Source organism: Halomonas sp. MMH1-48 (assembly GCF_022348105.1).
Classification (GTDB): Bacteria; Pseudomonadota; Gammaproteobacteria; order Pseudomonadales; family Halomonadaceae; genus Vreelandella; species Vreelandella piezotolerans.
Genome location: NZ_JAKRFL010000005.1, coordinates 1 through 187,633 on the forward strand (window position 1 = coordinate 1; position 187,633 = coordinate 187,633).

A 187,633-nucleotide genomic window follows, 5' to 3' on the forward strand; every position below is an offset into this window, starting at 1 on the left:
GCCACTCGGAACTGGACACCGCGCCGGACGGTCTGGCTGAACCCGGACCGGGAAGACCCGCTGGTTCAACGCGATCAGCGATTAGAAGCCGCCTGATTCCAGGTTCCAACAAGCTTGACAGGCATCGGGCGTGAATTTGATGAAAATGACAACCTTGTGAGAGTCGTGCTCACCATGGAAATCGAGGTGTCTGAATCCAAGATCTCCTCGTTATTGTATGATTTCCATAAGCTTCTCCAAGCTGACTCGGAGTACAAAGTTTTTGTTTTCCAAACCAAGACAGAGGCAGATGTGTTAGATGCCGTGAGCACCTTAAAGACTGCGGTTGAGCATTACCAGAGTAAGTCAGCATCAAAATTCCTACTATGCGGCTGGAGCACTCAACTTAACCAGTTTAGCTTTCATGAATTGGGCTAGCAAACACCAAAGACAGGGAAAAACTCGCTTATCACTATCTAACTAAAGACAAAAATACTGTGTCAATTAAATTACAGGCTTTAAGGAATTCACATGGAAGAAGTCACAAGAGAAATTGCGCTATCACTAAGTATGAAAACAATTTTCATTTCAATAATAGCAGCAGGTGGCACCATTGCCATAGCAGCAGTACTAAAGCCTGCTATATTAATCTTCAGAGACCTCATTGCGTGGAAGCTTATTGAAAAATATTATTTCAATGATAAAACAAGAGAAGACATTGAAACACTAGAAAGATTAAAGAAAAGATTAAGCACTCAATTCGCCAATGACCCAGAGTATATAGAAGACCCTGAAGGAATTACTATAATATCCGCAAAGATTGACAACAAAGAAACCAGCCCACACTATGCTTATATATACGATGACACAAAAAAATTCATCGAAGAAGAAATAAACTTCCTTGAAGAGTCAACTAACACCAAAAGGATAAGACTTGCTTTTATACTACAGCACCTAGGAATGAAGGAGATAAAAAACCCACTTGAAAATCTTAGCGAAAAACAGCTCAAAATATACCAAGAAAACACACCTAGAGAAGTCAAGCTGGATTACAACTGGGCTGAAGAAGAAGCACTAAAAGAAATAAAAAGACACCTCTAAAACAGCCGACACACAAACATTTAAAACAAGAATCTCAATGCATAAATAAAAACAAAGCAAACTACTTATAACCTAGCCAGACCAAAAGGTTACTCCTAATCAACCTAAGTGAATTCAATAAAAGGGTGGCTGTGAAAACAGCCATCCAAATACAAAACATCACATAATAGAAATCATTTAAAAGCCCTAATGAAAATTGAGACACAGCTGTAAGAATAGAAAAAAGAATGGCAAAAAACAAAAAACCAGTTAGGTTTGCGAGAGGCTTATATAAATCTTTATAATCTATCTCATCTTCAGCACCAAGAGCATTCATCGCTCTATATTTGTTTTTATATGATTCCGAGTCAAACAGCTTATCTTTTAAGTTAACTACAACAAATGTTTTAAGCGACAAAAGAAAAGAACCTACAGTCAAAAACCCAGAAAAAAGAAATCCTCTAAGTTTCTCTCCATAGAAAAATACGAAATCATCTGCGCAGCCAGTGTAAAGATTAGATAACAAATACAGACAAGCAAACGAAATAAGTAGGCATATAAGAAGCTGAGACAAAAGATTAGCCTCGATTCTTTTTAACAGCCTATCAATAAAGAAGAACTTGTTAAATTTAGTTATCAACTGCGAAAATTGGCGCATTTTCCGGCTTCTCTAATATACTGATCAAGTCATCGAGTATATCATTATCACAAAACTCCGATGCTTTAAGCTCATCCACTCGATATGCTAGTTCATCAAAGTCTTCTTGACCAAAATCATGAGGGCAATTAATCAGATTTATTATACGTTCCTCTCCAAACTCATCCTCAGCAACAGCTTTGCCTCTTAGAAAACCTAAAGTGTTGCATAACTGCCTTGCAGCTTGAGCTATATTTTCAACATCTTCTACAACTCCAATGCGGTACTTAAGTGATACAGAATCAGATAACTGACGCGCCGCAATAGCGGCATCTGTTGGTGACTCAACCGCCTCAAAAGTCACATCCAACTCTTTTACTTTTCTGTATGAACGTATAATTTGATCCACTTCTCTACTATCAATCAAAATAGCAAATTTTGGTCTACCCGCATATTTCTTTTGTGCTTTCTTATACTGTTTTGAGTTATCGTAAGCAGCTTCACCAGGCGCTAACACTAGATATTCATCATGTATTAACAATTCTTTCTTATTGTAAAATATTTTCTTACAAACATCACCGAAAACATTTGCACTACAAGAATTATGATAATATTGATAAACACCTTTTCTAGTATCTTTTCTGATAGCTAAAAAATTAAAGTCTACGAGCTTATCATCACCAATTAGATCTTCTGTTTTAAGCGTGAGCTCACCGTCATCTAGACTCGCTTTACAAAACCTTCTTTGATCTTTTAAAGTAACAACGAGCCCTAAAAGATACCCATCTCTTGTCGTATTATCAAAATAAAAATGCCTTTCGGCTGAGGGGCTCTCAACTATGAGACCAGATATACTCTCAAGCTCTTCGTAAAACTCTTCAGAGCTTATAGCAGCACAGTCACTTTTTAGTTTTATACCAACGTACTTAACTTTCATACACTCTGATTCCCTTCGATTAGAATATTCAAACCACCCGACCAATCCGAATCTCACACCGCCCTAAAATCTCCACATCGTGCATATCCTGCGGCTTGATCATCTCCGGCTGGTAATGGTCGTTATCGCTAATCAAATACAGCGCCCCGCCCGCCAGGCGCTGTACTCGTTTAATTCTTCGCTCCCCACTCACTAGCAGCAGAAACACACCTTCCTGCTTCGGATCGCGGTTGCTGCGATCCACCAATACCCAGTCGCCATCGTCTAGCGTCCCAAGCATTGAATCGCCCCGTACCTTAACGCCTACCACTTGCGCAGGGTCGAGCCCCTGCTCCGCAAGCTCTGAGCTGGAAAAATACAGTGTCGTTTTTACCGGCTCGCCCTCAAAGCTTCGGCCAGCGCCCGCTGCCGCTTCAATGTCGTACATAAGCACCGGCGAAAGCTCTGGCCCCGGTTCGGTTACCGGTAAGCCTAAAGGCTGGGACTCTGGTACCGAACGGTTTCCAGTGAGCACGTATTGAACGTCTACTCCCTGAGAAGCAATTGCCGTCAGATAGTCGGCTTTTGGGCTTCTTTGGTCCCCTTCATAGAGCATCTGCGTCTTCTTAGTTACTTGGGCAAGGTCACCAAACTGGGTTTGTGACATCCCCAGCCGCTCCCTTTCCTCGCGTAGCCTTTCACCCAATGAAACCATTTAGACCTCGCAACTCTTGACATGGAAACCATTCGGTACCATTCTGTTTATGTCTTTCACTTCGATACACATGCAAAAGGAACCACTGCCATGGTCACCATCATTGCCACTATCATCTTGCCGCCTTCCCCCACCGTGCTGTTTCGCGGGGTGGAAGTGAACCTGGAACGCTGTTCGCCACGTACCCGCCGCACCATTGAAACGGCGCTGCGCCAGGGCACGAATAAGCCCAACCCGCTGGCCGATCTCGAAGCGCTGGAAGAGCGCACCACCGCCCAGGCGGTGAGCCAGCTCGCTGCCACGATGCTGGCCCAAAACGCGCCGTTTGAGCAGGTGGAAGACGCCCTGTGCGAACTGCGCACCCACATGGATGAGCACTTCCTGCAGCGCAAGCTGGTGCGCTTGTACGAGCGCTAAACCGCTGCGGCCAAAGTTATTCAACCTGATACGGAAGCCTACCCCATGACCTCGACCAACGCCATTGCCCCAAAGCCAATTTATGCCCCCAAAGGCTGCACCAGCACAGTACTGACGCGCATGACCGAAGACGAACGCGCCGACCTGGAGCGCATCGCCGAGCTGGAAATGCGCTCGCTCTCGGCCACGGCACGGATGCTTATGCTGCGTGGCATCGCCCAGTACGACCAAGACACGCTGAATGCCGAATGACCCTGCCTGCATAAGGATGTTTGCCATGTACCAGGACCCCAAACGTGTGCGCACCCGCTACGCCGCTCTCAATTTGGATCAGTACGAGGCCCGACTGATCGATGCGCTGGTGGATTACACCGGCATCGAGCGGGCATCGCTGCTGCGCCAACTGGTGCTGAAAGAAGCCCTAGAGACGCTGGGCGTTGCGGATCTCTCACTTAGCACTGTGCCCCAGCAGGCGTCGTAAAGGCAGGGCTTTTTGAGGCCCTCAAGGAGCATTGAGGTATGGCTGACCAACCGGCACGCGGCGAACGCCTTCCGCTGAACGACCAGCTAGAGGCCGCGCTGCAGCAGGTGTGTGAACAGCAGGATTTAACCAGCCTGGACGACGCCGCCGAATGGCTACTGCGGCGGCGGCTACGCAAAGGCACCCAAGGGCTCACCGGCCGCGGCCGCGCCCTTTATCCGGTAGGGAGAAACCATTGATGTCGACCGCTTCCAAGCACCGTATGCCCTGCCCCCACTGCGGCCACAACATGCGGGTCCGTAACAGCCAGGGGCTAACGCCGGTGTACCGCGAAGGGGTAGTGGAGTGCCGCAACGTGGAGTGCGGCTTTCGAGGCAAGGCAGGGTTTCAGGTGCTGCACACCCTAACCCCAAGCGATATCCCCAACGCCCGGGTGGATCTTCCGTTCGCGCCTCGCCTGATCCAGCAGATGCAATTGGACATCACCCGCCCAGCCGCCAACGACGAACGTTATGAGGGTTAAGACGATGCAGAGAGCTGCCCATCACCCAAGGCCCCCGCGGCCACCACGCCCCTTTCGGCCTGTGTGGTATGCCCGGCCGAAAGGGGGCACCCACGGCCCAGCCGGTGCCGTGATCTAACCCCAAGCCCAGCCCCATCCATTTGTTGAATAAGGAGGCGAGCGTGAATTCATCGCTGCGCCAGGACATTGTTGCGCGCTTAATCAGCGATTTTGAGGCGATTGAGCGCGGCCCCTACCTGCAACGGGTGCGCTGCCCTGAGTGCGGTAAGCGCGAGGCGTACATCAACGCCGAAGCCCCGTGGATGCTGAAATGCGGGCGGGAAAACAACTGTGGCGCGCAAATCCACATTAAGGCGCTGTTCCCGGATCTGTTCCGTTCCTGGAGCGAGCGCTACAGCCCGAAAGCGAACGAAACGCCCAGCTCCACCACGCCGGTGGCCGATGGCTACCTGCGCGATGGCCGGGGGTTCGAGCTTTCCCGCATTCAGGGCTGGTACACCCAAGAGAGCTACTGGAAGCCGGAGATCGGCGGTACCGCCACCGTGCGCTTCGCCCTGCCCGGCGGCGCTTACTGGGAGCGCCTGCTGGATAACCCGGAGCGCTTCGGTAAGCAGAAGGCCAATTTCGTTGGCCGCTACAAAGGTCAGTGGTGGTGCCCGCCAGCACTCACGGCCGCTGACTTAGTCGCGGCTGAGGAAGTGTGGATTGTAGAGGGCATCTTCGATGCGATCGCCCTTTACCACCACGGCATCGCGGCCGTTTCCGCCATGAGCTGCGGCAACTACCCCGATGAGGCGTTGAACGCCCTTTCCGATGCCGCGCACCAGGCCGGTATCAGCCGCCCCACATTGGTATGGGCGCTGGATAACAACCGCGCCGGCCACAACGCTACTCATAAGCACGTAAAGCGCGCCCGGGCGGCGGGCTGGGAGTGCCACGCGGCGCAGATCCCGCACGGTGGCCACGACTGGAACGACGCCCACCAGCGCGGCGAGCTGACAGAGAAACACCAGGAAACCTACCGCTACCACGGCGACCTGCTGTTGGCCCCCACGGCCATGGCGAAGGCGCTGTTGATGTACAAGCGCCGTGAACAGCGGGAGTTCTGGTTCGAGTTCAAACGTCAGCTCTGGTGGTGGAAGCTGGATATGGACGCCTTCGACCGCGCCCTGCGCGCCGATGGGCTAGACGGCGAAGACCAGCGGCAGATCGACCCCGCCCTGCGCGATGCGGCGCTGGAGCAATCCGGCAGCGTGAAGCGCATCTGTACCTGTTACCCCACGGCGCTGTACTACCAGGCCAACGCGGTAACCGATGAGAGCTGGTACTACTACCGCGTGGAGTTTCCCGACGGCCGCCCGCCGATCAAAAACACCTTTAGCGGTGGCCAGTTGGCCTCTGCCTCTGAGTACAAAAAGCGCCTGCTGGGCATTGCCCCCGGCGCGGTGTGGACAGGCACCAGCCAGCAGCTCGATAGCCTGCTGCAGGACCAGATCGGCAACATCAAAACCGTCGAGACCATCGACTTCATCGGCTACAGCAAGGAGCACGGCGCGTATGTGTTCGGCGATCTTGCCGTGGCCGGTGGCAAGGTGGTGCCCATCAACAGCGAGGACTTTTTCGAGCTTGGCCCCCGCCGCCAGCTGAAAACCTTGAGCCAATCCGTATCGCTGCACATCAACCCCGACCGCAAGGCGTTCAGCACCGAGTGGACGCAGCAGCTCTTGGGCGCGTTTGGCTCCCGGGGCGTGGTGGCCCTGGCGTACTGGATGGGCAGCCTGCTGGCCGAGCAGATCCGCGCCGAGATGGGCAGCTTCCCGTTTTTGGAAATTGTGGGCGAAGCCGGCGCGGGTAAATCCACGCTGATCGAGTTCCTCTGGAAGCTGTGCGGCCGCCGCGACTATGAAGGCTTCGATCCCAGCAAGGCCACCATGCCCGCCCGCAGCCGTAACTTTGCCCAGGTGAGCAACCTGCCGGTGGTACTGATCGAATCCGACCGCGAGCAGGAAGGCGGGGCCAAGCAGAAGCAGTTCGATTGGGATGAGCTGAAAACCGCCTTCAACGGCCGCTCGATCCGCGCCCGTGGGGTGAAGAACAGCGGTAACGACACCTACGAGCCGCCCTTTCGCGGCAGCATCGTGATTAGCCAGAACGCTCCGGTGCAGGCGGGCGAAGCGATTCAAACCCGTATCTGCCACCTGCATTTCACCCGGGATGGTCAGAACAAAACCACCAAAGCGCTGGCCGAGGCGCTGGAGCGTACCGAGCTCGAGCACGTCAGCCAGTTCGCTTTGGCCGTCGCCCAGCGGGAAGCCGCGCTGCTGGCCACCATCACCCAGCGCGCCCGCCACTACGCCGACCGCTTGGCCGACGACCCGGAAATCAAGGTGCTGCGCATCGCCAAGTGCCACGGCCAGCTAATGGCGTTGGTGGAGTGCCTGGGGCCGGAGGGCCTGGGGCTGTTCGACCAGCAAATCATCGATATGGCCAACGGCATGGTGGAGCAGATGGCCCGCGAGCGGCAGCAATCCATCAACGCCGATCACCCGATGGTGGCCGAATTTTGGGAAGCCTTCGACTACATCGAAGGCCTGCGCGATGAGCCGCAGCTCAACCACTACGGCAAGGGCAGCGAGCACATCGCCGTGAACCTCAAAGACTTCGAGCGCACCTGCGCCGAGTACAAGCTGCGCACCCCCGAAATGCGCGAGCTGAAGCGCTATTTGAAGACCAGCAAGACCCGCAAGTTTATCGAATCCAACCGCACCGTGAACTCCCGCGTCCGCCTGCACGGCGGCAGCGTGAAGTGCTGGGTGTTTCAAGCATGAAGGAGCCTGTGATGACTACTCAACCCAGTATGCCCCTGGTGGTTCAGCGTATTCGTGAGCGCAACCGCCTGGCGTTGGAAGCCATGATTGCCGCCGAAGATGAAGCCGATCAAAAGCGCCAAACGCTCGACCTAAAAGGCCCAGATGCCTGGAGTCGCCTCGCCGTCGTGGCCCAGAAAGAAAGCGGCCAAAGCCACCACTGCCGGCGCATTCTGCTTTCCGCTTACAACAGTTACGCCTGGCCGCTGGATCTCACCCGCCTACGGGTACTGGACCGCGACCTGCAGCAAGCCGCACTCACCATTATCGAGTGGAGCCTCTACGCCAGTGATGAGCTGCACGAGTACACGCCTGATGGAAACAGGCTAATGCAGCGCTTTGCCGCCATCGAGCAAGAGAAGGAGCAGTAACAATGGCCGACAACGCCGACATCGCCGCCGATCTGATGGAGCGCCGCATGCAAGCCGCCCTCAGCAGCCGCCTTTCCCTGCGCATTCCCAACCCAGACCCGGAGTGCGAGGACTGCGGCCACGAGATCCCCCAAGCCCGTCGCGATGCCCTGCCCTGGGTAGCCACGTGCATCGAGTGCCAAAGCATCCGCGAACAACGGGGGCGCTATGGCCGCTAACGGTACCAAGGGCGGCAAGCTTGCCCGGCAAGCCGCAATGTTGTGCCAGGACGCGCAGTTTCAGCTCTACCTCGACCGCCGCCGGCGCGCCAAGCACGGCATGACCGAGAGCCAACTGCCCGACGGCACCCACAACACAGAAGACGCCCGCGATTGGCTTTGTGCTGCTTGCGAGATCCAGAGCCGGGCGGAGTTGGATCATGACCATCGTGCGGCAAGCATGTTTTATGCTATTCGTAAGCGGTACCAACAATGGCGCTTGAAATAAAAAAGTGAGTTATGAGCAGCAATCCGATTGATCAGATCTTAGCGAAATCATTACGAGGCCCTTTAACTCAGGAGGAACATGCCCGCTTATCCGCCAGCTTTAACGCTTTGAGAAATCAGGCTCCAACCCAAACTGAGGCTAGCTTGATACGTGAGATAACTCACCTAAGAGAAGAGCTATCTCGGTGCCGAGAACTCATCCGCAAATACGATATCAACGAAAATATGAACTAGTAGCCACCTCCCTCTCCCGCCGCATTAAGCGGCGGTTTATTCAAATGACTAAAATAACGGTATAAGAAAGCAAAGCGTTTCGCTCCCTTTCAAACTGAAATACACTGTTTATATTTACAGTTTAACAAAGGGGGCTTCATGGCTGATGGGGTTGAAGTTCGCGGCAACGCCGTGCGCATCTATTTCCGCTGGGAGGGGGAGCTGTGCCGCGAGCCGCTGCCTGGTGCAGCGACTGAGAAAAACATCGAACATGCGAAGCGCCTGGCGACCATCATCAACTACGAGATCGAAGCCGGCACGTTCGACTACGCCCGCCACTTTCCTGACTCCAGGCGCCTGGCGGAGAACCGTTTCGGTCACTACCTGGATCTGTGGCTGGCCATCAAGAAAAACGAGCTGGCGTACTCCAGCTATCGCGGTGTGCTTTCCAAGGCTGAAACCCACGTTAGGCCGAAGTGGGGCGAAGCGCAGGCGGATGCGATCGACCACATCGAGCTGCAGTCGTGGATTCAAAAGGAGCTCTCGGCCACGCTGGCCAACAAGACGATCAAAGAGATCGTCAGCATCATGCGGCAAACCTTTCGGCTTTATGCCACGCGCAATAAGAAGTCGTTCGACCCTACCAGCGGCATCACCATTCGCTTGCCGGATGATGAAGATCCCGACCCTTTCACGCGCAGCGAGATCAAGCTGATCCTGGACACGCCAACCACACGCGAGCAGGAGCTGAACCTGATCAAGTTTGCCTTGTTCGATGGGCCACGCATTTCAGAGGCGCAGGCGCTTGCCTGGGAAGACATACTGGATGTGGATAAGGGGATTATTCGCTATCGGCGGGCGGTCGTGCGGGGGCGTTTCAAGGTGACGAAAACCAAGCGCTCTACCCGGGTGCATCACCTGCTCAAACCTGCCCGGGAGGCGCTGCAGGCGCAGTATGCCATCACTGGAAAACTGGAGCCGCGTGTTTACGAGGTAGTCGACCGGGATAACCGGACGGTGCGAAAAGAGAAGCTACGCCTGGTGTTTTTGAATTCCCGTAACAACGAGCCGTTCTACGAGAACGCCATTCGCGAGCGCTTCTGGAAAACCCACCTCAAACGCGCTGGCGTTCGCTACCGTGGCCCTAACCAGTGCCGGCACACGTTCATCAGCCAGCTGCTTTCCTTGGGTGTGGTGCCGCTGCACTGGATCTCCAACCACGTTGGCCACGCCACGATCACCATGATTCAGCGCCGCTACGGCAAGTGGATACGCAGCGACGGCCCGGACATCCCAGCGCTCATCGAGAAGCAGCTAGACCTTTAGCATTCCCAGGCTTGTTCCCAAAACCGATCCCAAGGCCCAAAAACGACGAAGGGGAATCAACATAAGATGTTGATTCCCCTTCTATATTTCGTGGCGGAGAGGGAGGGATTCGAACCCTCGAAGCCTTTCGACTTACACACTTTCCAGGCGTGCTCCTTCGACCACTCGGACACCTCTCCACATTGTTGCTCTGCCGTCGGGCGCTGCCTTTCTCAACAGAACGGCGCGTATTCTATGGCCTAAGCCGTGAAATAGCAAGCCTTTTCCTGATTAGGCATTGGGCAGCACGGCGTAGCGTCCGTGGGCTTCTAAACAGAGTGCATCACCGCAGTAGAGCTGATGGGTCAATTCGATACTGCCTTTGCCTCGCTCGTTGAGTTTGTCGGCAAGCTGGACAGGGCCCTCCGGATGGCTGGGCGTGCAGATGAGGCGATAGTCCCTTGTGACCGGAGCAAGAAACCGTTGGTCGGCCTCGGCGACCACCACGTCTTGCGCTCTGCCCTGCTGACGAAGCCACAGAGTGACCCAACACCAGCCTTGCAGCGTGGTTTGCGCGGTCAGTGCTCCGCCGAAGCCAGTGCCTTTGTCATTGAGATTAGGCGTAAGCGCCAGTTGCCACGTGAGCGCGCCATTGGCTTGACTCATATGGGTAATACCCAGCGCCTCTACCATAGGGATGGCGGCCTCTAGCCAACGTTGGAAAGCCTGAAGATCCTCCTCCCCGTCTGGTAACGGCAAACGAGGGTATGGCATACCCGGCTGACGCGTATGGCGCATGTTGCTCTCCTTCATCGCTAGGCGGCGTGCATTAGCGCCAGTGCTCGACGAAACTTGCCACGTCGTGCTTTGGCACGGGTTTGTGACGTCCGCCCAGGCTGCCGAGGTAGATGAACGCCACGACCTCGTCCTCCTCATCGAGCCCAAGACCTTTACGCACCACCGGATCGAAAGCGTACTTACCGCTGCGCCACATGGCTCCCAGGCCCAACGCGTGGGCAGCCAGCAGAATGCCGTGAGCCGCACAGCCAGCAGAGATCACCTGCTCCATTTTGGGTACTTTGGGAATATCCGGGGTGACCTTGGCAATCACGGCAATGATCATCGGCGCGCGTAACGGCTTTTTACGCGCGGCATCGAGCGTATCATCGCTGACGCTGGGGTCTTCCTGAAACTCCGCTTCGGCAAACAGCTCGCCTAGGCGCTCCCGGCCTTCGCCAGTGAACTCGATGAAGCGCCACGGGCGCAGTTCTTTGTGGTCAGGGGCACGCAGGGCCGCCTGATAAATGGCGCTGAGCTGATCGCCGTTAGGGGCAGGCTCGGCGAGCTTGCCCATGGAACTACGTTCGTGAAGCAGCGTGAGTGCGTCCATGGAAACTCCTATCCATTGAGGTGAGCGTTACTGGCGCGCCAAGCGCAGAGGGCTGGGAGGGGCAAGGCCCGGTGTGGCACGCCACGGACTGATGTCCAAGCCGCCGCGTCGCACGTAGCGCGCCAACACCAGCAACTCTTCCGGCTTCGCCTGCTGCATTAAATCAGTGAAGATATGCTCGACACAGTGCTCGTGAAAATCCTGGTGCTGCCGGTAGCCAATCAGGTAGCGCAGTAGCCCTTCTCGGTCGAGTTTGGGACCTTTATAGCGAATCAAGACGCTTCCCCAATCCGGCTGACCGGTCACCGGGCAGTTGGATTTTAGCAGATGCGAATGCAGCGTCTCTTCGACGATCTCATCACTGGCAGTAAGGTGCGTGGCGCTTGGCGTGTAGTCGCTCACCTCAATATCCAGGTCGTCTAAGCACTCCCCTGGCAGGCGCTTGGGCGCCAGTTCACTGTCATCAACGCCCAGCAACTCGACGCTAACGCTAGCACCGGCAGCGCGGCTCAGGTCGCGCACTAGCGTCTCTTCTACCTCAGTTTGGCTGGCAAAGCGGGTTTGGTTGAGGCTGTTGAGATAGAGCTTCCAAGATTTGGACTCGATGAGATGCGGCGAGCTGGCGGGTAAGCGAAAACGCGCCACCGCGACGATGGGTTTACCGCGCGCGTTGAGCCAAGAGACCTCGAAGGCATGCCACTCGTCTTCACCGACGAACGGCAGCGTACGCTCGTCGATGCCCAGCGGCGCACGGTTGGCTGCGCGAGGAATGGGGTATAGAAGCCCCGCGTCGTACTGCTCCGGGTAAGTGGAGTCGCGCCCCAAGGGCGCGTGTTCTAAGGTATCGGGGCGATGTGCCATGGACACTCTCTCAGTCGTGCGATGTCAATGAAGGCATGTCGGTGGGCGGCCGTTACCACCCATTAGCTGCGAATGCCTTTGCCGCGCTCTAGCATGGTCAGCGCGACCATGAATAGCACGATGATAAAGGCAAAAATAGCGGCCAGTGCCCAGCCTACCGGAATATCGGAAACGCCCAAAAAGCCGTAGCGAAAGACGTTCACCATATACAAGATCGGGTTGAGCATCGATACGCCCTGCCAGAAATCCGGCAGCATCGAAATCGAGTAGAACACGCCACCCAAATAGGTCAATGGGGTCAGAATGAACGTCGGCACGATAGAGATATCGTCGAATTTATTCGCCAGCAGCGCGTTGATAAATCCGCCAATGGAGAACAGCGCCGAGGTCAGCACCACGACCAGTATCGTCAATAGCGGATGCTCGACCGTCAAACGAGTGAAGAACAGCGATACCAGAGTAACGATCAACCCCACGCCCAACCCCCGCGCCATGCCGCCGAGTATGAACCCGGAGAGAATCACGCCGTTGGGCATGGGTGACACCATCATCTCTTCGATGGAGCGTTGAAACTTGTTGGAGAAGAAGCTGGACGCCACGTTGGAGTAACTGTTGGTGATCACCGACATCATGATCAGTCCTGGCACAATGAAGTCCATATAGCTGAAACCGTCCATATCACCAATGCGCGACCCGATCAGGTTACCAAAAATGATGAAATACATGGCCATGGTAATCGACGGCGGCAGCAGGGTTTGCGGCCAGATACGGGTAAAACGCTTGATCTCTTTGAGCACCAACGTCCAAAGGGCCACCAGAGTTTGCATGATATTCACGCGCTGGCCTCCTGTTGCTCACGCTGATCGATGGCCTGCTGGCTGCTCTCTACCATGGAAACGAACATCTCCTCTAGGCGGTTGGCACGGTTACGCATGGAGACCACCTGAATCCCCTGCGCACTCAGCGCACTGAACACATCGTTCAGCTGCTGGCCACGGTGAATGACCAGCGCCAACTGGGACGGCTCGATCTGCTGTAGCTCGAATCCTTCGATGGCAGGCACGCGTGTCAACGGTTCGGCCAGGTCCAAGAGAAAAGTCTCGGTGTCCAGCTCCGCCAACAGCTCGCGCACGCTGGTATTCCGTACGATCTCACCGTGGTTGATGATGGCGATATTGCGACACAGGCTCTCGGCCTCTTCGAGATAGTGCGTCGTCAGGATGATCGTCGTGCCCTCATCGCGGTTGATGCGGCGCATGTACTCCCACATGCTGCGGCGGAGTTCGATATCGACGCCCGCCGTGGGCTCGTCGAGAATCAGCAGTTTGGGACGATGCATCAACGCGCGGGCAATCATTAGGCGGCGCTTCATGCCCCCCGAGAGCATCCGCGCGCTACCGTTGCGTTTTTCCCACAGCCCTAGATCGGTCAATAGCTGCTTGGCGCGGGGCAGCGCTTCACTGCGCTTCATACCGTAATAGCCTGCCTGAGCCAGCACGATATCCAGCACCTTCTCGAACTGGTTGAAGTTGAACTCTTGAGGTACCACGCCGAGCTGATACTTCGCCTTGGCGAAATCCTTGTCGATGTCGATCCCAAAAATCGACACCTTGCCCGCCGTTTTCTGCACTAGCGAACACACGACGCCTAGGGTGGTGGACTTTCCTGCGCCGTTGGGGCCCAACAGCGCAAAAAAATCGCCCTGTTGGACGTCTAGATCGATACCTTTTAACGCTTGAAAGCCGTTGCCATACGCTTTGGTAAGGCCACGGATCGACAATGCCGGTTCGGCCATGAACATGTCCTGTCAGCAAGTGGGGAAGCATAAAGCAATAAAAGTAAGATATCGGGGCACGCGTATATTTTTTCAAGTTAGCAGCATAAAGCGCGTCGAAGCCTTTTCCATGCTGCTGATTTCCCTCTATTAAGCACTACATTAAGTGACACTTTGCCACTCGATTACTGCGGCAGCGCTCAAGTTAATACTTTAGCATTAGACCAGTGCCTGCCTAGCTAGGCAGCAGCACCTCAAGGGAACATACTGATCATACAAGAGAGCCTATCGATAATGAGCACCGCCATTACCTCGCCCTCCGGCGCTAATACCCATCTCTCGCCATCAGAGTCGTCTGCCTCCACACAAAAAAAGCTATCCACACTGCCGCTGCGACGCCAACGATGGCTGGGCGTCATTGTTCTTTGGTTGATTCTGGCGATGATGATCACGATCAACGCTTGGCAAAGCCGCGCGTTGCTGTATGCCGAGCGCGAACAGCGCATGGTCACCGCCGTGGATATTGCCGTGTCGACGCTGGCGCATTACCACCAGCTTGCCGAACAGGGCCAGCTCTCCATGCCAGAAGCGCAGCGTCAGGCCTTCAACACCCTACGCGACGTGCGCTTTGGTGAAGAGGATAACTACCTATTCGCGTTCAATGGCAGTCTGCGTATGCTGGCTCACCCTAGCCGCGACGTAGGAGAGGACATCTCTCAGGTCAAAGACCCGGAGGGCACGCTCATCTTCCAATCCATTCTTGATAACACCCGGGACACTGGCAGCGGCTTTACCGAATACTTCTCTAACTTTGCCCGCGGTGGCGATGCCAAGCCAAAAGTGCGCGCTTACTCAGCCACTTTTACGCCGTGGGATGTCTACGTGGCGAGCGGTGTGTTCGTCGGTGACGTCAGTAGTACCATCATGCGCCAGCTCGTCAAAAGCGTCTTGGTAGGCATCGTGGCAGGCGCGCTGGTCACGCTGGCCTTTTGGGGCATGATCTCTCTCATTCTACGCCGACTAGGCGGGGAACCGCGCTATGCCGCAGGCGTGGTATCACGCATCGCGCAAGGCGATTTGACGGCCCCTGTGGCGCTTCATCCCAGCGACACGAGCAGCCTGCTGTATGACATTTGTCAGATGCGCGACAAACTACACGATGCCATGCAGGAGATTCATGCCACCAGCACGTCCGTGGACCATAACGCAGGCGATATCGCCGCAGGCAATCAAGAGCTTTCATCGCGCACCGAGCAGCAGGCCGCGGCTTTACAGCAAACGTCGTCCAGCATGGAAGAAGTGACCGCCACGGTTCGCCAAACCGCTGACAGCGTCGAGCAGGCGAAAGCACTGGTCAACAGCGCGAATGAAACGTCTCAAGCCGGACAGAAAGCCATCGGCGATGCAGTGGCGTCCATGAAGGAGATAACAGCCGAAGCGGATAAAATCACCGAGATCGTCACGCTGATCGACAGCATTGCTTTCCAGACCAATATTTTGGCGCTCAACGCCTCGGTCGAGGCCGCCCGCGCGGGTGAGCATGGCCGGGGGTTCGCAGTAGTGGCTGGTGAAGTTCGCCAGCTAGCCAACCGCTCGGCCAACGCGGCGCATGAGATCAAAGGCTTGATCAATACCTCCAACGCCCAGGTCAGCAACGGCGCCAACTTAGTGGATGCCGCCAAACAGCGCATGCAGGAGATCGATCAGCGCATCCAGCGCGTCAACGAGCTGTTTACCGACATCACTACCGCGACCCATGAACAGACGCGCGGCATCGAGCAGATCAACGTCGCCATTGCTCAGCTCGATCAAGCCACCCAGGACAACGCCGCCATGGTTCAGCAAACTGCCCTGTCTGCTCACGACTTGAAGCAGCGCTCCCAGTCGCTCAATAGCGTCGTCGGCCACTTCACCCTGGTGGATTGACCCGCCCGCTGCCCAGGCCCTGCGCCTGGGCACGCCCACCCTACGTATCGGTCAACGCAACACACGCGCACACGAAAGCGCCGCAACGAGGCGGTAGCAACATTTTTCTAAAAAAAGGGGTATGTAATAAAACAAGAAGAGGGGTTTGCATGGAGCGGGAAAAGAGATTCGAACTCTCGACCCTCGCCTTGGCAAGGCGATGCTCTACCACTGAGCTATTCCCGCAACGCAAACATGCAACGATGCTTTAGAGTGAGTGGCGTCCCATAGGGGGTTCGAACCCCTGTTCCCGCCGTGAAAGGGCGGTGTCCTAGACCACTAGACGAATGGGACGTGCTGGAGCGGGAAAAGAGATTCGAACTCTCGACCCTCGCCTTGGCAAGGCGATGCTCTACCACTGAGCTATTCCCGCTAAACAAGCTGTCTCACTATTAGCATTTCTGCTATCGGATTGGCGTCCCATAGGGGGTTCGAACCCCTGTTCCCGCCGTGAAAGGGCGGTGTCCTAGACCACTAGACGAATGGGACGTACTGGAGCGGGAAAAGAGATTCGAACTCTCGACCCTCGCCTTGGCAAGGCGATGCTCTACCACTGAGCTATTCCCGCAACTCCGATACATTAACGACTTAATTGGCGTCCCATAGGGGGTTCGAACCCCTGTTCCCGCCGTGAAAGGGCGGTGTCCTAGACCACTAGACGAATGGGACGTTTCATTGCCTCGTCGAGGTGGCGCGTATATTACTCAGGACGAGGGTCGAGTGTCAAGCGCTCTAATATCAAAACATTAATTAATGGTTCATGGGGCAGTAAGGTGGCTCAAAACAAAAGCTGCGCAATTGTAGTGCCTCACAGAGTGTTTACAGCGCGCCTACGCATCATATCGGTGCACTTCCCGCTACTGAGTTCATCGACCGTGTAGCCCTCCTGTTCTCTGACAGTAACGACAAACCGCTAAAAATCTTTCATTTACAATAAAATCGATTTTTTGGCACACCCCTTGCAGTCTCATTAACGATCCAACGACGTAACTGCTCCGCGACTCTTCGCTTCCCGACTGCTTGAGGTGCCTTATGTCTTTTACTCGTCGCAAGTTTCTTACCACCGCTGCACTGACCTCCACGGCTGGCTTGGTGCTTGGCGCACCTAGTGTTGCAAGCGCTCAATCCTCCGAGCGCTTCAACTGGCGCATGACCAACGCTTACAGCCCCGGCTCGCCCTTCTATGTCGAAGGCCCCGGCAGCCCTACCGATGTGATTGCCAAGATCAACGCGATGTCCGGCGGGCGTTTGAACATCCAGCACTTCGCAGCGGGTGAATTGATTCCTGCACTGGAAGGGTTCGAAGCCGTGCAGAGCGGCACCATCCAAATGAACGCAGCCAACAGCTACTTCTGGTCGGGCACCACCTTTGCCGCTCAATACTTCACCACCGTGCCCTTCGGCATGAGCTTCATGGGGCATATGGCATGGCTCTACCACGGCGGCGGCTTAGAACTATGGGAAGAGGTCTATGCCCCTTACGGCATGGTCGCCCTACCGCTCAACAACACTGGCGTGCAGATGACTGGCTGGTTCCGCGAGCCCATCGAGGATATCGGACAACTCAACGGTTTACGCATGCGCGTGCCCGGCCTTGCAGGCAAAGTCTACTCGGCACTGGGCGTCGATGCCCGTGTACTGCCCGGCGGTGAAATTTTCCCGGCGCTAGAGCGTGGCGTGATCGACGCCGCTGAGTTCGTTGGCCCGTATCAAGACCGCCGTATGGGGCTGCAAAACGCGGCCAAGTTCTATCACACCACGGGCTGGCATGAACCCTCTACTACCGGCGAGCTGCTCATTTCCAAGCAGCACTGGGACGAACTGCCGGAAGATCTGAAGATGATCGTGAAGAGCGCCTGCATGGCCGCATGTCTTGAGAGTGTCACCTGGTCCGAAGCGGTGAACGGCGAAGCGATGACCGACTTGGTCGACAACCACGGCGTCACCGCCAGCATGCTGCCCGACCCCGTAGTGAATGCCCTGCGCGAAGCCACCATGGATACGCTGGCCACCGAAGCCAACGCCGACCCAATGGTGCGCAAAGTCCACGACAGCTACATGGCCTTCAAGGCCAACCATGACCGCTGGGCAGGCGCCAGCGAACGCGCCTGGTTAAACGACATCATTGGGGTGTGATATGCAAACCGTGGAACGCGTTGTCCACGGGATCGAGGCGGTGGTCCGGCTATTTGGCTGGATCGCCGCTTGGATCTGCGTGGTACTGGTGGCCCTAGTCGCAGGCGATGTGGTGATGCGCTACCTGTTCAGCGTTGGCGCCGTGTGGCTACAAGAGTTGCAGTGGCACTTGATCTCCCCCATTGCGCTATTCGGTATGTCGTACCTTTTGTTCATGGGCGAACAGGTGCGGGTCGATGTATTTTACGAGCGCTTTCCGGAAGCCTTACAGCGGGTGATCGAAGTGATTGGCGGCTTGCTGCTGCTGGCCATGGGGCTCTATATCGCCTGGTTAACGCTGCCCTGGGTCGAGCAGTCCTATCTGCGGAACGAGGCCTCTCCCAACCCAGGCGGCCTGCCGCTGCGCTGGGTGCTCAAAGCTCTTATCCCCTTCGGGTTTCTTTTATTGGCGCTTCAGGGCTTGGCCCATGCGCTGCGCCAAGGGTTTGCTCTACCAAACCGAGGTGAATAACGCATGTCTCCTAATGAGTGGCTCGCGATCGGCATGATCGTCGCCTTTTTTGTACTGCTGTTAATCGGCATTCCGGTAGCGATCAGTATTGCCGTCACGGCTTTTGTATTTGGCTATCTCGGCTTTGGCCCTATGCTATTTAACCTGCTGCCCTCGCGCATTTACGGCGTGGTGACCAACTACACCTTCATGGCGATACCCCTGTTCGTGTTCATGGGCGTCATGCTGGAGAAATCGAAGCTAGCCGAAGAGCTGATCGATGTGATTGGCCACTTGTTCGGCGGGCTTTCCGGCGGGATGGGCGTGGCGATTATTTTCGTTGGCGTGCTGTTAGGAGCCGCTACCGGTATCGTGGGCGCGACTATCGTCACCCTGGGCCTGCTGACACTGCCCACCCTGCTTCGCAGAGGCTACCCCAAAACCTTGGCCACCGGCATGATTTGCGCCTCAGGCACATTGGGCCAAATCATTCCGCCTAGCTTGGTACTCATTCTATTGGCCGAAATCCTGGGTGAATCGGTGGGCACGATGTTCGCCGCTGCCATGGTTCCCGGGTTAGCGCTAGCGGGTATCTACATCGTGGCGATTTTAGTGGTGGCACAGCTTTATCCCGGCATGATGCCCCCCATCCCGGCAGAAGAGCGCGCTGAGCTTAGCAAAAGGCAGTTACTGTACAAGGTGATGACGGTAGTGGGCCCACCCGTAGGTCTGGTGTTTGCAGTACTCGGCTCCATTATTGGCGGCATTGCGGCTCCCACGGAAGCCGCCGCCATGGGCGCGCTAGGGGCGTTGGTGTTCGTTGCCTGCTCGGGACGGTTGACCATATCGCTATTAAGCGACGTGGCCAAAGCCACGCTAGTGATCTCCGCCATGGTCTTTTTTATTTTAATCAGCGCGCAGGTCTTTGGCCTTGCCTTCCGCGGGCTGGGGGGCGAACACTTGGTAGAACGCATGTTTGACTGGGTGCCCGGTGGCGAGTTTGGCGCACTGCTGTTCATGCTACTACTGATGTTCGTGCTGGGTTTCTTCTTGGAATGGATCGAAATTAGCTATATTGCTCTACCGCTCTTTTTGCCCTTCTTTATACAGATGGGCGTGGATATGGTGTGGCTGGGTATTTTAGTGGGACTGGTGCTGCAAACATCGTTTCTTACCCCGCCCTTTGGCTGGTCGCTATTTTTCTTGAAAGGCGTCGCGCCCAAAGAGGTGACCACACTGGATATCTACAAAGGGGCGCTACCCTTTATCGGGCTGCAATTTTTAGCCGTGGCGCTAGTGTTTATGTTCCCAAGCATAGCCACGTGGCTACCCGATGCCATTGGCTGGTAACCACAACCAATAACAAAGGACTCTTCAATGCTCCACACCCAACGTAGTTACGGCGGCAGCTGTGTCGCGCCACACCACTTGGCCGCCAGCGCCGGTCGCGATGTTTTGAAACAGGGTGGCAACGCTGTCGAAGCCATGGTCGCAGCAGCAGCGGCCATCGCCGTGGTCTACCCACACATGAACGCCCTGGGGGGCGACGGTTTTTGGTTGATTCACGAGCCCGGCAAATCGCCAGTGGCCATCGACGCTTGCGGCCCCGCTGCACAACTCGCCAACGGCGATTTTTACGCCGGGGAATCGCACATCCCTGAACGCGGCCCAAAAGCCGCGCTTACCATGGCAGGCACGATTAGTGGCTGGCAGGAAGCGCTCAATGTGGCGGCGGGTTGGGGTAACGCGCTGCCGCTGACCACGCTGCTGGCCGACGCCATTCGTCACGCCGATGAAGGGGTGGCCGTTTCGCAAAGCCAGGAAACGCTCACCGCCAAACACCTGGAGCGCTTGCGCCAAAGCCCCGGCTTTAGCGATGCCCTGCTGCTTGACGGTCAAGTCCCCCGCGAAGGCGAGCGCCTGCGCCAGCCCCGCCTGGCGAAGACGTTGAAACGCCTCGCCAGCGCCGGGCTGGAAGACTTCTACCGGGGTGAACTCGCCGCTAGCATGGCGAAGGATCTGGAGGCACTCGGCAGCCCACTACGCTTAGCCGATTTTCACGCTTACCGCGCTCAGCAGGTCACACCGCTGCACATGCGCCTCAACGACGCCACATTGTATAACCTGCCCGCGCCTACTCAAGGCATGGCATCGCTGATGATTTTGGGCATTTACGAGCGCATCAAAGCCGCCGAGCCCAATGGCTTTGACCACCTGCACGGGTTAATTGAAGCCACCAAACGCGCCTTTATGCTGCGCGACCGCTACGTTACAGACCCACACCGTGTTCCCACGCCGCTGCAGGAGCTTCTCAGCGAAGAGCGCATTGGTGCAGAAGCTGCCGAGATTAATCCTAACCAGGCGCTCCCTTGGCCTCACGAGCCTGCGCCAGGCGATACTATTTGGATGGGCACCGTCGACAGCGAAGGCCGCTCGGTGAGCTTCATTCAGAGCATCTACTGGGAGTTTGGCAGCGGCGTGGTACTGCCTGAGAGCGGCGTGCTGTGGCAAAACCGCGGCATTAGCTTTTCGCTCGACCCTGACGATTTACGCGGTTTAGCCCCTGGCCGCAAACCCTTCCACACGCTCAACCCCGCGCTGGCACTGTTCAACGATGGGCGCACGATGGTGTACGGCACCATGGGCGGCGAAGGCCAGCCGCAAACTCAAGCCGCCGTGTTCTCCCGCTACGCGCTGCACGGCATGCCACTGCAGCAAGCCGTCACCGCACCGCGCTGGCTATTGGGGCGCACCTGGGGAGAGTCCAGCACTAACCTGAAATTAGAAGAGCGCTTTGATGACCGCTTAGTGGCCGAACTTGCCACCGCAGGCCACGACGTAGAGGTACTGCCAGAGGCGTTCAGCGACACCATGGGCCACGCAGGCGGCATCGTGCGCCACCCGAATGGCCTGATCGAGAGCGCCCACGACCCGCGCAGCAACGGGGGAGCGGCTAGCGTGTAAGGAGCCTTCAGCGGGTGTTTAAGGAGCCTTCAGCGGTTTAGTGTGGAAAGCGACTGGCGGATTTTATCACTTTCGCACATGCTGAACTTGGACAGGCGGCCCATTGTCGTTAGCCTTGCCGCACTCGCTACGATGCGTGCTAACGCTAATAGGCTAGCCGCCTTAGACAGCCTCTGATGAACGGCAACCAGAGGGAGAGGAGATTCCCATGGCGAAAATTGAAAAATCCCCCGACGAGTGGCGCAAGCAGCTCACGCCCGAGCAGTACCGGGTTGCCCGGGAGAAAGGCACCGAACGACCGTTTACCGGAGATCACCAGGTAAGCGATGCTCAAGGTATTTACCACTGCGTTTGCTGCCACGCGCCACTGTTCGAGAATGAGCATAAGTTCGATGCGGGCTGCGGCTGGCCCAGCTTTGATCGCCCACTGGGGGCTCGTTGTGTCGAGGAGCACCGCGATACGTCCCACGGCATGATTCGCACCGAAGTGGTCTGCTCGCACTGCGACGCTCATCTGGGCCACGTCTTTCCCGATGGACCTCCTGACACCACCGGTTTGCGCTACTGTATCAACTCCGTCTCGTTGGAGTTCCACCCCGACGAGTAACCTTTGAAAGGAAGCACGGCAAGGCGGGCACCATCTGCTAGAATGGTCGCCCGCTTTTTTGTGCTTGTAGGAGACCCCCATGCTCGGCTGGTTCCCCGGACATATGAATAAGGCCCGCCGCCAGATCAAGGACGCGCTGCCAGAAATCGATGTGGTCATCGAGGTGCTCGACGCGCGCCTGCCCTACTCCAGCGCCAACCCGATGCTGGCCGAGCTGACTCGCCATAAGCCGGTGCTGAAAATTCTTTCCCGCGCCGATTTGGCCGACCCCGTTCGTACCGACGAGTGGGTGGCCTTTTTTGATGCCCAGGCAGACACCCGCGCTCTGGCGATTACCACCACACAGACCCGCGAGCTCAAGAAGATTCCCAAACTGTGCCACGAGCTGGCCGGTGCGGTGCGTGCCGACCGCGATGTACGCGTGATGGTGATGGGCATCCCTAACGTCGGTAAATCGACGCTGATCAACGGCTTGGCCGGTCGCAAAATTGCCAAAACCGGTAACGAGCCGGCGGTCACCAAGCGCCAGCAAAAAGTGCGCATCGACGGGCGTGTCGCGCTGATCGACACCCCCGGAGTGCTGTGGCCGAAAATCGAAGACCAAGCGAGCGCCTACCGTTTGGCGGCTAGCGGTGCGATTCGCGATACTGCCATCGAGTATACCGACGTGGCCATCGTTGCCTGCGCAGAGCTCGCCAAACGCTACCCCGCCGAGCTCACCGCCCGTTACAAGCTCAAAGCGCTGCCCACCTACGCAGCCCCCGAGTCAGATGACGTAGATGCCGACGGGCCGAAAAGGCCCGACTTCCTGGCGCTGGCCGGGTTCGATGGTCACGCCATTCTCAAAGAGATTGCCGGTAAACGCGGTGGCCTGCGCCCCGGCGGCGAAGTGGATCTTCACCGTGGCGCCGAGGTGCTGCTGCATGAGCTACGCGATGGAAAGCTTGGCCGGGTAACGCTTGAAACCCCCGCAGACATTCCGCCGCCGCCCGAGCAAAACGACCAAGACAGCCCGGCCCTATCCGACGCATAATGAGCCAACAACAGACACTTCCACGGCACTGGACACTTTTGGATAACGCACCCCATGGACACGCCCCAGCCTAGAGAATCACACACGCTAAAAAAATCACACAAACTGCACAACGTTTGCTACGACATCCGCGGCCCGGTCCTCGACCACGCCAAGCGCCTGGAAGAGGAAGGCCAGCGGATTTTGAAGCTCAACATTGGCAACCCGGCACCGTTTGGCTTCGAGGCGCCGGAAGAGATTTTGCAGGACGTGATGCGTAACCTGCCCACCGCCCAGGGCTACTGTGATTCCAAAGGCCTCTACTCCGCCCGCAAGGCGATCATGCAGGAGTGTCAGCGTAAGCAGATTCCTGGGGTGGGTATCGAAGATATCTACATTGGTAACGGCGTGTCCGAGCTAATCGTCATGGCCATGCAGGCGCTATTGAATGATGGCGACGAGGTGCTGATTCCCGCGCCCGACTACCCGCTATGGACGGCAGCCGCTCATCTCTCCGGCGGCCATGGCGTGCATTATCTGTGCGACGAGCAGGCCGACTGGGCACCGGATATCGCCGATATTCGCGCCAAAGTCACCAGCCGCACCCGTGCTATCGTGATCATCAACCCCAATAACCCCACCGGGGCGGTCTACCCCCCGGAAGTGGTCAGGGAAGTGCTCGATATCGCCCAAGAACACAACTTGGTGGTGTTCTCCGATGAGATCTACGACAAGATCCTCTACGACGGGGTCGAGCACACCGCCACTGGCGCACTGGCCGACGATGACCAGCTCGTGATCACCATGAATGGCTTGTCGAAAAGCTACCGCTGCGCCGGCTTTCGCTCTGGCTGGATGACGATCTCTGGCACCCTAGCGAAGCAGCGGGCGAAGGACTTCATTCAGGGCCTGACCATGCTGGCCTCAATGCGGCTATGCGCCAATGTACCCGCCCAGCACGCTATTCAAACGGCGCTTGGCGGGTATCAGTCGATCAACGACCTGATTCTGCCGGGCGGGCGATTGCTGGCCCAACGCGACATTACCGTCGAGAAGCTCAACGCGATTCCCGGGGTCTCCTGCGTGACGCCCAAAGGCGCGCTCTACGCTTTTCCGCGCTTGGACCCTCAGGTGTTCAATATCAAAGATGACCAGCAGCTGGTGCTGGATTTGCTTCTGCAAGAGAAAATACTGCTGGTGCAAGGTACCGCCTTCAACTGGCCAGCCCCCGACCACGTGCGTATCGTGATGCTGCCCTGGGCCGACCAGCTCGGCGACGCGCTCGACCGCTTTGCCAATTTCTTGTCCCGCTATCGCCAAACGTGATCGACACGCTACCAGCGACTTGAAACTGATATGAAATGCACGTATCTAAGCCATCATTCCATTAACGCTTGTTATGACCTTGAGGGAGATCGTCACCCATGATGCGAATCGTGCTGTTTTTAGCCACCAACTTAGCGGTGTTGCTGGTCGCCAGCCTGACGCTAAGGCTGTTTGGCGTTGAGAGCTATCTCAACAGCCAGGGCATTAACTTTACCAGCCTGCTGATCTTCTGCTTTGTGTTCGGTATGGCCGGTTCACTGGTCTCGCTGTTCATCTCTAAATGGATGGCGAAACGCTCGACCGGCACGGTGATCATCGAAAATCCGTCGAACGCCACCGAGCAGTGGCTGGTGGATACCGTGGCCGAGCTTTCCCGTGAAGCGGGTATCAAAACCCCAGAGGTGGGCATTTTCCCCGCCCAACAGTCCAACGCCTTTGCCACTGGCTGGAATAAAAACGATGCCCTAGTGGCGGTATCGGCGGGCTTGCTCAACCGTATGCGCCCAGAGGAGGTGCGCGCGGTGCTTGCCCACGAAATTGGCCACGTTGCTAACGGCGACATGGTGACACTAGCGCTGATTCAAGGCGTGGTGAATACCTTCGTCATGTTCTTCGCTCGTATCGTCGCCCACTTGGTCGATAGCTTCCTGAAAAGCCGCAGCGATGGCGAAGGTGGCCTGGGCTTTATGGGTTACTTCGCCGTGGTGATGGTGGCCGAAATCGTCTTTGGTATCGTCGCCTCCGCCATCGTGGCCTGGTTCTCCCGCTACCGTGAGTACCGTGCCGACGAAGCGGGTGCCCGCCTGGCAGGCACGGGGGCGATGGTCAACGCCCTGGCACGTTTGAAGGCCGAAACCGAAATGCCCGACCAAATGCCGGACACCCTGCGCGCCATGGCAATCACCAAAGGCCAGACCCGCTCGCTGGTCGAGCAGCTCTTCGCCAGCCACCCGCCGCTGGATGACCGTATTCGTGCCCTGAAAGAAGCGGCTTACCGTCAGTAAGCGACAAACCGCGCGATAAAAGATGCCAAGGCCCGCTAATGCGGGCCTTGTTAATTTAGGCAATCCAAAAACCCGCCGCCTGAAGCGATGGCTGCAATGACACCGCGTCGTTCTCCAAGTGAACGGTCAGCGTGCCAAATTCGCGACGTAGCGGATAGTTGGCGCGGCAGCTATCAAAGCCTTTGGCAATGCCCTGATGCACCACTTGACGCTGCAACGTATCGTGGTCGCGGCGTACGTCATACACGGCCCGCGCACATAGCCGAAGCGCCTCTTCCACCGGCAGTGCCTCCTGCAGCGTGAGCGTAGCGAGTGCTGGCGGTGGGCAGAGCGCGCTAAACGGCATGTCGCTGGGCAGGCCTAACTGCGCTGCCAACGCCTGCTGAATCATCCAGGTGCCGCGCAGCTTGCCATCCAGGCTATGCCCGGCAATATGCGGTGTCGCTAAAGCAACCAAGTCACGTAGCCCCGCATCGATACCAGGCTCGTCTTCCCAAACGTCCAGTATGGCCGTGATATCGCCCTTCCCCGCCATACGGCTGCGCAACGCTAAACCATCCAGGCAGTCACCGCGTCCAGCGTTCAACAGCAGCGTACCCGGGGCAAGCTCGTCGATACGCTGGGCACACAGCATCTGATAAGTGGCGTGAGGACCCCCCTTCACCAGTGGGGTGTGCAGGCAGATGACGTCACACTCCTCGATGAGCGTATCGAGGGAGACGAAACCGCTCGCGCCCTCTTGTTCCGCCCTGGGGGGGTCACACACCCGTACCGCCACGCCAAGTGCCTGCAAGCGGCGCTGTAAGCGACTACCCACGTTGCCTGCGCCAACGATGCCCACGGTCCGTTTCAGCAGCGGCCAGCCTTCTCGCTCGCCCACCGTCAGTAAGCTGCTCAGCACATAGTCCACCACCGCGTCCGCATTGCATCCCGGCGCGCTGGCAAAGCCAATTCCACGCTCTTTGAGATAGTCGAGATCGATATGGTCAGTACCAATGGTACAGGTACCCACAAAACGCACCGCGCTGTTGGCCAGCAGTGTGCGGTTCACCTGAGTGATCGAGCGCACGATCAGCGCATCGGCGTCCTGCACGTCTGCCGCACGAATCTCGCGGCCTGGCAGACGGTGCAGCGTCCCCATGCCTGCAAAACAGGCGTCGGCAGCGGGGATATTAGCGTCGATAACAAGTTTCATAGGCGTTTTGGTATCCGGGCTTTACAATACGCCCGCAATGGCTTGCTGTGCAGGCGTGATCAAGCAGTGGTTAAGGAGATGGGTGTGATCGTACGCTGGGAAACCGACCATGACTATGTGTTGGTGCATATTCACCAGGATATGTTCGGCGACTGGATTTTCAGCCGCGCCTGGGGGCAAATCGGCACCCAGTTTGGCGGATTGAAACACCAGTTAGCGGACACTCTGGAGCAAGCAGAGATGTGGCTGGAGGATGAAACGACGATTCAATCCTCACGCGGGTTCCGCAAAGTGCTTGAAGCCGCCGACCATACGCCAGAAGGCCAAGAAGCGATGCGTCAGCTATCGCTTTTGGATGCCCTCTGACGCATCACCTGTGAAACGGACTCGCCCGTTTCGTTAGCCTAAGAAGCGCCGCCCGTTGCGCTGATGCGCCCCCACGGGGGGCGCGTGTTCTGGCGGCGCGGTGAGTGCGGCCAGCGCCGTCTCATCCAGCCAGCCCCGCTCGCTCAACCAGTGGCTCAAACGCGCCACGTCGAAGCCGCGATCCAACTCGACCCCGTCGTCATCGACCAGCACCGGGATCCGCGTGCCGTAACGCTCCACTAGAGCGTCGTCGTCGCTGATCTCGATGTGGTGCAGCCTCACCTCTTGGTTGGCCAGGGTTGCCACCAGCACCTCCAATTGGGCGCATAGATGGCAGCCTAGCGTGGTGTAAATCGATAGTTCAATCATCGCCTTGCCCTTTATCGGCAAAGGGGGCGTGACGCAGCAAAAATACGTGATGCAAGTTGGTGCGCCGCTGAAAATCCGGATCGAAGGTGCGCGCAGTGATCTCCTCGATGGCGTAGCGCTCGCTCAGTGCTTCGTCGAGCTTGAAGCGGCGCTGATTGTTGGAGAACACCAGCGTACCGCCGGGGGCCAGGCGCGCCATGGCGAGCTCCACCAAGCGCGGGTGGTCGCGCTGCACATCGAGCGTGTCGCGCATCTTTTTCGAATTCGAGAAAGTAGGCGGATCCATGAAAATCAGATCGAACTGCGCGTTGGCGGTTTCCAGCCAGCGGAAGCAGTCATCCCGCACCACGCGGTGCAGCCTGGGGTCGAGCTGGTTGAGCGCAAAGTTGTCCCGGGCCCACTCCAGGTAGGTGTTGGACATGTCCACGCTAACGCTGTCGCTGGCCCCGCCTAGCGCGGCTTGCACGGTGGCCGTCGCGGTGTAACAGAACAGGTTGAGAAAGCGCTTGCCGCTGGCCATCTCGCCCAGCATTCGGCGTACCGGCCGGTGGTCCAGAAACAGACCGGTATCCAGGTAATCCCGCAGGTTGACCCATAGCCTTGCGCTGCCCTCCCGCACTTCAAAACGCTCGCCGCTGGCATCGCGCTTTTGGTACTGGGCCGCACCGGTTTGCCGCTCGCGGCGCTTGACGTAAATCTTGCTGGGATCGACCCCCAACGCCTCGGGCAGCACGTCCAGGGCATCAAACAGCCGTTTTTGTGCCTGAGAAGGGTTCACGGAACTCGGTGCCGCATACTCCTGAACGTGCACGCGGTCGCCGTAGCGATCCACTGCCAGCGCGTACTCCGGCATATCGGCATCGTAAAGGCGATAGCAGGTTTCACCGCTCTGCTTCAGCCATTTTTTCAGACGTTTCTGATTTTTTGCCAGACGGTTGGCAAACATCTTTGCATTTTCCGACACCGTCGGTGTTGTCGTACGGCTTGCCTGGGGCACTACGCCCACGTCTGCCGGCTCACCGCTCTGCTTAGGCGCAGGGCGGGCGCTGCCAATCTCCATGAGCAGCAGCTTGGCATCCAGCGCGCCGTTTTTTAGCGCGTACTGTTTATGAGCGCGCAGCCCAAGGCGGTGGCCGAGATCCGGGTTGCCAGTAAACAGCGCCAGCGTCCAGCCAGGAAACAGCGCCTTGGCTTTTTCACCGAGCTGAGCATAAAGCCGCACCAGTTCCGGCAGCTCGCCCAGGCGCTCGCCGTAGGGCGGGTTGGTAATCAATAGCCCCTGCTCGGCGGTCAGCGTCTCCGGCCGATGCAGTTGGGCGAGACTCTGGCCGTGGAGCGTGATCAGCGCAGGAATGCCCGCCCGCATGGCGTTGGATTTCGCGGCGGTCAGTGCTGCCGGGCTTTGATCAAAGCCCATCAGTTCGGTTTTGCAACGTTTGCGTCCAATCGAGGCGCGTGCTTCGGCTTCGCGTTTTAATTCACTCCACACAGCGTCTTGATGGCCTGCCCAGCCGTGAAAGCCAAACCGCTCGCGGTTCAAGTTAGGGGCTTGGTCAGCCGCCATCAGCGCCGCTTCGATCAGCAGCGTTCCTGCCCCACATAGCGGATCGATCAATGGCTCGCCCGCTTTGGCCCGTTCCGGCCAGCCTGCGCGCACCAGCAGCGCTGCCGCCAAATTCTCTTTGAGCGGCGCGTGCCCGACATCGCGGCGGTAGCCGCGGCGGTGGAGACTATCACCGGAGAGATCGATTCCCAGGCTTAAGTTGGCCCGGTGCAGGTGGGCGTAAATGCGTAGGTCAGGCGCTTTGGTGTCCACATTGGGCCGCTCTCGACCGCCTAACTGCAGCGCGTCCACCACGCCATCTTTCACCGTCTGTGCGCCGAAGCGAGTGTGGCGAATATGGTCGCTGCGGCCATGAAAATCCACCGCCAAGGTCTTGCCGGGGGCAAGATGCTGGCTCCAGGCGATGCGTGCGACCACATTGCGCACCTGCTCGGCGGTCTCGACCAGAGACTCCCGCGCCAGTAGCAAAATCACACGGTTCACTAGGCGAGACCATAAACAGACCCGGTAGGCCGTGGCTTGGTCGGCAGAAAAATAGACCCCCGCCACGGTGGTTTTACCCGGTTCGGCGCCCAGGGCCGTCAGTTCATCCGCCAGCAGGCCTTCGATGCCTTTGGGGCAGGTCGCTAGTAGGTTGAGAGGGGCAGTTTGGCTCAGCTCGGTCATGATGATCGCCGCGCGTCACCGCGCGATATTCCTGTATATGGCAAATGAATGTATGTCTTATGACAATTTGATGGTCGACAAGTGACCCCATCATGGTCTAACAATAAGAGGGTAGCTACTAAAAACGCATGCGTTGCTTGTCAGGGTCTTTATCGTGTCTGTTTCTAAACGCCGGTAACGATCCTTGGCTTGTCTGAGCTTGCCGCTTCTTCCGTTCAGCACGTGAGTGCTAGGCATTAGCGCTGAGGCAGCAGCTCACTCTTGAACTTGAAGTCACTTCTCGAAGTGGTGTTGGCAATCTGGGTAAAGCACGCCTATGGGCCTGTTGTTACTACGTTGCCTTGTGACCTGCTTCTTATCAAAGGCTTTCATGCAAAGAGGTTAGCCAATGAAACGACAAAAACGTGATCGCTTCCAACGGGCTTATGTTCACGGCTACAAAGCGGGCATCATGGGTCGCTCCCGTGATGATTGCCCCAGTCAAGATGTCAATTTACGCGAATATTGGATGAGCGGTTGGCGTGAAGGTCGTGGTGACCAGTGGGACGGAATGATCGGCGTCTCCGGTATTCATAAAAACCCCATGGTCATGACCTAATTTTTTTACCTTTTACTCAAACATTAGGAGACGGAGCCCGCTGCAAAGCGGGCTTTTTATCGTCTATCTGCGGCTTTTTCAACCGATTTGCTTGAGCGCCTCGGCACACTGCTTCACTAGCCCAGGCCCTTGGTAGATCAATCCCGAATAGAGCTGCACAAGATCCGCACCGGCCGCCATTTTCGCCCGGGCCGCTTCACCACTATCGATGCCACCCACGCCAATGATCGGCAGCGTCGGCAGCTGCTTGCGCAGTAGACGAATGACCGTATTGGACGCCTCGAACACCGGCTTACCGGAGAGCCCGCCGGCTTCTTGTGCTTGCGGGTCGTTCTGCACGGCCTCCCGGGAGACGGTGGTATTGGTCGCAATCACGCCGTCCAGCTCGTTGCGTGCGATACTGCCAGCCACCAGTGCGACCTCCTCTTCGCTCATGTCTGGTGCGATTTTCACCAGCAGAGGCACCCTGCGACCTGCCTGAGCATCCAACTCGCGGCTTTTGGCACGAATCGGCCCCAACAGGGCATCTAGCTGTTCGCCAAACTGCAGCGTGCGTAGCCCCGGTGTATTGGGCGACGAGATATTCACCGCTATGTAGCCCGCCGCGCCATGTACCGCATCAAGACATAATAGGTAGTCATCCAGAGCGTTCTCAACCGACGTGGTCAAATTCTTACCGATATTGATGCCGACGATGCCGTTGTAGTGGCGCTTTTTGACCTGCGCGACGAGATGCGCCACCCCTTTGTTGTTGAACCCGAAGCGGTTGATGATCGCCTCGTGGTCGGCCAATCGAAAGAGACGCGGTTTTGGATTCCCCGGCTGCGCCTTGGGTGTTACGGTGCCGACCTCCACAAAGCCAAATCCTAGCTCGCCCAGCGCGTCCAAGTGGTCGGCGTTTTTGTCCAGTCCGGCCGCCAGCCCAATACGATTAGGGAAACGCAGCCCCATGAGCTCGATGGGGTCGCTCACCGGCTTGCCATACAAACGCTGAATACCGCCCACTTTGTGCAACGCGTCGAGCGCGTTCAGCGCCATGCCATGGGTGGTTTCGGGATCCAAGCGAAACAGCAGCGAGCGGGCAATGGGGTACATCGGTAAGACTCTCCTAATCGGTGGGCGACGTGCGGGGCGGGCGCAGTATAGCGCACATCGCCCAGGCTTCGCAGGATGAAAAAAGCCGCGTCCTGGCCCCCCCCAGGGCGCGGCTTCCTACCGAGCGTGCAGCGTGCCGTTGAGCACGCGCTTCGGTTTACGCTTCGCTGTCACTTTCGGCAAGGTCGACCAGTTCACGCACGGCCACGGCAAACAGTGCAAACCCTCCTTCACTACCGCCACGCACTTCGTCGATCAGGCGGCACCAGCGGCGGTGTAGCTCGGCATGCTGCTCTAGCCACTGGGCTACCCGCTCTTGGGTGTCACGGCTGCCGGCTTCTAGCTTCAGAACGCTGGTAGTGAGCGCCAGCTGCTGACGGTCGATGTCGTCGCGGAAGGTTTCTCTCGCCTGGGCCTGCCAGGCATCGCGGACCTCCAGGTGGGTAACCTGCTGGATCATCCATGGTAGCTCTAAGCGGCTGCCGATTTCATAGAACACCTCGGCCACCCGTTGCGGCTTCTCGTTGGTGATCCGCGCGGCTTGAATGATGCCCAGGCCAGCGTAGAGACTCGGCGCGGCAGCCACGGTGGCGGCCAGTGCTTCCGGCACGCCAGCTTCCAGCAATTCATCACAGCGCTGGCGCCATACGGCCTGCTCTTCACCGCTGAGCAGCTCGCCAATGCCCTCCTGCAACTGCGCCAAGCGTGGGCCGAAGTACTCGATGGTGTCCTGGGTCGAGAGCCCCAGGTGCTGACGAAGGAACCAGCGCGTGGCGCGGCGGATCATGCGCATTAGGTCCAGCATCATGGAGTACTGCACACGGCTGGGCACTTGGTTATCCAGCGCTTCGATCTGCGCCCACAGCGACGGCAGATTGAAGGCATCGCGGGCCACCACGTAGGCGCGGGCAATGTCCGCACGGCCAGCGCCGGTCGAATCCATCAGGCGACGCACGAAGACGATGCCCATGTGATCGACGAGATCGTTGGCCACCTGGGTGGCGACGATTTCACGCTTTAGACGGTGGTCGTACATCTCGTTCTGGTAGCGTTCGGTGAGCACGGCCGGGAACAGACGCTCCAGATGACGGTGGATATACAGATCGTCGGGCACGTCGGAGTTGATCAAGTCGCCCTTCAGGGTGCTCTTGGCGTAGGAGATCAGCACCGACAGTTCCGGTAAGCGCATGCCCTGATTGTTGCTGGCGCGCTCTTTGAGCACGTCATCGGCGGGCAGGAACTCCAGCTCGCGGTCGATTTGACCGGCGGACTCCAGCTCGCTGATGAAGCGACGGTACGGCCCCATGCCCTGGTGAGACAGAATCTCCGACAGATCCAACGCCTGGGTCTGGCGGTAGTTATCCAGAATCACCAGGTCGGCGACCTCTTCGGTCATGTCGGCCAGCAGCTGGTTACGCTGCTTGTCGGTCATATCGCCACGCTTGACCACTTCATCGATCAAGATTTTGATGTTGACCTCGTGATCCGAGCAGTTCACGCCGCCCGCGTTGTCGATAAAGTCGGTATAGACGCGTACCCCGTTGGCGGCGGCTTCCATCCGGCCACGCTGGGTCAGGCCCAGGTTACCGCCCTCGCCGACCACGCGGCAGTTCAATTCTTTACCGTTGATACGCAGCGCATCGTTGGCTTTGTCGCCCACATCCGCATCGGTCTCTTCAGAACTCTTCACGTAAGTACCGATGCCGCCGTTCCAAATCAGATCGACCTTTGCTTTGAGCATGGCGCGAATCAGGTCGTTGGGCGACAGGCGAGCCTCTACAATCCCAAACGCTTGCTGCATTTCCGGCGTGATGGTGATCGACTTGGCGCTGCGGCTGAACACCCCACCCCCTTGGGAGATCAGTTCGCTGCTGTAATCTTCCCAGCTGGAGCGCGGCAGATCGAACAGGCGTTTGCGCTCGGCAAAGGCCGCTGCGGCATCCGGGTTCGGGTCGACGAAGATGTGCAGGTGGTTGAAGGCGCCCACCAATTGGATCTTATCGGAAAGGAGCATACCGTTACCGAACACGTCCCCCGCCATGTCTCCGATACCCACCACGGTAAACAGGTCTTCCTGGGTATTGACGCCCAGGTTCTTGAAATGACGCTTCACGGATTCCCACGCGCCGCGAGCGGTGATTGCCATCTTCTTGTGGTCGTAGCCGTTGGCACCACCGGAAGCAAAGGCGTCACCCAACCAGTGGCCATACTCGATGGAAATCGCGTTGGCGATATCCGAGAAAGTAGCGGTGCCTTTATCGGCGGCTACCACCAAGTAGGTGTCGTCTTCATCGTGACGCACGACGTTTTGCGGCGGCACTACCTCGCCACCCACCAAGTTGTCGGTGACGTCCAATAGCGCACGAATGAAGATTTGGTAGCAGGCGATCCCTTCCTTCTGTTGGGTTTCGCGGTCGGCGTTTTCCGGCATGCGCTTACATACGAAGCCGCCCTTCGCGCCGACAGGCACGATGACCGCGTTTTTCACCTGCTGCGCTTTGACGAGGCCCAGCACTTCGGTACGGAAATCCTCGAGACGATCCGACCAGCGCAGGCCACCACGGGCCACTTTACCACCGCGCAAGTGAACGCCTTCGACACGCGGCGAGCAGACAAAGATCTCGAACGCCGGGCGCGGCTTGGGCATTCCGGTGACTTTCGACGGCTCCAACTTGTAGGCGATGTAATCCTTGAAGCGGCCACCGTCGGTGGTCTGGTAGTAGTTGGTACGCAGCGTGGCCTGAATCAGCTCCATGAAGCGGCGCAGCAGTTGGTCATCGTTGAGGCTGGCAACGCCTTCTAAGCGCTCGTTGAGTCGCGTAAGGCAGTCATCGACGTTGCTGGGCTGCTGGGCCGGGTCGAAACGCAGGCGGAACAACTCCACCAGGGTTTGGGTAATGGCCGGGTAGTTCGCCAGCGTTGCGGCAATGTAATCCTGAGACATACCGAAGCGAATCTGCTTCAAATAGCGGGCATAGCCGCGCAGCATGGCCACTTCGCGCCAGTCGAGCCCTGCGCCGATGATCAGGCGGTTGAAGGCGTCATTATCGGCCTCGCCTGCCCAAATACGCTTGAACGCTTCGCTGAAGGTGTCGCGCATTTCGCTCAGGTTGACGCCTTCACGGCTGTGTTCCAGTTCGAAATCGTGAATCCAGTAGCGCTGCTGTGGTGCGTTGATGTCGTAGGGGCGCTCGCCAATCACGCGCAGCCCCAGATTTTCCATCATCGGCAGCACGTCGGAGAGTGGAATTTGCGATTCGCGGTGGAACAGCTTCAGGTTCATGCCGCCCGCCTGCTCTTCCAAGGGGCGATAAAGCGACAGAGAGAGATCGTCGCCGTTATCCAGATTCAGCAGATGCTGGACATCGAACACGGCCGTGCGAGCGTTGAAATCTTCCCGGTAGCTGGCGGAGAACGCGTCGTGGAACTGATCGATCAGATGATTGGCACGCTCTTCCCCGAAGCCTTCGATCATCGCCGCCTGCAGATCGTCGCGCCAGCTGCGGGCTAGGCGAGCGACTTTACTCTCCAGACGTTTGAGATCGTATTGGCTCGGGGCGTCGCCGTTGAAGCGCAGGATCAATTGGATACGCGCCAGCACCGACTCGGATAAGTAGGTGTTGAAGTCGCCGAAGTGCGCGTCCAACTCGTCGCAGAGCATGCCCTGAATGCGCTGGCGTAGATCGGTCGAGAACACATCACGCGGCACGAACACCAGGCAGGAATAGAACTTACCGCTGACATCGGCGCGGATGAATAGCCGCACCTGACGGCGCTCACGGATGTTGAGAATACCCAGTGCGGTGCTAGCCAGGGATTCGGTACTGATCTGGAATAGGTCATCGCGTGGGTAGACTTCCAGCACCTGCAACAGCTGCTTGCCGTTGTGGCCCTGGGGGTTGAAGCCAGCGATATCCATCACGGCCTTGAGTTTACGACGCAGCAGCGGAATGTTGCGCGGCGACTCGTTGTACACCGTGGCGGTGAACAAGCCAAAGAAGCGACGCTCACCGATCACGTTGCCGTCATCGTCGTAGCGGTCGACGGTGATGTAATCTGGATACGTGGGTCGGTGCACGCGGGAGTGGTGGGCGCTTTTAGCGAACGAGAGCAGCTGCGGCACCAGCACGTAGTCATTGTGTTCGTCGACACCCTCTTCGGTGCGGATTCGCTCGCGGTAGCGCGGCTGATCCAACCGGAATACGCCCAGCACGCTGTTGGGGTCTCGCTGAAGTTCGTTACCTTCCAGCAGGTACTCATCGTACCCTAAGAAGGTGAAGTTATCTTTCAGCAACCATTCCAGGAAGGCAATGGCTTCTTCATGGTCGTCCGGGTCGATTTGCGGCGGGCAGTTTTTTTCCAACTCCTGTATCGCCGAGGTGATCTGGCCGCACATGGCATCGAAATCGCCCACGGCGGTACGCACGTCCCGCAGCACTTCGTGCAGATTACGCTCGATTTTTGCCAGGGATTCGGCATCGGTGTGACGATCGACTTCGATGACGATCAGCGATTCACGGGCGTCCGGTGCGTTCTCGTCTTTGGGAGAGGTCAGCGCCTTCAGCTGATGCTGGCTATCACGGGCCACGGCGAACACGGCGTTTTGAATGGCGTGTACCGTTAGGCCGCGACGATTGAGTTCGATGCGCACGGAGTCGACCAAAAACGGCATGTCTTCATGCAGCACCGCCACGAAGGTGTGGGTAGACTGCCAGCCGTGCTCTTCGAAATCCGGGTTGAAAATGCGTACTTTAGGGCTTTTCGGATCATGGTGCTGGAGGAACTGCCAGATGGACAGCGTCGCACCGTACAGGTCGTCCAAGCGACGGTCGACCAAGTCTTCCACCGGCACCGTGGCATAAAAGTGGCGCGCAAAGGCTTCGATATCGGCCGCCCGCGCTGGCTCCAGTCGCGCTTCCAAGCGCTCTTGTAGCTGCTTTAAAAGATCCCGCCGACTCTCTTCGATCGCAACGTAATGCATCCATCACCTCGACTGCCTGGGGCCACTACTTAGGCCAAAAAAACGAAGGACAATAGGCCTTTAGGCCACACTACCCATTAGCTTACGCTACCCATCATCGCCACCCTAACCATCTGACAGGTTATTCATGGTGTATGCCGCTTGTGCATCATAAGCACTATTGACAAGTTCCACGCGTCTCATGTGAGTGCGCTCAAGGCTGACGACGGGTCAGCAGCACGCCACATTCACAGTGGTGGGTAAACGGAAACTGGTCAAATAGGGCGAATCGCTCGATGTCATGGGTCTTGGTCAGCAGCGCTAAATTTTCGGCCAGTGTGACCGGGTTGCATGAAATATAGACGATTTGAGCGTATTCGCTGACTTGATGGCAGCTCTGCTCATCAAGTCCTGCCCGAGGTGGGTCGACCAGCACGGTCGTGAAGTCGTACTCGTCGAGGGCCATGTCGGCCACGCGGCGGCCCGCCTTCTCGCCCTTTAGGGCCAACGAAAACTCTTCCGCCGACATACGCGCTACGTGAGCATTGGTCACACCATTGGCATCGAGATTGACGTTGGCGCTGGCTACCGAGGTGCGCGAAATTTCAGTGGCCAGTACGCGGCGGAAATTGTCGGCCAGGGCAATCGTAAAGTTACCGTTGCCGCAGTAGAGCTCCACCAAATCCTCGTCCTGACGACCTTGTGTGACCTCTTTGGCCCAGCTCAGCATGGTTTGACAGATATGCGCGTTGGGCTGGGTAAAACTGTTTTCCACCTGCTGATAATGCAGCGTGCGGCCATCTACCGTGAGCTTCTCCCATACATGATCTTGGGTCAGCACCAGGCGCTGCTTGCGAGAACGACCAATAATCATGATACCCAGCGCGCGCTCTAGCGCACGGGCCTCCGCTTCCCAGGCATCACCCAGCGGGCGGTGATAGATCAGCGTTACCAGCGCTTGACCAGAGAGTGTGGTCAGAAACTCCACCTGAAACAGTCGACGGCGCAGCTCATCGCTAGCTAAAAACGCCTCTCGCAGTTGGGGCATCAACGCGTTGATCTGGGCACTGGCCACAGGAAACTGGTCGAGGCGTACCACCCGTTTGTTTTTAGGATTCTCTGGGTCGACCTCGAACATGGCATAGAACAGATCGTCCGCTTCATGCCAGATACGAAACTCGCAGCGTTGACGATAGTGACTCGGCGGCGAGGGATACACCTCCAGTTCAGGCGTATCGAACGCGGCGAAGGTGGTGGCCACGTAGGCTTGCTTATCGGCCAGCTGCTCATCGTAACGTGCTGGGTCTACAGTCGGGATCGCCAAGGTGGCTCCTCTCTACTCATGGTGAACGTCTTGGAAGATGCGCTGCTCGTTGGCAGCCTAGCGGGCGTTGGGCAATTCGAGCGGTTGCGCTGGCTGAAAACCGTAACGTGCAAAGCCGTCGGTCAATGCGATCGCAGGGGCAGTCGTAAAGCAGCGGTCATCGACGGTGTGGCTAACGAGCGCGGTGGCAAGCTGGCCGACCCGTCGCGCAATGGCATCGCCAGAATCGACCCAAGTGATAGGCACCGGTGCCAGCGATGCTAGCTGTGGCTGCAAAAGCGGAAAATGGGTGCAGCCTAACACCACGGTATCTAACGCCGGTTGGGTCTGGGTGGCTTGCCATAGCGGTGCCAGCACCTGACGCATGCGTTCCACGTCAAAGGGCGCTCCCCCCAGCCAGGCCTCGGCCGCGGTCACCAAATCACCCGCAGCGACCCGGGTAACCACACAGTCGCTGGCAAAGCTGTCGATCAATCCTTGCGTGTAGGGACGATTCACCGTGGCCGCCGTCGCCAACAAACCAATATGACGCGTGGCACTCAGCTTGGCCGCCGACTTGATCGCTGGCACGGTGCCCACGACCGGTATCGAAAGCGCTTGACGCAGCTTCTCCAGCGCAAGGGTGCTCGCGGTGTTACACGCCACGACCAGCACGCTGGCCTGACAGGCGCGCACCGCCGCTTGGCACACCGTCACGATACGCGCAGCAAGCGTTGCGTCGTCGCGCAGTCCGTAGGGTAACCAAGCGTTATCGCAAGCGTAACAGAGAGCCGCCGAAGGGTAGTGTTGACGCAGCGCATGGGCGACGGAAAGCCCGCCCACGCCAGAATCGAAAATCAGTATTGGCCCTGCCATTACCCCTCACCTGCCCATCCGCTCTATTGAAGTACCGCGTTGATCAACGCCGGTGACGTTTGTTATCACGCGTTAGCGTGACGTTTCAGCCGCCCATAAAAACGGGGCGCTAGTTTAACACGCCCCGTTCGGCACTGAAGGTGTCACATGCTGAGATTACAGAGCAGGTACGTCGGCGCCGCGCAGCTCGGCGTATAACTCTGGATAGGCAAGCTGAAGTCGCTCTAGCTCTTTTTCCGCCTCTTCGGGCAGGGCTTGGCGCAGCTCCTCCAGATCATCTGGGGTGAAATGTTTGTCAATCAACGGGAAAAGCCCCTCACGTTCATGACGCAGATAGCCGCGATGCGCCTCCAAGTACGCTTTGAGGTCGTCGGCGAAGCGATCCATTGGCAGGATGTTGTCCATGAGGATCATGTCAATATCATGGGAAAGGCGCATCAAGCGAGGCTTGAGCTCACGATAATCGCTGGCCATTTGCTCCATGAGTGGCAAGTGTTCAGGGGCCTGCACCTGCAACCGCTCGACACAAATACGCTCTAACGGCGTTGCGAACCCCTCCATGTAAGACAGGATATAGTCCACCACTTCGCGCATCAGCTGAAAGTCAGGCCGTTCTCCGCTAGCCAAGGTTTTTTGCTTGAGCTGCAGCACATGGAGCATTCGCGCCATGTTGGCATGATCTAGACGCAGTTGGTTTAACATCGTGCCGTCTCCTTAGTGAGTGTCATGCTGGCTGCTTTCTACTGCAGTCAGCACGCGATCATGAGCTGGGTTCTACTACACTAGCGTTAATCCTTGTCCTGCGCCTCCGCGATATTCAATAACATGGGCGCTTCTTTACGGTCATGCCAAAAGGTAGCCTGACGTAACCTCTTTTACCACAGACACTTGTTAAGCGTTGGTTGTTCAACGTCTCGATTTACAACGGAAGTTTATATGGATCTTTTTGACGCAACCCCGGGTGACGACGCGCCGCTGGCCTATCTTATGCGCCCGTTGACCCTGGACGACTATATCGGTCAACAAGCACTCGTCGGGCCTGACAAACCTCTACGTCGCATGGCCGAATCAGGCGTGGTGCGCTCGATGATTTTATGGGGACCACCCGGCGTTGGTAAGACCACGCTTGCTGAGCTCCTAGCACGTGCATCCAACGCGCAGCTCGAGCACCTGAGTGCAGTGATGGCTGGCGTCAAAGAGATACGAACGGTCGTAGAGCGCGCTCGCCAGCGCACCGCGCCAACGCTTCTCTTTTTAGATGAGATCCACCGCCTGAACAAGAGCCAGCAGGATGCGCTGCTGCCCCACGTGGAGTCTGGTCTTTTGACGCTGATCGGCGCTACCACCGAAAACCCCTCTTTCGAAGTCAACTCGGCCCTGCTCTCCCGAGCACGCGTGTATGTCCTGAAGTCATTGACCCAGCAAGAGCTGGTCGAGGTCATGGAGCAAGCGCTTGCCGATACCGAGCGGGGACTTGGCAAGCGTGCCATCGAGGTAGAGACCGGTGTATTGGACGCGTTGGCTCACGCCAGTGCCGGCGATGCTCGGCGAGCCTTGGGGCTACTGGAAACCGCCTGCGATTTCACAGAACAACAGAGTGGTCGTGAGGTGTTACGTCAGGCAGTACTGGCGGACGTGGTGGGTCATCACACCAGCGCGTTCGATAAACAGGGCGATGCGTATTACGACCTGCTTTCGGCGATTCACAAATCGATTCGCTCCTCTCGTCCCGATGCCGCGCTCCTCTACATGGCGCGCTTCATCCAAGGCGGCGGCGACCCGCTGGATATAGTAAGACGTTTGACCGCCATCGCTTCGGAGGACGTCGGCAATGCCGACCCTCGCGCGCTACCGCTAGTGATTGCTGCCTGGGATGCCTATTTGCGATTGGGCGATTACGAGGGCCAGCGCGCGATTGCCCATGCCGCGATCCATTTGGCTGTCGCTCCAAAAAGTAACCGTATAGACCGCGCCTGGAAGAGCGCCCAGCAGTTCGTTCAGCAGCAGCCTCAGGTGGAAGTGCCCACTTACCTACGTAACGCACCAACCAAGCTCATGGAGCAGCTCGGCCATGGTGAAGGCTATCGCTACGCTCACAACGAGCCAAACGGATATCCAGCAGGCAGCGCCCACGACTGCTGGCCAGAAGACGTGCCCAAAACACGCTTCTATGAGCCGAGCCCGTTTGGCCAGGAGAAACGGTTCGGGGAAATCATGGCGTGGCGGGAAGAGCGCGACCAAGAAGCAGATCGGGCGCCCTAGAGCGCCCGATCGTAATCTACTGATTCACCCTCTACATCTCTTCGCGAATCACGTCCGTACCTTCGGGGATCTGGAAATCGAACAGATCGCGGTCGATAGTGCCATTGCGAGTGATGCCGCTAAAGGTGATGGCAGTGCGCTGACCGGTACTGTCCATCATCCAGAGCTCGGTGAGAGTATCGCCGTCGAAGACCATGCTGAGCTCCTCGAACAGCGTATCGGCCAGCGTCGGCATCAAGGTAAAGACATCGTCGCCATCCTGCTGCTCGTAGAACACATCGTAACTTGCCGTCAATTCATCGGCGCTGCCTGATAACAACAGCGCGGGCGTATGGGTCACACGGTCATCCATCGCCTGTACCGTGACCTGCTCCAAGTCAGGGTCGTAGAGATACACCTCCTCACCATCGGAGACCACGGTTTGCGAATAAGGCGCCTCGACTTCCCAGCGCAGCATGCCGGGCCGCGACAGCCACATTTCCCCACGTGCGCTCTGCAAACGATCACCGCTGCCATCGAGAATCTGCTGCTCGAAGGTGGCGTGGTAGTTTTCCAACGGATCCAAGCGCTCGGTGAGCCGCTCTGCCGCCTCATTGGCCCAGGCAGTCATAGGGGCAGCAAAAGTCAATCCCAGCGCACTGGCGGCCAGTGCCAATGCCGGTGAGCGGCGGTTAGAGGGTTCGCGCATGTTCTTTCTCCCTAGGCATTCATTGCCGAATAGCGGACGAGGCAAAGAGCGTAAAAAGCTCCGTATGCCCCTCAGACGCGAAACACGCCGCAGGGTTTCACCGGCGGCGCGACTTTCACGCTTATTGCATGGTTGACGTGTTAATGGCCCACCGGCGGCGGCGCCAGCACCTCGCGGGCACCGTTGGTACCCATGGAGGAGACCACCCCGGCCCCTTCCATGGCTTCGACCAGACGTGCGGCACGGTTATAACCGATCTTGAAGCGCCGCTGTACGGCAGAAATCGACGCTTTTCGCGTTTCAGTAACGAACTGCACCGCTTCGTCATAGAGCGCGTCCTGTTCGGCATCGTCACCATCGACGCCTTCCGCTTCGAGCCCGGTTAGCGCATCGGCAGATACGCCGCCGGAAAGAATCTCTTCGATGTACTCCGGCTCGCCTCGACGCTTCCAGTCATCGACCACCCGGTGGACTTCATCGTCGTCCACGAAGGCACCATGGACACGATTCGGCGGACCGGAGCCCGCGGGCAAGTAGAGCATATCGCCATGACCCAACAGGCTTTCGGCACCGCCCTGGTCGAGAATGGTGCGCGAATCGATCCGCGAGGAGACCTGGAACGCCATCCGTGACGGAATGTTCGCCTTGATCAGGCCGGTCACCACATCCACCGACGGGCGCTGAGTAGCCAGAATCAGATGGATACCGGCAGCCCGCGCTTTCTGCGCCAGCCGCGCGATCAGCTCTTCGACCTTTTTGCCGACGATCATGAACATATCGGCAAACTCATCGATGACCACTACGATATAGGGCAGCTTTTCCAGCACTGGAGGCGTTTGATGCATTTCCCAGGGCTGGGGCTCCCATAGCGGGTCTGCCACCTGGGCACCGGCACGTTCGGCTTCATCGAGGCGCGCGTTAAACCCGGCGATGTTACGCACGCCCATGGCGGCCATCAGCTTGTAACGGCGCTCCATTTCAGCCACACACCAACGCAAGCTATTGGCCGCTTCCTTCATATCGGTGACGACAGGCGCCAGCAAATGCGGTATGCCGTCATACACCGACAGCTCCAGCATCTTGGGATCGACCATGATCAGCTTGAGTTCGTCGGGTGTAGCCTTGAGCAGCATGGAGATCAGCATGGCGTTGACCCCCACCGACTTACCCGAACCGGTCGTACCGGCCACCAACAGGTGGGGCATTTTGCCCAAATTCGCCACTACCGGACCACCGCCAATATCTTGGCCAAGTGCCATCGTCAGCGGTGAATTCTCCTGCTGGTAGCGGTCCGAATCGATCACTTCACGCAAACGAATCATTGCGCGATGCGGGTTGGGAATTTCGATACCCACCGTGGGGCGGCCAGGGATGACCTCGACCACACGCACGCTCTTGACCATCAGCGAACGAGCAAGGTCTTTCGCCAGGTTACTGATTTTGGAAACCTTCACCCCGGCAGCAGGCTTAATCTCGAAACGTGTAATGACCGGCCCCGGCCACGTATCGACCACTTCAGCTTTTACACCGTATTCACGTAACCTGACTTCCAGGAGTTCCGCCATATCGGCTAGCTGCTCATCCGTGTAGTTCGGCTGATGCGGCTCCGGCGGTGTGAGCAGCTGCAGGCTGGGCACCTCGCCCTCGGGCTCTGGAAGCGTTTCAAACGTCGGACGCTGGCTCTGTAGATGCTCGACGGTCCAGAGCGTTGGCCCATTGTCTGACTCTTCTTCGGCCGACTCGGTCGAGAACGTAGGTTCATGGCGCGCGCTGGCCGGCGCCTGGATGGCGGGCTTGATCGGTTGCTCGTCGTCATCGTCATCCCACACCGGCTCGGGCACCACCTCGGGTACGCGCTCACGACGCGACTCCGCAGATATGGGCGTAGGCCGATAAGCGGGATCGCTTTCGTCACTGCGCAGCGTCGTAGGAGCGGGGGCGGGTGCTGCCTCTGGTTCTGGTGCTGGCTCTGAACGGCGAGCCAGCTCAACGGGCGCAATGGATTCCGAGGTCTCTTCTGGCTCATTGCGTAACGCGCGTAGCGGCACGGTCGGGGCAACGTCCTCGCTCGTTTGCTCTTCGCCAGCGCTCAAAGGTGAGTACTCACTCTCTTCCTGACGCACGGCAGGCTCTGGCTCATCCACGGGCTTGGTCGCAAACGCATGCGCGTTTGGCGAGGATGTCTCAAGCGCTTCGAGCGGTACCTCTGTATCGGTAATAGAGGGTGTCGGCTCAGGTTCTGGCTCCGGAGCAGGCTCTTGGACGTCCTCCGGAGCGTGAGCGGAGAGCGGCATGATCGGCTCTTCAGGCGCGTCTTTCTCTGGCGTCATCTTCGGAGAAGGCGATGTCTCCAACTCGGGGTCTTGAGATGCGGCAGCCGCGGGAGGGGCCGGTGCATGACGCTCGCTCAGCACAGCGGCCGCTTCCCAGGGAATCGACGTATCGGTGACCGACGACGCCTCATCCTCTGCGGGTGCCGAGAAGCTCGGCTCACGGCGCTCGCGACGACCGACAGGTGAGCGCTCACTGACGGTAGGACGCACGGGAGGCTCAATTGCTTCACTGGCCCGAGGCGTGGTCGTCGCCACTTCGTCATCGACGGGATCGGTACTCGTGTCACTCGGCTCAGCCCAGGAGCGCTGCTTCACTTTCTTGGACGCTGCCTTGGCCGCTGCGCGCACCGCGGCCCGTTCGGCACGCTTTTCACGCCGCTTGGCACGGCGCTCGCCAAACCAACCGCCGATACGACAAAGTTTACGACCGACTTCATCGGCCACTTGCAGCCAAGACATACCGCTAAACAGCGGGAAACCAATGAGAATGAGCGCTGCAGCGATCAACCCTACTCCGCCACTACTGACGAGCGGTTTTAAGGTGCCCACCAGCCCCTCTCCCAATATACCGCCAGAGGCATAGGGCAAAATGCTATCGGGATGGTAAAAGTGCAGTGCCCCCAACATGGTCGTGCCGAACATCAGCAGCACTAGCCCGCCCGCACGTACGGCGATGGCCACTGGGTCTAGCTCGAAGCGTACCTGGCGAGAGCGCATCAGCCACCAGGCGGCGTAACCAAACATACCCGGCCACCATAGGGCACTTGCACCCAGCAGTGAATAGAGCACATCGGCCAGCCAAGCACCCACGGGCCCCATCCAGTTGCGAACCTCGGTTTCGGGGCCTTGGTACGACCAGCCTGGGTCGGCAGGATGGTAACTAAACAGGGCCAACAGCAAGAAGACGCAGAGCGCCAGCATGACGACCACCACCCCTTCACGGGCAGAGCCTTGCAAGCGCAGACCAACGCGGCGCGCCTTATCCTTCGCGGCATTGACCCGCGCCGATGATTGAGAACTCGATGGTGACTGACGCGACTGCCGCTGCGTTCGCTTGTCTACCGCCTTATTTACTTTCAAGCGATTCTCCCTTTACACCACACGGTGTCTTTAATCCACTTGCGAGTTTGCATCATACCGAGCATCCTTCCGCCGTCACAGCGCTTCGACGGACGCCACTAGCAACAGGAGCAAGCGATGCTACCTTGGCTCTCATCGCCACACCCCACTTTTCCTTCTACCGAACAGGCGTTGGAGAACCCTAACGGCCTGTTGGCTGCCGGTGGAGAGCTTACACCAGCCTGGCTGGTAGACGCTTACCGAAAAGGGATATTTCCTTGGTATAGCGACGATGACCCCATTTTATGGTGGAGCCCAGATCCACGCATGATACTGCTGCCTGAACAGTTTAAACGACGCCGCAGCCTTGCTAAACGGCTGCGACATGGTGGCTTTAGCGTGACGCTGAATCAACACTTTGCCCAGGTAATCGAAGCGTGCGCTGCGCCACGTAAAGACGAGCTGGGCACCTGGATCAATCCTTCCATGCGCGACGCTTACCAGAGGCTGCATGCATTGGGCATTGCCCACAGTGTCGAGGTCCACCATGGGGGCCAGCTGGTAGGCGGACTCTATGGCTTGGCGATGGGGCCGGTATTTTTCGGCGAGTCGATGTTTTCACGCCAGCCAGACGCCTCTAAAATTGCCCTCGCCCACTTGGCAAGCGCCATGCACACTTACGGCGGCAAGCTCATCGACTGCCAGGTGCATACACCGCATCTGGCCAGCCTCGGCGCAACAACGGTCGCCCGGCGAACGTTCATCAACTATCTTGAGAAGTGGCTGCCAGAAAAGGCGTTTTGCTTATCCAGCACTGAGACTCAAGCGCCCCAGGTGCCAGAATCTCCGTGGCTTGCAGCCATTGCTTCAAACGCAACAGCACAGTGACCGCCGTTCATGATCAAGGAGGCAAGCCGTGAGTAGTAACGCTCCTCGCCGCCCCGTGCGGGATTTGCGCTTCTTCCTAACCGTTCCTCATGCCTGCAGCTACTTGCCAGGCAAAGAGGCTACTACGCTGTTTCTTGACCCCCAGGAGTCACCCGTGCCAGGGGTGTACGACTCACTGTCGCTGCTGGGTTTCCGACGCAGCGGGCGCCACTTATACCGCCCCCACTGCGAGGGATGCAACGCTTGTCGATCGGTGCGGATTCCGGTGGATCACTTTAGCGCCAACCGCACCCAGCGAAAAGTCTGGCGGCGCAATGCCGATATCGAAACGCGTGTCATCCCAGCGCGCTTCGATGCTTCGCACTACGCGCTCTACGCTGACTACATTCGACAGCGACACGCTGACGGCGATATGTTCCCACCCAGCCGCGACCAATATCGCACCTTTTTGACGCTGGAAGAACCTTACGCCCATTTGCTGGAAATGTATCTCGACGACGAACTGGTGGCCGTGGCAGCGTTCGACCAGCTCGAACATGGACTATCGGCCATCTATACGTTTTTCAAAGTGGATGATGCGTTAGAGAAACGATCCTTGGGCACGTTTGCCATTTTAAAGCTAATCGAGCTTTGCCAAGAGAAACGGCTTCCCCACCTTTACCTTGGCTACTGGATCGAGGAGTGCCGAAAAATGCGATACAAGCAGGCGTTTTCGCCTATCGAGCTGCTCGATGGTCGCCACTGGCGCCCCTTAATTCGCTAATCTGAGCAGCTTTTTTGCCTTGACGGCAGGCTTACGGCACAATATAGCGCTGTTTCTTAGGCGTGCAGGTCTGTGCCAACGCCGTCGGAAACACTCATTCGACTATCCACGATATCTAAAAGTGAGGATCTGCCTATATGGCACGCGAAGATCATATTGAAATGGAAGGCGTGATCGTTGACACCCTTCCCAATACCATGTTCCGGGTTGAGCTTGAAAACGGCCATGTCGTGACCGCTCACATCTCTGGCAAAATGCGTAAAAACTACATCCGCATTCTGACTGGCGACAAGGTCAAGGTAGAACTAACGCCCTACGACCTGTCCAAAGGCCGTATCGTTTATCGCTCGCGCTAAGCCTTGAGTGTGCCCTCAAGCAACGTCTGCTCACAGATCGCGTCCCACGGCTATTAGTAGCACCGCGTAAAGACGGCGCCGCTCCCTGGAAACGACAACGCCCCGTCGAAGACAGGGCGCTGTGCGTGCTAGCGAGTATGCATTACTGCTTGTCGGTCATCTTAGCGCCCTTTTCAGGGCGCATCTGCCATTTCCGACTCTGTCGAAAGATGAAGCTCTCCCTCCTCCAGGCTAACATGTACGATACCACCGTGCTCGGCCAGCTCTCCAAACAGAATCATCTCTGCTAGTGGTTTCTTGAGCTTCTCTTGGATCAAGCGAGCCATCGGCCTTGCCCCCATATCCGGGTCGTAGCCTTTCTCTGCTAGCCAATCCCGGGCGACGTCATCTACATCCAGCTGCACGCGCTTCTCGTCTAGTTGCGCTTGAAGCTCGATCAGGAACTTGTCGACCACGTTGCGCACTACCGTCGTGGGCAGCGCATGGAATTGAATGATGCCGTCCAGGCGGTTACGGAATTCCGGCGAGAAGGTCCGACGAATCACTTCCATCGCATCTGTCGAGTGATCCTGGCTCTGGAAACCGATAGAGCGACGCGACGCCTGCTCCGCCCCAGCGTTCGAGGTCATGATCAAAATCACATGGCGGAAGTCTGCCTCGCGGCCGTTGTTGTCCGTCAAACGACCGTGATCCATGACCTGCAATAGCAGATTGAAGACTTCTGGATGCGCTTTTTCGATTTCGTCGAGAAGCAGCACGCAGTGCGGCTGTTTGGTGACGGCCTCGGTCAGTAGCCCACCCTGGTCATACCCCACATAGCCTGGAGGCGCACCGATCAAACGCGACACGGTGTGACGCTCCATGTACTCCGACATATCGAAACGCACCAGCTCGATGCCCATGATATGCGCCAGTTGCTTGGCTACTTCCGTTTTACCGACCCCAGTCGGGCCTGCGAACAGGAAACTGCCCACGGGCTTATCGGGAGATTTCAGGCCCGCACGGGAGAGCTTGATGGCCGCCGACAGTGAATCGATCGCTTCGTCTTGACCAAACACCAACATTTTCAGGTCGCGGTCCAACTTCTCGAGCTGTTTACGATCCGAACTCGAGACGCTCTTCGGCGGAATGCGCGCAATGGAGGCCACCACGGCTTCCACCTGCTCCACGTCGATCGTCGTAGCGCGTACCTCAGGGGGTAGCATCCGCTGATGCGCACCCGCTTCGTCGATCACGTCGATCGCTTTATCGGGCAGGAATCGATCGTTGATGTAGCGATCCGCCAATCGGGCCGCACTTTCCAACGCACCGTCGGTGTATTTCAGTTCGTGGTGCTCTTCGAAGCGCGAACGCAGCCCTTTGAGAATCTTGATGGTGTCCTCAACGGACGGTGCCAGCACGTCGACCTTTTGGAAGCGGCGTGCCAAGGCGCGGTCTTTCTCGAAAATTCCGCGGAACTCCTGGAACGTGGTCGAACCAATGCAGCGCAGCTCACCTGAAGAGAGCAGCGGTTTCAACAGATTGGAGGCGTCCATTACGCCGCCCGAGGCAGCGCCCGCGCCAATGACCGTGTGAATCTCATCGATGAACAAGATGGCATTGGGCTGTTTGCGCAGCTCGCTCAGCAAGCTCTTGAGGCGCTTTTCGAAATCGCCACGGTATTTGGTGCCTGCCAATAGTGCGCCCATGTCCAATGAGTAGACCACCGCATCGGCGATCACTTCGGGCACGTCTTCTTCGACGATGCGTTTGGCCAGGCCTTCAGCAATGGCGGTTTTGCCCACGCCCGCCTCACCCACCAGCAGGGGGTTGTTCTTACGACGACGGGCCAGGATTTGCACGACACGCTCGAGCTCGTGATCACGACCAATTAGCGGGTCGATTTTACCCTGGCGCGCCTGCTCGTTCAGGTTGGTGGCATAGCCCGTCAGCGGGTGAGCGGCACCTTCGGCACTGCCCTCTTCTGCATCGTCGTTCTCTTGAGAAGAGGGAGAGGGTGAAGGGCCATGACCAGACACTTTCGAGATGCCGTGAGCAATGTAATTTACTGCATCGACCCGTGCCACGCTCTGTTGCTTCAAGAAATAGACTGCCTGACTCTCTTGCTCAGAGAAGATCGCTACTAGCACGTTAGCGCCTGTTACTTCACTCTTGCCAGACGATTGAACATGGAATACCGCACGCTGAAGCACGCGTTGGAAGCCCAGCGTTGGCTGTGTTTCACGGTCACCCTGCCCCTCGGGGATCAGCGGTGTGGTCGAATTGATGAAATCCTGCAGATCGGACCGCAGCTTGTCGAGGTTTGCCCCGCACGCCTTCAGCACATCCACCGCAGAAGCATTGTCTAGCAGCGCCAGAAGCAGATGCTCGACGGTCATAAACTCGTGGCGCTTCGAGCGAGCCACGGTGAAGGCCGTGTTCAGGGTCAGTTCAAGTTCTTTGCTCAGCATGGCAGTCCCCTTTTCGCTACTACCTAGGGCATATCGCCACCTAGGGCTTGCGTCGGATCAGTTTAATCGACCGGCACTTTCAACATCGGGTACAAATGGCATGGTTGCAAGCCCCTGCGCTACTTTTTTCAACGCAGGTTACGTCAACGGGGTCAATCGGCCGCTTCGATATCGCTCATTAATGGGTGCTCGCACTCACGGGCGTACTCATTCACTTGATAGCTCTTTGTTTCAGCAATATCCCGGGTAAAAATGCCGCACGTGGCTTTTCCCTGAGTGTGTACGGCCAGCATGACCTGTACGGCTTTTTCGCTATCCATATTGAAAAAACCCTGCAGCACTTCGACGACAAACTCCATGGGGGTATAGTCGTCGTTGTGCAACACCACTTTATATAAAGGCGGCTGTGCCAGCGCGGGCTCGGCCGACTGCACCGCTAAGTCATCATCGTGCTCGGGCATGCCTGGACGCGTCATGCCTGCCTGTAGCGTCGCTACCACGATTGGGCTTTCTGTAATACGCATAAGCTGCAAGGATCATCTCTAGGCTGACGGACGGTGTCTGACAAGCAGTTCTAGGGAGGATGCTGAGAGCAGCCTCGGTTGTACACACTATAATCTGCTGTATAAGACGCACGCCATCAACAAGGGTTCACGAAAAACTCGAAATTATCACACTGGGCAAAACAAAAAACCCCTGCCTGCTAAGCAGGCAGGGGGCGAGCCGCACACAGGGTGCGACTGTCACCAGGCGATTTAGCCTTTGGCAACCATTGCCAGGGCGTCGTTTAGCGTCTTGCTTGGACGCATGGCTTGGCTGGCCAGTTCACCGTTCGGGTGGAAGTAGCCTTGAATATCGACCGGCTGACCTTGAACGCTATTGAGTTCGTCAACGATCGCGGCTTCGTTGGCTTTGAGCGCTTCGGCCAAACGGGCGAACAGCGTTTTCATATCGCCATCCTGATCCTGAGCTGCCAATGCTTCTGCCCAGTAGAGGGCCAGGTAAAAGTGGCTGCCACGGTTATCCAGCTCGCCGACTTTACGCGATGGCGACTTGTTGCTGTCGAGGAATTTGCCATTGGCTTCATCCAGCGCTTTTGCCAACAGCGTCGCGCGGGCATTACCGAAGGTGCTGCCTAGGTGTTCGAGCGACGCTGCCAGCGCCAGGAACTCACCCAGCGAATCCCAGCGCAGATGGTTCTCTTCCAGGAACTGCTGAACGTGCTTCGGTGCCGAGCCGCCAGCGCCGGTTTCGAACAGACCACCGCCGTTCATCAGCGGCACGATGGAAAGCATCTTGGCGCTAGTGCCGAGCTCCATGATCGGGAACAGGTCGGTGAGATAGTCGCGCAGCACGTTACCGGTGACGGAGATGGTGTCTTCACCCTTGCGAATGCGTTCCAGGGAGAGTTTCATCGCGTCGACGGGCGCTAGTATACGGATATCCAGGCCGGACGTGTCGTGGTCTTTCAGGTACGTTTCGACCTTCTTGATCAGTTGGGCGTCATGGGCACGGTTGGCGTCGAGCCAGAACAGCGCTGGAGCACCGCTGTCGCGGGCACGAGTGACCGCCAGCTTCACCCAGTCTTGAATCGGCGCATCTTTGGTTTGGCACATCCGCCAAATGTCGCCCGCTTCTACCGTGTGGCTGAATAGCGTTTCGCCCGAGTCGTCGGTCACCACGACGGTACCGTCGGCGGGCATTTGGAAGGTTTTATCATGGGAGCCGTACTCTTCGGCTTTCTGCGCCATGAGGCCCACGTTAGGAACGCTACCCATCGTGGTCGGATCGAACGCACCGTTCTGCTTGCAGTCTTCGATGACGGCTTGATAGATGGTGGCGTAGCAACGATCCGGGATGACCGCTTTGGCATCCTGCAACTCATCGTTGGCATTCCACATCTTGCCGGAATCACGAATCATCGCCGGCATGGAGGCGTCGATGATCACGTCGCTGGGCACGTGGAGGTTGGTGATGCCTTTGTGGGAATTCACCATCGCCATGGCCGGGCGTGTTTGATACAGCGCCTCGACATCGCCTTTGATGGCGTCTTGCTGGTCGCTGGGCAGCTTCTCGATGGCGCTGTACAGGTCGCCGATACCGCTGTTGGCGTTGAAGCCCGCGCTCTTCAGTGCGTCAGCGTGCTTCTCCAGCACCTCTTTGTAGAACTCTTCAACTACGATGCCGAACATGATCGGGTCGGAGACCTTCATCATGGTAGCTTTCAGGTGCAGCGAAAACAGCACGCCGCTCTCTTTAGCATCGTTGATCTGGCTGTCGATGAAGCTACGCAGACGACGGCTGCTCATGCACGCCGCATCGATCACTTCACCCGCCTGTACCGCAAGCCCCTCTTTTAGCACTACCTGGGTGCCATCGGCTTGCTGCAGCGCGATCTTCAGCGTGCCCGCTTTTTCCATGACCGCTGACTGCTCGCTGCCGTAGAAATCGCCTTCGCTCATGTGCGCGACATGAGACTTGGAGTCAGCGCTCCACTCGCCCATACGGTGCGGGTATTTACGCGCGTAGTTCTTGACCGATTTCGGCGCACGACGGTCAGAATTACCCTCACGCAGCACCGGGTTTACCGCACTGCCTTTGGCTTTGTCATAGCGCGCTTTGATGGAGGCCTCTTCATCGTTCTTAGGCTCTTCCGGATACGCCGGCAGCGGATAACCCTGACTCTGTAACTCTTTGATGGTCGCTTTGAGCTGGGGGCCAGAGGCGCTGATGTTAGGCAGCTTGATGATATTGGCTTCCGGCGTCTTCGCCAGCTGACCCAGCTCAGCCAAGTCGTCGCTGACGCGCTGCTCGTCGTTCAGAATGTCGGGAAACTGTGCCAGCACACGGGCAGCCAGCGAAATGTCGCGGGTCTCTACTTCGACACCGGCAGAGTCGGTAAAAGCATCAATGATGGGTAACAGAGAGTAGGTAGCGAGCGCAGGAGCTTCATCGGTGAGCGTATAAATGATCTTCGGCGTTTTAGACATTTTTGCGTTAACCTCTTTTTTGGTCGCTGTGATTATAAAATCCTGAGCTACGCGGCCCATTACAACGATTGGCCATGCCGCGAAGCGTGTGGAGCATCCTGTATGCGCTGCCCCTTTAGTCAGTCGGTGGTACTACTGGTCACTCGGTGGTTACTGCGGTAACGGCGACGGCGCGGCAAGCACCGTTCTGCTTTCGGCCCTTTCAAACTCCAACAGCCGGGCCAGATTATACCAGCGCTGCACTTTAACCGCATGAGCGATTGTCGACAAATCCTCTGCCTACAGTCTGCAAGACAGTTCGAGAGACGATGAGCACCCTATATCTACTGCACAAACCCTACCGCATGCTCTCCCAGTTCACCGACAGCCAAGGCCGCTCTACGCTGGCCGACGTGCTCGATGCGCCGGGTGTTTATGCGGCCGGACGCCTCGATTACGACTCGGAAGGACTGCTCTTGCTGAGTGATGATGGCAACCTGATCCACCGTATCGCCCACCCCCGTCACAAACAGCCAAAAACCTACTGGGTGCAGCTCGAAGGTCACATTACCGACGAGGCCATTCGCGCACTCGTATCCGGCGTTACCTTGAAAGATGGGCCCACTTTGCCCGCCAAAGCTCGGCGTATGTCGCCCCCTGACGTGGCTGAGCGCGCCCCGGCCATCGATCCCAAACGCCATCCCGTGACCAGCTGGTTGGAACTCACCATTAGCGAGGGGCGCAATCGCCAAGTGCGCCGCATGACCGCCCACGTTGGCTTTCCCACTCTGCGCCTGATACGTGCCGCGATTGGCCCCTGGCAACTGGGCGATCTCGCACCCGGCCAGTGGCGCAAAGAGACGCTACACGCGCCACGGACGACCCAAGCGACCAAGCCGCGCAGCGGACAACACAAACCACTCAACACCTACAAGGACGCTGAAAGGGGCGCCAAACGCGGCTCGAAAAGCAGTGCAAAACCAAGAGGAAGACGCAAATGAGCGGCGTTGTCCAAACGGACGTTGCCCGCCCCATCATTCACAGCACCGTTGCCTGTGTGATCGAGCAGCAGGGGCGTTTTCTAATGGTGGAAGAGAATAAAGGTGGCCCACACACGCTGTTCAATCAGCCTGCCGGACACGTCGAGCACGGGGAAGGGCCGATGGCAGCCGTTCACCGTGAAGTCATGGAAGAGACCGCTTGGCAGATCGCTTTGACCGGCTATCTGGGGCTGTACGTATTTCATACGCCTGCCGGTACGACCTTCCATAGTCACGGTTTCGTTGCCACGCCCAGCCAGTACGTTAGCTCTGCTATCGACCCGGCCATCGTCGCGACTCACTGGCTGACCCGAGAGGAGATTGCCATGTTGGACGGCGACCGACGGTTGCGCAGCCCGCTGGTTCTTCAACGCATCGACGATGCGCTGGGCGGCCGCCTTTACCCGCTTGGTGTGATCAAGGAGTGAAGCACTCGAAGCATCGAGCCCCCATCGTGTATAATCGCCGCCCAATTGCACACCACTTCAATCGAGGATGCTCATGACATCCACCCATGGCTCAGCCACCCAGGACACGGCGGACATCCGCACTGCGGCCACCGGCAAGGTGATCGTCGGCATGTCTGGCGGCGTCGACTCCTCCGTTTCGGCACTCCTTCTGCTCCAGCAGGGTTACGATGTCGAAGGCTTGTTTATGAAGAACTGGGACGAGGACGACGGCACCGAATACTGCACGGCCAAAGAAGACCTAGCGGATGCAGAAGCCGTGTGCGCTAAACTGGGCATCAAACTGCATACTGCCAACTTCGCCGCCGAATACTGGGACAACGTTTTCGAGCACTTCTTAGCGGAGTACAAAGCGGGCCGTACGCCGAACCCTGACATCCTCTGCAACCGCGAGATCAAGTTCAAAGTCTTTCTAGAGTATGCCGAGATGCTAGGTGCCGATAAAATCGCTACCGGCCACTATGTGCGGCAAGGCATTCGCGACGGCCACCCGCGCCTGCTGAAAGGCCTGGATGGCAATAAAGACCAAAGCTACTTCCTGCACGCCGTGCCGGAAGCGGCCATCGCCCGCACCCTGTTCCCGGTGGGCGAGCTGGAGAAACCCGAGGTGCGCGCGCTGGCGGAGCAGCACGATCTGATCACCGCCAAGAAGAAAGACTCTACCGGCATTTGCTTCATCGGTGAACGTCGTTTCCGCGACTTTCTGCAACAGTACCTGCCCGCCCAGCCCGGGACCATCGAGACCCCCGAAGGCGATGAGATCGGCCAGCACATGGGCTTGATGTATTACACCTTAGGCCAGCGTCAGGGACTGGGAATCGGCGGCTTGGCCAACTACTCCGAAGAGCCCTGGTACGTGGCGGCTAAGGATCTCGATCGCAACGTACTGATCGTGGTTCAGGGCAAGTATCATCCGCTGCTGTACACCGATGCGCTGGCCACCGAGCCCATGGATTGGGTCGCGGGTCATCCTCCCGTGCAGCGGGGCCGCTTTACCGCCAAGACGCGCTACCGCCAAAGTGACTGTCCCTGCGAGATCATTGCCCAGCCGGACGGCAGTGTCGAGGTCGTGTTCGACGATCCACAGTGGGCGGTCACGCCCGGCCAGTCGCTAGTGCTTTACGATAACGATATCTGTCTGGGCGGCGGCGTCATCCGCGCCACCTGGAAAATGGCGGAGGCCGCCGCATGAGCGCCACCCCGATACACCGCGCGCCCGACTCCCCCGCTGCCCGCCAGGCCCTTGCGCTGGCGGGCGTATTCCAAGCCGCCAGTCTGGTCGACGAGCTGGCACGTACCGGGCAGGTCGATACCCGCGCCTGGGAAACGCTGATCAACGCGACGGTCGACACGAATCCCGAAAGCTTCGAGGCGATTTACGGCGGCCATCCCAATAATCTGCGCCGCGGTCTAGAAACGCTGGAAGCACTGGTGGGGCGCAAGCAAGCTAACCCGGTCGTGCTTCGCTACGGTTTCTCGCTGCTTTTGTTGATGAACAAGCTGCGCACCGACCGCCAGATGATGGACCTGCTAGGCCAGAAACTCGCTCATATCCAAGGACAAGCGGAGCACTTTGGCACGACCCACGAAAACGTCATCGCCAGCCTCGGTGAAGCTTACCAAGAGACTATCTCGACGTTTAAAACACGCATCGTGGTGCAGGGCGACCCCTCGTTACTGCAAACCCGTATGATGCCGGAGCGGGTGCGCGCTTGCCTGATGGCCGGCATCCGCTTCGCCCTGCTATGGCATCAGCAGGGTGGGCGCCGCTGGAAACTGGTTTTCCAGCGCAAGGCAATGCGCCGAGCACTGGATGACCTCGGCTAGCCTCTGCGCCACCTCACTTTCGATCCCTGACTTTGACTACTCTGGAAACCAAGCCATGCAACTCTCTGCTCTGACCGCCCTCTCCCCCGTCGACGGCCGCTACGGCGCCAAAGCCGCCGCGCTACGTGAACACTTCAGCGAATTCGGCCTGATACGCGCGCGGGTCATTGTGGAAGTGCGCTGGCTGCAACGCTTGGCTGACCACGGCCAAATCGTGGAAGTGCCCCCGCTCTCCGCAGAAGCCACCGCTTTTCTAGAGCAGTTGATTCGCGACTTTTCCGTGGACGACGCCGAGCGCATCAAAGAGATCGAGCGCACCACCAACCATGACGTCAAAGCGGTCGAGTACTTCTTGAAAGAAAAGATCGCAGGACAAGCAGAGTTGAACGCGGTCACCGAGTTCATCCACTTCGCCTGCACCTCTGAGGACATCAACAACCTTTCCTATGGCGTGATGCTGGCAGACGGCCTTAAAGCCTTGCTGCCGACCATGCATCAAGTCGCCGATGAAGTTGCCAAGCTGGCGATTGCCCATGCCGGTCAGCCGATGTTGTCGCGCACCCACGGCCAAACCGCTAGCCCCACCACGCTGGGCAAAGAGATGGCCAACGTGGCGTATCGCCTCAAGCGACAGCTCAAGCAGATCGAAAGTGTCGAGATTCTGGGCAAAATCAACGGCGCGGTGGGCAACTACAACGCCCACCTGACCACCTACCCGGACATCGACTGGGAAGCCAACGCGCGCACCTTCGTCGAAGGTTTAGGGTTGAGCTTCAACCCCTACACCACACAGATCGAACCCCACGACTACATTGCCGAGCTGTTCGATGCGATCTGCCGCTTTCACACGATTTTGATCGATTTCGATCGCGATGTCTGGGGCTATATCTCGCTGGGCTATTTCAAGCAGCGTACCGTAGAAGGCGAAATTGGCTCGTCGACTATGCCGCACAAGGTCAATCCGATCGACTTCGAAAACTCAGAGGGTAACTTGGGGTTGGCCAATGCAGTGATGAGCCACCTGGCACAGAAGCTGCCGATTTCGCGCTGGCAGCGCGACCTGACCGACTCCACCGTGCTGCGCAACCTTGGCGTTGGTCTGGCCTACGGCCTGATTGGCTACCACGCCAGCCTGAAAGGCATCAGCAAACTGGAAGCCAACCCTGAGCGTCTTGCAGAAGACCTGGACAACAGCTGGGAAGTGCTGGCCGAACCTATCCAGACCGTGATGCGTCGCTACGGCATTGAAAAACCCTACGAGAAGCTCAAAGAACTGACCCGCGGCAAGCGGATCGATCAGGCAGGCTTTGCTGCCTTCATTGACACACTCGAGCTACCTGAGACGGTCAAAAAGGAGCTGAAGGATCTCTCGCCTGCCAGCTATATTGGTAATGCGAAGGCCCAGGCCGAAGCCCTCAATCAGCGGCTTGCTGCACTCTAAACGACGCTCTGCGGCACTGACGTAGTGCTCACTTGAACTAGGATAACGCCATGAGTCATCACGATAAGCCACTCACCCTGTTGGGCGATTTAACGCCCGCAGACTTCTTGGCCAATTACTGGCAGCAGAAGCCACTGCTGATTCGTGGCGCTATCCCCGATTTCGTCAGCCCCATCGATCCCGACGAACTGGCAGGCCTTGCCTGCGAACCGGGCGTCGAAGCGCGGCTGGTCGAAGAGAATGGCCCCGACGGCCCCTGGCAGGTCTCGCACGGGCCGTTCGACGACGCCACTTTCGAGCGGCTGCCCGAAGGTCACTGGAGCCTGCTGGTACAAGCGGTCGACCACTACGTGCCCTCCATTGCGGCGCTGATGGACGAGTTCGACTTCCTACCTCGCTGGCGGCTGGACGACATCATGGTCAGCTACGCCCCTCCCGGTGGCAGCGTTGGGCCACACATCGACCAGTACGACGTCTTCCTCCTGCAGGCTAGCGGCCACCGCCGCTGGCAGTTGGGTGGCAAGCAGCTCGACAATGCGCCGATCATCCAAGGGATCGATCTGCGCATCCTCGAGTCGTTCGAGATCGAAGCAGACTCCGACTGGACCCTGGCACCCGGCGACATGTTGTATTTGCCGCCAGGCTGGGCACACCACGGCGTCAGCCAAAGCGATGACTGTATGACCATTTCGGTGGGTTTTCGCGCGCCCTCGGCCGACGAAGCCATCACCTCGTATGCCGATTATGTCGGCGAACAAATGTCGGACTCCCAGCGTTATAGCGATGCGGGCATGGCCCCTGCCGAGGAGGTAGGCGAGCTGGACGATGCCGCCGTCGAACGCATGCGTCAGTTCATGCTGAGCGCGCTGGATAACCCTGAGCAAGTGGCCCAGTGGTTTGGCCGCGTGATGACCCAGCCCAAATATATCGATCAAGTCGTGCCTCTCGAAGAGTCGATGAGCGAAGCCGACCTTGTTGCTCAACTACAAGACGGCGAACCTTTGTTCCATATGCCGGGGTCTCGCTTCGCTTGGCGCAGCGATGCCTCTGGCACCACGCTGTTCGTCGATGGCGACGGGCACGCCTGCTCAGAACCCCTCGCCAAACGCCTTGCCGACGCTACACCGATGTACGCAGACGTGCTGGAACTCGAGGGCGCCGCCGCTCTGGTGACTCGACTGATCAATAGCGGCAGCCTGGGCTTCATGGGCGACGACGAGGAGTAACGCTTGGAACAAAACGCCACCGTGACAAGCGGCCACTGGGAAATACTGGAAGAGCACGCTTCGCGGATCCGCCGAGTCGTCTTCATCGATGAACAGCAGGTACCTCAAGAGGAAGAGTGGGATGGCCTCGATTCGCAGTGCCTGCATTTTCTGGCCATGCTCAAAGGCGAGCCGGTCGGCACGGCCCGCCTTCTTCCCGATGGCCACATTGGCCGAGTGGCAGTGCTCGAACATGCCCGGGGGCTGGGCATTGGCTATCAACTCATGGAGGCCGCCATCCAAGCGGCACGCGATGCCGGGCACGCCCGGGCGGTGCTCAGCGCCCAGCTACATGCTCTCGCTTTTTACGAGCAGCTAGGGTTCGTTGCCCACGGCGACGTGTTTATGGATGCAGGCATTCCCCATCGTGAGATGACGCTGTTTTTGTAGTGATTCAGCGCCAATGTCGCCAAGCGCCACCCCGTGTGGCGCTTTTTTTGTGTTCCTAGTCAAAGCCATGACGAAAAACGACTACACAAACAGGGCGTTTGGCGTAGTCGCTGTCGTCGGACTACAACGCCGCGTGCCCCCAAGTGACAATTGTTGGATCTCCTTGCCTAGTCGATAGTTATTGCACTGCAGCGTTAAGGACTCTCCTCTTCGGAGACACCGACGCTGTGAAACGCAAAGCGCCACACCGCGACGTTTTATTAAGAGACGATGGGTGTAGAGACAGCGCCGCGAATTTGAATAATGCTGGAATCTATCTCGCAGGTGCAGCATAAGAACAAGCTAACGTGCGAACGACGATAACTCTGGAGGAAACAGCTCATGACAGGACTGCTCGACGATATCAAAGCCATGGCCCACCTTCGCGAAGCCCAAGGCGGCAAGTGGTCAGCCATCAAACCTGAATATGCTGCCCGTATGCGCGCTCAAAACCGTTTCCATACCGGTTTGGACATCGCTCGCTACACGGCCAAGATCATGCGCGACGACATGGCCGCCTACGATGCCGACACCTCCCAGTACACTCAGTCGTTGGGCTGCTGGCACGGTTTCATCGGTCAGCAAAAGCTCATCTCGATCAAGAAACACTTCGGCACCACCAAACGCCGCTACCTCTACCTCTCTGGATGGATGGTGGCCGCGCTGCGCTCCGAGTTCGGCCCGCTACCCGACCAATCCATGCACGAGAAAACCTCGGTCGCCAACCTGATCGAGGAACTCTACACCTTCCTCAAGCAAGCGGATGCCTGGGAACTCAACCACCTGTTCCGCGCCCTGGACGACGCCAAGGCGGCAGGCGATAGCGCTAAAGAGAAAGAGCTGATCAGCAAGATCGACAACTACGAAACGCATATCGTGCCGATCATTGCCGATATCGACGCCGGTTTCGGTAACGCCGAAGCCACCTACCTACTGGCCAAAAAATTCATTCAAGCGGGCGCTTGCTGTATCCAGCTCGAAAACCAGGTCTCCGACGAGAAGCAGTGCGGCCACCAGGATGGCAAGGTCACCGTTCCCCACGAAGACTTCCTAGCGAAGATCAACGCCGTGCGCTACGCCTTCTTGGAGCTGGGCGTCGAAGATGGCGTCATCGTGGCGCGCACCGACTCCCTTGGCGCGGGGCTCACCCAAAAGATTGCCGTCACCCATGAGCCGGGCGACCTGGGCGACCAGTACAACAGCTTCTTGGACGGAGACGTCATCGAGAACGCGGCAGACATCAACAACGGTGACGTCGTCATCAAGCAAAACGGCAAGCTGGTCAAGCCCAAGCGTTTAGCCTCGGGTCTCTACCAGTTCAAGCCGGGCACGGGGGAAGATCGCGTGGTGCTGGACTGCATCACCAGCCTGCAAAACGGTGCCGACCTGTTGTGGATCGAGACCGAAAAGCCCCACGTTGGCCAAATTGCCAGCATGGTGAACCGTATCCGCGAGGTGGTGCCGGATGCGAAGCTAGTCTACAACAACTCGCCCTCCTTCAACTGGACGCTCAACTTCCGTCAGCAGGTCTTCGATGCCTGGGAGAAAGAGGGCAAGGACGTGTCGGCTTACCAGCGCGACAAGCTGATGAGCGTCGAGTACGACGACACCGAACTGGGTCAACTCGCCGACGAGTGGACGCGCAACTTCCAGCGCGACGGTGCTCGCGAAGCCGGTATCTTCCACCACCTGATCACGCTACCCACCTACCATACGGCAGCGCTGTCTACCGACAACCTCGCCAAGGGTTACTTCGGTGACGAAGGCATGCTGGCCTACGTCGCAGGCGTTCAACGCCAGGAGATTCGCCAAGGTATCGCCACGGTCAAACACCAGGACATGGCAGGCTCCAATATCGGCGACGACCACAAAGAGTTCTTTCATGGCGACGCCGCGCTCAAGGCGGGCGGTAAAGACAACACCATGAACCAGTTTGGTTAATCCGCTCTTCGCATGACCCACAGGAGGCGCCGGCCTCCTGTTTTTTTGCACACTGCTTTCTTAATGCCTGTCTACACTATCATTGTGACCTTTTTTTGGGATGGCTGGTCAAAGCGCCACACTTCCGTTATCTTTTAACGAACGCTGTTCTAAAACGAAATAGACGCGATGTTTGGCAATTGATGAAACGCCATTGACGCGGATAGATACCCACTGGAGGTTTTAATGAAACGTTTATTACCCGTTGCCGCATTGAGCATTTTGACACTGGCTGGCTGCGCCAATACCGCGCCCTACTCCGGCGATGTTTACCGTGGTAACCAAGCGCAAACGGGGCAGAGCGTTAGCTATGGCACCATCGTGGCCGTTCGCCCCGTGCAAATTCAGGCCGATAGCCGCACCGGCAATTTGCTGGGTGGTGGCGGCGGCGCCGTGATTGGTGGCCTGCTGGGTAGCCAAATTGGCGGCGGTTCTGGCCGTCAGCTTGCCACCGTTGCCGGTGCCTTGGGCGGTGCCGTTGCCGGTACGGCCGCAGAAGATCGCGCCAACCGGATCAACGCACTGGAAATGGAAATTCGTCGTGATGATGGGACGGATGTGGTCGTCGTGCAAAGCGCCGATCGTCAGTACCAAGCAGGCCAACGGGTTCGTTTGATTGGCAGCGGTGCCAACCTGAGCGTTGCGCCTTACTAGCACCAGAGGTGCCCACTATTCGCCCGACGCTATACGCGTCGCGGCTCGTCAAAACAACAGCCCGGCCGATTTGGCCGGGCTGTTGTTTATTCAGCTATTTGACGATTCGAACCCAGGAGTGGACTCGATGGCTCGACTTAGTGGGCCATGCTGCTTGCCCAATTGGCGAGCTTCACGATGATCAAGCCAATCACGGCTAGCAAGATCGCCACCAGCAGCACGTCTACCGGGCGAATCAGTGTCGTTGCGCCCAGTACGGCCAACGCCGCTACCCACAGGTAGCGGTTGTCACCATGGCTTTTCAGCACCTCGGGCAGCACTTTGTCCAACCCTTGGCTAACGCCGCTTTCCCAACGTTTATTAGCAAAAAATGCAATCAGCGCGAAGGCGACAACCCAAATAAAGAAGATGGTCATAACGGACTCCAGCGAGTGTATGGCAGGTTAAAAATGGGTGGATGTAGGGTATCCCTGCACACCCCTAGGCGCAATAGCGCTAAAGGCGTGTGGGTGGAAAAACCCCGCCGCCCCCCTGACAAGCCGCTCCACACGCGTTACCATGTTGGGACATGCACTCACCGAAAGGTTATTCAATGCAAATTGCGCAAAACTCGGTTGTCGCGTTCCACTATACCCTGACCAACGATGCAGGTGAGGTGCTAGACAGTTCCGAAGGCCGCGAGCCGCTCACCTATCTCCACGGCGCTGGCAACATCATCCCAGGCCTGGAAAAAGAGCTCGAAGGCCGCGCTGCTGGCGACAAACTGAACGTCCAAGTCGCTCCGGAAGAGGGCTACGGTGAAGTTCAAGAACAGCTGATGCAAGAAGTGCCGCGCGATGCGTTCCAAGGCGTCGAGAGCGTCGAGCCCGGCATGCAGTTCCAAGCCCAGACCCAGGGTGGCCCGCTGATGGTGACCGTCAAGAAAGTCGAAGGCGATACCGTCGTCGTCGATGGCAACCATCCGCTAGCAGGCCAGCACCTCAACTTCGACGTTGAGATTGCGACCGTTCGCGAAGCTAGCCAGGAAGAAGTCGAGCACGGCCACGTGCACGGCGAAGGTGGTGTCGAGCACTGAGCGACTCGACGCGATCAAGGGGCGGCCACTGGGCCGCCCTTTTTTATGGATATCAGGTTTTCAAGTGGGCATTAGCGCCCTATTCGTCAGGAATCAGTACGAGCTGGCCGTAGCGCACGCTGCGCGATGACGTCACCTCATCGGAGAACTGCTTCAGTGCGCTCCCCTGCCCCTTCAATAGCGCCACCTCCAGACAACTATCGTGATTGATGTGCACGTGCAGCGTCGAGAGCGTCAAGTCGTGATGATCATGGGAGTGGCGAGTCAGCCGCTTGGAAAGATCTCGCGCCGCGTGATCATACACGTACACCAGCGCTCCCATGCACGGCGCATCCGGTGCAACCTGCTCTTTAGCCTGCGTCAGCCCGCTGCGGGTGAGATCACGAATCGCCTCCGAGCGATTTTGATAGCCGCGCAGCGCCATCAGCGCGTCGACGTCGCTTAACAGCTCTTCATCCAGCGTTACCGTTACCCGCTGCATACCCTCTCCTTCGCCGATCTCTCATTGTGCATCGCCGCAACTTCCAGCGTTGATAGTATGATGTTATTGTAAAAACATCATATCAGCAGCCTTAAAAGGTGTCTTATGCGTCGCTCTATCATACTGGCTCTAGCAGCCACATGCGTAGCGCTAAGCGCGCCTGCGTTGGCCAAAGAGCAGCTAGTGCTAGCTATTGGCGGCGAGCCGGAACAAGGCTTTAACCCACTGCTGGGCTGGGGGCAGTACGGCAACCCGTTGTTTCAATCCACGCTACTCACCCGTGGCCAAGATTTGACGCCGCAACCGGGGCTGGCGACCGAGTGGTCGCTGTCTGACGATCGCCTCACCTGGACGCTCACTTTGCGTACGGATGTGCGTTTTTCCGATAACACCCCGCTCACCGCTGACGATGTGGCCTTCACCTTCAATGCCGCCGCAGAGGCGGGTGGCCGTGCCGATCTCAGTGCACTGGAGAGCGCCCGAGCCATCGACGGCAACACGGTTGAACTGACGCTAAAGGCACCGCGCATTACCTTTATCGATCAACTCATGACGCTGGGCATCGTGCCTGATGCTGACCGGGACAATGGCTATCGCGAGGGTTACGGCAGACAGCCGTTAGGATCCGGGCCTTACCAGTTGGTTGAATGGCAAGAGGGCGAGCAGCTGATTGTTGAGCGCAACCCCTACTTCTATGGCCCCACGCCCATCTTTGAGCGCCTGGTGTTTTTATTTACCGATGAAGCCGCCACGCTCAGTGCCGCCCACGCCGGTGAGGTGGATCTCGCCGCGGTGCCACAAGCACTGGCGAACAACCTCCCCAGCCAAATGCAGCGGGTCATCATGAAGAGTGTGGACAACCGCGGCATTCTGTTTCCTATGCAGCCCGATGAAGGCGAACAGGCTGCCAACGGCGCTCCGATCGGCAATGACGTCACGTCTGATCTCGCCATCCGTCAGGCGGTGAATCTTGCCCTCGACCGCGAAACACTGGTGGACGTAGCGCTCAACGGTTTTGGACGTCCGGCCTTTGGCCCGGCGGACGGCCTGCCCTGGAGCCAAGAAGGCGAGAAAGTGGCGGCGCCCAATTTAGCACGCGCTAATGCCCTACTCGATGAAGCAGGCTGGGTTCGCCAGGACGAAGACGGGCTGCGTTTTAAAGATGGCCAGCCAGCACGTTTTCGACTGACGTACCCATCGAGCGACACCACGCGCCAACAGCTCGCCCAAGTGAGCGCTGAGATGGTGCGACCGCTTGGCATCGAGATGCAGCCCACCGGCCGCCACTGGGACGAAATTCAACAGGAAGCCCTCCATCAAGATGCCATTGTGTTTGGTTTTGGCAGCCATAGTCCGCAGGAGGTGTACTACCTGTTTCATAGCGAGCATGCCGGATTTGGTTTCTACAACAGCGGCTATTACGCCAACGAGACCGTGGATAAACACTTCGAGGCCGCCCAGGCCGCAGCAACGCCGGAAGCGGCCAACCCACACTGGCAAGCGGCGCAGTGGGATGGCGACACCGGCTATGGGTTGCAGGGTGATACCAGTTGGGCCTGGATGGTCAACCTTGCCCATGTGTATGCCACCCACCGCTGCCTCGATCTGGGTGAGCTGGGCGTGGCCCCCCACGGCCACGGCTGGCCGATAACAGCTAACCTGCTGGAGTGGCGCTGGTCGTGCGACTAGCCGCTTGGTTCACGGCACGCCTACTGCGGTTGGTGCTGGTACTACTTTGTGTCGCGGCCGTCTCGTTTGGGCTGATGATGCTCTCGCCCATCGACCCTGTCGATGCCTATCTTGGCCCGCAGATGGCCCAGGTAAGCCCGGAACAGCGGGCCTTGATCGCAGAGCAGTGGGGGTTTGATGCGCCTGCTATGGTCCAATTTAGCCACTGGCTGCGCCAGCTGCTCAGCGGAGAGCTGGGCTGGAGCCATATCTACAACCAGCCGGTCAGCGAGGTCATTGGCCAGCGCTTCCAGCGCTCGTTCTTCCTGCTATTTGGCGCCTGGCTACTCTCACTCGCCCTGGGGATGCTCCTGGGCATCGCGGCAGGCAGCAAAGAGGGCGCTTGGCTTGACCGTCTGATTAGCGGCTATGCCTATATCACCGCCTCGACGCCCACCTTTTGGCTGGCCATGCTGGCGCTGCTGCTCTTTTCGGTCACCCTCGGCTGGACACCCACCTGCTGCGCCGGCCCCATGGGCGTTCTCAGGCAAGAGGTGGGCCCACTGACGCGTCTACATCACTTGATCTTGCCGATGGCGACACTGGCGCTGCTGGGTATGGCGACGATCACACTGCACACGCGTGCCAAGATGGTGGCGTTTATGCGCTCGGAGACGGCGCTGCACGCCTTTGCACAAGGCGCAAGCCGCTTCGATATCGCTTGGCGTCATGGCCTTCGCCATGCCAGCCTGCCCGCCATCACCCTGGCGTTTGCCTCTCTCGGCGAGCTGTTTGGCGGTTCCCTACTAATTGAGCAAGTCTTTGCTTATCCCGGGCTTGGTCAGGCCACTGTAGCGGCGGGTTTAAGAAGCGATGTGCCGCTGCTGCTCGCGATTGCGCTGTTCACCGCGCTGTTTGTCAGCATGGGCAGTCTTATCGCCGATGGCCTTTACCAGTTAGCCGACCCGCGCATAGCGCAGGGGCAGCGATGAACCGCCAACCGCGCCTACTGGCAGCAGGCTACGCAGCAATGCTCTGCCTACTGGTGGCACTGCTGCTCAGCCACCATGTCTGGCTAGGTGATACGCCTTTTCACATGCAATTTGAGGCGCGCTTAATGCCTCCTAGTGCCATCCACTGGCTGGGAACGGATGCGCTGGGCCGGGAGCTATGGGCACGCACGCTGGCCGGTCTTGCTCTGAGTTTTTGGGTAGGTCTTAGCGCCGCACTACTAGGCACGCTGATTGCCGTAAGCCTGGCGAGCCTAGCGATGCTGTCATCAACGCTAGATGCCCTGGTCAGCCTGCTGATTGATACGCTGCTAAGCGTACCGCACCTGATTTTACTGCTGCTGATTGCCTTTGCCCTCGGCGGCGGAACCCAGGCAGTGATTATAGCGGTCGCACTGACCCACTGGCCCAGTCTTGCCAGGGTGCTGCGCGCAGAGCTATTGAGTGTACGCCATGCCCCGTACGTAGCCATGTCGAAAGCATTCGGCAAACCCCACGGGTTTATTGTGTGGCACCACCTGCTGCCCCATTTACTGCCTCACTGCTTGGTCGGCGCACTGCTGCTGTTCCCCCATGCCATTTTGCATGAAGCCGCTCTGACCTTTTTGGGCGTTGGCCTGGACCCAACCCAGCCCGCCATTGGCGTACTACTGGCCGACGCCATGCGCTATCTCACTGGTGGCTACTGGTGGCTTGGCGTGTTTCCGGGGCTGGGCTTACTGCTCATGGTGCTGGCCATTGGGCGTTTTGCGGCCCTGCTGCGCCAAGCGCTGTAAGGCGATACGGTCTACCTGAGGAGTTTGCCATGCTGCATATCGAACGGCTGACCCTAGAACTGCCCCATTACCCCCGCTGGTGGCAAAGAGAGTGGGCCACCTGTATCGACGCGCTATCGCTGCACATAGCAGCGGGCGAAATACACGCGGTGGTGGGGGCATCAGGCGCAGGGAAAAGCCTGCTCGCCTACGCCATTATGGGACTGCTGCCGTCGGCGGCTAAGATGAAGGGAACGCTGCATTTTCACTCAGCGCCTTTAACCCCTGCGCGCCAGCGCCAGCTACGCGGCCGTCAGCTAGCGCTGATTCCCCAATCACTAAGCGCCCTTGACCCTCTCGCTCGTAGCCAGCAACAGGTACGCTGGGCTGCCCAGCGCGTGGGGTTTGAACACCCCGCCGCCGATCAGCGTGCCGAGGCGCTGCTCGGCCACTACCAGCTTAGCCACGCCGCCGCCCTCTACCCCCATGAGCTCTCGGGTGGCATGGCCCGTCGCGTACTCATCGCCATGGCCCAAGTGGGCAACGCGCACCTAGTGATTGCCGATGAGCCCAGCGTGGGTCTAGACCCCACACAGCGCGACCGCGTACTGGCAACGCTAAAGGCCATGGCACTCGAGGGCAAAGCAGTATTGCTGATTACCCACGACCTTCGCCATGCCCTGCCCATTGCCGACCGCGTCACCGTGATGCGACACGGTAAAGGCCTAGAGACCGCCCCCGCCAAAGCGTTTCAGGGCCAAGGGGAACGGTTAACCACCGCTTATGCACGCGCCCTCTGGCACGCGCTGCCGGATAACGCCTTCAGCACGCTGCCAGTCACCGCCTTGCGACAGGAGCCAACGCTTGCTTGAAGCCCATGGTGTCTCGTTTCACTTTCCTTCCGGCTTGCCACTCCTGAAAGGAGTTACCCTTCGGCTTGCACCTGGCGAATGGATCGGGCTCAGCGGCGACTCTGGGGCAGGAAAAACCACCCTGGGTAAACTGCTGGCAGGTCAGCTAGCCCCCCACGAGGGCCAAGTGACCATTGACGGCGCGCCGCTACCTAAGCAAGGCTTAAGCCCTGTACAGTGGCTTCCGCAGTCACCTGAGCTGGCGGTCAACCCGCGCTGGCGGGTAGGCAAGATAGTGAGAGAGGCATGGACACCCCCCGATGCGCTGATGAAAGCGTTTGGTATTGAGCCGCACTGGCTCAAGCGTTTTCCCAGCGCCCTCTCTGGCGGAGAGCTACAGCGTGTATGCGTACTTCGCGCACTCGCCCCCGGCGTGCGCTACGTGGTGGCCGATGAAATCTCAACCATGCTGGATCCCATCACCCAATTGACCCTTTGGCAGGCGCTGCGCGCCCACGCGGAACGCCACAACCTGGGCGTGCTGGTAATCAGCCACGATACGGCGCTGCTAAAGCGCCTGTGCCATCAACGGTGGCATTTGGCGGGTGGGCAATTAACGGCTGGTACGGCGCTCGAAGCGCCATAGGCCCACGCTAATGAACAGCGTCACGCAAAGCAGCAGCCACGAACCGATCGCCACGCCCTGCCACTGCGACCAGCGCCAAAAGGGCTCCAACCAAAAACCGCCAATGCTGGCACCTAGATAGTAAAACACGAGATAGAGCGCTGATGCGCTACCCCGCGCTCCTTGGGCATAGCGCCCCACCCAGCTAGACGCCAGCGAATGCGCCATAAAAAAGCCAAAAGCGTTAATGGTCAAACCCAATATGATCAGTGCCAGCGAGTCCGCCAAGGTCACAGCCGTCCCCAGCATCAGAATCACGATGCCTGCGCTAATACAGATGGCAGGTGAAAAACGCCCCGCCAACTTGCCGGACACCGTCGAACCAAAGGTACCGCCCAGATAGGTGAGAAAAATCAGCCCTAGACCGCTGGCCGCCAACTGATAAGGCGCATCCGCTAGACGAAAAGTGATATAGCTGTATTGGTTGATAAAAATCAGAAAGTTGATGCCGCCTAGACAGTAGGCGGCGAGCAGCACCGGTGAGCGCAGATGTCCTAGCAGGTCTGTCACTGCGTCACGCAAATGAAAACGTTTGGGCACGAAGGCTTGGCTGTTGGGCAGTAGCCGCCAGAAAAGCACACAGCCAACCAGGGTCATGGCTCCCACAGCAATAAACGCTGCCGTTGGCCCGCCGATGGCGGCGGCACCACCGCCAACGATACGTCCGCTGATACCGCCCAACGAATTGGCGCCGATATAGAGCCCGACGGCGCTCAGCAGAGCCGTCTTGTCGAACTCATCGCCCATCCAGGCAATGGCCACCGCAGGCAAACCTCCGAGCACGAAGCCTTGCAGCAAGCGCAGCAACAGCAAACTTTCGAAGGACGGCGCAAAGGCCAAGGCAAGCGACAGGCCACCGGCCAGAAGCAGCGTAAACCGCATGATGGCTTCCCGACCAATCGCGTCGGAGAGCGGCCCAAACACCAGCAGCGCCAAGGCCAGCGAGAGTGTCGACACCGACATCAGCAGGCTGACACCTAGCGTCGACACGCCATAGGTCTCTTTGAGTCCAGGCAGCAGCGGCTGCGGTACGTACAGGTTGATGAACACCAAAAACGACCCTAAACAGAGGGCCGCCGTCGCGCGCCACCAGGCGCGCGTCTTTGCTTCAATCATGGCCTTTCCAACGTGAACGGACGCTCACGGCGAACACTTACGGCATGAAACGGCTGCTGAGCTGAGCCAGATTGGTCGGCTCTAGCGCCCGACGCGACTGCCAGTAATAGCGCTGCCAATAGCTGTTGTCCAAGCTTGAGATGATCACCCCTTTGGAGGTGGACGCATGGAGAAAGTAGCCATTGCCGACGTAAATGCCCACATGGTTGTAGCGTCCCGGTGGGCGGAAGAAGACCAGATCGCCCGCCTGCAGCTCTTGGCGGTCGATCGGGCGTCCCTCATGCACTTGATCTTGGGTGGAACGGGGTAACTCGACGTCAAAGGTATCGCGGAATACGTTTCTCACCAGGGCAGAGCAATCGATCCCTCGATCCGTCGTTCCTCCAATCCGATAAGGCGTTCCGGCCCACCGCTGATGCTGCTCTAGAAGCGCTTGGCGCACGACTGTTGGCGGGGGTGTCTGCAGACTGCGAAGATGCGCATCGATGGGATCAACGGGCGACATTTGAGGAGTGGCGCCCTGCATGCCGGGAAGCGACATCGAGAAGTAATCCTCGGGGGGGTCCATACCCTGGCGTGAGGCGGAGCCCGCACAACCAGCTAACAAAGCAACGACGACACAAACACTTACAACACGGACAGCGGTCACAGCGGGGTGTGGCGACGCAACCATGCGATTAACCTCGTGACTGAAGAAAAAGTGGAAAAGACCCAAGCATGAGAAAACTCATTTTTTACAAACCCTGGACTATAAGCTAGTTATCCTATGCTTGGCGAGCCTAATGTAAGATTCGTTGATCACCCGGCAGCGTATCGATATGCAGCGGCGCGAAATGGCGCGGCTTGTTGCCTGGAAAATCCAGGCTCGCCCAGGGGCCGGCCAGCACTGGCGCGCCGCATAACCAAGCCACCAGCGCTTGACGAAAACCGGCCAAGAAGCTCTCTCGTTCCGGGGTGTCGCCCATGAAAAACGAAAACCCTGCGTACATGCCCGCCGCATACTCCTGCCAACCCGAGTAATGATCCGCCGCCAACTGATAGGCGCGGTCGAGCACGTTCGCGAATGCTGACTTGTCGAGCCAACCTAGCTGACGTGCCGCAATGGCAAGATCCACGAGCTGGGCAATGTCCCAAGCGGCCATGTCCACGTCATTACAACCATCTTCGTTGGTACTCACACGGCGCAGGCGCAACAAATGGTGACGCTCCTCTTCACCGCAGTCGCCGGACTCCAATATGGCGATCTCAGCCGCCAACCGCTCCGGGTTCAGCGTGTAGGGCGCGTAGTTGATCTGGTACTCCTGGCGATCTCCCGCCTCCAACATGAAGGTCAAAAACTCCTGCATGTCGTCGGCGCTAGAGAGGTGATAGTGGCTCTCTACCCATTCGCGAATGTCGGCGCACTCACGAGGACTTTCCAACTGTGGCTCGCTCCAGACCGCGCTGTTCAGCGGTCCCACCAGCGACATCGCCGTGAAGTGGGTCAATGTAGGTCTCTCACCCGGTTCGCACCAAGCATCGGGTCGCCAATCTAGCCAGTGGAACAGGCTGCCAGGATCTTCCAAATGCCATGCGATTTCATTGATCAGCGAATCATGCTCGGGCTCTGGCAGGCAGCTCTCCCAGGCAAACCACGCCTCGAGCAGACGCTTGGGCGACGCATAAAAGCGACACAAGCAGCTACGTAAGGCGCTAGCGTGCTGCATGAGCGGTTCGCGCTCGAACAGACCACTGTCGAAAGCCATATGCAGATAGAAGGCAAATTTCTCCGCCATGTGAATCGTCGCGGCGTGGCGGCTCACGCCTTTTACCGCGTTGCGCTGTTTGAGCTCATCGGGGGTCGGCTGACCAAAGCGCGTCTGCGACGGTGGTAATACGCCATGGGCGGCATCCGCAGCCAGCTGGTTAAGATGGTGCGCCTGGGCAGGTAGCCAGTAGCGCGCCAGCACTTGGTGGCCCTCATCGGCATGCAGCCCCAGAGAGTCTTGAAGGTAAACGGCGGCATCTGCCCTGCGCTGCTCGGCGATCGGCGCTGACGGATCGAGTTGCCGCAACATGACGTCCGGCTCGCGGACGCCCGCCAACGCGAGCAGCCAATGGTGCGGCGTATGACGCCATGCTTTGATGCGCGCCCGCGAGGCATCACGGGTCGGCTCGTCCAGTAACGCCCCCAGCGAGTGTTTCCAAGGGCTGTGGGGCGCGTGCATGAGCAGCTTATGACGCGCGCTAGGCGTCATCCCCCGGCGATCGACGCCCTCGAAGAGGCTTTGCCCGCGCAGGTAGGCTTTCAGTACGGCATGCCAGTCGTGGTAACGGCGCCCGACGAGATCAGCCGCGTGGGCCGCCAGGTCGTCCGCTTCCGCCTGGCTTAGCCAGCCGCAGCAGGCACCGGCCCAGGCAAGCTCCACCAATCGCAGCCAATCCCAGGCGGCCCATTCCAGCGGCTCGCCCTGATTGACGAACGTGGTGAGCACTGGCGCGTAGGGCGCATCGTTCACCGCGCCCCGTTGCCACTCTTGGCGCTGAGCATGATCCATGGTTAGCAGTTCGCGGGCTTCGATATCCCAGCGCTGGCGCTCGCCCTGGGCACTGAGCCAAAGCATCACTTCCAGTAACTGCTCACGATCTTGAATCTGCCAAACACGCGCCAACCACTGCGTGGCGTCGGGCCAATCGGCGGTGCTGGCTGGATAGCACACCAGCGGGCGGAACAGTGCGCCCAACCGCCAGGGCTGGGCTGCAGCAGACTGAGGCCACAGCGATGCTGGGGCGCCACGCTCGGCGAGCGCGGCATCCAGCGCCTGCCAGGTAACGCCTTCACCTTCACTCTCTAGATCCGACAACGCTTGGCAGGCATCGATAAAACGGTCATCGGCACCGGTTTCCCAGCCTTTAGCACCCAAGGCGCGGCGCAGGTCGGCCAGCCATGCTCGCTGATCGCCGTAGTCGGCAGTGATACGTCGTATTAGGTGGTGCGCCCAGTTCGTCGCCTGCGCCTGACTCAACCAGCCTGCTGCTCCCGCCAGGGCTGACCACTCCAGCGCGCCCAGCAGTTGGTCGGCACTCCCTGATGGCGCACCAAGGGCAAAAAACAGCTGGTCTGCCAACGCGCCACGATCTGTCATACCCAGTTCCAGCAGGCGCTGCTCCGCTGCAACCGCATCCACCGCCAGTGGATGCGGCGTAAAAGCCCAGTCACACAGCACCAGCTGTTGAGCCCACCAGGTAGTTAGTGCGTCGACCAAAAGACACCTCGAAGAAACAGAAAGCGATCCATGAAAGCCATCACCCATCGGAGCAGCCAGTCGCAGCTGCTAAAAGCCGAATAGTGTAACGGAATCTGCTGCCAAGACCGATAGCCGCCGCACAAAACAGCGCTGCCCGGCGCAAAGGCCGGGCAGCAGATACCACTTAGCGTGAGAAACGCTAGGCGCTTTTAACTTTACTAATGACCCATAACAAGACCACGGCCCCCACGGTCGCCGTGACTAGCGAGCCGATGAAGCCGCCCGCCTGCAGCCCCAGCAGGCTGAAGAGGAAACCACCGACGAGCGCACCGACCACGCCGACGCCAATGTTACCGAGCACGCCAAAACCGCCGCCACGCATGATGTTGCCGGCGATCCAGCCAGCTAAACCACCAATGATTAACCACGCAATAAAGCCCATACTACCTCCTTGGTTTCACTCAGCTTGGGGTTTTACCTTCCATCTATGCTTGTCCTACCATAGCACACGGCGCTACTGTTCTGCCTATTTGTTGCCTTTGCCCACAAGGATTCCCCTATGATTCCCGACTCCCTTAAACAGCTACTTAGCCATGTTGATGGTCATCAACGCGCCACCTGGGAAGGCCGTGACGTTACGCTCTTCAACATGGCCTGGGGGGAAATGGTCATTAGCCTGCAAGGCGCACAGGTGCTGCACTTTCAGCCGACCGGCGACACTGGCTGGCTATGGGTCACGCCAACGCCCCAAGCGCTGCCGGGCGCGATCCGTGGCGGCATCCCGCTCTGCTGGCCTTGGTTCGCCGACGAGCGCTACGCTGACGAAAGCCCCGAGCGTAACGGCCCCTTCCATGGGCTTGCTCGCCATGCCATGTGGCGTCTGGACGCCGTTGACGACCACGCCGAAGGCATCGAAGTGCACCTCTCGCCGGAAGAGCGCCTACATAGCCAGCTCACCGCCCGCGTGGTTATTCAAGCCAACGCCCAGCGGTTGAACGTCGAGATCATCAGCGAAAACATTGGCGATGCCCCGATCAAAACCAGCGGCGCACTGCATACCTATCTGGCCGTCAATGAGGCGCATCAATGCCGCTTAGAGGGCCTCGCGGGTGCGCGCTATTTGGACAAGCTGCGTGACTTTGCCGAGTCTGAGCAGCAGGGCACGCTGGCGATTCGTGGCCCAGTCGATCGTATTTATCACACCAATGAAGCGGTGCTGCTCGACGACGGTCAGCGCACACTGCGCATCGGCAAGCAGTCCAGCGACTCCACGGTGGTCTGGCACCCGGATAGCGACCTGCCTAGCGACACGCCCGCCGACGCTGCCAAACACTTTATATGCGTCGAGGCCGCCAATACGCGCCTGGACCCCGTTTGGCTGGTTCCCGGAGCACAGCACTTGCTAGGGACGACAATAAGCCGCGGTTAATGATCGGTTCATCGAGGCTTTGCTATGATCATGCCACCAATATCCCCAAGGAGCGACGATGGATCCGCAGCAATGGCTGGAGGCCGCCACGCTGGCCTTTAACCTAATCGGCATGGTGGTGTGCTTGGTGGGTTTGACCCTTGCGCAAAAAATGCAGCGCCGCTGGCCCGGCTATAGCCTTGCGGTCGTTGGCTTCATCATTGCGACCCTGCCCATGCTCTCTCAGCTGGTCTTGATGTGGCAGCGCTAGCGCGCTCATCTCATTCGAACGCCCTACCCAACCAAGGAAGCGACAGGATGCGCCAGCCGCTGAGCCGCGAATTGAGCAATCTATTGGAGCGAGGCCGAGACCAGCAGCTGCGGCTGGCGGTCACGGGGCTGTCGCAAGCAGGAAAAACGGCCTTTTTGACCTCGCTAGTAAACCAACTGCGCCATGCAGGCGTAGAAGCACGATTAGACCTGTTATCGGTTGCCCGCGAAGGGCGATTGCTAGGCGCGCAGCGTTTGAATCAGCCTGACCTAGGGGTGCCGCGTTTCCCTTACGACCCCGGCATGGCCTCGCTGAGAGACACACCGCCGCGCTGGCCAGAGCCTACTCGGGGTATCAGCGAGCTTCGCTTGCAGCTGCGCTACCGCCCTGCCCAACAGGGCTGGTTCACGCCGGATATCGCTCACCTGACACTGGACCTGTTCGACTACCCTGGCGAATGGCTGCTGGATTTACCGCTGCTGCAGCACGACTTCTATAGTTGGAGCCAGAGCCAAGCCCAGCACGAAGGCCCCCATCGCCGAGCGCTGTTTAGCGAATGGTTGGCCGAAGCAGAGCAGCTAGACCCCACGGCGGAAGCCGATGAAGCGCAGCTCGCCACGCTGGCCGAGGCCTACGCATTGGGCCTACGGCGTGCCAAGCAGGCGGGCTTTTCTGACCTGCAGCCGGGGCGTTTTTTGCTGCCCGGCGAGCTGGATGGCGCACCGGTACTGCAGTTCTTCCCGCTGCCCGGATTAGATACTCCCAAAGAAACCCTCGACGCGCTGCCCGAATCGAGCCTCTACGCCACCCTGGCGGCGCGTTTTCGCTACTATCAGCAGCAGGTGGTGCGCCCCTTCTACCGCGACCACTTCCGCCGCTTTGACCGCCAGATCGTGCTGGTGGACGTGCTGGGCGCGCTCAACGCCGGGCCGGAGCGTTTCGAGGATCTTTCCCGCGCGCTGCAACAGCTGATGAAGAGCTTCGATTACGGCAAGCGCAGCTTGCTGACCCGCCTGTTCGCTCCCAAAATCGATCGCCTCGCCATTGCCGCGACCAAAGCGGACCACGTAACGCCCGATCAGCACCCCCATGTCGTGCAGCTGTTGGAAGCGCTGCTGGCGGAGCCATTGAAAGACTTACGCTTTGCCGATATCCCGGTGAAAGCGCTGTCGCTGGCGGCCATTCGCGCCACCGAGGCCCGCGAAGTGCTTCATGATGGCAAGCGAACGCCAGCGCTGAAAGGCACCACGTTAGAAGGCGAAGACGTGCTGGTGTACCCCGGCGATGTGCCCAGCCGCCTGCCCAAAGCCGATTTTTGGCAGCAGCAAGGGTTTGATTTCCCCAGCTTCCGCCCGATGCCCGCCGATAGCGAGGCACTACCCCACATCCGTATGGACGCCGCGATTGACTTGCTGATTGGAGACAAACTGACATGAGTAACCCTCAGCCCCGCCGCGACTTCCAGGCCGAAGCGCCGCCCGAACCTACCCAGGAAACCCTACGCCAGCACGAACGCTTCGCGGCGAGCGAATCGCACCAGCCGCTGGCGACCCAAGCCGAACTCAAAGCACTGCCGGAAGAGACCCTAGGCGCGCCCCGCAAGCGCCGCTGGGGGCTGATGTTCGCCTTGGCAGGCGGAGCCACACTCGGCACGGTAGAGCTGGCAACCGGCATTCCTGACGCGCTGTCCCAGTCCCAGTGGATGACGATGGCGTGGCAGCTGTTTGGGATTAGCCTGATTGGCTTGGGCGGCGCATCGCTTCTCAAGGAGCTGGGCCGTTTGCGGCGCTTAAAGCGACACGACCAGTTACGGGCCAACCTAGCCGAGCTTCCCCAGCGTTCCAGCCAGCAGGCCCAGGCGATGGCCGTTCAATTGAAACAGCAGCTCGCGCTGAGCAACGATGATCCTCACTGGCTGGCCTTCCAGCGGGCGTGCCAGCCGCACCATAGCGGGGAAGAGATTCAAACCCTGCTGCGCTACCACCTGCTGGCCCCCCGTGACCGGGAAGCTCAGCGGTTGATTACCCGGATGTCGGGGGAAACCGCCATCATGGTGGCGGTTTCCCCGCTGACCCTGGTGGACATGGCGCTGGTGGCGTGGCGCAGCCTGGCCATGGTGGATCGGCTGAGCCGTCTGTACGGGCTGGAGCTTGGCTACGCCAGCCGCCTGCGGCTATTTCGCCACGTGCTGCACAACATGGCCTTTGCAGGCGCCAGCGAACTGGCCACCGATGCCAGCATGGACATGCTCTCGCTGGACTTGGCAGGCCGCCTTTCGGCGCGAGCAGGCCAGGGCTTGGCGACCGGGTTGCTGAGCGCCCGCCTGGGGCTGCGTGCCCAGCGGCTGTGCCGCCCGGTGGCCTTTACGCCAGAGGAGCAGCCCAAATTAGCCGACCTTCGCCAAGACCTCTGGCGGCAGATCAAGCGGCTCGATAAAGAGCCCGCCCCCGCCGCGCGTCACCGCGATTAATACCGCTCACCCAGCGGCTCACGCCAGCCGCTGCTCGGTTTCGGCATCGAACAGCACCGCTTGGGACATATCGACCCTCAGCGCCAAGCGCTCCCCGGGTGATACCTCACATTTGGGCCCGACCCGCGCGGTAATCTCCTGCTCACCCAGCGGCAGGCGCAGCAGAATATCGGCACCGGTCGGTTCCACCACGCTCACCTTGGCGTCCAACAGCGTACCTTCGGCTTGCTCGCTGAGGCGCAGGTCCTCTTCGCTAAAGTGCTCGGGCCGTAGACCCAGAATCACCGGCTTGTCGAGCTGCTCTACCAAGCCTGCCGTGTGTCGGGCCGTTGGCCAGGGCAACAGCAGGTCGGCTTCGTCGGGGGTGGCAATGCGCAGTGCATAGCCATCGCCGTCGGCTTCTAGCGTGGCGCGGATGAAGTTCATCGACGGCGAGCCCATAAAGCCCGCCACGAACATATCCACCGGATTGTTGTAGACCTCATCGGGGCTGCCCAACTGCAGAATATGCCCGTCACGCATCACCGCGATACAGTCTGCCAGGGTCATGGCTTCTACCTGATCGTGGGTAACGTAAACGATAGTGGTGCCCAGGCGCTGGTGAAGCTTTTTGATCTCGGTGCGCATATCCACGCGCAGCTTGGCGTCCAGGTTCGAGAGCGGCTCGTCAAAAAGATAGACTTTGGGCTCCCGCGCCAGGGCACGCCCCATGGCCACCCGCTGGCGCTGGCCGCCGGAGAGCTGGGCGGGCTTGCGCTCTAGCAGGTGGGAGATTTGCAGCAGATCGGCCACCCGCTCCACGGCGGCTTCCCGCTCGGCCTTGGGCACTTTGCGCATCTCTAAACCAAAGCTGATGTTTTGGCGCACGGTCATGCTGGGGTACAGGGCGTAGGATTGGAACACCATGGCAATATCGCGCTCGGCGGGGGTGCGCCAAGTGACGTCCTCACCGTCGATATAGATATTGCCGCTGGTGACCGGCTCAAGCCCGGCGATGGCATTCATCAGCGTGGATTTCCCACAGCCGGATGGCCCCACCAGAATCAAAAACTCGCCGGAATCGATGGAGATGCTGACATCTTTCAGCACCCGCTCGCTGCCAAACTCTTTGCGTACGTTGTGAATCTCTAACGCTGCCATGATCAAAATCCTGTTCTAAGGGGGCTGGCAAGAAGCGCATTGGCACCGGTCAGATCACCCCTTGGCGGGGGCGCTGTAAACCCTTCCCTGGGCGCTACTTTCGCCGTCCTGGCGAAAGACCCCCGCTACGGGGTGATGCTGACCTCTACCTGCGACTGCCATGCACCTAGTTGTTATTAGCCCTTTACGGAGCCTGCCGTGAGCCCACGCACAAAATATTTACCCGCCAGCACGTACACCACTAGGGTGGGCAGTGCGGCAATCATGGCGGCGGCCATATCGACGTTGTATTCGCGCACGCCGGTGGAGGTGTTCACCAGATTATTGAGCGCCACCGTGACTGGCTGAGTGTTGTGTGCCGAGAACGCCACGCCAAAGAGGAAATCGTTCCAGATTTGGGTGAACTGCCAAATCACCGACACCACGATGATGGGCGCCGACACCGGCAACAGGATGCGCCAAAAAATACGGAAGAACCCGGCTCCGTCCAGCTTGGCCGCCGAGACCAACTCGTTAGGAATCCCCACGTAGAAGTTACGGAAAAACAGCGTGGTAAAGGCGATACCAAACACTACGTGCACCAGGATCAGCCCCGCTCGAGAGCTAGAGAGCCCCAGCCAGCCCAGGGTTTGCGCCATGGGCAGTAGCACCACCTGAAACGGAATAAAGCAGCCGAACAGCATCAGCGCGAAGACCAGCTCGGAGCCTTTGAAGCGCCATTTTGTCAGCGCATAGCCGTTCAGCGCTCCCACGGCGGTGGAGATCAGCACCGCAGGAATGACGATGGCAAAGGAGTTCCAAAAATAACCACCCACGCCGTCGCAGCGCATACCGGTGCAGGCTTCACCCCAGGCTTTTGCCCAGGGGGCCAGCGTCGGATTTTGCGGTAACGACAGCAGCGACCCGGCGCTGATTTCGCTCAACGGTTTAATGGAGGTCATCAGCATGACCACCAACGGCAGCACGTAGAACAGCGCGGCGATGACCAGGACCGCGTACAGCACGCCACGCCATAACTTGGCCGCAGGCGTTTGGCGACGAATCACATTAGCCATGTTTGCGGCTCCTTAATTCGGAGTAGAGGTAAGGAATCAGGATGGCCAACACCCCACCGAGCATCAGCATGGCGCTGGCCGACCCCAGCCCGATCTGCGCCCGGTTGAACGCATGGGTATACATGAACGTGGCCGGCAGGTCCGTTGCATAACCCGGCCCGCCGCCGGTGAGCGCGACGACCAAGTCAAAACTCTTGATGGCAATGTGGGCCAGAATCATCACCGCGCTGAACACCACCGGGCGCAGGCAGGGCATGACCACCCGCCAGTAAATGCGCGGCAGGCTCGCGCCATCGAGCTGGGCGGCTTTGATAATGCTATCGTCGATACCGCGCAGCCCGGCGAGAAAGAGCGCCATCACGAAGCCAGAGGCCTGCCAAACGGCGGCAATCACCAAGGTGTAGATCGCCATATCCGGATCGACGATCCAGTCGAACTCGAACGACTCGAAGCCCCAGCTGCGCACCATGGCCTGAATGCCTAGCTGCGGGTTCAGCAGCCACTTCCACACGACCCCCGTAACAATGAACGACAGCGCCATGGGGTAGAGATACACCGTGCGTAGCGCGCCCTCCTGACGAATCTTTTGATCCAACAGCATTGCCAGCAGTGCCCCCAGCACTAAGCAGATCACGATAAACAGCGTACCAAAGATCATCAGATTGGTAGACGCCACCCACCAGCGCTCGTTGGCCATCAGCCGCGCATACTGGCCAAACCCGACAAAATCGTAGCTGGGCAGCATACGCGAGCTGGTGAGTGATAAGACAAAGGTCCACAGCATAAAGCCGTAAACAAAAAACAGAGACACCGCCACCGAGGGTGCCAGCACTAGCCTTGGCAGCCAGGCCTGCAGCCGACCAGAGGCCGTTGGCCGCAACGCGGTGTGCGTTGGGGTTTCGCTCATGGGGAATTCCTCGCCAGTCAACCGCTAGCGCCGCCGTTGCGGCGGCGCTGGTTGCGTACGTTCAGCGCGTACTTGCGCTATTGCCAATGGTGCCGCGCTTAGAACGAGGCAGCTTCTGCGGCGCTGACCAGTCGCTGGGCCGCTTCTTCGGCGGGCATATCGGCGTCGTTGAAGTAGTTGGTCACGACGTCAAAGATGGCTCCCTGAACGTCGGCACGTACGGCCATACCGTGAGCCATACTGGGCACTAATCCGCCTTCATCGGCAGTGCTCTGGAAATCGTCCATTGACTGCTGGGCGCAGCTATCGAACTCGCTCATATCCAGGTCAGGGCGCGCGGGAATGGAGCCTTTGGCAAGGTTGAAGGCTTCCTGGAAGGTGGGTTCAAGCACCAAACGCGCCAGCGTGTGCTGAGCTTCACGCTCGGCATCATCGGACACGCGGAACATCGCCAGGCTGTCGATGTTGAAGGTAAAGGCGTCTTCGGTGCCCGGAGCGGCGGTGCACAGGTAGTCTTCACCGGCGGTCATGCCTGCAGCGGTGAACTCCCCCTTCGCCCAGTCACCCATCAACTGGAAACCAGCCACGCCCTCGATCACCATCGCGGTGGCAATGTTCCAATCGCGGCCCGGCATGCCTTCGTCCATCAGCTCGCGCAGGCGTTTGAAATCTTCCAGTGCGGCGACCATCTGCTCGCCTCCCAGGGCTTCTGGGTCTAGCTCCACCAGCGCCTGCTGATAGAACTCGGTGCCTTGACTACCTAACACCACGCTTTCAAACACGGTGGCGTCCTGCCAGGACTGGCCACCGTGGGCGAGCGGCACAAAGCCTGCTTCACGAATCGCTTCCCCGGCGGCAAACAGCTCGTCGAGGGTGGTGGGCATTTCTACGCCAGCGGCTTCCAGCACGTCTGGGTTGGCCCACAGCCAGTTAACCCGGTGTACGTTTGCGGGCACGGCTACGTACTGGCCGTCATAACGCATAATATCGGCCACAATTTCTGGTAACAGGTCGTTCCAGCCTTCGGCATCCGCCACTTCATTTAAGTCACCTAGCAGGCCAAGCTCGCCCCACTCCTGAATTTCCGGGCCTTTAATTTGCGCGGCGGAGGGTGGGTTACCTGACATGGCACGGGATTTGAGCACTGTCATGGCGGTTTCACCGCCACCGCCGGCCACAGCGAAATCCTGCCAGCCGTAACCTTCGGCTTCGAGTAGCTCTTTGAGAACGTTGGCTGCGCGGGCTTCACCACCGGACGTCCACCAGTGCAGCACTTCGACCTCATTGGCCTGCGCGGTGCTTGCCAGGGCCGTACCGGCGGCAAGGGCCAGCGCGAGGGCGGATTTTTTGAAGACGGGTAACAAATGACGCATGAGTTGCTCCTGCTGTTGTTTTTATAGGGATAACGATGATGGGTAAACGGCGAGAGCGCCGTTTTTATCGCGGTTATCGCGCCGCGCTTCGTGGAGAGGCGGCTCATCGCAGAGTACGTCACCTGCGCCCACAACGGGAGTTACCGAGTCCTGCATAGTGTTAGCGATTTATTACAAGTCTGTAACGCTGGTTTGGCGAGGCAGCGTAAGCGTGGCCAGCAGGCCGCCTACGGGGTGATTGGCAAGGGTAATATCGCCCCCATGGGCACGGGCGATATGCCGCGCAATGCCTAGCCCCAGGCCGCTTCCACCGGTGTGGCGGCTTCTGGACACCTCCAGGCGTACAAAGGGTGAAAACACGCGGCCAAGCTGATCCTCAGGAATGCCAGGGCCACTGTCGTGAATATGTAGGCGCACCACGCCCGACTGCTCTTCCAGCGTTACCCTCGCCCGCTGGCCGTAAAACACCGCATTTTCTAACAGGTTCGCCAGGCAGCGCTTCATCGCCAGCGGCTTGACCGTGAGTGGCGCCACCTGCCCGGCCACCTGCACGTCGCCCCCCTGCAAGCGCAGCGCCTCGGCCAGTTCAATCGTTAGCGCGTAGAGATCCGTTGGCTGCGGCTCTTCATGCAGGTCTAACCCCTTGACCGAGGCCAGCGCGCCTTTGACCAGCTCGGACAGCTCGTCCAGCGAGGCGCAGAAGCGTTCGCGCTGAAGTGGGTCATCCAGCATTTCAGCCCGTAAGCGCATGCGGGTAATCGGCGTTTTCAAGTCGTGGGAGATCGCTGAGAAGAGCCTCTCGCGCTCCTCCACCTGCTCGCGAATACGCCGCTGCATACGATTGAACGCCACTGCGGTAGCTGCTACTTCCTTGGGGCCACTCTCTTTTAGCGGCGGGCTATCCAGGTCGTCGCCGAGCTGACGCGCCGCCCGAGAAAGTCTAGCCAGCGGCCTCGTGACGCTGGTAATACCCAATAACGACAGCGCCAGCACGGTGAGCAGCACGACGATGCCCGCCAGCAGCCGCTCTTCCGAGAGCCAGCGGTAGCCGCTGAAGATATCCGGGACGCCCAGCAGCGTGGCCACATAGAGCCAAGTATCCGGGGCCAACTCCAACTGCACCACCAGAATCGGCGGCGATAGCGGCTCCATCAACAGGCTATGCTGGCCCCAACGGGGCGGCAGATCGTGGAGCAGCACTTCGTTATTGAATACCCGCAGGGTTTCCGGGCGGGAAAACTCCACCACCACATCGTCAATCGAGAGCTGCTGAGTCAGAATGGTGCGTACATTATTCACCACCACTGCTTTTTCCGGACCGTTGCCGATGTCCACTACGGGGATACGCCGCTCGTTTACGCTGACGAAAAAACGCGTGCCGCCCATGCTACGCAGCTGATCCAGCACGATATGCCGATAGTCCACCGGCAGCGAACGGAAAAATTTCATGGTGGAGGCAATGCTAAACGCCATGTTGCTGGAGAGCTCATCGAGCTGTTCGAGCTGGCTGGCGCGCACTTGAGAGGTCCAAATAGTATAGCTGGCCACCTGAGCGGCCAGCACCCCAGCAATCATGATGATGACAAAGCGCCCGCGCAGGCTGCCGGGCAGCCAGCGTGAACGTCGTTTCAGCCAACGTCGCCACGCCCTCACGACGTTGGTTCTACCCTGGCCGTTAGCACGTAGCCCGCCCCGCGTACGGTACGAATCAACTGTGAATGCTGGGCATCCTCACCTAGCCGCTGGCGTAGCCGACAGACGTGCACATCGATCGAACGATCCAGCGGCGGCGCATCACGGCCTCGGGTCAAGGTATAGAGATCATCGCGAGTGATCACCTGGGCGGGACGCTCCAAGAACACCTGAAGCAGCTGAAAATCTGCCCCCGACAGCGCGGTGCGCTCGCCGTTGTGATCGACCAGTTCCCGCGTCATGCGGTCGAGCTGCCACTCACCAAAGCGTACCCAACGCGCTTCATGAGGGGCGGCCGCCGAGGCAGCCGTGCGCGTGCGGCGCAGTACCGCTTTGATACGCGCCAGCAGCTCACGAGGGTTGAAGGGTTTGCCGATATAGTCGTCGGCCCCTAATTCCAGCCCCAAGATGCGGTCGGTATCGTCGGCGCTGGCGGTGAGCATGATGATCGGCGTGTCGCTGGTTTTGCGCAGCTCCCGGCAAATGGTGAAGCCGTCATCCCCCGGCATCATCACATCGACGATCAGCAAATCGGGTGTTCGCTCGGCAAGCTGTGAGTAAAGCGTGTTCGCGTCTTCGGCGGTCCGCACGTGGTAACCGTGTCGCCCCAGGTAATCCGCCAGTAGCTCGCGGATTTCCGGATCATCGTCGACCACCATCAAGGTCGCAGGTGTGGTAGTCATCGTAGAAAGGGCCCCTAGGTTATTATCGTTTTAGGGGCTAGATGATGGTGGAGCGTATCGCCTACCGCAAGCGGCTCTCGACTAAGGTGGCAGAGTGATAATGGCAGCAAAAATGCTAAAGCCCAAAGCGCTGCTTCAGGAACGACGCCACCGCCGCTTCGCCGTGGTGGCCGATGCGCTGGGCTCTTGGCACGCGATCGAACAGCGCCGGATGGGCGTTGGCCATCACCTGGGCTTCACCTGCCAAGGTAAGCATTTCAGTGTCGTTGAGGTTATCTCCGAAGGCTAAGCAGTCGGCGGCGGTGAGCCCCAGCGACTCCAGTAGCGCCGCCAATGCCACGCCTTTGTTGACCCCGCCCGCCATGATCTCTAACGAGTCCACCGTGGAGTAGGTAATGTGCAGCCCATCGCCGTGGGCGGCCTGGGCCTGAGCTTCCAGCTCTGCTAGCGCTTCCGGGTCGCCTAAATAGAGCACTTTACCCACGCCGTTGGCGTCCATCTGATCGGGCGGCACGACCTCATAGCGAAAGCCCGTTGAGGCATGTAATGACAGCAGATGTGGCGCGTCGGCATCCACATGCCAGCCTACCTCGCGGTAAAGACTGAGACGCACTTGGGGTGGTCGCGGTAAATGAATCAGCGTATGGGCATGAGCCGGATCGAGATGGGACGCGCTGACCAAGCTATCCGCGGGATCATGGGTGTACGCCCCATTAGTACTGATCAGGTGGGCAGGGACGCCCAATTCGTCACGGAATACGCGCATATCGTGGTAATGGCGGCCGGAGGCCAGCGCCAGATGGTGCCCCTGCTGTACCAGCCTACGCAGCACCTCGACGGTGCTGTCATGTAACCGGTGGTCGCTGCCCAGCAGCGTACCGTCTAGGTCGGAAACGATCAGGCGTGGGGTCATAAGCGCGCTCCTTGTACGTTAGTCGCCTTAGCGGTCGATCTACTCAGCTTAACCGATTCAGCCAAGCGTAAGTAAGCCATTGACCTGTCGTGCCCACCGCCACTTCCCCCAGGGCAACGATTGGCGCGGCCAGTGGGAATCCGTATAGTGGCACCCTACTCTCGCCAACTGATCGAACACATGCTTCAAAACAACTCCCTGCTTGCCCAGCTCAAGCAACAGATCCGTGAAACGACTCCTCGCGCCGAAGGGGTGATCAAAGCTACCGAAAAAGGCTTTGGGTTTCTTGAAACCGACAGCGGCGACTCCTATTTCGTGCCACCTCCCGCCATGAAGCAGGTACTGCACGGTGATCGCGTGGAAGCCGTCATACACGAAAACGGCGATAAGAAGTCGGTCGAGCCGGAAAAGCTCATCGAAGCCGGTTTGGACCGCTTCGTTGCACGTGTGCAAAAACGCGACGGCCGCCTGGCGGTGGTGCCGGACCACCCTTCGATTCGCAACGTGTTGAAAGCACGTATAAAAAACAGCCTCGACGAAAATAGCATTGGCGATGGCGACTGGGTCGTGGCGCGCTTGGTACGCCACCCACTAAAAGAGAACGACCGCGGCTTCTTCTCCCAGATCGATGAGTTGGTGGCCAAAGCCGACGACCCTGCCGTACCTTGGCGCGTGACGCTTGCTCGCCACGCGCTGGAACAAGAGTGCCCGGATGCTGGCAGCGATTGGCCGCTACGCGACGAGGGACTGACGCGGGAAGACCTCACCGCACAGCCCTTCTTTACCATCGACGGCGAAAAGACGCGAGACATGGACGATGCCCTATATGTGGTGGCCCGTCCCGAAGGCGGCTGGCAGTTGAGCGTGGCCATTGCCGACCCCACCGCCTATGTGGAAGAGGGCCACGCCGCCGATCTGGAAGCGCGCACTCGCGCATTTACCGTCTACCTGCCGGGCCAGAACGTCACCATGCTGCCCGAGCAGTTGGCGGACGACTTGTGCTCGCTGTGGGAAGGCCAAGAGCGCCCAGCCCTTGCCTGCACGCTGACCATTCATGCCGACGGCAGCCTGGGCGACTACCGCTTCTTCGCGGCCAACGTGACGTCCCACGCGAAGCTGGTGTACGAGCGCGTCTCCGACTGGATCGAAGGCCAGGGCGACTGGGCACCGGCCGAGGAGATTGCCGAGCAGCTGAAGGCGCTGCAGGCCTTGACGGAAGCTCGCACTGCATGGCGTAACGAGCACGCACTGGTCTTCAAAGATCGTCCTGATTACGTCTTCGATCTGGATGAAGCGGGCAACGTGCTGGGCATTCGCACCGAAGACCGCCGCATTGCCAACCGCATGATCGAAGAGTCGATGATTGCCGCCAACGCCTGCTGCGCGGACTTCCTGGCCAGCCATATCGGCCACGGCATCTTCAACGTCCACCGCGCTTTCGAGCCGGAAAAAGCCGAAGCGGCCCAAGAGTTCCTCGCCACTCAGGAAATCGTCGTCGATCAACAGGCCTTGACCGAACTGGCTCACTATAAGGAACTCAAGCGTGCGCTTGAGAGCCGCGACGACGCTTGGTTGGATGCGCGCCTACGCCGTTTCCAGGGCTTCACCAGCATGTCGGCCCAGCCTGGCCCGCATTTTGGGCTGGGGCTGCCCGCCTACGCCACCTGGACCTCGCCGATTCGTAAGTACGGCGATATGGTCAACCACCGCTTGATCAAGCGTGTGCTCAAGGGCGAGCAGGCTCCGGCAGAAGCCAGCCAGCAGCTCACCGAGCAGCTCACCGAGCGCCGCCGTCTGAATCGTATGGCTGAACGCGACGTAAAAGATTGGCTTTACGTGCGCTACCTGACCCCGGCGGCGCAGAATCAGGACACCTTCGACGCCGAAATCATGGCGATCAACCGTGGCGGTATGCGGGTTCGTCTGATAGAAAACGGCGCGACGGCGTTCGTGCCCGCCCCCTTGATGCACAGTGACCGCGATAAAGTGGTCATCGATGACAAAGAGGGCCGCATTCAGATCGAGGGCGAGGAGCGCTTCAAGCTGGGCGATAGCCTGCGTGTCTCACTGACCGAAGCTCGCGAAGAGACACGATCGCTGGTCGCCAAACCTGCTGCCTAAACGCAGCCAACACGTGTTCGCGCCACGGCTTTGCCGTGGCGTTTTTATTTCTGCTGCACGGTGACGTTGTCGCAGAACTGACTTATTTCTACCCTAAGGTAATTCGATGACACTCATGTGGCTCGGAGGTTACCTTGCACATCGCCGATGTGACCATGTTCCACGCCCCGGCAAGTGGCGGCGTTCGCACCTACTTACAGGCTAAACATCGCGTGCTTTCGCGCAGCCCCAACCTGCGAACCAGCCTGCTGGTGCCGGGGGCCGAACGCGATAGTTTGGGCGACCACCATACGCTGCCGGCGCTGCACCTGCCGCTTGGGCAGGGTTATCGATTTCCGCTGCGCCGCCGTCCTTGGCGAGAAGCCTTGGTAGACCTCTCACCCACGTTGATCGAAGCAGGTGATCCGTATGTGACCGCCTGGGCCGCGCTAGAGGCTGGCCAGCGGCTAGGTGTGCCAGTGGTGGGTTTCTACCACTCCGACTTACCTAACTTAATGGGGGACCGTTTTGGACGACACGTCCACCAACGGCTGGTTCGCTACGTGGTAGATCTGTACCAGCGCTTCGATAGCGTACTCGCCCCCTGCCACGCCATGGCCAACCGTCTCACCGAGTGGGGCGTACCCAACGTACGCGTGCAGTCGTTAGGGGTCGATTTAGTGCAGTTCCACCCTTCAAGGCGCGACCCTGGCTTCCGTGCAGCCATGGGTGTACCTGACGATAAGAAACTACTGATATTCGTCGGTCGCTTCTCGCGAGAAAAGAACATCGACGTTTTACTCGCCACCATGCGGGCGCTGGGCAGCGACTATCATCTGTTACTAATGGGGCCGGGCATGCCAACGCAGGTGCCCAGCAATGTCACGGTGGTGAACCGCTGCTGCGGCAGCCATGAAGTGGCAAGAGCGCTGGCCAGTAGCGATGCGTTACTGCATGCCGGCACCCGCGAAACCTTTGGGCTAGTGGCTCAGGAAGCGATGGCCAGCGGCCTGCCAGTCATTGGTGCGCGGGCGGGTGCGCTGATCGAGAACGTACCGCTGGGCGCGGGCGTGCTCTGCCAGCCGCTGGACCCAGATGCCATGGCTGACGCCTGCGCCGCACTATTTAGCAACGACATCGCCGCGAGCGGTCGCTATGCGCGCCACTATGTCGAGCGACAGTTCAGTTGGGATAGCGTGATTGGCTCGCTGCTGACGCACTACATCGACCTATGCGGACTCGAACAGCCCGATGCCCGTGCCGTCCGCCGCTAACGCCCAACGGCTGCTACGTTTTCGTCCGCTACACGGTGTGTTGCTGCTCGCTGCCCTGGTGGCACCGCTGGTGCTCACCTCACTGGCCGGTGGCAGCCGTGCGTTCGACCATGTGGCGCAATTCCCCATTGGCTTGCTGGTTCTGATGATCGCCATGGCGGCGCTGTGCTGGAACTTGAACGCCGCCCGGCTACGCCTGATGCTGAACGGCCGCGCTGGCCAGCTTGGACAGCGCGGCGCGCTGGGCATCGAGCTGGCAGCGAAGTGCGCGCTCTGCGCGACGCCAGGCGGCAGCGGCGGTCCGGCCACCCTGCTGTTACTGCTTGCCCAGCGGGGATTTTCACCCTCGAAAGGCACCGCCGTATTTCTCATCGACCAGGGCTGTGACCTGCTGTTCTTCCTAGTGATGCTGAGCGGCTTGGTGGCGATGTCGGTAGTCGGTGATGCCCAGTGGCCGCACCAGGGCCTGGTACAGCTTTCATTGCTGGGATTGGCGCTGCTAGCCGTAGGCGTCTCGCTGATCATGGGATATTTACCCAAGCTGCTACGGTCGCGTCGTCAGTGGCTGGCTTGGCTACGCCCAAGCCGACGGCGCTGGCTGGTCAGGCGACTGTTACGCTGCCGCCATGCGTTGCGTATGACGTTAGCGCTCCCCAAGGGCACGCTGGCAGCAATGCTGGCGCTGACGACCCTGCACTGGCTACTGCGCTACAGCTTGCTTTACCTAGCAGTGATTGGCATCGGCGGGCATGCCGACTGGCTGTGGACGTTTTTGACTCAGATGCTGGCCATGGCCGCCAGCCAGTTCAGCTTTCTGCCTGGCGGCGCGGGAGCGGCTGAAGTGGGGGTGGGAAGCTTGCTGCTGCCTTTGATGGGCAGGGAGCAGGCCGCTGCCGCTGTGCTGGTTTGGCGGCTGATTAGCTACCACCTTTACCTCGCCGCCGGCGCGCCGCTGCTACTGCTCTACAGCGCGCGTCTGCTGCGTCAGCGCAAGCCGCCCCACCGCTTTCCTTGACCCTCACGAACGCAAAAAGGGCACCCGAGGGTGCCCTTTTCAGCGTCATGAAAAAAGTGCGCGGCTTACCAGCCGGTGACTTCTTTCAACGCATCGCCAATTTGCGCCAAAGAACGAACGGTTTTGACACCGGCGTCTTCTAGAGCCGCAAATTTTTCATCGGCAGTCCCTTTACCACCAGAGATGATGGCACCCGCGTGGCCCATACGCTTGCCAGGAGGTGCCGTCACGCCGGCAATGTAGGAAACCACCGGCTTCGACACGTTGGCTTTGATGTAAGCCGCGGCTTCTTCTTCGGCGGTGCCGCCGATTTCGCCGATCATCACGATTGCTTCGGTTTTCGGGTCTTTCTCGAACATCTCCAGGATGTCGATGAAGTTAGAACCCGGAATCGGGTCGCCGCCGATACCGACACAGGTAGACTGACCGAAACCGTGATCAGTGGTCTGCTTAACGGCTTCATAGGTCAGGGTACCAGAGCGAGACACGATACCGACGCGGCCTGGCTGATGGATGTGACCCGGCATGATACCGATTTTGCACTCACCGGGAGTGATCACACCCGGGCAGTTCGGGCCGATCAGGCGTACGCCCAGCTCGTCGCATTTGACTTTTGCGTCGAGCATGTCGAGGGTCGCGATGCCTTCGGTGATGCACACGATCAGCTTGATGCCAGCATTTGCAGCTTCAAGGATCGAGTCTTTGCAGAACGGTGCCGGTACGTAGATCACGCTGGCCTCTGCACCGGTTTTCTCGACCGCTTCTTTCACGGTGTTGAAAACGGGCAGGCCCAGGTGCGTCTGGCCGCCTTTGCCCGGCGTGACACCACCGACCATCTGCGTGCCATAGGCAATCGCCTGCTCGGAGTGGAACGTGCCCTGGCCACCGGTGAAACCTTGGCAGATGACCTTGGTGTTCTTATCGATCAGGATGCTCATTACTTGCCCTCCGCTGCTTTGACAACCTGCTGAGCCGCGTCGGTCAGACTGGTAGCAGCGATGATGTTCAGACCGCTAGACGCCAGTTTCTCAGCGCCCAATTCAGCGTTGTTACCTTCCAGACGTACGACCACCGGGACGTTGACGCCCACTTGCTCGACGGCACCGATGATGCCTTCCGCAATCATGTCGCAACGAACGATACCGCCGAAGATGTTCACCAGAACGGCTTTGACGTTGTCGTCAGACAGGATGATCTTGAACGCTTCTGCAACGCGCTCTTTGGTCGCGCCGCCGCCAACGTCCAGGAAGTTAGCGGGCTTGCCGCCACTCAGGTTGACGATATCCATGGTGCCCATGGCCAGGCCTGCGCCGTTCACCATGCAACCGATGTTACCGTCGAGGGCAACATAGTTCAGTTCCCACTTCGCCGCGTCGGCTTCACGCTGATCTTCCTGGGAAGGATCGCGCATGGCCTGCAGGTCTGGATGACGGTACAGGGCGTTGCTGTCGAGCCCCAGTTTGGCATCCAAGCAGTGCAGGTTGCCTTCGTCAGTGATGACCAGCGGGTTGATCTCGAGCAGTGCCAGATCTTTGTCGTGGAACAGCTTGGAGAGACCCAGGAAGATCTTGGTGAACTGTTTCACCTGATCGCCTTCCAGACCCAACGCAAAGGCCAGCTCTCGCGCTTGGTAGGGCTGTGCGCCGACCAGCGGATCGATTTCCGCTTTGAGGATCTTCTCAGGCGTCTCTTCAGCAACGGTTTCGATCTCGACACCGCCCTCGGTGGAAGCCATGAACACGACGCGACGAGTGGTACGGTCAACGACCGCGCCCAAGTAGAGCTCGTCGGCGATGTTGGTGCAGGTCTCTACCAGAATCTTGGCAACCGGCTGACCTTTTTCGTCAGTCTGGTAAGTCACTAGGTTCTTGCCCAGCCACTGCTCGGCGAAGGTTTTGGCTTCTGCCGGGTCTTTGATCAGCTTGACGCCGCCCGCTTTACCGCGGCCGCCAGCGTGAACCTGGGCTTTGACGACCCACATGTCGCCGCCGATTTTTTTACACGCTTCTACAGCTTCTTCGGGAGTGTCCACGGCAAAGCCTTTGGACACTGGCAGACCATAATCGGCAAACAGCTGCTTGCCTTGATACTCGTGAAGGTTCATCGATTCATGCCATTGGTTGCATGTGACTCGAACGATGATCAGCTGGCGTGACAGTGTATCTGTACCGCCCTGACCATCCCCGTACTTTCAGTGGCCAGCACATTACCGCGCGGGGCTGAAAGTGTTGCGCCACCTGACGGTGGCGCTTGGTTGTTGCTTAGCGAATTACTTGCGCTTCTTACGGTTCGCCATATGAATCGCATGGCCTTCTACCGCAAGAGCAGCTTCGTGCACGGCTTCCGACATGGTCGGGTGCGCGTAGCAGGTCAGCGCGAGGTCTTCGGCGCTAGAGCCGAATTCCATCGCAATCACGCCTTGAGCGATCATTTCACCGGCGTGCTGACCGACGATGTGCATACCGAGGATACGATCCGTTTCCGCATCGGCAATGATCTTGGCGCTACCTTCGGTGGCATTGTTCGCCATGGCACGGCCGCTGGCGGCGAATGGGAAGCTGCCGGTTTTGACCTCAATGCCTTTGGCCTTGGCATCTTGCTCGGTCATACCGACCCACGCCACTTCCGGGAAGGTGTAGATCACGTTCGGGATGGTGTCGTAGTTCATCTCGGCTTTGTGGCCAGCGATGATGTCCGCCACCATGATGCCCTCTTCGGACGCTTTGTGCGCCAACATCGGGCCGCGTACACAGTCGCCGATGGCGTAAACACCCGGCACGTTGGTACGGCACTGGTCGTCGACGAAGATGAAACCACGCTCGTCCAGCTCGACGCTCACGCCATCGGCAATCACGCCTTTGGTGTAGGGGCGACGGCCAACGCAAACGATCAGCTTGTCGAAGGTCATCTCTTGTTCGCCGTTGGCATCGGTGTACTTGACGACGACTTCGTCACCGTTCGCTTCCGAACCGGTCACACGGGCACCCAGTTTGATGTCCAGCCCCTGCTTCTTGAGCAGTTTCTGGGTCTCTTTGGCAATCGCGGTGTCGACCATCGGCAGGAAGGAGTCCATCGCTTCCAGGACGGTGACTTCAGAACCCAGACGGTTCCATACGCTGCCCAGCTCCAGGCCGATGACGCCCGCGCCAATGACGCCAAGACGCTTCGGCGTTTCCTGAAATTCCAGGGCGCCGGTGGAATCGACGATTAGGCCTTCGGTCAGCGGGGTCGGCGGAATTTCCACTGGCACGGAGCCTGCCGCGATGACGATGTTATCGGCGTCATAAGTCGTGGTATTGCCGTCGAGGTCGGTGACTTCGACTTGCTTGCCAGAGATGACTTTACCGGTACCTTCGATGGCCGTAACACCATTGGCTTTGAACAGGCCAGAGATGCCGCCGGTCAAGTTCTTAACGATCTTGTCCTTGCGCGCCATCATCTTCTTGACGTCCATGGTCACGTCGCCGGCTTCGATACCCATGTCGTCGAAATCGTGCTTGGCTTCGACGAACTTGTGCGAGGCTTCAAGCAGCGCTTTGGACGGGATACAACCGACATTCAAGCAGGTACCGCCGTGAACGACGTTACCTTCTTTACCGATCCATTTTTCAACACAGGCGGCTTTCAGACCCAGCTGCGCAGCGCGGATAGCCGCTACGTAGCCACCAGGGCCTGCACCAATAACGATCACGTCAAACTTGTCAGCCATGTTGGCTCCTTTAGCTTGGTGGCCTCCTCCCGGGTGGATGACCGCGGGTAGGAGGCTGTGTGCGATTAACTCAGCGTGCTCAACACTAGCGAAGGCGGATCAGCGCGCTTCGTTATACGTCCAGCAGCAGACGAGCCGGGTCTTCCAGCAGCTCTTTAATCGTAACCAGGAATTGTACCGCGTCTTTGCCGTCGATCATGCGGTGGTCGTAAGAGAGTGCCAGATACATCATCGGGCGAATTTCGACCTTACCGTTCACCGCCATCGGGCGTTCCTGGATCTTGTGCATCCCCAGGATAGCGGTTTGCGGCGGGTTGATGATCGGGGTCGACATCAGTGAGCCAAAGATACCGCCATTGGTGATGGTGAACGTGCCGCCCTGCATTTCGTCGATGCCGAGCTTACCGTCACGCGCACGCTTGCCAAAGTCGACGATCGTCTTCTCGACGTCGGCAATTTTCATGCTGTCAGTGTCACGCAGAATTGGCACCACGAGACCACGATCCGTCGATACGGCAACACCGATGTCTTGGTAACCATGGTAAACGATATCGGTGCCATCGATGGAGGCGTTGACATCCGGGAAGCGCTTGAGAGCTTCGGAGGCGGCTTTTACGAAGAAGCCCATGAAGCCAAGCTTGGTGTCGTGGGCCTTCAGGAAGGTATCTTTGTACTGGGCACGCAGCGACATCACCGCACCCATGTCCACTTCGTTGTACGTGGTCAGCATGGCAGCGGTCTGCTGTGCTTGAACCAAACGCTTGGCGATGGTTTGACGCAGACGGCTCATCGGCACGCGCTTCTCGGCACGCTCACCCTCGACCGCTGGCGCAGCAGCGGCTTTGGCGGGTGCAGAGGACTTAGCCGCTTTCTTTGCCGAGCCCTCTTTGACGGCTTTCTGAACGTCTTCTTTCAGAATACGGCCGCCTTTGCCGGTACCTTCGATCTTGGACACGTCCAGATCGTGCTCAGCCACCATTTTACGTGCCGCCGGTGCCAGGATCTTGTCGCCGACTTTCTCGTCAGCGCCGTCGTCGTCGCTGCCGGACTTGTCTTCGGTGCTCGGTGCGCTGGCTTCGTCGCTGCCACCGCCTTCGACGAAGGTCGCCAGAATCGCTTCCGACTCTACCTGACTGCCCTCTTCGGCCTTGATCTCTTGCAGCGCACCGTCGGCCGGTGCCACGACTTCGAGTACGACCTTGTCGGTTTCGATGTCGGCGAGTACTTCGTCACGCTTGACCGCTTCGCCAACTTTTTTGTGCCACGTGGCAACGGTGCCTTCCTGGATCGATTCAGGGAAGCTGGGGGCTTTTACATCGTGCTTTTTACCGCCGCCAGCAGGCTTAGACTCTGCTTTTGGTTCGGTTTTTTCAGTACTGCTATCGCTTGAAGCGCTCTCTTTAGAAGAGCTATCTTCTTTGCTGGCAGACGCGTTGCCTTCGCCAATTTTGCCCAATACTTGCTCAGACTCGACGGTATCGCCCTCTTCGGCCATGACGTCGGTCAGGGTACCCGCTTCCGGTGCGACGACTTCGAGCACCACTTTGTCGGTTTCGATTTCAACAATCAGCTCGTCGCGTTCGACGCTGTCACCCGGCTTTTTATGCCACGCGGCCACAGTGCCCTCGGCAACGGATTCCGGAAAGGTTGGCGCTTTGATCTCAGTAGCCATGTCGTTTCCCTTATGTGTTCTCTAAACCCGGTGGGCGCTTATAGGTTAAAAGCGTCTTCCACCAGCTGGCGCTGCTGTTCAGTGTGGACGGACATGTAGCCCGCTGCCGGAGCAGCCGAGGCAGGACGCCCTGCGAATTTCAACTCACGTCCAAGGCCATCTTTCAACATATCGGCCACGGTACGCATGTGGTGCTGACTGGAGTACCAGGCGCCTTGGTTCAGCGGCTCTTCCTGACACCATACGATGTCTTCCACATTGGCATACGCCTGGAGCACTTCCAGAAGCTCTTCTTTCGGGAAGGGATAGAGCTGCTCTAGACGAATGATCGCCGTGTCGTCACGCTCGTTTTCAGCGCGCCAGTTGGCCAGATCGTAGTAGACCTTGCCTGCGCACATAATGACGCGGGTGACGTTGTCGGCGTCGAGATTCGCTTGATCCGGCAGTACCATGTGGAACTTGCCGTGGGCGAGATCTTCCAAGCTCGACACTGCTTCTTTGTGGCGCAGCAGCGACTTAGGCGACATGACCACTAGCGGTTTACGCAGCGGACGAATCACTTGGCGGCGCAGCAGGTGGAAAATCTGCGCTGGCGTCGTCGGTACGCACACCTGCATGTTGTGCTCGGCGCACAGCTGCAAGAAGCGCTCTAGACGGGCAGAAGAGTGCTCGGGCCCTTGGCCTTCATAGCCATGAGGCAGCAGCATGGTCAAGCCGCACAGGCGACCCCACTTGGTCTCACCGGAAGAGATGAACTGGTCGACCACCACTTGAGCGCCGTTGAAGAAGTCACCGAACTGCGCTTCCCAAATGACCAAGTCATTCGGGGCGGTGGTCGAGTAACCGTATTCGAATGCCAGCACGGCTTCTTCCGACAGGAAGGAGTCGTGGATGGTAAAGCGCGGCTGACCGTCGGCCATATTCTGCAGCGGTACATAGGTCGACCCGTCTTTCTGGTTGTGCACGACCGCGTGACGGTGGGAGAACGTCCCACGCCCCACATCCTGCCCGGTGATGCGGATAGGATGACCTTGGTCGAGCAACGTGGCGTACGCCAGGGTTTCTGCAAAGCCCCAGTTGAGCCCCATGCCGCCCGCCTGCATTTTACGGCGGTCTTCGTAGATTTTGGCGACCTGGCGCTGAACGTCGACACCGTCCGGTATTTCACACATCTTCGCCGCTAGCTGCTGAAGACGCTTCATATCGAAGGTGGTGTCGGCGTCACCGGTCCACTCGTGGCCAAGGTAAGGCGCCCAATCCACGAATAGTGAGGTGTTGGGCTCTTGGACCAGCGCATTGGCAACATGATTACCTGCAACAAGGTCATCACGGTAGGTTTCTACCATGGCCTTGGCATCGTCTTCAGTGATGACGCCCTGCTCGACCAAACGCTGCGCGTAAAGCGTACGTGAGGAAGCGTGGTCTTTAATCTTGGCGTACATCATTGGCTGCGTGCCTGACGGCTCGTCTGCCTCGTTGTGACCACGGCGACGGTAGCACACCAGATCGATCACGACGTCTTTCTTGAACTGTTGACGATAATCCAGCGCTACTTGTGTCGCGTGAATCACGGCATCAGGGTCGTCGCCGTTGACATGGAAGATCGGCGCCTGAACCATTTTGGCAATGTCAGTACAGTATTCCGTAGAGCGCGCGTCCAAGGGGTTCGAGGTGGTGAAGCCCACTTGGTTATTGATGACGATGTGCACCGTGCCGCCCGTCTTGTAAGCACGGGTCTGAGACATCTGGAATGTCTCCATCACCACGCCCTGACCGGCGAATGCAGCATCACCATGGACGTTGATGGGCAGCACTTTGCTGCCTTCGTCATCGTTACGACGATCCTGGCGAGCGCGTACAGACCCTTCGACGACCGGCGCAACGATCTCCAGGTGCGACGGGTTGAACGACATGGCGAGGTGGACTTCCCCACCCGGTGACATGACGTTCGAGCTAAAGCCCTGGTGATATTTGACGTCGCCGGAGCCACGCTCGATGACTTTCTTGCCATCGAACTCGTCGATCAAATCCGCTGGGTTTTTACCCAAGATATTGACCAGCAGGTTCAAGCGACCACGGTGGGCCATGCCGATGACGACTTCTTTGGTGCCGTAACCACCGGCGCGCTGAATCAGCTCGTCCATCATCGGTACGAACGACTCACCACCCTCCAAACCGAAGCGTTTGGTGCCCGGGTACTTGGACGCTAGGTAGTTTTCTAATCCTTCCGCTGCGGTCAACCGCTCCAGCACGTGCTTGCGCACGTCATCGCTGAACTTGGGTGCGCTGCGTACCGATTCGAACCGACGCTGTAGCCAACGCTTCTCTTCGGTATCGACGATGTGCATGATCTCGCAACCGATGGAGCGACAGTAGGTCTGCTCCAGCGCGTCGACGATGTCACGCAGCGGCGCTTTATCGATACCCAGGAAAAACGAGCCGGTTTGAAACTCGGTGTCGAGATCAGCTTTGGAGAGCTGGTGGAACGACAGGTCGAGGTCGGGAACGGGGGTGGGATTACGCAGCCCAAGCGGGTCGATATTGGCCTTCTGATGGCCACGGAAGCGATACGCGTTGATCAGCTGCAGGACTTTGACCTGCTTCTTATTCTCACCGCTGTCGGAGGCGGCAGCTACCCGGCCCGGGCGGCTTTCACGGCCCAGTTGGTAGAACTGATCACGAATGGGGCTTAGTGGAACATCGTGGGAGGCACTGCCCTCAGGACGCGGCAGCTGATCAAAATAGCTGCGCCACTCGTCTGAGACAGAATCAGGATCGGCGAGGTACTGCTCGTAAAGCGCTTCCACGTAGTGGACATTGCCACCACTAACGTGAGAGGAACGCCACATCAACTCCATTATGCCTTGTTGCATCTCTCGGTCACCCTGCACTGATGGGGTGGTATCGGCATCGCTGCATGCATGCAACGACATCGCTATTGCCCTGCCGGCGGGGCGGGACGTTTGCCGGCGGCGCCGACCGGAGGCCGGAAGCCCTTGTTCATACACGTGGTTAAGACCACGTAGTTGCGACGCGTTTCTCATTCAGTTCATGCTCAAAAGCCGGTACGTAAAGCACCGGCTTTTAAACTTGGCTGACCACGGTGCGACGCGTCGCCGCACCGTGACGGCCCCTATGATAACAAGCGAAGCGCCACGATTTAAGTAGCTTTATGCTGCAACTTACGTGGTACACGCTTTTTCTTCATGGGATTAGATAGTTACGTAGCGTCAGCAAGCAACATTTCACGAATTTTACCAATTGCACGGGTCGGGTTAAGACCTTTCGGGCACACGGCAACACAGTTCATGATGCCACGGCAGCGGAAGACCGAGAACGGATCCTCCAAGCTGGTCAGGCGCTCACGGGTTGCGGTATCGCGGCTGTCGGCCAGGAAGCGGTAAGACTGCAGCAGGCCAGCAGGACCCACGAATTTGTCCGGATTCCACCAGAACGACGGGCACGATGTGGAGCAACACGCGCACAGAATACATTCGTATAGGCCGTCCAGTTTGTCGCGCTCTTCCGGCGACTGCAGGCGCTCAATGGCCGGTGCCGGGGTGTCGTTCTGCAGATACGGCTGGATACGCTCGTACTGCTTATAGAACAGCCCCATGTCGACCACCATATCGCGGATGACCGGAAGACCAGGCAGCGGGCGAAGTGTCAGCTTGTTGTTTTTCACAACGTCTGACAGCGGCGTGATGCACGCCAGGCCGTTTTTGCCATTCATGTTCATGCCGTCGGAACCGCAAACACCCTCACGGCAGCTGCGGCGATAGGCCAAACCGCTGTCTTGCTCTTTCATCAGATGCAGAACATCCAGCACCATCAGATCGCGGCCTTTGGTATCGACCTGAAACTCCTGCATATAAGGTGCGGAGTCGGTTTCCGGATTGTAGCGGTATACGGATACCTGAAGATTGGACATGGTGACTCCCTCTCGTCGGTGCGGAGATTAGTAGGTACGAACCTTGGGCTCGAACGTATCGACGGTTTTCGGCTTGAAGTTGACGTCGCGCTTCTTCAGCTCTTTGCTGGCCGGGAAGTAGAGCGAGTGTTTCAGCCAGTTGACATCATCACGGTCAGGATAGTCGTAGCGCGAGTGGGCACCACGGCTCTCTTTACGCTCGAGGGCAGCAATCGCCGTTGCTTCTGCCACTTCCATCAGGTTGTCCAGCTCCAGCGCTTCGACACGAGCCGTGTTGAACGCGTTGGATTTGTCCGGCAGGTGCGCATTGGCAATGCGGCCACGCAGGTCCGCCAGCTTTTTGACACCTTCTTGCATGTTTTTCTCTTCACGGAATACACCGAAAGAGTTCTGCATGATGTCTTGCAGCTCGGCTTTCAGCGCCGGAATGCTTTCGCCACCCTCTTCGGATTCGTTCCAGCGCGTGATGCGCTTCATGGCGAACTCGATGTCCGACTCGGAAGCCTCGAGGTATTCGATACCTTCGTTCAGCGCGCCTTCGATGAACATACCCGCAGCACGGCCGAAGACCACCAAGTCGAGCAGTGAGTTACCGCCCAGGCGGTTGGCACCGTGGACCGATACACACGCCGCTTCGCCACAGGCGAACAGGCCGTTGACGATCTGGTCGTTACCATTTTCGTCTTGAGTGATCGCTTGGCCATGGATGTTGGTCGGAATACCGCCCATCATATAGTGGCAGGTCGGGACGACAGGAATCGGGTCTTTCGCCGGATCGACATGGGCGAAGGTCTTGGAGAGCTCGACGATCCCCGGCAGACGCTTGCCAAGGACTTCTTCGCCAAGGTGATCGAGTTTCAGGAAGACGTGATCACCCTTCTCGCCACAGCCGCGGCCTTCGAGAATCTCCATGACCATGGAGCGTGCCACCACGTCTCGACCCGCTAAGTCTTTGGCGTTCGGTGCATAGCGCTCCATGAAACGCTCGCCGTCTTTGTTGATCAGGTAGCCACCCTCACCACGGCATCCTTCGGTCACCAAGGTGCCCGCACCGTAGATACCGGTCGGGTGGAACTGCCACATTTCCATATCCTGCATCGGGAAGCCAGCGCGCAGCGCCATGCCGATGCCGTCACCGGTATTGATCAGAGCGTTGGTGGTAGAGGCGTAGATACGACCCGCACCGCCAGTCGCCAGAACCGTGGCTTTCGATTTAACGTGCACCACTTCACCGGTTTCGATGCACATGGCGATACAGCCCACTACGTCACCGCTGGCGTTCTTGACCAGGTCGACTGCATACCACTCGTTCAAGAACGTGGTGTTGTTCTTGAGGTTGTTTTGGTACAGGGTGTGCAGCAGTGCGTGGCCGGTACGGTCGGCGGCTGCACAGGTACGAGCCGCTTGGCCGCCTTCGCCAAAGTTCTTCGACTGACCGCCAAACGGACGCTGGTAGATGCGGCCGTTATCGAAACGCGAGAACGGCAGGCCCATGTGTTCCAGTTCGAAGACCGCTTTGGGGCCTTCGGAGCACATGTATTCTGCGGCGTCTTGGTCAGCAATGTAGTCGCCGCCTTTGACCGTGTCGTACATGTGCCAACGCCAGTCATCGTTCGGGTCGGCGGAGGCGATGGCACAGGTAATACCGCCTTGAGCAGAAACCGTGTGAGAGCGCGTCGGGAACACTTTGGAAAGTACGGCTGTCTTTTTACCGGATTTTGCTAGTTCGAGCGCCGCACGCAGGCCAGAGCCACCGCCACCGATGATGATGGCGTCGAATGTCAGGCTACGAAGGTTAGACATGTATCAAGCTCCCCACAGAATTTGAATGCCCCACACGAGGTACACGAAGATGGCCAGAATGATCAGCGTCTGGGCACCCACGCGCAGGCGAGTGGACTTGAGGTAATCGGTGGTGACGGTCCACAAACCGATCCAGGCGTGCGCAGCGATCGAGATAAACGCCAGCAGCGAGAAAATACGCATCCAGGTTTGCTCGAACAGGCCACTCCAGGTGTAGTAATCCAGGTTCGGATTCAACAGCAGGTAAGCAACGACGAAAACGGTATAGAGGGCCAGCACGACCGCAGAAACACGCTGCATCAGCCAGTCAGACAGACCGCTACGGCCAAAACTCGTAATGTTGGTTACCATACCCAAACTCCTGCCAGAATGATCAGAACCGCGCTTACCACGACGGTCGCCTGTGCTTTTTTCACGCCACCTTCTAAGGTCACCCCAATATTGGCGTCCATCAGCAGGTGCTTGATGCCTGCCACAAAGTGGAATGCCAAGGCAGACAGCAGCCCCCACGCAACGAGCTTGGCAAAGAAGTTGTTGGCTAAGGCACTGCTGACAGCATCGAAGCCAGCCGGAGATGATAGGGATTTACCCAACGCCCAAAAAGCGAAAATCAGGCCAACGAACAGGATCACACCCGTGATACGGTGTGTAATCGACGTTAGCGCCGGTAGTGGGAAATGTATCGTCGTTAGATCTAGGTTTACGGGTCGTTTGCTATTCACGGCGTTATACACACTCTCTTGGCCCGCTCTGCGACAGGTCGGGCATAGCCCGAGCGGGCAGTGGTTGCTGGAAGGGGCTCGGCCGTTGCCAAGTCGGGCACGACCACCTACCTGCCGGTCGCGCGCCGTGGATTATAAGAACCTTAGCCCCTGCTGACAAACCGATCTCAGGCTTAACTCGACCATGGTGCAAGAAAAATGCCGCTTACCCGAGTCGATTTTGCGATGCAGCATGGTTATAGTGACAGGAGATTGATGGTTTGATAAGCCTGTTAACGTATCGTCAATCCTCTGGCACTTCGCTACTATGAACACCTCATTCATCATATACAAAAATTGTTCATAACAACAATCTCTGTACAAGCATAGCTAGCGCTTAGGCTAATTGACAAAATGTCGCACACTTCTATAGTGGGCAAGCCTTTTCGCCGGCGCGGTATGCGAAACAACGACTTTACGTCCCAAACCGAATTCGAAAGGAGGCCAGCATGGCTGACAGGAAAGCGACATTGACGGTAGACGGTCTCGACAAAACGATCGAGCTACCCATGTATTCCGGCACACTTGGCCCCGACGTCATCGACGTGCGCGGCTTAGGCGCCGAAGGCCTGTTTACCTACGACCCCGGCTTTATGGCCACCTCTTCCTGCCAATCTGCCATCACCTATATCGATGGCGGCAAGGGCGTACTGCTGCACCGCGGTTACCCCATTGATCAACTGGCGAAAGAGTCGAACTTTGTAGAAGTTTGCTACACCCTGCTGTTTGGTGAGCTGCCCAACGACGAGCAGTACGCTGATTTCGAATCACGTATTCGCAATCACACCATGGTGCACGACCAGATCAACAACTTCTTCAAAGGGTTCCGCCGTGACGCGCACCCAATGTCGATTCTGTGCGGTGTCGTGGGCGGCCTAGCAGCCTTCTACCACGATCACATGGACATCACTCAGGAAGAAGACCGCGTCATCAGCGCGATCCGTTTGATCGCCAAGATGCCGACCCTGGCCGCCATGTCGCACAAGTACAATGTGGGCCAACCGTTCAATTATCCGCGCAACGATCTGAGCTATGCAGAGAACTTCCTCTACATGATGTTCAGCAACCCGTGCGAAGAGTACAAAATCAACCCGGTATACGCGAAAGCCATGGACCGCATCTTCATGCTGCATGCGGACCACGAGCAAAACGCCTCTACCTCTACCGTTCGTCTGGCAGGCTCAACTGGCGCCAACCCGTTTGCCTGTATCAGCGCGGGCATTGCGGCCTTGTGGGGTCCAGCACATGGCGGTGCCAACGAGGCCGTGCTCAACATGCTCGACGAAATCGGCGACGATTCCGAAGAGAACATTCAGCGCTTCGTGGATAAAGCGAAAGACAAGAACGATCCCTTCAAACTGATGGGCTTCGGTCATCGCGTCTACCGCAACTTCGACCCACGCGCCAAAGTGATGAAAGAGACCTGCGACGAAGTACTGGCCGAGCTCGGCATGGCCGACGACCCGCAGCTCAAAATCGCCAAGCGCTTGGAGCAAATCGCACTCGAAGATGAATATTTCATCGAGCGCAAACTGTATCCGAACGTCGATTTCTACTCAGGCATCATTCTGAAAGCCATGGGCATTCCGACCAACATGTTCACCGTGATCTTTGCGGTGTCGCGTACCATTGGTTGGATCTCCCACTGGCATGAAATGCTCAGCGAAAGCTACAAAATCGGCCGCCCGCGCCAGCTGTATGTCGGTCACGAAAAACGTGACTATCCCAGCAAGTGATTTGGCAGCTAACGCGCTAATGCATGCATAGGATGACGAAGGCCACCCACGGGTGGCCTTTTGTTTGCTCGTACTTCCTACCAACAACAAAGGTGCTTTATGCAATCTATCAAAACCGTTGCGTTTATTGGCCTTGGCGTCATGGGCTACCCGATGGCCGGCCACCTCGCCAAGCAGGGCCTCACCACGCGGGTTTACAACCGCACCGCAAGCAAGTCAGAAGCATGGGCTAACGCCTTTGGCGGCACGGCTCACGCGACACCCGCCGAGGCAGCCCAGGGGGCCGATTTGGTATTGGTGTGTGTCGGCAACGATGACGATGTGCGCCAAGTGACCATGGACAGCGATGGTGTACTGAGAACCATGACCAGCGGGAGCTACCTCGTCGATCACACCACCGCGTCAGCGGATTTAGCGCTGGAGCTGGATGCTGCCTGTCGAGAAAATGGCGTGGCGTTTATTGACGCCCCCGTGTCAGGCGGCCAGCAAGGTGCCGAGAACGGCGCACTGACCATCATGTGTGGCGGCGAGCAGGCGCATTTTGATGCCGTCGCCCCCTTCCTGAATCATTACGCGCGTGCCGTCACGCTCATGGGCGCTGCCAGCAGTGGTCAGCTCACCAAAATGGTGAATCAGATCTGCATTGCAGGGTTGGTACAAGGCTTGGCGGAAGGCCTGCACTTTGCTGAGCAAGCCGGACTCGATCAGCACCAAGTCATCGACGTCATTTCCAAAGGCGCTGCGGGGTCTTGGCAGATGGAGAACCGTCATAAAACCATGATTGCTGATGAGTATAACCATGGTTTCGCGGTGGACTGGATGCGCAAGGATCTGGGGATATGCCTCGAGCAAGCGCGACGGTTAGACGCCACCCTTCCTGTCACGGCGTTGGTCGACCAATTCTATGCGGACGTACAGCGTATGGAAGGCGGCCGCTGGGACACGTCATCGCTATTAAAACGGCTGCGCAAACCTGAATAACGCTTGACTTTTTGGCACTCGCTGCCTGGCCAGGGTTTTCCACACTATCTGTGGATAACCCTGTTCACAACCACTAGAAAACGCCCCACAATCGCCATGAACAGTGACTCAGCCTTAAATTGGTTATTTTTTAACCTAATATAACTATTTGATTTTAAAGAATTTACGCTAAATTGCTGATTTTTTGCTTCATCTTTATGTGGTTGTGCACAACCCACTCCTCCAAGTTACAAAAGTGGACAAGTCAAGCACAATATGGACAAATAACGCGTGAAATAGACGCAAGTTCTAGACGGCAGGAATGCAAAAAAGGCAAGTGAGAAGACTCATTGCTATTCGCGAATCGAAATGATTTGAGGAGACGAACAAAGAGAGTGGCGTCCCATAGGGGGTTCGAACCCCTGTTCCCGCCGTGAAAGGGCGGTGTCCTAGACCACTAGACGAATGGGACGTTGTCAGACCTTAGATATCTTGGACAATCAACATCAGGGATGGCTGATATTGGTGGAGCCTAGCGGGATCGAACCGCTGACCTCAACACTGCCAGTGTTGCGCTCTCCCAGCTGAGCTAAGGCCCCACATGTCGCGAAGACGGAGCGTATATTACTGATTCGCCTGATCTTCGTCAAGCCTATTTCCCGAAGAAAACGCCACGCGTTCATAACTAGACCGCGTGACGCTCTCTCCATTTTCATACCAGGGGTCAATTACAGATCGCGGTACTCTTTTTCAAACCGCTTCGCTTGCTTTTTGGAAACACCCCCTAACACGTCAATAGCGTTACGCAACCGCGCACGTGTCACATCGGAGCCCAAGATAGCCATCGCATCCATCACCGAGGTACTGGACGCACTTCCGGTGATGGCAATGAACACCGGTGCCAAGAACACTTTCATTTTGAGCTCGAAGTGCTCTGACAATGTTTTCACCTCGGCCAGAAGTGCGTCTTTATGCCAAGCAGAAACGGCCTCGAAACGCCAAACCAGGAATTGCAGCAGCTTGACGAGTTCTTCGTCGTCCAGCTTTACGCTATCAAAGTCATCTTTACTGATCGCTGGCAAACCTGAGAAGAAATGGCCAGCGAGCGGTACGACCTGAGAAAGCGTCTCTATCCGTGGACGCACTTGCGGCAAAATCTGTTTAACGTACGCATCGTTGAACGCCCATTCGCGCAGCGCCTGAAGCAGGGCGTCGTCATCCAAATCTTCTCGAATGTAAACGCCGTTTAGCCACGTTAACTTCTCCAGATCGAACACGGGACCACCGAGGGAGACGCGCTGAATATCGAATTCCGCCATCATTTCTGACAGGCTGAATTTTTCACGCTCGTCGGGCATCGACCAGCCCATGCGCCCTAGGTAGTTGGTAACGGCCTGGGGTAAAAACCCCATGCGACGATAGTAGTTGATCGATGTGGGATTCTTACGCTTGGAGAGCTTGGACTTATCCGGATTACGCAGCAACGGCATATGGCAGAGCTGCGGCATTTCCCAGCCAAAGTACTCATATAGCAGTTGGTGCTTCGGCGCGGAGTTGATCCACTCTTCACCACGCAGTACGTGAGTAATGCCCATCAGTTGGTCATCCACCACGTTCGCCAGATGATAGGTGGGCATACCGTCTGACTTCATCAGAATCTGCGCATCGACCTGCGCCCAATCGACCTCGATCGTGCCGCGCAACATGTCGCTCACCACACACACACCCTCGCTGGGTACGTGCATACGAATGACGTACGGCCAGCCTTCTTGCTCACGGCGTGCCTGCTCGTCGACGTCCAAGGCTAGATCGGCTGGCTTCAGCGCTAAGTGTAGGCCCGCCTCTTTGCGAGACTCACGCAGTTCGTCCAACTCTTCGCTGGTGCGGTAACATTTGAAAGCATGACCAGCATCCAGCAGCCGCTGGGCGTGCATCGCATAGATATCGCCACGTTCGCTTTGGCGATAAGGGCCATGTGGGCCACCAACGTCAGGACCTTCATCCCACTCCAACCCCAGCCAGCGCAAGGAATCCAAAATCATCTGTTCGGACTCGGGAGTCGAACGCACCCGATCGGTATCTTCGATACGCAGAATGAACTGCCCGCCGTGCTGACGAGCAAAGCAGAGATTGAACAACGCAATATAAGCAGTACCTACGTGCGGATCGCCTGTAGGAGAAGGCGCGATACGAGTGCGAACGGTCATCAACGGATCCTTTTGGCAATTAAGCGTGGCGCCATTATACGCACCCTTAGATCAACCAACAGCCTCCATAAGGGAACGAGTTTGGCTTAAAAGCGTCTGAACGAGTGCTCAAGGATCGTCGATAGGAAGATGCGCGCTAATGCACAATCGCTTAGTATGACGCAGTACCTATGATTCGTGTTCGTACATGAGAAAACATTGCGTCTTTCTCAGTATGATCAGAGCGCCACCTTGCGGGTGGAAGTACATTCAACGAGCTGATTCAGCTCATCGACAGGAAAATGAAATGGAATCGCTAGGCTCACGTATCAAGCAACTGCGGCTTAGGGCCAAGCTCAACAAGGCTGCCCTTGCACGTAAAGTTGGCGTGTCAGATGTCACCATTTCTTACTGGGAGTCCGGGGCGATTAAACAGATCGGCCACGAGCGTCTAGTGGCGCTCGCCGATGCCCTCGATTGTTCGCTGGCTACCCTGCTAGAAGGTGATAGTGCACCTCAACTGTTAACCCTGAGCCATACGGGTCCCCTCCCCTGGGAACAGGTTCAGGCCACGACCATTACCGTACCGCATCATCTGCCGTTGAAGATCGACTGGAAGGCGCCCTGCGTGATGGCGACCCCGGGCAAAGACACGGATTTTTCACCCATTGCATCCGGGGATTTACTCCTGCTCGGCCCAACACATGTGTTCCATAAGGCGGGCCATTACTTGGTCCAGCGGGATAACCGCTTCGTGATCGAACACTTTGCGAAAGCGCCAAGTGACATCTCTATCCATGCCGTATTACTGGCACACTGGTGTCCTGCCTAAAGCAACTACCTCCCCATCCCTTTAGTTGTCCTCAATCACCTCCACCTGGTCGCGCGTCCGTCTTGGTTCATTGCCAATCAAGAAACGGCGCGAGTAGGTGGCTATCTGCCCTAGACCGTGGCGGGATTGGCTGACCAGCTCTCCCGCCAAGTATTCGCCTTCTCCACCAATGCGTTCCTGCACGCTTTCTGGCTGAACGGCAGCCTCACCTAACTGTACCGTAACCCAATAGCCCCCATCCGGTAGGCCGCTGCCAGAACCAAAGGGCCCCGCTTCGAATTTACCGTCCATCACTCGCGTACGCGCTTGCCAACGGACGCGGCTTAGCTCCCGCTCGATAATCACCTGCACTTGGGCGTTATCCGGCAAATTGGTGTCGCCTTCTACCATTAGGCGGCGATCGGGACGCAGTGACGCTGACGTCGAAATAACGACTTCCAGGGGCTCCACCTGCTGCGTTGGCGGTTCCGGCTCAGAGGCGCGCTCTACGGCCACGGAGTTAGGCTGGGTTTGTGGGACATCTTCCTCTGGCCCGCTGCACCCGCTCAATAGCAGGGCCCCAACTAACGCCACGCCAACATAACCGAGCGTCTTCCCCATAACGACTCCTCATCTTAATGTGTCACGCCTGCCTACCCAGCGTTGACTCTCACCATACCTTTTTTTGACCACAAAATACGCAAAGTGATGCAGGGGTTTATAAGAACTTATGAGGGCTGCGCGATGATTGATACAGACCTCTCACCCCTCCTTAGAGAAGCCATGCCTCTCCAGTGGGGTCCACAGTGTTAGGACCTCAACAGTCGTGCAGAGATAGCTTAGCTTTGTACTGTTCATAGCTTCTTGCGTACAATCGCACGCCAACGATGCCCCTTCGAATACATAGCCATGGTGCACCACCGCTTTTCGTTACACGGCAAGAAACTTGCTATTGGTACATTAGTGGTACATAAAGCATGACTTATAGATAGCATCTTATGATGCAAGTGATTGATATGAAGAAACAAAGCCCAGCAGACATGGCACGCCGATTCTCCGTCGCCCCCATGATGGATTGGACGACCCGAGATTACCGCGCCTTCGCGCGCACGTTAACCAAGCGGGCGCTGCTATATACCGAGATGGTGACGACTGGGGCGGTGTTGCATGGTTCTCCCCGGGAGCGCTTTCTGGGTTATAGCGAGGTGGAGCATCCGATTGCGCTGCAGTTGGGGGGCAGCGATGCGGGGGAACTGGCGGAGTGCGCGGCGATTGCGCAGGCGTGGGGTTATGATGAGGTCAATCTGAACGTTGGCTGCCCCAGCGACCGGGTGCAGAACAACATGATTGGCGCGTGTCTGATGGGCCACCCTGAGAAAGTAGCGGCGGCGGTGAAAGCCATGCAGGCGGCGGTGTCGATTCCGGTCACGGTGAAGTGCCGCATCGGCATCGATGATCAGGATGAAGATGCAGATTTAGCCCGATTTATCGATATCGTGGCCTCGGCGGGCTGTGAGGTGTTTACCGTACACGCCCGCAAGGCGTGGCTGCAGGGGCTGTCGCCGAAAGAGAATCGCGATATTCCGCCGCTGAATTATCCCCGCGTGCACCGGCTGAAGCAGAGCTATCCTGAGCTACATATCGGCATCAACGGCGGCATTAAAACGCTTGAAGAGTGCCAAGCGCAGCTTGAGCACGTAGATAGCGTGATGGTAGGTCGTGAGGCGTACCAAAACCCGTGGTTACTAGCGAGTGTGGATAAGCAGATTTTTGGGGAGTCGGGCCCTGCGCGTACGCGATTGGAAGCAGCCACGGCGTTTCGCCCGTACATTCAGCAGCGGCTGGGTGAAGGGGCCAAGCTGAATCATATCACTCGGCATCTGCTTGGGCTGTTTCAGGGCTGTCCTGGCGGGCGTCGGTTCCGTCGACACCTGTCGGAGCATGCGCACAAAGAGGGTGCAGGCTTACGTTTGTTTGATGATGCGCTCGGCTTGGTTCGCGAGCCTAATTTTGAAGCGGAGTCTATCGAAGAGTATAAGACCAGCCAGCCCGTGACCTAACGGCCAATGGGCTGACAGTTTAGCTAACGCCCAACGATGTTATCGTTGGGCGTTGTCGTTTACGGGGCTACTGCGCGCGAACGCCTTGCTCGATACGCTCGCCCACCTCTTGATCGATGTTGCGCCAATACTCAAACGCACGCTCCAACACCGGCTCGGTGACGCCACCGGAAAGGTGCCCCACCACGTTGGAAACCAACCGGTCACGCTGGGCATCGTCCATCACCTCACGCACCAGGGTGTGCGCTTGGCTCCAGTCGTCGTCATCTTTGCGCAGCGTGTACGCGGCGCGTACGAATTGCCCATCCGTCGACCACACCGCATCTTCCGGGTAGCGCTGCCCATCTGCCTTGGGTCCGCCTTTGCTATTGGGGGTGTAGACAGGATCAGTGGCGTGGCGAATGCGCATGGCGCCACCCTGACCATAGCTATGCACAGGGCATTTGGGGGTATTTACGGGGATATGCTTGTAATTTACCCCTAACCTTGCGCGGTGGGCATCCGCATAGGAAATGGAGCGAGCCAGCAGCATTTTATCCGGCGACAGCCCGGTGCCGGGCACCATGTTGTTGGGTTCGAACGCAGCCTGCTCGATTTCGCTATGGAAATCGGTAGGGTTACGGTCGAGCGTCAGTTTACCCACTTCGATCAAGGGGTAATCTTTGTGTGACCACACTTTGGTAAGATCGAAGGGATTAACGCGGTAGGTCTTGGCATCCTCGAACGGCATGATCTGCATGTGCAACGTCCAGGTGGGGTAATCGCCGCGCTTGATGGCCTCGAACAGGTCGCGGCGGTGGTAGTCCGCATCGCTACCGGCCATCTGGTCGGCCTGCTCTTGAGTCATGCATTTGATGCCTTGATCGGTTTTGAAGTGGTACTTCACCCAGAATCGTTCGCCCTCATCGTTTACCCACATATAGGTGTGGCTGGAGTAGCCGTTCATGTGCCGCCAGGTGGCGGGAACGCCGCGGTCGCCCATGAGCCAAGCCACTTGGTGAGCAGATTCAGGCACCAGCGTCCAAAAATCCCACTGCATGTCGTGGTCGCGCAGGCCATTATCGGCGCGGCGCTTTTGAGAATGGATGAAGTGCTGGAACTTCATTGGGTCGCGTACAAAGAACACGGGGGTGTTGTTACCCACCATGTCGAAGTTACCTTCTTCGGTGTAGAACTTGATCGAGAAGCCGCGCGGATCGCGCCATGTATCCGGGCTACCGCTCTCCCCTGCTACGGTGGAAAAGCGAATGAGGACATCGGTCTTCGTGCCTGGCTGCAGAAATTTTGCTTTGGTGTATTGGCTAACGTCTTGAGTGACTTCGAAGTGACCAAAAGCGCCACTGCCTTTCGCATGGGGCTGCCGGTCGGGAATCATTTCCCGGTTAAACGCCGCCATTTGCTCCATCAGGTAGTGATCGTGCATCACGATCGGACCATCCGCGCCTACCGACAGCGAATGCTCATCGCTCGCTACCGGAATACCTGCTTCATTGGTGGTGGGATGCTGGCTACCACTGCTCATTGCTCTTCCTCCTTGTCACACTCGACATGGCACGGTCTGTACCACTGGAAATCACCGCTACTGCTTTTTAACGTAAGCTAAGGCGGCACCCACACAGGTATAGCCAACAAGCCAGCATCGCGCCATCCATGGCGCTGGTTATAGGGCTATTGCTTTAATAGCTGATAACTATCGAGATAACGTCAATACAGCGCGTCTGGTGGAGGCGTCAGGCTGGACTGGAAGCTTTCGATGGCCGTCTCGGCTTCTTCGATCTCGTCGAAACGGGCAATGTGGTAAAGCGCCTCTCCTTCGTTGGCAAGCGGTAAGCGGCTCATGCCGATGACGATGCCGTCCGCCATGGCGCGCACTTCGTCTTCATCGTTGCCGAATGGATCTGCCACTTTGCCAAGCACCTCGCCTTTGGCCACTCGCGCCCCCAAGCGCACCTTGGGGCGCAAGATGCCGTCGATGGGTGCGCGCGCCCAGCTTGAGCCATTGGCCAGTTCGGCCGGAGCCGGGGCACGGCGACGCTGCTCGCCTGTGAGCATGCCCAAGCGGCGCATGACGCGCAGCACGCCTTGCACCCCTGGGACAATGGCCCATTCATCGAAGCGCAGCGCTTCACCCGCCTCATAGGTGAGCACCGGAATACCGCGGCTTTGGGCGTAATGACGCAGGCTGCCTTCGCGTAGTTCCGCATTCAAAATAACCGGCGCACCAAAGGCGTCTGCCATGCGCTCGGTTTCGCTGCCCGTACTTAGCTGTGCACGGATTTGCGGCAAGTTCGTGCGGTGAATGGCGCCGGTATGCAGGTCAATGATATGGGTGGCGTGATCGACGATCTCATCGCGAAACAGCGCCGCGATTCGGCCGCCCAGCGAACCTTTTTCGCTACCAGGGAAACAGCGGTTCAAGTCGCGACGGTCAGGCAGGTAACGCGTCTGTTGGAGAAAGCCGAAAACATTGACCACCGGCACCGCAATCAGCGTACCACGCAGGCTATTGATCGTCTTCGAGCGCAGCAAACGGCGGACGATCTCCACACCATTGATCTCATCGCCATGAATCCCTCCACACACTAACATTACCGGCCCCTCTTTGCGGCCATGAACCACTTCGACCGGAATATGCAGCGGCGTATGGGTATACAGGCGCGCTACCGGCACGTCGATCTGTAAACGTTGCCCAGGCATCACGGTATGCCCAGCTAGGGAGAAAGGAGCTCGCGCCATGGCCATTCCTTATACATGCAGGGAGACATAGCCTGATACGCCATTTCTAAGTGGCACCAGGGCTTTGAAAGGTTTTAAAACAGTGTTTCAAAATGAAATCATATCCGTTTTCAACCATTAAGTAACGTGCTTGATAACCTAGATTATCAACTTATACCCATTATCCATACAGTTTTGAATGTAAAAAGGCACCACATCAGATAAAATAACGCCATTGTGTATCGAGAGTGAGGTAATGGTTTCATGGCAAGAAAAACCAAAGCGGAGGCTGCTGCAACTCGCGAAGCGCTGTTGGATGCTGCTGAAGAGGTGTTTTTCGCAAAAGGCGTTGCGCGCACGTCATTGGAGCAAATTGCTCGCCATGCTGGCCTTACCCGAGGTGCCGTTTATTGGCACTTCAAAAACAAGGGTGACCTCTTCATGGCGCTGGTACAGCGGGTGCGCATGCCATTTCAGTCGTTGATGGAAGAGGTCAATAACGCCGACCCCACGGTGTCACCACTCGATGCCATCCGTCTTGCCTGCCATGCGGGCCTGAACCGTTTGGAGCAGCCCTCTCACCAGCGCATCCTATCGATTCTGCTGCATCGCTGTGAGTTCTTTAGCGACATCAATCCCATCGAAATGCAGGATGAAATTGCCGAAGAATGCTTCGACGAGATGCTTCTGGTGTTTCAGCTCGCCCAACAGCAGCAGCTATTACGCGATGATATAACACCGGAGATTGCCACGAGGCTCATGCAGGCTACTCTTGGCGGCCTGTTTCACGACTGGCTACGTAATCCCGATGCGTTTTCCCTACGCGAGCGCGGCGGAGAGTTGATTGACGCTTTAATGGCCATGCTCCACCGCTGAGGTGACTTCCCTCTCTGTTGCACTGCAGCAAATCGCCTATACTGGAGCTATCTCATGAAAGGAGCCCAGTATGGATGCTTTGGAATTTATCCGCGTGCGCGAGTTGGACGTGGCCGTACGCATTTGGAACCCAAAAGCAACGCGCACTCTGATCGCTTGGCACGGGCTTGCCCGCCACGGCGGTGACTTCGCCGCCCTGGCGAGAGAGCTGGGCAGCGAGTGGCGCATCATCGCCCCAGACACTCCGGGTCGCGGACTCTCCAGCTGGTCGCTGTTTCCCGCCCATGACTATCTCTACAGTCACTACATCACCATTGCCGTTGCGTTGCTGGATCATTACGAGCTCGATCAGGTGGACTGGCTAGGGACGTCCATGGGCGGCCTGCTGGGCATGTTGATCGCAGCAGACGCACAGCACCGCTCGCGCATTTCACGGCTGATCCTCAACGACGTGGGGCCCGAGCTGAATAAAGAGGGTCTCATCGCCCTGTCGAGCTACTTTGGCGTGACGCATCGGTTCAACAACTTTGCCGACTTAAAAGCAGAACTTACCCAGCATTACGCCAGTTTTGGTATCACCCGCGAGGAGGAGTGGCGAGAGCTGGCCTTGAACAGCGCTCGCCGCCTACCCGACGGCAGTTGGACCTACCACTTCGACCCGCGTATCGGCGAGCAGTTTATCCACGACACGCCCAGAGACACCTGGGCCGACTGGGCCAACATTCGCTGCCCGCTGATGGTGATTCGCGGAGAGACATCGACCCTATTGGATGCCGAGACGCTACCCAAGATGGCCGAGGTCCAGCCTACATTGACGACCTTGACCGTCACAGGATGCGGCCACGCTCCGATGCTCAACACGCCCGAACAGGTCACGCCCATACGCCACTTCCTCGACGCGCCTGCACGCACACATCGCGAACGTGCCGCCACCGCTGCGCCCACCCTATTGAGCTGGCTGACGAGACAGTGGCAGCGCTGGTTTCATCGCTGAAGGCAGCCGTTAGGTGGAGTATCCGTTAGGATGCTGCTTGTGCTGCAAACGAAGCTTATTGATACGCACCCGTGTATCCAGATAGTACTGCTCTAGCACGCTGCGGTATGCCCCTTCCTTGGCTAGATACTTCACCAACACACGGCGCTCACCCGGCTGCGGGCAGTCCCCGGCTTTACAGTGCAATATGACCGTACTGTTGGGCTCATTGAGCAGCGTAGCGCTGGCAGATTCGTCGTTTTGGCGCTCTGCCACCACGACGGTAGCGCCCAGCAGACAGCGACGTTTGAAGGGTTGATAACGGTGCAGCGCACGCTGCAGCGCATGGCATAAAGCGGCAGCGATGGGGGAAGCTACCGCGAGCGCAGCCCACACGACCAACACCCCGACCGGCACCCTGAGCAATCCAAGCGGCATCCATCGCAGAGCGAGCAGCTCGACGGCTAGTGATAACGCACCGGCAATGAGCATCAAGAAGCTGAGCGCCAGCGTCGCGGGTACCCCGGCAAACCCAAGCGAGACCAAGGTGCTGGCCATATGATCATCGCGTAAGCTGTCGCGCTCGAAAAGCTCTAGAGGGGCTAGTCGAATGAGTACCAGCAGCCAGTAGAGCGCCATTAGCGCCAGCAAAAAACTAAACACGACGGTAGGAAACTGCAGCGCAGCAGAGATAAGCGTTTGCATGGCGTGTCCTCCTCTGGGCGTACCCAGTCTTGTTTGCGCCTGACCCAAGCTCTGATTATTGGCGTTTATTAGTACAAGCTAAAAACGGGGTCACTACTAGCGTAGCTCATCTCATTGGCTTATGAAGCGCCAGGGTCGAGGGGCAATCGGATCGGTGGCAAAAAAACGGGCGCCCTGAAAAGGGCGCCCGTCGTCAGTCAAGCCAGATACATTAACCGTTATCGTGGCCAAGTTCCGCCTGCGATTGGCGGTTGCCGTTCGGATGGCGCTTACGATAGAGCCAATCCGAGACCGACGCGATCATGGCGTAGAAACTGGGAATGAAGAGACTTCCCAACACCGCCACGGAGGCCATACCCACCGCTACCGTAGTACCAATGTGGTGACTGCTCACGTCACTGGCACCGGTGGCCAGCGCCAACGGTAACGTGCCGAAAATGAACGCCAATGAGGTCATGACGATCGGACGGAAGCGCAGCTCTGCTGCGGTCACCGCAGCTTCACGAATCGACTTACCCTGCTCTTTACGCTGCAGCTCGGCAAACTCGACGATCAAGATGGCGTTCTTCGCCGCCAGGCCGACCACCACCAGCATGCCGATTTGCACGTAGACACTGGTATCCAATCCGCGTAGCACGATACCCGCGATGCCGCCAAGGAAAGCGAAAGGTGTAGCGGTGAGAACCGCCAACGGCAACGACCAGCTTTCGTACTGTGCCGCCAGAATCAAGAACACCATCAAGATACCGAACACGATGGCCAGCGTGGCGGTATTACCCAGGTTGGACTCCTGATACGCCGTTCCGGTCCAGCCCATGCCCCAGTTATCGCCCAGCGTCTCTTGCACCACTTCTTCCATGGCCTCGATGGCTTGGGCCGAGCTGTAGCCGGGTGCCGGGTTACCCTGGAATTGCGCCCCCGCGTAGACCCCAAAACGCGACACCACCGCAGGTCCCGTTTGACGCTCTAGCGTGACGAACTCAGAGAGTGGAATACGCTCGCCATTACCGCCGCGCACGTAGACGTTGTTGACGTCTTCCGGTGTTTTACGGAACTCGTCCTCGTTCTGTAAGTACACCTGGAAGTTGCGGTTTTGGTAGCTAAAGTAGTTCACGAACCCATTACCAAAGGTGTTCGCCAGCGCCGAATTGATGTTCTCCAGCGCAACGCCGTAGCTGAGCGCTTTTTGCTGGTCGATCTCCGCCCGGTACGAAGGCACGTTCACGTTGAACGTGGTGAACACACGGTTCAACACCGGGTGCTGGTTCGCCGCCTGCATGATTTGCAACGAAGCTTCATACAGCTCCCGCGTGGACGCTCCGTCGAACGACTGCAAATAGCCGGTGAAGCCACCGGTCGTGGAAAGCCCCATGATCGGCGGCACGTTGAAGGCCATCGCCGAACCGCCATCGATACTGGCCCCCAGTTGCATGATGCGGCCGACCAGTTCGTTAGCGGTGAGTTCACGCTCTGCCCATGGCTTCATGTTGATGAACATGATGCCGCGTGCGGTATTCACCGCACTGGAGAGAATGTCGTAACCCGCCACAGCCGAGGAGTACTCGACACCAGGGATGGCTTCGATCTGCTCGCTCAACTCGGCCATGTACGCTTGAGTACGACTCAGCGAGGCCGCATCCGGCAAAGAGATACTTGCCAAGACGATCCCCTGGTCGGTTTCTGGCACCAGCGTCGAGGGCGTATTGGCGTAGAGCCAATAAGAGCCTGCGCCCACCGCCACGGTCAACGCCAGCGCCAGCACCCAGAAACGCACCAGCTTCTTCACCACCCACATGTACACCGCGGTGAAGCCCGCAAAGAAGCGGTCGAACAGCCGCAGCGGCGTGGTAATGGCACGCTTGAACGCCGATTGCTTGGTTTTGTGCAGGTTGTGCTTGATGAAGATCGCCGACAGGGCTGGAGTAAAGGTCAACGCCATCAGCGCCGACAGCGCCACCGAGATGGCTACGGTAATCGCGAACTGCTGATAGATCTGCCCGGTGAAGCCTCCCAAGAAAGCGACCGGTACGAAGACCGCCGCCATGATCAGCGAGGTCGCAATGACCGGCCCACCGACTTCCTTCATGGCTCGGATCGTCGCCTCACGAACGCTGATGTCGTCCTCTTCGCTAAGAACCCTCTCGACGTTCTCGACCACCAGTATGGCGTCATCCACCACGATGCCTATCGACAGCACCAGGGCAAATAGCGTCAGCAGGTTGATCGAGAAATCGAATAGATAAAAGCCTGCGAAGGTACCGATCACCGACACCGGCACCACCGACATGGCGATCACGGTAAAGCGCCAGTTCTGCAGGAAGATGAACAGGATCACGATGACGATCAGAAACGCTTCGATGAACGTCTTGATCACCGTTTCTACCGAGGCATCGATGAACAGCGTCGTATCGTAGGGAGTGACGTACTCGAGCCCTGGCGGGAACCGCCCGGCCAGCTCTTCCATGGTGGCACGCACCGCCTCGGCGGTTTCCAGCGCGTTGGCCCCCGGCTGCTGATTGATGATGATCGGCGTCATGGCGTCGCCGTTCAATCGTGCGTCGACGCCATAGAACGAGGCGCCCAGTTCGATACGTGCTACGTCTTGTAGGCGCAGCGACGAGCCGTCGGGGTTGGTGCGAAGGAAAATCTCACGGAAATCATCGGTGCTAGTAAGTCGTCCACCGGCAGTGATCGTATAGGTATAGGCGCGCGGGTCGCTTTGTGGCGTTGCGGCCAGGTTACCAGCGGGAATTTCGGTGTTCTGAGCACGAATGGCGCTAGCCACTTCGCTGGGCGTGAGGTCGTATTGCGCCAGCTTGTCGGGGTCCATCCATATCCGCATGGCGAACTCACCGCCGCCGAGCACCTCGGCGTTACCCACCCCTGGCACTTGGCGAAGCTCATCCAGAATGTTGAGCGTGGCGTAGTTCTGCATGTAGATCTTGTCGTAATCCCCGCTTTGCGAGGTCAGCGCCACCAGCATCAAAATGGAGTCTGAGCGCAGTTCGACGGTGACGCCCTGGGACTGCACGGCCTCCGGTAGCTGCGATAGCGCCCCCTGCACACGATTGTTGACGTTGATCGTGTTGATATCGCCATCCGTGCCGATATTGAACGCCACACTCAGACTCATGGTGCCGTTATCGGCACTATTGGAGGTCATGTAGAGCATGTCCTCGACGCCGTTGATCGCCTCGGCGAGCGGGGCCGCCACCGTTTGCGCCACGGTTTCGGCATCCGCCCCTGGGAACTGGGCCTGCACCGATACCGTAGGCGGCACCACGCTGGGGTACTGCTCGATCGGCAGCACCCGCATGGCCATCACACCTACCAGCGTGACGATGATTGCCAGTACCGTGGCAAAGATCGGGCGGCTGATAAAAAAGTTAGAGAAATTCATTATTGCGCGCCCTCTTCCCCTTCAGCAGCGGGTTGCGCGCCGTCGGCTTGCTGCATTGCCTCAGCGGCTTGCGCTTCTTCCTGGGCATCTTCCTGCATCGCTTCTTCCACTACCTCAGTCGCGCTGCCGCTAAACGGCTGAGGATCGATCAAGACCCCCGCTTCCAGACCGGCAGGATCACCGACGACCACGCGATCACCAGGCTCCAGACCATCGCGGATGATTTGCCATGGGCCTGCGACTTCACCCAACTGAACGGTGCGCTCCCGGGCTTTGTTCTCGTCATCCAGCACGTATACCAAAGGCCCCATCAAGCCTTGCGTGACGGCAATTTCTGGCACGGCCAGCACGTCGAAGCGCTTCAAGCCCTCGATACGCACGCGCACGAACTGGCCGGGCAGCACCTCGCCATCAGGATTGGCGAAGGTCGCCGACGCTTGCACGGTGCTGGTGCCGGTATCCACGCGGGAACCCAGAAAATCCAGGCGACCTTCCAACTCGCTGCCTTCGCTACCGTCTAGCCCCGGCACCCGCAAATGGGCGGTAATTTGGGAGGTATCGCCGTCGCTGCCGAGCTGGCGACGCAGCTCGAAGGCATCACGCTGGGGCAACTGGAAGCGCACTTCCAGCGGATCCAACGGCGTGATCGTGGCAAGCTCGGTGCCCGACGTCACCAAGTTGCCGACGTTGATCTGGCTCAAGCTGATCATGCCGGATACCGGTGCCGTCACGTTGGAGTAGCCTAAGTCCAGGTTGGCGCTGGTCAGTGCCGCCTCCGCCTGGGCAACGTTGGCCTGCGCCACGCGCTGCTCGGCAAGCGCTTGATCGTACTGCTGGCGGCTAACGGAGTTTTGGCTCAGCAGCTGCTCGAAACGCTGGGCATCGCGCTGGGCACGGGCCAGCTCGGCGCGGGCGCTTTGCAGGTCAGCTTCCCGCTGGTTGACGGTCGCCTGATACAGATCGGGCTCGATGGTATACAGACGATCGCCCTGCTCGACCATTTGACCAGGTTCGAAGTGGCGCTCTTCCAAAAAGCCGCTGACGCGTGCCACGAGCGTCACTTCACTATCGCTGCGCAACAGCGAGGGGTAGGATTTATCCAGCGGTATGTCCCGACGCGCTATCTCAGTGACCTCCACCGGGTGGGGCGGCGCTTCCTGCTGCTGGCTTTGCTGCTCTTGTGGCTGCTCCTGGCCACACGCCGTGAGCGCTAACGCGGCGATCAGCGTCACTAGACTCGCTCTACCTGAGTGAATCACTCTTTTCATGCGTCGAATTCCCATTCATTTTTCTAAACATTGACCGACCGCCAAGAAGGCATGCGCAGCGTACGTCAAGCACCTGGAGTGGGCGGTGCACCAATATCCATTGCACGCTGATACGCGTCGGGCTCATTGCTTTCCGGTAGAATAAAGTGGATGTCCTCGCCGGTGAGCCACGCGTTCACTTCTTCGATGGCCTCGACATCGAGCAGCCCTGCCTGCTGACGCAGCGACAGCAGATTCACGACATAGTCGTAACGCGCCTCGGCATAATTGGCGATGGCGTTATAGAGGTTTTGCTCGGCATTGAGCACGTCGACGATATTGCGCGTACCCACTTCGTAACCCGCGCGGGTCGCTTCCAGCGCGCTGCGGTTGGACACGATGGCCTGCTGGCGCGCTTCGACCGTTTCGACGTTGTTGCTGACCTGGGTATAGAGCGAGCGAACCTGTTGAATCGTAGTGCGGCGCTGAGACTCGAAGTCGTACTGGCTGCTCTCCAATTGGAAAGTGCCTTGTCGAATGCTGGCGCTGGTGCTGCCACCGGTATAGATCGGCACGTTCGCCGAAACACCGACCTGAGCGGAAGTGTCGTAACCGCTCACTAATTCGCTGTCGCTGTCGGCGTACTGATAGTTGGCGAACGCTTGCACGGTGGGCAAACGACCAGCACGGGCCAGCTCTACTCCCACACGAGAAACTTCGATACCCGCCTGCTGGGCAAGTACCTGGGGGTTGCGCTCCAGTGACTGTTCGACCCAGTAATCACGGTCGGTGGGCGTCGGCAGCGCGATGGGCATACTATCGCCCAGGGCTTCGATGCTGGCATAACGCTGGCCGGTAAGCTGCTCCAGCACTTCAAACGCTACTTGCAGGTTGCTCTCGGCAGCAATGCGATCGGCGCGAGATTGATCGAAGCTCGCCCGCGCCTCCTCGACTTCGGTAATCGCAATCAAACCGACCTCGAACTGCTCACGGGCCTGCTCTAGCTGACGGCCGATAGCACGCTCCTGCGCTAACCGTGCTTCCAACACTTCATGAGCGCGTAGAATATCGAAGTAGGCACTGGCCACATCGATCAACAGCTGCTGCTCGGTGGCGGCCAGCAGATAGACCTGCTGATCGATCTGACGCTCTGCCTGAGTGACTTCCTGCCGTGTCACCGCATTGAATAGAGCCTGGGTGGCTTCTAACGTCAAAGAGACCGTGTTGTAGCTATCGTCACTGACGCCGACACCCGCATTAGCCCCTGCTCCGGTACCGGCACCACGGGCCGAGCCTTGACTCTCGAACTGCTCGTTATGCACAGCGCTGCCAGAGGCGTTCACTTGAGGCAGCAGTCCACCGCGGGCGACGTCACGCGCCGCTTCGACGCTTGAAAACTCAGACCGCGCAGAGGCCAGAGCCGCATTGTTATTCAGCGCGTCACGGGTAATGGTCACCAAATCGGCCGCTTGGGCGGGCGCGATAAAGGACGCCGTGAGTACTGCCAACAATAGGGGGCGGAAGGGGGCATTGACTGCCCAGTGTGCTAGTCGCATGGGATTGCCTCTAGGTGTCAACGTAAGACGGCGCAGCAGGGCACCATTATGAAAGAGTGGCATTATAGTTACATTCATGTATGTATGCTAGACTTGAAGTTGCTTGATTTGTGTGTACAAACGGATGTCAAGCAGATCCTCCCTAACCTTAGTCCAAAGCATCGTTGGCTGACGTACTTTTGCGCTGGCGTCTGCGATATTGCCGAGGATCGATGCCCCATTTTTGCAGTCGCGAAGTGAGGGTGGTGGGCTTCATGCCCAACAGCTCAGCCGCTCCTCCCGCCCCAGACACCTTTCCGTTTGCGGCTTTCAACGCTTTTAGTGCATTGCACCGCTGCTGATGGCACAGCGCTTGCTCGGTGAGCAGGTGGTCGGGCAACTCGCTACTATCGTGCGACGTTTCGTTGAACGCCGTGTGACGAGATAATGGCTCTACCAACAAAAGGTCATCGAAAGAGAGCCGCTGATCTTGCGTCACGATTACCTGACGCTCGATGACGTTCTCCAACTCGCGAATATTGCCGGGCCAGGGATAACGCGTGAGGACATCAAGTTGCGCAGGCGGTATTCGTACCCCAGGTTTGTTGAACTTCAGGCAGGCGCGATGCAAGAAGTGGCGGGCCAGCAGCGGCACGTCTTCGATGCGTTTGCGCAGTGGAACGGAGTCGATGGGAAAGACGTTCAAACGGAAGTAGAGATCCTCGCGAAACTGCCCGGCATCGATCATCTCTTTTAACTCACGATTGGTCGCCGCAATCACCCGCACATCCACTTCGCGGGTACGGTTATCCCCCACCCGCTCGAACTGCTGATCCTGCAATACGCGCAGCAGCTTGCTCTGCAGCTCTAATGGGATTTCCCCTACTTCATCCAGGAACAGCGTGCCGCCATGGGCCAATTCAAAGCGTCCCGGACGGTCTTGCACCGCGCCGGTAAAGGCGCCTTTCACGTGACCGAAGAACTCACTCTCGAAGAGGTCGCGGGGAATCGCGGCACAGTTCACGCGGATCAACGGCCGGTCGCTGCGAGTACTACCTGCGTGAATTGCCCGGGCAATCAGTTCTTTGCCAGTACCTGACTCGCCGCTAATCAGCACGTTAGCGCTGGTCGGCGCGACCATGGCAATCTGCTGAGTCAGCTTGGCCACCGCCGGGCTGTTGCCGACGATATTGCGGTGGTTCACTTCGGCTTTGATCTCTTCTTGCAGATACTGGTTCTCTAGCTCCAAGCGGCGTTTGAGCGACTCCACCTCTTCTAGCGCATCGCGTAGCTGCTGCTCGGCACGTTTACGCTCGCGAATATCGCGAAACAGGACCACCGCTCCCACTAATCGGCCCATTTCAAAAATCGGCGTGCTGGTGTACTCCACGGGAATGGCCTCGCCATTTTTATGCCAGAACACTTCGTCATCCACATGGTGCACTTGACCATCACTAAACGAGGCATGGATAGGGCACTGCTGGACGGGGAAGTGGCTGCCATCGGCGTGGGTATGATGAAACATCAGATGCGCATCGTGGCCCACCATATCCTCCGTACTCCAGCCAAGAATGCGCTCGGCGGCCGGATTGACGAAGGTGGTTTTGCCATCGGCATCCAGGCCGTAAATGCCCTCCCCGGCCGCGCTGAGAATCAGCTGATTCTGCTTTTCGATACGCTCGAACACCTGCTCGACCCGCTGCCAGCCCACCTCCCCTTGCCGGTGCTGTCGGCTAAGCTCGGCCTTGGCACGACGCTGTTCGGCCTTGTTGCGATCGATCAACGTCAACAATAGCTGCGATTCGCTCTGCAAGCGTTGGCCATAGACTTCGACACGACGAGGTTGGCGGGCGCTATCCAGCAGCACTAAATCATCCGACCACCCTTGCCCGGTCGTTAGTACCTCGTCGGTAAAGCTGACCCATAGCGGCAGTGAGGCGCTCAAGCGGTGACTGAAGGGGGTGGTGAGGGTTTGATCACGCGCTAGGAGCAGCAAGTGGCAGGCGGCAGGGTTGGCATCGATCAGGGAATCGCTAAGCGGATCGACGATGATCATGGCCAGCGGCGTATGGCTGGCCATATGCGTTAAGGGCGTTTCGATGATCGAGGAGTGGGAAGTGCCACGCATCACAGGCTCCTTGGCAGCCAGCTGGACGACTCTCTTTCCATACAAACAGCGGGCCAATCACGAATTTTCGTTATTTAAACAACGAAATATCGTCATTGACGAAAAATCGTGACGAATTCGTTGACTCAGCGACTGCCTTCTCACACCAGTAACCCTATGACTCATGGACAAAAACATCAGAAAAACTCGTTTTGGCATATAAGTCGCTATCTATGGACATAGCGCCGCAGGGAATCGTTACGCACCAAGACGGCGCAGCTTAAACCCCTTTTGCTCCTGTGAGGTGAACGTCCATGAAAGAGAACAACGACCCCAGCAGTCTTGGCAACCCGTTCGATCATCGCCAATCACTGATTCACGGACGGCAGTGCGATTGCCATCAGTGCTCCCCCTCCCAACCCAACAGCGCTAGGTCCCCGCATCAGACAAACGCAGTGGCACCATCGTTAACGCCAAGCAGCGCCGATGACGTTATGGATCGAGTGGTCGAAAGCGCCTTAGTACGCGGCATGTTTGGCCATAGCGACATGCACCGCCGTCAGTTCATGAAGCTGGTGGGTGGCGGCACGGCCGCCGCGGCGTTAGCGACCCTATTTCCCATAGATTCGATCAAAGCCGCCGTCAAAGAGAGTTTAGGTCCGCTCGAGAAAACCCAGCTTAATGTGGGCTTCGTTCCCATTACCTGCGCTACCCCCATCATCATGGCCCACCCCATGGGTTTTTATGAGCGCTACGGCCTGGATGTCTCGGTCATCAAAACCGCGGGGTGGGCAGTGGCGCGGGATAAATCTCTCAACCGCGAATACGATGCCGCACACATGCTGACACCCATGCCATTGGCCATGACCCTCGGTGCGGGTTCTACACCCGAGCCATTCATCATGCCAGCGGTAGAAAACATCAACGGCCAGGCCATCGTGCTACATAACGACCACCTGGATAAGCGCGATCCGCAGCAGTGGAAAGGCTTTACCTTTGGCGTACCGTTCGAGTACTCCATGCACAACTTCCTACTGCGCTACTACGTGGCCGAGCACGGCTTGGATCCGGATCAAGATATTCAAATTCGCGTGATTCCGCCGCCCGAGATGGTCGCCAACCTGCGGGCAGGCAACATCGACGGCTTCTTATCCCCCGACCCCTTCAACCAACGCGCGGTATTCGAACGCATCGGCTTCATTCATCTGCTGACCAAAGAGATTTGGGACGGACACCCCTGCTGCGCCTTTGCCACCAGCGCCCGCTTTGCCCGCGAGAACCCGAACACCTACGGTGCTTTGCTTCGTGCGATTATCGACGCGACCCAGTACTCCTCCGACCCTGCCAACCGCTCAGAGATTGCCGAAGCCATTGCTCCGACGAACTACCTGAACCAGCCGGTCACGGTCATAGAGCAAGTACTCACCGGGCGCTTTGCCGACGGTTTGGGCGGCGTACAGAACGTGCCCGACCGCATCGATTTCGACCCCTTCCCCTGGCACTCCATGGCGGTCTGGATCCTGACGCAGATGAAGCGCTGGGGCTATATCGAAGGCGACGTGGATTATCAGCAGATCGCTCGGGACGTGTATCTGGCTACCGATGCGCAGACCGTGATGCGCGAGCTGGGCTATGAAGCGCCCGAAGAGACCGCCCGCAACTACCAAATCATGGGCAAGACCTTTGATTACACCCAGCCCGAAGCGTACGTCGACAGCTTCGCCATTCGGAGGGGTTAACCATGGACCGCACCACTACCGAGTGGAAATTGAGCCTAAACGTTCGCGCCACGATTCTTGCCATCATGTTGCTGGTCGTGGGTCTGGGCATCTGGGAAGGGTTGAATCAATCCCCGCTCATGGGGGGAGGTGCCGAGCTGAGCGAATACGAGCAGCTGCTGGCCGGGGCCGATGAGAGCGCTAAAGTACCGCCACCTTCAGAAATCGCCGTTAAAGCGTGGCAAGAGCTTTCGAACCCTTTTTATGATGCAGGCCCCAACGATAAAGGCATTGGCATTCAGCTGGGCTATTCGCTGTATCGCGTGCTCAGCGGCTATTTGCTGGCCGCGCTGGTGGCGATTCCCATTGGCTTTTTGATTGGCATGTCGCCGCTGGCGTACAGAGCGCTCAACCCGTTCATTCAGGTGTTGCGGCCCATCTCCCCGCTGGCCTGGATGCCGCTGGCACTGTTCATCATTCGCGATTCCGAAGCCTCCGCCATCTTCGTCATCTTCATCTGCTCGATTTGGCCCATGCTGCTCAACACGGCCTTTGGCGTGGCGGGCGTGCGCAACGACTGGGTCAACGTGGCCCGTACCCACGAGCTGTCGTCGCTGCAAACGGCTTTCAAGGTCATTTTACCTGCGGCAGCGCCCACCATTCTGACCGGCATGCGGATCTCCATCGGCATTGCCTGGCTGGTCATCGTGGCCGCCGAAATGCTCGTGGGTGGCACCGGCATTGGCTACTACGTCTGGAACGAGTGGAACAACCTCGACCTGACCAGCGTGATCTTCTCCATCCTGATGATCGGCGTGGTGGGCATGCTGCTGGATATGTCGCTTGCCTATCTTGCCCGCTTCGTCACGTACGCCGAGTAAGGAGCCAACCATGAGTCATGCCTTCGTAGAGGTACAGAAAGCCGCCAAGCGCTTCCCCGGCGCGAGCAGAGAGGCCGAACCACTCACGGTGTTCGAGAACATCAGCTTTCAACTCGAGAAGGGCGAGTTCGTGTGCATCATCGGCCACTCTGGCTGCGGTAAGTCCACCATTATGAATGCACTTGCCGGGCTGGATCAGTTCTCCGAAGGCTCTATGGTCATGGAGAACAAAGAGATCAGCGGCCCAGGCCTTGAGCGGGGCGTCGTGTTCCAAAACTACAGCCTGCTGCCCTGGCTGACCGCGTTGGAAAATGTTCGTTTCGGCGTACGCGCCCGCTGGAAAGCGTGGAGCGACCGGGAGGTCACCGACCACAGCATGAAGTACCTGGAAATGGTCGGCCTAAAAGAAGTGGTAGATCGTAAGCCCTCCCAGCTATCCGGCGGTATGCGCCAGCGGGTGAGTATTGCCCGGGCGTTTGCCACCAAGCCCAAACTGCTGCTATTGGATGAGCCGTTTGGCGCGCTGGATGCGTTAACCCGTGGGGTCATTCAAGACGAGCTGATCAACATCTGGAGCCAGGATCAGCAAACCGTGTTCATGATTACCCACGATGTGGACGAAGCGATCTTACTGGCTGACCGCATCTTTTTGATGACCAACGGCCCCCAGGCGCGCATCGCCGAAGCGGTGGAGATTGACCTACCCCGGCCACGCCAGCGGGCAAGTATCGTTAAACACCCGCACTTCTACAAAATTCGTAATTACTTGGTCGACTTCCTGGTGAACCGCTCCAGCGAGTTGCGCACCCAGGAGTTCGACGGCCAAGGCCTGCGCTATCCCACTCCGGTCAACCCGGTGCAACTAGCGGCTGCCGAGGCCACCACGGATTCAACCCCGGCATCCCCTGCCACCGAATCACAAGAAAACCTAGTGAAGTTCACTCCCAAGGAGGTCCGTCATGGATAAGCTCGAAATGCGCCATACCCTGCTGGCTGCCAAAGCCCGTAAAAAATTGAGTTGGGACGACATTGCCAGCGCCGTCGGCATGTCGCCGGTGTGGGTCGCCTCTGCCTGCTACGGCATGAACAGCGCCAGCGCCGATATCGCCCATAAACTCTGCGATGTACTCGAAGTGGATGGCGACGTCGCCACCGCGCTCACCGCCTTCCCCACCAAAGCGTGGGATGAAGCGATTCCCCAGGACCCCTTCATCTATCGCCTCTACGAAGTGGTCGGTGTGTACGGCGAGACGCTGAAAGACGTGGTGCAGGAGAAGTTCGGCGACGGCATCATGAGCGCCATCGACTTCACCATGGAGGTGGACAAAATCGAAGACCCGAAAGGCGACCGTGTGCTGCTCACCCTCAACGGCAAATTCCTGCCCTATAAGTTCTGGTAAGCCCTCAATAACGTCTGATCATGCTGACACGCCAGCGCCTTTCGATGAAGGTGCTGGCGTTGTTGGTTTTACTGCGCGTGGCGCTGCGCTAGCGCAGCCAAATAGCGCTGATAGGCTGTTTCATAGGCCGCCACACGCTCGGCATCGGGCTCCGCCAGCGAGGCCGCATCCAGATGCACCAGGTGCTCGCAGAGCGATGCCAGGCTAACGCCCTCGGGCTGTAGATCGCACCAGGCCGCTTGAATGGCTGCCCCTAGCGCGGCGGCATCGGTAATCTCGGGGCAGATCACCTGGGTATGGGTCATGTCCGCCACCATCTGCCGCCACACCGGGCTTTTCGCCCCGCCGCCAATCAGTCGAATCTGGCTGGTGCCCGCGGCAAGCTCGCCCAGCAGCTCCAGCCCATAGCGGAGTCCAAAGGTCGCGCCCTCCATCACGCCTCGGCAGAGGTTTGCCTGGGTCATGTTCAGGCTGGTCAACCCGAGAAAATCGCCGGTGGCATCGGGCAGCATGGGCACTCGTTCACCGTTGAAGAACGGCAGCACGGTGACGCCCTCGGCACCAATCGGGGCGCTGGCGACCTGGTCGCCAAAGGTAGCCAAGTCCAACCCAAACAGCTCACGCACGCGAGTCGTTGCCGAGGTCACGTTCATAGTGCAGATCAGCGGCAGCCAACCCCCATGGCTGGCGCAAAAATTCGCCACCATGGCGCTGTCACACACCACCGAATTAGGTGAGTAAGCACACACCGTACCGGACGTGCCCAGGCTGAGGGTGACCAACCCCTGGGTAATATTGCCGGTGCCAATCGCCCCCATCATGTTGTCGCCACCGCCGGAGGAGACCACCACGTCATCGCTCAGCCCCAGTTCCTGAGCTACTAACGGGCGCACGCGACCTGCCGGTTCGTGGGCGGCTATCAGCCGTGGCAGTACGCGATCAGGGTCGAGCTCCGGCGCAATGACGGCAAACACCTCTTGTTGCCAGCACTGGGCGCGGGTATCGAAGTAACCGGTGCCCGAGGCGTCGCCTGCCTCGGTAACCCGTTCGCCAGTCAGCCAGAAATTCAGGTAGTCATGAGGCAGCAATAGCGTAGCAATACGCTGGTAGGCATCCGGATGGTGGTTGCGTAGCCAAGCCACTTTTGAGGCGGTATAGCCGGTTTGCAGCACCAAGCCCAGCTTCTCCAGGCAGCCCGCCTCGCCCCCCAGCGCTTCCACCAGCGCGCTATTTTCAGCGCTGGTTTCGGTATCGCACCACAGCTTGGCGGGATACACCGGCACGCCATCGGCATCGAGTGCCACCATGCCGTGCTGCTGGCCAGACACGCCGATGCCGCGCACCTGCTTGGCATCGATGCCGGCGCGCTCAATCGCTTGAAAGAACGCGCCTTTGAGCGCCGCCAGCCACTCCGCGGGTGCCTGCTCCCGGCGGCCATGCTCCCCTTCATCCAGGCGATGCGGGCGGCTGCCCTCGCCCAGAATGACGCCCCGCTCCACATCAACCACCACGACTTTGGTACTTTGCGTACCGCAATCCACCCCGATATACATCACAACGTTCCTTTGGACGCGAACAGAGCCTCAAGAGTAGCCCGTGCGCCTCGTTCATGCAGCGACTTCAGTGCCTCCAGGTAGGCGTTAAGGAAACGAGGCTGGTCCGCCAAGTCGCCAAACAGCTCGCGGTTTTCCACGAAGGCCGCTGGATGGGTGCGGTTATTGGCGGCAATGGCCATTAACGGCTCGCGCAAACGGTCCACGATCTCAATGGACTGACCCTGCTCATCGACGCCTTCGGCGTAGCGTGCCCAGCTGGCCACCACGGCGGCGCTGCGCTCAATCTCACCGCCCTGGGCAAGCTGCTGGCGAATCACCGGCACTAACCATTTAGGAATGCGATCCGAGCTTTCGGCGCACAGCCGCGCCAAGGTGTCTCTGATTTGCGGGTTCGCAAAGCGCTCGATCAGCGTCAGCCGGTAGGTTTCTAGATCTACTCCCGGCACGGGGGCCAGCGTCGGCGTGCCCTCTTCGCGCATGTAACCGAGCAAGAACTCGACAAACAGCGGGTCTTGGCACACCTCATGGGCGTAGCGGTAGCCCGCCAAATAGCCAAAGTAGGTCAGCGCCTGATGGCTGGCATTGAGCAGGCGCAGCTTCATGAGTTCGTACGGTTCGACATCCTCGACAACTTGAACGCCGACCTTCTCGAACGCCGGGCGGCCCAAGGGGAAGTGATCTTCCAACACCCACTGGGTAAAGGGCTCGCACACCACGGGCCAGGCATCTTCCACGCCAAAACGCTGGGAGAGCTCTTCGATATCCGTGGGCGCGGTTACCGGCGTAATGCGGTCCACCATGGCGTTGGGAAACGCTACCTCAGCGGCTAGCCAGTCGCCCAGCTCCGCACTGCGGGCGCGGGCGTAGGCGCTGAACATGCGCTTGGCGACATCGCCGTTGCCTTGAATGTTATCGCAGGACATCACCGTAAACGATGCAATACCCCGTGCCCGGCGGCGTACCAGGGCTTCCACCACCAAGCCAAAGCTGGTGGAGGGGCGCTCAGGGTGGGCGAGATCGTCGCGCACCTGGGGGGCGTCCAAGTTGAATTCTCCGGACACCGGATGAAAGTTGTAGCCGCCCTCCGTAACGGTGAGCGAGACAATTTTGATGGCGGGGTCGGCCATGGTTTCGATGACCGCCTCGGGGTCTTCCGAGGCAAACAGGTAGTTCACCATGCTGCCAATCACCCGAGGCTGATACTCACCGTCAGGGTGCTTGACCACCAGCGTATAGAGGTAGTCTTGCGCAGCGAGGGCCTGCTGCATGCGCTTGTCGCCGGGCATGACCCCCACGCCCACAATGCCCCAATTCAGCACTTCGCCCTGGTTCATCAGCGCATCCACGTACATGGCCTGATGGGCCCGATGGAAACCACCAACGCCAATATGCACGATGCCAGGCGTCACGGCCTGACGATCATAGGTTGGCGTCTCGACCGCCGCGCTGAGGGCACCCATGTTGTGGTTGTTAAGCTGGGTCATCGTCACTCTCCGGGTTATGGGTTAGGCAAGCGCGTCCTAGCGCCAGCGCTGGTCAGGTGTCACGCTGCAGGTTTTGACCAGCGCGGCATTGAGCATGTCTTTTTGGTGGGTACGCTCGAGGGCACCGGTCCGGTCTTGGCCCATACAGAGCCAGCGGTTCACCAGCCGCTCCACGAGCACGGCATCGTCCACGTCGATAAATAGCGTCCAGTCGAACAGCGCGTGCAGTGAACGCCACGGGTCTTGGTCCAGTAGTAGGTAGTTGCCCTCCACGATCACGATGCGATGCTCTGGCGTCACGAGCCGCCCACCGGCACGCGCAAGATCCAGCGGTCGATCAAAGACCGGTACAGCGACCGGCTTATCCACACGACGGATGCGCGTCAAATCATGATGCAATCCCTCCACATCGAAGGTATGGGGCGCGCCTTTCACAGGAAGCTGCTCATCGCCCAGTACGGCGTTATCGAAGTGGTAGCCATCCATCGGCACCACCACCGCCTGCCCAGGGCGCAGCTGGTTGATCGCCTCACAGAGCAGCGCGCTGCGGTAGGATTTTCCTGCCCCCGGCGGCCCCGCCAGGGCAACCAACCAGCGCGCCTTGCCGTCGGCAGCATCCAGTAGTTGGTGGCTTAACGAAACAAGATCAGGGCTCATGGGCGTCTTAGCTCATCCAGTTGCCGCCATCGACGTTCAGGGTTTGGGCGACAACGTAATCGCTATCCTGGCTGGCGAGAAACACGGCGGCGCCGGTGTGATCTTCCGGCAACCCCATACGGCCATAGGGCACCGCCTCGCCCACTAAGCGCTTTTTCTCACCCAGCGGGCGGTTCTCGTAGTGGGCGAACAGCGCATCGACCTCTTCCCACATCGGGGTATCCACTACGCCGGGGGCAATGCCATTCACATTGATGTGGTGTTTGATCAAATCGAGACCGCAGGACTGGGTCAGGCTAATCACGGCGGCTTTGCTAGCACAGTAAACGCTCACTAGCGGCTCGCCTCGTCTACCCGCCTGGGAGGCCATATTGATGATCTTACCCCCCTGGCCTTGGGCCACCATGGCGCGGGCCACGGCCTGCAGGGTGAAAAACATGCCCTTGGTGTTCACCGCAAACTGCTTGTCGAAGCTGGCCTGGGTCACGTCCAGCACCGGCGCCATATCGAACACCGCCGCGTTATTGACCAAAATATCAATGCCGCCAAAGCGCTCGGTGACGCTCTCCACCATGGCATCGATGGAGCCTTGGTCACACACGTTCAGCACCACGCCCATCACCCGCTCGGCGCTGGCATCCTGCTGCAGCGTGGCGAGCGCGTCTTCGATGGCGTTGGCATCGATATCGGCCACCACCACCTGGGCTCCTTCGGCCAGGTAGCGCTGGGCAATGGCGAGCCCGATGCCACGGGCACCGCCGGTAATCACGGCACGTTTATCGAGCAGTTTCATTGTTATCGTTTCCTTGCAGATGTAGTTGCCACTCGTCGACCAAGGCGTTGAGCCCACGCATATGGGGCAAAATTCGCCACGCACCCGCCGCGAGCAGGCGGTTAGACTGCTCGTCGTCGATATGGCTGGCGCCCACGAAGCCAATCACCCGCATGCCGGCGGCATGGGCAGCGCTCACCCCTGCCACGCTGTCTTCGACCACTAGGCAGCGGCTGGGCGGGCAACCCAACTCGCTTGCCGCCAGGCGATAAATCGCGGGGTCCGGTTTGGGGTTGTCGACCTGCTCGGCGGTGAAAATGGGGACGTCGCCCAGCGCCTCTTTCAATTGTGTCGTGGCGAGCGATGCCAGCACGCGGCAGCGGCGGCTGTTGGAGACCACGGCTTTGGGTAAATCGATACCGCTCACAGCGTCGTGAACCCCTTCAATAGCGGTGAGTTCTCGCGCTAGACGCGCTTCTATAGCGCTATCGACGACTTCAGAGGCATTGGACGGCAGCGGATGGCGGCTTAACTGCGCCAAGTGCTTTAGGATGTCGGCGGTCGTCATGCCCAGGGCTTGGCTGAGCAGCGAGGGAATATCCAGATCCGGCAGCCACTGCACAAGGTGGGTTTCCAAGGTCTCTTCCGCCAGGGCTTCGCTGTCCACCAGAACGCCATCGCAATCAAAAATCAGCACCTTCATACCTGCGCTCCGGGCGTAGGCGTCTCGGTCGCCGCACGGTTATCCTGGCGGGTCAGGCTGGCCAGCGGGTGCTGTGACAGGCTTTCTAGCGCCAAACCTTGGGCATCGAACAGATGAGCACGCTCGGCGGCAAAGCCAAACTGCACGGTATCGTTCACCCGGTAGGCCACGTCGCCATCGGCCATGAGGGTGATGAGCAGCTCGCCCATCTGCACGTAGAGTGAGGTCTGCCCGCCCAAGCGCTCCAACACTTTGATTTGGCCACTCAGCGGGCCGTTTTCATCCAACTGTAGGTGCTCAGGACGAATACCTAGCTCCAGCGCTTCGTCGCTGGCGAGCCCTTCGCCCGAGACGGGAATGGTGCACGGCCGCCCGCCGGGCAGGCGCACGGTGACACCGTCATCGCCAATGGAGCGCTGCTCGACGCTGAAGAAGTTCATCTTGGGCGAGCCAATAAAGCCCGCCACGAAGCGGTTACGCGGATGGTGATAGAGCGCCATGGGCGAGCCCACCTGCTCCACCACGCCATCGTGCAACACGACGATTTTATCGGCCATGGTCATGGCTTCTATCTGGTCGTGGGTCACGTAAATCATCGTGGCATCCAGCTCTTCATGCAGCCGCGCCAGCTCGATACGCATCTGCACACGCAGCGCCGCGTCTAGGTTGGAAAGCGGCTCGTCGAACAGGAAGATGCTGGGGTTACGCACGATCGCCCGGCCAATCGCCACCCGCTGGCGCTGGCCGCCGGACAGCGCTTTGGGCTTGCGGTCCAACAGCGGCTCGAGCTGAAGGATCTTGGCGGCTTCCAGCACTTTGGCGCGGCGCTCTTTTTTGGGCACGCCAGCCAAGCGCATGCTAAAGCCCATGTTGCCCTCGACGGTCATGTGCGGGTAAAGCGCATAGCTCTGAAACACCATTGCCAATCCACGGTCGGCGGGTCCCACGTCGTTCATGCGCTGGCCATCGATGAGAATATCGCCGTCGCTGGCGCTCTCCAACCCCGCGATCATGCGCATCAGCGTGGATTTACCGCAGCCCGAGGGGCCAACGAACACCACGAACTCACGATCATTCACGTCGAGATCGATACCTTTGATGACCTGGGTGTCGCCAAACCGCTTGGTAATGTTCTTGAGTTGTAAGGTCGCCATGGGGAACTCCTTTACTTGACGGCGCCAAAGGTCAGGCCACGCACCATTTGTTTTTGGGTCAGCCAACCGAGGATCAGGATGGGGGCAATAGCCATGGTGGACGCCGCCGACAGCTTGGCCCAAAACAGCCCTTCAGGACTCGAGAAGGAAGCAATGTAGGCGGTCAATGGCGCGGCTTTCGACGACGTTAAGTTGAGGCTCCAGAACGCCTCGTTCCAGCTCAAAATCACCGACAGTAACCCGGTAGAGGCAATGCCCGGCAGCGTGAGCGGTAACAGCAGGAAAAACACTTCCTGCAACGTAGAGGCACCGTCCATCCGGCCCGCTTCGAGGATGTCTTTGGGCATGTCTTTGAAGAAGGTGTAGAGCATCCACACCACGATGGGCAGGTTCATCAGGGTATAGACGATGATCAGCCCGGTACGGGTATCCAGCAGCCCGACATCTCTAAAAATCAGATAGATAGGCACCAAAACACCCACCGGAGGCAGCATCTTGGTGGAGAGCATCCACAGCAACGTGCCCTTGGTGCGCTTGGTAGGTAAAAACGCCATGGCGTAGGCCGAGGGAATGGCGATCAGCAGCGCTAAAAAGGTCGAGCCAAACGCCACGGCTACGCTATTTAGTGCAAAGCGGGCGTAGCCCGAGCGGTCCTGTACCGCCTGATAGCTTTCCAGGGTGGGCGAAAAAATAAAGCTGGGATCGGCAATCGCCGCTGTCTCGGTTTTGAACCCCGTCAGCACCATCCAGAGGATGGGAAAAAAGATGATCAGCGCGATGGTCCAGCCCAACAGGGTGAGCACCAGTTGCCTCATCGGCAACGAGCGAGTGTGTGCTGGTGCGCTATTACGATGCGTTGTCATTGAAATGCTCCCAAGACGCCCTGGTGCCGGGGTCAGTCTTCTAAGTTCTTAGCGACCATGCGGACAAGGAAAATCGCGACGATATTGGCGAGAATGATGGCGATCACCCCACCCGCCGAGGCCATGCCCACATCGAAATCCAGCAGCGCTTGGATATAGATCAAATAAGCCAAGTTGGTCGTCGCGAGCCCCGGCCCGCCGGAGGTGGTGACGAATATCTCGGCAAAAATCGTCAGCAGGAAGATCATTTCGATCATGATCACCACGCTAATAGCACGCTTGAGATGCGGCAGCGTGATGAAGAAAAAAATCGCCAGCGGCCCTGCGCCATCCATCCGGGCGGCCTCCACCTGGTCCTCATCCAGCGATTGCATGGCCGTGAGTAGAATGAGGAGCGCGAACGGCAGCCACTGCCACGAGACGATAATGATGATGGAGGTCAGCGGTAGCGACGAGAACCAGTCCAGCGCGGGGAGCCCTAACGACTCCGCCAGCCATGCCAGGACCCCATTGGAGGGGTGCATCATCATGTTTTTCCACACCAGCGCGCTGACCGTTGGCATGACGAAGAAGGGAGAGATCGCCAGTACGCGGGCGATACCCTGCCCGGCAAACTCCTGTTGAAACAGCACCGCCAACAGCGTGCCGCCTACAACGGTGACCACCAGCACCCAGCCCACCAGCAGCAGCGTGGTGCCCATGGCCGACCAGAGCGCGGGGTCGGTGAGCAGATACTCGTAGTTCTCCAACCCGGCAAAGCCGGTCATGCCGGGCATCAGCAGGTTGTAGCGCTGAAAAGAGAACCAGAGGGTCATGCCTAAAGGCACGATCATCCAGAGCAGCAACAGCGTGACGGCGGGCGCTTGAAGCGACAGCGTCCTCAGCCCGCCGACCGTCCGGCCAGAAGCACGTGTTCTATTCATGTAAATACCTGCAAGAAAGACCTGCGAGAACCACCAGCAACGCCTGCCCAGGACCGGGCAGGCGCGGGAGTGCCTTTAACGTTCGATATAGCCCGCCCGTTGCATGGTGCGTTCGGTGGCGCGTTGGGCGCTATCCAGCGCCTGTTCAACCGATGTATCGCCGGTAAGTGCCGCAGCAATGGTCTGGCCAACCTGCGTCCCAATCGACTGGAACTCGGGGATACCGACGAACTGCACGCCCACATAGGGGTTCGGCTCAAGGGTGGCGTCGGTGGGGTCGGCTTCTTGAATGGCGTTCAGTACGAAGCCAGCAAACGGCGCGGCGGAGGTGTACTGCTCGTTAGCATAGGTAGACTCGCGGGTGCCAGGCGGTACGCTGGTCCAACCGTTGGTGTCACCGACTAGCTCGATGTACTCCTGGGATGTGGCCCAAGTGATGAACGCCTGCGCAGCCTCTTTATGCTCAGAGGAGGCTGGGATGGCGAGCGCCCAGGACCACAGCCAGTGGGAGCCTTTGGGGGTTTCCGCGATGGGCGCGGGTGCAAAGCCCAGCGTGTCGGCTACGTCGGATTCGTTCTCGTCGTAGAGCTTGCCAGCCGCCGAGGTAGCATCGACCCACATCGCGCAGTTGCCGCGGGAGAAGAGCGCGAGGTTCTCGTTAAAGCCGTTGGAGCTGGCGCCGGGCGGGCCATAGTTGCCAAGCAGATCTACGTAGAACGCAATTGCCTCATTCCAGTCCTCGGAGTTGAGCTCTGGGTTCCACTGCTCATCGAACCAGCGTCCACCGAAGGTGTTTACCAGCGTCGAGACGAAGGCCATGTTCTCGCCCCAGCCCGGCTTACCGCGCAAACAGATACCCGCAAGGCCCTCTTCGCTACCGTGGAGCTGTTCGGCCCAGTCACGCACCTGCGACCAGGTGGGCTGCTCGGGCATCTCGATGCCTGCCTGCTCGAATAGATCGGTGCGGTAATACATCATCGAGCTTTCCGCGTAGAACGGCAGGGCGTGCAGCGTACCGTTTAGGCTCAAGCCATCGCGCACCGATGCCAGCAGATCGTCTTCGTTGTAGTCGTCAGGCAGGTCGTCCAGCGGCTCTAGCCAGCCACGCTCCGCCCAAATGGGCACTTCGTAAGTGCCGATGGTCATGACGTCGAATTGCCCACCGCCGGTGGCAATGTCCGTGGTCATACGCTGACGCAGCACGTTCTCCTCGAGCACCACCCAGTCCAGCGTGATCTCAGGATGCGCTTGTTCAAAGGCGTCGGTCAGGCTCTGCATGATGACCATGTCGTTATTGTTCACCGTCGCGACGGTGATCTCGGTTTGAGCCTGGGCTTGGCCAGCTACCGCAACGGCAGCGGCTAGGGTCGTGACGGGTAAATGACGCGCGAGACGCATACAGCACTCCTCTTGGCAAATATTGGCATTGTTGTTGCCTTGATCTTATTGATCATCAACCGAACAAATGATCGTATGCAGGCCAAAAAAAAGCAAAGCCTGCCGCGTTAGACTTTACGCTAATGCATTCAATCGTTTGCATGTTGCAGGCGCGAAGTCGCGCTTCACTCCATTGCCTCCACGATGTGTCGGGCGGCAATCTCATCGGTGACCAACCCTTTCAACCAGCCGCCGCGCAGCGCGGCTAAAATGGCGGGGGCTTTATCCCGGCCACCGGCAATGCCTACCATCAGATGTTTGCCAAAGCGTTCAAGCGGCAGGCTAGTCACGCGCCGGGTGATCGAGCAGTCCACCACCTCGCCACGGCGGTTCAGCGGCCAACCCAACAGCTCCCCCACGGCCTCTCGGCCCAGTAGCTCACCCAGCTCGGTTTCACTGATGAAGTGATCTTGAAACAGCGTGGCTCGACGATCGATGCGACCAATACCGATAAAGGCGGCTTCCGACTCCCGCGCCACGTCGGCAATCGCTTTGAACAAACGCTGCGAGAGCATGGCCTCTTTTTCCGCCAGTGACGCCGCGACGACCGGAGCGGGAAGCAAAAAACGCTCGCCGCCGGTTTTATCCGCCAGCACCATCACGGCGTCATAGCGGTTGGCGGAACCATCACGCGCCACGTTGCCCACCAGCGAGACAAAACGATGCTGCGGCCGCTCCACGCGGCTCAACGCTTCCACCGCGGCGCGCACCGAACGTCCCGTTCCCAGCGACAGCGTTAACGGCTCGCTGCGCTCCACCAGACGGGCAATGCGCTCTGCCCCTGCTACGGCCAAGTAGTAGGCAGCACTGTCAGGGGCCTGGGTGTCTGCTGGCACCACGTCACAGTAGGTCAGTTGAAAACGCTCACGCAGCGTGCTTCCGAGCGCCATACAGGTCGAGATGGGGTGGTCGATATGCACTTTCACCAACCCCTCTTGGCGCGCCAGGGCCAGTAAACGCTGAACACCGGGGCGTGAGACGCCAAGTTGGCTGGCAATCTCGTCCTGGGTCATGCCACCGACATAGGACATCCAGGCAGCTCTCGCCGCCTGATCCAGTTTTACTTCGAACTTATCCATGACTGGGCTCGCCGCCTTGTCGTTAAAAAAACCTCATCATACAAAGCCTTCGCCAAGACCAGTAGTGTCCGATCCGCTAACATGGGCAGCGACGTCTTATTCCCGATGCACAGAGGTGGCCATGTATAAACTTGCGTTTTTCGTTCCCATTGAGAATGCCGATAGCGTCAAACGCGCCGTCTTCGAGGCGGGTGCCGGTCGCATTGGCGACTACGAGCATGTCTGCTTTCACTCCCGCGGCACCGGTCAGTTTCGACCGATGGCGGGCGCCGAACCTCATATTGGACAGGTCGGCACGCTGGAAACGGTCGACGAGTTCAAAATCGAGATGGTGTGCGCCGACGAGCATATCCGCGCCGCCATTGCTGCGCTCAAGCTGGCTCACCCCTATGAAGAAGTGGCCTACGACGTGTGGCAGCTCGCCGACCTGTAAGCGCATGGACTAGACGAATGCGCGAAGCGAACGATCTAGGCGCTGCCGAAGTAGCGCTCGCGATCCTCGGGCGTGATCTTACTGATATGCAGCGGAAATATGGCGCTTTCACGGTCAGCATAATAGTGACGCAGCGTCCTCTCGATGGTGGGAAACGCCAGCGCATCCCAGGGAATCTCGTGCTCCTCGAAGAGCGCCACTTCGAGACTCTCCGGCCCTGCGTCGAAGCTCCCCACCAAGTCGGCACGAAAAATCATATAGACTTGGTTGATATGCGGCAGGTCAATCAGCGTGTACAGGTCCCCAAGGGCGACCTCGGCAAACGCCTCCTCCCAGGTTTCTCGCATAGCGGCCTGCTGGGTGGTTTCGGCGTTTTCCATGTACCCCGCCGGTAGCGTCCAGTACCCTTTTCGAGGCGATATCGCCCGTTTGCAAAGCAGTACTTTGGAGCCACTGATCGGCAGCGTACCCGCCACGATGCGTGGGTTCTGATAGTGGATCGTGCCACAGCCGTCGCACAGGTAGCGGGGGCGATCGTCGCCTTCGGGAACGGCAAACCGGACTTTCTCACCACACTGACTACAAAAGTTCATCGCGTTTTCTCTACGGCTGGTGGGTCGGGGCATCAACGTGCTTGACGATGATCACCGTGGCTGGGTAAAAGAGAGCAAAGTAAAGAGACGCCTATGTTAGAGAAACTGCGCAAACGGCTGCAACAGCATACCCCTCAACGGCTAGACCACATAGCGCTGCCGGAGGCGGCCGTGCTCATGCCCATCGTCGAGCGCCCTGCTCCTACCCTGCTGTTCACACGCCGGGCCAGCCACTTGACGACCCACCGAGGTCAGGTCGCTTTTCCAGGCGGCAAACGCGAACCGGACGATGCCGACCTATACGCCACCGCCTTGAGAGAAGCAGAAGAAGAGATTGCGCTGGCGCCTGGCCAAGTGCAACCGCTCGGGCGACTGTCGGATGTGATTTCGCTTCACGGCATTCGCGTGACGCCTTGGGTCGGCCTGATTCCGCCAGACCTGCCGCTGGTCGCCGACCCTGGCGAGCTGGACGCCATCTTCGAGGTCCCGCTCAGCCACTTTTTAGACGACCAGCGCACCCATACCGATGTGATCACCGTCGATGGCGTCGCGCACTATGTGCCCAGCTATCACGTCGATGGTCACGTGATTTGGGGATTATCTGCCATGATGTTGGTGGAGCTGTTGGCCGAGGGTTTTGGAATGGAGATTGACCTTTATCAGCGCCCGCCCGGCGCCCTACGCCACTACCCTGAACGCCGTACCCCCACTAGCCGTCGCTCGGCTACGGCCAAGCGCGACCCCGCTACGAGATCAACGAAATGATTGCAACGCCTGACATGGATACGCCAGCCCTCACGCCCCAGGCCCACTTGGCGCTCGTAGACGCACTGGTGGAACGGGGGTGGTACGTCGGTAAAGGCGTGATCGACCCAGCGCTTTGCCAATCACTGCACCGGGAAATCCATCTCTTGGCCGAGCGTGACGCGCTGGATGAGGCGGGCATTGGGCGAGGCCAACAGCACCACCTGCGTAAAGACATCCGCGGCGACGCCATCCACTGGCTCGATCGCGAAAGCGACGCCCAGCGCCGCTATCTGGATGCCATGGCAGAGCTGCAGCAGTCGCTGAATCAAGCGCTGTTTTTGGGTCTGTTCGAGTACGAAGCCCACTTTGCCCACTACCCTGCCGGTGCCTTCTACCAGCGGCACCTGGACAGCTTTCGCGGGCGGGCCAACCGAGTGATTTCCACCGTCGGCTACTTGAACCCCAACTGGCCGAGCGACGGCGGTGGCGAAATGGTGATTTACCACCCCGATGACCCCACTCTGGAAGTGGCCCGGGTGGTACCCGAAGCTGGCACCTTTGCCTGCTTTTTATCGGAAACCATTCCCCATGAAGTGCTCCCCACCCGCCAGCCCCGCGCCAGCATTGCAGGTTGGTTCCGTCGCAACGCCTCCATGGGTGGCGTGTTAGACCCTGCCCGCTAAACGATGAGCGAGACGAGCCCGTGAGTGCTGAAAGAGAGGCTATCCTAGCGGCAAAAGTGGCGACCCTGGAAGCGCGCAACGCCGCACTCGAAGAGGAGAAGTGCCACTATCAGTGGCTGGCCGAGAGCACGACGGATCTCATTTCACGCCACGCCCGAGACGGCACGTTTCTGTATGCGTCCCAAGCCGCTCGGGAGCTGCTGGGCTATGAGCCGGATGAACTTATCGGCGTCTCTGCGTATCAGCTGTTTCACCCGTCAGATTTGAGCGACCTGCTCAACAAGTCGCCGCGGGTGTACTATCACGATGGCTTCTATCAGCAAACCTATCGGTTTCGTGCCAAGGCAGGCCACTACGTATGGTTCGAAACCACCAGCCGTACCCGGCGAGACACTTACACCGGTGAGCTGATCGATATTTTGTGCGTCTCCCGCGACGTCGGCCGACGTATCGAAGCAGAAGCCACCCGCGAGCGCTTGGCCCAAGTCGTCGAATCCACTACTGACTACGTGCTGTTTTTAGGGCCGGACCAGCAGGTATTCAGTGCCAACGAAGCCGCCCGCCGCTGCTTTGCCCTACCCGCGGCGTCGCCTACGGCGCTAAGCGCGCTGTATCAAGCCGAGTCGCTGCGCTTGCTCATCGAGGTGGTGTTTCCAGCCGTCGAACGCTACGGCTCCTGGAGCGGGGAATTGGAGATGTGCAGCGAGAACGGCAGCGTGCCGGTGCTCAGCGTGGTACTGGCCCATCGCAGCCGGGGGGCCACGCCCGGCCACTACGCCTTGGTGAATCGTGATATCAGCGCCCGCAAAGCCGCTGACGCCCAGGCGCGACGCCATCAGGAGCAGATTGCTCACGCCAACCGACTGGCCGCGGCGGGGGAACTGGCCTCCAATATCGCCCACGAATTGAACCAGCCTCTCGGCGCGATTGCCAACTATACCAGCGGCGCGTTGCTAAAGTGCCAGCAGCAACCCACGCCCCTCGCCAGCGAGCTTCAACTACCTCTAGAGCGCATCGACGAGCAGGTACAGCGCCTCGCTCAGCGGCTGCGGCATCTGCGCAGCTTCGTCCAAAAGCGTAGCCATCAAGTACGCCCACTGGTGTTGGCTGACGTAGTGACGGCCGCCTGCGGGCTCTGCGACTGGCAGTACCAACAGGCAGCGGTGGGTCTAACGGTAAAGCTTCCCGCTGGGCTGCCGCGGATCTACGGCGACGCGATTGCCTTGGAACAGGTCATCGTTAATTTATTGCTGAATGCGCTGACTGCCAGCCGTCGAGTGGTTGATGCCAAAACAGTGCGCGTCAGCGCACGGCGAAGCGGCCAGCGACAAATCACGCTAAGCGTGGAGGACGAAGGGCCGGGGGTCGACCCGAGGTATCAGCCCATGATTTTTGACGCTTTTTTTACCACCCGTGATGAAGGGCTTGGCATGGGGCTAGCCATTAGCCGCACACTGGTGGAAAGCATGGGGGGGGCGCTTGCTTTGCGTGCCGACAGCGCTAAAGGAGCCTGTTTTGACGTATTTCTACGCACGGAGACCGACGTTTGATGTCCTCGGCTAACGCGCCTACGACTGCCTCTTCGCCCAAGACTAGCGCCATCGCGGTGGTCGATGACGACGACGCGCTTCGGGAATCGCTGGTGTGGCTATTGGAATCAGTAGGGCTCACCTCCCGCGCTTTCGCCAGCGGTGACGCCTTTTTAACCACGGAGCACGAAGCCTTTGGCGCGCTACTGCTGGACGTGCGCATGCCGGGTATGAGCGGTCTTCAGGTGCAACAACAGCTCGTTGACCAGGGCAGCCGCCTGCCCCTCATCATGATGACCGGTCACGGCGACGTTCCCATGGCGGTGGCAGCACTGAAGAACGGCGCACTCGACTTTATCGAGAAGCCCTTCAATCATCAGCAGCTCATCGATGTAGTGCAGCAAGCGCTCAGCCATACCGAACAGCAGCATCAACAGACCCAGGCACTGGCACGATTACAAACAGAGTTCGACGCCCTGCGCCCCAAAGAGCAGCGCATCGTGCAGCATGTTGCAGAGGGCATGACCAGCCGTGAAATCGCCGATCACATGGGCATCAGCGCCAAAACCGTCGAGGTCTATCGGCTGCGTGCCATGAAAGCGATGGGGGCAGCCAACGTGGCTGCCTTAGTGCGTCAGGCGGTAGCGCTCTCGTTGGTCCCCGCGTTGCCGCCTGATGTCGACTGATCGTTGGTTAGCTAAGTGGCACGATCTGGCCGTTGGCGTCTTCCAAGACGCGGCTCACCTGCTCGTAGTTCGCGCGACCTTCACCTTCATGCGCTTCGATCAGGCTCACTACATTCAATAGCGTCTCCATACCAAACGCCTGCTCATCGGTCGCCGTGAACGCCTGAATGTAGGCGTCGCCTCCGACGTCCCATCCCAACTTGATCGGCGCATCGATGATGTTCACTTGGGTGCCCACTGGCACACGCCAGAAGACTGACTCAATATCCTCGGGGTGCATGCGAATACAGCCGCGGCTGGCGCGCATACCAATCCCGTCAGGTTGATTGGTGCCATGAATCAGATAACCGGGAATATCCAACAAAATGGCATATTGACCCAGCGGGTTATCCGGTCCAGGCGGTACGACCGCAGGCGGCGGGTCACCACGCTCGGCGGCCTCGCGGCGGATCGACTCAGGTGGGTACCATGCCGGATTTTCCAAGCGCATGGTGGTTTCGGTGATACCCAACGGCGTATTGTAGGCATCGCGGCCAATGCCGATGGGATAGGTTTCGACACGGGGAGCATGGCCATCTTCGGCCTCGGGGTAGTAGTACATGCGCAGCTCGGCGACGTTGATCACGATACCAGTGCGAGGCTCGTCAGGAAGGATGAACTGCCCCGGAATGGTGACCTCGGTGCCTTCGCCAGGCACCCATAGACTCACGTCCGGGTTAGCCATGCGGATCTCTTCATAGCCCACGTTATGCGCTCGGGCAATATCCAGCAGCGTGTCCTCTTCACTCGCAGTGACGGTATACACTTCGCCCACCATATTGCCCGACTCGGGCAGTAAAAAATGGCCTTTCGGCAGCTCAGTATCGTTGGCGATCGCGCTGGCTGTCATCAGCCAAGCGCCTAATGCCACAACACCGCCAGCCAAGCGCTGTTTCAATGGCTGAAACAGCCATGAAGGGTCTGTCAGGGTCATTGGAAAATCTCTCTCTATGTCGCTATCGCTCTACGGCGATCTTGATGACGATGAAAATGAATATGCACAGCCACAGGCAGCGGGTCAATTCGCCAGACTGTCGCAGCCGTTTAATCTTTCTCTAGCATTTTCTTGATATTTATTAAGAGTTTGACACAGCGATTGCAAAGAACGTCTCAGCACCTACCTTGAGAAGTGTCCTTGCACAGCGAGGTGCAGGGCAACTTCGGACAAAGAGGTGCCACGCACAGTGAGACCTCTTCATCACCACGCAAGGAGCAATCACGATGAAACCGACCTTTCTGACTACCCTCATCCTTCCAGCGCTGATGGCTACGGCAGGCATCGCTCAGGCCAATGAGGGCGGCAATGGTATGGAAGCGTCTTACCTGACCCATGCCCCAGACAACACTTTTCACTCTGACTCGCTCACGGGTAACCAAGTGCGCAGCAGTGTCGAAAACGACGAAGACATTGGTACCATCAACGATTTGATAATCGATGAAGACGGCAAAATCAACGCCGTGGTCGTTGGTGTCGGCGGTTTTCTAGGGATGGGCGAAAAGAACGTCGCCATCGAATGGGACTCTCTGGAACTGACGAAGGGTGAAGATAACGAAGAGTACGTCATCTCCGTCAACGCCTCTGAAGAAGCCCTCCAGGAAGCCCAGGAGTACGAGCGCAACGATGATCTTCGCACCGAGCGCGACACCGAGATGAACAATAGCGAAGACAACGCTAACGAGATGCGCGACACACAGAGCTAAGCGGTACTTTAACGAGTACATAGCAGCCATTGCTCGCAAAAAGGGCCTTGCCATTCGGCAAGGCCCTTCTCGTATGTGAGTGGCGACAACGGTATACAACACGCTGCCAAGCGCTGCCCTAAGGCAGCGCCAGATATTAGCCTTTCAACTTGGCAGACATCGTGATATCGGCCTTGAGGACTTTAGATACTGGGCAGTTGGCCTTGGCGGTTTCGGCGGCTTCCTGAAAAGCAGCGTCGTCGGCACCGCTCACGCTGGCTTCCACGTCTAGGTGAATGCTGGAGATATCAAAACCGGCATCGCTTTGCGACAGCGTGACTTTTGCCTGGGTATCGATGGCGTCGGCGGTGTAGCCTTTCTCACCCAGGATCATCGATAGGGCCATCGAGAAACAGCTGGCATGTGCGGCGCCGATCAACTCTTCTGGGTTGGTGCCGGGCTCGCCTTCGAAACGCTGTTTGAAGGAGTAACCTGCATCCAGTACGCCGCTTTCCGTGGCGACTTTGCCTTGGCCATCTTTCAAACCCCCTTCCCAATGTGCGCTTGCTTTACTATCCATTCTGTTCTCCTTTCCTAGGGTAGTGTGCTTCTCGCAGGATGAACGCAGGGTTACGTTCGGTGCTCATTCAGCGTAGCTGATTCTTAGCAGCGATTCTATGTGGCTGTCGAAACCTCTAAACCCCGACGATAAAACTGCTGGCGCTTCACTGCGGACAATAAAAAGGATTCGCTGGCGGTGGCTTTGTCGTTAAGCTGTTCATCTCTTTAAAAAGACCGACATACCACGGTAAGGACACTCCATGTCATCGGCCGATACGCTGCGCTTGCTACTGCTCTCTTCGTTATGGGGATTGTCGTTCATCTTTATGCGCGTCGCGGCGCCCGAGTTCGGCCCGATACCGCTGGTGTTGGTACGAATGGGCATTGGCGCTCTGCTGCTACTGCCGCTGCTGCTGAGCCTGCACTACGTGCGTCTGATTTGGCAGCATAAGGGGCCGCTGCTGCTGCTCGGGGTAGTCAACCACGTGCTGCCTTTTTCGCTACTGGCCCTGGCCACTACTCGGCTAGAGGCAGGCTTTACCTCGCTCATCAATGCAACGACCCCCATTTTCACTGCCCTGCTGGGCGCCGCCTTCTTTGCGACCCCTGTGCAACGCCAGCAGTACTTGGGATTGGCGCTCGCGCTGTTGGGGGTGTACGTGCTCTCGGCAGACAGACTGGACTTCGCACTCGGCGGCGACGGCTGGTTCATCATCGCGATCCTCGGCGCCACGTTCTGCTACGGCATCGCGGGCAACTATTCCAAAACGCGCCTGGGCCATTTGCCTACGCGGGTGCTTGCCGCGGGCAGCAGTGCCATGTCGGCCCTGGTGCTACTGATTCCCGGCGTGCTGCTGTGGCCAAGCGACCCCATCAGCCCCTTGGCGTGGGGCAACGCGCTGGCGTTGGCCATGCTCAGCACGACACTGGCGTTCTTGCTCTACTTTGGTTTACTGGCAAGCGCGGGCGCAACGGCAGCCTCGACGGTCACCTTCTTAGTCCCCGTTAGCGCCCTGCTGTGGGGCTATTGGCTACTGGATGAAACGCTGAGTCTACAGGTCATTGCGGGGATGGTGATTACCCTACTGGGCACTGCCATTGCCACGAAAATGCTACGTTTTAGGCCTAGCGGGGCGTTACGGAGACCGCCTCCCCCACACGAATGACGCTACCTTCCCCCGCCGTCAACGTGGCGTTTTGGCCAAAGTGCGCGCCCTTCAAGTGGGGTTGGGTATTCAGTGCCAGCAGCGTTTTCAGTGGCTCGGCTTGAGTAGGAATCGTGCCGGTCTGCTGGTCGACGGTGGTGATTTTGCAGCGCTGGCAGGGTTTACGCAGGGTGAGCTGATAGCTGCCGTTCTCGATCGTCGCCCAACCATCCTCTTGCCAGGCCTCGTCGCAATCCACCACGATATTGGGCCGAAACCGATTCATGGGCACCGGTGTATTGCCGCCCGCCACCAGCGCGTTGTTCAACGCATCCAGCGAACCGGTAGTGGTGATCAAAAAGGGATAACCATCGGCAAAGTAGGTGTGCGCCTCGCCACCGGCCAGAAAATCGTCTTCCACCGCCCGTGTAAAGGTAGTGGCGAAACGCACCAGACTCACACCCTTGGCCGACTCACCCAATGCCGCCTCTAGCCACTCGGACACCGCCTCGCTCTCCGGCAGCGCTTTGCAGTGATCACTCCACACCGATACCAGCCGCAAGTTGCCCTTGGGCTCTTCCAGTGAAATGGAAATCGGCTCGACGGTGGGGTGAGAGAGCACCAGGGCATCGGAGGTCAACGCCACGGTGATCGTGGCCAGCGCAGGTAGCTGGCGCTGGGTGACGAAGCGTTGCTGGGCATCCACCAGCATCCAACGGCGATCCCAAGCGAGGCCGTGGGCATGAATCTCGCTCTGGGTCACATCGATCCCCCGAAGGGATTTCACTGGATAAACCGTCAATTGGGTAATGTTCACAGCGGCCTCGTACGCCTAGGGCATGGCAAAATGAACCGTTAGCCTAACGAGGTTCTGATGCACCGCCAATCGATTTTTGGTCGCGCCGCTATAGCGTGTCGCCTGCTTCGATGCGGTATCCCAAATCCACGACTCTCTGCGCCAACGTCTCACCACGAATGCGCGCCAACAACGCTTGGGCGGCCGCCTCACCGATGGCTTGGCGGGGCGTCACGACGCTGGCCAAGCGGGGTGACATCGCTTGGCCCACGTCGTGCCCATGAAAGCCGGCAATCGCCATCCTTGCGGGCACGTCGACGCCCTGACGCCGACACTCGAAATAAGCCCCTACGGCTACGTCGTCGTTGGTACAAAAAATGCCGTCTGCTTCTGGGTAGTCGCGCTGAATTTCCTGCATCAGCGCGGCCCCGACGGTATAGGAGGAGCGCTGGCTGCTCTGCAAGGTCACCGGCGTGAGCCCCTGCTCTTCCATGGCTTGGCGATACCCCTGCTCCCGTTGCCGGGTACGCTCATCGAGCCGAACGGCGAGGTAGATCACCTGACGACGACCGCGGCGAATCATCTCGCTGACCATGTCGTAAGCGGCGCGTACATTGTCGTAGCCTACTGCCTGCTGCAGGGGCGGGCGGTGGGTATCCATGATCTCGACGATGGGAATACCCGCCGTTTCCAGCATGCGTAGACTGCGCGGCGTGTGATCATGGTCAGAGAGAATCACCCCATCTACGTTATACGACAGTAGCGAGGCAAGGCTGCGCTCCTCGAGCTCCTGACTATAGCCGTAGTGGGAGAGCATCAAGTGATAGCCTGCCGGTTCGGTATGGGCTTCGATCCCCACGATGACGTCGGCAAATACTTGGTTGGTCAACGAGGGGACCAGTACGCCTATCGAGTGACTGGTCGCGCGGGAGAGCAGATCCGGGGCACGATTGGGTATATAACCAAGCTGCTCGGCGATGCCGAAGATGCGCTCTCGAAGCCCTTCCGATACCGTTTCCGGGTCGCGTAAACAGCGGCTAACGGTCATCTTGGTGGCACCAACGCGATCAGCAATATCTTGTAATGTAGGGCGTTTTTTCTTCAATGGCGTCGCTGCCTTGTACAATGGATGGCGCTCGAACCCTACCATAGCGAATAGCAGGGCCCGCCGCCTATCCCTTCCTTTAGCCTAATGAGCGGCGCGGCGTGGGCGCGAGCGTAGCGCTAAAACGTTCCACGATCACCGCAGGCGTTAAGCTGATGGGGAGCGTCACGGCTTCGTCTACCTGGGGCGGCTCCAAGTCGGCCAATTGGCTGGCCAACATGTTATCGCCTTTGAAAAAGTGCCCGGCTCGGGTTTCCAAGCGCTTCCGCAGTAGCTCGTGGGTGCCTTCCAGGTACAAAATTCGCAGTTCGCTATCCCCTTTTCGCAAGCGGTCGCGGTAGCGCCGCTTGAGACCAGAGCAGGCAATCACCACCGATTCGCCTCGCGCTTTGAACTCAGCAAACAGCATGGCCAGAGTTGCCAACCAGTCGCGGCGGTCATCGTCGTTTAGCGGTGTGCCGCTGGCCATTTTGGCCACGTTAGCGGGCGAGTGATGATCATCGCCATCGATGAAGGTGGCACCTAGCGTCGCAGCCAACTGCTGACCAATATGCGATTTTCCCGATCCAGAAACCCCCATGACGAGAATGCGATATGAGCCGTTATGATTTGAATCAGTCGTCACACGCGGCTCCTATCAGTTACCGCGCACGGCGGTGAGGTCGGGCAACCAAGTCACGATGCTTGGAAAGGCGATGAGCAGCACCAGCACCACAAGCAGCGCGGCATAGTAAGGCAACATGGCCTTGACCAAAGACTCCATGGAGACTTTACCCACGCCACAGCCCACGTAAAGACAGGTGCCCACCGGCGGCGTGAGTAGCCCAATTCCCAGAATGAAGGCCATGAGCACGCCAAAGTAAGCGGCATCCACACCCACCGAGGTGACGATAGGTGCCAGCATCGGCGCCATGATGACCATGGCCGGGGTCAGATCCATCACGAAACCGACGATCAGAAGCAGGGCCGCCACGATCAGCAGCAGCAAAAAAGGCTCTTCAGTAATCGCCTGTACCTGACGTACCAGGGTTTGCGGGACCATATTGATGGTCAAGAACCAGGCAATCACGGTGGCAAAGGCCAACAGCATCATCACCATACCGGAGAGCCTGGCGGTACGAATCAGCATGCCGACCAGTTCTGAGAGTTTGAACTCACGATACACCAGCAGCGAAATTGCCAGCGAGTAAAGCAGTGCAGCGACCGCCGCTTCGGTGGCCGTAAACACACCGCCAATGATGCCGCCAATCACGATGACCGGTAGCACCAGGGCCAGCCAAGCGTCTTTGAAGGCTTTCCAGAGCACGTCCCAGCGAAATTGCCGCACCCCGCCACCCTGCTTGCTGGCCAGAATGAAGGTGGTGACCATCAAGGCCGCACCGATGAGTAACCCCGGAACGATACCGGAGATGAACAGGCGGCTAATGGACGTTTCCGTTACGATGCCGTACAGAATCAGTGGAATGGAAGGAGGAATGATGATCCCGATCACCGATGAAACGGTATTGATCGCCGTGGCGTTGGCAGCGGTGTAGCCCTGCTGCTTCATCGAGGGAATCATCATCGAGCCAGTGGCCGCTGTATCGGCCACTGCCGAGCCGCTGATGCCGCCAAAGAACATCGAGCCAGTGATGGCCACTTGCCCCAAGCCACCGCGCATGAAGCCGACCAGCGCACCGGCTAACTCCATCAAACGGCGCGCGATGCCGCCGTTACTCATGACCTCGCCGACCAAAATAAAGAACGGAATGGCCAGTAGCGGGAAGCTATTCACCCCACGGATGGACTGCTCGATCAGGATGGAGAGCGGAATATCCGATAGGACGGCCATCACCAGCGCCGCGACTCCCAAACCAAAAGCGATAGGTAAGCCGATGATGATCGAGACCAATAAAATAGCCAGAAAAATCCACAGCATGTCGATTACTCCCCTTGCGCTTTGGTCGATGGGTCGTGTGGTTGAACGATCACGCGTATGCTCATCCATACCCGCCACAGTGACACGGCGGCAATGAAGGCAACGCATAGCACGAGGGAAAGACTCACAAGGCTGAGCGGCACGCCCATGATGGCCGAGCGACCGCTGGAGCGTGACAAGACTTGATAACCACCAAACACCATCACTAGCATCAAACCCGTAATGATCAGGTGCTGCAGGCAGTAGAGCATGTGTGCGAAGCGCAGCGGCAGACGCCGCACCAGCGCATCCACAGCAATATGTTCATAGCGGGCGAACGCGGCCGCCGCACCAATGAAGACCAGCCAAATGAACAGCATGCGCGCCAGCTCATCGACCCAGGGGAGCGAGTGGTTGAACAGCGAGCGGCCCACCACGTTGCTCGACACCGCGACGATCAACGCCACCAAGATCATGCCAATCAGATATTCCATACCCAGCGTTAACCAGCGAAACAGCGCAGGGCCCTGGCGCGTGTCGGTATCGATTTCCAGCAGCTTGCGATTGGGATCGTCCAGGTAAACCGAAGGATCTTCCATGATGGGCGCTGCCAAAGAGGGATCAGCGTTGGGAGGTGTTGAGGAGGATGTCATAAGAACTCCAAGGGCACTGACAAGTCGGGCAGGCACAATGGCCTGCCCGATGGCGCGCTTAATGGTGCGTATTAGTTGCTGGCATCTTCAACGATCTGTTGAATTTCAGCGATCAGATCTTCGCCAATGCGCGGTGCCCACTCTTCATAAACGGGCTGCACGGCGTCTTGGAACGCGGCCAGTTGCTCATCGCTCAGGCGAGTGATTTGCATACCGCGGGCTTCTAACTGCTCACGGGACCAGTCGTCATACTCAGCAGAGAGCTGAATTTCGTACTCGGCGGATTGACGCGCGGCTTCAAGCACCAGCTCTTGGTACTCGGGTGCCATACGGTCCCAGGTACGCTCGGACAACATCATGATGAACGGTGTATAAACGTGACGAGTTTCGGTGCCGTAATCCTGAACTTCGTTGAAGTTGGATGTCAGGATGGTGCTCCAGGGATTTTCCTGGCCATCGACCACGCCCTGCTCTAGGGCAGAGAACAGCTCGCCAAACGCCATCGGCGTGGGGTTAGCACCTAATGCTTCCCAAATCGCCAAGTGCACCGGATTCTGCATGGTGCGCACGCTCAAACCGCGAACGTCCAAACCGGCGACGTCTTCCGGCGATTCGACCGGACGCGCGCTGTTGGAGAGCTGACGGTAGCCATTCTCAGAGAACGTCAATGCTTTCAGGCCGGTACCCTCGAACTTATCCAGCATTTCCTGCGCTACGTCACTCTGCATGACGGCAATGGCGGCTTCACGGCTGGGCAGCAGGAACGGCAGATCAAAAGCAGACAGCTCTTCAACGTAGCCAGTGGTGGCTGAGCTGGAGGGATAGGTCATGTCTAGCGTGCCGGTCTGCAGCATTTCCATCATCTGAACATCGTCGCCCAACTGGCTGTTGGGGAACACGTTGACCGTGATACGGCCTTCGGTGCGCTGCTCTAGAATCTCGCCAAAGTATTGGCTAGAGAGAAACTGCGGGGACGTTTCCGACAAACCAATACCCATACGAAGCGTGTGGCTACCGTGGTCGGCGACGATATCCCCTTCGATGGCGGGCGGATCGGAAAGCTCGGGACTTTGGGCATGAGCCATACCAAAGGTCAGAGTCGTTGCGCCTACCAGAGTAAGCGTGCTGCGCCAAATCGCTGTCATGACGTTATCTCCAAACATTCATTGTTGTTAAATGTTGAGCAGTGGTGTACTGAGATGCTGAGCGTTTATCTGCCACCCGAGCGAGCCGCGTCTTCATTCGCTTTATCGAATAACGCGTCAATATGAATGCTGCGGCTAATCGACGGGTTACGCCTTTTTTGTTACCGGTAACATTCAATAAGCGAAGGCTAGCGATCGCTTGGCGGGGTGTCAAAACAAAACTGCTCACTTACGACCAACGTCTAGGGATAGCCACTCATCGTTTGGCGCGCTACATTACCCACTATGCATTTCGTCTGGGAGTCCACATGCCTGCGTTAGACCCTTGCAGCGAACTTGAGCTCGATCACCAGCTCTGTTTCGCCCTCTATTCAACGTCGTTGACGATGACCAAAATCTATAAACCACTTTTGAAAGAGCTAGGGCTGACCTACCCGCAATACCTCGCCATGCTCGTGCTATGGCAAGAAGATGGCATTACCGTTGGCGCGCTGAGTAAGCGACTGCTGACGGACCCTGGCTCACTCACTCCACTGCTCAAACGCTTGGAGGCGGACCAGCTACTGCGCCGCCAGCGCAGCGTGCAAGATGAGCGCGTCGTCGAGCTCTTTCTCACCGACAAAGGCCGGGCGCTGCGCGAACAGGCTCGCCACATCCCTAGCTGCGTAGTGAATGCCAGTGAGAAATCGGTCGAGGCCCTGACGCAGCTCAAAGAGGACTTAGTACAGCTGCGTGAGAGTTTGCAAAAAGCAAAATGACGACCCGCTTTTTCAATGGGAAACGTTTTTCCGCTCAATTATATTGCGCGCAAAACAAAGCTGGACTAAATTAAAACAGATCATTATCCCAGCATGACCCACTTAACGACCAAAAAAGGAGACGTCTATGTCGATTGAAACGATTGCTTATCGTGCACATGCTCACGCCAAGGGTGGCCGTGAAGGCCATGCCAAGTCCTCCGATGGCGCGCTGGATGTCAAACTGAGCACCCCCAAAGAGCTGGGTGGCGCAGGTGGCGACGGCACCAACCCAGAGCAGCTGTTTGCGGCAGGCTACTCCGCTTGCTTTCTAGGCGCGCTGAAGCACGTGGCCAGCCAAGAAAAAGTCAAACTGCCCACAGATACTCAGATCGATGGTAGCGTAGGCATTGGCGCTATCCCCACGGGGTTTGGGATCGAAGTAGAGCTAAAAATCAGCTTGCCGGGTCTTGAGAAGGACGTTGCGCGGGCACTGGTCGATAAAGCGCATATCGTTTGCCCCTACTCCAATGCCACTCGTGGCAACATCGATGTCACGCTGACACTGGTGTAAAGCCGCTCTCTTTGCCGCCTTGCCAATCGGCAAGGCGGCGACACTGCATCTGCTCTGCGCTTTCTTTTACCCTTGCGGGTCATCCAGACAGCTCCTACCGTCAGTCCCCCTATACGCCCTGTATATTTTTATTTGACGAACACGCGAACTACCCTTGTACCCAGGTTTTACGTCCCCATTAAAAAGACACAACTTAGCAAGCTAGGCAATTGGTACTGCACTTATCACCTGTTCAACAGCGAGGCTATTATGAGCGATACGACCTACACGCCACCGCGGGTTTGGAAGTGGGAGCCGGGCAACGGCGGCAAGTTTGCCAATATCAACCGCCCGGTGGCAGGCGCGACCCACGAAAAGCCGCTAACCGTTGGTAAGCACCCCCTACAGCTCTATTCGTTGGCGACACCTAACGGCGTCAAAGTGACGGTCATGCTCGAAGAGCTGCTTGAAAAAGGCGTCACCGCCGCCGAATACGATGCGCATCTGATTCAAATCGGCGAAGGCGATCAGTTTGGTAGTGGCTTCGTCGAGGTGAATCCCAATTCGAAGATCCCGGCGCTGATGGATCACAGCGTGACCCCACCCCAGCGCGTGTTCGAATCAGGGGCCATCTTGTTGTACCTCGCGGAGAAATACGGAGAGTTCCTGCCGACAGACCCCGCCAAGCGCACCGAGTGTCTCTCTTGGCTGTTCTGGCAAATGGGCAGCGCACCGATGCTGGGCGGCGGCTTTGGACACTTCTACGCCTACGCACCAGAGAAGTACCAATATCCGATCGACCGCTACACCATGGAAGTCAAACGTCAGCTAGACGTGCTGGATCGTCACTTGGCCGACAACCGCTTCATGGCGGGCGATGAATACACGATTGCCGACATGGCAATTCACCCTTGGTACGGCGCGCTGGTTAAGAACCGCGTATACGAGGCGGCCGAGTTCCTAGAAGCGCATACGTACACCAACGTATTGCGCTGGACGGAAGAGATAGATGCCCGCCCCGCAGTACAGCGAGGCCGTATGGTGAACCGCACCTGGGGCGAGCCCAGCGAGCAGCTTCACGAGCGCCATGACGCCAGCGATTTTACTGAAAAAACCGAAGACAAGCGTTGATTCGCGTATTTAGGAAACGCACGATGTTCGATCCGAAATACGCCCAGCTGATATTTTCATGCCTGATGGCGCTATTCATGTCATGCATCATGTCGCTGGTGATTACGTTGTATAACGTGGGCCTCGTCGAGGGAATCGTGATGATTTGGCTCAAAGCGTGGCTGTTTGCCTTTGCCGTCGCGCTGCCGGTCATCAATCTAGTCTCCCCTATCGTGCGGCGTTTAGTGAAGCTGCTGATCAAGCGGCCACACTAACCGTGGCATCACGTCGAGTTCCAAAAAACAACGGGGCCTGCGATGAGCAGGCCCCGTTGTGTATGTGACGTTTCGCCAACGCGCGTCACGCATCGTTTACCTTAAAACTGATAGCGTACGTTGGCCGTGACGCTGCGGCGGTCGCCGTAGCCACAGTCGCCGCCGTCATAACGGCACCAGGAGACGTACTCTTCATCGGTGGCATTTTTCAGGTCCACCGAGAAGTCCCACTCGCCCATAGTGTAACCGACCATTGCATCGTATAGCGTGCTAGAGGGCACCACCGGCGCACCGCCAGAGCCGACGTTGTCACCGACATAGCGCACGCCAGCGCCAATACGCCAGTTACTGCCAACGTACAGGCGGTTCCACCAGGAAGCCTGCTCTTCGGCTACGTAGGGTAACCGCGTGCCGGTACTATCGTTGCTAGCGTTCAAGTTAGTGTAGGCCACCTGGGTCTCAAACTGCTGCCAGCGCTTGTTGACCTGTAGTTCCCAGCCATCGACCACGGCACCTAGCTGTTCGACACCGCCGGGGGTAACGCCGTCGCTAATACGGTTTTGCTGCGTAATATCGAAATAGGCAGCGCTAATGGCCAACGATTGATCAGGAGAGACGTACTTGAAACCAACCTCTTCTTGGTCACCGGTCGTGGGTTTCAACGGACTCGGATTGGCCGTCCCGTCGGTACCCAGGTTCATGGCAAACGCTTCCGAATAGCTCACGTAAGGCGAGAAACCGTTATCGAAACGGTACATCAACCCCACGCGGCCCGTGGTTTCGCCCTCATCGCTGACGGTATCCGGCCCAGACAGCGCCAGCGTCCGGTTCTCCGCCCAGTCACGACGCAGGCCAGCAGACACCACCACCGGCCCTACCTCGATATGGTCGGCTACGTAGATGCCGACCTGCTCGATTTCATTATCCGGACGATCGGTGGGGTTCAATGAATCTAACTGCAAGTTGCCATATTGGGGGTTGTAGACGTTGAACTGACCACCACCACCGGGCACCGAACTATAGTTATCCTGCGACCAGCGGGCGTCCTGACGGTCGACACCCGCAATGAGCGTGTGCTGGGTGTTACCGAGTTCGAACGAGCCTTCCAGACGAGCATCCATATTGAGAATACGCGTTTGGGCATCCGCCGTAAAAATGGTGCGACTGACATTGCCATCCGCATCGGGAATACTGGGAATGTCGACCCAGTGCTCGCGGGTCTCGGTACTGGAGTCGGTATAGCGCGCGGTGGCGGCAAACGCCCAGTCATCGTTGAGCTGATGATCGACGAACAGCGTGGTTTCGGTTTTTTCGCGGTCATAACGATCCCAACCAGGCTCTCCGACGAAGCGTTCCGAGCCAATGAAGCCGAGTGACCCTGGTTCCAAGGTGCCTACTTGGGGAAGAAACTGTGCCGACACCTGCCCCTTGTTCTCCTGACGATTGAACAGCAGCGTGATATGGGTGTCATCGCTGGGGCGCCAGGTAAATGAAGGCGCAAACAAATAGCCATCATCTTCGACGTGATCGACCTGGGTATCGCTATCGCGGGTCAACGCGACGAGCCGATACAGAAACTCACCATCCTCATCAGCGGCCCCCGTCACGTCCATTGCGAGCTGCTTGCGGTCATAAGAGCCATACTGGGCCCATATTTCACCGCTGCGCTCCTCTTGCGGCAGCTTCGAGACACCGTTGATGATACCGCCCAGATCCGCTTGACCGTACAGCATGGAAGAGGGACCGCGTAGCACCTCTACGCTTTCTAGAGCGTATACATTGGTGCGAACCGTATTGTAAGAACCGTATACTTGACGCAGGCCATCCAAATAGCGACCGGCATCCAGCCCGCGCACTTTGGCGCTGTCGCCACGGGTGTCGAAGCCAAAGTTGCCCGCATAGACGCCGGGAGTATAAAGCAGTGCATCCTGAATGTTTTTAGCACCGCTATCCTGAATGAACTCCTGGTCGATGACGGACATGGAGTAAGGCTGCTCGGCCAGGGGAACATCCAACTTGCCTACGCCAGGTTCGCGCTCGGCGTCGCTATAACCAAAGCGGCCTGCAGCGTCTGCAGTCACTTCCACTGTTTCTAAATTGACGCTATCAGACGCATTGTCTTGTGCATTGGCTGCCGATACCGAAGCAGCAGACGCAAGGGCGACCGCAACGCCAAGTGACCGCAGTCGAAAGCTAGGTGTGGTTTTCATCATGTAGATCCCGGAGCGAATATTAATATTAATGATAGTAATTTTTATTCACGCAAATATAGGGAGTTGTACATGGGTTGTCAATGACACACACTCCCCTGCCGATGCTCGGCAGAGGGAGTGTCGTGGCGCTGTTGGGAAGTACAACCGGAGAGATTACTGCAGGCGAGCGTTATTCAGGGCGTAGTTCCACACCCGGTAAAAGTAGAAAATATAACCAAGTCCCAAGGTGAGAAACGAGATCACCATCCATAGAATGATATGCCCCAAATTACTGAAAATATTGATATCGCACACCATTCTCCGCTCGATGCCCGTCGTGTTATCGATCACACGGGTGCGATTGATCACGAAGCGAGCAAACGAATAAGGAAAGAAAAACAGCGCGATGCCAAAGGTAATCAGGGTCAATACCACCCAAATCAACAAATGGCCGATGATGTCCAAAATCGAAAGATCCGCTTTTACGTTCACGGGTTGCCCTTGCACGGTAATAGAAAGAGGGAGCGCAGCGTACCATCGTCGAAGCTCGCCGTGAACGATGACTATCGCTCCCAGCCTTCACACCTAGCCCCTCGCACGCCAGCCAGACTGGACTCATCTGCTCGGCGACTACGCTTCACCACACTCAGCGAGCCATCGGTCTCCAGCACGACCGCCTGGGCAGCGTCGAGGCTGGCTAACCCGCTACTGCGCACGGCAGAGCGAACTTCATCGCGTGTTACCCTCGCCCTGTAGAGCGCGTCGAGCAACAGCTCGCCCTCGTACAGCAGTAAGAGCGGCTCACCGGTGACTACCCGTTTGACCCAGCTCACGCGCACGCTTAGCCACGTAATTATGAACTGTAGAGAAATCAGTAACCCCAACGCCAGCGCCCCTTCGGCCAGCGCCACGTCTTTGGACAACAGTACCGTGGCCAGCGTCGACCCCAACGCCACTGTCACAATCAGATCGAAGGCGTTCATTTTGGAAAGCGTACGGTTGCCTGACAAGCGTAAAAATACGATCAGCACCGCGTAGGCAAGCACGCCTACGATCAGCGTGCGACCTAAACTTTCCCAACTGCTAAAAAAAACCATCTCCATATGTCACTACTCCTAAGTGAAGACATCTATCTCTTCCACTGCTCAGGGTAGCAACCGTGGGTTAGGAGCGCGACGCCCACCACTGGGCGTAGGAGCTATTGTGAGGCGCAAGGCCACCCTCATCAGGCGCGCCATCTTCCCACCATACGGGCCCGCGCTCCCCTAACGCTTCTTTCGCTGCTTGTACCGCTTGACGCGCTTGGCGCAGCGCATGTTCATCTTCCTGTTGCTGAGCGCTGCGTACCGCCCGACGCGCTTTCATCAGCGCTTTGATATGGAGGCGCTTCTCCCCTTCCGAGAGGCGCGGGTCGGTGCAACGCCAAAGCCGATTCTTGGCAACGAAATAGCGGCCATCTGGCGTGTGAGGATACTGATTGGCCATCGCCCTCCCCCTATTAGCCCCTAAAGCCGCGCCCACCGGCTATCGATGAAGGTCTTAAAAGCGTCTGGTGAGTGTTAGTGCGCCAAATTTATCCTGCTCGTCTTGCCCATCGAATTCTCGGGTCCGCTGAACGGCCGCGTAGGTCACCTGCCACGCATCCCAGGCCAGTGCCAACCCGGCAGACGCCTCGGCCACCCATTCGTTGCGATCGACCGAGTGGCTGTTGCGGAAAGTGTTGCCATCGAGCGTCAGGTTTTGCGCCATGTAGTACCCTTCCACGTTCGCAAACAGGTACCACTGCCACCCGCGGGTGCCCTCGAGCTGATGGCGGCTGCCAGGATTGGGCGTTAGCGTCGGCACTCCCTGCGCATCGTCCCCCCAACGCACGCTATAACCCGCGCTGGCGTAGGTATACAAATTACCCAGCGCCGCGCCAACGCTTGGCCCATGAGAAAACTGCTTGCCGGCCAATGGCGCATCATGCCACCACTGGCGGCGCATGGTCAGGTTGAGGATGGCCTCGTCACCCAGCTGGTTACGCCAACCGCGCGGACGGTCGCTGTCGGTCACGCGGTGCACTTCGCGCTGAATACTGTCTGCCAGTGATGAAGGCCCCACCAAACCAACGTCTAGATGCAGATCCGTCGCCTGCTGCCAGCGGCCTACCGCTTTATCCTCGTAAAGCGACACGCCCCCGTACACTAACCCCGCATAGGGGCGGTCGTCTTCGATCAAGTCGCGGCGCTCGATCACATTGGGAGTGTAAATTTGATGTACCAAGCGATACGAGGCGCGATCCGCTTCGCCAATCAGGCTATCGGGTAACGCCACAGCCAAACGCTGGGTCCAGCTTTGCGGCTCGGGGGTAAACATCCAGTTCAGCTCGAAACCGCTGGTAAAGTGACCATCATCACTGCTGGCAAACCCATCGTTTTCGAACTTGATGGACAGCGCACTGTCGTCGGCGGGCGCCACGGCGGGCAGCAGGGTCATAGGCAGCACCAGCGGCAGGATGGCTTTACGGAGACCTCCTGCGTAGCGCTTTTTCTGATGAACAGGGGCGTTACCACGGGCAACGCGGGAACATAGAACAGAGGGCATCATGGCTCATTCCTTGAGTTGAGTGCTGAAGCAGGTAGTCAGGGACACAGGGGAACAACAAACATTGCTGATTGTATGTAATTACACAATTAGATAGCAAGCTACATTGCTTTGTCGCATCCACCGTGCCCAAAAGAAGTCCCTTTCATGGCGGGCAGACCCATCGCCCGACCATCAAAACTTAGCACAAGATGCTTCAACGCTCCCGCAATAGCCACTGCGGGGTGATCTCATGCTGGCCATTTTCATCGGTGATGAACAGCGAACCGTCGCTAACCATGACGGCCCAATTAATCGCACGGGGAAGATCTGCAGCAACGGTGGCCAGCGCCTCTTGCGGCAACCCTGCGACGTGAACATTTTTCAGTGAGGCAACGGCCGGTAGCACCTTACTCTCCCAGATATCGACGCGGCCATACGCCAGCAGGGACACCCGCTCAGCGCGGCGCGAGCACCAGATCAAACGCTCGGCGTCGGGTAGACCGACCTCGATCCAGTGCAGCACTCGGCCATCCAGGCTTTTTTCCCATAAGGCGGGTTCGTCGACATCCGATAACCCACGTCCAAATGCCAGCGATTCGCTGTACCATAGGACATAAGCAATCAGCCGAGCGCATAAACGTTCTTCCGTTTCGGAGGGGTGGCGAGCCACCGTAAAGCGCAGCGTTTCGAAAACGCTGCGGTCCAGGTCGGTCAGGTTAACGTCGACTTTATAAGGGGTAGCGCTCAGCGCCATGGCGAAGGTCTCGTTCGAAAAAGAAGTGGCGCGCAGTGTAGCGGATTTATGGCTCTCCTGCGGCGCTGCGTTCATCGCTAATGAGCGTGGCGTTTTTCACCGTTTCCTCTTCATGCATCGGCTCGCGCCACGTCTCTTTTAAGGCAGCCTCGTACCACTCCTGCATGGCGGGTAGTGCCAATAGGCGCTTTACATAGGCAAGTGAGGCATCGCTTAGCGGCAGGTTGAAGGTTTGTATCCGAAACGCAACAGGGGCGTAAAACGCATCCACCGCAGTAAAGTGCTCGCCTGCCAGAAACGGGCCGCCAAAATGCTCGAGCCCTTCTTGCCACAGCGCATCCAACCGGGCCAAATTACTTTTCAGCCCTGGAGAGAGCGCGTTCATTGTCACGCGAACGCCGCAGTTCATGGAGCATTCATCCCGCAGCGCGCCAAAGCCACTGTGCATCTCAGCACTGGCAGAGCGTGCCCACGCCCGCGCAGCACGTGCCCGAGGCCATACGTTGGAGTGTGTTTCCGCCACATACTCCACAATCGCCAGCGAGTCCCATACGGCCACACTGTGCTCGCTATCCACTAGGCATGGCACCAAGCCAGACGGTGAAAAGCGCTTGAACGTCGCGAGGCTCTCCCCAAAGCCACCCTCGAAAGGCATCAAGTGCTCGTTAAAGGGGATCTCCAGCGCCTTCAGCAACACCCAAGGGCGCAGCGACCAGGAAGAGTAGTTCTTGTTAGCGATATATAGGTCTAACATGCTGCGCTCCTTACGTTGAACATAACAATGAATGGCCCTACCGTGCCGCCTGGACCAGCGTATTCCCTCCGAGTCCCATCAACACACCGCCTCCCATTCGCTGAATCAGCTTGGAAGAGCCGTGAGACGTTTGCAGACATGCACGCAGTGGGCTGGCTAACAGCACTACCACCACATCCGCTGATGAGAACAAAACGTTGGTAGCAATGCCTAACCAAAGGAGCTGCCATGCCACCGGCATGGCGCTGTCGGGCTGCACAAATTGCGGCAAAAAGGCCACAAAGAAGAGCGCCGTTTTAGGGTTCAGTACCTCCACTAAAAAGCTATCGCGCAGTACCCGTCTGGTGGTCGCGAGCGGCAGCTCCTCAGCGTTCGTCCGGATACCTTGTTGCCATAAGCGCACCCCCATCCAAAGTAAATAAATGCCACCGATGACCTTCATCGCAAGATAGGCAGGCGGAATGGCGGCGAACAGTAGAGCCAAACCAAAAGCGGCAGCCACCACATGCACGTAGCAGCCTAAATGCACGCCAGTCACCGCCAACCAGCCTGCGCGCCGACCGCGTCCCAGCGTTTGCGCAGCGGTGTACAACATCGCCGGTCCGGGTAAATAGGCAAACCCCAGCGCGGCGAGAAGAAAGGCAACCCACTCCATCGCGATGACTCCGGCTTATCAAAAAATCGTAAGCCTGAGAATAAAATAAGGGATGACGCAAACGCCACCCCTTAAATGAACCAAACACGAAAAAGAAAACTTAGAAGTTGGGTTTGCGCTTCTCGACAAAGGCGCTCATGCCCTCTTTCTGCTCTTGTCCTGCAAAGCAGAAGGCGAATAGGCTGGTTTCCAGGGCCAGGGCGCTATCGAGATCCTGGTCCATGCCGTCGTGGACGGCTTGTTTGGCACCGCGGACCGACTGCGGGCCGTTGCCCTTCAGCTGCTTGGTGAGCTCTTCGACATAGCTCGCAAGCTCGGCCTGGGGCATCACGCGGTTCACGAGGCCAATGCGCAGCGCTTCCTGGGCATCGATTTTGCGCCCGGTGGTAACCAGATCGATCGCCATGGCGGGGCCGACACGACGCGGCAGACGCTGGGTGCCGCCAAAGCCAGGAATGACGCCTAACAAGACTTCCGGCTGGCCGAAGACGGCGTTGTCGCTGGCGACGGCCCAGTCACAGGCCAGCGCCAGTTCGCAGCCGCCGCCAAGGCAAAACCCGTTGACCAGCGCGACCACCGGCACGGGCAGCGTTTCAAGACGCTTGATGGTACGCAGCGCTTGGCTGGCAAAGGCGCGGGCCTCTTCGGGAGTTTTATCACGCATTTCGGTGATATCGGCTCCGGCTACAAAGGATTTTTCTCCAGCACCGGTAATCAACACCGCCCGCAGGCTGGGGTGCGCTTCGAGTTCGACCAAATGCGCTTCCAAGGCGCTGAGCACGTCGCTGTTCAACGCGTTCAAGGCTTTGGGGCGATTGATGGTCAGGCGCACCACGCCGTCGTTATCAACCTTCTCGATCACTGCGTCGCTCATAGTGGCTCCTTGATTGTTATTGCGCGTAGAAGTGGTAACCACTCAACCCTAGCGAACGCTTGGTTGGGTGGCAATCACTTCTTTTGTCGCGCTTCGACCCAGCCGCTGGCTACTCGTAGATATAGAACCCACGGCCGCTCTTACGCCCCAGGTAACCTGCGGCCACCATGCGTTTGAGCAGCGGGCAGGGGCGGTATTTCGGGTCGCCAAAGCCTTCCTGCAGCACGTCCATAATCGCCAAGCACACATCCAGGCCAATCAAATCCGCCAGCGCCAGCGGCCCCATGGGGTGCGCGGCACCTAGCTTCATGGCGTCATCGATGGCTTCCGGTGTCGCGGTGCCCTCCTGCACGATAAACGCGGCTTCGTTGATCATCGGCACCAGCAGGCGGTTCACGGCAAAGCCCGGCGCGTCGCCTACCGGCACGGCGGTTTTGCCAAGCGCCTTGGCCAGCGCTTCGATGCGCTCCACGGTGGCATCCGAGGTCTGCTCGGCGCGAATCACTTCCACCAGCTTGAGTACCGGCACCGGATTGAAGAAGTGCATGCCCACTACCCGCTCAGGGCGCTCGCACACCGCGGCCAGGCGGGTGAGTGACAGCGAAGACGTGTTAGAGGCCAGAATGGCATCGCTGCTCAGATGGCTGAGATCGCGAAACAGTTTCTCTTTCAACGCAGGCTGCTCGGGGGCAGCTTCGATAATCACGCTGCAGTCGCTAAGCGCATCTAGCGCCGTGGTGGTCGAAAGCCGAGCCAGCGCCTCCTGTTTGCCCTCAGCGGTCATCTTCTCTTTGGTAACGAGCTTCTCGAACCCTTTATCGATCGCGCTCTTGGCGCGGGTGAGCTGCTCGTCGGCGACATCGTACAGCCGCACGTTAAAGCCACTGGCCGCGACCACCTGGGCAATGCCCTGCCCCATGGTGCCTGCGCCTACGACGCCAATCCGTTGTTCGCTCATTTCGACTCCCCTGGCTGGTGCTGTTTGGCTTCTTCACGCAGCACGAATTTTTGAATTTTGCCCGTGGACGTTTTCGGCAGTTCGCTAAACACCACCGTTTTCGGCACTTTAAAGCTCGCAAGATGCTTACGGCAGTGGGCGATAATATCCGCCTCGGTGACTTCGCCGTAGCCTATTTTCAATTTCACGAACGCACAGGGCGTTTCGCCCCACTTGTCGTCCGGCTTTGCGACCACGGCAGCCTCTTCCACCGCGGGATGGCTGTAAATGGCATCTTCCACTTCGATGGTAGAGATGTTTTCACCGCCGGAGATGATGATATCTTTCGAGCGGTCTTTGATCTCGATATAGCCATCGGCATGCCATACCGCCAAGTCGCCCGTGTGGTACCAGCCGCCCTCCAGCGCTTTTTCCGTCGCCTCGGCGTTTTTGAGATACCCCTTCATGACGTTGTTGCCACGCATCAGGATTTCGCCCATGGTCTGGCCATCTTTGGCGACGGGTTCTAACGTCACCGGATCGGCGACACAGAGCGCTTCCAGCATGTGGTAACGCACCCCTTGGCGGGCTTTGATTTTAGCGCGGGATTCCAGCGGCAGCTCGTTCCACGCCTCGCGCCAAGCGCACACGGTCACCGGGCCATACACCTCGGTGAGCCCGTACACATGGGTCACTTCGATGCCCAGCTTTTCCACTCCGGCAATCACCGAGGCGGGCGGCGCAGCCCCTGCGGTGGTCACTTTCACCGGATGATCGAACACCCGCTTTTGATCGGCGGGCAGGTTGACCAGCCCGTTGAGCACGATAGGCGCGCCGCTAAAGTGGGTGACGCCCTCTTCGGCGATCAGATCGGTGATGCGTTTGGGGTCGACTTTGCGTAGGCACACGCTGACGCCTGCATTGGCGGCAATGGTCCAGGGGAAACACCAGCCGTTGCAGTGGAACATCGGCAGCGTCCACAGGTACACCGGGTGATGGGGCATGGCCCACTCGAGAATATTACTCACCGCGTTCAGGTAGGCGCCACGATGGTGATACACCACGCCTTTGGGTTTGCCCGTGGTCCCCGACGTGTAATTCAGTGAAATGGCCTGCCACTCGTCGCTCGGCAGTTGATAGGCATACTCAGGATCTCCCTCGGCCAGCAGCGACTCGTACTCCAGCTCGCCGATGCCTTGGGTCTCGCCCAGGAACTCCGGGTCGGCCACGTCGATGATCAGCGGCTTGCTTTCCAATTTGGCCACCGCCGCCTGAATCACCTCGGCAAACTCAGGATCCACTAGAATCGCTTTGGCTTCGCCGTGGGCCAGCATGTAGCCAATCGCGTCGGCATCGAGACGAATATTCAGCGTATTCAGCACGCAGCCCGCGAGCGGCACGCCAAAGTGCGCCTCGAACATGGCGGGAATATTGGGCAGCATGGCGGCCACCGTCTGCCCTGGCTGAATGCCACGCTTATCCAGCGCCGAGGCGAGCTGGCGACAGCGTGTCCAGGTCTCTGCCCAGGTACGGCGCGTCGTGCCATGCACCACAGCCGGATAATCGGGATAGATGGCCGCCGAGCGCTCGATAAAGGTAAGCGGCGAGAGCGGCACATGGTTGGCAGCGGTTGGCGGTAAGTCTCGTTCAAAGATGGAGGTCATGATCGGTTCCTGCACTCTTGGTTTTATTATTGAAGAACTTAGTATGCGCGACGTTCGCCAATCGGCGATGCCTGATGAACACCGCCGCCTAAAAGGCGGCGGCGGGGCTAGTGGGCAAGGTGGCTGTCAAACTGGCTGAAACAGTGCCAGCCGGCCTCGATCACGGCACGCTGGGCGCGGCCCACCGGCAGCCATTGGTGAATGGCAAACTCGGCGCTGCACAGCTTGGTGCGGTAAAACGGCTCATCGCTGCCGCCTTGTACAGCCTGTTGGGCGTGCAGCGCTGCAATGCCCATTTGCCAAGCGCACAGTAGGTGCCCGGCCAGGTTAAGCAGCGGCGTCGCGTAAGCCTGTATGGCATCGGGGCCGTGCTCAGGGGCGCGGCCCTGCTCCAGCACCAAAGCCATGGCGACGCGCAGGTCGTCAGCGCCTGCCGCGAGCGCACTGCCCATGCTGGCCAGCGACGCGTCACCCCGCAGCGTTTCGGCCGTTTTATGCACGTCATCGATCAGCGCCGAGAGTGCCGCGCCGCCGTCTCGCTGCAATTTTCGACCAGCCAAGTCCAGCGCTTGAATGCCGTTGGTGCCTTCATAGATAGGCGCAATGCGCGCATCCCGCAATAACTGGGCAGCGCCGGTCTCTTCCACGTAGCCCATGCCGCCGTGTACCTGCACGCCCATGGACGCGATATCCACCGCTTGGTCCGTCGAGAAGCTCTTGACGATGGGAATCAGCACATCGGCACAGGCCTGGGCGGCTTGGCGTTCGGCCTCGCTCTCTGCATGACGGGCGATATCTAGCTGTCCGGCACAGTAGAGTGCCAGTGCACGCAGCGCGTCGGTGCGGGCGCGCATGGAGAGCAGCATTCGACGCACGTCGAAGTGGTCGCTGATCGTGCATTCGCTGCCGCCGCGCTGCTTTGGCGAACGCCCCTGGGTGCGGTCATTCGCGTAGGCCAAGGCGTGTTGGCAGGCGCGCTCGGCCACGCCAATGCCTTGAATGCCGACCTTATGGCGCGCCTCGTTCATCATGGTGAACATGTGGTTCAACCCGCGCCCCTCTTCACCCACCAAATAGCCGACGGCACCGCCGTTCTCACCAAAACTCAGCGTGCAAGTGGGCGAGCCGTGAATGCCAAGCTTGTGCTCGATGGAGGCGCAGGTGACGTCATTTCGCTCGCCCAGCGAGCCGTCGTCATTGACCAGGAACTTGGGAACCAGGAACAGCGAAATACCCTTATTGCCTTCCGGGGCATCGGGCTTGCGAGCAAGGACGAGGTGAATGATGTTGTCGGCAGCGTCGTGTTCGCCCCAGGTGATGTAAATCTTTTGGCCGCTGATGCGGTAGTGCTCGCCTTCCGGAACGGCTTTGGTGCGCACTTTGGAGAGGTCCGACCCCGCTTGGGGTTCGGTGAGGTTCATGGTGCCAGTCCAAGTCCCTTCGACCAGCTTGGGTAGATAGATGGCTTTGAGAGCATCGCTACCGTGGTGAGCCAGCGCTTCGATGGCACCGGCGGTGAGCATCGGGCACAGCCCCAGAGCCATGTTTGCGCCGTGGAGCATCTCCTGTACCGCGCTGGCCACCACTTCGGGCAGGTTCTGGCCGCCCAGCGATTCCGACACGCCAATGCCGTTCCAGCCGCCTTCGACGTAGGCGTGATAGGCGGCGGCAAAGCCTTCAGGAGTGGTGACGCTGCCATCAGTTTGGCGCTTGGCCCCTTGGCGGTCGCCGGTGCCGTTGAGCGGAGCCCAGACGTCGCCAGCCAGCTTCGCAGCTTCTTCCAAAACGGCCTCGACGAGATCTGGCGTGGCTTCTTCGAATCCCGGCAGCGACAAGGAGCGATGCGCAAGCATCTCTTCGAGCACAAAGCGCAGATCGCGGACCGGCGCAGCATAAACATTCATGGCAAAACCTCAGGCAGACGCGGTGATATAGTAAAAACACTATCGACGATAGTAGTTTCCCTATTTCTTCAACACCATTAGCCCAAGGTCTCAGCAGATAGCCACCTTGACGTCTTACTTGCGCACCTCGGTTTCGACATCGTCGTAGTAGGTGATATGGCTCTCGTCTGCCTGGGGCGGCCCTACCACCGGCTCGGCCACGTCGACCTCGGGTACGACATCAGATAGGTCTTCTAGGTGCTCGTGTTCGAGCGCCCCTTGCACCAGCTCCTCGGTGACCACCAGCTCAGCACCTGCGGCGGTCATCGGCGTCGTAGCATGGAACGGTGCCACGGGCACCGGTGCCGGGCGCACGCTGCGGCGCCAGCCAAAGAAAAACACGAAGAACAGGCTGAGCGCGCCAAATGCCCAGAATAGGCCCGCATCGCCCATTGCCGTCATTACCGGCGAAATCATCAGCGGGCTGACGGTGGCCCCAATCGAGTTGATCAACAGAAGGCCCTGGCTCATCCGCACCAAGGCACCTGCAGGCGCGCGGTCGGCGGCATGGCTCACTGCCACCGGGTAGAGCGCAAAGACGCCGCCGCCCAGCAAAAAGAGCAGCACAGCGAGCAGTGGCGTAGAGAGCGGCAGCCACAGCATGGCCGCCGAAATCACCACGCAGAAGGCACTGATACCGATCAGCACCATTTGGCGGTCGTGGCGGTCCGACCAACGGCCAATGGGGTACTGCAGCAGCATGGCCCCCAAAATTACGACAGCCATCATTTGACCGACTTGGTTAACGCTCATGCCAATGCGCTGTAAATAAAGTGGCAGCAGCGTATAGGCCGCAGCCACCACCATACCAGAGCCAAGGCTGCCCATAACGCCGGTAGGCGTCATGGTAATGAGACGATGCGGCGGCAGCGGTTCAGCGTGTTCGATGAGCGGCGAGACGCGGGGAATCATCGCCATGGGTAGCACCGATAGCGATGCCAGCAGACCAATCACCATGAAGGGTGCTGTGTCGCCCATCGCACTGGTGACCCCCAGCATGAGCTGCCCAAGCACCCCGGCCGCGTAAAGCGAAATCATATAAAGCGCCAGCAGGCGTCCACGTACTTTCTGGTCACCCGCCGTGAGCAGCCAGCTTTCGATGACCAAGTAGACCCCAACGGTCGCCCAGCCGCCAATCAGCCGTAGGGCAAACCACGCCCAAGGATCGAAGAACAGTCCCTGCAGTAGCACGGTCACCGCGACCAGCGATGCAAAGCTGCCGTACGCGCGGATGTGGCCAATGCGCAGCAGCAGGCGGTCGTTGAGCATGGCCCCGATGGCGAGGCCAATGAAATAGGCCGACGAGACGATACCGATCATGGTCGCCGACTCGCCCGCAGCGTCCAGGCGCACGGTAATCAGCGTGGCCAAAAAGCCATTGCCAATACCAAGAATAAACAGCCCTAATAGGGGCGCTAGCGCCATGGCCAGCAGTTGCCGCGACATGCCTACCTCACCTTGCTCAATGGATGAATCGTTGCCGTTTACACGCCATCACATCGAATAGGCAAGAAAACGGGCGCGCAATTATTGCTTTCAGAGGCGCAAAGTCAATGCTTTTTCGCTCCGACACTGAATAAATTAGTGTTTTCTAAAAATTACCACGTCATTACCAGCAAATTCGACTGTTAACCTCTCTTTCGCCGCCCACCAGCGAAAGGTGGCTTCGCTAAAAAAACTGACATGGGTGGGATCGTTGATGTAATGCCAACGGGCGAAGGCTTCTTGGCTCGTCACTCGCTTGGTCATCAGCCCAAGATAGCCGCCATGGTCGAGTTGCGCGATACGCTCACCCAACACCTCGCCCGGCGCCGCCAAGTGTTCGACCACCTCGGTCGCGGTGATGAAATCATACTGGCGGCTGAGCGACACGGCATGGGGCGCGTAAAAAATGTCGTACACGTCCATCTCAAAACCCGCTTCCTCGAACATCACCGAGAGCGTCGGCCCCGGGCCGCAACCAAAATCCAGCCCTTTTGCGCCAGGCGCCAGCTTTTCCGCCAGCGGCGTGAATAAACGCCCCAGAAAGCGTCGATATCCCGTATCCTGCGGCGAGTTTTGGTGCTGGTCATACTCGGCTTTTTCAGCGGCGGCGCTTAAATGCTGCTCACTAGACACAAACACCAGCGCACACGTGGCACACTGGTAGTAATCACGGCGACGGTCTTGATGGTACAGCGCAGACTCTTGCGCGTGGCATAGCGGACAGCGTCGCATCATCGTATTCTCTGGTTTTGACGTTCGTATTTAAGGAAAGAGGCATGCTCTCAGGTCTGGATCATCTTGTGGTTACCGTGACCGATATGGGTCGCGCAGTGGATTTCTACTCTCGCGTATTGGGCCTGGACGTACGCTACCGGGACGCTCAGCGCGTCGATCTCCTGCTGGGCGATACCGCCCTGCGCCTGCACCAAACTGACACGGATATTGCGCCCATTTCCGCCACGCCGACGCCGGGCAGTCTGGATTTATGCCTGCGCTGCCAGCTACCGCTGGACGAGTTCAAGCAGCATCTGGATGCGTTGGCCATCGACGTCGAGCTTGGCCCCGTACCCCGCCAAGGGGCTAGCGGCCCCATTGAATCGCTCTACCTGCGCGACCCCGACGGCAACCTGCTGGAAATTTGTCGCCCGGCAGCGCGTTAGGCGCGACCACATCGTGGGCCGCCCGCGCGTGATAAGTCGCTGCGCCCACGCTATCATAGCGCGCAGCCGAAGTGTCCGCTGGATGCTGGAATAGAACCGATCGAAGAAGGAACGCCCATGCGCGATGACACCCCGCTAGAAGGCGAAGTGGTCGACCGCCACGCCTCACAGGAAGAATCCTCAGCGCCTTCCCCCTCCCCGGACACCACCATGGCCATGGTAATTTACGCACTGTACTTGGCCAGCTTCGTGGTTGGGTTTACCTCGCTGATCGGGGTCATCATTGCCTATGTGTACCGTGGCAAAGGGCCTCACTGGCTGGAAGAGCACTACCGCTACCAAATTCGCACGTTCTGGATGGGCTTGTTGTATGGCAGTATTGCCACCCTGCTCACGCTCGTGCTCATTGGTTTTCCCATGCTGTTGGCGCTGGCCGTCTGGTTCATCGTGCGCTGCGTGAAGGGCTTCAAAGGGCTGCAGGAAAAACGCGCGCCCTCCAATGTCGATAGCTGGCTACTGTAATCCATGACCGAACAGGCAACTCCCTCCGAGACGCGGGCTCGCGCCCGCGCCATCGTCCTGCTCTGGCGCGGACTGTCCCGCTGGCCGATACGCTGGCTATGGCGTATCGCGGCCATGGTCGGCCCCCAGGTATATCGCTTCAGCAAACGCGAGCGACGCGTCACCGACATCAACCTCGCAAAAGTCTATCCCGACACGCCTGTCAGTCAGCGGCGCGCTTTGGCAAAGCAGAGCCTACAGCACTCGACCGCAACGATGCTGGAGCTCGGCCACGCTTGGATGGCCCCGCCAGAGAAGGTAGAAGCCAGTATTTTAAGGGTACATGGGCGCGACAAGCTGGACAGCGCACGAGCAGAAGGGCGTGGTGTGATCGTGCTCGCCCCCCATTTTGGCAACTGGGAAGTGCTGAACTTTTGGCTCTCCAGCCACTTTCCGTTTACGGCCATGTACGAGCCCCCCAAAATCGCCGAGCTAGAGCCGATCATTCGCCATGGCCGCGAGCGCATGGGCGCCAAGCTCGTACCCACGAATCCACGGGGCGTGGCGGCGCTGCTCAAAGCGCTCAAGCGAAGTGAAGCGATTGGTATTTTGCCGGACCAAGAACCGGACTGGGGCAGCGGTATATTTGCCCCCTTTTATGGCCGCGATGCTTATACCGCCACGCTGTTACCCAAACTGGTGGCGCGCACCCAGGCGCGGGTAGTGACCGGTGTGGCCCTACGCATTCCAGGCAAAGGCTTCGAGATCCACTTTCTCGATGCCGACGAGCGGGTGTATAGCGAGGAAGACGCTGTTTCGGCCACCGGTGTGAATGCCAGCGTCGAGGCCTCGATTGCCCTCGACCCGGCCCAATATCAATGGGAGTACAAACGCTACCGTAAGGTGGTGGAAGAGCAGCAAGGGCTGCCAAACGCCAACGACTTCCGTCTCTATTAAGTGAGGATGGGCATGACCGAACGATACCTCCCCAAAGAGGATACGCGTCCGCCACAAATTATTTACGCACTCTATTTGGCAGGCCTGATCACGGCCAACATCACCCTGCTGATCGGCGTCATCATCGCCTATGTCTATCGAAAAGAAGCGGCGCCCTGGCTACAGGCGCACTACCGCTATTTGATCCGCACGTTCTGGATCGGCAGCCTCTACTTCATCGTCACGTTCACCTTGAGCCTGATCTTCATCGGCACGCTGCTCTGGCCACTACTCGTGGTCTGGCTAGGCGTGCGCTGCATCATCGGATGGGTAGCCGTGCGAAAAGGCGAGCCCCCAGCAAGGCCGGGTAGCTGGCTCTGGTAACGACGGCTCATTACTCGTCGCGGTGGCGAGCATAAACGTCATCCAGCCGCTCGATATCATCCTCGCCCAGGTAGCTGCCAGACTGCACTTCGATCAACTCCAGTGGAATTTTGCCTGGGTTCTCCAAGCGGTGCAGTGCGCCGATAGGAATATAGGTGGACTGGTTCTCGCTGACCAAGTACGTACGTTCATCCACGGTTACTTTGGCTGTGCCGCTGACCACCACCCAGTGTTCGGCACGGTGATGGTGGCGCTGCAGCGAGAGCCGCCCACCGGGGCGCACGGTAATGTGCTTCACCTGGTAGCGATCTCCATTATCCATGGCTTGAAAACTGCCCCAGGGGCGGTGCACTTGAGGCGATGTCTGCGGCTCGCTGCGCCCTGCTTGGGTCAGCGCTGCGACGAGCTGCTTGACGCCCTGCGCCTTGTCGCGATGGGCCACCAATACACTGTCAGAGGTTTCCACGACGATCAGGTCTTCCACGCCCAGCGTGGCGACCAAGCGGTGGTTTGCGACTACCAGCGAGCGACGTGTATCGCTCAGTACGCCATCACCGGTCACCACATTGTCTGCCGAATCAGGCGTATGCGTGGCCATCAGCGCATCGAAGCTGCCAATATCACTCCACTGAGCGTCCAAAGGCACCACGGCCGCCTGGGCACAGTGCTCCATGACCGCGTAATCGATCGATTCGCCTGGGCAACGCTGAAAGGCGTGTTCGTCCAAGCGTAAAAAATCGAGGTCGCTTTGAGTGCGCGCCACGGCTTCTTGGCAGGCTGACAACATATCGGGCGCAAGCCGCTCGAGCTCCGCCAAATAACGGGAGGCGCGCAGCAAGAACATACCGCTGTTCCACAGCGTATCTCCCTGGGCCAGCAGCGCTTTGGCTTTCTCCAATACCGGTTTTTCAATAAACGCGGCCAAATGGTGGCCTTCGCCCAAAACGTCACCGCAAGCAATATAGCCATAGCCCGTTTCCGGATGCGTCGGCACCACGCCAAACGTCACTAAATAGCCCTGCTCCGCCAGCGGCTCGGCACGCTGCACGCTGTGCTTAAACGCGGCAACATCGCCTAGTACGTGGTCGGCGGGCAGTACTAATAGCAGTGGATCCTCGCCCGACTGGCGCGCCAGCAGAGCGGCGCAGGCAATGGCAGGAGCGGTATTGCGGCCCACAGGCTCTAGAACGATTTGCCCCTCATGCTGAATTTCACGCAGCTGTTCGGCCATCAAAAAACGGTGCGAGTGGTGGCCCATCAAGATCGGCGGCAGCGTGGACAAGCCCTCCAGACGCGTGAGCGTCTGTTGAAGCAGGCTCTGCTTGCCGGTCAAACGCAAAAACTGCTTGGGCATCTGCTCGCGGGAGAGCGGCCAAAGCCGGGTACCGCTTCCGCCACTCAAAATAACCGGTTGAATCATGGTGTCGTCCTTGCTGATGTTGCTGCGGGGCCAAAGTCCTGCTGCAGCCAGTGGCGAAGTTGGCTCATCCTCGGCGCCTCCTGCGGGTGCGCTAGGGGGGGCAGCATCCCCTCCACGAAGCCACGCCGTTTGAAAGGGTCCAGCAGTGCTGGATCGCCGCTGATGATATGTACCGGTACGGCAGCACTGGCTTCGTCGCCGGTAATCAACGGGGCGGGCTGATGGTCGCCCAGCACGATGAGCAGCGTCTGTTCATTGGCCACGCGCTCGGCCCAGCGTCCTGCCACGCTAACAGCGTAGTCCACCGACCACGCATAGTGGTCGCGAATGCGCTCCAAATCTCGCCAGATCACCTCGGGCGGATCACCCGCGTTCTCCCAAGGGGCATAGAGACTGCCATCGCCCACCAGCGACCAGTTTTCCAGCACGGGCAGAATGGGTGTCCAGGGAGCGTGACTCGAGATCAGTGCGATCTGGGCGAACAGAGGTGAGTTACCCAGCAGCTCGCGCTGAGTATAGTCGAGCGTAAATTGATCCGGCATGGTGACCCAGTTGAGCGGCGGCCCTTCGTAGGGCATGTCTTTTGCGGCGACGATTTGGTCGAAGCCGTAAGCACGCCCCTCTGGCCACGCCAGGGTGATCGCAGGCATCACGCTGAGCGTGCGCTGCCCGGAGGCACGAAAATCGTCGATCATCGTCGAGTGGCCGCTCTCTAGCATCAGTCGATACCAAAGCTGATTGTCTATCCAACGCCCGCTTAGCGTCGTCGCATGGGCAAGCCACGACTGTCCGCCGCGGATGGGCGATGCGACCAACCCCGATACCACGTGCAGGTCACGCTGGGATAGTCGTCGCTTAAGGTCTTCCAAGGTGAGCAGCAGTGTGCGGTTATAGCGAGGGTCTTTCAGGGCAGACACACCATAAGACTCGATGAACGTCAGTAGTACGTTTCGCCCTGCCAAACCTGGCAGTACCTGCGCCGCTATCGGCGTCTCTTCCAACTGCGCGGTAAACGCTTGCCGAGCGCGGTGCGTATCGACCACCTGTTCCCACTGAAAACGGGCAGTGGCGACCATCGGCAGTGCGGCCTGGGGAACTAGGCGATAGTGATTTACCTCTAACAGAGCCATACTCGAACTGACCACTAGCAACACGACGGCCGCGTTTCTCGCCCGACCACGGCGCGTGGGAGGGCGAGCAGGCAGTAGCAGGCGCAGCATGAGCCACAGCACGCCAATGAGCAGTACACCGCCTAGCAACATCAGGCAAATTGCCGCCAGTTGGCCTACATTACCCACTAGTAAATGGTAAATGGAGCGCACGAGCGGCACGTCCAGATAAAGGTTCAGCGAACGGCCAAACGCCGTATGCGTAGCGGCATCGCCAAGGTTGGTCGCCGTTGCCAATGCCAGGGCGCTCACGACACCGCTCCCCAACCAGCGCCGCCAGCGACCGGCCGGTAGCAGTAGCATGGCCGGGGCAATCACCCACGCTTCCCAGGCGATCAAGGGCGATAGCGTGCCAAAGCGCCACCACAGCGGAGCCACCAGCAGCACATTCAGCGCACAAGCCGTAATGAGGAGACGACGCATTCATTTCACCAGTAGCGTTGAGGAGAGCATCAGCGGTATAACCGATTGAAGGCCCTGGAGCCTTGAACCGTTAAACCACTATTTTTAACACAGCTTGCTAAGCGTATAGGTTTTGTTTAAACATTTCACACAATGACGTGTTGTCCACTCTATCAGGTCACGAAAGGAACTCGCCCATGGATTGTCGAACGGCTGCAAAATGGATCGTCTCACTGAGTTGGATGCTTGCCCTTCCCGCTGCCGCCAGCGAAGATCCCGTGTTTCAACAAGTCATAGAACGCGCCAAACAATTAGCTGCTGCCCCCTATACAGCTCCCGACGCCCAGTTGCCCGAAGCGCTACGATCACTTGACTACGATGGCTATCGACAAATTCGCTTCAACCCAGAGCGCGCCTACTGGCGCGAGGAAAGCCCCTTTAGCCTACAGCTCTTCCACAGCGGGTTTCTATTTCAAACGCCGGTGGCACTCAATCTGGTCGAAAACGGTGAGGTCGTCCCGCTCGACTTCACCACCGACGATTTTCGCTACGATGGCGACGCCAGCGACCTGCTGGAGCACGACCTGAGCGGCAGCGGACACGCCGGATTTCGTCTCCACTATCCGCTCAATAATCCCGACTATGCGGATGAATTCTCCGTCTTTCTCGGCGCCAGCTACTTTCGTTTAGTGGGCCAACATCAAGCCTACGGGTTATCCACCCGGGGGCTGGCGATCGACACCGCCTCGTCCCAGGGCGAAGAATTCCCTGCCTTTCGTGAGTTTTGGCTAGTCACGCCAGACAGCGACGCCGAGAGCGTCACGCTCATGGCGCTGATGGATAGCCCGTCGCTCAGCGGTGCCTACCGATTCACGCTCACCCCTGGGGCGCACACCGAAGCCGACATAGAAGCCGAGATCTTTGCCCGGGAAGATATCGAAAAAGTCGGCATCGCCCCACTGACCAGTATGTTCACCTTTGGAGAAGCGAGCGCCCAGCGGCCAGATGACTTTCGCCCTCAAGTGCATGACTCCGATGGTCTTTTAATGCACACCGGTAGCGGCGAGTGGATCTGGCGACCGCTGAGCAACCCCAGTGAGGTCCGTGTGTCGAGCTTCGTCGATGATGCACCACAAGGCTTTGGCCTGATGCAGCGCGAACGTCGCTTCGACCGCTACTTGGACCTGGAAGCCAACTACCATCGCCGCCCTAGCCAGTGGGTCGAGCCGCTGGAGGCATGGGGAAAAGGTCACGTGGAGCTGGTGGAAATACCCACCCCTGACGAAACCCACGACAACATCGTGGCTTACTGGGTCGCCGAAGATGCGCTCGACGCCGGTGACTCTCGGCGCCTGCACTACCGCACTTACACTTTGAACGAGCAGCCCGACGCCCACGCACTGGGAAAAGTGATACGCACTCGGCATGGCAGCGCCGCCGTACCGGGTGAAGCGGACTCCCCATCCGCCGAGCAGCGCCAGTTCGTGGTCGATTTTAGCGGCGGCGCGTTAGAGACGTTAGCGGCCGATGCAGAGCTCTCACTGGATATCAGCGTGCGCGATGGCGAAGCGCTACTGCCCCAAATCAAAGTACTCCCCCATCACGGCCGACGCGCCACGTTCAGGCTTCCACCCAGCCCCCAGCCGAGCGATATACGCTTGCGTTTGATGAGAGACGGTGAGCCCGTCACCGAAACCTGGAACTACGTGTGGTATCCCAATGCGTAATCCACCTTCGTTAATGCCGTCCATACCGTGGCTCAACGCTCGGCGCGCACTGCTAGCCACGCTGGTCATTGGTACCAGCCTGCTGGGCTGCGCCGCCATGGTGCAAGTAGTGACCAACCTCGCGCTGGGCTGGCAAATCGCCATGCTGACGCTATTTGGCCTCACCTTCAGCTGGATTGCGCTGGCTTTTTGGGGGGCCATTTGCGGTTTTGTGATCTGTGCGCTGCGTCTCGACCCGCTTAGCCTCAAACCCTTGACGGCAGAGCGACCGACCGCCAGTCGCTTGGTCAGCCGGACGGCGCTGGTCATGCCGATTTACGCCGAGCCGCCCATTCCCACCATTGCCGGATTGGAGGCTACTTGCCGCTCACTGCTTCAACAGCCAAGCACACAGGGCGAGGACACCGCCCGCGTCATCGGTCAGCACTTCGAAGTGTTCATCCTCAGCGATACCCAAGACCCGACCCAAGCCGACGAAGAAGCCGCCCACGTGGCTGCGCTTCAGCAACGTATGGCTGGCCAGATGGCAGTGCACTACCGCCGTCGTCCCAATAACCACGAGCGCAAAGCAGGCAATATTGCCGACTTCTGTCGTCGCTGGGGCCGCCGCTACGACTACATGATCGTCCTGGATGCCGACAGCCTGATGAGCGGCGATACGCTGCTGCACATGGTGCACCAAATGCAGCGCTACCCCACCGTGGGCCTGATTCAAACCGTGCCCATTCCCGTTGGCCAGCGCACGCTGTTTGGCCGTTTTACCCAGCTCGCCTCGGCGCTGTACAGCCCGATGCTGGCAGCGGGCCAAAGCTTTTGGCAGGGCGACGCTGCCAACTATTGGGGGCACAATGCGATCATTCGCACCCGCGCCTTCATGGCCCACGCAGGGTTGCCAACGCTCTCCGGCAAACCGCCGCTAGGGGGCGAGCTGTTGAGCCACGATTTTGTGGAAGCGGCTCTGTTGAGACGTGGCGGCTGGCAGGTGCTACTGGATACGTCGGCAACGGCAGCGCTGTCCCGGCGCGACCCCCACGCCAGCGCCTCGCGCAACAGTTTCGAAGCCATGCCCAGCAACCTACTCGACTTCGCCAAGCGCGACCGCCGCTGGCTCCAGGGCAATCTTCAGCACCTGCGCCTGTTGACGGGCGCGGGCTTTCACGTCATCAGTCGCCTGCATTTCTTTTTTGGCGCGTTTGCTTACTTGTCGTCGCTGGTCTGGCTGGGGCTGCTGGTGTGTACCAGCCTGATGGTGGGCTACCACGCCATCGATGGGGCGACCGAGCCGGTCTTGCCCAAGGCGCTCTCGCTGTGGCTATTGAGCACCACGCTCGGCATGCTGATGGCCCCCAAACTACTCGGCCTACTGCTGTCCTTCTGCCAGTGCCCCCACGCCTTTGGCGGGCGCTTCAAATTGGTGGTCAGCACGCTGCTCGAAATCGTATTTGCCGCGCTCATTGCGCCGCTGATGATGGCGTGGCACAGCCTATTCATCATCAATGTGTTGATTGGTCGTGCCATTGACTGGCAAACCCAACATCGCGGCGAGCGCTCGTTGAGCTGGCGTGAAACCTGGCGGCATACCGGATGGATGACGCTATGCGGTGCGCTGTGGGCGGGCGTGATGGTGCTGTTTTCACCCTCGGCGTTCGGCTGGTTGACCCCTGCTTGGCTCGGGCTCGTGGCCGCCGCACCGTTGGTAAAGTACTCCAGTAGCGGTACCTGGGGGGGCGTGGTGAGCCATCGGCTAGGGTTGCTGCATACGCCTAGCATTAGCCTGAAACCGGCGCTCCTCAAAGATTTTGCCGATCTGACGGCACGCAGCCCTGCAGCGCTGAACATGGACGGCGACCTCACGCTGAATATCCCCCCCAGTGAGCTGTATGGCGACATGCCTTGCCAACTCTTAAGACCCGGAAAGTCGTCACAAACGTCGACCGTTTCACGCGCGAAGGAACCCCATTAAATGCCCTCTACGCTTCAGCAACTTCGCAGCGCCAGCGGCTTGGCCCGTTCCCTGTTCATCTATTGGCGGCCTGGGCGGCAACGCAGTTTGAAGCGGCTCTACCAGCCCTTTCTAGTGCCCGGCGATATCGCTTTCGATATTGGCGCCCACCTAGGCGACCGCAGCGCCGCGTTTCAAGCGCTGGGTGCCCAGGTCATCGCCTTGGAGCCCCAGCCAGCGCTGGCCAAATGGTTTCAACGGCTGCTAAAAAGCCCACACATTACACTGCTGCCGCTGGCGGTTGGCCCCACTCCAGGTCATGCGGAGATTGCCATTAGCGTCGGTAACCCTACTCTTTCGACGCTTGCCACCGAATGGCGCCGCCACGTGGGCGAGCGCAACGCTGGCTTTCAACGGGTGCGCTGGGAAGAGACGCTACAGGTCGAGATGACCACCTTGGATGCCTTGATCGAACGTTTCGGCGAACCCCGCTTTATCAAAATCGACGTAGAGGGGTTCGAGGCGGAGGTGTTGCAAGGTCTTTCCTGCCCGGTAGCCGCTTTATCGATGGAGTTCGTGGCAGGCATGCTGGATGTCACTCACGCCTGCCTGGCAGAGGTCAACCGGCTAGGCGACTACCGTTTCAATGCCATCGCTGGCGAGCAACGTCAGTTCCGCTTTGCTACTTGGTTAACTCCGGAGGAGATGGCCTCTTGGTTAGCCGAAGGCGCTGAGCAGCTCGCCTCAGGCGACATCTACGCCTGTCGTAGCGATCACCCGCTGCTCACCTCCTAACACACTGCGCCCCAGCGCTTCTCCCCAACGACACAAACGCTAACGAGACGCTATGGTTTATCATTGGCAACACTTGACCGCCCCTCAACTGAATGCCCTTGCCCAGCACGACCCGGTCGCGGTCATTACCTTAGGTGCCATCGAGCAGCACGGCACCCACCTACCCTTGGGCACCGACCTCATCATTGGTGAAGGGCTGCAGGCCGACATGCTGGTACAACTCGAGCGTCTGGCGAAGGATGTCGAGGTGCTGTGTCTACCCGCCATCGCGGTAGGGGCCAGCGACGAGCATGCAAGCTTCGCAGGCACATTGAGCCTGCCCGCACCGCTGGCTATTGCCACGCTGGAAGCGTACGGCGAGAGCATTGCCCGTACAGGCATTCGTAAGCTCGTGCTGATCAATAGTCACGGCGGGAATAAAGCGGTGATGGATCTAGCCGCGCTCACGCTTCGGCGGCGCTGTCACATGCGCGTAGTCAAAGCGACCTATACACGATTGCCGCCTTTAGAGGGCGCCATGAATGCCGATGAGCTACGTTATGGACTGCATGGCGGGCTGCTGGAGACGGCGATGATGCAGCACTTAGCACCGCAACTCGTCACTCTCGATGACTATACGCCTGCTGCTCCAGCCATGCCTGCGGAAGGCGCGCTGGTCAGCCCCGAGGGTAGCGCTGCCTTTGCTTGGTTAGGGGAAGATTTGAGTGAACATGGCGTGGCTGGAGATGCCAGCCACGCTAACGCCGCACTGGGTGAACGGCTCGTCCACCACTATGCCTACCAGCTTGCTCAGGTCATTGTGGAAACCGCTCGACTACCGCCACTGGGAGCGCCAGCGGCGGGCAAGCGTTAACGGCTGCGACTCTCGAGCACCTCATCCAAAAAGTGACCCGCTCGGCTGGCTTTGGCACTTAGGTAGCGGTGGTTGTGATCCGTTACGCTGCCATATAGCGCTTGGCGGGACACCACTTCGATACCGCCCTCTTTCAGGGCTGACATTTTCAGCGGATTGTTGGTGAGTAGCTGCACTTGATCGATACTCAACGCGTTCAGCATATCCACCGCCACGGCGTACTGGCGCTCGTCGTCGCCAAAGCCCAGCACTTGATCGGCATCGACGGTGTCCAGTCCGCTATCTTGCAGCGTGTAGGCGCGCAGCTTGTTCGCCAAGCCGATCCCGCGCCCCTCTTGGGCCAAGTAGAGCAGCACACCGCCACCCATGGCCTGAATATCCGCCACGGCGTTGCGCAACTGCTCACCGCAGTCGCAGCGCAGACTGCCAAACAAATCACCGGTCAAACACGCCGAATGCATACGCAGCGGTACCGGACCCTGCACATCATCGAGCTGGCCGATGACCACGGCCACATGCTCACGCAAACCATCCGGTTCACGGAACAGCACGAAGCGACTATTGGGGGCATCTTCCAACGGAATATTGGCTTCGCTCACCCGCTTTAGCATACCCGGCGCACCCGCCAAACACTTATGCGCATCGTCAGCGTTGACCTCCAGTAGCCGCCCTTGGGCAATATGTTTGTCAATGTCGTGGCGAGCATCCTCACTCACCAGAGCGGTTAACGCGGCAGGGATCAGCAGTGCTCGGCGCATGAGGGCCACTGCCCCGCGCTCGGCGACGCCAGCGGGTTTCAAGCCGCTCAACAGCGCACTGGGCTTTTTGCCAGCGTCAGCCACGGCCAGTTGATGCAGCTCGCGCTCGCCAATGTGTTCTGCCAACGGCAGGCAGGCGGCCTCTGCACTCAGCGACATGCCCATGGCCTCCAAACGATGCCGCGTGAGCACCAGCGCAGGGCGCGCACCCGCCAGCTGGGCCAGGGTATCCACCGAACGGCTACCCTCTAGCGCTTGGACCAGAAGGCGCTGCTCACCGCTGCTGATCACGACCGGTAAACCGCGACGAATATCGAAAATGGCGCGTTCAATTTGATACATGTAGGCCTCCAGGTTGCCTAATGGTATGGGCAAAGGTTGCTTGCGTTGGGCAACATGGCCCCGCATGATCTGAGGTTATTTTCAGTGTGGAGGCGTCATGCCCGACTCCAGTAATACATCCCATTCGATCGATCTCGATACCGCTTGGCAGTGGCTGCTCGCCCAAAGCGACGGCACCTCTATCAAGGCGGATCTTTCGGTCACCCGCGACGGCGCGTGGCAGTCGCCGCACGCCGTCACGCCCCAAGCCCAGACAGCCTTGGACTGCCTGACGCCGCTGGCGTTGCAACCCCGCTGGGTCGTCGCCCAGCTGGGGCAGAGTTTGGATGGGCGAATTGCCACGGAAAGCGGCCACTCCCATTACATCAACGGCCATGAAAGCATCGTGCATTTGCATCGGCTGCGCGCGCTGGCCGATGCGGTCGTGGTCGGTGCGGGTACTGCAGCGGCCGACAACCCCCAGCTCACCGTTCGCCATGTCACTGGCCGCCACCCGACGCGAGTCGTCCTCGACCCTCGTGGTCGCGTGCCCGGTCATCTTGCGCTGTTTCGCAGCAGCGAGGTCAAGACCTTGCACATTACTGGGCCAGACGTGACGACTGCGCCCAGCCACGCGGAGCACTGCGTGCTGGCCTTGAATGCCCACGGCCAGTTCGACCCAGCGAAGGTCATTACGCTGCTGGCGGAACGTGGGCTCACACGTGTGCTGGTAGAAGGCGGCGGTGTCACCATTTCCCAATTCATCGAGGCATACTGCGTTGATCGACTGCATCTGATGGTAGCCCCGCTGCTGATCGGCTCCGGCAGGCCCGGCCTGCAAATGACGCCCATCGAGACGCTGGAGAGCGCGCTGCGCCCCACGATGCGCTCGTTCCGGTGTGGCGACGACACGCTGTTCGACGTGATGCTGCGCGACGTCTAGCCCACCTGCAGCGGTCGGGCCAAAGGGCGTGGAATCTGTCGATGTAGAACCTGTAGAAGGGGTGGCGCGACCACGTTTAGCCAACGCCACCCATATGCCCGGCAGACTAGAGAGCAGCACCAGGACACCGTAGGCCAACGAGATCGCAACCCCTTGCGCGGCTGGCAACCCCACCAAGACCCAAATAGCGGCAGCCGCGCCTTCCCGCAGGCCCCAGCCCGCAATCGATAAGGGGACTAACATGGCCAGCAGCAATACGGGGGTCAGCGCCAATAGGTCGAACACGGGCATCTCGCTACCCATGGCTCGGGCGGCGCACACCATCACCCCGCCATAGCTGAGCACGATGGCCAGCGAAGAGGCCAACTGCAGCGGCCATGCCCGACGCGCCAGCAGTCCACGGCGCACATCCCGTCCCAGCGCGATGCACCACTGAGGCAGTGCAGGCCCTTTCGGGCTGCGACACCAAACGCCCAGAGCGATCGCAGCCAAGAGCAGTGCCGCCACACCGACGACCAGCCCGAACAGCAGCGGGCCACCCAGCGCGGCGTGCCACAGCGGCGAGGCCGTCAGTGCCACCAGGGTCAGCACCACCACGGCCATTTGCCCCGAGGCCCGCTCGATGACTACCGCTCGCCAGGCGCTTCCCTTGGATGCAGCTTGTCGAGCATGACGATGGGCGCGTCCCGCATCGCCCAATACGCCCCCCGGAAGCAGTTGATTGACCAACAGCGCCAAGTAATACTCGCGCAGGGCATAACGAAATCGCAGCGGCACATCTACCCGACCAGCAGTGAACTGCCAACGCCAAGCGCTGAGCATCACCTGCAGCACACTGATGGCTAACGCCGCCAGCACCCATTCGGGCGCGAAGCGTTTCACCTCGGCCAGAATGGCGGCAGGCTCTACCCACAGGGCCACCGCCGCCAATAGCGCCGCGCTGACGATGCCGCGCTGCACCCATGGCCGACGTAACCAGTGCCCGCTCATGGCTAACCCTTCACCGCGGGCAGCGCCAACAGGTCACGGTGGCCCACCCATACCCCTATTTGGCCGCGCTCCACGGCATCCAGGCGTGCGGTACGCCACTCGGCAATCCGCATGGCGGCGTCGGGGGCCTGCTCGGTGGCGGCTTCCGCCCAGCCGTTGATCAGCGAACTGACGAGCGGCTGAGACGCGTGGCTACCCGCGGCAAGCCGCCAGGGCGTGGAGGCTTCCTCTACGTCATAACCCTGCGCCGCCAGGGCGTGGTAGAGCGCCCTGTGGGCCTCGCCGCCCAGCGCCTCACCTAGCCCTTTATCCCGCTGTTGATGCGCGTTGAATAGCCCCAATACAAAGCGATCTTCCGGGTCGTCGATGGGCTGCTGATCCCTATCCGTAAAGCACCATTCGCCGGTCACGCTCAAGCTCACCAGCAGCGCCTGCCGATGCGCAGCACACTGCTGGGCCAGCATGTCGATCCATGGCTGAGACACCAAATCGATGAGCGCTGACGCACTGACGACATCCGCCGCTTGCAAGGCGGGATGCTCGAGAGTCGCGAGTGAAGTGCAGTGTGTTTCCACTTGTAGCGGTTGGCCTGTGGCATCGTGCAACGGCATGGCCCGGCGACGCGCCTCACGCAATAGGGCATCGTCATGGTCGAACAGCGCCCAGCGCTGCGCACCGCTCAACCGAGGCGCAAGAAACTGTACATTGCTGCCCCGCCCACAGCCTAAGTCCGCCAGCGTCACAGGCGCTTCGCAAGACGCGAGCCACGCATCGAGCCGACTGACCAACGCCTCGCTTCGGGCGTGACCATCGACCGCTTCGCGCAGCGTCAGCCAGCTAGCGGCAAACTGACTGCCCGCCGTGAGTTCAGCCGTTCCTTCGTCCTTCAATGCCCTGGCAAACTCAACGCCCGCCGCCTGCCAATCGTTGAGCTCTCCCCGCGCCAGCGCAACGCCCGCTCGCAGCTCGGTTCGCAGCGCTTCGTTGGAACAGAAATTATCGATGGCGGCACCGAGCGCATCGGCATCACCCGGCGCCACGCTAATACCCGCGCCTTCTGGCAAGGTATCGCGCAGGGCACCACCGGTCGTGGTAATCACCGGCAGGCCATGGGCCAACGCCTCGGTGACCACCATGCCGTAACCTTCGTACCAAGAAGGCAGCACCAGCGCATGGGCGTGTTGGTAAGCCGCCTCGAGGGTGTCGGCGTCACACTCACCGTGTAGGGTGATGCGTTCGGCAAGGCGATGCTCATCGATGAGCTGCTGCACGCTGGCGCTAAATGCCGTATCGCGGACACCGCCGTAGCAGTCACACTGCCACTGTTCGCTAGCCACTCGCGCCAGCGCCTTGACCAATACATCCTGCCCCTTGCGCGGCGTCAGGGTGGCCACACACAAAAGGCGGATGGTGTCACCCGCCGCAGGTGCGGGGCTGACCGGCGCTTGGGCAACTCCCGGCTCCACGACAGTAATCGGCGCGGTAATCGGCAGGGAGTAATCGCTCGCGAGTTCGCTCAAACGGCGGGCAGTAAAGCGGCTGGTGACGATGATCCGGGCGACTTCGGCAAGCCCGGTGAGTTCGCTGCGGTGAAGTTGCTGCTGCTCTTCACTGGAGAGCCCCTGCTCATCTCCCAGCGGATGATGCAAAAGCGACGTGATATCCAACCGATCCGTATGGCGCGCCACCACGCCAGGCAGTGCGCCCATGGCTAGGCCGTCGATGATGACTCGCTCGCCATCGGCCAACGTATCCAACGCGCTGGCAAGCGCACGTTTGGCCGTGTCATCGGCTTGAGGAAAACGCCCCTCCAGACCGACCACATCCACCGACAGCCCCTGCTCGCGCAGCGCGTCAACGATGTGTGCATCGTAGATATAACCGCCGGTGCGCTGGTTGGGATCCCCCGCCACCAGTAACGTCAATCGCTGGTTCATAGCGCTCCTTCGTAGCTGGCCCAGGCCACATGGGATTCATGCAGTTTGATTTCCATTTGGGTCAGGCCTTTGGCCGTTTCTCCCATACGGCCCGCCTTGATGGCCGCGGCGAGCTGGTCGAAGATCACTTTCGCCATGAACTCCGTGGTGGTGTTCTGGCCGGACAACTCACTGACCTCATCGAGGTTGCGATAGTTGTAGCCCGCCAACACTTCTTTGACGGTTTCGCTGGCTAGACCGATGTCGATCACCAAGCCATCCTGATCCAGCTCTGGGCGCTGAAACACGACGTCGACCACGTAAGTAGCGCCGTGGGTGCGCTGGGCCGGGCCAAAGATCTCGCCTTTGAAACTGTGGGCAATCATGAAGTGATCGCGAACGCATAAACGGTACATGGCAACTCCCGTAAGCAAATAACGGTTGAAAGATTAGGGGTAGCGAATTCGGTGACAGAGCGCCGTGCTCTGTGGACTAAACAGCGCCGGGGCTCGTTCGGGGAAATCGGCAAAATCGCACTCACTGCTGATCAACGCCTCAAGGGCAGGGTCGGCCAGCAGGCGAAGCGCCACGTTCAAGCGACGGCGATAGTTCCAGCGCGGCTGGAGTTTGGCTGGCAATTGACCCACTTGGCTGGCACGCAGTGTCAATCGCTGGGAGTGGAACGCCCCGCCAAGGGGCAGCGACACCTCTCCTTGACCAAACCAGCTCATCTCGATGACACGGCCTTCATTGCCGACGAGCGACATGGCCAAACGCAGGCCGTCGGGATGACCGCTGGCATGAATCACACAGTCTTGATCGTTCGGGGCTTGCTCAGGCAGGGCAAACGGTACATCGAGGGCTTGGGCCAAGGTTTCACGCTCGGGATTGATATCGACCAGCGTGACCTCGACCCCCGCCATGCGCGTGCACAAATACGCCACCAGCGCGCCCACGACACCCGCCCCCACCACACAAACACGCTCGCCCAGCATGGGGTTGGCATCCCATACGCCGTTGAGCGCGGTTTCCATGTTGGCAGTGAGCACCGCGCGCTGCGCGGGCACGTTATCGGGCACGGGCACTGCCATATCGGCAGGCACCACATAATGATCCTGGTGGGGATGTAGGCAAAACACGGTTTTATCGACAAGCGCGTCAGGCCCATGGGTGACCCGGCCGACGCTGCAATAACCGTATTTCACCGGAGTGGGAAACTCTCCAGCTTGAAAAGGAGCGCGCATGCGCTGGGTTTCGCTGTCCGGCACGCGTGCGTGAAACACCAGTGATTCCGTGCCACGGCTAACGCCGCTGTACAGGGCACGAACGTGCACCTCTGCTTCACCTAACGTGGGCAGCGGTTCCTGCTGCAGTTGGCCCTGCCCTGGGTGTGTTACCCAAAAAGCCATGGCCGTCTTAGGCGCCGACATGACATTTCCTTATCGTTGAAGCGCTGTTTCCATCCGTTGATCTTAACGTGACTAAGATATGGCGACTTTTCAATGGCTCACCTATAGCTTAGCGTAGAAAAGCAATCGGTCTATTAACGCTTGCCAACCTTCAACATTGTTTAATGAGGGAACTTTTGGGGATGCTGACTACCATACACCCTATACAATAATGGTACATAGATAAATTATTGCATCATTAATTTCAACTGCGGTCGACGATACCGCTACGTGAGCCACCATGCCGCCTGTGTCTAACTCCTCCCCATTTCCCCTGCCCAAGCGACTTTGCAGTAGCATCGAACTGCTGGTAGGCGCGCTACTATTGGCAGGTCTTGGGACGCTGCTCGCGCCCCTCATGCCCGGCGCAGCCAACTGGTGGGTGGCCATCGCCTTTTATGGCCTGATCAGCGGCTTGGTCTTGGTGTTTTGGCCTCATGGCCCGCTGGGTTGGGCCAACCGGGTGACACTGGGGCGCGCGGTGCTGGTCGCTCTGGTGGCGGGCGCGCTGGTGAATGACGCCTTTATCGACGCCATTTGGCTATGGCTGGGCGTCTCGGTCATCGCACTATTACTGGACGGCGTGGATGGCTGGATCGCCCGCCGCACTCGCTGCCACTCATCTTTTGGGGCACGCTTCGATATGGAACTGGATGCCCTGCTGATCATGCTGCTGTGTGTTGGCTTGATCATGGAAGAGGGGCTGGGGCTGTGGGTGCTGCTGATTGGCGGCATGCGTTATTTATTCGTGGCCGCTAGCCTTCCCTTCCCTTGGCTGGAGGCGCCGCTCAATGACAGCTACCGCCGCAAAGCCGTGTGCGTCTGGCAGGTCGTGGCGATGCTGCTGGCGCTAACGCCGCTGACCTCACCGCTGTTAGCGGGACTGCTGGCGTTCAGCGCGTTGGTGACGTTGATTTACTCTTTTGGCGTGGATATTAAGTGGCTTTACCAACACCGCTAAACGCATTCATCATTACATGGTGTGTTTAAAAAAGAAATTACCTGATGCCTTTAAAGCAGCCATTTCTTACATCTTACCCACGGGCCCAAAGTATCAAAAAAGGCAACAAAATCAGCTAGTAGACACATTCTTAGCCAAGGCAATACTTGTTCGCCATCATCAACTTTATTTTTTATGAACTTTGTGGTCATCAACAAAAAAACTGATAAGATTTCGCGCTATTCGATTCTTTCATTTGTCACTCAAGTAAGCATTTCACACAACGCTTTTACTTCAAGAGTCTGCCCACCATGACACCCGTTGCCCTCCTTTTTCTTGCGGTTTCCATGTCGGCGGATGCGTTCGCAGCCTCCATCAGTAAAGGCGCGGAACTGAGCAAACCCCGCTTCCATCACGCCATCGGCATTGGCTTGGTGTTTGGCATCATCGAAGCGATGACACCGGTGCTTGGCTGGGTAGCGGGTAAGGCGTCTCAACAGTACGTGGAAGCCTGGGATCACTGGGTCGCGTTTACGCTGCTGACCGTCATTGGCCTGCATATGATTCATGAAGGTCTCAAGAAAGAAGACAAGATAGCGCACCGCAAGCAAACGCTGTGGCTGCTGATACTGACGGCTACCGCCACCAGCCTAGACGCCATGGCGGTAGGTGCCAGCTTGGCATTCATCGATGTGAACATTATCACCACCAGCCTCGCCATTGGCCTTGCCACCACCGTGATGGCCTCCATGGGAACGCTGCTTGGTCACTCATTGGGCAAGTACGTTGGCCACTGGGCCGAACTGATAGGCGGGGTCGTGCTGATGGGGATTGGCGTCATGGTGGTGGTAGAGTATACGGGAGTTTTATAACCAACGGCCCCTACCCACTCGATAACGGCGGATAGGTTCACTCGATAGTAGCGTCGCTCAAAGATGAATGGTTACAAAAACGGGTGGCTGTTTGGCCACCCGTGTTTCGTTATTCGTCTGCTAAAGTGGCTTGCACCACTTCCCCTAGCGAGGCAATGGCTGCATTGCGCTCTTCAAACGAGGCCTCGGTGTCGGTGATATAAAATACCGCCACCGTGGGTGGTTGCTCTGGAGGCCAAATAATCGCGGTAATCGAGCGGGAGCCATAACCACCTGCGCCAGTTCGGTCTGCGATCACCCAATCAAACGGCATGGCGGCACGGAAGAGGCCATCCGCAACGGCATTGCCTTTCATCCATGCTTCTAACTGCTGCCGAGACTCATCCGCTAGGACATCGCCAAGCACCAGTTTTTCTAACGTGGCCAGCATAGCGTTGGGCGTGGTGGTGTCGCGCTCGTCCCCCGGAGTGGCTTCGTTCAACTCAGTTTCATAGCGGTCTAACCGAGTAATAGGATCGTCCATACTACGTGCGAAGGCCGTGACCGCCTCCGGCCCACCTAGCGCCTGTAACACGAGGTTAGCAGCGGTATTATCGCTGGTCGTCATGGTGGCATCGCACAGCTCAAACAGCGTCATCGGTTGATGGCCCGCATACTGCTCAGTCACCGGGGAGTACGTCACTAGGTCAGATTCCTCAAAACTCACCTCGGTCTCCAGCGCTAACTGCCCTTCATCTACCTGCTCCAGTAGCGCGCCGCAGGCCAGGGTTTTGAAGGTACTGGACATCGCAAAGCGCTCATCGGCATTCACTTCCCAACGCTGGCCCGTGGCTAGGTTGTGCGCGGCAAAGCCAATACGCGCGTCCAGCGCCTGTTCGATACGCGCTAGCTCGGCGGTAATGGGGTCGTCTTGCGCCATCGCATGAGATGACGCGAACAGCACGCATGCCGATAGGGCTGCACGCAACCAACGTGGTTGGCGATGATTCATGGTTAATTTTCCTGGTCCTTAAGAGGGTCATAGATACCCTGCGTTGGCGTGGTCAGCCCCGGCAACAAGCGGAGCCATCATTGCACTGATCCATCAGGCTGGCTTTGCCACCCTGGGTAAGCGAACCCAGAAACAGCAGCCCTCCGTTGGTACGGAGTGAAAACCGATGCTGCCCCCCATTTCTTCCACTAGGGACTTGGTGATGGACAAGCCAAGCCCCGTCCCACCGGTGCGTCGCCGGTCTGTCCCGTCCGCTTGAGCAAAACGCTCGAACACGCGCGGCTGAAACGACAACGGTATTCCGTTTCCGTGATCGCACACATGGATTTCAAGCCACTGGCTATCGATTGCCCCTGCGCTTACCGCAACGTGTTCGCCGGGATCAGAGTGCTTGCAAGCGTTCGAGATCAAATTCGCCATGATTTGAGCAAACCGTTCCGGGTCGATGTTCACATAGTCATGCTCATCGAGCGGTTGCATGGCGATGCCTGTCAAGCTTGTTGGAACCTGGAATCAGGCGGCTTCTAATCGCTGATCGCGTTGAACCAGCGGGTCTTCCCGGTCCGGGTTCAGCCAGACCGTCCGGCGCGGTGTCCAGTTCCGAGTGG

173 protein-coding genes, 9 tRNA genes and 1 pseudogene are annotated in these 187,633 nt (G+C 58.6%); 80 read left to right on the forward strand and 103 right to left on the reverse strand.

What is annotated here, in order from left to right; genetic code table 11:
- Window positions 1-510: 510 nt before the first annotated feature.
- Window positions 511-1,080, forward strand: a complete 570-nt coding sequence (locus MHM37_RS06460; RefSeq protein WP_239296060.1) for a hypothetical protein — start codon at window positions 511-513, stop codon at window positions 1,078-1,080.
- 61 nt (window positions 1,081-1,141) lie between these two features.
- Here the strand turns inward: MHM37_RS06460 and MHM37_RS06465 are convergent, their stop codons facing one another.
- From MHM37_RS06465 to MHM37_RS06475, 3 genes are read right to left on the reverse strand one after another with little or no spacing between them, the layout of a single operon-like run.
- Window positions 1,142-1,717, reverse strand: coding sequence for a hypothetical protein (locus tag MHM37_RS06465; RefSeq protein WP_239296061.1), 576 nt, complete (start codon window positions 1,715-1,717; stop codon window positions 1,142-1,144).
- Window positions 1,689-2,633, reverse strand: coding sequence for a hypothetical protein (locus MHM37_RS06470; protein ID WP_239296062.1), 945 nt, complete (start codon window positions 2,631-2,633; stop codon window positions 1,689-1,691). The genes MHM37_RS06465 and MHM37_RS06470 overlap by 29 nt, the downstream gene beginning before the upstream one ends.
- Before the next feature lie 28 nt (window positions 2,634-2,661).
- The gene (locus MHM37_RS06475) at window positions 2,662-3,327 is read right to left on the reverse strand and encodes a LexA family transcriptional regulator (RefSeq protein ID WP_082051385.1); all 666 of its coding nucleotides are present in this window, start codon (window positions 3,325-3,327) and stop codon (window positions 2,662-2,664) included.
- Between the two features lie 90 nt (window positions 3,328-3,417).
- Here MHM37_RS06475 and MHM37_RS06480 point away from each other — a divergent pair, with 90 nt between their 5' ends.
- The 10 genes from MHM37_RS06480 to MHM37_RS06525 all read left to right on the forward strand — a co-directional run bounded on the left by MHM37_RS06480 (window position 3,418) and on the right by MHM37_RS06525 (window position 10,010).
- Window positions 3,418-3,744 carry a hypothetical protein gene (locus MHM37_RS06480; protein ID WP_239296063.1) on the forward strand — a complete coding sequence of 109 codons (327 nt, stop codon included), beginning with the start codon at window positions 3,418-3,420 and terminating at the stop codon, window positions 3,742-3,744.
- 45 nt (window positions 3,745-3,789) lie between these two features.
- Window positions 3,790-3,996 (forward strand): hypothetical protein, encoded by a 207-nt coding sequence (locus MHM37_RS06485; RefSeq protein ID WP_239296064.1) that lies wholly within the window; start codon window positions 3,790-3,792, stop codon window positions 3,994-3,996.
- 25 nt (window positions 3,997-4,021) lie between these two features.
- Entirely contained in the window at window positions 4,022-4,225 is a 204-nt protein-coding gene (locus tag MHM37_RS06490) for a hypothetical protein (protein WP_044627875.1), read from the forward strand.
- Between the two features lie 38 nt (window positions 4,226-4,263).
- Entirely contained in the window at window positions 4,264-4,464 is a 201-nt protein-coding gene (locus MHM37_RS06495) for a hypothetical protein (protein WP_239296065.1), read from the forward strand.
- Window positions 4,464-4,748: an ogr/Delta-like zinc finger family protein gene (locus MHM37_RS06500; protein ID WP_219863131.1), complete on the forward strand. Its 285-nt coding sequence runs from the start codon at window positions 4,464-4,466 to the stop codon at window positions 4,746-4,748. The genes MHM37_RS06495 and MHM37_RS06500 overlap by 1 nt, the downstream gene beginning before the upstream one ends.
- Window positions 4,749-4,909: 161 nt before the next feature.
- Window positions 4,910-7,576 (forward strand): toprim domain-containing protein, encoded by a 2,667-nt coding sequence (locus MHM37_RS06505; RefSeq protein ID WP_239296067.1) that lies wholly within the window; start codon window positions 4,910-4,912, stop codon window positions 7,574-7,576.
- Between the two features lie 11 nt (window positions 7,577-7,587).
- Window positions 7,588-7,986, forward strand: coding sequence for a hypothetical protein (locus MHM37_RS06510; protein ID WP_239296068.1), 399 nt, complete (start codon window positions 7,588-7,590; stop codon window positions 7,984-7,986).
- Between the two features lie 2 nt (window positions 7,987-7,988).
- Window positions 7,989-8,204: a TraR/DksA family transcriptional regulator gene (locus tag MHM37_RS06515; protein WP_193460760.1), complete on the forward strand. Its 216-nt coding sequence runs from the start codon at window positions 7,989-7,991 to the stop codon at window positions 8,202-8,204.
- Entirely contained in the window at window positions 8,194-8,472 is a 279-nt protein-coding gene (locus MHM37_RS06520) for a hypothetical protein (RefSeq protein ID WP_239296069.1), read from the forward strand. The genes MHM37_RS06515 and MHM37_RS06520 overlap by 11 nt, the downstream gene beginning before the upstream one ends.
- Window positions 8,473-8,843: 371 nt before the next feature.
- Entirely contained in the window at window positions 8,844-10,010 is a 1,167-nt protein-coding gene (locus MHM37_RS06525) for a DUF3596 domain-containing protein (protein WP_239296070.1), read from the forward strand.
- Window positions 10,011-10,101: 91 nt separating this feature from the next.
- On the opposite strand, the gene MHM37_RS06530 is transcribed toward MHM37_RS06525, so the two are convergent.
- The 6 genes from MHM37_RS06530 to MHM37_RS06555 form a co-directional block, all read right to left on the reverse strand.
- Window positions 10,102-10,189: transfer RNA gene (locus MHM37_RS06530), tRNA-Ser, on the reverse strand.
- Window positions 10,190-10,280: 91 nt separating this feature from the next.
- A complete protein-coding gene (locus MHM37_RS06535) occupies window positions 10,281-10,787 on the reverse strand; it encodes a YiiD C-terminal domain-containing protein (RefSeq protein WP_139525502.1) in 507 nt (168 codons plus the stop codon).
- Between the two features lie 31 nt (window positions 10,788-10,818).
- Entirely contained in the window at window positions 10,819-11,379 is a 561-nt protein-coding gene (locus MHM37_RS06540) for a nitroreductase family protein (protein ID WP_239296071.1), read from the reverse strand.
- Window positions 11,380-11,406: 27 nt separating this feature from the next.
- Window positions 11,407-12,240 (reverse strand): NADPH-dependent 7-cyano-7-deazaguanine reductase QueF, encoded by an 834-nt coding sequence (gene queF, locus MHM37_RS06545; protein ID WP_239296072.1) that lies wholly within the window; start codon window positions 12,238-12,240, stop codon window positions 11,407-11,409.
- A gap of 62 nt (window positions 12,241-12,302) precedes the next feature.
- Window positions 12,303-13,076: an ABC transporter permease gene (locus tag MHM37_RS06550; protein WP_139525499.1), complete on the reverse strand. Its 774-nt coding sequence runs from the start codon at window positions 13,074-13,076 to the stop codon at window positions 12,303-12,305.
- Window positions 13,073-14,035 (reverse strand): ABC transporter ATP-binding protein, encoded by a 963-nt coding sequence (locus MHM37_RS06555; RefSeq protein WP_139525498.1) that lies wholly within the window; start codon window positions 14,033-14,035, stop codon window positions 13,073-13,075. Before MHM37_RS06555 ends, MHM37_RS06550 begins: the two co-directional genes overlap by 4 nt.
- Before the next feature lie 273 nt (window positions 14,036-14,308).
- Between MHM37_RS06555 and MHM37_RS06560 the strand changes: the two genes are divergently transcribed.
- Entirely contained in the window at window positions 14,309-15,940 is a 1,632-nt protein-coding gene (locus MHM37_RS06560) for a methyl-accepting chemotaxis protein (protein ID WP_239296073.1), read from the forward strand.
- Between the two features lie 150 nt (window positions 15,941-16,090).
- Here MHM37_RS06560 and MHM37_RS06565 read toward each other — a convergent pair.
- The 6 genes from MHM37_RS06565 to MHM37_RS06590 form a co-directional block, all read right to left on the reverse strand.
- A tRNA-Gly gene (locus MHM37_RS06565) sits at window positions 16,091-16,165 on the reverse strand.
- 32 nt (window positions 16,166-16,197) lie between these two features.
- A tRNA-Glu gene (locus MHM37_RS06570) sits at window positions 16,198-16,273 on the reverse strand.
- Between the two features lie 4 nt (window positions 16,274-16,277).
- A tRNA-Gly gene (locus MHM37_RS06575) sits at window positions 16,278-16,352 on the reverse strand.
- A gap of 40 nt (window positions 16,353-16,392) precedes the next feature.
- Window positions 16,393-16,468 (reverse strand) — tRNA-Glu (locus tag MHM37_RS06580).
- 4 nt (window positions 16,469-16,472) lie between these two features.
- Window positions 16,473-16,547, reverse strand: a tRNA-Gly gene (locus MHM37_RS06585).
- A gap of 25 nt (window positions 16,548-16,572) precedes the next feature.
- Window positions 16,573-16,648: transfer RNA gene (locus tag MHM37_RS06590), tRNA-Glu, on the reverse strand.
- 363 nt (window positions 16,649-17,011) lie between these two features.
- On the opposite strand from MHM37_RS06590, the gene dctP reads away from it, so the two are divergent.
- The 8 genes from dctP to htpX all read left to right on the forward strand — a co-directional run bounded on the left by dctP (window position 17,012) and on the right by htpX (window position 25,518).
- The gene (dctP, locus tag MHM37_RS06595) at window positions 17,012-18,115 is read left to right on the forward strand and encodes a TRAP transporter substrate-binding protein DctP (protein ID WP_139525496.1); all 1,104 of its coding nucleotides are present in this window, start codon (window positions 17,012-17,014) and stop codon (window positions 18,113-18,115) included.
- 1 nt (window position 18,116) lies between these two features.
- Window positions 18,117-18,626, forward strand: coding sequence for a TRAP transporter small permease subunit (locus MHM37_RS06600; RefSeq protein WP_139525495.1), 510 nt, complete (start codon window positions 18,117-18,119; stop codon window positions 18,624-18,626).
- Between the two features lie 3 nt (window positions 18,627-18,629).
- Window positions 18,630-19,955, forward strand: coding sequence for a TRAP transporter large permease subunit (locus tag MHM37_RS06605; RefSeq protein ID WP_239296074.1), 1,326 nt, complete (start codon window positions 18,630-18,632; stop codon window positions 19,953-19,955).
- 27 nt (window positions 19,956-19,982) lie between these two features.
- A complete protein-coding gene (locus tag MHM37_RS06610) occupies window positions 19,983-21,569 on the forward strand; it encodes a gamma-glutamyltransferase family protein (RefSeq protein WP_239296075.1) in 1,587 nt (528 codons plus the stop codon).
- A gap of 208 nt (window positions 21,570-21,777) precedes the next feature.
- A complete protein-coding gene (msrB, locus tag MHM37_RS06615) occupies window positions 21,778-22,176 on the forward strand; it encodes a peptide-methionine (R)-S-oxide reductase MsrB (RefSeq protein ID WP_239296076.1) in 399 nt (132 codons plus the stop codon).
- Between the two features lie 79 nt (window positions 22,177-22,255).
- Window positions 22,256-23,209 (forward strand): ribosome biogenesis GTPase YlqF, encoded by a 954-nt coding sequence (ylqF, locus tag MHM37_RS06620; protein WP_153842340.1) that lies wholly within the window; start codon window positions 22,256-22,258, stop codon window positions 23,207-23,209.
- Window positions 23,210-23,263: 54 nt separating this feature from the next.
- The gene (locus MHM37_RS06625) at window positions 23,264-24,514 is read left to right on the forward strand and encodes a pyridoxal phosphate-dependent aminotransferase (protein ID WP_239296077.1); all 1,251 of its coding nucleotides are present in this window, start codon (window positions 23,264-23,266) and stop codon (window positions 24,512-24,514) included.
- Between the two features lie 98 nt (window positions 24,515-24,612).
- A complete protein-coding gene (htpX, locus tag MHM37_RS06630) occupies window positions 24,613-25,518 on the forward strand; it encodes a protease HtpX (protein WP_139525489.1) in 906 nt (301 codons plus the stop codon).
- A gap of 55 nt (window positions 25,519-25,573) precedes the next feature.
- Here htpX and pdxB read toward each other — a convergent pair whose 3' ends face one another.
- Complete coding sequence (pdxB, locus tag MHM37_RS06635) at window positions 25,574-26,713, reverse strand: 4-phosphoerythronate dehydrogenase PdxB (protein ID WP_239296078.1); 1,140 nt, start codon at window positions 26,711-26,713, stop codon at window positions 25,574-25,576.
- An 84-nt stretch (window positions 26,714-26,797) separates the two neighbouring features.
- On the opposite strand from pdxB, the gene MHM37_RS06640 reads away from it, so the two are divergent.
- Window positions 26,798-27,079, forward strand: coding sequence for a hypothetical protein (locus MHM37_RS06640; RefSeq protein WP_139525487.1), 282 nt, complete (start codon window positions 26,798-26,800; stop codon window positions 27,077-27,079).
- Window positions 27,080-27,112: 33 nt separating this feature from the next.
- Here MHM37_RS06640 and MHM37_RS06645 read toward each other — a convergent pair whose 3' ends face one another.
- Together MHM37_RS06645 and rlmKL are read right to left on the reverse strand one after the other, a co-directional pair.
- Window positions 27,113-27,448, reverse strand: coding sequence for a glutaredoxin family protein (locus MHM37_RS06645; protein ID WP_139525486.1), 336 nt, complete (start codon window positions 27,446-27,448; stop codon window positions 27,113-27,115).
- Window positions 27,441-29,678: a bifunctional 23S rRNA (guanine(2069)-N(7))-methyltransferase RlmK/23S rRNA (guanine(2445)-N(2))-methyltransferase RlmL gene (gene rlmKL / locus MHM37_RS06650; RefSeq protein WP_239296080.1), complete on the reverse strand. Its 2,238-nt coding sequence runs from the start codon at window positions 29,676-29,678 to the stop codon at window positions 27,441-27,443. The genes MHM37_RS06645 and rlmKL overlap by 8 nt, the downstream gene beginning before the upstream one ends.
- Before the next feature lie 388 nt (window positions 29,679-30,066).
- On the opposite strand from rlmKL, the gene rmf reads away from it, so the two are divergent.
- Window positions 30,067-30,276, forward strand: a complete 210-nt coding sequence (rmf, locus tag MHM37_RS06655) for a ribosome modulation factor (RefSeq protein WP_139525484.1) — start codon at window positions 30,067-30,069, stop codon at window positions 30,274-30,276.
- A 78-nt stretch (window positions 30,277-30,354) separates the two neighbouring features.
- Here the strand turns inward: rmf and MHM37_RS06660 are convergent, their stop codons facing one another.
- The 5 genes from MHM37_RS06660 to MHM37_RS06680 all read right to left on the reverse strand — a co-directional run bounded on the left by MHM37_RS06660 (window position 30,355) and on the right by MHM37_RS06680 (window position 39,212).
- Window positions 30,355-31,371, reverse strand: a complete 1,017-nt coding sequence (locus MHM37_RS06660; protein ID WP_239296082.1) for a quinone-dependent dihydroorotate dehydrogenase — start codon at window positions 31,369-31,371, stop codon at window positions 30,355-30,357.
- A 157-nt stretch (window positions 31,372-31,528) separates the two neighbouring features.
- Window positions 31,529-36,352 carry an NAD-glutamate dehydrogenase gene (locus tag MHM37_RS06665; protein WP_239296084.1) on the reverse strand — a complete coding sequence of 1,608 codons (4,824 nt, stop codon included), beginning with the start codon at window positions 36,350-36,352 and terminating at the stop codon, window positions 31,529-31,531.
- A 193-nt stretch (window positions 36,353-36,545) separates the two neighbouring features.
- Complete coding sequence (gene trmA / locus MHM37_RS06670) at window positions 36,546-37,655, reverse strand: tRNA (uridine(54)-C5)-methyltransferase TrmA (protein WP_239296086.1); 1,110 nt, start codon at window positions 37,653-37,655, stop codon at window positions 36,546-36,548.
- A gap of 57 nt (window positions 37,656-37,712) precedes the next feature.
- The gene (murI, locus tag MHM37_RS06675; RefSeq protein WP_239296088.1) at window positions 37,713-38,510 is read right to left on the reverse strand and encodes a glutamate racemase; all 798 of its coding nucleotides are present in this window, start codon (window positions 38,508-38,510) and stop codon (window positions 37,713-37,715) included.
- 156 nt (window positions 38,511-38,666) lie between these two features.
- Entirely contained in the window at window positions 38,667-39,212 is a 546-nt protein-coding gene (locus tag MHM37_RS06680) for a hemerythrin domain-containing protein (protein WP_139525479.1), read from the reverse strand.
- Window positions 39,213-39,446: 234 nt separating this feature from the next.
- On the opposite strand from MHM37_RS06680, the gene MHM37_RS06685 reads away from it, so the two are divergent.
- Window positions 39,447-40,772 (forward strand): replication-associated recombination protein A, encoded by a 1,326-nt coding sequence (locus MHM37_RS06685; RefSeq protein WP_239296090.1) that lies wholly within the window; start codon window positions 39,447-39,449, stop codon window positions 40,770-40,772.
- 31 nt (window positions 40,773-40,803) lie between these two features.
- Here the strand turns inward: MHM37_RS06685 and lolA are convergent, their stop codons facing one another.
- Both lolA and MHM37_RS06695 read right to left on the reverse strand, forming a co-directional pair.
- Window positions 40,804-41,460: an outer membrane lipoprotein chaperone LolA gene (lolA, locus tag MHM37_RS06690; RefSeq protein ID WP_139525477.1), complete on the reverse strand. Its 657-nt coding sequence runs from the start codon at window positions 41,458-41,460 to the stop codon at window positions 40,804-40,806.
- Between the two features lie 140 nt (window positions 41,461-41,600).
- Complete coding sequence (locus tag MHM37_RS06695; RefSeq protein WP_275437270.1) at window positions 41,601-44,873, reverse strand: DNA translocase FtsK; 3,273 nt, start codon at window positions 44,871-44,873, stop codon at window positions 41,601-41,603.
- A gap of 117 nt (window positions 44,874-44,990) precedes the next feature.
- On the opposite strand from MHM37_RS06695, the gene aat reads away from it, so the two are divergent.
- The 3 genes from aat to infA all read left to right on the forward strand — a co-directional run bounded on the left by aat (window position 44,991) and on the right by infA (window position 46,859).
- Entirely contained in the window at window positions 44,991-45,740 is a 750-nt protein-coding gene (gene aat / locus MHM37_RS06700) for a leucyl/phenylalanyl-tRNA--protein transferase (protein WP_153842330.1), read from the forward strand.
- Window positions 45,741-45,768: 28 nt separating this feature from the next.
- Entirely contained in the window at window positions 45,769-46,503 is a 735-nt protein-coding gene (locus tag MHM37_RS06705; RefSeq protein WP_139525474.1) for an arginyltransferase, read from the forward strand.
- Window positions 46,504-46,640: 137 nt separating this feature from the next.
- Window positions 46,641-46,859, forward strand: a complete 219-nt coding sequence (gene infA / locus MHM37_RS06710) for a translation initiation factor IF-1 (RefSeq protein WP_007111068.1) — start codon at window positions 46,641-46,643, stop codon at window positions 46,857-46,859.
- A 173-nt stretch (window positions 46,860-47,032) separates the two neighbouring features.
- On the opposite strand, the gene clpA is transcribed toward infA, so the two are convergent.
- From clpA to MHM37_RS06725, 3 genes are all read right to left on the reverse strand, one after another.
- The gene (gene clpA / locus MHM37_RS06715; RefSeq protein ID WP_139525473.1) at window positions 47,033-49,309 is read right to left on the reverse strand and encodes an ATP-dependent Clp protease ATP-binding subunit ClpA; all 2,277 of its coding nucleotides are present in this window, start codon (window positions 49,307-49,309) and stop codon (window positions 47,033-47,035) included.
- A gap of 152 nt (window positions 49,310-49,461) precedes the next feature.
- Window positions 49,462-49,770 (reverse strand): ATP-dependent Clp protease adapter ClpS, encoded by a 309-nt coding sequence (gene clpS, locus MHM37_RS06720; protein ID WP_044627932.1) that lies wholly within the window; start codon window positions 49,768-49,770, stop codon window positions 49,462-49,464.
- Between the two features lie 294 nt (window positions 49,771-50,064).
- Window positions 50,065-52,299: an NADP-dependent isocitrate dehydrogenase gene (locus tag MHM37_RS06725; RefSeq protein ID WP_139525472.1), complete on the reverse strand. Its 2,235-nt coding sequence runs from the start codon at window positions 52,297-52,299 to the stop codon at window positions 50,065-50,067.
- Between the two features lie 308 nt (window positions 52,300-52,607).
- Here MHM37_RS06725 and MHM37_RS06730 point away from each other — a divergent pair, with 308 nt between their 5' ends.
- From MHM37_RS06730 to MHM37_RS06770, 9 genes are all read left to right on the forward strand, one after another.
- The gene (locus MHM37_RS06730; protein WP_153842329.1) at window positions 52,608-53,279 is read left to right on the forward strand and encodes a pseudouridine synthase; all 672 of its coding nucleotides are present in this window, start codon (window positions 52,608-52,610) and stop codon (window positions 53,277-53,279) included.
- Entirely contained in the window at window positions 53,276-53,746 is a 471-nt protein-coding gene (locus MHM37_RS06735) for an NUDIX hydrolase (protein WP_153842328.1), read from the forward strand. The genes MHM37_RS06730 and MHM37_RS06735 overlap by 4 nt, the downstream gene beginning before the upstream one ends.
- 73 nt (window positions 53,747-53,819) lie before the next feature.
- The gene (gene mnmA / locus MHM37_RS06740) at window positions 53,820-54,977 is read left to right on the forward strand and encodes a tRNA 2-thiouridine(34) synthase MnmA (protein WP_153842327.1); all 1,158 of its coding nucleotides are present in this window, start codon (window positions 53,820-53,822) and stop codon (window positions 54,975-54,977) included.
- The gene (gene hflD / locus MHM37_RS06745) at window positions 54,974-55,612 is read left to right on the forward strand and encodes a high frequency lysogenization protein HflD (RefSeq protein WP_153842326.1); all 639 of its coding nucleotides are present in this window, start codon (window positions 54,974-54,976) and stop codon (window positions 55,610-55,612) included. The genes mnmA and hflD overlap by 4 nt, the downstream gene beginning before the upstream one ends.
- A 55-nt stretch (window positions 55,613-55,667) precedes the next feature.
- Window positions 55,668-57,053: an adenylosuccinate lyase gene (purB, locus tag MHM37_RS06750; RefSeq protein WP_139525467.1), complete on the forward strand. Its 1,386-nt coding sequence runs from the start codon at window positions 55,668-55,670 to the stop codon at window positions 57,051-57,053.
- Between the two features lie 50 nt (window positions 57,054-57,103).
- Window positions 57,104-58,279 carry a cupin domain-containing protein gene (locus tag MHM37_RS06755; RefSeq protein ID WP_153842325.1) on the forward strand — a complete coding sequence of 392 codons (1,176 nt, stop codon included), beginning with the start codon at window positions 57,104-57,106 and terminating at the stop codon, window positions 58,277-58,279.
- A 3-nt stretch (window positions 58,280-58,282) separates the two neighbouring features.
- Window positions 58,283-58,708: a GNAT family N-acetyltransferase gene (locus MHM37_RS06760; protein WP_139525465.1), complete on the forward strand. Its 426-nt coding sequence runs from the start codon at window positions 58,283-58,285 to the stop codon at window positions 58,706-58,708.
- A 381-nt stretch (window positions 58,709-59,089) separates the two neighbouring features.
- Window positions 59,090-60,688, forward strand: coding sequence for an isocitrate lyase (locus MHM37_RS06765; RefSeq protein WP_239285124.1), 1,599 nt, complete (start codon window positions 59,090-59,092; stop codon window positions 60,686-60,688).
- Window positions 60,689-60,913: 225 nt separating this feature from the next.
- Window positions 60,914-61,381: a glycine zipper 2TM domain-containing protein gene (locus tag MHM37_RS06770; RefSeq protein WP_054641192.1), complete on the forward strand. Its 468-nt coding sequence runs from the start codon at window positions 60,914-60,916 to the stop codon at window positions 61,379-61,381.
- Window positions 61,382-61,518: 137 nt separating this feature from the next.
- Here MHM37_RS06770 and MHM37_RS06775 read toward each other — a convergent pair whose 3' ends face one another.
- Complete coding sequence (locus MHM37_RS06775) at window positions 61,519-61,797, reverse strand: hypothetical protein (RefSeq protein ID WP_239296092.1); 279 nt, start codon at window positions 61,795-61,797, stop codon at window positions 61,519-61,521.
- Between the two features lie 176 nt (window positions 61,798-61,973).
- Between MHM37_RS06775 and MHM37_RS06780 the strand changes: the two genes are divergently transcribed.
- Window positions 61,974-62,456: a peptidylprolyl isomerase gene (locus tag MHM37_RS06780; RefSeq protein WP_139525462.1), complete on the forward strand. Its 483-nt coding sequence runs from the start codon at window positions 61,974-61,976 to the stop codon at window positions 62,454-62,456.
- A 79-nt stretch (window positions 62,457-62,535) separates the two neighbouring features.
- Here MHM37_RS06780 and nikR read toward each other — a convergent pair whose 3' ends face one another.
- Entirely contained in the window at window positions 62,536-62,937 is a 402-nt protein-coding gene (gene nikR, locus MHM37_RS06785) for a nickel-responsive transcriptional regulator NikR (protein ID WP_139525461.1), read from the reverse strand.
- Window positions 62,938-63,042: 105 nt separating this feature from the next.
- Here nikR and MHM37_RS06790 point away from each other — a divergent pair, with 105 nt between their 5' ends.
- Genes MHM37_RS06790 through MHM37_RS06810 form a run of 5 tightly spaced genes read left to right on the forward strand, consistent with a single transcriptional unit; the run spans window position 63,043 to window position 67,867 of the window.
- Window positions 63,043-64,626, forward strand: coding sequence for an ABC transporter substrate-binding protein (locus tag MHM37_RS06790; RefSeq protein WP_239296094.1), 1,584 nt, complete (start codon window positions 63,043-63,045; stop codon window positions 64,624-64,626).
- Window positions 64,617-65,597 carry an ABC transporter permease gene (locus MHM37_RS06795; RefSeq protein WP_239296096.1) on the forward strand — a complete coding sequence of 327 codons (981 nt, stop codon included), beginning with the start codon at window positions 64,617-64,619 and terminating at the stop codon, window positions 65,595-65,597. Before MHM37_RS06790 ends, MHM37_RS06795 begins: the two co-directional genes overlap by 10 nt.
- A complete protein-coding gene (locus MHM37_RS06800) occupies window positions 65,594-66,391 on the forward strand; it encodes an ABC transporter permease (RefSeq protein ID WP_239296097.1) in 798 nt (265 codons plus the stop codon). Before MHM37_RS06795 ends, MHM37_RS06800 begins: the two co-directional genes overlap by 4 nt.
- A gap of 29 nt (window positions 66,392-66,420) precedes the next feature.
- Complete coding sequence (locus MHM37_RS06805) at window positions 66,421-67,242, forward strand: ATP-binding cassette domain-containing protein (protein WP_239296098.1); 822 nt, start codon at window positions 66,421-66,423, stop codon at window positions 67,240-67,242.
- A complete protein-coding gene (locus MHM37_RS06810; protein ID WP_239296099.1) occupies window positions 67,235-67,867 on the forward strand; it encodes an ATP-binding cassette domain-containing protein in 633 nt (210 codons plus the stop codon). The genes MHM37_RS06805 and MHM37_RS06810 overlap by 8 nt, the downstream gene beginning before the upstream one ends.
- Here the strand turns inward: MHM37_RS06810 and MHM37_RS06815 are convergent.
- The 4 genes from MHM37_RS06815 to MHM37_RS06830 all read right to left on the reverse strand — a co-directional run bounded on the left by MHM37_RS06815 (window position 67,835) and on the right by MHM37_RS06830 (window position 72,691).
- Window positions 67,835-69,022, reverse strand: coding sequence for an MFS transporter (locus MHM37_RS06815; protein ID WP_239285111.1), 1,188 nt, complete (start codon window positions 69,020-69,022; stop codon window positions 67,835-67,837). The two genes, MHM37_RS06810 and MHM37_RS06815, sit on opposite strands and share 33 nt — an antisense overlap.
- A gap of 37 nt (window positions 69,023-69,059) precedes the next feature.
- Window positions 69,060-69,590, reverse strand: coding sequence for an NlpC/P60 family protein (locus MHM37_RS06820; protein ID WP_239296100.1), 531 nt, complete (start codon window positions 69,588-69,590; stop codon window positions 69,060-69,062).
- Window positions 69,591-69,801: 211 nt separating this feature from the next.
- Window positions 69,802-72,267, reverse strand: coding sequence for a YbeU/YbeR family protein (locus MHM37_RS06825; RefSeq protein ID WP_239296101.1), 2,466 nt, complete (start codon window positions 72,265-72,267; stop codon window positions 69,802-69,804).
- A gap of 181 nt (window positions 72,268-72,448) precedes the next feature.
- Window positions 72,449-72,691: a GlsB/YeaQ/YmgE family stress response membrane protein gene (locus MHM37_RS06830; protein ID WP_139525453.1), complete on the reverse strand. Its 243-nt coding sequence runs from the start codon at window positions 72,689-72,691 to the stop codon at window positions 72,449-72,451.
- A 117-nt stretch (window positions 72,692-72,808) separates the two neighbouring features.
- Between MHM37_RS06830 and MHM37_RS06835 the strand changes: the two genes are divergently transcribed.
- The 4 genes from MHM37_RS06835 to MHM37_RS06850 are packed head-to-tail and all read left to right on the forward strand — an operon-like array spanning window position 72,809 to window position 76,398.
- The gene (locus MHM37_RS06835) at window positions 72,809-73,678 is read left to right on the forward strand and encodes a D-hexose-6-phosphate mutarotase (protein ID WP_239296102.1); all 870 of its coding nucleotides are present in this window, start codon (window positions 72,809-72,811) and stop codon (window positions 73,676-73,678) included.
- A gap of 58 nt (window positions 73,679-73,736) precedes the next feature.
- Window positions 73,737-73,928, forward strand: a complete 192-nt coding sequence (locus tag MHM37_RS06840) for a hypothetical protein (protein WP_058576924.1) — start codon at window positions 73,737-73,739, stop codon at window positions 73,926-73,928.
- A gap of 47 nt (window positions 73,929-73,975) precedes the next feature.
- Window positions 73,976-75,364, forward strand: coding sequence for a YcjX family protein (locus tag MHM37_RS06845; protein WP_239296103.1), 1,389 nt, complete (start codon window positions 73,976-73,978; stop codon window positions 75,362-75,364).
- Window positions 75,361-76,398: a TIGR01620 family protein gene (locus MHM37_RS06850; RefSeq protein WP_239296104.1), complete on the forward strand. Its 1,038-nt coding sequence runs from the start codon at window positions 75,361-75,363 to the stop codon at window positions 76,396-76,398. Before MHM37_RS06845 ends, MHM37_RS06850 begins: the two co-directional genes overlap by 4 nt.
- 18 nt (window positions 76,399-76,416) lie before the next feature.
- On the opposite strand, the gene MHM37_RS06855 is transcribed toward MHM37_RS06850, so the two are convergent.
- The 7 genes from MHM37_RS06855 to MHM37_RS06885 form a co-directional block, all read right to left on the reverse strand.
- Window positions 76,417-77,538 (reverse strand): ABC transporter ATP-binding protein, encoded by a 1,122-nt coding sequence (locus MHM37_RS06855; protein WP_239296105.1) that lies wholly within the window; start codon window positions 77,536-77,538, stop codon window positions 76,417-76,419.
- A 176-nt stretch (window positions 77,539-77,714) separates the two neighbouring features.
- Window positions 77,715-78,593, reverse strand: a complete 879-nt coding sequence (locus tag MHM37_RS06860) for a carbohydrate ABC transporter permease (protein WP_239285095.1) — start codon at window positions 78,591-78,593, stop codon at window positions 77,715-77,717.
- Entirely contained in the window at window positions 78,586-79,500 is a 915-nt protein-coding gene (locus tag MHM37_RS06865; RefSeq protein ID WP_139525447.1) for a sugar ABC transporter permease, read from the reverse strand. The genes MHM37_RS06860 and MHM37_RS06865 overlap by 8 nt, the downstream gene beginning before the upstream one ends.
- 98 nt (window positions 79,501-79,598) lie before the next feature.
- Window positions 79,599-80,873: an ABC transporter substrate-binding protein gene (locus tag MHM37_RS06870; protein WP_153842320.1), complete on the reverse strand. Its 1,275-nt coding sequence runs from the start codon at window positions 80,871-80,873 to the stop codon at window positions 79,599-79,601.
- 171 nt (window positions 80,874-81,044) lie between these two features.
- Window positions 81,045-82,448, reverse strand: coding sequence for an ATP-binding protein (locus MHM37_RS06875; RefSeq protein WP_239296152.1), 1,404 nt, complete (start codon window positions 82,446-82,448; stop codon window positions 81,045-81,047).
- Between the two features lie 74 nt (window positions 82,449-82,522).
- Window positions 82,523-83,248, reverse strand: coding sequence for a response regulator (locus tag MHM37_RS06880; RefSeq protein WP_239296106.1), 726 nt, complete (start codon window positions 83,246-83,248; stop codon window positions 82,523-82,525).
- A 115-nt stretch (window positions 83,249-83,363) separates the two neighbouring features.
- Window positions 83,364-84,161 (reverse strand): Cof-type HAD-IIB family hydrolase, encoded by a 798-nt coding sequence (locus MHM37_RS06885; RefSeq protein WP_239296108.1) that lies wholly within the window; start codon window positions 84,159-84,161, stop codon window positions 83,364-83,366.
- A gap of 180 nt (window positions 84,162-84,341) precedes the next feature.
- Between MHM37_RS06885 and MHM37_RS06890 the strand changes: the two genes are divergently transcribed.
- The 3 genes from MHM37_RS06890 (at window position 84,342) to MHM37_RS06900 (ending at window position 88,550) form a co-directional block, all read left to right on the forward strand.
- Window positions 84,342-86,282: an exoribonuclease II gene (locus tag MHM37_RS06890; protein WP_139525670.1), complete on the forward strand. Its 1,941-nt coding sequence runs from the start codon at window positions 84,342-84,344 to the stop codon at window positions 86,280-86,282.
- Window positions 86,283-86,416: 134 nt separating this feature from the next.
- Window positions 86,417-87,535, forward strand: coding sequence for a glycosyltransferase family 1 protein (locus MHM37_RS06895; protein ID WP_153842318.1), 1,119 nt, complete (start codon window positions 86,417-86,419; stop codon window positions 87,533-87,535).
- Window positions 87,513-88,550, forward strand: coding sequence for a lysylphosphatidylglycerol synthase transmembrane domain-containing protein (locus MHM37_RS06900; RefSeq protein ID WP_239285091.1), 1,038 nt, complete (start codon window positions 87,513-87,515; stop codon window positions 88,548-88,550). The genes MHM37_RS06895 and MHM37_RS06900 overlap by 23 nt, the downstream gene beginning before the upstream one ends.
- A 65-nt stretch (window positions 88,551-88,615) precedes the next feature.
- On the opposite strand, the gene sucD is transcribed toward MHM37_RS06900, so the two are convergent.
- From sucD to sdhC, 9 genes are all read right to left on the reverse strand, one after another.
- Window positions 88,616-89,488, reverse strand: coding sequence for a succinate--CoA ligase subunit alpha (gene sucD / locus MHM37_RS06905; RefSeq protein WP_044627828.1), 873 nt, complete (start codon window positions 89,486-89,488; stop codon window positions 88,616-88,618).
- Entirely contained in the window at window positions 89,488-90,654 is a 1,167-nt protein-coding gene (sucC, locus tag MHM37_RS06910; protein WP_016914526.1) for an ADP-forming succinate--CoA ligase subunit beta, read from the reverse strand. The genes sucD and sucC overlap by 1 nt, the downstream gene beginning before the upstream one ends.
- Before the next feature lie 165 nt (window positions 90,655-90,819).
- Window positions 90,820-92,259, reverse strand: coding sequence for a dihydrolipoyl dehydrogenase (gene lpdA / locus MHM37_RS06915; protein WP_139525441.1), 1,440 nt, complete (start codon window positions 92,257-92,259; stop codon window positions 90,820-90,822).
- Window positions 92,260-92,371: 112 nt separating this feature from the next.
- The gene (gene odhB, locus MHM37_RS06920) at window positions 92,372-93,931 is read right to left on the reverse strand and encodes a 2-oxoglutarate dehydrogenase complex dihydrolipoyllysine-residue succinyltransferase (protein WP_153842316.1); all 1,560 of its coding nucleotides are present in this window, start codon (window positions 93,929-93,931) and stop codon (window positions 92,372-92,374) included.
- A gap of 38 nt (window positions 93,932-93,969) precedes the next feature.
- On the reverse strand, window positions 93,970-96,804 hold the full coding sequence (locus MHM37_RS06925; protein ID WP_153842462.1) for a 2-oxoglutarate dehydrogenase E1 component: 2,835 nt from the start codon (window positions 96,802-96,804) through the stop codon (window positions 93,970-93,972).
- 347 nt (window positions 96,805-97,151) lie between these two features.
- Entirely contained in the window at window positions 97,152-97,862 is a 711-nt protein-coding gene (locus MHM37_RS06930; RefSeq protein ID WP_016914530.1) for a succinate dehydrogenase iron-sulfur subunit, read from the reverse strand.
- Between the two features lie 27 nt (window positions 97,863-97,889).
- The gene (gene sdhA / locus MHM37_RS06935; protein ID WP_239296109.1) at window positions 97,890-99,665 is read right to left on the reverse strand and encodes a succinate dehydrogenase flavoprotein subunit; all 1,776 of its coding nucleotides are present in this window, start codon (window positions 99,663-99,665) and stop codon (window positions 97,890-97,892) included.
- Window positions 99,666-99,668: 3 nt separating this feature from the next.
- Window positions 99,669-100,016: a succinate dehydrogenase, hydrophobic membrane anchor protein gene (gene sdhD, locus MHM37_RS06940; protein WP_139525437.1), complete on the reverse strand. Its 348-nt coding sequence runs from the start codon at window positions 100,014-100,016 to the stop codon at window positions 99,669-99,671.
- Window positions 100,010-100,387, reverse strand: a complete 378-nt coding sequence (gene sdhC / locus MHM37_RS06945) for a succinate dehydrogenase, cytochrome b556 subunit (protein WP_196781579.1) — start codon at window positions 100,385-100,387, stop codon at window positions 100,010-100,012. The genes sdhD and sdhC overlap by 7 nt, the downstream gene beginning before the upstream one ends.
- Before the next feature lie 488 nt (window positions 100,388-100,875).
- Here sdhC and gltA point away from each other — a divergent pair, with 488 nt between their 5' ends.
- Together gltA and MHM37_RS06955 are read left to right on the forward strand one after the other, a co-directional pair.
- Entirely contained in the window at window positions 100,876-102,162 is a 1,287-nt protein-coding gene (gltA, locus tag MHM37_RS06950; protein ID WP_139525436.1) for a citrate synthase, read from the forward strand.
- 99 nt (window positions 102,163-102,261) lie between these two features.
- A complete protein-coding gene (locus tag MHM37_RS06955; protein WP_239296110.1) occupies window positions 102,262-103,143 on the forward strand; it encodes an NAD(P)-dependent oxidoreductase in 882 nt (293 codons plus the stop codon).
- A 375-nt stretch (window positions 103,144-103,518) separates the two neighbouring features.
- Here the strand turns inward: MHM37_RS06955 and MHM37_RS06960 are convergent.
- The 3 genes from MHM37_RS06960 to gltX all read right to left on the reverse strand — a co-directional run bounded on the left by MHM37_RS06960 (window position 103,519) and on the right by gltX (window position 105,329).
- Window positions 103,519-103,594: transfer RNA gene (locus MHM37_RS06960), tRNA-Glu, on the reverse strand.
- Between the two features lie 51 nt (window positions 103,595-103,645).
- A tRNA-Ala gene (locus MHM37_RS06965) sits at window positions 103,646-103,721 on the reverse strand.
- Between the two features lie 129 nt (window positions 103,722-103,850).
- Window positions 103,851-105,329: a glutamate--tRNA ligase gene (gene gltX, locus MHM37_RS06970; RefSeq protein ID WP_239296111.1), complete on the reverse strand. Its 1,479-nt coding sequence runs from the start codon at window positions 105,327-105,329 to the stop codon at window positions 103,851-103,853.
- Window positions 105,330-105,615: 286 nt separating this feature from the next.
- Between gltX and MHM37_RS06975 the strand changes: the two genes are divergently transcribed.
- Window positions 105,616-106,140: a helix-turn-helix domain-containing protein gene (locus MHM37_RS06975; protein ID WP_139525433.1), complete on the forward strand. Its 525-nt coding sequence runs from the start codon at window positions 105,616-105,618 to the stop codon at window positions 106,138-106,140.
- Between the two features lie 21 nt (window positions 106,141-106,161).
- Here MHM37_RS06975 and MHM37_RS06980 read toward each other — a convergent pair whose 3' ends face one another.
- Window positions 106,162-106,740, reverse strand: coding sequence for a hypothetical protein (locus MHM37_RS06980; RefSeq protein ID WP_239296112.1), 579 nt, complete (start codon window positions 106,738-106,740; stop codon window positions 106,162-106,164).
- Between the two features lie 395 nt (window positions 106,741-107,135).
- On the opposite strand from MHM37_RS06980, the gene dusA reads away from it, so the two are divergent.
- The gene (gene dusA / locus MHM37_RS06985) at window positions 107,136-108,179 is read left to right on the forward strand and encodes a tRNA dihydrouridine(20/20a) synthase DusA (protein ID WP_239296113.1); all 1,044 of its coding nucleotides are present in this window, start codon (window positions 107,136-107,138) and stop codon (window positions 108,177-108,179) included.
- Between the two features lie 67 nt (window positions 108,180-108,246).
- Here the strand turns inward: dusA and MHM37_RS06990 are convergent, their stop codons facing one another.
- The gene (locus tag MHM37_RS06990) at window positions 108,247-109,701 is read right to left on the reverse strand and encodes a catalase (protein ID WP_239296114.1); all 1,455 of its coding nucleotides are present in this window, start codon (window positions 109,699-109,701) and stop codon (window positions 108,247-108,249) included.
- Between the two features lie 182 nt (window positions 109,702-109,883).
- Window positions 109,884-110,915 (reverse strand): succinylglutamate desuccinylase/aspartoacylase family protein, encoded by a 1,032-nt coding sequence (locus MHM37_RS06995; RefSeq protein ID WP_139525376.1) that lies wholly within the window; start codon window positions 110,913-110,915, stop codon window positions 109,884-109,886.
- Window positions 110,916-111,158: 243 nt separating this feature from the next.
- Here MHM37_RS06995 and MHM37_RS07000 point away from each other — a divergent pair, with 243 nt between their 5' ends.
- Window positions 111,159-111,770: a TetR family transcriptional regulator gene (locus MHM37_RS07000; RefSeq protein ID WP_139525375.1), complete on the forward strand. Its 612-nt coding sequence runs from the start codon at window positions 111,159-111,161 to the stop codon at window positions 111,768-111,770.
- Between the two features lie 70 nt (window positions 111,771-111,840).
- A complete protein-coding gene (locus MHM37_RS07005) occupies window positions 111,841-112,764 on the forward strand; it encodes an alpha/beta hydrolase (protein WP_239296115.1) in 924 nt (307 codons plus the stop codon).
- Window positions 112,765-112,773: 9 nt separating this feature from the next.
- Here the strand turns inward: MHM37_RS07005 and MHM37_RS07010 are convergent, their stop codons facing one another.
- From MHM37_RS07010 to MHM37_RS07030, 5 genes are all read right to left on the reverse strand, one after another.
- On the reverse strand, window positions 112,774-113,448 hold the full coding sequence (locus MHM37_RS07010) for a hypothetical protein (protein WP_239296116.1): 675 nt from the start codon (window positions 113,446-113,448) through the stop codon (window positions 112,774-112,776).
- A gap of 211 nt (window positions 113,449-113,659) precedes the next feature.
- Window positions 113,660-116,848, reverse strand: coding sequence for an efflux RND transporter permease subunit (locus tag MHM37_RS07015; protein WP_139525372.1), 3,189 nt, complete (start codon window positions 116,846-116,848; stop codon window positions 113,660-113,662).
- Window positions 116,848-118,116 carry an efflux RND transporter periplasmic adaptor subunit gene (locus tag MHM37_RS07020; RefSeq protein WP_239296118.1) on the reverse strand — a complete coding sequence of 423 codons (1,269 nt, stop codon included), beginning with the start codon at window positions 118,114-118,116 and terminating at the stop codon, window positions 116,848-116,850. Before MHM37_RS07020 ends, MHM37_RS07015 begins: the two co-directional genes overlap by 1 nt.
- A 65-nt stretch (window positions 118,117-118,181) precedes the next feature.
- Window positions 118,182-119,651 (reverse strand): TolC family outer membrane protein, encoded by a 1,470-nt coding sequence (locus MHM37_RS07025; protein WP_139525370.1) that lies wholly within the window; start codon window positions 119,649-119,651, stop codon window positions 118,182-118,184.
- Between the two features lie 148 nt (window positions 119,652-119,799).
- Window positions 119,800-121,758: a sigma 54-interacting transcriptional regulator gene (locus MHM37_RS07030; protein WP_176558194.1), complete on the reverse strand. Its 1,959-nt coding sequence runs from the start codon at window positions 121,756-121,758 to the stop codon at window positions 119,800-119,802.
- Between the two features lie 293 nt (window positions 121,759-122,051).
- On the opposite strand from MHM37_RS07030, the gene MHM37_RS07035 reads away from it, so the two are divergent.
- From MHM37_RS07035 to cynS, 4 genes are read left to right on the forward strand one after another with little or no spacing between them, the layout of a single operon-like run.
- Entirely contained in the window at window positions 122,052-123,476 is a 1,425-nt protein-coding gene (locus tag MHM37_RS07035; RefSeq protein ID WP_239296120.1) for a CmpA/NrtA family ABC transporter substrate-binding protein, read from the forward strand.
- 2 nt (window positions 123,477-123,478) lie between these two features.
- Complete coding sequence (gene ntrB / locus MHM37_RS07040; RefSeq protein WP_239296122.1) at window positions 123,479-124,336, forward strand: nitrate ABC transporter permease; 858 nt, start codon at window positions 123,479-123,481, stop codon at window positions 124,334-124,336.
- 10 nt (window positions 124,337-124,346) lie between these two features.
- Window positions 124,347-125,303, forward strand: a complete 957-nt coding sequence (locus MHM37_RS07045; RefSeq protein WP_239296124.1) for an ABC transporter ATP-binding protein — start codon at window positions 124,347-124,349, stop codon at window positions 125,301-125,303.
- Complete coding sequence (cynS, locus tag MHM37_RS07050; RefSeq protein ID WP_239296125.1) at window positions 125,296-125,736, forward strand: cyanase; 441 nt, start codon at window positions 125,296-125,298, stop codon at window positions 125,734-125,736. The genes MHM37_RS07045 and cynS overlap by 8 nt, the downstream gene beginning before the upstream one ends.
- Before the next feature lie 68 nt (window positions 125,737-125,804).
- On the opposite strand, the gene xylB is transcribed toward cynS, so the two are convergent.
- The 10 genes from xylB to MHM37_RS07100 all read right to left on the reverse strand — a co-directional run bounded on the left by xylB (window position 125,805) and on the right by MHM37_RS07100 (window position 136,364).
- Window positions 125,805-127,289: a xylulokinase gene (xylB, locus tag MHM37_RS07055; protein ID WP_239296126.1), complete on the reverse strand. Its 1,485-nt coding sequence runs from the start codon at window positions 127,287-127,289 to the stop codon at window positions 125,805-125,807.
- Window positions 127,289-128,776 (reverse strand): mannitol dehydrogenase family protein, encoded by a 1,488-nt coding sequence (locus MHM37_RS07060; protein ID WP_239296127.1) that lies wholly within the window; start codon window positions 128,774-128,776, stop codon window positions 127,289-127,291. The genes xylB and MHM37_RS07060 overlap by 1 nt, the downstream gene beginning before the upstream one ends.
- A gap of 36 nt (window positions 128,777-128,812) precedes the next feature.
- A complete protein-coding gene (locus MHM37_RS07065) occupies window positions 128,813-129,433 on the reverse strand; it encodes a nucleoside/nucleotide kinase family protein (protein ID WP_239296128.1) in 621 nt (206 codons plus the stop codon).
- A gap of 7 nt (window positions 129,434-129,440) precedes the next feature.
- Window positions 129,441-130,226, reverse strand: a complete 786-nt coding sequence (locus MHM37_RS07070) for an L-iditol 2-dehydrogenase (RefSeq protein WP_239296129.1) — start codon at window positions 130,224-130,226, stop codon at window positions 129,441-129,443.
- Window positions 130,210-130,908: an HAD-IA family hydrolase gene (locus tag MHM37_RS07075; RefSeq protein WP_239296130.1), complete on the reverse strand. Its 699-nt coding sequence runs from the start codon at window positions 130,906-130,908 to the stop codon at window positions 130,210-130,212. Before MHM37_RS07075 ends, MHM37_RS07070 begins: the two co-directional genes overlap by 17 nt.
- Window positions 130,905-132,062, reverse strand: a complete 1,158-nt coding sequence (gene ugpC, locus MHM37_RS07080) for a sn-glycerol-3-phosphate ABC transporter ATP-binding protein UgpC (protein ID WP_139525360.1) — start codon at window positions 132,060-132,062, stop codon at window positions 130,905-130,907. The genes MHM37_RS07075 and ugpC overlap by 4 nt, the downstream gene beginning before the upstream one ends.
- Before the next feature lie 11 nt (window positions 132,063-132,073).
- Entirely contained in the window at window positions 132,074-132,925 is an 852-nt protein-coding gene (locus MHM37_RS07085) for a carbohydrate ABC transporter permease (protein ID WP_153842304.1), read from the reverse strand.
- 32 nt (window positions 132,926-132,957) lie between these two features.
- A complete protein-coding gene (locus tag MHM37_RS07090) occupies window positions 132,958-133,848 on the reverse strand; it encodes a sugar ABC transporter permease (RefSeq protein WP_139525358.1) in 891 nt (296 codons plus the stop codon).
- 75 nt (window positions 133,849-133,923) lie between these two features.
- A complete protein-coding gene (locus MHM37_RS07095; protein ID WP_239296131.1) occupies window positions 133,924-135,246 on the reverse strand; it encodes a sugar ABC transporter substrate-binding protein in 1,323 nt (440 codons plus the stop codon).
- 164 nt (window positions 135,247-135,410) lie between these two features.
- Window positions 135,411-136,364, reverse strand: coding sequence for a sugar-binding transcriptional regulator (locus MHM37_RS07100; RefSeq protein ID WP_239296132.1), 954 nt, complete (start codon window positions 136,362-136,364; stop codon window positions 135,411-135,413).
- A gap of 121 nt (window positions 136,365-136,485) precedes the next feature.
- Here MHM37_RS07100 and MHM37_RS07105 point away from each other — a divergent pair, with 121 nt between their 5' ends.
- Window positions 136,486-136,797: a YqfO family protein gene (locus tag MHM37_RS07105; RefSeq protein WP_139525355.1), complete on the forward strand. Its 312-nt coding sequence runs from the start codon at window positions 136,486-136,488 to the stop codon at window positions 136,795-136,797.
- 35 nt (window positions 136,798-136,832) lie between these two features.
- Here MHM37_RS07105 and MHM37_RS07110 read toward each other — a convergent pair whose 3' ends face one another.
- Window positions 136,833-137,390, reverse strand: coding sequence for an NUDIX hydrolase (locus tag MHM37_RS07110; RefSeq protein ID WP_153842301.1), 558 nt, complete (start codon window positions 137,388-137,390; stop codon window positions 136,833-136,835).
- Between the two features lie 93 nt (window positions 137,391-137,483).
- On the opposite strand from MHM37_RS07110, the gene MHM37_RS07115 reads away from it, so the two are divergent.
- The 4 genes from MHM37_RS07115 to MHM37_RS07130 are packed head-to-tail and all read left to right on the forward strand — an operon-like array spanning window position 137,484 to window position 141,035.
- Entirely contained in the window at window positions 137,484-138,155 is a 672-nt protein-coding gene (locus MHM37_RS07115; protein ID WP_139525353.1) for a CoA pyrophosphatase, read from the forward strand.
- Window positions 138,152-138,820, forward strand: a complete 669-nt coding sequence (locus MHM37_RS07120; protein ID WP_239296134.1) for a 2OG-Fe(II) oxygenase — start codon at window positions 138,152-138,154, stop codon at window positions 138,818-138,820. The genes MHM37_RS07115 and MHM37_RS07120 overlap by 4 nt, the downstream gene beginning before the upstream one ends.
- 20 nt (window positions 138,821-138,840) lie before the next feature.
- Window positions 138,841-140,370: an ATP-binding protein gene (locus MHM37_RS07125; protein ID WP_239296136.1), complete on the forward strand. Its 1,530-nt coding sequence runs from the start codon at window positions 138,841-138,843 to the stop codon at window positions 140,368-140,370.
- Entirely contained in the window at window positions 140,370-141,035 is a 666-nt protein-coding gene (locus tag MHM37_RS07130; RefSeq protein WP_239296138.1) for a sigma-70 family RNA polymerase sigma factor, read from the forward strand. Before MHM37_RS07125 ends, MHM37_RS07130 begins: the two co-directional genes overlap by 1 nt.
- Before the next feature lie 7 nt (window positions 141,036-141,042).
- Here MHM37_RS07130 and MHM37_RS07135 read toward each other — a convergent pair whose 3' ends face one another.
- Window positions 141,043-141,924: a L,D-transpeptidase family protein gene (locus MHM37_RS07135; protein WP_231125533.1), complete on the reverse strand. Its 882-nt coding sequence runs from the start codon at window positions 141,922-141,924 to the stop codon at window positions 141,043-141,045.
- Between the two features lie 371 nt (window positions 141,925-142,295).
- Here MHM37_RS07135 and MHM37_RS07140 point away from each other — a divergent pair, with 371 nt between their 5' ends.
- A complete protein-coding gene (locus MHM37_RS07140; protein ID WP_239296140.1) occupies window positions 142,296-142,775 on the forward strand; it encodes a PRC-barrel domain-containing protein in 480 nt (159 codons plus the stop codon).
- Window positions 142,776-142,911: 136 nt separating this feature from the next.
- On the opposite strand, the gene MHM37_RS07145 is transcribed toward MHM37_RS07140, so the two are convergent.
- The gene (locus MHM37_RS07145) at window positions 142,912-143,334 is read right to left on the reverse strand and encodes an OsmC family protein (protein ID WP_044627904.1); all 423 of its coding nucleotides are present in this window, start codon (window positions 143,332-143,334) and stop codon (window positions 142,912-142,914) included.
- 241 nt (window positions 143,335-143,575) lie between these two features.
- On the opposite strand from MHM37_RS07145, the gene MHM37_RS07150 reads away from it, so the two are divergent.
- Window positions 143,576-144,481, forward strand: coding sequence for a DMT family transporter (locus tag MHM37_RS07150; protein ID WP_139525347.1), 906 nt, complete (start codon window positions 143,576-143,578; stop codon window positions 144,479-144,481).
- Here MHM37_RS07150 and MHM37_RS07155 read toward each other — a convergent pair.
- From MHM37_RS07155 to MHM37_RS07180, 6 genes are all read right to left on the reverse strand, one after another.
- Complete coding sequence (locus MHM37_RS07155) at window positions 144,441-145,277, reverse strand: MOSC N-terminal beta barrel domain-containing protein (RefSeq protein ID WP_153842295.1); 837 nt, start codon at window positions 145,275-145,277, stop codon at window positions 144,441-144,443. The two genes, MHM37_RS07150 and MHM37_RS07155, sit on opposite strands and share 41 nt — an antisense overlap.
- An 88-nt stretch (window positions 145,278-145,365) precedes the next feature.
- Window positions 145,366-146,361 (reverse strand): gluconate operon transcriptional repressor GntR, encoded by a 996-nt coding sequence (gene gntR / locus MHM37_RS07160; RefSeq protein WP_153842294.1) that lies wholly within the window; start codon window positions 146,359-146,361, stop codon window positions 145,366-145,368.
- A 79-nt stretch (window positions 146,362-146,440) separates the two neighbouring features.
- On the reverse strand, window positions 146,441-146,941 hold the full coding sequence (locus MHM37_RS07165; protein WP_153842461.1) for a gluconokinase: 501 nt from the start codon (window positions 146,939-146,941) through the stop codon (window positions 146,441-146,443).
- A 57-nt stretch (window positions 146,942-146,998) separates the two neighbouring features.
- Window positions 146,999-148,279 carry a TRAP transporter large permease gene (locus MHM37_RS07170; RefSeq protein WP_139525344.1) on the reverse strand — a complete coding sequence of 427 codons (1,281 nt, stop codon included), beginning with the start codon at window positions 148,277-148,279 and terminating at the stop codon, window positions 146,999-147,001.
- 5 nt (window positions 148,280-148,284) lie between these two features.
- Window positions 148,285-148,911 carry a TRAP transporter small permease gene (locus MHM37_RS07175; protein ID WP_139525343.1) on the reverse strand — a complete coding sequence of 209 codons (627 nt, stop codon included), beginning with the start codon at window positions 148,909-148,911 and terminating at the stop codon, window positions 148,285-148,287.
- 71 nt (window positions 148,912-148,982) lie between these two features.
- Window positions 148,983-150,056 carry a TRAP transporter substrate-binding protein gene (locus MHM37_RS07180; protein WP_153842293.1) on the reverse strand — a complete coding sequence of 358 codons (1,074 nt, stop codon included), beginning with the start codon at window positions 150,054-150,056 and terminating at the stop codon, window positions 148,983-148,985.
- A 308-nt stretch (window positions 150,057-150,364) separates the two neighbouring features.
- On the opposite strand from MHM37_RS07180, the gene MHM37_RS07185 reads away from it, so the two are divergent.
- The 4 genes from MHM37_RS07185 (at window position 150,365) to MHM37_RS07200 (ending at window position 152,731) form a co-directional block, all read left to right on the forward strand.
- Entirely contained in the window at window positions 150,365-150,814 is a 450-nt protein-coding gene (locus MHM37_RS07185; protein ID WP_139525341.1) for a MarR family transcriptional regulator, read from the forward strand.
- 127 nt (window positions 150,815-150,941) lie between these two features.
- The gene (locus MHM37_RS07190; protein ID WP_153842292.1) at window positions 150,942-151,367 is read left to right on the forward strand and encodes an organic hydroperoxide resistance protein; all 426 of its coding nucleotides are present in this window, start codon (window positions 150,942-150,944) and stop codon (window positions 151,365-151,367) included.
- Window positions 151,368-151,616: 249 nt separating this feature from the next.
- Complete coding sequence (gene yghU, locus MHM37_RS07195; RefSeq protein WP_239296142.1) at window positions 151,617-152,477, forward strand: glutathione-dependent disulfide-bond oxidoreductase; 861 nt, start codon at window positions 151,617-151,619, stop codon at window positions 152,475-152,477.
- Window positions 152,478-152,500: 23 nt separating this feature from the next.
- The gene (locus MHM37_RS07200; RefSeq protein WP_139525338.1) at window positions 152,501-152,731 is read left to right on the forward strand and encodes a DUF2798 domain-containing protein; all 231 of its coding nucleotides are present in this window, start codon (window positions 152,501-152,503) and stop codon (window positions 152,729-152,731) included.
- A 101-nt stretch (window positions 152,732-152,832) separates the two neighbouring features.
- On the opposite strand, the gene MHM37_RS07205 is transcribed toward MHM37_RS07200, so the two are convergent.
- From MHM37_RS07205 to MHM37_RS07270, 14 genes are all read right to left on the reverse strand, one after another.
- Window positions 152,833-154,941, reverse strand: a complete 2,109-nt coding sequence (locus MHM37_RS07205) for a TonB-dependent siderophore receptor (protein WP_219863818.1) — start codon at window positions 154,939-154,941, stop codon at window positions 152,833-152,835.
- Window positions 154,942-155,097: 156 nt separating this feature from the next.
- Window positions 155,098-155,415: a DUF6693 family protein gene (locus tag MHM37_RS07210; protein ID WP_153842291.1), complete on the reverse strand. Its 318-nt coding sequence runs from the start codon at window positions 155,413-155,415 to the stop codon at window positions 155,098-155,100.
- 71 nt (window positions 155,416-155,486) lie between these two features.
- Window positions 155,487-156,026, reverse strand: coding sequence for a YetF domain-containing protein (locus MHM37_RS07215; protein ID WP_139525336.1), 540 nt, complete (start codon window positions 156,024-156,026; stop codon window positions 155,487-155,489).
- Between the two features lie 61 nt (window positions 156,027-156,087).
- Window positions 156,088-156,408: a hypothetical protein gene (locus MHM37_RS07220; RefSeq protein ID WP_153842290.1), complete on the reverse strand. Its 321-nt coding sequence runs from the start codon at window positions 156,406-156,408 to the stop codon at window positions 156,088-156,090.
- Window positions 156,409-156,462: 54 nt separating this feature from the next.
- Entirely contained in the window at window positions 156,463-157,401 is a 939-nt protein-coding gene (locus tag MHM37_RS07225) for a lipid A deacylase LpxR family protein (RefSeq protein ID WP_231125531.1), read from the reverse strand.
- Window positions 157,402-157,705: 304 nt separating this feature from the next.
- Window positions 157,706-158,245 carry a YaeQ family protein gene (locus tag MHM37_RS07230; protein ID WP_153842458.1) on the reverse strand — a complete coding sequence of 180 codons (540 nt, stop codon included), beginning with the start codon at window positions 158,243-158,245 and terminating at the stop codon, window positions 157,706-157,708.
- 46 nt (window positions 158,246-158,291) lie between these two features.
- A complete protein-coding gene (locus MHM37_RS07235) occupies window positions 158,292-158,999 on the reverse strand; it encodes a glutathione S-transferase family protein (RefSeq protein ID WP_153842289.1) in 708 nt (235 codons plus the stop codon).
- A 37-nt stretch (window positions 159,000-159,036) separates the two neighbouring features.
- On the reverse strand, window positions 159,037-159,654 hold the full coding sequence (locus tag MHM37_RS07240) for a LysE family translocator (RefSeq protein ID WP_153842288.1): 618 nt from the start codon (window positions 159,652-159,654) through the stop codon (window positions 159,037-159,039).
- A gap of 100 nt (window positions 159,655-159,754) precedes the next feature.
- Window positions 159,755-160,528, reverse strand: a complete 774-nt coding sequence (locus MHM37_RS07245) for an enoyl-CoA hydratase-related protein (RefSeq protein WP_239296143.1) — start codon at window positions 160,526-160,528, stop codon at window positions 159,755-159,757.
- Window positions 160,529-160,637: 109 nt separating this feature from the next.
- Window positions 160,638-161,486, reverse strand: coding sequence for a 3-hydroxybutyryl-CoA dehydrogenase (locus MHM37_RS07250; RefSeq protein ID WP_153842287.1), 849 nt, complete (start codon window positions 161,484-161,486; stop codon window positions 160,638-160,640).
- Window positions 161,483-163,129, reverse strand: a complete 1,647-nt coding sequence (locus tag MHM37_RS07255; protein ID WP_239296144.1) for an acyl-CoA synthetase — start codon at window positions 163,127-163,129, stop codon at window positions 161,483-161,485. Before MHM37_RS07255 ends, MHM37_RS07250 begins: the two co-directional genes overlap by 4 nt.
- A 107-nt stretch (window positions 163,130-163,236) precedes the next feature.
- Window positions 163,237-165,033 (reverse strand): acyl-CoA dehydrogenase, encoded by a 1,797-nt coding sequence (locus MHM37_RS07260; protein WP_239296145.1) that lies wholly within the window; start codon window positions 165,031-165,033, stop codon window positions 163,237-163,239.
- 114 nt (window positions 165,034-165,147) lie between these two features.
- Window positions 165,148-166,518 (reverse strand): MFS transporter, encoded by a 1,371-nt coding sequence (locus MHM37_RS07265; RefSeq protein WP_153842284.1) that lies wholly within the window; start codon window positions 166,516-166,518, stop codon window positions 165,148-165,150.
- Window positions 166,519-166,653: 135 nt separating this feature from the next.
- Window positions 166,654-167,292 (reverse strand): class I SAM-dependent methyltransferase, encoded by a 639-nt coding sequence (locus MHM37_RS07270; protein ID WP_153842283.1) that lies wholly within the window; start codon window positions 167,290-167,292, stop codon window positions 166,654-166,656.
- Between the two features lie 41 nt (window positions 167,293-167,333).
- Here MHM37_RS07270 and MHM37_RS07275 point away from each other — a divergent pair, with 41 nt between their 5' ends.
- The 4 genes from MHM37_RS07275 to MHM37_RS07290 all read left to right on the forward strand — a co-directional run bounded on the left by MHM37_RS07275 (window position 167,334) and on the right by MHM37_RS07290 (window position 169,538).
- On the forward strand, window positions 167,334-167,717 hold the full coding sequence (locus MHM37_RS07275) for a VOC family protein (RefSeq protein WP_153842282.1): 384 nt from the start codon (window positions 167,334-167,336) through the stop codon (window positions 167,715-167,717).
- Between the two features lie 117 nt (window positions 167,718-167,834).
- Window positions 167,835-168,239 carry a DUF4870 domain-containing protein gene (locus MHM37_RS07280; protein ID WP_153842281.1) on the forward strand — a complete coding sequence of 135 codons (405 nt, stop codon included), beginning with the start codon at window positions 167,835-167,837 and terminating at the stop codon, window positions 168,237-168,239.
- A gap of 3 nt (window positions 168,240-168,242) precedes the next feature.
- Window positions 168,243-169,175, forward strand: coding sequence for a lipid A biosynthesis acyltransferase (locus MHM37_RS07285; protein ID WP_153842280.1), 933 nt, complete (start codon window positions 168,243-168,245; stop codon window positions 169,173-169,175).
- A gap of 12 nt (window positions 169,176-169,187) precedes the next feature.
- Entirely contained in the window at window positions 169,188-169,538 is a 351-nt protein-coding gene (locus tag MHM37_RS07290) for a DUF4870 domain-containing protein (RefSeq protein ID WP_139525324.1), read from the forward strand.
- Window positions 169,539-169,548: 10 nt separating this feature from the next.
- Here MHM37_RS07290 and MHM37_RS07295 read toward each other — a convergent pair whose 3' ends face one another.
- Together MHM37_RS07295 and MHM37_RS07300 are read right to left on the reverse strand one after the other, a co-directional pair.
- Window positions 169,549-170,958 (reverse strand): mannose-1-phosphate guanylyltransferase/mannose-6-phosphate isomerase, encoded by a 1,410-nt coding sequence (locus MHM37_RS07295; protein WP_239296146.1) that lies wholly within the window; start codon window positions 170,956-170,958, stop codon window positions 169,549-169,551.
- A complete protein-coding gene (locus tag MHM37_RS07300; RefSeq protein ID WP_153842278.1) occupies window positions 170,955-172,550 on the reverse strand; it encodes an alkaline phosphatase in 1,596 nt (531 codons plus the stop codon). Before MHM37_RS07300 ends, MHM37_RS07295 begins: the two co-directional genes overlap by 4 nt.
- A 176-nt stretch (window positions 172,551-172,726) precedes the next feature.
- Between MHM37_RS07300 and MHM37_RS07305 the strand changes: the two genes are divergently transcribed.
- Genes MHM37_RS07305 through MHM37_RS07320 form a run of 4 tightly spaced genes read left to right on the forward strand, consistent with a single transcriptional unit; the run spans window position 172,727 to window position 177,846 of the window.
- Window positions 172,727-174,256, forward strand: a complete 1,530-nt coding sequence (locus tag MHM37_RS07305) for a glucan biosynthesis protein G (RefSeq protein ID WP_153842277.1) — start codon at window positions 172,727-172,729, stop codon at window positions 174,254-174,256.
- A complete protein-coding gene (gene mdoH / locus MHM37_RS07310) occupies window positions 174,249-176,219 on the forward strand; it encodes a glucans biosynthesis glucosyltransferase MdoH (RefSeq protein ID WP_219863109.1) in 1,971 nt (656 codons plus the stop codon). The genes MHM37_RS07305 and mdoH overlap by 8 nt, the downstream gene beginning before the upstream one ends.
- Complete coding sequence (locus tag MHM37_RS07315; protein WP_153842275.1) at window positions 176,220-176,993, forward strand: FkbM family methyltransferase; 774 nt, start codon at window positions 176,220-176,222, stop codon at window positions 176,991-176,993. It begins immediately after the preceding gene.
- A 52-nt stretch (window positions 176,994-177,045) separates the two neighbouring features.
- The gene (locus tag MHM37_RS07320; RefSeq protein ID WP_153842274.1) at window positions 177,046-177,846 is read left to right on the forward strand and encodes a creatininase family protein; all 801 of its coding nucleotides are present in this window, start codon (window positions 177,046-177,048) and stop codon (window positions 177,844-177,846) included.
- Here the strand turns inward: MHM37_RS07320 and ribA are convergent.
- A complete protein-coding gene (ribA, locus tag MHM37_RS07325) occupies window positions 177,843-178,946 on the reverse strand; it encodes a GTP cyclohydrolase II RibA (RefSeq protein WP_139525317.1) in 1,104 nt (367 codons plus the stop codon). The genes MHM37_RS07320 and ribA overlap by 4 nt on opposite strands.
- 97 nt (window positions 178,947-179,043) lie before the next feature.
- On the opposite strand from ribA, the gene MHM37_RS07330 reads away from it, so the two are divergent.
- Entirely contained in the window at window positions 179,044-179,868 is an 825-nt protein-coding gene (locus MHM37_RS07330) for a RibD family protein (RefSeq protein WP_239296153.1), read from the forward strand.
- A gap of 123 nt (window positions 179,869-179,991) precedes the next feature.
- Here the strand turns inward: MHM37_RS07330 and MHM37_RS07335 are convergent.
- The 4 genes and pseudogenes from MHM37_RS07335 to MHM37_RS07350 form a co-directional block, all read right to left on the reverse strand.
- Window positions 179,992-180,858, reverse strand: a pseudogene (locus MHM37_RS07335) (lysylphosphatidylglycerol synthase transmembrane domain-containing protein); the annotation flags it as partial.
- A gap of 2 nt (window positions 180,859-180,860) precedes the next feature.
- Window positions 180,861-182,795, reverse strand: coding sequence for a glycosyltransferase (locus MHM37_RS07340; RefSeq protein ID WP_139525316.1), 1,935 nt, complete (start codon window positions 182,793-182,795; stop codon window positions 180,861-180,863).
- Window positions 182,792-183,190 carry a 6-carboxytetrahydropterin synthase gene (locus MHM37_RS07345; RefSeq protein ID WP_139525315.1) on the reverse strand — a complete coding sequence of 133 codons (399 nt, stop codon included), beginning with the start codon at window positions 183,188-183,190 and terminating at the stop codon, window positions 182,792-182,794. Before MHM37_RS07345 ends, MHM37_RS07340 begins: the two co-directional genes overlap by 4 nt.
- Window positions 183,191-183,223: 33 nt before the next feature.
- Window positions 183,224-184,204 (reverse strand): zinc-binding alcohol dehydrogenase, encoded by a 981-nt coding sequence (locus MHM37_RS07350; RefSeq protein WP_239296147.1) that lies wholly within the window; start codon window positions 184,202-184,204, stop codon window positions 183,224-183,226.
- Window positions 184,205-184,463: 259 nt separating this feature from the next.
- Here MHM37_RS07350 and MHM37_RS07355 point away from each other — a divergent pair, with 259 nt between their 5' ends.
- Both MHM37_RS07355 and MHM37_RS07360 read left to right on the forward strand, forming a co-directional pair.
- The gene (locus MHM37_RS07355) at window positions 184,464-185,183 is read left to right on the forward strand and encodes a CDP-alcohol phosphatidyltransferase family protein (protein WP_139525313.1); all 720 of its coding nucleotides are present in this window, start codon (window positions 184,464-184,466) and stop codon (window positions 185,181-185,183) included.
- Window positions 185,184-185,473: 290 nt separating this feature from the next.
- A complete protein-coding gene (locus tag MHM37_RS07360) occupies window positions 185,474-186,034 on the forward strand; it encodes a manganese efflux pump MntP family protein (protein ID WP_239296148.1) in 561 nt (186 codons plus the stop codon).
- Window positions 186,035-186,143: 109 nt separating this feature from the next.
- Here the strand turns inward: MHM37_RS07360 and bla are convergent, their stop codons facing one another.
- Both bla and MHM37_RS07370 read right to left on the reverse strand, forming a co-directional pair.
- Window positions 186,144-187,025 carry a class A beta-lactamase gene (gene bla / locus MHM37_RS07365; RefSeq protein ID WP_153842270.1) on the reverse strand — a complete coding sequence of 294 codons (882 nt, stop codon included), beginning with the start codon at window positions 187,023-187,025 and terminating at the stop codon, window positions 186,144-186,146.
- A gap of 93 nt (window positions 187,026-187,118) precedes the next feature.
- Complete coding sequence (locus tag MHM37_RS07370; protein WP_239296149.1) at window positions 187,119-187,505, reverse strand: ATP-binding protein; 387 nt, start codon at window positions 187,503-187,505, stop codon at window positions 187,119-187,121.
- Between the last annotated feature and the right edge of the window lie 128 nt (window positions 187,506-187,633).

What these genes read in the sequence shown, in the direction of transcription:
- MHM37_RS07145 (WP_044627904.1), bottom strand. Translation starts at nt 143,334, where the DNA reads ATGGATAGTAAAGCAAGCGCACATTGGGAAGGGGGTTTGAAAGATGGC.
- MHM37_RS07065 (WP_239296128.1), bottom strand. Translation starts at nt 129,433, where the DNA reads ATGAGCCCTGATCTTGTTTCGTTAAGCCACCAACTACTGGATGCTGCC.
- ugpC (WP_139525360.1), bottom strand. Translation starts at nt 132,062, where the DNA reads ATGGCGACCTTACAACTCAAGAACATTACCAAGCGGTTTGGCGACACC.
- MHM37_RS07135 (WP_231125533.1), bottom strand. Translation starts at nt 141,924, where the DNA reads ATGACAGCCAGCGCGATCGCCAACGATACTGAGCTGCCGAAAGGCCAT.
- MHM37_RS06990 (WP_239296114.1), bottom strand. Translation starts at nt 109,701, where the DNA reads ATGAGCAGTGGTAGCCAGCATCCCACCACCAATGAAGCAGGTATTCCG.
- odhB (WP_153842316.1), bottom strand. Translation starts at nt 93,931, where the DNA reads ATGGCTACTGAGATCAAAGCGCCAACCTTTCCGGAATCCGTTGCCGAG.
- MHM37_RS07235 (WP_153842289.1), bottom strand. Translation starts at nt 158,999, where the DNA reads ATGTTAGACCTATATATCGCTAACAAGAACTACTCTTCCTGGTCGCTG.
- MHM37_RS07320 (WP_153842274.1), top strand. Translation starts at nt 177,046, where the DNA reads ATGGTTTATCATTGGCAACACTTGACCGCCCCTCAACTGAATGCCCTT.
- MHM37_RS06800 (WP_239296097.1), top strand. Translation starts at nt 65,594, where the DNA reads ATGAACCGCCAACCGCGCCTACTGGCAGCAGGCTACGCAGCAATGCTC.
- MHM37_RS06835 (WP_239296102.1), top strand. Translation starts at nt 72,809, where the DNA reads ATGATTCCCGACTCCCTTAAACAGCTACTTAGCCATGTTGATGGTCAT.
- bla (WP_153842270.1), bottom strand. Translation starts at nt 187,025, where the DNA reads ATGAATCATCGCCAACCACGTTGGTTGCGTGCAGCCCTATCGGCATGC.
- MHM37_RS07010 (WP_239296116.1), bottom strand. Translation starts at nt 113,448, where the DNA reads ATGCAAACGCTTATCTCTGCTGCGCTGCAGTTTCCTACCGTCGTGTTT.
- MHM37_RS07075 (WP_239296130.1), bottom strand. Translation starts at nt 130,908, where the DNA reads ATGAAGGTGCTGATTTTTGATTGCGATGGCGTTCTGGTGGACAGCGAA.
- MHM37_RS07225 (WP_231125531.1), bottom strand. Translation starts at nt 157,401, where the DNA reads ATGACCCTGCTGCCCGCCGTGGCGCCCGCCGACGACAGTGCGCTGTCC.
- MHM37_RS06500 (WP_219863131.1), top strand. Translation starts at nt 4,464, where the DNA reads ATGTCGACCGCTTCCAAGCACCGTATGCCCTGCCCCCACTGCGGCCAC.
- MHM37_RS07170 (WP_139525344.1), bottom strand. Translation starts at nt 148,279, where the DNA reads ATGCTGTGGATTTTTCTGGCTATTTTATTGGTCTCGATCATCATCGGC.
- MHM37_RS06515 (WP_193460760.1), top strand. Translation starts at nt 7,989, where the DNA reads ATGGCCGACAACGCCGACATCGCCGCCGATCTGATGGAGCGCCGCATG.
- MHM37_RS07205 (WP_219863818.1), bottom strand. Translation starts at nt 154,941, where the DNA reads ATGAAAACCACACCTAGCTTTCGACTGCGGTCACTTGGCGTTGCGGTC.
- MHM37_RS07255 (WP_239296144.1), bottom strand. Translation starts at nt 163,129, where the DNA reads ATGACCTCCATCTTTGAACGAGACTTACCGCCAACCGCTGCCAACCAT.
- msrB (WP_239296076.1), top strand. Translation starts at nt 21,778, where the DNA reads ATGGCGAAAATTGAAAAATCCCCCGACGAGTGGCGCAAGCAGCTCACG.
- MHM37_RS06645 (WP_139525486.1), bottom strand. Translation starts at nt 27,448, where the DNA reads ATGATTGAACTATCGATTTACACCACGCTAGGCTGCCATCTATGCGCC.
- pdxB (WP_239296078.1), bottom strand. Translation starts at nt 26,713, where the DNA reads ATGAAACTTGTTATCGACGCTAATATCCCCGCTGCCGACGCCTGTTTT.
- MHM37_RS07015 (WP_139525372.1), bottom strand. Translation starts at nt 116,848, where the DNA reads ATGAATTTCTCTAACTTTTTTATCAGCCGCCCGATCTTTGCCACGGTA.
- aat (WP_153842330.1), top strand. Translation starts at nt 44,991, where the DNA reads ATGCTACCTTGGCTCTCATCGCCACACCCCACTTTTCCTTCTACCGAA.
- clpA (WP_139525473.1), bottom strand. Translation starts at nt 49,309, where the DNA reads ATGCTGAGCAAAGAACTTGAACTGACCCTGAACACGGCCTTCACCGTG.
- MHM37_RS06820 (WP_239296100.1), bottom strand. Translation starts at nt 69,590, where the DNA reads ATGGACCCCCCCGAGGATTACTTCTCGATGTCGCTTCCCGGCATGCAG.
- MHM37_RS07165 (WP_153842461.1), bottom strand. Translation starts at nt 146,941, where the DNA reads ATGGGGGTTTCTGGATCGGGAAAATCGCATATTGGTCAGCAGTTGGCT.
- MHM37_RS07110 (WP_153842301.1), bottom strand. Translation starts at nt 137,390, where the DNA reads ATGAACTTTTGTAGTCAGTGTGGTGAGAAAGTCCGGTTTGCCGTTCCC.
- MHM37_RS07270 (WP_153842283.1), bottom strand. Translation starts at nt 167,292, where the DNA reads ATGATGCGACGCTGTCCGCTATGCCACGCGCAAGAGTCTGCGCTGTAC.
- MHM37_RS07265 (WP_153842284.1), bottom strand. Translation starts at nt 166,518, where the DNA reads ATGTCGCGGCAACTGCTGGCCATGGCGCTAGCGCCCCTATTAGGGCTG.
- MHM37_RS07120 (WP_239296134.1), top strand. Translation starts at nt 138,152, where the DNA reads ATGATTGCAACGCCTGACATGGATACGCCAGCCCTCACGCCCCAGGCC.
- ntrB (WP_239296122.1), top strand. Translation starts at nt 123,479, where the DNA reads ATGGACCGCACCACTACCGAGTGGAAATTGAGCCTAAACGTTCGCGCC.
- MHM37_RS07085 (WP_153842304.1), bottom strand. Translation starts at nt 132,925, where the DNA reads ATGACAACGCATCGTAATAGCGCACCAGCACACACTCGCTCGTTGCCG.
- MHM37_RS07150 (WP_139525347.1), top strand. Translation starts at nt 143,576, where the DNA reads ATGTCATCGGCCGATACGCTGCGCTTGCTACTGCTCTCTTCGTTATGG.
- MHM37_RS06495 (WP_239296065.1), top strand. Translation starts at nt 4,264, where the DNA reads ATGGCTGACCAACCGGCACGCGGCGAACGCCTTCCGCTGAACGACCAG.
- MHM37_RS07000 (WP_139525375.1), top strand. Translation starts at nt 111,159, where the DNA reads ATGGCAAGAAAAACCAAAGCGGAGGCTGCTGCAACTCGCGAAGCGCTG.
- MHM37_RS07330 (WP_239296153.1), top strand. Translation starts at nt 179,044, where the DNA reads ATGCCCGACTCCAGTAATACATCCCATTCGATCGATCTCGATACCGCT.
- MHM37_RS06600 (WP_139525495.1), top strand. Translation starts at nt 18,117, where the DNA reads ATGCAAACCGTGGAACGCGTTGTCCACGGGATCGAGGCGGTGGTCCGG.
- hflD (WP_153842326.1), top strand. Translation starts at nt 54,974, where the DNA reads ATGAGCGCCACCCCGATACACCGCGCGCCCGACTCCCCCGCTGCCCGC.
- MHM37_RS07260 (WP_239296145.1), bottom strand. Translation starts at nt 165,033, where the DNA reads ATGAATGTTTATGCTGCGCCGGTCCGCGATCTGCGCTTTGTGCTCGAA.
- MHM37_RS06625 (WP_239296077.1), top strand. Translation starts at nt 23,264, where the DNA reads ATGGACACGCCCCAGCCTAGAGAATCACACACGCTAAAAAAATCACAC.
- MHM37_RS06765 (WP_239285124.1), top strand. Translation starts at nt 59,090, where the DNA reads ATGACAGGACTGCTCGACGATATCAAAGCCATGGCCCACCTTCGCGAA.
- MHM37_RS07020 (WP_239296118.1), bottom strand. Translation starts at nt 118,116, where the DNA reads ATGAAAAGAGTGATTCACTCAGGTAGAGCGAGTCTAGTGACGCTGATC.
- clpS (WP_044627932.1), bottom strand. Translation starts at nt 49,770, where the DNA reads ATGCCCGAGCACGATGATGACTTAGCGGTGCAGTCGGCCGAGCCCGCG.
- MHM37_RS06885 (WP_239296108.1), bottom strand. Translation starts at nt 84,161, where the DNA reads ATGACCCCACGCCTGATCGTTTCCGACCTAGACGGTACGCTGCTGGGC.
- MHM37_RS06890 (WP_139525670.1), top strand. Translation starts at nt 84,342, where the DNA reads ATGCTTCAAAACAACTCCCTGCTTGCCCAGCTCAAGCAACAGATCCGT.
- MHM37_RS06870 (WP_153842320.1), bottom strand. Translation starts at nt 80,873, where the DNA reads ATGCGTCATTTGTTACCCGTCTTCAAAAAATCCGCCCTCGCGCTGGCC.
- MHM37_RS07070 (WP_239296129.1), bottom strand. Translation starts at nt 130,226, where the DNA reads ATGAAACTGCTCGATAAACGTGCCGTGATTACCGGCGGTGCCCGTGGC.
- MHM37_RS07140 (WP_239296140.1), top strand. Translation starts at nt 142,296, where the DNA reads ATGAAACCGACCTTTCTGACTACCCTCATCCTTCCAGCGCTGATGGCT.
- MHM37_RS07190 (WP_153842292.1), top strand. Translation starts at nt 150,942, where the DNA reads ATGTCGATTGAAACGATTGCTTATCGTGCACATGCTCACGCCAAGGGT.
- dusA (WP_239296113.1), top strand. Translation starts at nt 107,136, where the DNA reads ATGAAGAAACAAAGCCCAGCAGACATGGCACGCCGATTCTCCGTCGCC.
- MHM37_RS07245 (WP_239296143.1), bottom strand. Translation starts at nt 160,528, where the DNA reads ATGAGCGACGCAGTGATCGAGAAGGTTGATAACGACGGCGTGGTGCGC.
- gltX (WP_239296111.1), bottom strand. Translation starts at nt 105,329, where the DNA reads ATGACCGTTCGCACTCGTATCGCGCCTTCTCCTACAGGCGATCCGCAC.
- MHM37_RS07360 (WP_239296148.1), top strand. Translation starts at nt 185,474, where the DNA reads ATGACACCCGTTGCCCTCCTTTTTCTTGCGGTTTCCATGTCGGCGGAT.
- cynS (WP_239296125.1), top strand. Translation starts at nt 125,296, where the DNA reads ATGGATAAGCTCGAAATGCGCCATACCCTGCTGGCTGCCAAAGCCCGT.
- MHM37_RS06535 (WP_139525502.1), bottom strand. Translation starts at nt 10,787, where the DNA reads ATGCGCCATACGCGTCAGCCGGGTATGCCATACCCTCGTTTGCCGTTA.
- MHM37_RS06660 (WP_239296082.1), bottom strand. Translation starts at nt 31,371, where the DNA reads ATGTACCCCATTGCCCGCTCGCTGCTGTTTCGCTTGGATCCCGAAACC.
- lolA (WP_139525477.1), bottom strand. Translation starts at nt 41,460, where the DNA reads ATGCGCGAACCCTCTAACCGCCGCTCACCGGCATTGGCACTGGCCGCC.
- MHM37_RS06770 (WP_054641192.1), top strand. Translation starts at nt 60,914, where the DNA reads ATGAAACGTTTATTACCCGTTGCCGCATTGAGCATTTTGACACTGGCT.
- MHM37_RS07030 (WP_176558194.1), bottom strand. Translation starts at nt 121,758, where the DNA reads ATGCGTGGCACTTCCCACTCCTCGATCATCGAAACGCCCTTAACGCAT.
- MHM37_RS06610 (WP_239296075.1), top strand. Translation starts at nt 19,983, where the DNA reads ATGCTCCACACCCAACGTAGTTACGGCGGCAGCTGTGTCGCGCCACAC.
- sucD (WP_044627828.1), bottom strand. Translation starts at nt 89,488, where the DNA reads ATGAGCATCCTGATCGATAAGAACACCAAGGTCATCTGCCAAGGTTTC.
- MHM37_RS06470 (WP_239296062.1), bottom strand. Translation starts at nt 2,633, where the DNA reads ATGAAAGTTAAGTACGTTGGTATAAAACTAAAAAGTGACTGTGCTGCT.
- sucC (WP_016914526.1), bottom strand. Translation starts at nt 90,654, where the DNA reads ATGAACCTTCACGAGTATCAAGGCAAGCAGCTGTTTGCCGATTATGGT.
- MHM37_RS07095 (WP_239296131.1), bottom strand. Translation starts at nt 135,246, where the DNA reads ATGCGTCTCGCGCGTCATTTACCCGTCACGACCCTAGCCGCTGCCGTT.
- MHM37_RS07305 (WP_153842277.1), top strand. Translation starts at nt 172,727, where the DNA reads ATGGATTGTCGAACGGCTGCAAAATGGATCGTCTCACTGAGTTGGATG.
- MHM37_RS07295 (WP_239296146.1), bottom strand. Translation starts at nt 170,958, where the DNA reads ATGATTCAACCGGTTATTTTGAGTGGCGGAAGCGGTACCCGGCTTTGG.
- MHM37_RS07315 (WP_153842275.1), top strand. Translation starts at nt 176,220, where the DNA reads ATGCCCTCTACGCTTCAGCAACTTCGCAGCGCCAGCGGCTTGGCCCGT.
- MHM37_RS07045 (WP_239296124.1), top strand. Translation starts at nt 124,347, where the DNA reads ATGAGTCATGCCTTCGTAGAGGTACAGAAAGCCGCCAAGCGCTTCCCC.
- MHM37_RS06465 (WP_239296061.1), bottom strand. Translation starts at nt 1,717, where the DNA reads ATGCGCCAATTTTCGCAGTTGATAACTAAATTTAACAAGTTCTTCTTT.
- MHM37_RS06900 (WP_239285091.1), top strand. Translation starts at nt 87,513, where the DNA reads ATGCCCGTGCCGTCCGCCGCTAACGCCCAACGGCTGCTACGTTTTCGT.
- MHM37_RS06865 (WP_139525447.1), bottom strand. Translation starts at nt 79,500, where the DNA reads ATGAGCGAAACCCCAACGCACACCGCGTTGCGGCCAACGGCCTCTGGT.
- htpX (WP_139525489.1), top strand. Translation starts at nt 24,613, where the DNA reads ATGATGCGAATCGTGCTGTTTTTAGCCACCAACTTAGCGGTGTTGCTG.
- lpdA (WP_139525441.1), bottom strand. Translation starts at nt 92,259, where the DNA reads ATGGCTGACAAGTTTGACGTGATCGTTATTGGTGCAGGCCCTGGTGGC.
- MHM37_RS06925 (WP_153842462.1), bottom strand. Translation starts at nt 96,804, where the DNA reads ATGCAACAAGGCATAATGGAGTTGATGTGGCGTTCCTCTCACGTTAGT.
- yghU (WP_239296142.1), top strand. Translation starts at nt 151,617, where the DNA reads ATGAGCGATACGACCTACACGCCACCGCGGGTTTGGAAGTGGGAGCCG.
- murI (WP_239296088.1), bottom strand. Translation starts at nt 38,510, where the DNA reads ATGGCAGGGCCAATACTGATTTTCGATTCTGGCGTGGGCGGGCTTTCC.
- MHM37_RS07060 (WP_239296127.1), bottom strand. Translation starts at nt 128,776, where the DNA reads ATGACCCAGCTTAACAACCACAACATGGGTGCCCTCAGCGCGGCGGTC.
- MHM37_RS06510 (WP_239296068.1), top strand. Translation starts at nt 7,588, where the DNA reads ATGACTACTCAACCCAGTATGCCCCTGGTGGTTCAGCGTATTCGTGAG.
- rlmKL (WP_239296080.1), bottom strand. Translation starts at nt 29,678, where the DNA reads ATGACCGAGCTGAGCCAAACTGCCCCTCTCAACCTACTAGCGACCTGC.
- MHM37_RS06560 (WP_239296073.1), top strand. Translation starts at nt 14,309, where the DNA reads ATGAGCACCGCCATTACCTCGCCCTCCGGCGCTAATACCCATCTCTCG.
- ylqF (WP_153842340.1), top strand. Translation starts at nt 22,256, where the DNA reads ATGCTCGGCTGGTTCCCCGGACATATGAATAAGGCCCGCCGCCAGATC.
- MHM37_RS06860 (WP_239285095.1), bottom strand. Translation starts at nt 78,593, where the DNA reads ATGGCTAATGTGATTCGTCGCCAAACGCCTGCGGCCAAGTTATGGCGT.
- MHM37_RS06725 (WP_139525472.1), bottom strand. Translation starts at nt 52,299, where the DNA reads ATGTCTAAAACGCCGAAGATCATTTATACGCTCACCGATGAAGCTCCT.
- MHM37_RS07350 (WP_239296147.1), bottom strand. Translation starts at nt 184,204, where the DNA reads ATGTCGGCGCCTAAGACGGCCATGGCTTTTTGGGTAACACACCCAGGG.
- MHM37_RS07175 (WP_139525343.1), bottom strand. Translation starts at nt 148,911, where the DNA reads ATGACATCCTCCTCAACACCTCCCAACGCTGATCCCTCTTTGGCAGCG.
- MHM37_RS07370 (WP_239296149.1), bottom strand. Translation starts at nt 187,505, where the DNA reads ATGCAACCGCTCGATGAGCATGACTATGTGAACATCGACCCGGAACGG.
- MHM37_RS07115 (WP_139525353.1), top strand. Translation starts at nt 137,484, where the DNA reads ATGTTAGAGAAACTGCGCAAACGGCTGCAACAGCATACCCCTCAACGG.
- MHM37_RS06460 (WP_239296060.1), top strand. Translation starts at nt 511, where the DNA reads ATGGAAGAAGTCACAAGAGAAATTGCGCTATCACTAAGTATGAAAACA.
- MHM37_RS06790 (WP_239296094.1), top strand. Translation starts at nt 63,043, where the DNA reads ATGCGTCGCTCTATCATACTGGCTCTAGCAGCCACATGCGTAGCGCTA.
- MHM37_RS06540 (WP_239296071.1), bottom strand. Translation starts at nt 11,379, where the DNA reads ATGGACGCACTCACGCTGCTTCACGAACGTAGTTCCATGGGCAAGCTC.
- MHM37_RS06840 (WP_058576924.1), top strand. Translation starts at nt 73,737, where the DNA reads ATGGATCCGCAGCAATGGCTGGAGGCCGCCACGCTGGCCTTTAACCTA.
- MHM37_RS07280 (WP_153842281.1), top strand. Translation starts at nt 167,835, where the DNA reads ATGCGCGATGACACCCCGCTAGAAGGCGAAGTGGTCGACCGCCACGCC.
- MHM37_RS06995 (WP_139525376.1), bottom strand. Translation starts at nt 110,915, where the DNA reads ATGGCGCGAGCTCCTTTCTCCCTAGCTGGGCATACCGTGATGCCTGGG.
- MHM37_RS07180 (WP_153842293.1), bottom strand. Translation starts at nt 150,056, where the DNA reads ATGACAGCGATTTGGCGCAGCACGCTTACTCTGGTAGGCGCAACGACT.
- MHM37_RS06830 (WP_139525453.1), bottom strand. Translation starts at nt 72,691, where the DNA reads ATGGGCTTTATTGCGTGGTTAATCATTGGTGGTTTAGCTGGCTGGATC.
- MHM37_RS07185 (WP_139525341.1), top strand. Translation starts at nt 150,365, where the DNA reads ATGCCTGCGTTAGACCCTTGCAGCGAACTTGAGCTCGATCACCAGCTC.
- MHM37_RS06775 (WP_239296092.1), bottom strand. Translation starts at nt 61,797, where the DNA reads ATGACCATCTTCTTTATTTGGGTTGTCGCCTTCGCGCTGATTGCATTT.
- sdhA (WP_239296109.1), bottom strand. Translation starts at nt 99,665, where the DNA reads ATGTCTAACCTTCGTAGCCTGACATTCGACGCCATCATCATCGGTGGC.
- MHM37_RS07025 (WP_139525370.1), bottom strand. Translation starts at nt 119,651, where the DNA reads ATGCGACTAGCACACTGGGCAGTCAATGCCCCCTTCCGCCCCCTATTG.
- MHM37_RS06485 (WP_239296064.1), top strand. Translation starts at nt 3,790, where the DNA reads ATGACCTCGACCAACGCCATTGCCCCAAAGCCAATTTATGCCCCCAAA.
- MHM37_RS07345 (WP_139525315.1), bottom strand. Translation starts at nt 183,190, where the DNA reads ATGTACCGTTTATGCGTTCGCGATCACTTCATGATTGCCCACAGTTTC.
- MHM37_RS07215 (WP_139525336.1), bottom strand. Translation starts at nt 156,026, where the DNA reads ATGGAGATGGTTTTTTTTAGCAGTTGGGAAAGTTTAGGTCGCACGCTG.
- MHM37_RS07290 (WP_139525324.1), top strand. Translation starts at nt 169,188, where the DNA reads ATGACCGAACGATACCTCCCCAAAGAGGATACGCGTCCGCCACAAATT.
- queF (WP_239296072.1), bottom strand. Translation starts at nt 12,240, where the DNA reads ATGGCACATCGCCCCGATACCTTAGAACACGCGCCCTTGGGGCGCGAC.
- MHM37_RS07035 (WP_239296120.1), top strand. Translation starts at nt 122,052, where the DNA reads ATGAAAGAGAACAACGACCCCAGCAGTCTTGGCAACCCGTTCGATCAT.
- MHM37_RS07340 (WP_139525316.1), bottom strand. Translation starts at nt 182,795, where the DNA reads ATGAACCAGCGATTGACGTTACTGGTGGCGGGGGATCCCAACCAGCGC.
- MHM37_RS07130 (WP_239296138.1), top strand. Translation starts at nt 140,370, where the DNA reads ATGTCCTCGGCTAACGCGCCTACGACTGCCTCTTCGCCCAAGACTAGC.
- MHM37_RS06730 (WP_153842329.1), top strand. Translation starts at nt 52,608, where the DNA reads ATGAGCACCCTATATCTACTGCACAAACCCTACCGCATGCTCTCCCAG.
- MHM37_RS06685 (WP_239296090.1), top strand. Translation starts at nt 39,447, where the DNA reads ATGGATCTTTTTGACGCAACCCCGGGTGACGACGCGCCGCTGGCCTAT.
- MHM37_RS07100 (WP_239296132.1), bottom strand. Translation starts at nt 136,364, where the DNA reads ATGGATAAGTTCGAAGTAAAACTGGATCAGGCGGCGAGAGCTGCCTGG.
- MHM37_RS06665 (WP_239296084.1), bottom strand. Translation starts at nt 36,352, where the DNA reads ATGCATTACGTTGCGATCGAAGAGAGTCGGCGGGATCTTTTAAAGCAG.
- MHM37_RS06490 (WP_044627875.1), top strand. Translation starts at nt 4,022, where the DNA reads ATGTACCAGGACCCCAAACGTGTGCGCACCCGCTACGCCGCTCTCAAT.
- mnmA (WP_153842327.1), top strand. Translation starts at nt 53,820, where the DNA reads ATGACATCCACCCATGGCTCAGCCACCCAGGACACGGCGGACATCCGC.
- MHM37_RS06955 (WP_239296110.1), top strand. Translation starts at nt 102,262, where the DNA reads ATGCAATCTATCAAAACCGTTGCGTTTATTGGCCTTGGCGTCATGGGC.
- dctP (WP_139525496.1), top strand. Translation starts at nt 17,012, where the DNA reads ATGTCTTTTACTCGTCGCAAGTTTCTTACCACCGCTGCACTGACCTCC.
- MHM37_RS06520 (WP_239296069.1), top strand. Translation starts at nt 8,194, where the DNA reads ATGGCCGCTAACGGTACCAAGGGCGGCAAGCTTGCCCGGCAAGCCGCA.
- MHM37_RS07200 (WP_139525338.1), top strand. Translation starts at nt 152,501, where the DNA reads ATGTTCGATCCGAAATACGCCCAGCTGATATTTTCATGCCTGATGGCG.
- mdoH (WP_219863109.1), top strand. Translation starts at nt 174,249, where the DNA reads ATGCGTAATCCACCTTCGTTAATGCCGTCCATACCGTGGCTCAACGCT.
- MHM37_RS06605 (WP_239296074.1), top strand. Translation starts at nt 18,630, where the DNA reads ATGTCTCCTAATGAGTGGCTCGCGATCGGCATGATCGTCGCCTTTTTT.
- MHM37_RS07285 (WP_153842280.1), top strand. Translation starts at nt 168,243, where the DNA reads ATGACCGAACAGGCAACTCCCTCCGAGACGCGGGCTCGCGCCCGCGCC.
- MHM37_RS06475 (WP_082051385.1), bottom strand. Translation starts at nt 3,327, where the DNA reads ATGGTTTCATTGGGTGAAAGGCTACGCGAGGAAAGGGAGCGGCTGGGG.
- MHM37_RS07300 (WP_153842278.1), bottom strand. Translation starts at nt 172,550, where the DNA reads ATGCGTCGTCTCCTCATTACGGCTTGTGCGCTGAATGTGCTGCTGGTG.
- MHM37_RS07090 (WP_139525358.1), bottom strand. Translation starts at nt 133,848, where the DNA reads ATGAATAGAACACGTGCTTCTGGCCGGACGGTCGGCGGGCTGAGGACG.
- MHM37_RS06525 (WP_239296070.1), top strand. Translation starts at nt 8,844, where the DNA reads ATGGCTGATGGGGTTGAAGTTCGCGGCAACGCCGTGCGCATCTATTTC.
- sdhD (WP_139525437.1), bottom strand. Translation starts at nt 100,016, where the DNA reads ATGGTAACCAACATTACGAGTTTTGGCCGTAGCGGTCTGTCTGACTGG.
- MHM37_RS07230 (WP_153842458.1), bottom strand. Translation starts at nt 158,245, where the DNA reads ATGGCGCTGAGCGCTACCCCTTATAAAGTCGACGTTAACCTGACCGAC.
- MHM37_RS06555 (WP_139525498.1), bottom strand. Translation starts at nt 14,035, where the DNA reads ATGGCCGAACCGGCATTGTCGATCCGTGGCCTTACCAAAGCGTATGGC.
- purB (WP_139525467.1), top strand. Translation starts at nt 55,668, where the DNA reads ATGCAACTCTCTGCTCTGACCGCCCTCTCCCCCGTCGACGGCCGCTAC.
- MHM37_RS07220 (WP_153842290.1), bottom strand. Translation starts at nt 156,408, where the DNA reads ATGGCCAATCAGTATCCTCACACGCCAGATGGCCGCTATTTCGTTGCC.
- MHM37_RS06815 (WP_239285111.1), bottom strand. Translation starts at nt 69,022, where the DNA reads ATGATTGAAGCAAAGACGCGCGCCTGGTGGCGCGCGACGGCGGCCCTC.
- gltA (WP_139525436.1), top strand. Translation starts at nt 100,876, where the DNA reads ATGGCTGACAGGAAAGCGACATTGACGGTAGACGGTCTCGACAAAACG.
- MHM37_RS06855 (WP_239296105.1), bottom strand. Translation starts at nt 77,538, where the DNA reads ATGGCAGCGTTAGAGATTCACAACGTACGCAAAGAGTTTGGCAGCGAG.
- infA (WP_007111068.1), top strand. Translation starts at nt 46,641, where the DNA reads ATGGCACGCGAAGATCATATTGAAATGGAAGGCGTGATCGTTGACACC.
- MHM37_RS07005 (WP_239296115.1), top strand. Translation starts at nt 111,841, where the DNA reads ATGGATGCTTTGGAATTTATCCGCGTGCGCGAGTTGGACGTGGCCGTA.
- MHM37_RS07355 (WP_139525313.1), top strand. Translation starts at nt 184,464, where the DNA reads ATGCCGCCTGTGTCTAACTCCTCCCCATTTCCCCTGCCCAAGCGACTT.
- MHM37_RS06805 (WP_239296098.1), top strand. Translation starts at nt 66,421, where the DNA reads ATGCTGCATATCGAACGGCTGACCCTAGAACTGCCCCATTACCCCCGC.
- MHM37_RS06875 (WP_239296152.1), bottom strand. Translation starts at nt 82,448, where the DNA reads ATGATTGCTGGGGTGCTGGCCGCTCAGGTGGCCAGCTATACTATTTGG.
- MHM37_RS07105 (WP_139525355.1), top strand. Translation starts at nt 136,486, where the DNA reads ATGTATAAACTTGCGTTTTTCGTTCCCATTGAGAATGCCGATAGCGTC.
- MHM37_RS06480 (WP_239296063.1), top strand. Translation starts at nt 3,418, where the DNA reads ATGGTCACCATCATTGCCACTATCATCTTGCCGCCTTCCCCCACCGTG.
- ribA (WP_139525317.1), bottom strand. Translation starts at nt 178,946, where the DNA reads ATGTATCAAATTGAACGCGCCATTTTCGATATTCGTCGCGGTTTACCG.
- xylB (WP_239296126.1), bottom strand. Translation starts at nt 127,289, where the DNA reads ATGTATATCGGGGTGGATTGCGGTACGCAAAGTACCAAAGTCGTGGTG.
- nikR (WP_139525461.1), bottom strand. Translation starts at nt 62,937, where the DNA reads ATGCAGCGGGTAACGGTAACGCTGGATGAAGAGCTGTTAAGCGACGTC.
- MHM37_RS06850 (WP_239296104.1), top strand. Translation starts at nt 75,361, where the DNA reads ATGAGTAACCCTCAGCCCCGCCGCGACTTCCAGGCCGAAGCGCCGCCC.
- MHM37_RS06880 (WP_239296106.1), bottom strand. Translation starts at nt 83,248, where the DNA reads ATGACTACCACACCTGCGACCTTGATGGTGGTCGACGATGATCCGGAA.
- rmf (WP_139525484.1), top strand. Translation starts at nt 30,067, where the DNA reads ATGAAACGACAAAAACGTGATCGCTTCCAACGGGCTTATGTTCACGGC.
- MHM37_RS06980 (WP_239296112.1), bottom strand. Translation starts at nt 106,740, where the DNA reads ATGGGGAAGACGCTCGGTTATGTTGGCGTGGCGTTAGTTGGGGCCCTG.
- MHM37_RS07240 (WP_153842288.1), bottom strand. Translation starts at nt 159,654, where the DNA reads ATGGAGTGGGTTGCCTTTCTTCTCGCCGCGCTGGGGTTTGCCTATTTA.
- MHM37_RS06755 (WP_153842325.1), top strand. Translation starts at nt 57,104, where the DNA reads ATGAGTCATCACGATAAGCCACTCACCCTGTTGGGCGATTTAACGCCC.
- MHM37_RS06845 (WP_239296103.1), top strand. Translation starts at nt 73,976, where the DNA reads ATGCGCCAGCCGCTGAGCCGCGAATTGAGCAATCTATTGGAGCGAGGC.
- MHM37_RS07275 (WP_153842282.1), top strand. Translation starts at nt 167,334, where the DNA reads ATGCTCTCAGGTCTGGATCATCTTGTGGTTACCGTGACCGATATGGGT.
- MHM37_RS06780 (WP_139525462.1), top strand. Translation starts at nt 61,974, where the DNA reads ATGCAAATTGCGCAAAACTCGGTTGTCGCGTTCCACTATACCCTGACC.
- MHM37_RS06735 (WP_153842328.1), top strand. Translation starts at nt 53,276, where the DNA reads ATGAGCGGCGTTGTCCAAACGGACGTTGCCCGCCCCATCATTCACAGC.
- MHM37_RS06930 (WP_016914530.1), bottom strand. Translation starts at nt 97,862, where the DNA reads ATGTCCAATCTTCAGGTATCCGTATACCGCTACAATCCGGAAACCGAC.
- MHM37_RS06975 (WP_139525433.1), top strand. Translation starts at nt 105,616, where the DNA reads ATGGAATCGCTAGGCTCACGTATCAAGCAACTGCGGCTTAGGGCCAAG.
- MHM37_RS06680 (WP_139525479.1), bottom strand. Translation starts at nt 39,212, where the DNA reads ATGTTAAACCAACTGCGTCTAGATCATGCCAACATGGCGCGAATGCTC.
- MHM37_RS07250 (WP_153842287.1), bottom strand. Translation starts at nt 161,486, where the DNA reads ATGAGCGAACAACGGATTGGCGTCGTAGGCGCAGGCACCATGGGGCAG.